We start from the raw sequence: 230,686 nt of genomic DNA on the forward strand, positions 1-230,686 counted from the left end.
TCGGCTCAGTTTCAGCTTTGTCAGCTGTCTTCTCCACCAACTGCAATGGCTGACCCTCCTCACTCCAACTGTGCATCATTGGATCACGCAGCCGACTCCACCACACCTCGTCGAGAAATCCTACCACCCAATCTGGGTTTTGCTCACTCATCTGGATCAAGCGGTCGCGTTGCCGCTTTTTTAGCTCATACTGCTCATCGGGAGAAACAATCCAGGCTTTAGCTCGACGCCAGCTAATCCCCATTGCTTTGAGTGCTTCCTCAATCGTGGTACGGCTCACCTGATGCTCGGTGAGACCTTGCTCATGAGCCACCTCTGCTAGCAAGTCCAACGTCCAGGTGGAACGAGATTTGCCATAGTGCCGAGGATTGGCATGCAGCAACTGATGTAACTGAGCACGCTTGTCCTGATCAAAGATGGGTTTGACCGTTTTAGGGCGACTCGATTGGGCTTGCAAACAAGCTAATCCCTGCTGATGGAAGGCACGTATGGTATTGCGAACAGTCTGAACACTGCAACCGACCGCAGCAGCAATTTCTCTGGCTTGAGTTCCTCGGGCACTGGCAAGCAGAATTTGGCAACGGCGTAGGGTAAAGGCATTTTTAGATCGCAATCCCTGTTCGAGGGCTGTTTGCTCAGTCTCACTCAAGGGACGCACGTATAGGGGGGGAAGCATCAGGACAATCAGCAAATTAAAAGTTGTTAATCCTAGCGTAACTTCTGCTCTCACCAATTGCACAATAGCTTCGGTGAAGTCACACTAGCGACGATATTCCAGTTGGGCAAAATTTCCCCTTGAGCTAATAGTTCAACGCCACGGCTGCGTTGCTCTCCGGTCTGGACACTAAAGTTTGGATTATCCAAATCAGTGGTCAGTACATTGGAGAGCGTTAAATCAAACAAGGACAAGGTGGTCGAGAGCCGTCCGTCTAACCAATCGGCTTTAGCGCCCACCTCCCATTGGGTACCTCGTGAGGGACGAAACAGTGTATTGGTCGCACTGCGTCCTGTCACTTGCTGAAATGAGCGACTGTAGCTGCCGTAGAGGGAAATGTTTTCTGCTGGTTTAAACAGAATGCCCACCCGAGGGCTAAAGGCGGTATCGCTCTGGGACTCGCGCGAATCCGCTTCTTGCCGATCTTCACTGGATGCATTGACAAAATCAACCCGTCCTCCCAGCAAGACAATCAGGCGATCGCCCCAGACCCTGAGCTGATCTTGCAGGTAAACTCCCCAGCCCTGGTTCGTGAATCTAGAAGAGCCTTGCTCACCGGGCAAAGGATCTCCAACCCCTGTGTAGACTGGATCAAACAGGTCAATGGGCTGAACTGCAAAGGATTGGAAATTCAAGAAATTTTCTTCAAAGACGTAATCAATTCCAGTGGATAGGGTATGGGCGATCGCTCCGGTTTCAAATTCGCCCGTCACGAAGGCGGTTGCCTGGTAGTTGTTGATATTCGTTTCAAACAGCTCTCCCAATCGCTCCAGAGTCCGAAAATCATCTAGCAGGTCGAGGACAAAGGCTTCTCGCTGTTCTGCTTGCAGGTAGCTATAGCGAAAGCTATGACGCAACGACCATCTATCATTCAGGCGATGGTTCAGGTCGTAGCCAATATCCGCCCGATCGACTGGTGAAAGCGATCGCCTTCCTTCCCTTCCAGTAAACGCTGAAGCGGTAACGGCAACTGGCTGTTTTCTGCGTCAAAGGTGATGAAGAGATTGGGGTCAACTTCCAGCCGAATCAGATGCATACGTTGATGGGCAAAAAACTGTTCGGTTTCCTGAATATCGGGCAGAAAAAACAGATAGTTGTAACCCGCCTGTTCCAGATACTCTTCAGGAATGCCTGGAACACTGGGCGTTAACACTCGTTGAAAGCCATCCAGATAAAACTTAGACACCAAAGCTCTGTGATCGGTGTGATCGTTTGGTTCGCTCACATCGGCATAGTAGTAGTCATCAATCAGCTCAAGGCAAAGCTCCGGACGGAAAGAAATTGTCCAGGAATGCTCTTTTGCCAACGGATGTTCATGGGTTTCAATGCGATCGAATCCATTACAGCGTTCGAGCACCGTACTTTGACTTGAATTTTGCTCTCTTAACTCAAAAAACCCCTGTTCTGCGTACAGTTTGGTCATTTCAGCATGTCATCGGATTCATGGAGATGGTTTTAATCCTGCCATATTACACCATTAATGAAACTAAGTCTCATTTAGCAGCAGCATTATTACAGGCGCAATAGGACTTCTAAATCCCTTAATAAAAATTGTTACGAATAATTAACGAAAGAATCAGGGTTTGAGAAGTGCAATAAACGTCCGTTGGCTCAATTTTTCTAGCCCAACCAATCCGGGAGATGCCGATGCAAATCGCTGAACGTTCCCTCAGCCTCAATTCTGCCCTCGTTGAGGACAATCAGGTGATCCGCTCGGCGCAGGACAGGAAGACGGTGGGAAACAACAAGGTAAGTTGGCATGTAGGAATTGGAGGCAGAGAAGGGCGAAGTGGAGCTTTTGAGGGCAAAGAGGCGTGACCAGAGTTTTTGTTCTGTCTCCAGATCAAGCGCACTGGAAAGATCATCGAAAACCAGGAGTTCGGGTTGTCTTACCAACATGCGGGCCGCTGCGGTACGCTGCTGTTGTCCACCCGAAAGCCGCATTCCCTTCGAGCCGATCAGAGTATGTAATCCATCTGGCATTTGAGCAATATCTTGTTCCAGAACAGAAAGATCGATCGCTTGTTCGAGTTCCTGTTCGCTCCGCTGCAATCCTAACAGCAGGTTTTCCTGAAGCGTATTACTGAAAAGTTGTGGAACTTGGGGCGTGTAAGCACTTCGAGGGGGAATCAAAAATTGATCGGGTTGAAGAATGCGCTGATGATTCCAGTACAATTCCCCAGCCTGCATTGGCAATAGACCCAGCAGCACTCGCAATAAGGTCGTTTTTCCCGAACCCACGCGACCTGTAATGACGGTCAAATGACTGCGCTTGAGCGTCAAACTCACATCAGTAATACCTCGATCGCTCCCAGGGTAATAGTACGTCAGATGGATAGCTTTTAGCTCTTGAAGTGGCGTGGTGTGATCTTGCAATGGTTGCCCTACAGCAGGTAGTTTAGGCATCCGTTCTTGAACCGTGAGGAAACGAATATCAGGCAAATATAACGGGGCATGGGTGACAATCGCCTCAGTTTTCCTGGTATTCTGATTGCCATTCTTTTTTGTATTCTTGATGAAATTCTGATTGGTATCGTTTCTTACCGTGGAATTAGTTCGCCCCTTCACCAGTATATCTATCCGCTCAAAGGCTACTTCCGTTTGTTTAGTGAGGGTCAGGAATCCACCCATAAACCATAAAAAATCTGTGACAAACGCCAGATAATATACAAACAGGGCAAAATCTCCCACACTGATGATGCGATCGCCCGTGGAATTCAATAGGGCTGCCAGTAACAGAATGAGTCCTGTTCCCAGATTGACTAAATTTTCCAACACCGATTGAATGCCGGACGTGAACACCTGATCCTGCACCATGCGTTGGCGACGTTGTTCATTTAATTGATGAAAGTGATGCAGTACCGACGTTTCTACTCCGGCAACCTGAATCGCCTGCACCGAGCCAAACAATTCTCCAATGAGCCCAGTGACCTGCTGTGTGGACTGACGGCTGGCAAAGCGATAGCGTTTAATGTGGGTTTCTGCGTAGCGCACAATCACAGCGATCGCCACCAGCGGTAAAAAGACCAGTACAGTGAGCCGCGCCTGAACGCTAAACAGAATTACAAGCGAAGCTAATGCAAATACACCTGCCCCCAAAATTTCATTGGTGCCGACAACGTTATCCTCAATCTGAGCGGCATCTTCACGGAAAAAGCTGATGACTTCTCCAGGAGATATCGATCGATCGTTAATCATCAATGGTTCTGCACCAGGCTTTTGTAGTAGCTGATTCAGTAAATTTCGCTGCACCAGCGAACTGATTGTAAACCGATGCTGAGTTTTCGTGATTCGCCCTGTAAAAATAACAATGATCCGAGCCAGTCCCACCCCAAGGAGCCAGGCAACCAAAATGAGGGGCGATCGCAATGAGCCATCATTCTCTGTTCCATTCTCCACTAGTCGATCGAAGAATTCACGGATAATCAGACCTGGAACGGCAGGTAGCCCCATAATGAACAGCCAGAGAAGACTATCCAACAGGTACAATTTAGGCGCGTAAAGAATCAGTTGCCAAAGGTGGTTCCAAACGGGGACTCGCTGAGATGAGGTCATGACCAGAACTGCAACAACCTGCAAAAGAGCTTACAGCAAATCATGCAGCAATGAATTCCTATTTTGGCTCCTGGCGGGATTTTTTTGCACCCTAGACGGAATTTTTTAGCCTGATTTCCGAGCCTCAGCCTGGGATTGCCAGATCCAGCGGTAGGCGAGCTGTAATGCTTATATCTGAGGTGAGGAAACATTTTCGACATTTTCCAGTGTTGGAAGCTGAATACTGACGATCGTTCCCTGATCGGGATCGGAAGTGATGAATAATTCACCTCGATGGGCCTGAACAATTTGCTTCACAATTGCCAGTCCTAAACCATTGCCGGAAGGTTTGGTGGTGAAAAAAGGAGTTCCGATCTGATTGATTAACTCCGGTGGAATCAGGTTGCCATAATTCTGAACGCTAATTTGCACCTGACAGGGCATCATTCCCGGCTGAATACGCCAGGTCACGGTATCTCCAGACTCGATCGCCTCACAGGCATTGCGGAGTAGGTTCACGAAAACCTGCTTTAGTTTGTCTGGATCGCCCAATACCCAAACGGAGGAAAGCGACGACAAAAATGTGATTGGGCGCGATTGGGCAACGGGCAGTTCTTGCAGGGAAGTTAACAAGGCTTGACTGAGATGATTGAGTTCGATGCGAGTGGTTTGCAGGGTTTGGGGACGGGCATACAGCAGAATTTCATTGAGTAACCGTTTCAGGCGTTCAGCTTCTTCCAGGGCCAACTCAAGCCGCTGTTGGGCAGAGTTGGGAAGTTCCAACTTTTGGAAAGAATTGAGGCCCATTAACACGGTCGTTAAGGGATTGCGCACTTCATGGACGATCATGGCTGCCAGTTCACCGATTTCAGCCAGACGGGCCTGGGCTTGTTCTGCCTGTTTGCGTTCCGTAATATCTCGTACCAGAGCTAAAACGCATCTGCGCCCATCGTATTCAATCACTGAAGCAGACACTTCACCCGGAACCAGTGTTCCCTGCTTGGTACGGCAAGCCAACTCATTTGTCCAACCGTGTCCCTGCTCCAATACCGACTGGCTGAACGCAATCATCTTATCCAGTTCATGGGGATGAACCATTGAAATCCGCACGGAGGATAGCAGTTCTTCACGGGAATATTGGAGGTGCTGAACAGCTCGCTGATTGGCTTCTAGAATGCGATCGCCCTCTGGGTCAAGGACAAAAATGGCATCGTTCGAGTATTCAAAAATTTGACGCAGTTGAGCTTCACGGGTTTTCAGGACAGTTTCCGTCTCTTCATGGCGGCGAATTTCTGCCTGTAGATGAGTCTGAGTTTGCTCTAGTTCCTCCGTCCGCTGCTGTAGCTGACGAGTCAACTGCTGATTTGCCTCAATCAACGTAGCCAAAAGTGTCTTCAGCATCTGGTCTGACGGTTGGGATGTAGAGTAAGAGGCGGAGAGAGACACAACACAGCTCCTGGGAAAACCAACTCCTTAAGGCTTGCTGCGTCAATTTTGCCAGAGTCTAGCCCTGATCTGACGTTTCATCAGTTATTTCTTAACCTTGGCGATCGCCCTCTGATGGGGTGCAGTGCTTGATTTACGGCGGGAGAGGGAACTGCAATGGTGATAATACATTAAGAAATCCTAAAAGAGTTGGGGATTTGTATGGAAATAGTGACTTTTTACAAGATTAACGGAATCTTGAGGAGAGGGCTGTTATCGTGTGGGATCCTGAGCAGGTTTGTTCAATTTACCGCATCTTGTCTTCCTAACGATCGCCTGTTGTCTTTATACCAGTGTTCTACAGTTAAATGTCAGGCGTTATGAGTACAAGGCGTTATGAGTACACCGTCTTTTCAGCATCGGTTAGGTGTCCACAAGTTCCCCATACAATCAGTGCTGATCGTACCGTTTGTGCTGCAAATTGCAACAGCGGTAGGGCTGACGGGATATCTTTCGCTTCGCAATGGTGAACGAGCAGTCAATGAGGTGGCGGCTGAGTTGCGCCAGGAAACCACGGCTCGAATTCAGCAACGACTGGATCAGTACTTGGCGATGCCATTTTTGGTGAATCAGTCTACGCTGGATGCGATCGAGCTAGGACTGCTGGATTTAACCGACTTACCGACCCTACAACGCTACTTTTGTCGTCAGTCTCAATCCTTCGATCCAGTCAATTTTGTCTATTACGGTAGCGCGGAGGGAGAGTTCGCAGGGGGTGGTTTTCCCCTCGGGCGCAGCAGACCGATGCAGGTTCATTTGGTCGAACGATCGCAGCCTGAACTCCTGCGGTTTTATCACTCCGATGCTCAGGGTAATCCGCTGCAACTGGTGCAAGAAACGCCTAATTTTGTGGTGCAAAGCCGTCCCTGGTATGTCGCAGCCGTGGAGTCAGGACAGCCAACCTGGGGAGAAATTTTTACGTTTCAGGCTTTTCCCACCATGGCGATTCCGGCCAGTATGCCCATTTACAATTCTGACGGTCGTTTGCAGGGTGTCATTGCCAACAACTTCTTTCTGGAACAGGTCAGCGACTTTTTACAAACCCTGGAGATTGGCAGAACAGGACAAACCTTTATCATTGAGCGATCGGGACTCCTGGTGGCCAGTTCTACCCTGGATCAACCGTTTCTGGTGGAGGCAGGAGCAGCCCAGCGCATTGATGCCCTCACTAGCTCGGATACACTACTCAGTGCCACTGCTCATTATTTAATAGAGCAGTTTGGCAACTTTGAGCAAATTCATCAATCGACGCAACTCAAGTTTCAGTTGGACGGACAACCGCAGTTTTTACAGGTGCTGCCCTATCAGGATGGTCGAGGGATTGATTGGTTGATTGTCGTTGTGGTGCCTGAAGCTGATTTCATGGGAACCATACAAAAAAATACCCAGAAAACGATCGCGCTCTGCATGTTGGCTCTGGTTGTTGCCATTTTGCTGGGTTCTCGAACCTCCCACTGGATTGCTCAGCCCATTCTGCGCCTGAATCAGTCCGCCAAATCCCTCTCCAGGGGAGAATTTGACCAGCGGGTAGAAGCAGCTAGCGGCATTATTGAGTTGGAAGTGCTATCGCAGTCCTTTAATCGAATGGCAGCCCAACTGAAGGAATCGTTTGAAGACTTAGAAAGCCGTGTAGAACAACGTACGATCGAACTTAAGGCGGCCAAAGAAACTGCCGATGCTGCGAACCAGGCAAAAAGTGAATTTTTAGCTCGCATGAGCCATGAATTGCGAACGCCGCTCAATGCAATTTTGGGATTTACACAACTGTTATCACGCCGTGCTTCTCCTGGGACTGATACATCGGAACTACAGATTATTAGCCAAAGTGGTGAACATCTTTTGGAATTAATTAATGATGTTTTGGAGATGTCTAAAATTGAAGCAGGACAAATCACTCTGAATCAGTCTAACTTTGATTTGTATATGTTGCTCAACACCCTGGAAAGAATGTTCCATCTACGCGCCAGGGTCAAGGGACTGAAGTTAATTTTCAGTATCTCAGATCGCGTCCCCCAATACATTCGTACCGATGAGCGTAAACTGCGTCAGGTTTTAATCAATCTATTGGGCAATGCGATTAAATTTACGGAACACGGTAGCGTCATTTTAAAAGTCAGTTCGTCCCCTCTGCTTAACCCCTTATCTGCGTCCCAGACGCTCACCTTCAGAGTTGAAGACACTGGGCTGGGCATCAGTCCAGAAGAAATTCCTACCCTGTTTGAGGCGTTTTCTCAAACGGAAGCTGGGCGAAAATCTCAGCAGGGGACTGGATTGGGGCTACCCATTAGCCGAGAATTTGTGCAGATTATGGGAGGAGAGATTACGGTTGAGAGTATTCCGGGGAAGGGAACAACCTTTGCCTTCTTCATCCAGGTGGACTTGGTCGATGCAGGAGAAGTAGTTGTGCCACAGCCAACCCGTCGCATTACGGCTTTAGCTCCCAATCAGCCCACCTATCGCCTGTTGGTCGTAGACGATCGGGCAGTAAACCGAGAATTGATGCAGCGGTTATTGGCTCCACTGGGGTTTGAGGTGCGCGAAGCAGAAAATGGACAACAGGGAGTAGAAGTCTGGCAGCAATGGCAACCACACCTGATCTGGATGGATATGCGTATGCCTGTAATGAATGGATATGATGCAACGCAGCGTATTAAATCCCATTTGCAAGGCCAGGCAACTGTCATCATTGCATTGACCGCAAGTGCGATGGAAGAGGAGCGATCGGTGATTTTATCGGCGGGTTGTGATGATTTTGTTCGCAAACCAGTTCAAGAAGAAATCATCCTGAAAAAAATGGCTGAACACCTGGGAGTGCAATATATTTATGAAGAAGTGCTGCCGCAGTTGTCATCTGATTTGCCTGTCCAAGAGCTACAACCTGCTGATCTGGCAATCATGCCGGATATTTGGGTTGAAGAACTCTATCAAGCAGCTAATCAGGCAGACAATCAATGGTTGTTGCGGTTGATTGGTCAAATCCCCATTACGGAGACCCGCTTAATCACAACCTTATCCAGTTGGGTTCGGAACTTCCGTTGTGACAAAATCATCAGTCTAGTTGAGCAACGCGATGGATACTCCCCTAACTAATTCATCAAAAGGTACGATTCTAGTCGTAGATGATACGCCAGAAAATTTGCAATTGCTGGCTACCACATTGACGGAGCAGGGGTATGAGGTACGAGGGGTAGTGAGTGGCGCAATGGCTTTACGGGTGGCGCGATCGGTTGTGCCTGATTTAATCCTGCTGGATATTTTGATGCCGGAGATGGACGGCTATGAAGTTTGCCGGATCCTCAAGACGGATGAGCGCACCTGCGAAATTCCTGTAATTTTTTTGACTGCCCTGGTAGAGGTTTTAGACAAGGTTAAAGCATTTGCTGTCGGGGGCGTGGATTACATTGTTAAACCCTTTCAAGCCGCAGAAGTGTTGGTGCGGATTGAAACCCACCTCAGTTTACAAGCAGCGAATCAGCAAGTCCGGCAGCTGAATACTGCGCTGGAACAACGAGTCAGGGAACGAACTGAAGCATTGGAGCGGCAAAACCTGCAACTTCAGGAAAGCGAGGCGCGATTTCGCCTGATTGCCGAAAATATGAGCGATCTGGTTTGTGTTCACGGATTAAAGGCCCAGTACCTCTATCTCAGCCCATCGTGTCATACCGTATTGGGCTATGAGTTGGATGAACTGTTGGAAACCACTCCCTACGATCTTATCCATGCTGAGGATCAGGAAAGAGTTCGTTTAGAGGTGTACTTACCTGTTTTACGTGGTGAAGAAGTTTCGTCTATTTACCGAGTCAAAAAGAAAACGGGAGAATACATTTGGCTGGAAACTAAATTTAAACCGATCTGGAATGCATCAGGACAGGTTGTGCAGTTTCAATCTGCCTCACGGGATGTTACCGATCGAGTTCGGGCTGAGGAACAACTGAGCCATGATGCTTTACACGATGCCCTGTCTGGTTTACCGAATCGCCATTTATTAATGGAACGGATTGAGCTAGCCATTAAGCACGCTAGCCGCACAGCGGAATACTGTTTTGGTGTATTGTTTATCGATCTGGATCGCTTCAAGGTGGTGAATGATAGTTTGGGTCATTTGATTGGTGATCAGCTCCTGATTGAAGTCTCCCGTCGATTAGAATCCTGCCTGCGGACAACGGATACAGTCGCTCGGTTGGGTGGGGATGAGTTTACGATATTGTTAGACGATATCCAGGGTTTAACAGATGTGACCAAAGTTGCAGAACGGATTCAGCAAAAACTCCGATCGTCTTTCCAGATCGAAGGTCATACGGTGTACACTACCGCCAGCATTGGCATTGTCTTAGGTTCAGTAGATTATCATCGCGGTGTAGATCTCTTGCGGGATGCTGATATTGCCATGTATCGAGCGAAGGAAAGCGGGCGCGATCGGTATGAGGTGTTTGATAAGGCAATGCATCAGCAAGCACTGGAACGATTGCAGCTAGAAAGCGATTTGCGACGAGCCTTGGAGCAGCAAGAGTTTGTCCTTCACTATCAGCCGATCGTAGAGTTAGTGACTCAACGCCTGGTAGGATTTGAAGCGTTAATTCGCTGGCAGCACCCGGAACGGGGATTAGTCTATCCAGACACTTTTATTGCGGTTGCAGAAGATTCTGGCTTGATTGTGCCGATGGGAACCTGGGTATTGCAGGCAGTCTGCCAACAGTTGCGGATCTGGCAGGCGGTAGCTGGATCTGCCGCCCTAACGGTCAGCATTAACCTGGTCGGGAAACAGTTAAAGTCACCCAATTTTGTCACCCAATTGGATGCAATTTTGGCAGAAACGGGACTGGTCGGAGAATGTTTAGATTTGGAAATTACCGAAAGTACGCTGCTGGAGAATACAGAATCGATTAAAACCAGCTTGTTACAGTTGCGAGAGCGGGGATTGCAGATTAGCATTGATGACTTTGGCACCGGATATTCATCCCTGAGCTACTTACATCAGTTTCCCATCAACACCCTGAAAATCGATCGCACCTTTGTGCAGCAGATGAGTCATGGCAAGAAGGATGACAGCATTGTCCAGACCATCATTACCCTGGCCCATACGTTACACATGGAGGTTGTAGCTGAGGGAATTGAGACCACTGAACAGCTCGATCGCCTGAAGGCACTGAACTGTGAGTTGGGACAGGGGTATTTGTTTGCGCGGCCGCTGGATCAAGAGCAGGCAGACCACTGGGTGAACAGGGCGTGCTCTTCCTGAACTCTTCTCAATCGTTCCCCAAACCGTTCCCTAAACCGCTCCCTAAACGGCTGGATCCTGAGCTACCATATTTTTGGGTATATCTCAGTTTTGTATTTGCATGGCCTATTGCCCACTGGCAGGTAAGACTTCGGCTTGAGTGCTCAGAGTTCGGCGAGGCTCACTCGAGCCGTCGAAACGCTGTCTGCGCTGCGGCGATCGACCCATTTGCATCAATGGGATGCTCTCCCGTATTTTCTAGCGGTCTAAGCTGGCAGGCTAAAAGCCGATCGCTGTAGGATTGTAAGTGCAGGTTGTTCAAGCAATGCTATGTCCCTACCCAGTGACCCTTCTCCATTGATCCAAACCCTTTCTCCTGAGCGATGGGCCGGGTGGAGCATGGACTTTATTGGAGCAGGGTATGTCGGGCTTTTGGTAAAGAATGGTCAACTCATCCGTAAATTGGAGCCAGGACGACACTTCAGCTTTGCGCTGCCACTTCTGGAGCAATGCCATCTGGTATTGGTAGACAATAAAGTGCGCAATTTGGAAGTGCTGTCGAAGGGTGATTTTTTGTCCAAAGATCAGTATGTCGTCAACGTTTCCCTGAGCGTGATGTATCAGGTTATTGACCCGAAGCGGGTTGCCCTGGAGCTATCTGATCCGATCGGCTCTTTGACGAGTGCAGTGAAAGATCTTTTGGGGGTGGTGATCAACGATCTGCGGCTGGATCAGTTGCTTCAGCAGGGCCGGGTCGAAATTCGGCAATATTTAACCAGCCATCCTGATACATTTTATCTGCTGGGGTTTAACCTGGACGATGTGCGTGTGGGGGATATCAGTTTTCCCCAGTCGCGGGGAGTCGTACGGCAGGTGGAAGGATTAACAGCGCGAGAGGAAGCCTCCCACCAGGCCACCCTTCAGCAACTGGGGCGATCGAATCCAGCAGGCACTCAGCGTGTTTCATCGGATCCCTCGTCTACTCCTCAGCGCAACGCTGCATCCGACCAACCAGCGACGGCCTGGTTTCCGGGTGCCAGGGATGCTAAATCTCTCTCTGGCAAGCCTCCCGCCCAGCGTCGTCCGCTGCCCCCCACTACCCTTGCACCTACGACAGACTCTACAACGGCTCATCTGGTGCATCAGCAAACTGGGGCGATCGTTCCCCTGACGACCAATCCTTTTACGATCGGTCGGGAGCCAGACAACCATCTGGTGTCTGAAAGTTCTTTCTGCTCGCGCTACCATGCTCGAATTGAACGCAGCCTGACTCCGGATGGGGCAATTTTGTATCAATTGATAGATGTGGGTAGCTCGAATGGGACGTTCCTCAATCAGCAGAGGTTAGTCAGCAATCAGCCTGCTCCTTTGGACGGTGGGGCAGTCATTAAGATTGGAGATGATGAGTGGATGCTGCAATTGTCCTGAGGGTCGTGAATCCAATAGCCCGTTACTTTGCTGACCGGGCGAGCCAGATACCCACCTTACAAGAGTTGCAATTATTCAATTCGCATTCCTAACCTTTCCGGTCGTTTCCAGCCGTTTCCAGTCGTTGCCCATTAGGGATCCAGAAAGGGGATGCCAAAAATCAGCGTGTAGACCAGAAGCCCCGTCACAATGCCATAGGATGTGGAGAGCAGTGATGGAAAAGGAATGTTTCGAGCTAGAAAGAGCAAGCCGCTGAAGGTTAATGAAAAGATGAATACACCAACCGTGTAGCCATAGCTGTAACCGTACTCTGTCAGGACAGTCACCAGAATTAATAGCGTGATCATCCAGATCGCTGCAATGAAAAAGTACAGGGCTGGGGGGAGCTGGACGGGTGCTCTCAGGGAACGGGTAAAAAATGTCAGATAAGTAATGATGATAGGGGGCAGGGCTGCGGCAGCCAGGCTGCGGACTCCAGTTTCCACGTTGAGGGCAAAGGACTGGATCACTAGAATGATGCTGGTGCTGATCAGCAGAGCATGGGCCAGGGTGATCAACATGCGGTTCAGCGCATGAACGAGCGGACGCGATCGCCCCAACGTTTCAGAATTATTCGGCTGCTTTCTGTCTCTAAAATCATTTGTCATGCGCTGTATAAAAATGAAAGTAGCAATGCTCTATGCTCCTCATCTTTCAGTATCTATGCAGAATTTACGCCTATCCCAAGGTATAGATCGCCAACAAAGTTATGCTGCTTACCCCCTCTCATGAGCGAGATCCTCGCTGGGATCCCAATAGTATTCTGGAATGAAAAATTGCTCATTGATGGGGAGGCGGACATAGCCGTGGGTGGGAGGTTTACGCGGAGGCAGTTCAAGGGCCTCTGGGGTGATGTCCTGGTAGGGAATTTTAGACAGGATGTGCCGAATCAGGTTGAGGCGCGATCGGCGTTTGTCATTGGAATTGACCGTAAACCAGGGGGCTTCAGGAATATTCGTGTGGGCAAACATTTCATCCTTGGCCCTGGAGTAGTCTTCCCAACGATCGCGGGATTCCAGATCCATTGGACTCAGCTTCCATCGCTTGGCTGGATCTTTGATTCGCTGCTGAAACCGTTTCTCCTGTTCCTCATCGCTGACAGAGAACCAGTATTTCAGCAAAATGATGCCCGATCGCACCAGCATCCGCTCAAATTCGGGACAGGACTGCATAAATTCCTGATATTCTGCCTCAGTGCAAAAGCCCATGACCCGTTCTACCCCTGCCCGGTTGTACCAACTGCGATCGAACATTACGATTTCTCCGCCGGAAGGAAGATGGGCCACATATCGCTGAAAGTACCACTGGGTTTTTTCCACATCCGACGGTTTACCCAATGCCACCACCCGACAGCCGCGCGGATTCAGGGGTTCTATCACTCGCTTAATGGCACTGCCTTTCCCAGCAGCATCTCGTCCTTCAAAGATAATAGCAATCCGCAAATCATGATGCTTGACCCAGTATTGCAGTTTCACTAATTCAGTCTGCAAGTGGATCAGTTCTTCTTCATAAAACGATCGCTTCAATCTCGGCAGGTTTACATTGAGATAATCTGCGGCAGAGTAGATAGGCTCTCTTGACCACTCACCATTCTGCTCCACAAAGGGTTCACGATTTACTTCATCAGATGATCCATTATGGGAGTTCTTAGCCTGTTCTAACGCTTCTATTTTTTTGGACTTTTGCTTCTTGGAGTGTTTTTTCATTTTTTCAACTGCTTAGGGATGGACTCAACCCAGGCTTCGTTATATCTACAATATAAGTCCATTCCCAGAATTGCCAGCTAATCTGTCATGGATTTCAACTCACCTTCTCCTATTACAGCCCAATGGTTAAGCCGTGATTCGACGCAGATTGCACCTGAACTCATTGGCTGTACCCTCGTCCGACAAATGCCCGATGGAAGTTGCTTTCGGGGAGTCATTGTGGAAACGGAAGCCTACGCACCTGAAGATCCAGCGATGCATGCCTACCGTCGTCCAACGGCTCGGAATCGGGTGATGTTTGGTGCAGCGGGAATTGCCTATGTGTATTTAATTTATGGAATTTATCATTGCCTTAACATTGTTACCGATCGAGCGGAGATTCCCAGTGCGGTGCTGATCCGTGCTCTACAACTGGACACTCTGCCCGATTGGATTACTCCTCCCCAATCCCTGAAGCCCGATCGGGTGGCTGCCGGGCCGGGCAAACTTTGTCGGGCCCTCAAGATTGATCTGGCGCTCAATGCAACTCCATTCCAACCGGGACAGGGACTCTGGTTGGAACATCGTTATCCCTGGTTTCAGCAGCAGATGGATCAGGACAAATTATCGCTGACTCAAACAACGCGAATTGGGTTAACTAAAGGGGTGGATCTGCCCTGGCGGTGGTATTTGACGGATAGCCCAGCGGTTTCCCGAAAGGGTTGATGGCACGAGTCCTGAAATGAGTCCTTAACATTGAGGTCGATCGTCTATACCAATTTCCATAAAAGTTAAGGAGAAAATTGCCTGCCAAGTCCTTAACTTTCCTGTATCGACTGTTGTTGATTCAAATTTTATAACTAAGACATGAACAACGTTTTCACCTTCAGAGGACAAAACCATGCAACTAGTTTACCGCGCTGCTCAATATGAAATGAATGCTTTTGAAAATGAAGCTGGTATTCAAATAAAGCAAAATAATACCACTGGAATCTACCGGGGTGTACCGATCGCATTTCAGTTTTCAGGCATCCAACGGACTTTGCAAACCGCTATCCCTCTGAAGTATCGTGGTGTGGCTTACATGAGTCTTCGTTAAGACGGACGTTAAGGGCAATATTGATCCGTAATGGACGATTGATCTAGGATGGACGGATGATCCAGGGTGAGAGGTTGAAGAACTTGGTAGAACTTTACTGCCAGTCTTCAACTTTTCACCTTGCAGAATCCAGATATTGCAGTGGCACGTAGGCCTGATTACAAAAAATTACGATTGTCAGAGTTTTTTATAGTGCTACGCACTGAGATTAGGAAGGTAAAAGCCCCGCGCTGCGGGGCTTTTACCTCTAAATTTGTCCTAACTACTGTGACTACAGCCATAACAGATAGGATGATGGGAAGGGAGCATTCTACTGATGCAAATTGATCAATTTCCGTAGCGCAGGCAGCGTTCGGCTGAGCACTCACGCCGAAGTCTTGCCTGCCAGGGAGATATTTGTTATGTAAAAGCAAATTTGGGCTACACCCGATTACTCTTCTTCTAACAGCATAGATGTGGTTTTAGTAAGTTGGGCGATCGTTTCAATCATATAAGGACCGCGCAGTTGACGAGTTCCAAGGATCAGGAATAGAATGCCGATCAGGAAATCAAAGCTGAGCAAACCAATGGCAGTGGTTAACCAATATTGCTGGCGGCTGTACAGAAATAACACAATGAAGGCTTGCAGTAATACAAACCCCGTCATCAATAGGGTCGCGCCAATGGAGAGAACGATCGCTGCGGCAACAATGCGCTGCTGTTCACGGGCAAGTTCTCGTTGGGCGGTTTCCAGGTGCAAGTCTACCAATCGGACGACAAGTTGCAGGCTCCGTTGACCATATGTTCCTAAGGTTCCGATTACGTCATCCACGACCACGATTTGAACCTCCAACGATTAATCCAATTAAAAACCCGATTCCTAAGGCGGTTAGTAAGCTGGTTCCTGGTTTTTCTCGGACTCGATCTTTCACATCGGCAAGTACGCCTTGTTCCATCTGAGCTAAAACGGTTTCGGCGCGTTTTTCTAGCAGATCTAGCGTTTTTTCAACGGCAGGTAGCATTTGATCTTGCAATTGAGCCAGGTCGGACTGAACAGCTTTTATTTTTTCAGTTTTTTCGGTTTTTGCTAACTGATATAGCTCATGTAGTTGGTCTTTAACTAAGGTGCGTGTTTGTTCAGTTTGTCTGGTAATATAGTCAACAACAGAGTCTAGGTTTCCTTGAGTCTCGACCAGTTCATCTAACTCCAACTGTTGCCATTCTTCCAGGATCAGTGGAGTCAGGCGATCGAACTGTTTTCTAAATTTTTTGGGTGAAAGGGTTGCTAAAGTAGAGTTTTTATTTGCTTTTTTGCCCATGTTATTTCTAGTTTTGCTCATTTAATAAGGGTTTTAATAAGGTTGCTGTCACTGAAAGTATATCAATAAAGCTATCAATCCACCTCTCTACAGAGATGGACTTTGACGCGATGTTCTGTGTGTTGTATCGCCCAAAAGCTGTCCTAAAACAATTCCATTGTCATCCCCAGCAGCAGAAATATGCCAAGACCCAGGCGATACCAGATGAATATCCAGTTCGTGTGGTGTTGTAAGTAGTGTAATAACCAGGCGATCGTCCCATAGGAAAAGACAAAGGCAGAAGCGATTCCCACCAGTAAAGAAACTGCGGTATCTGGACGGATCAGGACTGCTTGCGATTCGTGTAAGGTGGCGATCGTCAGAGTGGGCAACCCTAACAAAAACGAAAATTTGGCAGCGGTCTGCCGTTTTAACCCTAAGAACAGTCCAGCGGTTAAGGTCGAACCCGATCGAGATGCCCCTGGAAGCAGAGCCACCATTTGCCCCAGACCGATCCATAGTCCATCTCGAATGGTCAGGGAGTCAAAGCTGCGTTTTCGTTGCCCCGTGCGTTCCGCTAAACCCAGTAAACCGGCCATGACAATGGAAGTAATGGCAATCAGCAAATTACCACTGAATGCATTTTCAGGGAAAAATTCTGTGATCAACCATCCCCCCATTAAGGTTGGTAACACTCCGATCGCCAGACCCACCAGCAGTTTCCATTCTTCCTGGTGCCATGCCTTTGCCCGAAATGCAGACCATGCTCCCACCCAAACCTGGCGCAGATCCGCCCGAAAATACCATAGGATTGCCAGTACGCTGCCAAACTGGATCGCAGCAGCAAACCATCTTTGACCGACCACCGCTGTCCATCCAAAGGCTCTGGCAACCACTAGCAGGTGGGCCGTGCTGCTAATGGGTAAAAATTCAGTAATGCCCTGAACCAATCCCAGGACGATCGCTTGCAGTATTTCTTGAGTTAAATTCACTGGTTGATGCGCTTCTACCGATTGTCTGGGGAACCGTTGATCAGATTACAATTAGACGGTATCAATATCCTCCTCATCGTTATCATCGTCATCGGCTAATTCCGTAGGCTCAATTCGGTAGAGTCCACCATCCTCCTCATCCGTGAGTACATAGATATAGCCATCTGGGCCCTCACGTACATCTCGAATTCGTCCAACAGTCTGCAACAGTAATTCCTCTTCATGGAGCACTTCTTGTTCATTAAAGAGAACTCGACGAATCCGCCGGCTGGCAAGTCCGCCCACCAAAAGATTGCCTTGCCAGGATGGAAATTGATTCGCAGTTACTAGCGTTACGCCCGATGGAGCATGGGTAGGTAGAAATTCATAAAATGCTTCTGTAATTCCTTCCATCTGACGAGCCACTGACTCGGGAATCGGTTCTTCGGTGTCATAGTCCAATCCGCGAGTTACCAGGGCCAACCATAGTTGTTCCCTGCTTCGATTTGATAGAGCAAGTCTCCACCCCGTGGGCCATGATCCACAGCCCAAATTTCACCCGTCTCCCGGTTCACCAGAAGGGCTTGAATGTTGCGGTTGCCGTAGGTGTAGATCTCATCCGCGACATCTGGGTTGCCCACAAACGGGTTATCAACGGGTACTGTGCCATCCTCGTTCAGCCTTAAAACCTTCCCGGCATGATCGGTCAAATCCTGGGCGCGTAGAGGCTCAAACCATCGATCGCCGATCGTCATTAAGATCTGTCCCTCATTAGTCCAGGCAAGCCGAGAGCCATAGTGCTGACCGGGTTCAGAATAGCGGTTTTGCACAAACACATCTTCTACATCAACCAATGTGTTGCCGTCTAATCGACCTCGTGCCAGAGCTGTCGCCGTTTCACCATCGTTGTTGGGTTTGGAATAGGTCATATAAATCCAACCATTGGTTTCATAGTCGGGATGCAGCACCACATCCAGTAATCCACCTTGCCGTTCAACATTGACTTCAGGAACCCCCGAAACCTCAATGACCTGACCATTCTCAATAATGTTGAGTCTTCCCGGACGCTCAGTGACCAAATACCGCCCATCCGGTAAAAATGCCACAGCCCAGGGATGCTCTAATCCACGGGCAATTTCAACGACGCGAATTTCTTCATACTGTGTATCTTCAGTGGCAACTTCCCGCAGGGTTTCTCCTAGCTGAGTCGTCTCCCCCAAATCCTCTTCTGCATCCGGCTCAAGGGCGATCGCTGGCACTGCACAGAGGGCACCCAGTAGCAGGGCAGCAGTTAAGGTTGATAGTTGTCTCAGTCGAATACTCATACTACAAAACACCCCACTCACTCTCAATAAAGTAGTTGGTTGTCGGGAAAATCTGCCCTCAGACACAACCTGCACAGAGGTATCATCAAGGGACTGATAGACCGATGGCATCTATCCTGGGGTGTAACCGTGTTTGGGAGGGAGTTTCTGCGGTGAGTATTTGCAGTTCGGCTGGGCAATCGTTTTGCTCGGTTAACTGGGCAGGCAAGACTTCGGCTTGAGCTTAGTCGAAACGCTGCCCACCCCACAAGCGCACATTCAAGGTGGCACCCGGCAGGGGCGCACAGCAGTGCGCCCTTACAGCAGATTTCTTCAAAGATTAGGATGCCATTTTATTGCAGATCCCTCAGAGGGTCATCGATCGCCCATAGCTCCGCCAGCACGTCCTTACAGCAGATTTCTTTAAGGTGCAAGACGGGCTTTTTTGAGGCGGCTGGTTTCGTACCATTCTGCGATCGCCGGAACCCACCCCTGGAAAGGTTCCCACAACAACTCACAAAGATGCTGTGCTTCCAACTGGGCATCGGCTTTCCAGCGTAAATCCAGCAAATGCATAAACGATCGCACATTCGCAGACATAACCCAATGCTGCCGCACGTCAAAGGGAATCAGTCCCCTGGCATGTTCTTCAGCAAATCCTTGATTGATTCGCTCTTGATACCGTTTACACGCCGTTAAACACCACTCAACATCCTGCTGGCGGAGTTCTTCGGTGTAGTCATATTTTTTGCCCTGGCGATCGGTGTAGCTGCCCAGGGGACGCAGGTAAAATACTTCTTCAATGTCGCGGGTTCCTTCTACTACGTCAATAATTCGCTTTCCGGTATAGCGGAATGACTGTACATCAAAGCTGACCCCGACGCGATGGGTACGGATCTGCTGCATCGTAGAGTGAGGAAAAAAACCGCAGTTTACCGTGATTTGGGGATGTTCTAAGGGGCCATAGTGCCCGCGATTTCCCGCTAGCAGGCTTTTGACAATAATTTCACCGCATCGTTCCTCCGAAGGAAACCGATCGCGATCATCCCAAACAAAGCCTTCCGCATAATCCTGGTGCATTGCTGCATAGATCGATCGCTGGGGTTCGGGGGTTTGGGAAATGACTTCAACTTTAAAGAGGGAATCCATAACCGTGTAGGGCAAAACGCATCAGGCTCTATAGGATAGCCCTTGTGGGTACAAATGGTGCAACTAAATCGTTTTGATTTTTAAAGACTTTCCGTTTGAAGGTGAGCAATGCCCACCCTGCGCTTTGAATAGGTGAGCATTGCGACATCGATTGGGTTGTTTGATTGATCAGCCTAAGCTGGGACGAAATCAACCTCAGTGGCTCCCTTCGTTTCCCCCTGCCCAGAGGTGAGCTTCTGTCCATTCACCTCCACCGCAAACGGCGTGCCAGACAAATTCAAGTTGTAATCTGTTGTTTGAGCCGTATAACCCACACTGGCAATCATTTTGCGCTCCTTGCCGTCTGGGGTGTAAATAAACGCCAACATTTGATTTTTATTCTTTTCGTTGTCGCGGGCCCACACCACCATATACTGTCTGCCCTGATAGTCAAATAGCTTAGAGGGACGAGTGGGGACATAGCGACCGGGTTTACCAAAACTGGCATCCAGGAATTTTTGCAGGGAATCATCCTTCACCACTGCGTAGCTGACCTCCTGGGCAGAGCTTGTCTCCTGATCGCCCTGGCTTTCGGCAGGGGGTTGTTCCTTGCCGCGATTTTTAAAGTAATCTACCGCTTTTTTAGTGCCGATCGCACCCACGGTGGCCAGACCCGCCCCAATCGCAAGATTACGAAGACGATTACTCATAAATTTTCTCCAGGTAATTTTTATTAACTACACGGTCAGCATCCACCTGCTGAATCCAGTAGCCGTTTCAGAGCGTAGAGGATCTTGCTTACTTTTCGCTATCCTTCTAAGGAATATTTAAGGATTCCCAGTCCATTACCACTAACGCCCGTGTCTTCCAACTTCGATCGCCTCTTGACCACCATTACAGATTTAGTCCTTTGCCAGTCGCCCAGCGGAGCCGAAGCGGAAATCGATCGGTTGTTGCTCCAACAGTTTCAAGCTTTAAATATGGCTCGATCGCTATGAAGTTTGGCCATGGGTCTCGTGCTGCCTGTTTGGGTTTCCCAACCCAGAATACTCATGGGTATAAAATTGCTCATCTGGGAGCGATCGAATACTGTAGTCAGCGATTGCGATCGTATTGTGAAAACATGGAGCAAGTAGGGTAAGTCGAGTTCTTAACCTGGAGGTACTTTTAAATTACTTCAATTCAGAATTGGGAAATTCCTGAAGTTGACTACGATGAAAAAAGGTATCTCTATCACAGTTACAATCTTTCAAAAATGCCAGGAAAACGCATTCATTAGCTTGTAGTGAATTACAGAGTAGTTCATGCCGATGTTCTCCGCTTTGCATGATTTGCATAAGGAGTTCTGTTTAATGTCGGTCATCCAACAGCCCCCCATGACTGAATTTCAAATGAATGAAATTGCTATGTTCCTGGAAAAAGTTCGTTCCCTGGATTTGGATCCCATTGCTTACCAGTTAATGATTGCGAAAACTGGCCCACAATGGACAAAAACCAAAACTGTAAAGGCGATTAGCCGCTATCTTCGATTCTTGTATTTAGTGCATCAGTATCCTTCGTTGCAATTAGCTCCCACCTATGAGATTGATCAAGTCTGGCACCAACATATTTTAGATACTCAAAAGTATGCCGCTGACTGCCAGTGGTTATTTGGACGATTAATTCATCACTTTCCCTATTTTGGTGTGCGTAATTCAGCCGATCGCCATGCCTTATTACAAGCCCATGCCGTTACTCAAGCCCTGCACCTGAAACACTTTGGTGAGCCATTAGGAGAGGGATCGAACCATCGCAATAGGGATGATGAAATGAACCTGTCCCACTTGCAACCAGCCGATTGTGAAGCTTTGCTAGATGACATTTCAGCGACTTCAGGCTGTGCTGCCTTGCAGGCGATCGATCGACCGCGACCCAGGGTAGAAATCCATCCAGAGCTGTTACAGCATCTCCATCTCAGTGCGTTGGGAGAGAACAAATGTGTAGCCTGAACAAGGTGCATTGGTATTAGGGATCTGCAATCAAATAGGCATCCCAATTCTTGAAAAAATCGGCTGTAAGGGCGCACAGCAGTGCGCCCCTGACGGATCTGTTATTTCGCCACATCCCCTTTAGGTGAAATATTTCTGCGATGCAAATAGAGGGCGATCGTTCGATCGCCCCCAAAGAAACTGATTCGCTTGATGTCTTATTTCATCACTGCTGAATGTCCAGCAATTTCTCCCACAGGTTCACATTGTCCTCCTAAATACTTCGCCAGAAATTCTTCGGTGATGCCGTAGAAGTGCAGGCGGTTTTCAGGACGGGCAAAGCCGTGACCTTCATCGGTATACAAGACATACTCAACGGGCTTGCCATTTTTCCGCATCGCCTCAGCAATTTGATCACTTTCAGCTTGCTTGACCCGCGGATCATTTGCTCCCTGCCCAATCAGCAATGGCTTTTGAATTTGATCGCAGAAGAACAGGGGCGATCGAGACTTGAGGAACTCGGCTTCAGTTTCCAGGTGTCCGACTCGATGGTAAAACTGCGCCTTCAGGGGTTCCCAGTAGGGCGGAATGCTGTTCATTAACGTAATCAGGTTACTCGGACCCACAATATCTACCCCTGCAGCAAAGACCTCTGGAGTGAAGGTCAATCCCACCAGGGTGGCATAACCACCGTAGGAACCACCCATGATTGCAACTTTGGCAGGGTCAGAAATGCCCTTTTCCACTAGCCAATTCACGGCATCCAGCAGGTCATCATGCATCTTACCGGCCCACTCGCGGTTGCCCGCATTCACAAAGGCTTTACCATATCCCGTTGAGCCTCGGAAGTTGACCTGGAGAACAGCATAACCCCGGTTCGCTAACCATTGGGCCTCGGGATCATACCCCCAGGTGTCTCTGGCCCAGGGGCCCCATGCACCAGTAATACAGTAGGCAAATTTTCCGTCGCAATGCCAGATGGAGTGGTGAGGTAGCCATGAATCGTCAAGCCATCCCGCGCCGGGTAGGAAATGGGCTGCATCGGCACAAGGGGCAACTCTTCCAGGACAGGCTTATTACTGAACAGGAGCGTACTGGTTTTGCTGGTGCGATCGTAGGTGTAGTAATACACCGGGCCATCATCGGTGGTGTAGGCCACCAGCCATTGGTCGTCTGCCAGGGTGCGGCTACCGATGCCAAATTCTCCGGGACGAACCTGACCCAGCGTCTCAAAATCTGCGGCAATGCTGGAATCCAGAATTTGCCAATTCAGCTTATCCCGGTAAAATGCAACCGCTTCCAGGGTGCGATTTGTGGGATGGATCATCACTCCCCCCACATCGTACTGCTCATCTTCTGCAATCACGGTTTCCTGACGCGTGGCTAAATCCAGGGCCAATAATCGTTGGGCATTGGCATCATGGCTACCGACCAGGTATAGCGTTTTGCCATCCTGGGAAAAGCTAATCGGATATCCTTCATCTTCTGGGCCCCAGTGGCGCAACAGTTCCCACTCCTGATCCACCGTCGATCGATACAGCAAATCTGACCCACCATCCGGGGTTGCTGCGATCGCCCCTCGAATCTGAAACTGCGGATCGGACAGCCAGGCAACAATATTGCCGGGATTCTCCGTATCAAACTCAACGGCTCCGGTTTTTAGATTAATTCGATATACATCAAAAGATTGAGGGTTATTCAAGTTCATGCCCACAATCATTTCATCGGGAAATTCCGGCTCCAGTTCGATCGGCTGGGCTTTTACCCCCTCAAACGGGGTTAGATCTCGGACAATATGGCTGTGGATATTCACGGAATAACAGTGGAAATTTTCATCTCCATCGGCATCTTGCATATAAATCAGGTGATTCCCGTCATAGGTCCAGAAGAAAACCCGAATGCCCCGCTTTTTGTCTTTGGTCATCTGGCGATCGGATTCCCCGTCCGAATCAGCCGTTTCTCCAACGGGCCGGAGCCACACTTGCAGCACATTGTTTTCATCGGGCGCAAGATATCCCAGATATTTGCCATCGGGGGAAAGCTTGGGGTTGGCTCGTTCGGGATTACCAAACAAAACTTCACGGGGAATCAGGGGAGGTAATTGGGACATCACTGAACTCGCCTTTGCGGATTGCATAGAAATTTTCAATTATTTGCTTTCTGGATCTTAGCGATCGAAGCGCGGGAGGATCTACTCCCAGAGGGGATAATAGCTCACAGTCCCATTTTCGGACATTTGCTATTGATGAATTGCGGTGAATCGGGTAGGGACAAATAAAAGTGAATCAGAAGGGGGAACTATGGGAGAACTGGAACAGGTGGCATATTTGCGATCGACCCAGGCGATTCGAGATCGCTGTGGTGATTTGTTTGAGTTGGGCTGCCAGGATCAGCTCCAGCATTTTCGCTGCGATTTAGACCAACTGGATACCGTCGCTCAATATGTAATTCAGGTGATGCAAGCCACCTATCCCAATCTACAAGTGCCGTTTCATAGTCGATGGCGACATTTTGCAGCGGGAGGCATCCCTCGACTGGCTCACCTCGATCGCCTGCTTCAGTCTTTAAGTCCCCTGGAGAAAGCCAAAGCCAGGTTCGATCTAGTCATCCCCAGTGTACTGCTAGATGCGGGGCCGGAGCAGACTGGCAGTATGTTGAACCGGATACAGGAGCAGTATTTCGTCGATCGGAAGGACTGGCCGTTGCCAGCTATCATCTGTTCCTACAGGGCGGCTTTTCCAGTCAGCCTGATCATCCCCTCCAGGCAGACGCGCAGGGACTCCAGACGTTTTCCGCAGCGCAATTGGCCGAGGCGTTTCAGGTGAGTGCATCGAATCCGCTGGTGGGCATGACCGGGCGAGCTGAGTTAATGCGTCAGTTGGGGCAGGCATTGGAGCGATCGCCCGATCTGTTTGGTCAAACCGATGATCCCCGATCGCTGCGGTTAGGAAATCTGGTGGACTATCTTCTGCAAAAAGCCGATCGCCAGACCCTGAGGGCCCATACGGTGTTTGAAGCGGTGCTGACTGGATTCAGCGAGATCTGGCCGGGTCGGATTCAGCTCGCCGGACAGAATTTGGGGGATGTGTGGTTCCACTCTGCCCTCCCCGCTCGCGGTATCGGTTCCCAGTGGGTGCCGTTCCATAAACTTTCCCAGTGGCTCACCTATTCCCTGCTGGAACCCTTGCAAGAGCTGGGTTTGACTATCACTGGACTCGATCAGTTGACTGGACTATCGGAATACCGCAATGGCGGTTTGTGTCTGGATTTGGGTTTACTTCAGGCGAAGCAGGAGGCTGTGACGCAGCAAGCCCATCCCCCCGACTCGGAGGTGATTGTGGAATGGCGGGCCTTAACGTTGATTGCCCTCGATCGAATTGCAGCGCAAATTCAGCAAATTTTAGGCATGACGGCACAGGACTTGCCATTGGTGAAAGTGCTGGAGGGAGGAACCTGGGCGGCTGGGCGACAGATTGCGGCGGTTCGCCGACCCGGAGGAGCACCACCGATTCAGGTGATCAGCGATGGAACGGTGTTTTAGATTTGTAAAACTTGCTCCTAATAGTAACCCCGCACCAGTCAGAGGTATGGGGAAAAATAATGTACCCAGGAGGGGTTCACAGCAGTGGGCCCTGACTTACAGCAGTTACTCCCGATCAAATCATCAGGATTCTTCCCCTCAAATATAATTTCAGCGATTAGAAAAATCTTGAATAAGTATCAACTTGAATCAATTTTTTAACACCAAAGTGTTGTTTAAATTACTGATTTCGTCAATCGAACTGACTACAGTTTCAAAACCTGGCGATCGATAATTTTTGATGAGTTTGCTCAGATATTGCTTAAGCTAGCAAGAATCGTCGTCATTCTGGCTGTACTACCTCCTAGCGGGCAGCCTGCTCTCAGAGAGAGCTTTATAGCCTGTGAGATCTGGCAAATTTGCAATAATCCCATCTTAATTTTCTATTAAGATTCGAGTGCAAAAATGAGGGCGTAGTTCATAAAGTAGCTACGATACACGGTTGGATGCCTAAAGCTTAAAAAGGTCTTAAAAAGGCATAGTTTATACTTGTATCGATCGAGAGTTATCTTAGATTCTTTTCAACAACAGTTGATAATTTGTAAGGTGTACTGAAAAACATGGTAGTTGCAACTCCTCCTGAAACAAAACCATTATCAGCCGAAGAATTACGCAAAATGCATGCCTACTGGCGAGCCTGTAATTATTTGTCCGTTGGCATGATCTATCTGCGAGATAATCCGCTCCTCAAGGAACCTCTGAAGGAAGAACACGTCAAGCCGCGTTTGTTGGGTCACTGGGGATCCAGCCCAGGTCTGAGCTTTATTTATATTCATCTCAATCGGATTATCAAGAAGTACGAACAGAGCATTGTTTACGTGGCGGGGCCAGGACATGGTGCACCGGGCTTTCTGGGGCCGGTTTACCTGGAAGGAACCTACTCTGAGGTCTATCCTGACAAAAGCGAAGACGAAGAGGGATTAAAGAAGTTCTTCAAGCAGTTCTCTTTCCCTGGCGGCATCGGCAGCCATTGCACACCTGAAACGCCAGGTTCCATCCATGAGGGGGGGGAACTGGGGTACAGTTTGTCCCATGCTTATGGCATCGCGTTTGACAGTCCAGATGTGATTGTGGCGGCAGTGGTTGGAGACGGGGAAGCAGAAACGGGAGCCTTGGCCACGGCATGGCATTCCAATAAGTTCATCAACCCATTACGGGATGGGGCGGTGCTGCCGATTTTGCATCTCAACGGCTACAAGATTGCCAATCCAACCATCCTGGCTCGGATCAGCCATGAGGAGCTGGAGAATCTATTTAAGGGTTATGGCTACAAACCCTACTTTGTGGAAGGTTCCGACCCAGAGTACATGCATCAGGCAATGGCGGCAACGCTGGATGTGGTGGTGTCTGAAATCAGAGAACTTCAGCAGGAAGCGCGGAGTACGGGGAATGCCTTCCGCCCATTGTGGCCAATGATTGTTTTGCGATCGCCCAAGGGTTGGACAGGGCCAGCCTCCGTCGATGGCAAGAAAACTGAGAACTTCTGGCGATCGCACCAGGTGCCGCTTTCAGGAATGCACGACAATCCAGAACACTTAAGGTTGTTGGAAGACTGGATGAAGAGCTACAAGCCGGAGGAACTGTTTGATGAAAACGGCACATTTCTGGCTGAACTGAAGGAATTAGCACCCAAAGGTCAACTCCGGATGGGATCTAACCCGCTGACGAATGGTGGGTTGCTGCGTCGGGATTTGCGCCTTCCCGACTTCCGCAGCTACGCGATCCCCGTCGAAAAACCAGGGATTACCGAGGCAGAAAATACCCGCGCTCTGGGAGCCTTCATGCGGGACATTCTCAAGCAAAATCCGAATAACTTCCGGGTGTTTGGCCCAGATGAAACTGCATCTAACCGCCTCACTGCTGTCTATGAAGCCAGTAAGAAAACCTGGATGGCCGATATGCTGCCCGAAGATCTGGACGGTAGTGAACTGTCTAAAGATGGACGGGTGATGGAAATGTTGAGCGAGCACACGCTGCTGGGCTGGCTGGAGGGTTATCTGCTGTCAGGGCGGCATGGTTTTTTTCACACCTACGAAGCTTTTGCCCATGTGATCGACTCCATGTTTAATCAGCATGCGAAGTGGCTGGACATCAGCAAGCGGGAAATTCCCTGGCGCGCCCCCGTCTCTTCCCAGAACATCATGCTCTCCTCAACGGTATGGCGACAGGATCATAATGGCTTTTCCCACCAGGATCCGGGCTTCCTGGATGTAGTCACTAACAAAAGCCCAGAGGTAGTTCGAATTTATTTGCCCCCCGATGCGAATTGTCTACTCTCGGTTGCAGCCCATTGCTTCCAGAGTAAAGACTATGTGAATGTGATTGTCTCTGACAAGCAGAAGCACTTGCAGTATCTGACGATGGAGGAGGCGATCAAGCACTGTACGAAGGGTATTGGGATCTGGGATTGGGCGAGTAATGATGATTGTGGGACAGAACCCGATGAACCGGATGTGGTTATGGCAAGTTGTGGTGACATTCCTACCAAGGAAGCTCTGGCAGCAACGGCTATTCTGCGGGAAGAGTTTCCCTATCTGAAAGTGCGGTTCATTAACGTGGTCGATTTGATGACGTTAGTGCCTGAGACAGAGCATCCCCACGGACTCTCCCGGCGTGAGTTTGATAATCTCTTTACCCCAGATCAGCCCGTCATTTTCAACTTCCACGGCTATCCCTGGTTGATTCACAAACTGACTTACCGCCGTTCTAACCAGCATCGGATTCACGTTCGAGGCTACAAGGAGAAGGGCAATATCAACACCCCCCTTGAGTTGGCGATTAACAACGAAATCGATCGCTTTAGTTTAGTGATTGATGTGATCGATCGCGTGGAGAAACTCGGCTCTAGAGGGGCGCATGTGCGGGAGCGCATGAACAATGCCATCATTGAGAATTGCAATTACGCCTATGAGCACGGATTTGACAAACCTGAGCTTGCCCATTGGAAGTGGCCCTATTAGTGGTCTCAGAAAATGAAACTGCGATCGATGCTTCGGATCAAACAGGTTTGTTGATTACCTTGAGACTCTAATTCGTTAGCACAAGGATAGGGGCGCACACCAGTGCGCCTTTTAATGTGCCGCTTATCACTTGCGATGCCTCTTACAATGGAATCAAGCAGGCGATCGAGACTGAACTCGATTGGAAACCAGGGTTCAAACGACCCAGACTAGCTGCAACTCATTGATCCGCCTGGCTACCCTGAATCTGCCCTAACAGATGGATCTCCTGCATGGGTTTACTGTATGGATTACTGCTACGACTTTGGGCTTCCAGGTAAAGCGGGTCAAGAGTATGGTTTTCGCAAAGCTAGTGAAACGATAAAGTGTGTTGCTTTCTGTTCATTTCACTCTGTGGAGAGGCTCGATATGTCAAAGCTAATTCTGTTGCGTCATGGTCAGAGTTTGTGGAATGCTGCCAACAAGTTTACAGGTTGGGTAGATGTGCCCTTAAGTGAACGGGGTCGTGCCGAAGCGACGATCGCCTCTTGCAAACTCCGCGATGCGGGCTACAAAATCGATGTTTGCTTTACCAGTATGCTGATTCGGGCGATTGAAACGGCGATCGTCTGTATGACAGAGTGTGATGAAATTCGGGGCGGTAAAATTCCCATCATTCAGCATGCGACAGATGATCCCAACTGGCACGGCTGGAACAAATACGAAGGTGATCCAGCGCAGGAAATCCCTATCTGCCCGTCTGCTTTACTCGATGAACGCTACTATGGCGCATTGCAGGGCTTAAACAAAGCTGAAATGGCAGAAAAATATGGGGCGGAACAGGTACGAATTTGGCGACGTTCCTATTCTGAAAAACCGCCGGGAGGGGAAAGTTTAGAAGACACAGCAAAGCGGACGATTCCCTTTTTCCACGATCGAATTATGACTCACCTCAAAAAAGGAGAGAATGTGCTGGTAGCGGCCCACGGCAACTCCCTCCGCTCTATCATCATGGATCTGGATCAACTGACCCCGGAAGAAGTACCGCTGCTGGAACTGGCAACGGGAGTGCCGATCGTCTATGAAATTGATGCGGAAGGACAAGTCATCAACAAGATAACTTTGGACACTTAAGCCAACCCCTCAACTCACTGGAATTTCTGAGGACAGGCATTCGTGGCAACCCCCCATCCATTCCTTGCTCTCGATCGCTAAAGGGGGCAAGGTAAATGCCCCCTGAATCACTATTATTGTGATGTCGCAATACAATTATCCAATCCGACTATACCGCCGCTGGTGTTTTCAGTTGCGTGTTCATCACTTTGCCATCTGCATCCAATGCTTCTCCTTCAATGAAGGAACGCAGCATCCATGCCATTTCTTCGTGTTGTTCCATTAAGCCGGTCAAAAAGTCAGCGGTTCCTTCGTCATGAAATTCTTCGCTACACTGATCAACGTGCTTCCGCAGATTACGAATTACCTGTTCATGGTCTTGTACCAGACGGGCTACCATTTCCGTTGCTGTTGGCACATCACCACCATGCTCCTTAATGGTTGCATGCTTTAGAAAACCTTCTGCCGTACCAACAGGATAACCGCCTAAAGCCCGCACTCGTTCTGCAAGGCTGTCGATGTTCACGGTCAGGGCTTGATATTGCTCTTCCCACATTTCGTGCAGGGAACGGAACTGAGGGCCAACTACGTCCCAGTGGTATTTTTTCGTTTTGATCAATAGCAGATAGGCATCTGACAGGTCACAGTTCAATAAATCAACAACCCCTTGACGTTGTTCCTCTGAAAGTCCAATGTTGATAGTACGCATAGCTTTACCGTATTTTTGTAGCTCCACCCTCTAGTTGACCAAATTTTTCATACGAAAACATCAACCATCAGGCAGATCAAATGCGATCGCACCTGAAGCACGCTCTGATTAAAGTGAAACTCCCAATTCCGATCGAACTACTGAATTTCCAGCAACCAGCGCGCCGTGTTTAAGTAAAGTAATACACCTAACACATCGACCACTGTAGTAATGAAAGGAGCCGACATCAATGCCGGATCAAGCTTGAGTGCCTGAAAAAGATAGGGCAAAGCCGAACCCGTCACCGAAGCCAGGATGGAAATCGCTACCAGGCTAATGCCGACCGTGATCGATACAGACAAATCACCCTGAAGCAAGAATGCCCAACCCAGCACCACTACTCCCAGCATCAGACCCAGCAGCAGCCCGGCAATTCCTTCCCGTTTAATGACTCTGGCAGCAGTATTACCGCTGATTTCATCGGTACTCAAGCCTCGAATCACCACTGTAGAGGATTGGGCTCCTACATTTCCGCCTGTGCCAATCAACAGCGGAATGAATGCTGCCAGTGCGACCACCTGCTGCAAAACATCTTCCTGGCTGCGAATCACTGCTGTAGTGGCAGTGTTGGTGATCAACAGCACCATTAGCCAAACGACCCGACGACGGGCAACCGTCAGCAGGTTGGTTTGGAAATAACTGTCTGTGCCCGACTGGACACCCCCTAAGGTGTAAATATCCTCGGTGGCTTCCTGCTCCAAAATATCAATCACATCATCAACGGTGACAATTCCCACCAGCCGTTCTTCTGTATCGACGACTGGAACAGCGAGAAAGTCATAGCGTTGAATCAGGTGGGCGACTTCTTCCTGATCGGTGTCTGTGTGGGTATGTACCACCTCACGCACCATAATTTCGCCAATGCGCTGATCCGGTAAAGCCACCACCAGGGCCCGCAGGGATAGAATGCCCGTGAGACGACGCGCAGCATCCGTGACGTACAGGTAGTAAATGGTTTCGCTGACATTTGCCAACCGCCGAATCCGTTCCAGGGCTTGGGCAACGGTCTGAATGCTCCTTAAGAGAAATATATTCTGGGGTCATGATGCGGCCGGCAGTGTTTGGCTCATACCCCAACAATAATGCCGTGGCTCGTCGTTCTTCTAAACTCAGTTGAGTCAGTAACCGATTGACCACTTTGGCAGGCAATTCATCAAATAAACGGGCCCGATCGTCTGGCGACATCTTATCAACGACATCCAGCACGTCCTGCCGTTTAAACTCTTCAATCAAAGCTTGCTGGATCGAAGAATCTAGATGCTCATAAACCTCGATCGCCTCTGTTTTGGAAAGGAGACGAAAGGCAATGACCTGCATTGGTTCTGGCAAACCTTCGATCGCTTCAGCCACATCAGCAGGTTGAACGGGCACCAATAAGGCTTTAGCTCCCGGAAAATTGTTTTGTTCCAGGAGTACTTGCAGTTGAGATCTCACCAACTCCCGCAGTTCTCTACGTGAGATAGCGGGGACAGCAAGGGATGAATTTTGCTCTTCGTTGAGTGTCAATGCCCCTAACCCAGTGGTTTTGATTTAATACATTAACTCAAAATCTGCTTTAACAATAGACTAACTGGGTTAGGAACAACAAACAGAAGATGCGATCGCTATTTACTCTTCTAGCTCGTCTTCATCGACTTGCTTGAGCCGGATATGCTTTCGACCCAGAGAAATCTCAAACTCATCTCCAGGCTTTAAATCCATCTGCTTTGTGTAGGCCGCACCAATCAACAGATTGCCATTTGCCTGAACCGTAATCCGATAGCTGGCACTTCTTCCACCCCGACCATTGCCGGACTGCTTGCCATCAATTTCAATCTCCTTTGCCTCTAGAAGCGCATTATAAAACTTCATCATGTTGACTCGTTCTACACCATTCTTTGTGACAGTGTAGTAACCACATTCTTTAGCCTTTTCCTCTTTACTAAGGTGCTCTAACTCCTTAACCTTAGCAAGAAGTGCATCACCTGTCAGAGGTTCATTCTTCTTCTTTTTACTCATCAGCCTAAGTCTACAACAATTACAAAGAATCTATGGATGTCATCAGAGCCGAGAATTGTGGTTGCGATCGGTGATCTTTCGCCCTATTTCAGCTTATAAAACCATACTACCTCGATACATCGACTTTTTCACCGTCTTAATATAAAGGTGCAATATTTTTATTTCGATCGCCCTAATTTAAAGTCATTTCCGGTTGCTTTGGATCAACCTGCTCACTATCAGCTTTGATCCGTCTTAAAAAAAGGCTGCTATCTACATTGCTCCGATCGATAGGGACAAGCCATCAGGTGAATGCAGTTTCCCCTTATCGCTGCTTCGGTCAATTATGAACTATTTTCATATAAAGACAATCCGCAGTTAGGGAAACGGTAATCGACCAGAGATTGCTCTTATAAATCAAACTCTAGCAGATATGTCTTCGTGTGGAACTCCAATCTGGCCCAAACAACCGGAATTTTCTAGATTTTTTCCCTGACGGTTCAAGCAACGTAGACAAACGGAATTGATCGTTCGTATATATTCGTCATTCCAGTCTGTATTAAGCCGCGATGGGGGCTTTGTTTTATGCTGATCTGAAACATTTGACTTAGATAAAACTAATCACTATAGCAATTTTTTCCGTAAAGTGGGTTAATAGCTGAACAGGGACTGAAGTGTTAAGAACTGAACAATGATCGTCAACCTATGAAATTAACGACTCGCGGGCATTATAGTGTGAGAGCAATGCTTGATTTAAGCTTGCAACCCAAACACAAACCGACCTCCGTTAAAGCCATTGCCCAACGCCAAGAGTTGCCTGCCCCTTATCTAGAAAAATTATTGATTGAGCTTCGTCGAGCCGGTTTGGTTGAGTCAATTCGCGGTTCTCAAGGGGGATATCGTCTATCTCGATCGCCTGCCCAGATCTCGTTGGGGCAAATTTTGGAGGCGGTGGGAGAAGCGATCGAACCCCTACCCAAGCACACACCAGAAGCTGAGCAGGCTGAGGACTGGGTTACTTACACCCTCTGGCATCGGCTGCACCAAAAGCTGAAGGAGGCTCTGTATGGGATTACCTTAGAAGATCTATATTATGATGCGCGGAGTTGGCAGGCGATGCAGCGCAATGCCGATAGTTTTGTGGTTTGAGGTGGCACAGGTTCAGGTTCAGTCGATCGCTTTACATCCTGAAAAAGTTGACACTTTCGGGAATCATTCGTCACAATAGATCCTTGGCTATATTATTCTGCTCGGATCAGGTTTACCCAAAGGCAAAGGGTGTTTGGTGGGAGAGCTGATGAGACACGATCGGAGGAAATTCAACCTGCGATCGAACCTCCCGGAATCCCCTGCACCAGGCTCCTGAGCTACCTGTACGGCACAGAGGTTATTCATGACTTACGCAATTATTGAAACGGGTGGAAAGCAACTGCGGGTTGAACCCGGTCGGTTTTACGATGTCGAGCGTCTGGCAGTTGAGGAAGATGGTTCGGTGACAATCGATCGGGTGTTGTTCATCGATAACGATGGCGATATCCTGGTGGGTCAACCGGTTGTAGACGGAGCCACGGTGGAAGGGACGGTATTGGGACATCTCCGGGGTCGCAAGATCATCGTCTATAAGATGCGTCCCAAAAAGAAAACCCGCAAGAAGCAAGGACATCGTCAAGAATTGACCCGTCTGATGATCAACTCTATTTCTCTGAATGGCAGTATTGTTGCTGGAGAAGAGTCGTCAGAACAGTCTACGGTGGATGCAGCAGCTCCTGAACCCGATGAGGCGATCGAATCAGAAGCAACTGAAGCAGAAGCAACTGAAGCAGAAGCAACTGAAGCGGCTGAAGCATAAAATAAAGAAGGAACGCGGGAGGTAATAATGGCTCATAAGAAAGGAACAGGTAGTACCCGAAACGGTCGTGATTCTAACGCTCAACGGTTGGGCGTAAAGCGTTACGGCGGACAGGTTGTTAGAGCAGGAAACATTCTGGTACGGCAACGGGGAACCAAAATTCACCCTGGAGTGAACGTTGGCCGTGGAAACGATGATACCCTCTTTGCTCTGACTGACGGCATTGTCACGTTTGAGCGCAAGGGCAAAAGCCGCAAGAAAGTCAGCGTTTATCCGGTAGCAGCGGCTACGGCGTAAATCAAAGACGACGTTGATCGACGGATTAACAGATTAACATTAGCGGACTAACAATTGGTGATTGGTTCAAACGGGTAGAGGGCTTATCTCTACCCAATTTTTTGTGCGATCGAAACGGGCAAGCAATTGGAGGCAATGGGGACGGGCAGGCAATTGGGGCAATGGGGACGGGCAGGCAAGATGCCTGCGCTACGGAAAGTCCCCACTCCCCACTCCCCACTCCCCACTCCCCAAGAATGGTAAAGTTTATCCCAGAGCTTATCATCGCTGACCAAAGGGTAAAAACATGAAGGCACAGGTGTTTCGAGGGGTTAATCAACTTAGCTACGAAGAGATCCCGGTTCCAGAAATCGCCCCTGATGAAGTCTTGGTTCAGGTGCAGGTCGTTGGCTTGTGTCAATCGGATATCAAAAAAATTCTTTATCCTCTATACGAACCTCCCCGAATTTTTGGGCATGAAACGGCTGGGGTAATTGCAGCAGTCGGCTCAGAGGTCAATCAATGGCAGGTCGGGCAGCGGGTGGTGGTCTTGCACCATATTCCCTGTATGCACTGTGCCTATTGCCTGAACGATAATTTTTCCATGTGCGATGTCTATAAAAACATCACGACCACGGCCGGATTTGCCCCCAGTGGCGGTGGTTTTGCGGAGTACGTCAAAGTGCCGGGCCATATTGTGCGGCAGGGAGGCTTGATGGAAATTCCCGATCGCATCACCTTTGAGCAGGCAAGCTTTGTGGAACCGACCAACTGTTGCTTGAAGGCGGTGAAAAAGGCGCAGATTCAGCCAGGGCAAACGGTTCTAATCACTGGAGCTGGACCGATCGGGTTAATGTTCATCATGTTGGTGAAGTACTTTGGGGCACGGGCGATCGCCACAGATTTGATCCCGTCTCGCATTGAGAAAGCGCTCAGCGTAGGCGCGGAAGCGGCCTTTGATGCCCGTGATCCGGCACTGCTGGATCAGATTCATGGACTGACCCACGGGATGGGGGTAGATACCAGCATCCTGGCCGTTCCCAGTGAGAAAGCATTTTTCCAGGCGTTGGACTGCACGCGCAAGGGCGGTAAGATCCTGTTCTTTGCAGAGTTTCCCGATGAGGTGGAAATTCCGATCAACCCCAACATTCTCTACCGTCGTGAAATTGATTTAATGGGTAGCTACAGTTCCTCCTATCGAGTCCAGTCCCTGGCTGCTGATATTGTGTTTAACCAGCGGATTGATGTAGATGCCCTGGTGAGCGATCGCTATCCCCTCAGGGACTTAGCCGCTGCGGTAGAACGGGCCGTGAAACCGACTCCAGAGACGTTTAAGATCTTGATCTATCCCGAATAGGGGCGATCCTGGGATGATGGATAGTAATCAGTTCGGTTGGAGGGGAGCGCAATGTCTGAACAAACCTTTTCCATTGGCGATCGGGTGCGGATTGTTACCCTACCGCCCTACGTGAAAACCGCTGAACCCATGCCCATGCTGCGGCCGCCTAACGTTGTGCAGTTGGGGGAAGAAGGAGTGGTGGTCGATCGTCGTCCCGGCGGCTGGGGGGTACGGTTTGCTAAAGGGCTGTTTTTGTTGGATGAACAATATCTTGAGTCTGTGCATTAGCCCAAGTGCCTGGCGAATCGGCGATCGTTTACTGCCCTAACTCTCGCTGAAACTCTTGTGGGGTGGGCAGCGTTTCGACTGAGTTTTCGACCTGAGCTCAAGCCGAAGGGCTCAAGCCGAAGTCTTGCCCGCCCAGTCCATATTGCCACCCTACTTTTTCTGAAACTCTTACAAAACTCTTGTGGGGTGAGCATCTTGCCCGCCCAGTCAACAATGCAGCCTGACTGACAGGTGATTTGATTCCCGATCGCAAGCAGGGAATTCACGATCTTAAGCAGGCACCACCACCCGTTCATTCCCCGAAAGACCAAAGGCAGCATGAACCGCCTGGAGAGCGTTTACCGCATCCTCTTCTGCCACAATGCAGCTAATTTTGATTTCCGATGTGGCAATCATTTGAATGTTAATCTGCTGCTGGGCTAGGGCTTCAAACATGCGAGCGGCAACTCCCGGACGGCCCAACATACCAATTCCCACAATACTGACCTTAGCGATCGATGAATTAACGATTACTTCGCCATAGCCCAACTCTGAAGCTAACTCCTGCAAACGCGACTGAGCTTCCAGGGCATCAGTCTGGGCGACCGTAAAGGCAATATCGCGGGTGGCCGTTCCATCAATGAGCCGACATCGCTGCGACTGAATAATCATATCCACACTCACGTTCAGATCCGCCAGCACCCGGAAGATTTTCGCTGCCATTCCAGGGCGATCGGGGACATGGCGAATCGCTAACTGAGCTTGTTTGAGATCCAGGGCTGCACCACGAACGGGGGGGGGGGAGGGGCGATCAGTAATGGGTAACTGGTAATCGCTGATTGGCGCAGGAGGGTAGATGCGAGACACGGCATCCGCTGCTTCCAACTGCTGGTTGCTGGTGCTCCTGCTGTGATCTCGACTCTTCAGCGGAGAACAGTTGACATTAAACACCGTACAAAGGGCGCGGATGGCTCGATCGCAGTCTGCGGCATCGATCGCACAACTCACCTTCACCTCAGAGGTGGAGATCATTTGAATGTTAACGCCTGCCTCAGCCAGGGTTTCAAACATTTGAGCTGCAACGCCAGGTCGGCCAATCATCCCGGCTCCAGCAATACTGATCTTGGCCATTTGTTGTTCGACCAATACCTCAGCTTCCCCGTCAGCGGGATTGGTCTGACTGCGGAGAGCTGGAGCAATGGCCGCTGCCACCGCTTCGGCCCGTTTAAGGGAGTTCTGGGTGACGGTGAAGGCAATGTCATTGGTGTTGCCTTCGTGAATGGACTGGATGATCAAATCCACATCAATACTTTGCAGGGCAATCTCACCAAATAGCCGCGCTGCAATGCCAGGATGATCGGGAACGCGCAGCAGGGCAACTTTCGCCTGATCGGTATCAAACTCAACGGCATCAACGGGATGGGAAATCTCCAGCCCCTGGAGCGGTCGAGGTTGGGGAATCGGCGATACCACCCGCGTGCCCGGATCCTCTGTCCAGCTCGATCGCACCACCAGGGTAATGCCATAGTTGCGGGCAATTTCCACTGCACGGGGATGCAAAACCTTGGCTCCCAGGCTGGCCAGTTCCAGCATTTCATCAGAGGTGATCTCTGCCATCAGTTGGGCATCGGGGACAATGCGCGGATCGGTGGTGAGGATGCCAGGGACATCGGTGTAAATTTCGCAGAGATCCGCTTGCAGGGCAGCGGCGAGCGCAACGGCTGAGGTATCAGAACCGCCCCGACCCAGGGTGGTAATTTCTAAATCATTGCGACTGGTGATTCCCTGGAACCCAGCCACGACAACGACCTTACCGTTTTGCAAATGACGTTGCAGGCGATCGGTTTCAATGCTGAGAATCCGAGCACGGGTATGCTCTGCTTCAGTCACGATTCCCACCTGCATTCCTGTCATTGAAATGGCCGGCTGCCCTAATTCCTGAATCGCCATACTCATCAGGGCGATCGTCACCTGCTCCCCCGTGGACAGCAACATATCCATTTCCCGGCGATTGGGGGTGGGGGATATTTCGTGCGCTAGCTTGACTAAGCCATCCGTCGTTTTGCCCATGGCCGAAACGACCACCACCAGTGAGTTGCCCGCCTGTACTGAGCGAGCCACCCGTTGAGCGACGGACTGAATCCGCTCCACCGAACCGACCGAAGTTCCACCGTATTTTTGAACAATTAGTGCCATACTCCACCCACCCTGCCGTTCGTCGAGTCAGCCGTCCCCCTGACTTCTCTTGTGTGGACTGACTCCAGGCTTTATCTCTTTATAAATACATTCATTAGTCTACTAAAGGTAGCAGACTCAAGGGACGATCGCATCCCCCTTTCTAAGATTCTGAGCATTCAGCTTAACCATACTTAATCAGGCAGCCTGTTGTGACCTGACCCAACTTATGCCCATAATCTAAATGAGTTTGCCTCATCGACAGGGAGCGTCCGATGGGGCAGGCTCATGCAGGAAAGGCTACAGATGCGATAGCTGTCCCTGGTTAATAACTGATTTGAAGCGTGACTGTTGCCCGCACGTCCTGTTCTCCTCCCACGATCGGTGTAGGAGCGGATGCTGCCTCTGCCTGCAAAATGCGGGTGTCATACAGTGGCATGGGTGGCATGGCGCGTGCTCCATTCACCTGAATCCCGACAATCTCTTGACGGGTTAACCCCAGTGACCTTAAAACGGCATCTGCTTGGGCTTGCGCATCCTGAGCGGCTTCCTGAATTGCCTCTTGTTGTGCAGTGGCGATCGCAGTCTCATCTGCCGTGAAGGAAATGCCATCAATCCGGGTTGCTCCAGCCTGCACCGTTTCATCGATCAAGGCTCCAGCCTGGTCGGAGGGAATCTCAAAGCTCACCGTGTTGGTTGCTGTATATCCAGTCAGCCGTTGCGTATTGTTGCTGTAATCGTAGGTCGGACTCAGGTGTAGACCGGCGGTTTGTAGCTGCGTCACCTCACTACGGGCTTGCAGCAGAGACACAATTGCATTCGATCGACGGGCCACTTCTGCCTGCACCTCCTCTGCGGTGCGTCCCTGTACTTCCACGCCCAGGGTCACGCGGGCTTGAGTTGCGGGAAGAGATACAGTTCCTTGACCCGTTACAGATACGGTACGCAGCATTTGTTCCTGAGCTAAAGCAGATGGAATAGGATTAATCAAGGCTAAACTTAATACTCCAAGGGCAAGCGGTAAGGCTCGGCGGAGCGATGAAATCATGAAAGGCGATCGAATCATTAATTGAGAACGACTCACAATATTTTCTCCTCACTCAGAAGGCGGTAATGGTTTGTAGCGACTCCGTTGCAACTCTTGCTTTCCGGTTAGACGGTTAATTGTAAACGGTTGATCCGTCCGGGGGAACCAGGAGTTGTGGATGTTTCCAATGTGCCATTCCCATCAGCTAAATCGGATTGAGTTTCAAATTTCGCAACTTAAACAGAGATTGTTCGTGATTCCGAGCAATGGAGCAACGCCATAAAGATGTGCTGATGGAGATTACTCATGGAGATGTATTTATAGAGATGTATTTCAGAAACAAAGACGGTTCCATCTTTTGATAAAATTAAAAATTTGTCAGCAATCACTACGCGCGTTGGATGGAGAGACCCTATGGCTCGGATGTATTATGATGCGGATGCAAACTTAGATTTATTAAACGGAAAAACGGTTGCCATTATCGGCTACGGTTCTCAGGGACATGCCCACGCTCTGAACTTAAAGGATAGCGGGGTGAATGTCATTGTGGGACTCTATCCAGGGAGCAAATCGGCTGCCAAGGCAGAGGCGGAAGGGCTAACGGTGAAGTCGGTTGCAGATGCTGCCGCCGCCGCAGATTTCATCATGATTCTGTTGCCCGATGAGGTGATGAAAGAGGTCTACAAGAACGAAATTGCCGCCAACCTGACGGAAGGGAAGGTGCTGGCCTTTGCCCATGGTTTCAACATTCACTTTGCGCAAATCGTGCCTCCTGCCAACGTTGATGTGGTGATGATTGCTCCTAAAGGGCCGGGTCATCTGGTGCGACGAACCTACACCCAGGGAGAAGGGGTGCCCTGTCTGTTTGCTGTGTACCAGGATGCCACAGGTCAAGCCCGCGATCGAGCCATGGCCTACGCCAGAGGAATTGGCGGTACTCGCGCTGGAATTTTGGAAACGACCTTCCGGGAAGAAACCGAAACCGATCTATTCGGAGAGCAAGTCGTCCTGTGTGGCGGATTATCTGCCCTGATTAAAGCCGGATTTGAAACCCTGGTGGAAGCGGGATATCAGCCCGAGCTAGCCTACTTTGAGTGTCTGCATGAAGTGAAGCTGATTGTGGATCTGATTGTGGAAGGGGGATTGGCCACCATGCGCGACAGCATCTCTAATACGGCTGAGTACGGCGACTTGACTCGCGGCCCTCGGATCATCACCGATGCGACCCGGGCTGAAATGCGCAAGATTTTGTACGAAATCCAAACCGGACAGTTTGCCCGCGAGTTTGTCCTGGAAAATCAGTCTGGAAAACCGGGGTTTACCGCCATGCGTCGTCGGGAAGCGGAACACCCGATCGAGGAAGTGGGTAAGGATTTACGGGCGATGTTTAGCTGGTTGAAGAAAGCATAGGCTGAGCTGCTTTGTAGAATGGGCGGGCAAGATGCCTACCCCACAAGAGATCAGTAAGAGATCAGTAAAAATGGCACCCGTAGGGGCGCACAGCATGCGCCCTTACAACAGATCCCTTAGAGGGTCATCGATCGCACATAGATTCGCATAATCTCACCCGGTTCTCTGGTTGTGGCCGTCGGAGCTTGCGAGAAGGGAAGCGGCCGTGACCAATTTTCCACACGACAAAAGCCACACTGATACAGTCTGGCGATCGTCAATTCCACATCTTCAGGTTGTCCGATCATCAGGATTTTCACCGATCGACGGGCAGGGGAAATAGCCCGATCGCCCACGGGAGGCTGACCGATAAATTTGTAGGACATATTTGATGAATCTCCTTGTATTCCAGGGTTTGAAGAAACCCTAGAGACTGGCTCTCAGCGTTGACAGACAGGGCAAGCCAAGAGCATCGGGTGCTATCATACACCCTAGCCGAGGACTAGTGTCTTTAGTCTGAGGTTAGGAGGTTGGGCGTATTGCTTACCAGGCCACGCTTGACCTCCGCTAGAGAAGTCGTCTCTAGGTCGTCCAACTGTCCCCCAGGTCTGTGCAACCCAAAAGACAGCTATAGCTGAAGGGCGTAGCATTAATCGATCGGGCAAATCAAGTTAAAATTGTTACAGTTCGATCGCCTGCTCCCATAAAGTTTTTCAGGGCAGCCCCACCGATGCTCTGGTATCAGGTCAGGAAGCCTGAAACCTTCCCCTACAGCAGGTCATCCTGTAGGAGAAGGTTTCCACATCCAATGCCAGACTTTTCGCCCGTCAATTAAACTGAGTCCAGATCAGGTGAACTCCAGACCCAATGAGTCCGGCGCACTCAGATTCCCTAAGGATCGTGAATCAAACAACCTGTAAATTGTTCTACTTCGTTGACTGGGCGGGCAAGATGCCCACCCCACAAGATCAGCTTATTTAATTCGCATTCCTAAGGACTTCTACTTCAACTTCTGTTTGATGAAGTTCAAAAGCTGTGCCATCTGTTTCTTCAGCGTGTCAATTTCTGCCTGCATTCGATCGACTTTTTGCTTCAGGGCCTGCACCTCGTCGGCTGAGCCTGCGGTCGTCGCTCCGGCGGTTGCGGTTGCGGTTGCGGTAGCCGCTTGAGGGCGAGGTAGTCGAGATTTTGCCATCGCTGACTTAATGGCTTCAATGAGCTGCTTTTGCTCAAACGGTTTCTCGATGAACTCAAAGAACTCAAACGGCTCTGAAATTTTTTCAGCAACTTCCTCTCGCCGCCCCGACATCAGCACCAGGGGAATGGATTGTAGGTCTGGCTGATTTTGAATATGTTGAAACACTTCCCAGCCGCTCATCCGGGGCAGCAGGAAATCTAGCATGATGAGATTGGGGCGTTCCTGGCGAATACAGTTCAATCCTTCCACACCATCCTGGGCTTCCAGAACTTGAAAGTTACCCTTCGGCAACATATCCCTGACCATGTTGCGGATAACTCTACTGTCATCAATAACTAAAATTTTGTGACCTGCCACGGTGAACTCCTCTGATGTGCCGTTAGAGATTAAGACCAGATGGTGATGAATTGATTGGGTAAGATGCGGTTTGTAACCAATGGCAAAAACCAAGTGGAGGGCAAACAAAATCGAACTTCGTTAGATTGAACTGATATCGATTCGATCGCCAGACTATGCTGACCAAGCCTATCCCTTCATTAAGGATAATATTCTCGTTAGCATAAACTAGTGTATCGCTCTAATGTTTCCCCTGAGCCGAATTTGTCTCTTTGCGGTGATGTGAATGAATTGATCTGTTTTATTTAACCTGGTTTTTATGCAAAATGCAGCCCCACACCAGCTTACTATTCCCCAAAGGTCCCCAAATCCTATCGCACTCACCGGAAAATCCCTTTTGTAAAAATTCTGTAAAGTAGACCCGTTCCCCTTAAACCTGACCTCATCCAGACTGCATCTTTAACCCATGTCTCCAAACCTTCCCGCTGCGATCGACCCCTCCTCCACCCTCGACCTAACGCAAGCCATGGAACCTTCAACCCGCCCCCCTGCTGTAAGAGAATCTCCCCTGGCCAGCCTGCCAGCCTGGTTGCGTCGGCCGATCGGCAAGGCGAGCGAACTATCCACCGTCCAGCGCATTATCAAACAACGGCAGATTCACACGATTTGCGAAGAAGGGCGGTGTCCCAATCGGGGAGAATGCTATGCCCAGAAGACAGCCAGCTTTTTGCTGATGGGCCCCGTCTGTACCCGCGCCTGTGCCTTTTGCCAGGTGGACAAGGGCCATGCTCCGATGCCCCTGGATCCGGATGAACCCAGAAAAGTGGCGGAGGCGGTTCATCTGTTGGGGCTTCGCTATGTGGTGTTGACCTCGGTGGCGCGGGATGATCTACCCGATCAGGGCGCGGGTTGGTTTGCCCGAACGATCGCAACAATCCGCGAGATGAACCCCGATACCGCCATTGAAGTGCTCACCCCCGATTTTTGGGGTGGATCGGCCGGCGAAGCCCGTCAGCGGGAGCGGATCGCCACGGTGGTTCAAGCCACTCCAGCCTGCTACAACCACAATATTGAAACGGTGCGACGACTTCAGGGCCCCGTGCGGCGAGGCGCGAAGTACGATCGCTCTCTGAGGGTTCTCCAACTGGTTAAAGAATTGAATCCCGCCATTCCCACCAAGTCGGGGCTGATGCTGGGGCATGGGGAAACTGAAGCAGAAATTCTTGAGGCCATGCAAGATTTGCGATCGATTCACTGCGATCGGCTGACGCTGGGACAATATATGCGCCCCTCCCTGGCCCACCTGCCTGTTCAAAAGTACTGGACTCCTGAGGAGTTCGATCGGCTGGGGGAAATGGCCCGTGAGCTGGGATTTGCCCATGTGCGATCGGGTCCGCTGGTGCGGAGTTCGTATCATGCTGGGGAAGAAGCATAATTTTAACGAGAAGTATCTATGCAAGGTAAGCACGTTTTACTGACCGGCGGTACGGGTGGATTGGGTTCAGGCGTTACGCCTGTTCTCCTGTCTCAGGGAGTGGAATCAATCACCATTCCCTATGTCACGCAAAAAGAAGTCGATCGCCTCAAGGATCGGCTTTCGATGGCGGAGCAGTCGCGCCTTCATTTTGTTGAAACCGATCTGCTGGATGAACAATCGGTGATAAATCTGGTGAATCGGATGGATCGGGTGGATGCAACCATTCATCTGGTGGGTGGATTTTCCATGGGCAAAACCCATGAGTATGACTACAGCCAGTGGCGACAGGATTTTGACCTTAACCTGAACACGACTTTTTTGGTCTGCAAACACAGTCTGCGGCGGATGCTAAACCAGGGTTATGGACGAATCGTGACGATCGGTTCCCGTGGGGCAGTGGAACCCGGGCCACAATTGGCGGCTTACTGTGCTTCTAAGGCAGGGGTGGTGGCCTTAACGCGATCGATCGCGGCGGAAACCAAAGGAACCAATATTACCGCCAATGTTGTCCTGCCCAGCGTGATTGATACCCCCGCCAATCGAAAAGCGATGGGGGAGGAAAATGCCGATCAGTGGGTTACGCCGGAATCGTTGGCTCAGGTGATTGGCTTTCTGGCTTCTGAGGCAGCTAAGGATCTGCGGGGAGCCGTGATTCCGGTGTACGGTAGCGCGTAGGCTTGCGAGTTAAATCATCAAAGTCGATAGGGGCCGACCGGTTCCGCCTCGACGCACCAGGATCAGTTCGGCAGCAATACTGACGGCAATTTCCTCTGGAGTCAATGCCCCAATGTCTAGTCCGATCGGCGCGTAGATTGATGGCAATTTTTCCCTGGAGATTCCCATCCCTTCGATCGCCTGCAACACTTGCCGCACTCGCCGTTCACTGCCAATCATGCCAATGTAGATGGGGGGATGATTGCGCTGGAGCAAGGCCGTGAGTGCCTCCAGATCGTAGGTATACCCGCGTGTCACCAGAGCGGCATAGAGCTGAGTCTGCGGGGCAAGCGGGGCAATAGCGGTATGAATCGGTTCAGTCAAAATGTAGGCAGCCTGCGGATAGCGATCGGGATTGGCCCACTCCGGGCGATCGTCCTGTACCGCTACCTGAAAGCCAATTTGAGCCGCAAGGGTCGCCAACTGAACGCCAACGTGCCCTGCTCCGACAATCAGCAGCATGGGGGCTGGCTGGAGCGTTTCCACAAAGGCCTGATCCGGTGCAACCTCAGGAGGTTTAGACGCAGAAAAATCAAGAATGTAGGGAGATTGCCCAGCCGCGAAGGGAGTCACCAGGGTAACGGGCTGTCCCACCTGAAGTTGATGGATGATGTCCTGAAGTAAGCCGATCGCCGATTCGCCCATCCAGCGTTCCAACCAGACCTGCATTGTGCCGCCACAAATGCCGTCGGTGGCGCGATCGGTTTTGGTACTGCCCGTTAAGTCAACCTCGATCCGCTGGTTTTCCCCCGTCTGGCAGACCTGCCTGGCCTGCTCAATTACCCTGGCTTCCCCCGCTCCGCCGCCGATCGTACTGAAGGTTTGCCCCTCGGCGGTAATCACCATCTTTGCCCCCACTTCTCTGGGCACAGAACCGCGAACAGCCGTCACTGTAGCCAGCACCGCTGGTTGAGTAGAAAGCACTTGAGCCAGATAGCGAAAACAGTCCAGGGACATCCAATTTACACCCCTAATCTATACCCAAGTTTCTCTCCAACACCTGATCAATAAAGGTCTGCCATGTATCATTGGGCATCCAAATTCGATGCAAATCTTGCTTCGCCTGTTCATCGCTCACTGATTCCTGAATGCGCCGATACAAATACATAAAAGCAGAGACACGCATATTCATAGCGCAATGCACAAATACTTTCTGATTGACGTGACGATTGATTGTACTGACAAACCGCTCAAAATCCTCTTGGGTGGGTTCTTCCCATACCACAGGGATATGAACATACTGCATCCCCTGAGATTCTACAATCTCTTGTTCATTAGGAATCGCATAGGTGGAGGTTGCCGGAGCCAGATTCACGATCGTTTGATAGCCCGCTTGTTTGATGTCAGAAAACTGCTCTACAGTCGGCTGTCCTGCGGTGGCGATCGTTTCAGAAAGGGGTAAAAAGTTGAGGATCTGGTTCAGGTCTGTCATAAAGGCTACAAAATCACAGAAGTAAGTAGCAAAAAAATCCTCCTCTGATGAAAGATTCATTCAGAGGAGGATTTACTGAGCAACAGTACGTTGAGGGTAGAATAACAGACATTCAGGTGAGTTTGCTATACATTCACTTCACCTGGATTTTTCTAGTCCTCCTCATCTTCATCAAAGTCATTGTCATCTTCAAATTCATCATCAATGATGGCAGAGGAGTAGGAATCATCCTCATCTTCCTCTTCATTGCGATTGACGTTGTAGCTCCGACCAAAATCACCGGGTTCACTAGAACCTCGCATTCCCGGAGGGAAGACATCGAATCCGCCTTCCCGTTCGTACGTCCGGGCCGTGCGATCGTCCAGCACCACATCACTCAGATCCACATCATCTTCGAAGACCGTGCCTTCGTAGATCGGATCCACTTCCACGGTGTTGTTGTTTTCCTCGTAAGCATTGAATCCAGTTCCCGCCGGAATCAGACGACCAATGATCACGTTTTCCTTCAGACCCCGCAACCAGTCCGACTTGCCTTCGATCGCTGCTTCCGTCAATACGCGAGTCGTTTCCTGGAAGCTCGCTGCCGAGATAAAGCTATCAGTGTTCAGCGATGCTTTCGTGATCCCCAACAGCATTGGAATGTACTGGGCGGGCGCACCTCCGGTGATGGACATTGCCTCATTTACCTGATCAATTTGCCGCAGTTCGACTAATTCTCCAGGCAGCATGGTGGTGTCACCCCCATCCTCAATTCTGCCCTTCGAGGTCATCTGCCGCACGATCACTTCGATGTGCTTGTCAGAAATATCAATCCCCTGGGACTGGTATACCGACTGAACTTCGTTCACCAGGAAGGTTTGAACCGCCTGCAAGCTCCGCAGAGAAGCCTCGTGGGTTCCCGCCAACTCCCGGTAGTACTCGAACAGAATCTCCAGAATTTCGTGGGGGTTCGCTGGCCCATCCGTCAGCGACTCACCGACTTCCACTTCCTGTCCATCCAGCACCATGACGTTTTGTCCCGGCAGCAGTTGATACTCAGTGGTCACACCATCCGACTCAATGATCTTGACCTCCACCGACTCATCATCATTGAAGATCACCTGCGCCGTTCCTGGCCGTTTGGCCAAAATGCAGGCTTCCTTGGGCTTACGGGCTTCCAGCAATTCTTCAATTCTCGGAAGACCCTGAATGATGTCCCCGGTTTTACCGCGTTCAAACACCAGCAGCACCAGGTTATCTCCCCGCTGTACCAAGTCACCATCATCAATATGGAGGACTGCACCCGCTGAAACTCGGTAAGGACGAGCAATGCGGAGCACCACTTCTGAATCCGATAGATCAATAATCTGCCCTGATTCTGGTGTCGTAACCCCTGGTGCAATCTCAGCCCCAGAAACCAGCAAGGCTCCATCCTTAACAGTGGGTTTTTGACCCTGGAGATCAATCCGAATCAGATCCACTTCCCGCATCACCAGAACCCGGCGGATCGCTTCAACCCCTTCCCGGATTCCGCGCACGACCCCTGCTTCCTTACACTGGATCTCCGTCCGAGCTACCACAGCCCCCGGTGCAATCTGATCGCCATCCTGTACCAGAAGGCGTGTCAGGGTACTGCCCTGGGTTTGGTCGGCTGAAACATCCCGCCGAATCACCAGCGATTCCAGAATCACCAATTGGAGCCGCATGGTGTCTGGATCGGACTCATCAGGCACCAGTTCAATATCGGCAGCAAGCTGGGGGGCATCTTGCTCGATCTCTAAGACCAATTGAGTCCGCAGCAGTTCCAGTCCTTCCACCGACTTGACCCGCTCCCCATCCTTGAATGGGATGCGCTGCACGGCCCGCAGACGAATAGCCCGGCTAATATCTTCGCTAGTGGACTCCTGGCTCGGTACAGAGGGTTCATCGGGGATCTGGAATTCCGTCACCGGACGCAGGAGCAACGCCGGGCCTTCTGGAGAATCCACGTACTCGACATAGCGCAGTTCATCAACCGTCAGTCCAGGCATTGCTTCCTGTCCTGGGTTAACGATCGTCTCATGCTTGGCCATCACGGCTTCCGGATTGTCTGCCAGGTGGAGTTCGCCCGGCTTAATCACAATCTCCCGCAGAATGTCGTTCTTCTGGGTGACTTCCACCACACCGCTACTCTGGCAGAAGATATCTTTAACGACTTCCGTACCCGCTTCCACAAACTGGCCATCTTCCACCAGCAGCAGGGAAATGTCTTTATTGACCTCGTGGGCTTCCTCAGGAATCCAGAGTAGCGTACCACCCTGTACGACCTCGTAGCCCTGCTTGGCCTTGCCCTTCTTGGCCACATCAACGCCAGCGTACTTGATGATGCCGCCTGTTTGCGTGTGGTAGCGATCGTCGATCAGTTCAGCCACCACCTGACCATTGGTTACTTTCGTACCCGGCGTGGCAATCAGGGAGAACCGCTGATTGTTCTGCGTTTCAATGGTGTAGTGTTCCCGCCCCTGCTGGCTTTCACCCAACACACGAGCCTGATCCAGCAAAACTGAAGCGGTGATAATTTCGATCTCGCGCCCACTCTTGGTTTCGTTGTCTTGAGGGATTCGCACTACCCCACCGTTCTCGGTCACCAAGCGGGTTTCTGCCAGGATACTGTCAGATGACACTCGATCGCCGTTTTTCACCACGGGTTCCGCGCCTGGCGGCAGGTTATAAACTTCACCGGAAAGAATCCAGAGCAAGCCACCCCGTTGAGCGATCCGCGTGGTGTTCCCCTGACGGTCTTTTTTCTCCTCAGGAACCACATCGGCAAACTTCACTTCACCGGCCAGGTCAGAGGCCACATCCTTCGTTGCCTTTTCTGTCACCTTCCGGGCCCGTCCAGCCGAGGGCATTTCCACCAGGATCTGTCCCAGCTTCGCGGTCTGACCATCCCGCGTAAAGATGATCGAGCCAGGCGGAACAGTTGAACTTTCCTTCTTGCTGCCCGACTCCACCGTTACTTCCACAGGGACTTCAGCCACCAGGGCATCTTCCCCATGCCGAGTTCGGAAGGGACGTGAGCGGAATTGCTTGGGCTTGGTATGAACGGTGCCATCAAAGTTGGCTCGGACTTGCTGGGCTACTTCTCCGGTAAAGGTTCCGCCCGTGTGGAACGTCCGCATGGTGAGCTGGGTTCCGGGTTCACCGATCGACTGTGCCGCAATAATCCCGACCGCTTCACCCAGATCCACCATCGAGGCGTGAGCCAGGCTCCAGCCGTAGCAGAGTTGACAGACCGATCGCGTGGCATTACAGGTCAGTGGCGATCGAACGGTCACTTCCTCTACACGAGCCTTGCCAATCAGTTCGGCCACATCATCTGAAATGGCCTGATTCCGCTCAAGCAGTACTTCTCCCGTTTCAGGATGGATCACATCTTTTGCCACCACCCGACCCAACAACCGATCCTTCAAGGGAATCAAAATTCGTTCCCCATCGGTCATGCTGGTGACGGTGACACCGCGCTCAGTGTTGCAATCCAGTTCCCGAATAATCACATCCTGGGATACATCCACCAATCGGCGGGTTAAGTATCCAGAGTCTGCTGTCCGTAACGCGGTATCTACCAGACCTTTCCGCGCTCCGTAAGAAGAGATAATGTATTCTGTAACCGTCAGCCCTTCCCGGAAGTTGGTCTTAATCGGTAAGTCAATGATTTCCCCCTGCGGATTCGCCATCAGTCCCCGCATTCCGACGAGCTGACGCACCTGGGAGATGTTTCCCCGCGCTCCAGAGAACGCCATCATGTAGACCGAGTTGAGGGGATTATTGCTCTTAAAGTGGCGCACCACCTCATTTTTTAACTCTTCGCTGGTGCCGTTCCAGGTGTCAATCACCTTCTGAAATCGTTCGACTTCAGTGATTTCACCGCGAGTATACCGGGCTTCCGTTTCCTTAATTTCTTCCTCAGCCGCCTCCAGCAATCCCCGCTTGCTAGGAGGAACCTGCAAGTCATCCACACTGATGGAAACCCCAGCTTTGGTGGCAAACCGAAAGCCTAAATCCTTCAGTTCGTCTGCCATTTGAGCCGTTCGAGCCGTGCCATAGTGGGTAAATGCCCAGGAAATCAGCTGCTTGAGCTGCCCTTTGTTAATGACCCGGTTGCGAAAAAGCATTGCCTTTTCAGACTTCTGGATTGATTTTTGCTCTGCCGTCATGTCTATGCCCTTCGTGCTTGGCTGTGTTGCAATTGGCCGTCCTGGTTTTGATCGGCCTTTACGGTCAGATCGACTGCAAAGGCGCGATCGGTCGTGGTCCTATACCATCAAGGCATCGTAAATCGTCTTGTTGTAAATGATGCGCCCTGGCGTGGTGCGGATATGCTGAGAAATTACATTGCCCTCTGCATCCTCTCGAATCCGCCGGAATTGATACGTCCGGGTTGTCATACCGTCCGGTGAGGTTTCAACTTGCAGGGGTTCCATATCCGAGTCATCTGCTTCTACATCCCCATCAAATCTCACCCAAACATAGGCGTGAATGTCCACCAACCCCTGGTCGTAAGCCACGATCGCATCATCCAGGCTGGAGAAGTAGCGTCCTGCGCCCTTGGTTGCGGCTGGGTTTTCTGCGGTCAGGTAGTAACAGCCCAACACCATGTCCTGACTGGGGGTAACAATGGGTCGTCCCGTTGCTGGAGACAGGATGTTGTTGGATGCCAGCATCAATAGTCGCGCTTCTGCCTGAGATTCCAGGGACAGGGGAACGTGAACCGCCATCTGGTCGCCATCAAAGTCCGCGTTGAAGGCAGGGCAAACCAGCGGGTGAATTTGAATCGCCCGACCTTCCACCAGAATTGGCTCAAAGGATTGAATCCCCAAACGGTGCAGCGTCGGTGCCCGGTTGAGTAGAACCGGGTGGCCTTCAATCACCTCTTCCAGAACATCCCAAATCTGAGGATCATTGCGCTGAATCATCTTCTTGGCGGCCTTGATGTTGTTCACCAGGCCCTGCTTAATCAGCCGATGGATCACAAAGGGCTGGAACAGTTCGATCGCCATTTCCTTGGGCAAACCGCACTGGTGAATCTTCAGGTTCGGCCCAACCACAATCACAGAACGACCGGAGTAGTCTACCCGCTTACCCAGCAGGTTTTGGCGGAATCGACCCTGCTTCCCTTCAATGATGTCTGACAGGGACTTGAGGGGACGGTTATTGGCTCCAACCACCGTGCGACCCCGCCGCCCGTTATCGATCAACGCATCCACGGCTTCCTGTAACATCCGCTTTTCATTACGGACAATAATTTCCGGAGCCAGGATTTCCTGAAGTCTAGCCAGACGGTTGTTCCGGTTGATCACTCGGCGATAGAGATCATTTAAGTCGGAGGTGGCAAAGCGTCCCCCATCTAGCTGCACCATTGGTCGCAGATCGGGCGGAATCACCGGAATCACTTCCAGGATCATCCACTCTGGGAGCGATCGAGTGGCAATAAAGTTGTCGATCACCCGCAGTCGCTTGATCAGCTTGGCCCGCTTTTGCCCCTTAGAGTTGGCAATTTCTTCCCGCAGTCCCTCTGCCTCTTTCTCCAGATCCAGATCTTGCAGCAACCGCTGGAGGGCTTCTGCCCCAATTCCAACTTCCACCCCAATTAATTGAGAATCTTCGCTGTAGAGCTGATCTTCAATTTCAATCCACTGATCTTCCGTCAGCAGTTGCTTGTAGCTCAGGTTCTCAGCATTCCCTGGATTCAGCACCACGTAGGAGTTGAAGTAAACAATTTGCTCCACATCCCGCAGGGGCATATCCAGCAAGATCGACATATAGCTGGGAATCCCTTTGAGATACCAGACGTGGGCCACGGGGGCTGCCAGCTTGATGTAGCCCATGCGGTGACGACGAACACGGGATTCTGTGACTTCCACCCCGCAGCGTTCGCAGACAATCCCCCGGTGCCGGACTCGCTTGTACTTACCGCAGTGACATTCCCAATCCTTCGCTGGGCAAAGATCCGTTCGCAAAACAAGCCATCCATTTCTGGCTTCAGCGTCCGGTAGTTGATTGTCTCTGGCTTGGTGACTTCCCCCACTACCATGCCATTTGGCAATGTCCGCTCACCCCATTGACGAATTCGATCGGGAGAAGCCAGACCAATCTTCACGTAGTCAAACCGCTGTTCTAGCTTTGGCATCGCTACTCTTTAACCTCTTTTTGGCAGTTTTATCTAGTCCTGACTGAGAAGGGAAAAAGGGAATCAGGAGGGAAGTGCATCCACGCTGACCTTCCCCGCACCCGTTTGATTCCCAACTTCCTTCTAATCCTCAACCTCTTCCATTTCATCCCGTGAGATCGACTCGTAGGTGGGACGGGATGGCGTGCGCCGAGACCCCAAATCTGCCATCAGGTCAATCTCCAGATCACGACTGGTGCCATCTTCCATCGTCTGTAACTTATGGGCTGCAATATCCAGACAGAGGGATTGCAATTCTCGCATCAGTACCTTAAAGGATTCAGGGGTTCCCGGTCGGGGAATCGCCTTGCCTTTAACGATCGCATTCAGAGCTTCATTTCGTCCCTGCATATCATCGGACTTCACGGTGAGCAATTCCTGGAGAATGTAGGCAGCCCCAAAGGCTTCCAGGGCCCACACTTCCATTTCTCCAAATCGCTGACCACCCTGCTGGGCCTTACCACCAAGGGGCTGTTGCGTCACCAGGGAGTACGGGCCGGTGGAACGCGCGTGAATCTTATCGTCTACCAGGTGAACCAGCTTCAGCATATAGGCCTTACCGATGGTCACAGGGCGATCGAAGGGTTCTCCCGTCCGTCCGTCATAAACCTGGATCTTGCCCGGCTCATCGGGATTGAACACCCAGGGCTGTCCGGTTTTGTCGGCCGCCTCCTGAATCTTGGCGTGGGTCGTCAGGCGGGAAGCCTCCATCCCGTACATTTCGTCAAAGGGGATCATCTTGAAGCGGGCATCCAGATTATGACCAGCCCAACCCAGCAGACACTCAAACACCTGTCCTACATTCATCCGGGAGGGAACCCCCAGAGGATTCAAGACGATGTCAACTGGAGTGCCATCAGGCAGGTAGGGCATATCCTCCTCAGGCAGAATCCGGGAGATAATTCCCTTGTTGCCGTGCCGCCCTGCCATCTTGTCGCCGACCTGGATCTTGCGCTTTTGCGCCACGTAAACCCGTACGACCATGTTGGCTCCGGGGGGCAGTTCGTCGCCCTGTTCCCGGGTGAAGACTCGTACATCAACCACCCGTCCCTTCTCACCGTTGGGAACGCGCAGGGAATTGTCCCGCACATCTCTGGCCTTTTCACCAAAGATTGCCCGCAGGAGTTTTTCTTCCGGTGGCTGATCTGATTCCCCTTTAGGTGTCACCTTACCCACCAGGATGTCTCCAGACTCTACCCAGGCTCCAATCCGGATAATTCCGGTTTCATCCAACTGACGCAGGGCATCTTCCCCGACGTTGGGAATTTCACGGGTAATTTCCTCTGGGCCAAGCTTGGTTTGCCGAGCTTCGATCTCGTACTTCTCAATGTGAATTGAGGTGTAGACATCTTCGTACACCAGGCGCTCACTGATCAGGATCGCATCCTCGTAGTTGTAGCCCTCCCAGGGCATATAGGCCACCAGGATATTTTGACCGAGCGCCAGTTCTCCGCCCTCCGTGGCTGAACCATCTGCCATGATCTGTCCTGCGGCAACTCGATCGCCAGCAAAGACGATCGGCCGCTGGTTCAGACAGGTATCCTGGTTCGATCGCTGGTACTTCTGCAAGAGATGCTCGAACTCCTGCCCTTCGGCATTGCGCACCCGAATGCGGTTGGCATCCACGTAGGACACCTCACCATCTACACGGCTGATGATGACCATCCCGGAGTCGCGGGCTGCCTGCGTTTCCAGTCCCGTTCCTACCAGGGGACGCTCCGGACGCAGGAGGGGAACGGCCTGCCGTTGCATGTTGGAACCCATCAGGGCCCGGTTTGCGTCGTCATGCTCAATGAAGGGAATTAGCGACGTTGCTACCGAGATAATCTGTACGGGGGAAACGGCCACATAGTCCACCTCTTCCGGCGAGGTCGTTGTGAAGTCCTGCCGATACCGGACTGGAACCTGCTCCCCTAAAATCCGTCCTTCTTCATCAATGGGAATATCTCCCGGAGCCACCCGCAGATCATCTTCTTCATCTGCCGTCATGTAGACAGGGGGAATGTCCCGCCGGACGCGACCGTTTTCGACCCGGCAGTAGGGGGTTTCAATAAAGCCATAGGCATTGACGCGGGCATGGGTTGCCAGAGAACCAATCAATCCAGCGTTCGGCCCTTCAGGAGTTTCGATCGGACAGATGCGCCCGTAGTGAGAGGGGTGAATATCCCGCACGGCAAATCCGGCCCGCTCCCGCGTCAAACCGCCAGGGCCAAGGGCACTGAGACGACGCTTGTGGGTCAACTCTGCCAGGGGATTGGTTTGATCCATGAACTGGGAGAGCTGAGAGGAGCCAAAGAACTCTTTGATGGCTGCGACCAGGGGCTTCGGGTTAACCAGGGAGGCTGGAGTCAGGGCATCGGCATCGGAAACCGTCATCCGCTCCCGAATGATGCGCTCCAGGCGGTTCAAACCCACCCGCACCTGATTTTGCAGCAATTCACCCACCGATCGCACCCGGCGATTCCCCAGGTGATCGATATCATCGATACTGCCGATATCAAACTCTAAATTAATTAAGTAGTCGATCGAAGCCAGGATATCCTGAGGAGTCAGGATCCGGGTCATCTCCGGCACATTCAGTCTGAGCTTTTTGTTCAGCTTGTAGCGTCCAACCCGTCCCAGGTCGTAGCGTTTGGGATCAAAGAAGCGCGAGTCCAGGAGTTGTTGCCCACCCGAAACCGTTGGCGGCTCACCGGGACGCAACTTCCGATACAGCTCCATCAGAGCTTCTTCTTCGCTAAACTGCCCTTCTTTTTCGATCGTCTTCTGGAAGTATTCAGGATGGCGTAGGGCATCAAAAATTTCACCATCGCTCAGACCTAGAGCTTTAAGCAAGACTTGAGCCGATAGCTTGCGGGTTTTGTCAATCCGCACCCAAACCAGGTCATTTTTATCGGTTTCAAACTTCAGCCAGGCTCCCCGGTTGGGGATCAGGCTGGCATTAAAGGTGCTGCGACCGTTCTTATCAACCTCTTTTTTGTAGTAAACGCCAGGGCTACGGACGATCTGGTTAACAATAACGCGCTCTGCCCCGTTGATAATAAAGGTGCCGCGATCGGTCATCAGGGGCAAATCCCCAATGAAAACCTCCTGCTCCTTAATTTCTCCGGTTTCTTTGTTGATCAACCGGGTCGGCACATACATCTGTACCGCATAGGTCGCATCCCGACGTTTCGCCTCATCTACATCGTATTTGGGTCGCCTGAGTTTGTAGTCTTTGCCCAGGAAATGTAGCTCTAATTTACCGGTATAGTCGGTGATGGGCGAAAAGCTGTCTAATTCCTCAATCAAGCCTTCTTCAAGGAACCAACGAAAGCTGGCGCGTTGGATCTCTACAAGGTCTGGTAGGGTAAAGATGGGTGCGGATTGGGTTAAGTTACTCATGCGTCTCCTCAAGCTAGGTCACGCTTAGGGATAAAATTCCCTAACAGTACACAGAAAGGGCTGATAAATACACAGACGAAAAAACGCCAGTCCTCTAGGTTGAAGACTGAACAACATCTATGGATGGTTAACTGTTTGTAAGTCAAATTGGAGTGGAGTCTGGCAAACGGGTTCAATGCGGGCGATCGGGGTTCTGGGTGACAGGCAGGGCGAGTATAGCGTAATCAATGGACTCTGTCAATGAATTGGCTGATGAACGGAAAGCAGCTAACACAAGCAGTTAATCAAGACTCAGGTAACCAGAGGGGAATCCGACAGGAAGCAGATTCGCTCTAATTGAATCAAGAAGTTTGATCAAGCTCTCACCTTCGGTCTACGCTACGCGCCTCGATTCTTATTATGACTTAATGTAACCGAAATGTGGCTAATTGCTCTTGACGATACAGCAAAAAAAGCATAATGCGGATCGATCGCGGCCTGGTGCGTCAGCGTCAGGGGTTGACCTGAGCAGAATTAAGCGCGGCTGGCTTAAGGATTTGAGCTACTGGTTTCGACGAGGGAACCATCCAGGGCATCAGGAGCGGCAACACCAACAGGCAGGGAGAGACTGAACAGACGGGCAGCGTTCTCAGTGGTTTGCGCTGCCAACTCCTCCAGGGAAACCTGACGCAGATGCGCAACTCGCTCAGCGACAAAGCGGACATAGGCAGGCTGATTGCGTCGTTCTCCTCGTTTGGGAACTGGGGAGAGAAAGGGACAGTCTGTCTCAATCAGGAGCCGATCGCTCGGTACCCGCTTCGCAGATTCGTGAACAGCAGTCGCGTTCTTGAACGTGACGATCCCGCTAAAGCTGATGTAGAACCCCAGATCCAGAAACCACTGAGTCTCTTCCGGTGTGCCACTCCAGCAATGCATTACACCCGCTACAGCACCTCGCTCGGCCCAAAATTGCTGAACCAGGTGAGTCATTGTTTCAGCCGCATCCCGGCAGTGAATGATCACAGGCAAATTGAGCTGGTGAGCGATTTCTAGCTGAGCCCAAAATGCTTCCTGCTGTTGCTGCTGATTCTCCGCCTTGAAGAAATCCAGCCCCATCTCACCGATCGCCACAACTCTGGTATCGGATTGAGCCAGGTTCAGGATGTGCCGCGCCACCTCTGGCTGCCATTTGGCTTCAACGTCAAGGGGATGCAGCCCAACGGCGAAGGATATCTCTGGGAAGCGATCGGCAATCGACTGGATCGCCGTAAATTCCTCTGGCTCAACACAGGAATGAATTAGCCGCACCACACCCGCCTCCCGCCAATTCTGGGCAACTTGCTCCAGGTCAGGCTGAAAGCTGTCAAAGTTAAGATGAACGTGAGTATCAATCAACTGCATGAGTTACAAGGAACGCACTGCTATGCCAGAATGGTTCATCCAGGAACGGATTGATCCAGATTGTCCAGATTGATTTCAGATTAACAATCTAATGACTCAATCGGCCCGTACCAGAAATCCTTAGTCCCGAACTACCCCAAAAAATCTTGGCTGGCTATCGATCGGCTAATCGACTTACTTTAAAACCACTGCTCGCTCTCCAACCTGGTATCTCCTTGTATCTGGGTTTCCAGTGAGAGCAATCAGCAAACTGTCAATCAACGCAAAAACTTAAGAAAAGCTTTATGAAGCGGCTTGACTGCTGGATTCGATCGCCTTCAAAGCTCTAGAAAGCCGGGATTTGTTCCGCGCTCCCGTATTGGCATGGAGGGCACCCCGCTTGACGGCCTTATCAATTTTGGCAAAGGCGAGAGACAGCCGCTGATGGACATCCTGCATGGCTTCGGGGGTAGGATTAGCATTATAGGCATCCACGGCTGCAAAGAACCGCTTCATCAACGTTCGAGAAGCAGACTTGTAAGATCGATTACGGAGGCGATTGCGTTCAGCAATTTCAATGCGCTTGATGGAGGATTTAATATTTGCCACAGTTCTTCGGTATATATAGCTTTGAGGGTTTACGGCTTCAGCGATCCACTATTCTATCGAAAGATTTACACAATTGACAAAAAAACTCTCCGCCTCCAGACTCGAATCCTCCTAAAAATACAGGTTAAGCTAGATAAAGATACAGGTTCAGCCTGGCAACCCAACCTTGCTGGAGCAATTTAACACCTGTTCTGCCAGGTTAATCCTAGACTACCGTTTCTATCCCAAGGTGGCGATGCTGCGAATTATTACTCAGCGAGCTGAGGCTCTGACTGAACTCCGCCGAATTTGTGAGCGCACCCATGACGATCAAGTAGTTCACAAAGAGGCTACGGTTCGAGAGGTGCTTCAAGCAGTCAAACGGCAGGGCGATCGAGCGGTTCTCCACTACACCGAAGAATACGATCAGATCTCCCTCCAGCCTGAAGACTTACGAGTGAACGGTTCCGAACTAGAGGCAGCCTATCATCAAGTGCCTGCCGAATTAATTGAAGCAATTCGCCTGGCCTGTCGTCAGGTGGAGGCGTTCCACCGCCAGCGCGTGCCCAAAAGTTGGGTGCAGTTTGGACAGGATGAAGTGGTTTTGGGGAAACGCTATACACCCGTCGATCGAGCTGGACTGTACGTTCCAGGTGGACGGGCCGCCTACCCCAGTACGGTGATCATGAATGTGATTCCAGCCCGAGTTGCCAAGGTGCCTCGGATTGTGATCACGACTCCACCGGGCCCGAACAAGGCAGTCAATCCAGCAGTTTTAGTGGCGGCGCAGGAAGCGGGGGTTCATGAAATCTATCGAATCGGAGGAGCCCAGGCGATCGCGGCTCTGGCCTACGGCACCGAAACGATCCCCAATGTAGACGTGATTACGGGGCCTGGCAATATCTACGTCACTCTGGCTAAGAAGCTGGTTTATGGAACCGTGGGGATTGATTCGCTGGCCGGCCTTCTGAAGTGCTGATTATTGCTGATAGCGGTGCAGATCCAGTTCATGTCGCAGCCGATATGCTGGCGCAGGCCGAACATGATCCGCTGGCAGCAGCCATTTTGCTGACGACCGATTCGGAACTGGCCATGAAAGTCGTAGCTGAGGTGAAGCAGCAGTTAATTAACCACCCGCGGAAGGTGCTGACGGAAAAGGCGATCGCCCACTATGGACTGGTGGTGGTGGTGGATTCTCTGGAAAGTGCCGCCGAACTGTCCAACGAGTTCGCGCCAGAGCATTTGGAGTTAGAAGTCGCCGATCCCTGGAGCCTGTTGGAGTCCATTCGCCATGCCGGAGCGATTTTCCTGGGTAATTCCACTCCAGAAGCAGTGGGAGATTACCTGGCGGGCCCCAACCACACCCTGCCCACTTCCGGTTCGGCTCGGTACGCTTCTGCCCTGGGGGTAGAAACCTTCATGAAGCATTCCAGCTTGATTCAGTATTCTCCGAAGGCATTACGTAAGGTGGCAAAGGCGATCGAGTCTTTAGCCAGTGCGGAGGGCTTACCCTCCCATGCGGATTCGGTACGGTTGCGGATGCAGGAATATCTGGACACTGAAGGACAGTAAAGATTTATTAATCTGAAATCAGGCTTGAGTTTTAAGTTTTGAGTTTTTAGTTGCATTTGCCCCCTGAATTCTCAACACTAAGAATTTAAGCACTCTACATTCATGCTGCACTTTTCGGTGTCAGGAGATAATCTGCTGTGTTCAAACGGATTTTAGTTGCCCTGGATGGATCGGATCTTTCTGAACAAATTGTTCAGGGACTGGAACAAATTCAACTCCAATCCACAACCCATGTGATCATTGCCCATGTCATTGCCAACTTTACTGCTGATCCCGATGTCGCAGTCGATCGCCCCCAAACGGACACCGAACTGATCCCCCACCATCAGCTAGAAAAACTTCAGGCGTATCAGGCTGCCCTACCCTGCAAAAGTGAACTCGAAATTGTGGTGGGTGATCCGGCTGAGGAAATTATTCGCCTGGCTAATATTCACCAGACGGATTTAGTTGTAATGGGTAGCCGGGGATTGACGGGCATGAAGCGAATTTTACAGGGTTCTGTCAGCAGTCAGGTGGTGGAAGATGCCCCCTGTACGGTGATGGTGGTGAAGCTGAAGTAACGGGCATCCAGGTAAACGAACAGGGGCATCGGAGGGAATTAGCACAGCGAAACAAGCGATCGGAGGATGATTTGTATGCGGCGGAATCTGGTCTGGGGTATTGTGCTCTGGTTGGTTCTGATGGGGGCATCGGTTGCCCTGCTGCTCCATCCAGCATTGCTTCAGTACCTCTTCCTGTTACGGGTGCCCATTCTGATCGGGGGCTTGCTGGTGGCATTGCCCATTCTGGCAAATACCCTGGTGAAAAATTTGCTGCAAAATTTGTTTGTGCTGCATGGTGCCTGCGAGTTTTTTGCAGTCACGATCGTCACGTTGCTGGCGGGAATGGGGGTGACGTTTGTGACGAATACACTGCTGGTCGATGGGGTCGATCGGTTTAATTTACCTGAATTAGGATGGGTTGACGGACTGCTTTCCTACCAGTGGGTTTTTGCCTTCATTTTGGGGCTATCCACCTTCATCATCACGATTTGTCTTGCTATTCCTGAAATCAAGCAATCATCTCCTCAAAAAAATGCCCTGACAGAGATTGGTTTAGGGATTGGTTCAGGTGGATTGGCGACTGCTTTACTGTTCAAGTTCGGTCATTTTTTTACAACTTTCCTGGAAGGATCGAGGGAATTTAAACAAGCCATTGCTTCTCTGATCTTGCTCCTCCCTGAATCGGCTCAAAGGGGCTATCTTACTGAAAACACCGGGGTTTTGACCGCAGGGCATATGTCGGCGATCGGTTTTTTTGCGGCGGTAATGGTGATTTATCTGCCGTTGTTTTTCTATGGCATGTGGTTGTATAAACCTGATTTAATTCCACCCTGGTGTGGCTTTGTGTCCTGGGTGTTCGATCGACTGACGCAACGTCGCAGAAAGATATTTGAAATTCCCGCCCTATTTTATCTGTTAATTATTCTCCTGCTTTTAGTTTTACTTTTTGGTGGATTAACCTTTTTATTAGATTTTTTTCGCGTTCCTTTACTGATTGTCTTAATTGTTATTTCATTTGTGGTTTACTGGTTGTTCAACGTCAACCACTACTACGAATTAATCAGTTCATCTCCATCCCAATTTTCGCCGGATAATCTGATTGAGATTCTGAACCATCGGTTTCAACGGTGGGAAGCCAACTATGCTGGAGCTTACCCCACTCATCCCCGAACTCTGGCGATCATTTGCCCCGCAGGCGGCGGAATTCAAGCGGCAGGATGGACGGCACGAGTCCTGACAGGGTTGTATGAGCATCCCGATCTCGGCAAACCCTTTATGGATACGGTGGGCTTGATCAGCTCTGTGTCCGGCGGTTCGATCGGCTCGATGTATTTTATTGATGCTCTGGACAATGGGAAGTTGGAGGAGCAGTTCAACTCGCCACCTTCAGGACAATTTTCAGGACAATTTTCAGGAAAAGCACCCAATGCAGTGGTTCGCAGTGCGACCGTTGACGGGTTAGATGCCATTGGCTGGGGACTGGCCTATCCTGATTTATGGCGGGTGATTGGTCTGCCGTTTTTATCTCATCCCAGGCTCGATCGGGGAGTTGCCCTGGAAGCGGATTGGATCAGGGCATTGAGCGATGCGACGAATCCGCCCACTTTGGCCAGTTGGTCTCGAAGCATTGCGGCGGGCACGATACCGATTCCAGTTTTCAATGCCACGATCGTCGAAGATGGGAGCCGTTTAACCATCAGTCCGATTCGGTTTCAGGAGGATGGGGAGCAGCAATTCAAAGACTTTAGAAGACTTTACGAAGCGTACGATCTTCGCATCACAACCGCCGCACGACTTTCGGCGACTTTTCCCTATGTCTCGCCCATTTGCCGCAACTACCCGAATGTACCCCAGTCCAATTTTCATGTTGCCGATGGTGGGTATTTCGACAACTTTGGCGTTTTTACCGCCGTTCAATGGCTCAACGATCGCGTGTTGCGGGCCTCTGCAACAGACACGGGTGCAACGGATCAGGGTGCAACGGATCATGTTGGAATCGATGATGCCTCTAGCCAGGAGAATCCCCTCAACATTCAACGGGTTTTGCTGATCGAAATTCGCTCATTTCCAGAACCGGAGAATTTCAAAGCAGAGCCTCCAGGTCGGCGGGGCTGGCTTCAGAAACAATGGAAAAACCTTCGAGGAGAGGAAAATCTGAATACCCCCGGTTGGAAAATGACCATTTTGGGGCCACTGCTCACCCTGTTTAATGTTCGGAACTATACTCAGGCAGCCCGAAATGAGGTTGATATCCAGGGGCTAAAGCAACAATGGAAAGGCAAAGTCGATATCCATCACCATGTCATCCAGTTTCCTCTGGCAGAAGATCTGTCGCCTGCCACTCCATCCTGTCCCCTGACCGCAGAGCAACAGGAAATGATGAAGCAAGCCCGTCTGGATGAACCGCCTTTATCCTGGAAGCTCACTGAAAAGCAAAAGCAGGCGATCGAACTGGCTTGGGAAGTCGTGAAAGCTGGCTCAATTCAGGACTTAGTTGCAAGATGGCAGCAAACCCATTCGCCCTAATGCAGACCCCTAACTTCTGGTTGCTTTATTGCTGATTACTGCTGATCGCGCCCCTGGTAAATCCACAGGGGAATAACGCTTTGGGGAATCTGAAAGCCCTGCTTCTGGTAAAACTTAACCGCTTCATTATTGGATAGAAGAATTTGCTGGTGGAAGTCTGCGTAGCGTTCTTGCAGGGCGGACAGAATTTGTTGACCAATTCCCTGCTTTTGAAAGGCTGGACGAACCAGTAGATGCGGGTAGTAAACCACCAGCGATCCGTCTGAGATTGCATTTCCCAACCCAATTAAGGTATTCGTTTGCCAGGCTGAGATGACAGTATCAGAATTGGCCAGCGCCCGCAAAAGGCGATCGGGTTTTTCAGCGGATGACCAGCCGCACTCTCGATACAGACTAACCACCTGTTCCCGGGGCAGTTCTTGCTGATGGCGTAGCTCAATGTCGGAGTGAAGCATGGTCATTTCATCAGGATTCCTGGATCAGGTCACTTTTAACACAAAGACAGAACCTGAGGTAAACTTCACAACCTGGGAAAAGCGATCTGGGGAGTCTGCTTTTGCGCAGTCAAAAACTGGCGGAGCCGCAGCAAGCTGAGGGTTTGCCCTAAGTTCAACGGCACCAGTGAAACCCCTTCCAGGCAGGACTGCACCCAGCCATCCCCCCAGTACCACTCGTGAAATCCATCAATTCCCTTGCTCATGATCAGCCTGCACCCATTTGCTTCGACCTTCTCCACCTGATGCTGCACCGCAATCGGCCCCAGCCAACTGGTGAAAATCAGACCTTCATGGAGATGAGTGGGCAATCCCTCTGAAAAGGTTTGCGGGAAAAGCCACTGGCGAAACTGAGCCGGACAGATCAGACTATCTCGAATTTGCTGTTCCGTCGCTTCAATTTCAATGCGGAGGTTGCTTTGTTGGAATGTGCCGAACATAGGAGGGGGAGTGGGGAGTAGGGAGTAGGGAGTGGGGGTTAGAGTTCTTTATTCAGGGTAGCGTACTCGAATTCAGGGTGGCGGATCGATCGCGGGGTTCACTTGGGATAATCAAGATACTGAATATTGGGGTGAAGTTGGATGTCTGGCGGTAATGCTCAATTGATAACCATCACGGTTAAGCTTTTTGCGGCGTATCAAGAGGCCTATGGGGTGCCGGAACTGGAATTGCAAATGGCAGAGGGCACTTCGGTGGCAGCGGTGCGCGATCGGCTCATTACTGAACATCCTGAGTTGGAGCGGTGGCGTGACCTGACCCGGTTTGGGGTCAATCTTCAGTTTGTGGAACCCCAGACGGTGTTGCAGGCAGGAGATGAGGTGGTGCTGATTCCGCCTGTGAGTGGAGGATGAGGGGGTCGGAGGTGCTGCGTTAGCCCCAGAGCCGCCGTCGGGATGCTCCATTCAAGCGATCGTGGGTGTCCCGTAATAATTTAGGAATTTCTAGCTGTTCTGGGCAGCGAGGTAGACAGTCTCCACAATCGGTACAGCGATTCGCCTTACGACCGGGAAACCAATGGCCAGCGTTTTCAAACATGCGGTAGCGGTACTGTCCAAAGGCTGTCATATCGTAGGCAACGGCAAGATTCCGTAGCCGCAAGACTTCCGGGATATTAATGGCTTCAGGACAGGGAAGACACTGGAAGCATTGACTACATCGATCGGTTCCTAGAGCCGCTTTTTGATGCAGAATGAGGCGATCGATCGCCCTTTGTTCCTCGCTGGTTAGGGCATCGTTGCGATCGGCAATACTCAGAATTTGATCCAGTTCTGCCGGATGGGCTGCGCCAAAACTGAGGGTCGTAATCCCAGGATCACTTAACAAGAAACGATAGTTTAACTCCAGGGGGGTGAATGGCTGGCAAAGGGTTTGCAGGGTTGGAGGGGGGGTAAATAGCATTCCACCTTTATCGGCTGGAGAAATAATAAATACGCCCATGTCCTTGGACTGGGCCAGCTCCACAGCAGGACGATTGCGCTGGTTAAACAGGTAATAGTGCAGGTTGACAAACTCGAATTGCTCCGTAGAAATCGCTTGGAGAATAATTTCTAGCGGTGCGTGGGTCGAAAATCCGATATGGCGAATTTTTCCTGCTGCCTTTGCCTGCTGAACGGCCACCATACAGCCGTTGGGATCTTCAATCCATCTCAACTGCTCCCAGGTATTCAAGCCGTGAATGGCGAAGCAGTCCAGATAGTCCACCCCCAACCGATCGAGCGATTCATCAATACAAGCCGCCATCGCAGCCCGATCGGGCATGGGGGGAATTTTTGTGGTGAGGTAAAGCTGCTGACGTGGTAAGGGCAATCCGGCTCGGAGGGCTTTCCCTAAAAACTGCTCACTGTTGCCGTATCCCCTGGCCGTTTCAATATGGTTGATGCCTAACTCGATCGCCTGCCGGATCACCTGAATTGCCTCTGGCTCAGATGCCAAATACCGCATCGTCCCCAGAGAAAAGGCTGACAGTTGCAGATTGGTTTGGCCAAAGCGTCGATAGTGCATCAGGGACTTAGAGCATGAGAAGGGAGAGAAGTAGAGGTCAGGTGAGCCGTGCCCACCCGTGTTACGACTCTCCGGTAAAACCCCGCTGTTTGAAATCGTCTGGACGAAGCGTTGCCAGAAAATCGCGGAAAGCTTTGCGTTCAGCCTCATCCGCATCTCGATCGACTGGGATTGACGCATCCGCTACGACTTCTTCCATGACCCAAATTGGACTTTTGGTGCGAAGGGCAATGGAGATAGCATCACTGGGGCGGCAGTCGATTTCTTTGCGGCTTTCTCCCTGGCGAACTTGCAGGATGGCATAAAAGGTATTTTCCTGGAGGGAGTGAATGACAACCCGTTCCAGCACCATATTCCACTCTTCCATCAGATTGGCCATCAGGTCGTGAGTCAGGGGACGAGGCGGAACCTGATTTTCTAACGCGCTGATAATCGCTCTGGCTTGGTCTTGACCAATGAAAATTGGCAACTGGCGACGCTCGGATGCATCTCGAAGTAGAACGATCGGACTTCGAGACACCGCATCCAGCGCAATTCCAGCGACTTTCATCTCAATCATGGTTTAGCCTCTAGAACCCGTTAAGGAAAGGACAACTGAAGTTGAAAAGCAGTCAGTCAGAAACCCTCTGACCTGGGCAACCCGATGGCTACCCTGCCAGATAACTACACCTTATATTTTCACCTGTTGTTGGGTGAGATCGCCAGGAAACTGCAAAGGTTCCTAACAAAACCAGGTTATCCAACATTCCGCATTTGATGTACTTGAATCATCAGTACGACTGACTTCCAGTATGCCCTGATCTTGCCGATAACCTGCAGCTTAAATTCTGAAAGTTTAACGAAGAGATGAGTTACAAATCTAGAATTTTCTTAAACCCAGGTTGACAAAGCCAGAAGAGACAGCCGGATTTGATCCGGCACAACGCGATTTGAGAGGCAGGTCGATCGATTTCACCTCGATGCGTTGCCTCTGCCCGGTACGACTGATAGAGATGACCAGCCCCTGGGGTTCAGTCCAGGGATGGAAAGATGCGATGCGCCAGGGTTATGAGGTTTGCCCAGAACTAAACCGCTTACGCACCCAACCCACAATCCCGCTGATTAATGCCCCGGCCATCAAAATTCCGATCGCGGGGGTAAACACGGGCTCCCAAAGGCGGTACCACAGATCCAGACCCAGAGGAACACCAAACGATCGCCCGATCACCGCGATCGCCAACCAAAAGAAGCTGAATAGCACCAAGAAAATATTTGCGACCAGTGCTAAATTGAGCCATTCCAGAAGTTTATCTTTCATTGAAAAATTAACAACGAGCAGCAATACGCATTCTATTATCTACCAGGGCAATTTTAATACCCCAAAAAATATGGCTGAACCTAACGATAGGACAGCCACAAGGGTAGAAAACAGAAATTTATTAGAGTTCACAGGAACCTGCTAAATTAGCTTTCCATCAACTCCTCAACACGCTCTAAATTGTCTGGATCTACATAGTGGCAAGTCGCTTCATCAACACAGATCAAAGCCCATCCGGACTGATCGATTCCCATGAATTTGTACAAACCTTGTTCAATGAAAAAGCCTTTATGATTGCGAGTCTCTTGTTTGACTTCAACGTTGTTATTACTCAACATAGTTCCCGACTCCTTGAATCTTAAAAAAAGAAATTAAGATCAGCTATAGGAACAGCTAATCATCAACTTCACTAAAGCTTATCATTAGAATTCCGGATTTTTTATTAAAAATCTTAACCAACGATTACAGCATATGTATCGGCATCAGCATTTATTTTCTAGAGAAAAACAATTCCAGGAACGGCTCTGGGTGGGACTTTGCCGCCTTTGCCCCCTTAACCCATGAAAATCGCCCACCTTGTTGTGTGAAGTTTAGTAATCCAGTTTTACGCTTCAAATAGCCAGGTTTGCACTCGGCGTAAGCTTTTCCATTCCGGTTTGCGCTTTAAGCCTTCTTCAAAATTCTGCTCGACTTCTTCTTTGAATTCAGGTGCAGCGAACAGAATTTGTCCAGCAATTTCGATGTGTTGACGAACTCCTTTCTGCGCCGTTTCTAGCATGGAAATGGCGAGATTGATTCGGGCCTGGGGATCCTGTGGGTTCAGCTTGACTGCTTTCTGGGCTGCCTTATAAGCCTGAGTTGGCTTATTCTCCAGCAGGTAGAGCCAGGAAAGACAAGTCCAAGCGGAACTGGTTTTTGGCGATCGATCGCAGACTTCTTTGAATACGGGAATCAGTGTGGCGGGAGATTCTCCAGCGTGATATCGCTCAAGTCCTTGGTCGAAGAGGGTTTCAACGGTTTCAGTCATAGCAGTAAGCGTAAAACGCAAATCATTAACGATTCAACAGAATAGCAGACTCGCAAGCAGACGCAAGCTGCGATCGAAGGACAAAAGTTTTCTGAGAAGAGTTTACATTGCGTTACACATTAAAAAAGAACTGAGTGTTAATCTTCCTGCTTCAGGTCATCTCACTCAGTCCTTGGATTTATTGCGTCCTGTCTGGGGCTTAAGCCCATTACTAAGGAAACTGTCATATCCCCCTAGGGCGGGCATCTTGCCTGCACAGCCTGGAAGCTTGAACTACGGTTTCTACCATTATTCTGGGAGAACCGATCGTTGTTAAAAAAGCTGCTTGTTCCAGCCAATTCTATTTAAGAGAAGGATTTGCCGCAGCCGCAGGTTTGGGATGCATTGGGATTGGTAAACTGAAATCCACCACCAATCAGAGCATCGCTGTAATCCAAAACTAAGCCATACAGGTACAGCATGGATTTAGGATCGCAAACCACCCTAAACCCTTCGTAGTCATAAACTTCATCCGTTTCCTGAATCTTGCCTGGTTCCTCAAAGTCCATGATGTAGGACATACCAGAACATCCTCCTTGCCGAACGCCCACCCGCAGGCAAAGATCATCTTTCCCCAACTTTTCTTTCATGGCTAATACGTGACGAAGGGCGGCTTCAGTCATCATGATTCCGCGTTGTTGGGACTGAGTGGATTGTGTCATTGTAATGTACGAGGCTCCCTCAAAATGTCCGCCAGTGTAGTGAAGATATACCATGATAGTAGCGGATTGACTCAACCTGCTGCAAAAGTAACGATAGAAGACTTTCGGGAAAAGATATAGAGTGGAGCGCGGAGAAGGAAGAGAAGCCTGGATTGGGTCTGTGCCCTTATTAGCATCGCTAAAATATTTGCATTGGAATCGATCGAGTTAAGTTCTGTCAGAAGTCTCAGAACTTTACCTCCGTAACATTTTATCTTTAACTGCAAGCACCTCGCTTTGCGGGAGTCTGCCACAGACTCGTTCACCTAACATTGGTCATCTGTATGAGTGCTTTGAACCGTTCTACCTGCCGTCGGCTGCAAAAACTTCGTCAAGCTCCTAGCGTCTGGGAGGGCGATCGTCGAGTTCTTTCGTCAGACTTTGCCATCCGAGGGGAAGCCGGTGAACGAATACAGGGGGAATGTGTTTTGTGGGTGGACGGGACTGAAGGCCTGGTGCGCGCGATGGATGTCGTACCCCCAGATGCCGGACATGAAGCAGTGGTTCGGACGCTCCTTCAGGCGATGGAGCATCCCCACAGCCCCGCTCCGCCTGCTCGTCCCCAAAAAATTGTGGTGTGCGATCGAGAGATTCAGTTTTTCCTGCGCGGTGTTTTACAGGATTTAGACATCGTGGTGGATTATGTGCCGGAACTGCCCTTGATTGATGAAATTTTTCAGGGACTTCAGGGCATTGCCCGGACGCATCCACCCCAACTGCCCCCAGAGTTGGTCGAACCCGTGTTAAAAGCAGCGCAATCTATCTGGGATGATGCTCCCTGGGAATTGTTAGATGAAGAAAAGGTGATCGCAGTTGAGCTGAACTATGGCGATGTCAAAACCCTCTATGTTTCTGTGTTGGGGATGTTGGGGATGGAGTTTGGGCTGCTGATGTATCGCTCCCTGGACTCACTTAAAACCTTCCGGCAGCGCGTGTTGGAAGCTGGAGAGTCTTCTGAGGAACTGGAAGGGGCTTTTTTAGATCAGGACTGTCTATACATCACCTTTGATCAAAATGATGCGGATTCTCCCCTGTCTGAACCGGAGATGGGTTCTCTGCTGGCAGAATTTGTTGAACATAACGGAGTGTATCCCACCTTTGGGAATTTGCATCCCCTGGAGGGAATGCGCCCGGTTCTTTACGATGAAGAAGCGGAAACGGTTTTGTTGGCCTTAACTGCGCTCCATCGCTTTTTTAACAGCCATCTAGAACGGCTCACGGTGGAAGGTTTCCCTAAAATTACTGGCCGCTATCGCATCGCCCATCCTAAAGAAGCAGGACAAAAGTTGACGATTAAAGTGTCTAGCTTGCCCGATATCGCAGAAGAGCTAGCAGAAATGTCGGCTGAGGCAGGGTTCTCTGATGAAATGCCAGGGTTAACGATGCCTGTATTGCGGAATGATTTGATCCCAGAGGATGCATTTTACAGCCTGGGGGCCATGCCCTGGGAAGTTTTTAATCTACTGCGATCGACGGTGAAGTTGCATCAGGAAGCCAAGACCGATTTTCCCCAAACCGCCGATGGCTTTCCGGTCATCTTGATTCAAACATCTCGCCCTAAGGCAACTCGGTTGATTGAGGAAATTCAAGCGGCTGGGGGGTTGAGGGCAATTTGCTTTAATCCAGGGGAAGATCCCTTCAGTGACGAACGCTATGATTTGGGCGTACTGCAAACTGAGAACGATGAACTGCATTTGTTTGGTGAGTTTGTCGAAGATGATCCTGTCCACATTCAAGCCCGCAAAAAGTGGGATCAACGCTGCAAGAAGACGAAGGGGAACTGTGGATTAGTGGTTGCTAAGGGATTCAAAGGAGCTTCTCGAGGGAATCCCTCCCTGAATGACATGCTGGCCTTATTTGAGGTGCGATCGATTTCATCGAACGAACTGGGTTTGGGTTCGCTGCAACTGATGCCCTTTTTGGATTGATTCAGTTCTGCCCCATTTTCTGGCTCGTTGCCACCCTTCGGCTAGGGACAGGGCATCCCCTGTCCTTCCATTTAAGGATTAACGCATCTTGTTGAAACTGGGAGCTGGGAGCCAGCCGGGTTCAGCATAAATTTTTTGCTCCGTTGTTAGAACTTTGGGAAAAGTGTCAAGACTAGGTAGGGAGACACTGTTTTTCGTGTCAGAGGATTGAGGGGACTGGTTGAGTCAACCGACTGAACTCATGATTCTGACCAGCATCTGAGTCATCGGATCTTCAGATTTATAGTGCTACGCATTTGGATTAGGACGGGGTACAGGGGTTCCACTCCTGCGTGAGTCCACCGTACCCCCCTGTCTTAACGTAATTCGGTAAGGCTATACATCAGAAATCCAAATCAGATTGATACCAGATCGACAGTCTCCGCACTTTGAATCGTCCATGGAGAATGTTGACATGAACAGCCCGATTGCCTCAGGCAGGTCGCAGACCATCGCCGAACTTGACACCATTAGCCGTCAATTCATGAGCTTTGAACGCCCCAGAAAACCGAAAATGCTGGTTGTGGACGATGAGCCAGACAATTTAGATTTGCTGTACCGCACCTTTCGCCGGGACTTCAATGTGTTGCGGGCAGAAAGTGGGGTGGTTGCTTTAGAAATCCTAGCGGCAGAGGGGGAGGTGGCGGTAATCATCTCGGATCAGCGCATGCCTGAAATGAAGGGAACGGAATTCCTCAGCAAGACGGTTCCCCAGTTTCCAGATACGATGCGGATTATCCTAACGGGCTTCACCGATGTTGAAGATTTAGTTGAAGCCATTAATTCCGGACAGGTCTACAAGTACATCACCAAACCCTGGGATCCCAATGAGCTAAAGGCTGTAGTGCAGCGGGCTGTGGAAACCTACGATTTGCTGAAGCAGCGCACTGAAGAATTGCGCCGGGCCCAGGCCCAAACAGCTTTACTGGAAGCGATCGTGCAGGCAAGTTGTGAGGTGGTCAGCTTAGATTCTCGCCTCCAGGCGATCGCCACCATTTGTGGACAAACTTTTGCTGCGGATGGCTGTATTTTGCAGCTTGTCGAAGATGGTCAAATGCTGGGACAGCAGAGCGTGTATAGTGCCAACGGCGAACTCAAGAACTGGCTGGCTCAAGATCCTCTGACGCAAAATGCCATCTCTACTCAGAAAATGCAGGTCGCAGTCAATGTCCCTTCGGATGCAGCACTAGCCAATATTCAACATTATGCAGAACACGGAATTCAAGCACATTTGATTGTACCTGTTACGTTTCAGCAGGCTGTACTGGCAGTTTTATCACTCCAGTGGAAAAAGCCTTATGTCTTATCAGAAGATGAACTGAATGTGATTCATATTTCTTCACGGCAGGTGGGAATGTCGCTGACTTGTGTGGGGCGTTAGGCGTTGGAGGTGAGGGATGGGTAGATGGGGACTGCGGGATGTAGGATCAGCTTGTAGCGTTCTACTGACTCGATTACGGTTGTGAATGTATCCTCGCCGCAAGCCCAAGAAATTCAGGCCATCTTTAACCGGATTGCGCCTGCGTATGATGAATTAAACGATCGCCTCAGTCTGGGGTTTCATCGGGTCTGGAAGCAGATGACCGTGAAGTGGTGCAATCCTAAGGTAGGAGATGTGTGCCTGGATGTGTGCTGTGGCAGTGGTGACCTGGCCAGGCTTCTGGGGCAACAGGTTGGCAGTACGGGCAAAGTTTATGGTGTTGATTTTTCAGCAGCCCAATTACAGATTGCTGAGCAGCGAACCCAGCACGGATTCTCCCCCTTGCCGATTGTCTGGATGGAAGGCGATGCCCTGCACCTGCCCTTTGCGGAGAATTTTTTTGATGCCGCAACGATGGGGTATGGGTTACGGAATGTGACTGATATTTCAGGCAGTCTTCAGGAACTTCATCGCGTGCTTAAACCCCAGGCGACGGTTGCCATTCTGGACTTTCATCGTCCCTCTAACCCTCAACTTCGCACCTTCCAGCAATGGTATTTAGACACGATCGTGGTTCCTGCTGCGGCACAGATGGGGCTACGAGAGGAATATGCCTACATCAATCCCAGCCTCGATCGCTTTCCGACGGGCCCAGAACAGGTTGCCTTAGCTCAACAAGCCGGATTTTCAAGCGTGCATCACTACCCAATTGCAGGTGGCATGATGGGTGTTTTAGTTGCCACAAAATAAGGTGTGGAGTCGTCCAATGGATTGACTCCGCCTGCCAAAATTGAAGTACGTCACAATAGAAGCAGATCCCTATTCCCTACGGACAAACGCCATTCGCCCATACCTTACCCGCTGTCTCAGTTCTCGACTCCCTTGGATTTCTATACCCTCTGGCTTTTGATCGCTCCCCCCCTCGTTGGCGGTGTTATTGGTTACTTCACCAATGATCTCGCCATCAAAATGCTGTTTCGCCCCTACCGACCGCTTTACATCGGTGGACGCAAGCTACCCTTCACCCCAGGCTTAATTCCCAGCAATCAGGAGCGATTAGCTAAACGGATTTCCGACACCATTATGGGGTCTTTGCTGACTCCAGAGGAACTGCAAAACCTGGCGCGGAAACTATTGCAAATCGATCGAACCCAGGCAGCAATTCGCTGGTTATTAAAGCTCGCTCTGGAGCAAGTCCAGGGGGTAAACCAGGCAAAGGCAGCGACGGTCGTGGCTAATATTCTGCGGGATTTGGTGGGGCAGTCCTTACCTCGATTGATCAAGGCCCTAGCGCGACAAGAGGATTTTTTAGAAGCCCAACTGAATCAAATCTTTGACCAGGTTCTCTTAGAGCTGCGATTGACCGATAAACAAGCCGAGCAACTCTCCCTCTGGATTTTGGAGGTTGTGGTTCCGCCCGATGTGATTCGGCAGGCGATCGTTGATTTTTTGACCGATCGCAATATTCGCATTATTGATGAGGGATTTCGGGAGCGGACGAGCGGCACCTACTGGGTAGTGGCCAATTTATTTGGATTAAGAAATACGTTGACCCGTCTACGCACCTACTGCCTGGATGAAAAAGAGTCCAGCAATGCTCGAATCGCTGAATTAATCAATGAGTTGGGAATTCACGATCGACTACAAGAGCTCCTGCAAAATTTATCTTTGCAAAATCTGCCCATGTCTACTGTGCGGCAACTGCGCAAAACGATGCGTGACAGCGTGCGGAGCTATCTGCAAGAGCGGGGAATTGATGTGCTGCAAGGATTAAGTGATTCGATCGACTGGGATAATGTTGCCAAATTACTGCTGAGGCGATTGAGTAATTCTGAGGTGGTGACAGGCTCGTTGGAGCCAGTGAGTCAGGAGCTGGCGCTGGTTTTAGAACGTTACCTGGAGCGGGATTTAGAGAATTTGGTGGCTCAAGTCATTCCGATTCTTAATATTGATCAGGTGATTATCGATCGGGTGCGGGCCACATCACCACGAGAATTGGAGTTGGCCATTCAGGGAATTGTCAAAAACGAGTTGCAGGCGATCGTCAACCTGGGGGGGGTGTTGGGATTTACGATCGGACTCTTGCAGGCGGTGATTCTATTCTTTCGTTAGGGCGCACCTAGCCCCGGTGGTAAACCGATTGACGGCACCAGGGTCTATCGTTCGACTGTTCGAGTATTAATTTACTTAACAAAAGTTCGATCGTTTAAAAACCTTGCTAAAGTTTAGGGGTTCAATCAGCCTTGATCTGCGCTACTGCTAGATGTGGCGTTTGTTAGGGATATTCTGATGAATATGTTCTACCGATGGAGTATGCTCTTTCCATCACTGATTCCTGCCATCGTTACCCCTTTCCGTTTGCTATGTCTTACGTCAGCGATCGTCCCACCCCCTCTACTCCTGCCGCTGCATCCGATCAACCCGTCGATCGTTCAACCGGTTCGATCAGCCCTTTAACTCACTCCATCGAAACCAGTGCAGATGCCCTGATCGACGATGTGTTTGCCGACATTGAGCGCATGATCGAACGTGGGGTAGCCCTGTTCGCACCTGAGGCTGACGACGATGCAGACTTCTTTGAGCGGCTAGATCTGGCTCACTTTAATGATGAACCGGACGAAACCGACTCCATTTTCTCTCCAGAGGATCTTGAACCCAGCCCATCCGAGTCCCTGGCGGTATTACCTAAAGTGTCTCCCCGGGAACTGACGATGGGCGAGGCAGAGGTGGATGCAGATGTCCTGCTGGATTTAGCCAAAGAAAGTCAGGTTCCTGCCGAAAAACGTCAGTCCGTTGATGGGCTCCTGGCCAGTTTGATTGCGGCGACGCTGTTGATTACTGGCGGTATCTGGCTTTACCTCCGTCAGCAAACCCCTCAAGTCAGTGCTCCGATCGCAGAAGAACCGAGTCCTGCTGAAGTTTTAGCAGCCCAACGGGATGCCGATTTTCTGGATTATGTACGGCGATCGGTGGAACGAATCGAGCGATCGAAAAAACAGGCGGATGCCCTTGCTGGCGGCAGTCCTCAGACCAGTCCAACAGTTCTAGAAAGAATCTACATTCCCTTTAATCAGCCTCCCTCGGTTGCGGAATCACCGGGGACTTCGCTGCCGATTCCCAGTCCTGCCCCTGCTCCCGTCATCCCGTCTACTCCACCTTCGATTACAGCTCAACCGCCTGCTCCTGTGCCTACCCCTGTACCTGCCCCATCGGTTGCAGTCATTCCCAACATTGCCCCCTCTCCGTCCCATGTGCTGATTGGTCTGCTGGAACTGGGGGATCGATCGGCGGCACTGTTTGAGATTGAAGGCACACCGCACCGGATTCAGGTGGGTGAACGGATTGGCTCCAGTGGGTGGGCCCTCGTTTCCATTTCCAACCAGGAAGCGATTATTCGCCGGAATGGGGAAGTGCGATCGATTTATATTGGGCAGCAGTTTTAACCCTCCACATTCCCACATCTCCGCTCTTCGTGTAAGCTATTGCAAGGCTCAATAATCGCGTGGCGGGAGTGATTGGGACTGTGAAATTCTGTAAGGTTGCAGACATTACAGATTGGCAAGATCAGGAGTTTCAGTCAATCTCTTCTTTGTTGGGATTAGATGACTTTAAAGATCGCAACGTCTGGGAGCAAATTCAGGTCTATCGAGGATTGCTGCACCTGGATCTGCTGCAGGAGGATGTGCGGGCGATCGGATTGGGGGCGGGTCAGGAACGGTTGATTTATGCCTTTGCCAATCGATGCGGTGAGGTCATTGCTACCGATACGTACAACTCACAAAATCGGCAAGCGGGATCACCAACAGTGGATGAGGTCTATGAGAAAAATCCTTTTCCCTATCGCCGCGATCGACTCCTGGTACGAAATATGGATCTGTCAGCAATTGACTATCCTGATAACAGTTTCGACATGGTTTGGAGCTGTCGCCTTGAACACACGCTGACTTTCGAGGATTTACATCGGGTTTATCGAGAAATTCATCGGGTTTTAAAACCAGGGGGAATTGCGGCTTTAACCACTGAATACAATATGACCGATCGCCACAGCTATGAACCCCACATGCTGTTAATCGATCGGCACTGGATTCGACATTGGCTTACTGCAAATAATCCCCTCCTACAGGGATTTGAACTATTAGATTCACCTACTTTAGAACTAGCTGATGTGGAGGGAAATGAACCTCAATCCAGACGGGTTCAGCCCAGAACTTCAATCCCTATCTATAGCCGTGATATTATTCTCAACAGTGTCTCCTTTTTTCTGCGTAAAATAGGAGATTTTTCTCGTTCTTACGATAGTAATTGGTTGCCAGAACCGCTAAAGGTTTACTTACATGCTTGCGATCAGCAACGCAATCAGGATTTTGCTGATTCAGAAATGATTTTTAAGCAGTTGATTGATGCACCTGTGGCGGATGCGCGGCTGAGGGTGGCAGCGTTGCGGCGATTGATGGTGTCATTGCGATCGCAGAAAAAAACGAGTGAGATGATGGAATACGGCAAGCTGGTCATGCCCCTCTGTACAGAGGCAGAAGACACCGATCATCTCCTTCCCCTGGCTAATCAATGTAAGAAGCTGGGGCTATGGGAAGAGGCACATTACCTGTACGAAAAAATCGAGAATCTACCTGGCGCACGGGATGTGCAGATCGTTCGTAGTATCTTGGGGCAGGCAGAGTATTTTGCCCAGCTTAACCAGTTTAAAACTGCACTGACGCTGGCGGACAAAGCAGCACAATTCTTACCTGTTTATCGGTTGACGGATGAAGCATCCAACGTGCATTATCATCGAGGACTATACAACGAAAAGCTGGGACAGCTTAATGTGGCCATGGAGTCTTATCAGTCTGCGATCGAAGCCTCTTCACCCCCTTCTAAACTCCGTGAAACCTGTACTCAACGGTTCAATCTTTGCTACGAAGCACTCCAACAACAGCCCAAACAAAAATCTAAAATTCAACGTTTTAAAGGCTGGGTGAATCGCCTGTGGAATTTTGCCCTGACTCAGAAACGGTAACAAAACGCTTCCCCTAAACGTACACTTTTGCACTTTTTCTATTCGCACGTTCAAACACTATGAGCCAGTTCACAGATCCGTATTGGTCAACCGCAAGGGACTTTGGGCAGAAGCATATTCAACCCGACGATCGCGTTCTTGCGCCTAAACCGTTTAAACATATTCTGCCTAACTGGCATGGTTACAACGCCACTCATAATACTGAAGCGGATCAGTTTCAATGGGTATTTGTTCACAAAGGCAGACTGAATGCCATTGATGCAGATTTTTTGCGGCAAACGGTGAATTTGTTGCCCCCGGTGTTTGCCAACGAAGTATTTGTGATTTTCACCAGCCGACCCAATGTTCCCAAACTCACCGATTCAACCCATCTCCAACCAATTTTGGATCTGGTTGATCCAGTTCGGGTGAATGGAATTGGATCCAACTCAGTTCCCCAACCCGGATTGATGGGACAACTCAAACAACTCACGGTGTCCAAAACGGAAAAAAGGCTCACAGCTCTGCTGTCTGCTGTCCTGGATCGGCTCAACACCCTGGAACGCAGCACCAAGAAACTAGAGCGGCAAGTGAAATCAGCCACGGTTCCGAACCGCAGCAGCCTGGTGATGGCCAACCTGTCTCTGGAAGAATTGCGATCGACCTGTCGTAGTGCTTGCCAAACGGCTTATTTGGGTGAAAATACCATTCTCTGCCGTGTCCTGGCGAACTATCTTCTTTACGGTGATACCAGAGATATTGGCATTGTGCCGCACCTTTGCCTCAACGGTTTCTGGGAACCCTGGGTCACGCTATCCATGATGCGCATCCTCAAACCGGGCTGGCACTGTCTGGATGTGGGAGCCAATCATGGCTATTACTCGGTTCTGATGTCCAGTATGGTGGGTGCTTCGGGACGGGTGATCGCCCTGGAACCGAACCACCGTCTGGCGGATATGGTGCGAAAAACGATGGAGGTGAACGGGTTTAACGATCGCGCCACGGTCAGAACGAACGCAGTTTCCAGTAAAAGTGGGGAAATTGTTAAGTTAACGGTTCCTCCAGGGCATACGGGCCATGCCTCCATCAAACACACGGCCCGACCCACCGATGAAGTGATGGAAGTTGAAACCGTAACGATCGATGAACTTACAGCCGAGTGGCCCCAGGTTAACTTGATCAAAGTCGATGTGGAAGGAGCTGAGGAATTCGTCTGGCAGGGAATGCGGGAAACGGTACGACGCAATAAGGATATTGTGATCGTGCTGGAGTTTGGAGCCAATCGCTATCCTAATTCCAGGGCATTTCTGGAAGAGATCGTCGCAGAAGGCTTTATCCTCCGCTACATCGACTATGACACCCATCCCAAAGAGATCTCGATCGATGAATGTTTATCCGATCGACCCCATAGTTTCTGGGATTTGTATTTGAGTCGGAGTTAGCGGCTGGCAAACTGGCACTGAAAATCCTGGGGGGTGGGCATCTTGCCCACCCAGGAACGCAGTCAAATCATTGCTCAATTGCTCTTCTTTCGTCGCTTTGCCCGTTTACTTTTGCGCCTTTTATAACCCGATACCAACCAATCCGCCGTGTAGTGACTGAACGCTCCCAATTCCAGTCCTGCAAATAGGGCCAACATTTCTAAATGATAACGGTAGAACTGCCGCAGCCAAAATTGTCCCAACTGGCTCCAGCTCCAGCCGATTTGAGTGAGTTCATTCACTGTGGCAACGCCAATCAAGCTCACCAGTCCTAACCAGAGTATTAGATACAGAACTCGAACCGTCGTTCCCATAATGGGACCGTGGAACCAAGACGATCGATGCCGCATACTATGACGGTAGGGAAGCCAGATCCAGCGAAAAATGCCCCATCGCTTGTAGTGAATCGAATGAGTATCCAGGTCTGGGCCCATCATCAACCCGCCAAACAGGAAGCCGCCACAGATCATCAGCGTCAGGGTGCTGCGTTGTACCATTACCTGAACCAGCCCAGCAACCAGGGGCAACGTCCATAGGGTAATGCGATCGTGAGTCCGACCAGAGGGCATAAGACGATCGACCAGCGAGAGATTGTAAAAAGGCAAACAACGATTTCTTTGTGCATCGTAGCAAAATGCTGGCCCGATCAGGAAAACAAAAAAATGTGCTTTGAAATCCCAATCTGCGAGAATTTCAAAACACAATGAATCTGCAACACAATCACACTGATGATGAGCCTGGTTTATCCCAACTAAACGAATTCAAACCGGGTGATTTCAATTCGCTAGAGCAGGCTACTTCTCAGGTTGACTAAAGTTGATGATAGGCTTCTGGGAAGATGGAAAACTTTGGGGAGAGGAAGACACTGCCTTGGGTCGTTTTGCGCCTCTTTGGTAAGGAATTTTGTACTTCATAAGACTGAATTTGTTTTAGCTATCGTCTTCGTTACGTTACTCACGCTGTATGAGCTGCAATATCGATTAAGAGGTAGAGACAAGTCCCTAACCTGGAATAAATACTTAAATCGATTTGCAGGGAATTTAATCCTTATTTTGAACGATCGCTCTCAAATGGATAACTGCCTTTCGATCGATTTTCAGAGGCTCCACCCTTTCCTCCGGAATATTTTCCCCATCGAATAGCGGTTTTGCGGTCGCTATCGTACCTGGCCGCTGAGGCGCAGTTAAAATCAACCCATGCCGTCGCCATGCCACTCTGGAAAGCAGGGAAGAATAGGTTAGGCTAGGTAATAGTTCGTTTTGATACAAGGCAGGATGAATTTACAAGCGATCGGCATTGAGGCAGCAGAATTGGTGAGAACGTTGGATGGAATTCTCATCAGCATTTGTCAACTTCTGGCATTACTCGTGATCTTTATTGGAGTGAGTCGGGGGTTAGTGATCTACCTCAAAAGTCCGTTCGCCAAAACTCCGCTATCGCAAGCCTTTCAGAAAAGTCGGCTGATGATGGGCTACTCATTCTCATTGGCACTGAGCTTTTTAGTGGGCGCAACCATTCTCAAAACGATGGTGTCCAGTCAGTGGGAAGCGATCGCTCGTTTAGCCGTGATTATTGCCGTCCGAACGGTTCTCAACTATCTCTTGCTGCGGGCAATCAATTCTTCGGATGACAGTGCTGGGGCAGCATCTGGCTCAAACACTGCTCCAACTAATGCCCCTCTACAAAACTTAACATCCGATCGAGATGGGCCTCAGTCTGAGCGTGTTCAGGTTCCGACTTAGGAATACAAATTTAATAAGCTGAAATTCTTGTGGGGTGGGCATCCTGCCCGCTCAGTCAAAGAAGCACAACAATCTTAGGAATACAAATTTAATAAGCTGAAATTCTTGTGGGGTGGGTATCCTGCCCGCCCAGTCAAAGAAGCAGAACAATGAACCGGTTATTTAATCCACGATCCCTGGGTAGGGGAGCGGGAGTCGGAAATTTGGGGAAAGGGATGATTGGCAGATGGCAGGCAAGATGCCTGCGCTACGAGTTTTTTACTCCTGACTCCTGACTCCTCATCCCTACCCCATAGACTAAAATAAGAGGGACGCTTGCCAAATCTTGATGCCAAACGTAACCAACGCAACTGCTTCTGACCGAACGATCGCCGGGTTTCATGCGCTTTCGGAACCCCTGAGGCTGAAGATTCTGGATTTATTGCGGACAAATGAACTTTGTGTGTGCGATTTGTGTGAAGCGTTGGATGTGCCGCAGTCGAAGTTATCGTTTCATCTGAAGGTATTGCGGGAAGCGGAACTGGTGCGATCGCGTCAGGAAGGCCGCTGGATTTACTATAGTCTTAACTTGCCTCAGCTCGTTCAGCTAGAGCAGTTTTTGGCAGAATATCGCCGGTTCAGTACCGTCATGCCTGCCCGTGCCTGCTCAGAAAATGGAAAAGCGTAGAGAATAACCCAGGGTTCGGTTAACTCCCTCGAAAGGTCGTAAACTCCAGCATTTCAGGCATTGAGGCTGCAAGTTACGATAGGACTGAAAGCAAAATGATGTGAATGTTGCTCAAAACGCTATTTATCAGGAGGGCGATCGATGGAACAGGTTTACGACACTGACAAACGGAAAATCCTATCGGCACTGAGTCATGGATCGGTCTTTCTCAGTTCGTTGATTTTTCCCGCTCTGGTTCCGATCGCCATTCTGCTGGTTTCCGATGATCCAGTGGTCAAAGAAAATGCGAAGGAATCCCTTAACTTTGACATCAATATCTGGCTGTATGGAATCGTATTTGGGTTTTTGACGATCGTGCTGATTGGTTGGCCCCTGCTGGCCCTTCTGTTTGTCTTCCATTGGGTGATGCCTGCCCTGGCGGTGATGCACTGCCTTCGTACTCCCGGACAAGCTTACCGCTATCCCTTCATCTTCCGGATTTTGTAAAGGCTGAATTGGTGAGCTCAGTTTTGTCAACCCAGAGTCGGCTGAATCTGCCCTGGCTATGAAGTGGCAAAATGAAGCGGATTTGAAGCGACGATAAAGCATCCTGGTGAGTGCTTCTGGATGCTGTAGGAATGAATTAACTGTGAATGACGATAGAATCCCTGTGAAGTAGATCACTGCTTTGCAGGGTATTTTTTTGCTCTTTTTTGTTTTTTTAATCAGGGACAGCAAGCTGCTAGCTCGCTTTGACCTGACCTGATTTATACTTGGCCTGATTTACAGCATCGATCCGATTTCCGTAGCGCAGGCATCTTGTCTGCCAATAAAACGTTCGTGAGGCAAATGCAAAATAGGGATACCCCTTGGGAGGTAGATACTTGAGTTGAATGGCACTGAATTAAGGATCATGGATTAAATAACCTGTAAAGCGTTTTGCATTGCTGACTGGGCGGGCAGGATACCCACCTCACAACAATTCCAGATGATTCAGTTTATATTCCTCAGGCTGGTGGGCAATGCCCGCCCTACGAGAAACCTGTGAGCCAGAGACTCAAGTCCACTGCAAACCCGTTTTCTTTGGATCAAGCAATTTTCTTTGTATCAGGTAAATAGAATGTTGAGTTGGCATCAATGGCGATCGAAGGTTGGTTTCCTGTGCATGGGGCTGATTACGTTTAGCTTCGTATTTCTCCTGCAAACTGCTACTCCCGTTCGATCACAAGTATCCCCCTCTCCCAACGAAATTCGAGGCGTTTGGTTAACCAATGTGGATAGCGATGTCCTGTTTAGCCGGGTTCGGTTGGAACGGGCGATCGAGAATCTGGACAGGCTCAACTTCAACACCCTTTATCCGGTGGTCTGGAATTGGGGGTACACGCTCTATCCCAGCCCAGTTGCGGCGCGAACCTATGGGGTAGCCGTTGATCCCCGCATTCCTGAACTGGCCCTGCGCGATACGATCGCCGATACGATTCGTTTGGGACATCAACACCACATGACAGTGATCCCCTGGCTGGAATTTGGTTTTATGACCACGGCTGAATCCGAAATTGCCGCTACTCACCCCGATTGGATTACCCAGCGTCGAGATGGCAGTAAGATCTGGCAGGAAACGATTTATCAACGGCTGTGGCTCAATCCCTTCCGACCTGAAGTGCAGCAATTTATTCTGGATCTAGTCCTGGAAATTGTTAACAATTACGACATCGACGGGATTCAGTTTGACGATCATTTTGGATTACCCAGCGACTTTGGTTACGATGATTACACGATCCAACTGTACCGTCAGGAACACAACGGTCAGTCTCCTCCCGATCGCTACGACAACGCAGAGTGGGTACGCTGGAGAGCCGATAAAATCACAGAATTTATGGGACGAATTCACCAGGCCGTAAAAGCGCGTAAAAGTCATGCCATTGTTTCTCTCTCCCCCAATCACTACTCCTTTGCCTACAACCACTCCCTGCAAGATTGGAAGCGATGGAACCAGCGGGGCTATATTGATGAATTGATTGTCCAGATTTATCGAGACAGCATGGACTCATTCCGCTCCGAGATGGCTCGTCCAGAGCTATTAGAAGCCCGTCAACGCATTCCTGTGGCGATCGGCATTTTGACGGGACTGAAAGACAAACCCGTGGGCATTCGTCAAGTCTGGGAACAGGCTCAAGCGGCCAGAGCAGAAGGATTTCCAGGCATCTCGTTCTTTTTCTACGAAACGCTGTGGAACTTATCCCAGGAAGCAGAGAGCGATCGACAAGCTGTATTCCAGTCCCTGTTTTCGGCTCCTGCCCTGCGACCGGGTTAGCCTTGATCAGGTAAATTGCCTGCCCTCTGGTTGACTGGGCGGGCAAGATGCCCACTCCACAAGAGTTTAATGGTTTTGTAGGGTTGGTAGCCCACCGACCCTGCTTTTAACGACAGCCCAAACTATCGCGGGTATCGACCCCGGTGACAGGATTCGTGCCCTCTGCCCGTTTGCACAGTTGAGCAATTTCGTAGCGATCGAGAATGGCTCCAGTAAAATCTGCCCCAGTGACGTTGACATCCTGGAAGCTGGTGCGGGTCATGGTGGCATCTTCCAGAATTGCATTACTCAGATCTGAACCAACCCAGAAGACCCGATCGGCTAAGGCTCCAGTCAGGTTCACGCCCTTCAGGTTGGCATTGAGCAAGACTCCTTTAGTCAGAATGGCGTTGGACAGGTCTGAACCCTCCAGGTTGACGTTGCGCATTTCGACGGAGACAAACTCCTTGCCCCGTAGGTTCTGATGGGAAAGATCCTGATTGTTTAAGTTGGCGTTGTTGTAGTTCAGTGCGTTAGTCTGGGCGATCGCCGGAGTCGCTGTTAACATGACCCACAGGCAGGCTAAACCAACCACTAAAGCTACCGTACAGCAGCGCATCAAACTTTTTCTGATCGACATCACGAGTATCTCACCCAACCTAATTCCACTTTAACGAAACCGGCCCTCCAGTCATCCAGCCTGAATTGCTCTGGTAGGGACTGAAGGACAAATCTACAACTATTGAACTACAGATCACTAAATCCGATGCTTATCCAACCAGTCATCCCCCAAACGGATGGTTAAGTCTGAAGTCAGTTCACCCGTTGAAGCAGGCACAATTTGCCCTACTCCCAGCACTGACCCCAGCATCCGCGCACCGCGTAAATCTCCCCGCTGAGCAATGATCTGCGTCTTGACTTCGTGATCTGGCCAATCTTCCACAACATAAACGTTGTAGTATCCCTTGGAGTACAGATAAGCGGCAACCTGCCCTCCCAGGTCTGGATCGTCCGAAGCATTCTGGATGGCAATGCGCAGCTCACTCAAGTCATAGTCGTACTGTTGCTGACTGAGGGTGGCAATGGAACTCAGGTCAAAATACTGGTGCATCACCTGAGCTGTATCTACTGGATCCATCAACCAATAGCTCGCAACGTACTCATCGGGGGTGCTGAACCGACCTGGCAGTAAGACCATCCTGAAGTTATCTTGCTCCAAATTCAGTCCAAAGTTGGCCAGGGCAAACATTTCCTCTGGAGTCAGATTAGTATCCACATACTTCTGGAAGAGCTGGATCACCTGGGGAATGCGGGTGAGCATAGTCGGCTCGCTCAGCTTCTTACGAAGGGCCCGAATTAACTGCTGCTGACGCTGGACTCGGCCAATATCACCGTTTTCATCGTTGCGGAAACGGGCAAATTGTTCAGCCTGATCCCCGTTTAGCACCTGCCAGCCTGGGTATAGATCAATGTAGAGTTCCTGGGTTTGATCCTCATACTCCATCCGTTCAGGGACAAAGACCTCAATCCCACCCATCACATCGACTAAATCTCGAAAGGCCTCGGTACTGACCCGGACGTAGCGATCGATCGTGACACTATTCAAACTCTGGCTCACGACCTGAGCTGCCAGTTCTGAACCGCCAATCATATTGGCATAGTTGACCTTCTCAATTCCTTCTCCCGGAATTTCAACGCGGGTATCTCTGGGGATGGACAGGACACTGAGGGACTCCGCACCTGGATCAATTCGCACTAGCAGCATCGTATCGCTACGACCCGCAAATACATCATCTGGAGAACTGTGTTCGGGTAGATCCAGGGGCAGATCAATCCCCATCACTAAAATGTGGACAGGACGGGTGATCTGGTAGCTGAGTCCCTTTTCCCACAATTCACTGAGGGAGAGGGGAGTATTTCTGGCTGGAGCAATAGCCCTGGGTAGGGGCATCATCAACGTAACGGCTACACCTACTGTGGCAGCAAATAAACCCGTCAAACCTACCGCAGTTCCCTTCAGGAGCCATTTGGCGATGCTACCCTTAGGGCGAGCTGAAGCGGGAGGCTCTGTTTGAGATGAACCGGACATGGTTTCAGTCGTTGCATCGACAAGGGACTTCTTAATGTTGGATTGCGATCGTGGCTCAGACTCGTGTGTCAATCGTCTCACTCCCCACCTTTTTAGTAGCTCTTTCTTAGTAGTTCTTAAAGCCGTCCAGATCATCTCAGCAAATCATCCAAATTCCGGAAGGTGGCTGGATAAAGTTGGGTAGATTCTCCTGGCGCAGCTTTTCTAGACGTTATGTTGAGTTTTGTTTCTATATCCCTAGGCGATTATAGCCTGAACTTTAGCTGAATTCCTTCCATCTAGTGGACGATCGTTAGACTGTTTAAGAGATAGAGGGAACTGGAAAGCCTCCATGAGGGGGCGAGGATGGGGGATCGGGAAAAGTTTGGCGTTGGTCTGCTCCCATCGGGCTTAGAGGTTTTCACTTACTTCAACACATAATGAAACCATAAAGCTGTACTTAAAGATGCAGTAAACACGTACTTTATCGGATCTAGAATTTGCCAAAACCCTGTTAGGATTGGGCGGAATCTTTTCAAACCTGAACACCTCATAATTTTTGTAGAGAGACGCATGATTCCTGTAATCCTGGCGGGTGGTAAAGGGGAGCGGTTTTGGCCCCTCAGTCGGAAACAACGCCCCAAACAGTTCCTCTGTTTAGATGGCAGTGGTCAGAGCTTACTGCAAGCAACAGCCGATCGCCTCCTGGAAATGTCCGGCGGATGGCAGGGGTTATGGGTAATTACAGCCTCCCACATTGCAGAACTGGTGCAGGAGCAGCTTCCTGACCTGCCTGCGGAAAACCTGCTGGTGGAGGTTGAGGGGCGGGATACGGCTCCAGCGGTGGCCTGGGCAACGTTGGAAATTGCCCGTCGCTGTGGGGAAGAGGCGGTGATTGGCTTTTTCCCGGCGGATCACTGGATCGGCGATCGAGATGCCTTTTGTCAGACGCTCAAGGCCGCAGAGGAGTTGGCCCTTCAGGAAGAGGCGATCGCCACCCTCAGTATTGCGCCTACCTATCCTTCGACCGGGTATGGCTACATTGAGCAGGGTGAGAAAGTGGGCTTGTTCAACCACTGCCCTGGCTACAAAGTCAATCGGTTTACCGAAAAACCTGATCTCGCTACGGCAGAAGCCTTTGTCGATTCCGGTCGCTATGGCTGGAACGGCGGCATGTTCATCTTCCGAGCGGGGGTGATGCTGGGGGAACTGAAAGCCTGTGCCCCTGAGATGATGCAAATGCTGGAGGCAGAAGGGGCAAGCTGCTATCCAAAGCTGCAAAAACTTAGCATTGACTATGCGGTGATGGAAAAGACGCAGAAAGCCTACGTGGTTCCAGTCACCTTTAGCTGGGATGATCTGGGTGATTGGAATGCGATCGATCGGCTGTTGAAAAATGGTAAGCCGAATGTGGAGCTAGTTAAGCATGTGGGGCTGGATACGAAAGATGCCCTGCTCTACTCCAACGATGAAGAGGATGTAGTGGTGACGATCGGCTTAGAGGATACGGTGGTGGTGCGGGATGGCAAGGTGACGCTAATTGTCCACAAAGACCGGACGCAGGATATTAAAAAGGTGCTGAAACTACTGCAAGCGGATCCAGACTGTTCAGAGTTGTTGTAGGGGAAGATGGTATTGAGGTCAGCCGATCGGGTGCTCAGGATCATGGATTAAATAACCTGCAACGGTTTTCTTGGTTGACTGGGCAGGCAAGACGCCCACCCCACAAGAATTGTTGACTGGGCGGGCAAGATGCCCACCCCACAAGAAGTTCAGGTGATTAAATTCGCCTTCCTGAGTGCCTCGTTTGTCTGAGTGCGATCGGACTGCTTGGTTGTGGCTGGTGGTTTTCTCCTACCAACAGCTTTTATTCCGTTGGTGGCACTTTAGCGTTGGACTGATGACGTTGAGCAACCTGAATCAATAATCGTAGGGCTTCATTGACTGCTTCATCATTGGGAAAAGCTTGGGCAACATCAGGATCTAGAAGCACCAAGTTTGTCCCTTCACGATATTGCTCAACATACTTGCCCCTGATCCCCCCCTGCATTTGAGCGAAGTCATATTCAGGACGTAATTCGTCTGCCATTTCGTTCTCAACATCCTTCTTCATAAAACCTTCGCTCCTGTTTCACGGGAGGCTTTCCAAGCCTTAGGTTGCTGAAACTGATGAATGTCTTGAATCACCTGTGCCCAACTCTGGGAAAGGGACTCCAGGATCCGATCGCCCTTTTCCGCAGTGGCAACCGTTGGATCCCCCAGGATACCGCTCTGGCTGAGATCGCGGGTTGTCCAGGCGAAGGGCAGGTTGCCTTCCATGCTAAGGAGGCTGTCGGCTGGGAGATCGTGGGGATATTCAGTGATGGCTTGATCCATTTTCACCTGATCGGGTAGCAGGGAGAGGAGCAGACTGGTTTCCGCATCTCCGGCATGGATGCCCAGTTCGGCTTCTTTGGGAGTGAGATAGTCGATCGCGTTATTGGGAACTCGCCAGACGAACAGGGGAAACACCAGAAAATCCTCATGCTGCTGATGTAAATCTCGGGCCACGATCTCCATAATTTGCGGCTGCCCCCCATGCCCATTCACCAACGCCCACTTACGAAATCCAGCCCGGTACAGACTTTCTCCCACTTCCATCAGGGTGGATATCAGGGTTTGAGCCGTGAGGGTAATCGTTCCCGGAAAATGCCAGTGTTCGTTGGATTTGCCGTAGAACAGCGTTGGCAGGGCATAGGCGGGAATTGCTGGATCCAGTTTTTCCAGGGCTTGACCCACTACTGCGGTCGCAATCGCTGCATCCACAATCAGGGGCAAGTGGGGGCCATGCTGCTCGATCGCCCCAATTGGCTGAAGTAACACCACATTTTCCTGATCCGGCAGATCGCGGATGGTTGTCCAGGTCAGGTAAGGAAAGAAGCGATCGGGGGGAATGAAGGTGTGCATCTATTCGACAGGGACAAATCGACGGTATGATTGGTCTGTCTCTGAAGGCTTGTCCTTCGACGGTTTGCCTCCAGGGTTCGCAGATTGCTTCAGGATAAATCAATTCCTGCGAAATTACTTTTCTATGGGATTGTCTTTCTAACGAGCATGGAGGGATTCGAACCCCCGACCCTCAGAACCGGAATCTGATGCTCTATCCACTGAGCTACATGCCCGAACGCACTATGAGAGTATAGCATTTCTGCACTGGTTATGACGCACTATCCCTATAAGCTATTGTTCGTTTGTCTTGGAAACATTTGCCGATCGCCCTCTGCTGAAAATTTGATGAACCATTTGATTGCCCAGCGGGGCTTGCAGGGACAGATTGTGTGTGATTCGGCTGGAACCTCGGCCTACCACGTAGGGGAACCCCCCGATCAACGGATGGCAGCCGCTGCGGCAAAACGAGGGATTACACTCAAAGGCAGGGCACGGCAGTTTGAGCCAGAGGATTTTGAGGCGTTTGACCTGATCCTGGCAATGGATACCGAGAACTATCGGACGATTCTGGGACTCGATCGTCAGGGACTCTATCAAGACAAGGTACGGCTGATGTGCGACTTTTGCCGCGAGCATACCGATCGAGAAGTGCCCGATCCCTACTATGGCGGTTCCGATGGATTCAAATATGTAATTGATCTGCTGATGGATGCCTGCGAAGGATTGCTGGATCATGTGCTGAATGTTCAGGAAACACCTGCCTGAGAAGATCATCCCCCGAATATAAAACAATTCCCGTAGCGCAGGTATCTTGCCTGCCTGTGATGTCCGCTTGACCTGATTGACTGATAAATCTTTCCAGTAGGTTGGGTTGAACAACGTGTTCGCGGAGCGTCTCCAACGGAGAAAACCCAACACAAGCCTATGTTCTGTTGGGTTACGCTATCGCTAACCCAACCTACGGGAGAATCGGGGTTTCAGGAGTTTTGTCAGTCAATCAGCTGCTTGACTGCCTCTGATTGTCCGATCGCCCCATCATCTTGCGTGGAACAACTGAGAGTTACGAGAAAGGACTGAGAGTTTTACTGTTTTTTTCATAAAGAAATGATGAAAAACTGTTGAAGATACTGAGTGCAATGTCCCCTGGGTTTCCCATACTAGGGTTGTAGAGCGAATGGTGTGCCTGATTTTGTAACGATCGATTTCCGATATCGCTCTTCTTCTCAAGGTGTTTATTGTTTTCTGGATCATTCCTGATCAGATCTTTTTGATGGGTTAACCCTGTTTCACTCTCAAGTTTTTTTCTTCTCAACCGCATCTATCGAACGGTCTTAGGAACGTAAGTTGAATAATCTAAAATCCTTGTGGGGTGGGCATCTTACCCGCCCAGTCAGTAAGGCAGAATGATTAACAGGTTATTTAGTTCACGATCCTGCGCCCCAGCAGGCAGGCTGCACCTGACCGTTTTATGTCCATTTTTCTAACGATCGAATTGAGTTCTCGTTAGACAATTTTGTGTGTTTTTACAGAATCTCTCCAGGTTTTTCTGTTCATTCACACTGTCGTGACTGATTCTTACGCGCTTGTAAACAGTAGTTTCTTTGCATCGGATACTCATTTCGCCTAAGCACCTTGAGGCGCAAGTTTACCATGCTGTCTCACTGAAATTTTTCCCATGTCTATCCCCCAATCAACGGCTCAATCATCAACGGTTCAATCACCAACAGTTCAATCACCAACGGTTCAATCATTAACCGGACGATCTTTAGGAATTGGACTCTCAGGCATTGCCGACTGGTCAACGGAAATTCCCTTTCTAGATGCCTTCAAGTCTGCTCGATCGTGGATTCCGCAGCGTGAATCTGTATGGCATACAGGAGAACAGTTTGATTTAGATGCGAATGGCTGGGTGCGATCGCTACCCGTTGCAGGTTCAAACCAACCCAATACAGCGCCAACTTTTGCTGGAACCCTACTGCTACACAATCAGGGAAACTATCGCCCCGGTCGCTATGTGGTGATGTACGACGGAGAGGGAACGGTTCAGTACGGGTTTGATGCCAGAAAAATTGAATCAGAATCGCGTCCGGGACGAGATGTGTTGCAGGTCGATAGCCGGGGGGGTGGCGGAATTTATTTAACCCTGCATGAAACCGATCCAAACAAGACCGGCAACTATATTCGCAACATCCGGGTTTACCACGAAGATGATTTACCCCTGGTGGAAATGGGAATGCGTTTTAACCCTGATTTTCTTCAGAAAGTCAAGGAATTCGGAACGCTGCGGTTCATGGATTGGATGGAAACCAACCACTCTAAAGTTCAAGATTGGAACGATCGCCCTAAGCTGACAGATATCAGTTGGGCTGGGAAAGGCGTACCGATCGAACTGATGGTGGAAATTGCCAACCAGACGGGCAGTTCCCCCTGGTTTAATATGCCGCACCAGGCGACGGATGATTATATTCGGCAGTTTGCGACCTATGTTCGAGATCACCTGGATCCGCGCCTGGTTGCCCATGTTGAGTTTTCCAATGAAGTCTGGAACTGGCAGTTTGAGCAATCTCATTACGCTGTGCAGCAAGCCGAAGCCCGATGGGGTCAGGGCGTTGAAGGCGGCCATATGCAGTGGTATGGCATGCGATCGGCGCAAATGGCAGAAATTTGGAATCAAGTTTTTGGCAAACAGAGCGATCGAGTGGTTTCCGTCATTGCAACTCAAACCGGGTGGAAAGGGCTGGAAAACTATGCCCTGAATACACCTGCCTGGGTGGCGGAGGGGCATCAGCCTGCCTGGAAAGCGATGGATGCCTATGCAGTTACAGGCTATTTTTCTGGTGGATTGGGCAATCCTGAGCATCAGGCCACCGTGCGTTCCTGGTTGAAAGACCCGGATGGCGGCTTTGCTAAAGCAATTCAACAACTCAAAACAGGGAATGTCATTCCTGGGACGGCTCACGAGTCAGTGGAAGGGACGATCGACCTGTTCAAGTACCATGCATCTGTGGCAAAACAGCACAACTTGAGGCTGGTGGCCTATGAAGGCGGGCAGCATGTGGTCGGGCATGGCGGGGTCGAGCACGATGCTGAATTAAGCGAATTTTTCATGGCGATCAACCGTCGCCCGGAAATGCAAGGAATTTATCAACGGTTACTGGACGGTTGGCGAGAGTCGGGAGGGACGCTGTTTAACCACTTTGTTGGCATTGGGAGTGCCAGCCAGTGGGGTAGTTGGGGCGCATTGGAGAACCTGAGCCAGACGACCTCGCCGAAATATGCTGCTTTGATGGATTTCATCGCCACCCACGATCGCTGGTGGGCTGAGTCTACTTCCGGCGTTAAGTTAGGAACCCATCAGCGTGGCACCTCTGCCAACGATACCCTCCAAGGTGGCAAAGATAGCGATGTCCTGGTGGGGGGAGCAGGAAACGATCGCCTCATCGGTGGAGATGGCAACGATAGCCTGCACGGCGGGTTGGGTCATGATTATCTTGAAGGCGGCAACGGGGATGATGTCCTGCACGGTGGAGCAGGCAATGACACCCTGATGGGCGGTATGGGCAAAGATACGCTGGTGGGTGGAAATGGCAATGATGTGCTAATTGGCGGCATGGGGGCTGATGTCCTGACGGGGGGACGAGGAGCCGATCGCTTTGTGTATACGGGAACCAACCTGGCCAATGCCCATACCAATTCCCTGGTGGCCAGTCCCGATCGGATCACGGATTTCAATCAAGCTGAGGGCGATCGATTTCAGTTGGATTATGACAACAACCTGAATACACCTGATTTACCCCTGGGATTGTTCAACGCGGGCATTCGCACTGAAACTCAACTCGTCCAGGCGATCGAAGCAGCATTTGCAGATAAAAACCCCAAACAGTCCGGTAAACAACCTCTGAAGTCCAGGGAAGCCGTGCTCTTGAGCTGGCAAAACAAAACCCATCTGGTGGTGAATGATCAAACTCCTGGATTTTCTGCTGCCCAGGATCTGGTGATTGATGTGACGGGAATGCAGATGCGTCCGGGAGATGCCAATGCGGGTGTGTTGCAAGTCAGTCATTACTTTGCGTGATGCGCGGGAGTGATCCTCAACACCCAATCAGGCGATCGTTGGTTTACCATTAAGGGCGTTTGCATTTGCCAGTTTTGCCACCCTAAACGCTATGCCAACGATCGCGCCTGCTGCTGCTACGACGACTAAGCCACTTGACCTGCCACCGCTCCTGTTTTGGTTAGGAATTGTGGGAGTGTTTGCTGGATCGCTGGCTTTGCGGTTTTGGGGACTGAGCCGCTTTAATACGCTGGTGTTTGATGAAGTCTACTATGCCCGGTTTGCCGGGCACTTTCTCAAACAGGAACTGATTTTCACCGGCCATCCTCCCCTCAGTACCTACATTATTGCGATCGGGATTTGGCTAGGAGAACATCTACCCTGGAGCGCGGAAGGAGCCAGGAATGGGTTATCGGGATTATACCTGTCGCCCTTCAGCTACCGCTGGCTAAATGCCTTGTCTGGTTCGCTGATTCCCCTCATGGTGGCCGGCATTGCCTACCAACTCAGCCGTCGTCGTAGCTATGCCCTGGTGGCGGCGATCTTGATGGCAGCGGATGGTTTGTACCTGGTGGAATCGCGCTATGCCCTGAATAATATTTACCTGGTGATTTTTGGACTGCTGGGGAATCTCTGTTTTTTACAGGCGTTGCGGAGTCGAGGGTGGGGACAATGGCTGTGGTTGGGGGCTGCTGGAGTTGGGTTTGGCGCATCCGCAGCGATTAAGTGGAATGGGCTGGGGTTTCTACTGGCAGCCTACGGTGTGTGGCTAGCAGGATGGATACTGCACTGGATTCAGAAATTTTTCCGCCGATCGCCGCGCCCGCTCGAACCGAAAACCGCCTCTGAGCCGCTGACGAATCGCCTTTCTGAAAGAGCAAATACGCGATCGCTCACTCCTTCCCTCTCCAAATTTCCCCTGCAAAACCTGACCCAGCTTCACCTGGGACACATCCTGATCTGCTTCGCCCTGATTCCGGCCTTCACCTACTACCTGAGCTGGATTCCCTATGTTCAACTGACGGAGGGCAGTAGTGTGTGGGAGCTACAACTTCAAACGCTGAACTATCATCAGCGGGTCGGTGGCTTAGATGCCCATCCCTATTGCTCCCTCTGGTACACCTGGCCCCTGATGCTGCGTCCGGTTGCCTATTTCTATCAAACTACCCACGGTATTAATGAGCCTGTTCCTGTGATTGGGCCACCCACAATTCCCAGTGCGAGTGTGGTGATCTACGATGTCCATGCAATGGGAAATCCCTTTCTCTGGTGGTTCTCAACGGCGGCGATCGTGTTGGTGATGGGTGCGTTCGTCCAGTATTTCTGGCGATGGTTAACGGGGCTGCAACAGATGCGATCGGCTGGGGGAATTTGGGAGCAAACGGCAACCCTCTCCCCATCGGGCTGGCTCATCCTGTATGTGTTGATTAACTGGTCTGCAAACCTTCTGCCCTGGATTCGGGTGACGCGCTGTGTCTTCATCTACCACTACATGGTGTCGCTGGTTTTTGCCATCCTTGCGCTTGCCTATCTGGTCGATCGCTGGCTCTTTCATCCCAATCGTATCTATCGAATCACGGCGATCGGTATTGTTGTGATTGTTCTGCTCGCGCTGGCGTTCTGGTTGCCATTCTATTTAGGATTACCGCTTTCCCCAGCAGAATTGAATTTGCGTCGCTGGCTGGATTCCTGGATTTAGGTCTGGATTTAGTTCTGGGTGAATATCGATCAATTTGCGTCAAGGGGGTGCTCCCCGCAGATTCTCTATTGTGGGCGGTGTAAAGAGTTTGTTAGATTGAGCTTACCCGTCGCACTTTACTACCTGGGGAAATGAATAAAGTCACGGATGGAGATGACTTCCTGCCTCGCAGCATTATGTGCCTGGGGTTTATTGGGGCTGCCTTGATTGTGGCAGTGCAATCGATGGAATTTCCAACTGGCTCTGCTGCGGCTGCACCATCCCGACCGCGATCGCATCCCTCTGCTCTTCCAGAAGAAGGACATTCTACGCCGCGTGCTCTCCCTTCCTCGCTGGCAGCCGTTGCCTATACGGGGCTAACCGATTCCCTGGAAGTGGCTCTGGAACCCCTTTTAGGGGTGCATCGTTCCACTCTTTTTATCAACCTGTCTGAGCGGCAGGTGCATCTCTACTATGGCGAAACCCCCATTGCCACTTACGAAATTGCGATCGGGCGATCGGGCTGGGAAACTCCTGTCGGCGAGTTTGAAGTGATTAACATGGAAGTGGATCCAATCTGGCAGAATCCCTTCACGGGGGAGGTGGTTTATCCAGGTGCAGAGAATCCCTTAGGCTCTCGCTGGATTGGGTTCTGGGCGAATGGAGAACAGCAGATCGGGCTTCATGGCACCCATCAGGAGGAGCTGATTGGGCAGGCGGTATCCCACGGCTGTATTCGGATGCGGGAGGTGGATGTGCAGGCGCTCTATGAGCAGGTGACGTTGGGAACGATGGTGGTGGTTCGTCCGTGAGGAATTCGATCGCGGGTTGATTGAATTCACCACCCTGAGGACTATCTTCCTGGTTCTAACGCAGGTGGTTCTTCTGTTAAATCCCCTACGTTAAACAGAAAGGGAACTCCACCTTTTGAGTCTCCCCCCATCACCAGCACCCTGGGCATCTGCGCCCCACCTTCTCGCCAGGCTTCGATCGCCTCCTTTTGCAGTACCAACCGTCCCCCTTGAGACTTCAGGGTTTCTGCCAGTAGCCGTTGCGCCTCTGCTTTTCCCTTTGCCCGGTTAATGTCTGCCTGGGCATCCTGCTCTGCTTCGCGGGCAACGTATACCGCGCGTTGGGCCCGCTGCTCGGCAATCTGCTTATCCTCAACAGCCAGTGCAAATTCTCTAGAGAAGTTCAGGTCAATGACGCTGGTATCCAGGACAATGATGCCGTATTTCTGCAACCGTTCTCCCAGGGCTTCGTCAAAATCCTGCTTCAGTTCGTTGCGCTTGGTGATACTTTCTTCGGCAGTACGACGAGCCGCAGCAATTTTGAACGATTCTTGCGTTTGCGGTGCAATGATTTTAGCCACAATATTTTGCAGGGTTCCCTGAGTCCGACGAATCGTCACCACTTGAGTTGGATCCAGGCGGAAATTAATTGCGAAACTAGCACTTAAATTTTGCAAATCTCGCGTTGCACTCTGAGCCGGAACCTCAAACTTCTGTACAGTAACATCATAGATATCAACCTTAGAAATCAGCGGTGGCTTGAAGTGTAGCCCTTCTAGCAACTCTCCATCTCTTGCTTTTCCCAGGACGCTGATTACACCTGCTTGCCCAGGGTTAATAATGACAAATCCATTGAGCGCAACGATCGCCAGTAGAGCCAAAAGCGCGCTTGCAATAATCGTTTTAATATTCTCGGCTTGTTGCTGTTTCACAAGCTACAGTCTCCTGATTTTCTGGTTCCCACTTGCCTACTATATCGCGTGTTTCATGGCTCGATCGGCAGTTGGGGGGGTGAAGGAGTCAGAACTGAATCAACCCAGCTTCAGTAGATCTAAAATGGGTTCGTTTCACAGTGAACCCCTACGGTGTACACACAAGTCATCTGCTCTAGCCACGACTGGGTTTGATCCTCCCTAACCCTCCTTAAAAAGGAGGGAACCGGATTAGAAGTCCCCCTTTTTAAGGGGGATTTAGGGGGATCTATCAGGGTTTGAGCCTCTCAGTCAAGATCTGTGTACACGGTAGCTTTTTCAAGGGGGCTAGGGGGGATCTAAACCAGGTTTGTGATCAACTGAGCTGCTAAATGGCATCCCCCAGAGGAATCCTTTCCTTAATCAAGATTTAAGTAATGGACACTAAACAACTGATTGGGATCTGTCCAGACGTGCTTAGAATCGAAACCAGCCGATCGGCCAAGTCCTGAAATTCCTCAACGCTGTACTTGTAGGAATATTCGGTGCGTAAAGTTTCATCTTTTTTGAAGGCAATCCTCGTGTCACCGATATGAACGCTCTGATCGGCAAGGCTGACAATATACATCTCAATCCGACCGATCGGATTATAGAATGCCTCATAGCGAAATTGATTTAAATCGAAATCTCCCTGCAATTCCCGATTAATTCGCACCAGAATGTTTAGGGCAAAGTCGGCTGAAATCCCTTTTGCATCGTTGTAGGCAGGTTCCAGAATATCCTTACTCTTTTTCAAATCAACTCCAATCAATAAGCCGCCGTGCGGTTGCAGGAGAGTTGCAGCATTCTTGAGAAACTTCACTGCCTCACCCGGTTCTAGGTTGCCGATCGTTGATCCAGGAAAGAAGCCCACTTTGTGTTTGGTTTGTAAATGGGGAAGGCTGGGTAAGTCGATCGGCTGAGTGTAGTCTGCGCAAATGGCGATCGTGTTTAACCCTGGATAGGTAGCTGCCAGATCTAAACAGGATTCTTGAAGATGTTGCTTAGAAATATCCAGAGCGATGTAAGTTGGCAACTGGGGCATGGCATCCAGCAGGATGCGGATCTTTTGACTGCTGCCACTGCCAAATTCAATTAATGCACCACTGCCGATCAGGTTGGCAATCTCTGGGGCATGGGCCCGCAGAATCGCCATTTCAGTTCGAGTCAGATAGTACTCCTCCAAGGTGCAGATTGCATCAAATAATTCAGCCCCACGCTTGTCGTACAAAAACTTGGGGGAGAAGAACTTCTGAGGCTGGGTTAGTCCATGTAAAACCTCCGATCGAAAGTCATCTAATGGCGGATGGAGATCGTAGAGGGCAACATGGGGAGAAACATAAGTTGCTGAAACCATGACATATTACCTCAAGCAAAATTTTAGAAATGGGGTAGCAGATTTAGGCGATAGGATATGAGAACCTCAACGGGAAAGAACAGTGAAACAGAACAGGGAATGATCTAATCACTGATCTGATCCAGCTATTCTCCTCTAACTATCCAGTCCCATTACTGCGCCAACCGAATTCCTGTGAACTGCCAACGAGCAGAGGGCGGGAAGAAATTGCGATAGGTGGGTCGCACATGATCGGCCGGAGTCACACAGGAACCGCCCCGCAGCACCATTTGACTACACATAAACTTACCGTTGTACTCACCGATCGCCCCTGCAACAGGCTTGAATCCGGGATAGGGAGAATAGGCACTCTGAGTCCATTCCCAGACATCGCCGTATAGCTGGTCGGGACGGGTGACACTCTGCGCGGGTATGGGATGGAGATTCCCTGTAGACAGTAAATTTCCCTGCACCGGGACAGAAGCCGCTGCCACTTCCCACTCTGCCTCTGTCGGCAAGCGTTTATCCGCCCACCGGGCAAAGGCATCCGCTTCAAAAAAGCTGACATGACAAACGGGTTCATCTAAGTTTAGAGGCTGCATCCCTGCCAGGGTCATCACCCACCATTCCCCGTCAATCTGCTCCCAGTAGAGGGGCGCGTTCCACTGCTGCGATCGAATTGTTGCCCAACCTTCAGAGAGCCAGTACTCCGGCGTTTCATATCCCTTGTTCTGCATAAACTCCAGATACTCACCGTTGGTGACGAGTCGGGCCGCGAGATAGTAATCCTGGAGGTAAACCGGATGGCGAGGACTTTCATTATCAAAGGCGAAATCTGTACCGTCATAGCCGATCGGATTCAGGCCCCCTGGATAATCCAACCAGGTTTCCGTGTTCGTTTCCTGCGCTTTAGGGCTGACCGATTCCCTGGCGTGGTAGGCAGGACGCAGCGGATTGTACGCCAGAATATGCTTTAAGTCGGTGAATAATAGTTCCTGATGTTGCTGTTCGTGATGTAAACCTAAAGTAATTAAGGCTTCCACTTCTGCATCTCCCGATCGTTCCGCGATTAGTTGCTGCATCGCTTCATCGACATAGGCACGGTAGCGATACACTTCCTCTACGGTCGGACGAGAGAGTAAGCCTCGCTGGGGTCGGGGGTGGCGTTCTCCCACTGCCTCGTAGTAAGAGTTAAACAAATAACTATACTGTGGATGAAATACGGCATAGTTTTTCAAATAGGGGGTCAGCAAAAAGGTTTCAAAAAACCAGGTAATGTGCGCTAAATGCCATTTAGGTGGACTGACATCCGGCATGGTTTGAATGCCGTAATCTTCGATCGCCAGGGGTTGACAAATTTGCTCGCTTAACTGACGGACTTGTTGATACCGATCGCCCAGCGACAGGGGAATCCGACTCTGAGCAAACGTTTGTGTTAGAGAAGCAGAACGATTCATGGTTAGTTGTATAGAGGTTTACAGTCTGAGTACTATCCTCGCGTGGATGCTACCGCAGATCTCGCCATTCGTATAGGCTCTTATGGTTAATTGCAGGTAAAAAGGCAAAAGAGCCATGCAGTACCACTACAGCAGCGATCGATTCAGCAGAGAACTGTCATAGGGGGGAATTTGTAGCTTCATACACATATCGTGAAGCGAGGCAATGGAAGATTGATACTTTAGTCAGTACCCACGATTAATACTTTGGTCAGTACCCACGATTAATACCCACGATCGCCCATCTGGAGGAGGTGAACCTTGCCAGGAGAGGTGGAATAATGATTGATCATCAGTCAGTGCTCGAAAAATAGGATCAAAAAATAGCGATCTGTTCTTGAAATGGTTTATCGTCCGATGAATTGTTTATAATGCTAAACTTGTCCCCCTTAGGAGAGAATCATTGCAGCTTAAGTTGACGAATTTTTGAAAGCAGTGTTAGCGTTATAAGCACATATCTACTAGTCAGCCTAATCCCGTACTTCATTAGCGACATTAATGAAACGGAGCGGAGGAACCAAACTCTATGGGGCGAATCGGATAAAAGGTAGAGCTTAATACAGGGCGAAGCCTGGAAAAGTATTACGTTTTCTCGCAGCTTTTACCTCCCACCTCTATGCTTTTGACCGAGGGGCACCTCTCAGCCCTAGCCCGTCAGCTAACTCCGTCGGCAGTGAGAGGAGACTGAAGAGGCAGCATTTTTATTACAGCTAGATCTCCTTCAGTGTCCTCAGGTTAACTTGGGTGATCCTTCAAAGCTTCCTTCCTCCTCGGAGCAAGCGAAGCAATTTCACCCTTGTTTGTTTACATCCCATCTCCCTCAGCCCCCTGAAGTGGGTGGGACTTTAACTAAAAGGAGTTAAGTTCTCATGGTTAAATCCACGTTGAACCGGCTTTTCAGCTCGTCTGCATCTACCAAACTTGAGGGTACTGCCAATTCATCCGTTACTCGTAACCGCATGCACAGTAGACCATCTAACGCCGCCACGCTTGATGTGAAGCTGTTTGCGGGCAAGGCGATCGTCGATGCCATGATTCAGCCCAGCAAAAACGGGCGGGTACGCTTCCAGGGTTCATGGTGGTCAGCCCGATGTGAACAGAACATCACTATTTTGCCTGGCGAGGCAGTTCGAGTCGTTGGCCGGCAAAACATTACTCTGCTGGTCGAGCCGCTGCCGCTCGTGATGGCAACCCATTCTCCTGATTTGAATTAGCAGGTCTGGGTGAACCAGTGAACAACCACTAAAAGCCTTGTCCCAGCAAACGTTGCCGCATTCCTTCAGCAATCTTTTGCCCTAAATACTCTGGAATCAAGCTTTCGTTTGGCCCCAGCAAATAGAGGATGAGGCGAGTTCGCCCTCGCCAAACCAGGAGATTCGCATTCACCACCAGCAAGTCTTCTTGCCAAATTGCATACATCACCTTGTAAAACAGCCCAGGCTGATTATCTGCCTCAATCAAGAGGGCCGGTAGGTGGAAAACTGGATCAACATAAAATTCTGTTTCCACCTGCTCCAGTCCGGTATCCAGGTTGAATTCAACTGCCAGCATTTCTTCTACCTCAAATCGTCCTGCCAGGGCTTCCCGAATCGCACGACAGACATTCTCTGAGGTTTTGTCTGTAAGGGCTTTCCCTGCCCGGGACACGACCAGTTTGATGAAGACTAGCATCGGTGGGTAAATCTGCCCATACAAACTCAAACTATGGATCGTCAGCCCATAGGCAGCCAAAACACCAAAAATATCGCTCAGAAGGAAGGACTGATTCCGATAGGCAAAATGCAGGGCACTCTTACTCCCCTCTGGATTAAGTTCAATGACCGCTTGTCGCGTTTTGTAAAGTTGATAGGCTAGCCGTAAATTCTGGAGCTGAATTTCGCTGCTAACAAACTGCTCATAGAACTGGGGAAACGCCCGATTAAAGCGTTTTAACAATTCTAGAGTGGAGGGTTTCAGCCCCAGGGCCATAGATTTGGTAGAAGCAGGTACGATCACGAGGGTGAGAAAACACGAGTAGGAAGAAGTGGGTGAGATGAAAACGGACTGACGTTTCGGCAGACCTGTATTTAAGAATTATTTAATTTGCAATTTTGGGAGGCTCTTAACCACCCTACAGCGGTGCTGACTTTCAAGAACTTGATTCAGTTTTTGGTGAGGCACCTGGCTGAGAAGTAATCATACAGTGATCCCTGATTCCATTTTTCCCAGAAATCCCCAATTCTCCTGCTACTCTCAGAAATCTATTTTATGGATATTTATGGATATTAATAAAACAAAGGGGAATTGTAGGGTAGACAGTACCCAACGCAGTCTCATTACCTGGTGCGGGCTAGAAGGTCTGGGCAGATTAAATTTTTAACCTCCAGGAAATAGATAGCGGTTTAAGAATAGTCGGCAGGGATATACTAGCTATTACCGCTCATTTGATTCCCCTTCTCACTGACTCTGTAATACCGCACCACAGCATGGGTTTCTGGAAAAGCTTATTTAGCACCTCTGAAACAACAACTGCCGCAAAGCCACCCGGCATTGACGGAATGGCCTCTCCAGGTGTAGTCGTTGGCAATTCTCGGATTTTTTTTAGTACCGATCGAGAGATTGATCTCTATGAACTGGAAGAGCTGTGTGATGCGGTAGGTTGGTCGCGTCGCCCGCTGCGTAAGGTGAAAAAGGCGATTCAGTATAGCTTTTTGGTTGTTTCAATGTGGGAACAACGGGGGACACAGCGTCGATTGATTGGATTTTCCCGCGCTACGTCGGATCATGCCTTCAACGCCACGATTTGGGATGTAGTGGTTCATCCTGACTTCCAGAGTAAGGGGCTAGGAAAGGCGTTGATGCGTCAGATGATCAAACGGCTCCGCAATGAAGACATCAGCAACATCACCCTATTTGCCGATCCCCATGTGATAGATTTCTATCGCGGGCTGGGCTTTATGCCGGATCCAGAGGGAATTAAGGGGATGTTCTGGTATCCCGATTAGCGGTCTATTTCCCTATTCGCTTCGCCTGCTCTACCCATAGGGCAACTTCATCCAGGGTAGGACAGAGATCCTGGCGTTGGAGCATGGCAACATGGAGCTTGACCAACTGCCGATGGAGGCGCGCCAGGGGGATTTGAGCCAGCTGGAGGGGGGAGCTAATACCAGCATGGAGTAGTAGCCCACAGTATTGACAGCCGACCGCTGGAATTCGCGCCAGATCCGCCAGAGCCACCCACTTGTTGATGTATTGAATGTGGATCTGCAATTGGGCTGCGAGCTGCTGTCGCCGTTCAGGGGTATTTGCCTGCTGTAAAAGCTGAAGCGTGGTGTGAATGCCGCACTTTTCCAACTTGCCCTGATTTTGTTCACTAAGTCCAGGGAGCTGTCCGATCGCCCAGTTACCGGGCTGTATCCTGGCTTGGTTATGCTTTGTGGTCATGTTTTAGGGGGCAGGGTGCAACACGCCATCCTCCAGGTATGTCACCTGATCCGCTACATCAATGATGCGGGGATCGTGGGTCACCATCAGCACGGTGCGGTTATGCTCCTTGGCCAGTTTCCGCAGCAGGGTGATGACCGCATGACCACTCTGGGAGTCTAGAGCCGCAGTGGGTTCATCTGCCATGATGATCTGAGGATTTCCAGTCAGGGCCCGGGCGATCGCCACTCGCTGTTTTTGTCCACCGGAGAGATCGCGGGGCAAGGATTTTGCCTTGTGATCCAGTCCGACTTGCTCCAGTAAATCCAGGGCAGCCGACCGTCCAGCTCGGCCCTTAATGCCTTTCATGTCCAACGCCAGCTCCACGTTTTCGATCGCAGTCAGGGCGGGAAACAGGTTAAATTCCTGGAAAATAAAGCCGATATGGTTGAGGCGAAACTGGGCTAACTTGGAGCGAGACATGCGCGTAAGTTCCTGCCCCAGTAAATTAACCCGTCCGGCAGTGGGGGTAAGGATCCCACCCAGGATGGAGAGCAGGGTCGTTTTTCCCGATCCCGATGGCCCCATCAGCAAATGGATATCCCCCACGTTAACCTCTAGATTGATATCTTTGAGGGCTTGGAACCGCTGGGAGCCGGTCTGGAATACCATGTCCACGCCACGAGCGACGATCGCCTTTCTTCCATCGAACGAGTCTAACGCTGGATCAATGGTTTGGGTAAGATTGCGAGGCGTTGGTGGGTTCGACAAACTCACTTGAAAATTAATGGGCGTGGCAGTCATTGGCTGTTTTCCAGTTTGTGTGGAATAAATCGGGAAGTTGGGTGGGTTGGAACTTCAGGCAGTCACAGGCTTAGTTTTAAGAAAACGGCAGTCAACTCGATGTTTGCCTGTGAGGCACTATTTAGTTAGATTCACTGCACAGCGGGTGCAATTCGGAATCGCGTTTTGATTCCCATGAGCCAATTTATGATCTAATCAATAATCTAATTAATGACGATCGAGGTTAAACCAAAAATCAGACAGCTCTCGTATTCACTATCGTAGTCAGATTGGTTTCGCTTCGCCGCGTTTATCCCATCGTCTACATTGTCCATTCATCCTTTACTCTTTTTTGCTAAACCTTTGCTGAAGGAAGGAACTTTTCCCTGTCATTTACCATGACTTCAAGACAATCATGACTTCAAGACAATTACGATTTAAATACAATCGCTGGATCAACCCGCGTAATCTTTTGGGTCGCAAACAGGGCAGAACCGACACACATTGAAACTGTGATCCCAAAAATCACGGTTGCAGTCAGGGGAGTAATCAAAATCATGATCCCCTGGGTGGCAAACGTCCACATTCCTAACCCCAGACATAAGGCCAGGCTGGGAACGTAGCCAAGGACGGACATCCATAGAGCCTGGCGGATGATGATACTGTAAACCACCCGATCGGACACCCCCATGGCCTTCAAGGTGGCAAACTCTTTCAAGTGGTCAGAAACCGATGAATAGAGAATTTGCCCAACAATGACCATGCCCACCACCACTCCCACGGTTGCCCCTAACCCCAAAATGAAGCCAATGCCAGTGCGCCTGACCCAATAGGAGCGAGTGAGGGATGCCATCTCATCGCGGGTGTAGGCTTGGGTATTGGGAAGGGACGCTTCCAACTGTTGCTTCAGGTTCTCTACGTCTTGCCCCGGTTCAGCTCTGACCAACACATAGGTGATGGGATCAGTGGCCGTTAAGGGGGTTGGCGCAGGGTTCGCCTCCGTCGTTTGCTCATAGACGTTGGTGCAGAGAAACTCACCATTTTGAACTCGGCAGTTTAGGCTCGCAGTTCGTCCTCCGGTTGAAATTGCCTTCGCGTTTTCCAGGGAGGTAAACAGGTAGGGGCTGGAGGCGATCGACTGCGTATCTTGCGTTAACCCCACCAGCCGTACTGCCACGGGGCCAATATTAGCGGTTTCACCTAAGCGGTCTATATCCAGACTATCGGTATTACTTTTATCTGCAATCACCGTGTAGTGTGAATTTAGAACACTCAGATCATTCATTCCCAGTGCCGGGCCAAACAATTGTCCACCTGGGTCAAACCCAAACAGCCGAATTGTTGTGATCGCCCCTTCTGGACTGCGCCAAATACCGCCCGTTAGGAGTAAGGCCTCTGCTTGCTGCACACCTGAGACCTGCTGGGCCAGATTGAGATGCCCGGCGGAATCGGTAAGGTGAGTTCCAGATTCACCATGTCGTCACTGGCGACCCAGACATCCGCCTCGGAGCGATCGATTAAGATCCCAACCGAGCGAGTAAACCCGTTGAGTACGCCGACTTGAATGGTAACCAGGCTGACAGCAAACATAATTCCAGCCTGAGCCACCAAAAAGCGAGGAATATCTTCAAACAGGTTTTTACGCGCAACAGAAGCCATGAGTTAACAAGGAACCGTGAGGCAATAACATCTAAGGGGGTGGAAACATCGGGGATTGAAAAGCATTAAGGAATATTAAGAAGTATACCCTTATGTCCTTTGACCGATGCGATCGTACAACAGGTACAATCTCCCAGACGTATCCTATGACTCTACTGTGCCCAGACTTTCGAGATGATCTGAGGTGTGACAGTCAGAATGGGTGTCTCTTCACAAAGTAATATTTTTGCTGAACCGGCGAAACGAGGGGCAACTTCAGACCTGGTAACAGTTCATTGGATTGAGGTTTGTAAAATAGGGATAAGAAAGTTTATATTTTCTTAAACCTCTGCCCCCTGGCTGCCTCACCCCAACTTCGTCAAAAATCCCAGCAGCGTCTTCGTCCGAGGGGTTAATAAGGTACGGCGGTAGGCATCGGCGGCTTTTTTAATCCCTTCTGCCTGGGTGGGGTAGGGATGAATGACGCTGGAAAGCTTGCTGAGTCCAATGTCGTGGACGATCGCAGTGGTGACTTCGCTGATCATTTCGCCTGCATGACGAGCGACGATCGTGGCTCCCAGGATTTTGTCTTTTCCTTTTCGTGGAGAATTTTAACGAAGCCAGTTTCTTCTCCATCGGCAATGGCGCGATCGACGGTATGCATGGGAATTTGGATGGTACTCACCTCGATTCCCTGCTGCCGGGCTTCGTGCTCATACAGTCCCACATGGGCGATTTCGGGGTCAGTATACGTTACCCAGGGCATCACCAGGCTACTCAGTTTGGAACGTCCCAGCCCAAAGGGGGCAAACAGGGCGTTTTTGATCACAATCCGGGCGGCGGCATCGGCAGCGTGGGTGAACTTCCAGTTCATGCAGATATCTCCTGCGGCAAAAATCTTCGGGTTGCTGGTTTGCAGAAAATCGTTGACCTGTACGCCACGCTTCTGATCGTAGGTGACACCGGCGGCTTCCAGATTCAGTCCTTCCACATTGGGTGCCCGCCCCGCTCCCGCCAGAATTTCATCCACTGTCACCGATCGCGTTTCTCCATCGCCGGTGTAGTGAATCACCTTGCCTGCGGTCGTTCGTTCCACCCGCTCTAACTGACAGTCCAAAACCAACTGAATTCCTTCCTGAATAAATCTCTCCTGGACGATTTCGGCCGCATCCACATCTTCTTTATTCAGCAGATGGGAACCCCGATGAAACAACACCACTTCACAGCCAAGACGTTGGAAGGACTGGGCCAGTTCACAGCCGATCGGCCCACCCCCAATCACTGCCAGCCGTTGCGGTCGCTCAGTCAGGGAAAAAACCGTTTCGTTGGTTAAATAGCCTGCCTCCTCAATGCCCGGAATCGACAAGCGGGCGGCTCTGGCTCCTGTGGCAATGACCGCTTTTTTGTAGCGCAGGGTTTTACCGTTAACGGCGATCGTTTCGTTCCCAGTAAACTGTCCCTCGCCCAAAAACACATCAATCCCTAAATTCTGGAACCGCTGGGCCGAATCATGGTGGCTGATCCCGGCTCGCAATCGCCGCATTCGAGCCATGACGGCTGGAAAATCAATCTGGATCTGATCGGGGGGTTGTACACCAAATGCTCCTGCTTCTCGCATTTCAGCGACTACCCGTGAGGAGCGAATCACACACTTAGAGGGGACACAGCCCACATTGAGACAATCCCCTCCCATGAGGTGACGTTCGATCAGGGCCACCTTCAGCCCGACTTCTAGTCCAGCGGCTCCAGCGGCCACCACTAGTCCAGCGGTTCCGGCCCCAATCACCACCAGGTCATAGCAGGACTGCGGCTGAGGATCGATCCAGTCGGGGGGATGAACGTGCTGCACCAGGGTTTGATTGTACTCGTCCATCGGTGGCACGGTGACATCTTGATGATCGTGGGGGGTAAAGGCATGAGACATAATCTTCTTGGCAAACTCCTACAGGGCTTGTTCTTCCGAGGGGGGCGGTTCTGCGATCGATTCAGATAAAGCTTTACGGGCAACGCGGGTGATATAAACCGTGACAGCAACAGTCGCAATAAATCCGACGATACGAATCACCCATTGCACAGTGGGATTCGTGGGCTGTTCGCTGCCCCCAATCAAAGCCAGATTGCCTGCCAGCGATCCCAGATAGACATACATCACCGTGCCCGGAATCATGCCGACACAGCCCAGGACATAATCGCGCAGGGATACGCCCGTCACGCCAAAGGCGTAATTTAGCAAGTTAAAGGGAAATACAGGAGAAAGTCGGGTGAGCAAGACAATCTTGAGTCCCTCTCGCCCCACCGCTTCATCGATCGCCTTAAACTTAGCGTTTGCAGCAATTTTTTGAGAGACCCAGCCCCGTGCCAGATACCGTCCGACCAAAAAGGCCAGGGTTGCACCCAGGGTGGCCCCGATAAAGACAAAAATGCTCCCCTGCACCACACCAAACACAACTCCTGCCCCCAAGGTGAGAATTGATCCCGGCAGAAAGGCAACTGCTGCAATGGCGTAGAGGGCAATGAAAGCAACTATCCCCCCCGTTCCCAGTCCATCAATCCACATCAAGAGATCTCGCAACCACTCCTGCGGATTCAGCCCAGGAGCCGCATCTTGGCCAGAGCCGGAGTTGTAGACAGCACGAAGGCGATCGTTGCCAGCCCCAGAATTTTCAATGGTTTTGTTAGGGGTCGCAGCCGAACGAAAGGCGGGCAAGGTGGCTTGTTCATGGTTCATCACTTATCGGTGAGCGCAACACATCTTTAGTTGCCTTCACTGTAGTCTCGATCGACTCCTGGAAAATGATGAGGATTTAAACAAAAACTTAGGGGAAGCTGAGGGAGGGGGAATGGGGAGTAGGGAGTAGGGAATGGGGAGTGGGTGAGTAGGAGGGGGGAGAGGCTAAACTGTAGACAGGTTGCCCTTGGAGGGTTGTGATTTGATCTATTGGTATTGCCGATGGTGTTGCCGATGTGGAGTTATCACGTGAACTGGAACTCCTTAGGAGCATGGATGCAGTAACCTGTGCAAGGTTTGACTCTGCTGACTCTGCTGACTGGGCAGGCAAGATGCCTACCCCACAAGAATTCCAGTTTATTCAATTTGTATTCCGTGATTCGATCTGAAGGGATGAGCCAACCCGGTTCCTGGCAAAAAACCCACTTCCCACTCCCCACTTCCTACTCCCCACTTCCTACTCCCCACTCCCCACTATGTCTGACTTCCTCCAATCCATCATCCCCATTCCCCAACCCGACTTTGCGGAAGAGTTTGAGGTCTATCAGACGACCTACGAGTTTTATCGAGAGGTTGAAGAACGCCAAGATCTGGAAACCTATTGTGAGTGGTACTATCAGGTTTCCCAGGAGCATCAGCAGGACTTTGCCAAGATGCAGGATGAGCTAAATATTATGAGCTGGTTTTATCGAGGAAAGCGATAGGAGGAATGTTTTGCTTTCTGAATGGTTCAGAGGGCTATTCTTTACAAAAGTTCTAACTCATCCTCCCGTAAGTGGGCCCTAAATCTCCCTTCAAACTTGACCAGAATGGGGAAATTTGCACTGATGGGTTTACCCTGCCACTGGTTAGCCAGGGCAATGACTTCACCCTCTTGTCCCTGAATATCAAATGGTTCGTTGCGGTGACCTGGGTAATGGTAAACCACAACGGAGTTTTTCACACGAACACGATCGCCGACTTTCATATCAATCTAATTTGCAACATGGTTCACCTGCGCTTGAAGTACACAGGCGCACTTCAAACGAATGAGTGCTGACAACTTTATTATCTTTGCATATGATGTTCCGCTCTTATTGGGGACTTTCAGGGATGGAGGTGGGGGAGGTGGGGTTGTCGCCCTGGGGAGAACCCTCCAGCAATCTACTCCAGACGACGAAACCCAAGGCACCCGCTAGCAATGCGACCAGGATGAGGGCAACTAACCAAAACCAGGCGGCGGGGAGTTTGGGACGCTCTAGCAGCTCCTGGGGTAAACCGGAGGTAGGAGAAGGGGCGAAGGGCAGATCTTCGTCATCCAGGGTGGCATCATCTCCATCTTCCTCGCCGTAGAGCAGTGCTTTGGAGGCTTCCGTTAATTCTTCGGGAGGGGGTTCCTGGCTGACGGATTGAGGGTCTGCGGGGGAATCCGCAGCAGCAGGGGGCGCGTTGGATGGAATAGAGGGGGGAGCCGTGGGAGGGAGAGGCTGGAATGGCAGGGCGGCTTCGGGGGAGATCTGCGGTAAGTGGGGGTGATTGCCCACCTGGAACTGCATCATGACGATCGAGGTGTTGTCGTGGCCGTTGTAGTCGTCCGCCAGTTGTAGCCAGGCCTGTACCGCATCTTCCAGAGCCATCTTGCCCTTAAAGATGCTGTTGGTGATTTGCATCCAGGTTTGCTCGACCCGATCGTTGTCACTCAGTCCATCGGAGCAGAGCAGCAGAATGCCGCTTTCCTCAATGATGAAGCGTTTGACGGTGGGGTGAAGGGTTTCAGAGTCACGAGTGCCCAGAGCCTGGGTTAAGGCTCCGCCATCGGGGCGATCGAGGGCTTCCTGGTAGAGGCTGCGTCCTAGCTTGACTTCCCGCGTGGCCACATCATCGTCGAGGGTGAGGGGATGGCAGTAGTGGGGGGTGAGCCAGTAGGCGCGGCTATCTCCCACATGCACCAGATACAGCTCATTGGCGTGGTTCATCCCCGTCGCGGTGTTCACAGCCTGGGGCAGTTGGAGGGCCATGACCAGGGTTGTGCCCATGCGTTGCCGTAAAGCCCGCTTCTGATCGTCGTTTTGCTTGGCGATCGTTCCATTGACGACTCGGACAATACTTTCCAGGTCGCGCTCAATTTCCAGGGGCAGGGCCAGCTCGGTGCGTTCCTGAAATTCCTGGAAGAGGTTGCTAATCAGGGGTTTGAGCTGCTCCAAGGCCGATCGACTGGCGACTTCTCCGCCTTCGTGTCCACCAATGCCGTCACAAATGATCCCGACTCTGGGCAATAGCGCATCATTGGGCCGAATCTGGCGATCGGGGTAGCAGGCATCTTCGTTGTGGGCTCGCTGAGATCCGGTAATGGTGGCTCCAGAGACTTGAATTCGCAGGGAGGTCTGGGCGGATTGCTCCAGCAGCAATCGATTCAGAGCAATGGCGATCGTCTGCCGTCCCACCTTAGTATCGTCCAATGTCTGCATTTGCTGACAAATCGCCTGGAGTGGCTGTTGGATTGTGGGATGGGTAGACTCTACCCAGGGCTGCCACACGGCGGCTAAATCCTTCAGGGTCAGGTCTGGAATGCTAGATTCTGCGCCTGCCTCGGTGTCGGGTACTGGGGCATCTGACGCACCGGATGTCGGCTTAGGCAGAGCCGTGGGAATGTCTGTATCGTCGATTTCCTCGTCTTCTTCATAGTCACGAATCAACTCCAGCAGCCGCACCCGCCAGCCTTCGGTGTAGAGATTGTCGGGAACCAGCAGACTGGTTGCAACCCGCTGTCCCTTCAACGGTTGCCAGAGTTGGAGCAATTGCCAGAGCCAGTACACCTGCCGGACGGGGGATACGGTGGTCCAGAGCTGATCCAGGCTGGTTTGCAGTTCCCCGCTGTCCTGGATCGGGACGTTATTCAGCAAAAACACCAGTCGATCGTCGTGGAGGTGGGAGCCGTATAGCTCTGGGAGATGCAGCCGATCGGCGTACAAGTGCAGGTAGGGTAAAATTCGTCGCGGAAAGACATCGGGGGCATCCGGGCGGGCACCGGGTTTTGTATCCAGCCAGATTTGAGGCTGTTTCACCAGGTAGCGATCGCCAATCAGCGTATTCACCGGAATGTCTACTACATTCTCTCCGATCGCCCATAGATGACGATAGACCAATGGCATCTGGCAACGATCGCACAAATGCTGGCCCAGGTGATTGGCCGGATGCAGACACGTTGGGTTAGAACATTGGATTTGCACTGGAGGATTGCTCATAGACACGGTGCAGTGTTTACCTTAAAGATAAGCTGAAAAGATCAGCGGACGGAGCAATGAAATCATAAAAGCTTAGGCTAGATTGAAACTAGAGATTCGGTCAGAAACATCGCTCTAGCAACGATTCTTTACATGCCACATCTTACTTTTTCGACCCAAAACCTTGACTGAGGTTCCTCTATGGTGCTTGGTACTCCCCTATTTTGGCTGGTGGCGGGGCTGATCCTCTGCGTGATGGAGTTCACGTTGCCGACTGCCTTTATTGAACTGACGATGGGCATCAGTGCCATTATTGTGGCAGGCTTTGCCCTGGCTGTACCCTCTTTTGGTGCCCAAGTTGCCCTATGGTTAGTGCTATCTGTTGTTTTGTCTTTTTTACTCCGTCGGCTGTTTCCCTACAAGCAGGCTCGCCAAATTGAAGATTCGAAAGAAGCGGAGACTTTAACGGAAATTCCAGCGGGACAAACGGGCCGGGTGCGGTATGAAGGGAATTCCTGGCAGGCAAGATGCGATGATGAACAACTGACGATCGCGCCAGATCAGAAGGTTTATGTGGTCAGGCGGCAGGGAACGACACTGATTGTGATGCCGGAATATCTCCTGCGGGAGTAGGGGCAAGGCATTGGCGTAAACTATTGTCATCACTCCGGCAATACTCCGGCAATATTTGAGAAGGTATCCCTGTAGTATCCCTGTAGGGTGGGCATTGCCTACCAAAGTGCTATGGCTTTGCCTGTAGTTTTATCGATCGAATCATGGTGAGCGGTGCCTACAATTTAATGTTGGCTCAAATGATCGGGATCACTGGAGCTGGATTTGGATTTTGATATTTTCGATCGCAGGAGAAAGAAACCCATGCCGCTTGATTCGACTCAGTCCATCCCATCTCAGTCTGCTTCAACCTCGGTGAGCGCGATCGTTGTATTTGATATCGATGGCGTGGTGCGGGATGTGGGGGGGTCGTACCGGCGAGCGTTGGCGGATACCGTGGAGCACTTCACGCAGGGAGCCTATCGTCCGTCTCAAGCCGATATTGACACCCTGAAGGCGGAAGGGATCTGGAATAATGACTGGGAAGCTTCCAGGGAGATGATTGGGCGATATTTTGAGTCTCAAGGTCAGAGCCGATCGCAGCCTGGGTCGGATTATGGGGCGATCGTTGACTTTTTTCAGCGGCGATATCGGGGGGCAGATCCAGAAAACCCTGATAGCTGGACGGGGTATATCACTCAGGAACCGCTGTTGATGCAGGCAGCCTATCTGGAGGGGTTGACTCAGGCGGGTGTGCGCTGGGGCTTCTTCAGTGGCGCGACGAGGGGGTCTGCGAGCTACGTTCTGGAGAGAAGATTAGGCTTGAGGGTTCCGGTGCTGGTGGCGATGGAAGATGCTCCGGGGAAGCCGGATCCCACTGGGCTGATTGAGTCCGTTCGTCTACTAGAGGAAAGCCAGAATGCTCCAAACGCTCTGGTGATCTACGTTGGAGATACGGTGGCAGATATGCAGACGGTGGAACAGGCAAGAAAGGCTGTAGGGGAACGCCAGTGGATTGGTGTTGGAATTCTCCCCCCATACGTGGGAACCTGAAACCTATGCGGCCCATTACGAACGGCAGCTTCTCCAGGCGGGGGCACAATTAGTTTTAAAAAATGTCAATCACTTAAATGCAGCCGTGATTCAAAATCTGATGCGCCAGAGCTTTACGAGTGAATAGGTTTAAATGAAATTAAAGTATCGCAGGATACAGTCTGTTCGATCGAGCCTCTAGCGGTTTGCTTTAGACCGGGAAAACAGGCTCAACTTTTGCAATGCGTTGTAAAGCCATTCCATCCCCATCAAGCTAATCCAGGCGGGCATATCGCTGATCAAAGCTGCTCCGGAAGGTAGTTCAGTATGATTACGACAATCTCTATACAGGGTTTTCATAGGGGTCTCCGACTCAGTATTCTTACGGCTGCTCTACAGAGATTATAAATACGCTCTCCAGGGCTTACTGTAAAGTTAGGATGAAGATACCTCAGTTCTCCGCAGTTTTTCTGTGTAGACGATCGCAGTTCTGGGAATTGCTGTCTTAGCGATCGGCAACAAAAGGGCGTTTTAATCGTTAGGTAAGGGTGTACAGGAAGAAAAGGACGCACTGCTGTGCGCCTGTACCACATGTGTTGCCCGTACCACATACGATGCCCGTACCACATGTGTTGCCCATGCCATATGTGTTACCTGTACCACATATGTTGTGTAGGGGCGCACAGCAGCGCCCGTACTAGGTATGTCACCCACACCATGTGTGTTGCCCATGCCATATGTGTTGCCCATACCATGTGTGTTGTGTGAGGGCGCACAGCAGTGCGCCCCTACCGTGTTGTTTTTCTCCTCACTCCTCACTCCTCACTCCTCACTCCTAGCCTTTGCTTTACCCGGAACCAGGCCGATCGCAGTTGCCAGAATTTGCTGGTTTCCATTGCGCTGATGCGATCGCGGGCTTGTTGAAGTTGCTCCTGGGATTGTTGCCATTCTGCTTGAAATCGCTGGGTTTCAGTCTTGTATTTTTTGTGGAGCTGCTTCATTTCTGCGCGATATTGCTCAAGGGTGGCTTTGAGGGATTCGGAGTCCGATAGGGGAGTGGGGGAGTGGGTGGGGGAGTGGATGGATTGGAGGGTTTTGCCGGGGGCGAATTCCTGATTCCAGAAGATAAATTTGAGGCGGGAGAGTTCGCTAGACCAGTTGTGGAATTCGTTCAGTCGGGTGGCAGGATCGATCGCGGGTTGACGGGTTTCGCAGGTGACTTCGTAGCTGAATAGAAATCGGGTGCGCTGGAGCAGGTGCAAGATCAGGCAGAGGGTTTCGTGGTGGTTGAGTTGGGGATCCTGGAGAAGGATGGGATCGAGGAGGGCGCGGCGAGCCAGGAAGCCGTGGGGTGGGAAGGGGGGATTGAGCTGGAGGGTGCGATCGAGGAAGGTGGGATCAAATTCGGCGAGTTCGGCTAACTCTGGGTGTTGTGCTGCTGCGGATTCTGGGAAGGTTCTCAGGGTGCCAGCGTAGGCGACTCCGGCTTCGGGGTGGGTTTCCAGGAGGGAGAGCAGGGAGTGGATATGGTTGGGGTAGAGGGTGCCGGATGGATCGAGGAGGGCAAAGTAATCGGCATCGATCGCGTTGAGTCCGGCCCAGAGGGAGGTGCTGGTGTAGCGGGCTGAATCTTGCGGTTCTGAAGGGGGGCTGGGGGGGCAGTCGAGGATGGTGATGGGGAATTTATCCTGATGGGGGAGTTCGGGCAGGTCTAGATCGGCGGGTTTGATCAGGATTAATCCGATGTTGGGATGGGTCTGGTGGGCGATCTGATCGAGGAGGTTGGGAAGCGGGTCTGAATCGGGGGATTCTGGAGTGAGGTGCAGGAGGAATTGGACGGAGGGAATGTGAGTCGATGGGGTGCGGAGGGGACGGGTGAAGCCTTTTTGCTGGAGGATGTGCTGATGGTAGGGGACGATCGCCTCCAGTAAATGCTCCAGGGCGTAGTGTTTGAGGAAAATCTGATGGGACTGCTGGGACATTGCCAGGGCGATCTGGGGATTGGCTTGAATCCAGGTGAGATGGTCGGAAATTTGCTGGATTTGCTGGGCGATCGGCTGGTCAGGATTGATGTAGAGGACAGAATCACCGAAGGACTGGCGGATGAAGGGATGGTCGCTGCAAAGGGCGATGGCTCCGGAGGCGACGATTTCAAAGATTCGCATGGAGGGGAGTCCGGCGGCTCGATGTTCGGCTCGATGCAAACACAACCCAACGCCAGCCTGACGCAGGGTATTCAAGACACTATGTCCGTCGTAGGGCAAGCTGCCGCGATAGGACTGGGTGAGGTGTTGCCAGCCTTCGGGTCTGCCATAGACTTCCAGATAGGGTTGGGTATCGAGTTCTGCAAACAGGTCTTTGAATCTGGCTCCGTCCCAGTTGGAACCGATGTACATCAAGCGGGGGGGATCAAGCTGGGGGGGCTGGTAGGGGGTGGCGGGACAACTGGTGTAGAAGGGGGCAGTGAGGACGGGTTTGGGGGTGGTGTGGAGAATGTGGTGCAGCCAGCGATCGAGGACGGGCGAGGAGGTGAGGTAGCCGTCGTAGGTGAGGACGTGCCGCACGAAGGGGTCGGTGCCTTCAAAGAAGGAGGGCGGGTTCCACATACAGCCGTAGGTGGGGTATTGGGTGAGTTTGGGGCTGTTGTTGTGGAGGGCGATGACAAAGTCGGGCTGGCAGGCGTTGATTTCGGGGGCAGTATGGGCTTCGATCGCGTCCCAGCCGAGGTTGGTGGCGGCAAGGTGAATTCGGCGGGAGAGTTCAGTTTCGGCGACGAGTTGTCCGGCGAAGGGATTATGGATGGCTACTTTCATGGATAGCATCAAAATCGCTTGGACTGAGCATTATAGATGTCTTCCAGGATGTTTTGGAGATTATATTTGTACTGCCAATCCGGATAATGAGATTGAAACTTGCGAACGTCTGATATATACCAGATATGATCGCCAGAACGGTTCTCGTCAGTATATGTGTAATCTAACTTGTTGCCTGATAGCTCTTCACAAACAGCGATCGCCTCTAACATGGAACAATTGCTATGACGGGAGCCACCCATGTTGTACACTTCGCCACTTCTAGGATTCTGGTAGAAATGATAGAAAGCATTCACCAAGTCAAAGCTGTGGATGTTATCCCGGACTTGCTTGCCTCGGTAGCCAAAAATAGTGTATTGCTCACCTGTTAGCGTACACTTCATCAGATAGGCAAGAAACCCGTGAAGTTTAGCTCCAGAGTGGGCTGGACCCGTTAAACACCCACCCCGGAAGCTAGCCGTCTTCATGCCAAAATATTTTCCGTATTCCTGCACCAGGACATCAGCCGCAACTTTGGAAGCCCCAAATAGGGAGTGTTTCGAGTGATCGATCGACATCGATTCATCAATCCCAATAGAGTACTGGTGATCTACAGCAACTTCCCAACGGGTTTCCAGTTCTTCAAGCGGAAGAAAGTTAGGTGTATCCCCGTAAACTTTGTTGGTTGAGGTGAAGATAAAGACTGCATCTGGACAATATTGGCGAGTGGCTTCTAGCAAAACAAGCGTGCCATTCGCGTTAACAGTGAAGTCAATGTGAGGATCACTGGCTGCCCAATCATGGGAAGGTTGAGCCGCAGTGTGAATAATCAGGCTGATATCAGATGAATATTCCTGGAAAATTGCTTCGATCGCTTGCTGGTCACGAATATCCGCATCATAGTGCCGATATTGTTCACCATAGGTCGCCTTGAGCAAATCCCGGTTCCAGGTGGTTGAAGCTCCAGAACCGAAGAAGTACGATCGCATATCGTTGTCAATTCCAACGACCGTAAATCCCAAGTGGGCAAAAAAACGAACGGATTCTGAGCCAATTAAACCAGCGGAGCCTGTAACTAGAACGACCGACATCTCACTCCTCTCCTAGAAATTCCAACAGCATCGACAAGGCAGGAAGTTAATTCTGCCTCGTCAAAGTTCGTCAATTCCGAATTAAACTATTGCTCATTAAACATCAGACGATTGCCAAATGACTAACAGTCTCTCAGATTGATCTTGAAATGAAGCTGAACTGGTAAGGCGCAGCAAAAATAGGAGCATCGTCTGCTAAACTTAGGAGCAGTTTATCAGGATTAGGTAAGCGGCTTTAGCTTGAGTTCAACGAAGAGAGCCAGTTACCAATGAGGTATCTAACGTTACTGGCAGTATCCTGAAGAGGTATTACTGTCTAGTAGTACAGAATGCTCGTGATGAGTGGAGGAGGTTCAGGCGTGGCAGAATTTTCAGAATGCGATCGAGACTGCTTGAACGTCATTCTGGATATTCATTCAGCAGATCAATATGCTGCCTTGCTCATTCTAGAGCTGCTGCTGTCGCTGGATGAGGGCATGGAAGTTCACTACTACTTGCAGTATGGTGACTCAAAATCCAGCTTTGCCAGTCAAGCAGTATTCAGCAAATTCCTGAAGCAAAAGCAGGTTAAGTGTCTTGACGATCCACTTCACCCTGGTCAGCAGGCTCGTAAACTTAAGCAATGCGATCATCCAGTAACCTCTACTGAAATTCTTTCCTGGAATCAGCTTATCTTGCAGGGACTGCAACAGCTCAACCACTTTTTAGTGATTGATTCAAGCTGTGTTCCTCTAAGTCGGGGTTGGGCAAGAACAATCTATGAAGCATACCTCAGGCGCAAACAACCGATCGTAGGGCAAGTTAATCAATGGAAATTGAGCCATACAGCGAGTGCCCTATGCTTCAGTAAATATGCTATTTATGACTGCTCCGTTTTCAAAAAGCTGCCGATAGAGCAGTATTTTTTTGAGCCACGCCCAAATCCTTGGTGGTCATTACGCGATCGATTAGACGCAGATCCTGTGCTATTGACTCCAACTCTTGCTGGATGGAGTACACCAATTGAATATTGGTTATTTTCTCTTTACTTCCAATCACTGACAGGATCAGATAATCCGTTAGACTGGCCGACCAACTGTTTAGAAAATCGAAATGATCTAGTTGTTGATGCTCCCCGTATTACAATTCGGCAGTTATTTGAGGAATATTACAATAAAGCTCCAATGATAGGCGGAGTTCACAACTGTGATGTTCACCAAGCAGTTCTCCATCAAGTACGAGCTTTAACACCAACGAATCAACAGTTTCCGATAGGAGGGCAATTTGAAACAGATGGCATGAATCAGCAATCTGTTATCAGTGAGGTTAAGCTGGCGCAGGCATTTAATCGGCTTCGACCCGATAATTCGGGGTTATTATCGATCGCTGATCTACGCGGACAGTTTGCTGGAAAACGGTGCTTCATCATTGGCAATGGCCCAAGCTTAAAACGGACAGATTTGTCTCTTCTCAATCATGAGTTCACTTTTGGACTGAACCGGATTTATCTCAACTATGAAGCAATGGGATTTGAACCCACTTTCTATTGCTGTGTCAACCCAAATGTCATTGATCAGTTTGCGGAAGAAATCGATCGCTTAAAGTCGGTTAAGTTTGTTGCCGATTATGCAAGCTCTCATCTCAAGAACCACTGGAACACTTTTTTTATAAAGTCTGTTTCAGAAGTAAGTTTTAATGAGAATCTGAACAATTTACAGTGGCACGAGGGTTGGACGGTAACTTACTGTGCCATGCAAGTCGCCTTCCATCTAGGATTTCAAGAGGTTATTCTTGTTGGAGTTGATCATTACTTCAAAGAAACAGGTGAACCGAACCAGGCTGTTACTGCCCAGGGAGCTGATTTTAATCATTTTCACCCCGATTACTTTGGCAAAGGGGTGGTTTGGCAGTATCCTGACTTAGAGCGATCGGAGCAGTCGTATCGAATGGCTAAAGAGGTATATGAGCGAAATCAACGCCGTATCCTTGACGCGACAATTGGTGGACACCTTCAAATTTTCCCAAAGGTTGATTACAGGCAGATGACACTTAATAACTCTCAAGCGCAAGCCAGTTCAGCAGGCTCTCATGAACCGATGGATGATTTGTTGAATCAGCAGGAGAAAGCACTCCTCAAACGTCATCCGCTACCCTATCCCATTTTTTTGCCTACTCAAAAATTTTCTCTGCCTGAGCGGGTTGAGGGGTTAAAGCGTGTCGTCAACATCTACGAAAATACGTACCAATCAGTATACCTGCCGCGTCTGAAAGCACTTCGATCGCAGTTCAAAGATAGAAAGCGGGCTTTTGTCATTGGAAATGGCCCAAGCTTAAATCAAACCGATTTAAATCTGTTGAGGAATGAAGTTACGTTTGGCGTAAACGGGATTTTCCTAAAGTTCAAAGATACAGATTTTAGACCCACTTTCTACGTGGTTGAAGATCATCTGGTGGCAGAGGATCGGGGCGAGAAAATTAATCAAATTCAAGGCCCAATCAAGCTCTTTCCAATCTATCTGGGTTACTGCCTTAATGAAGGTGATGATACGGTCTTTTATAATCATATTCCTCGGCGTAGTTACCCTCATGGGTTTGATTTCTCGATGGATGCTAGTGAGCATACCTACGCTGGTTGCACAGTGACGTTTAGCTGCTTGCAACTGGCATACTACATGGGGTTCAAAGAGATCTATCTGATTGGGGTCGATTGTAACTACGAAATCCCTAAAGATGTTGAGGAGAAGGAAGAGTATAGTGTCAAGATCCTCGACATGAAGACGAGTGATCCCAACCACTTCGATCCAGATTATTTTGGCAAGGGCTACCGCTGGCATGACCCTCAGGTAGATAAAATGCGAGGAGCCTATCAAGAAGCCAGAAAGGTCTGTGAAGCGAATGGTGTCACCATTTATAACGCAACGATCGGCGGACAGTTAGAAGTATTTCCACGGGTTGATTACTATTCCCTGTTTCCGCAACGTGCTGTTCGTCCCCGCGTTTTAGTGATTGACATTACCCGAATTGGGGACAATTCTGCTACGGGACAGATGAAGCAGTCCATGTTTGGAGCCTGTCCTTCAGAAGATTTACTTCAAGTGTATGTGGCAGGAGTGGATGAGTTGGGTGTGTATTCTTCATCCTCCGTGGCTCCGATTTCCAAGAATTACCCCGTATCAGATGCAGCATCTCTTTTAACGGAATGTGTACGCTTTACACCAGATGTAATCTATTACCGACCTGTTGCCGATCGCCCCTTTTTACACGACTTTGCCTGTTCATTAATTGATCAGTTAGATGTTCCAACCGTTATCCATATTGTTGATGATTGGCCAGAACGTTTGCGCTATCAAGACTCGGCATTGTATGAGAAGTTCGATCGCTCATTTCGCAAACTGCTGAACCAGGCTGCTGCACGGATGAGCATCTGTCAGGCAATGTCTACTGCCTTTCAGCAACGGTATGGTGTAGAGTTCACTGCATTTGCAAATTGCATCTATCCAGAGGATTGGGAATCTTCGGAACCCGAAACGAATGGTTCTCAAGCTGAAATGGGCGATCGACCTTTCACAATTCGCTACCTGGGTAGTCTGGCAACGGATATGACGCATGACAGCGTTCTAGATATTGCCAGGGCCGTAGCAGAATTACAAGCTGAACGCTCGGTGCAGCTAGAAATTTACACAACTAAATATTGGAAAGACCGCATCATGGATACGTTTGCGAGTCTGCCAGGAGTTAGTGTTTATGATGCAGAATTTGGAGAGGCTTACCGCCGATTGTTAAAAACGGCAGATGCATTACTCATCGCATACAACTTTGATGCTGATAGCATTCGCTATGTGCGCTACTCAATGGCTAATAAGTTTCCTGAGTGTTTGGCATCGGGAACTCCGGTATTGGTTTATGGCCCGATTGATGTAGCAACTGTAGCTTACGCAGCAGAAACAGGCTGTACTCAAGTCTTGCTGGAGCGCAACTCAGAACGGCTCAGGAATACTATCAAAGAATTAATTGACCAGCCAGAGTATCGAGAGTTTTTAGGTCAGGCAGCACGTCAATATGCGTTTAAGAACCATTCTGCAAGCCAGATTCAAGCTCATTTTTACGGTGTGCTTCGGAGTGCTGTTTTGTCTAAATATGCAGCTTCACCCAAGCTGACCCCAGAAGGGCTTCTTCAGGCAACACGATCGCTTACTTTTCCTGCCAACCATTTGGTGTTTGGAGGATATGAGCGCGATCGACATGCCCATATTGATGAAACACAGATTGTGGCGGAATGGTTTGCCTCTGAGCCTTCAGACTCGATCATGGTTGATGTGGGAGCGCATTACGGTACTGCCTTAAAGCATTTTGCAGAACGAAATTGGCGAGTGTATGCCTATGAGCCTGATCCAGATAATCGCCAGGCGTTGATGCAGCGAGTCAGCAACCAGCCAAATGTGATGATTGACAATCGGGCGGTGAGCGATCGCCCCGGTCAGGTTCTTCCTTTCTTTAACTCTAAGGAAAGTACGGGAATTAGTGGATTATCAGCGTTTCGAGATAGTCATCAGCAACGCTGTGAGGTAACAACAACGACGGTGGCGCAAATCTGTGAGGAGCATCATCTTAGAGAAATTGATTTCCTCAAGATTGACACAGAAGGGTTTGATTTGATGGTGCTAAAGGGTGTGCCCTGGGACAGGGTTCGTCCCCGTGTGATTGAGTGCGAGTTTGAAGACCGCAAGACGGTTCCTCTGGGCTATACCTTCCATGATTTGGCGCAATATCTGGTCGATCGCGGCTATACGGTTCTGGTGAGTGAATGGCATCCGGTGATTCGCTATGGCATCCGGCATGACTGGTATCGCCTAATGACCTATCCCTGCCAGTTGGACAATACAGAAGCCTGGGGGAATTTATTAGCATTCCGGGAACCCCCAGATTTAGATCAGGTAGCTGCGATCGCCCAGAAGTTGGTGACGTTTCGCTCGGCTCCTGCCCCGGTTCCGGTGGCTCCTGGCGTGGCTCAACTTGCTCAATCCGCTCAACCCGCCACTTCACCCACCCACCCACTCACTCACTCACCCCTTTCAATGCAAGGATCGAATGGTATGTCCCCTATCCCTGGCGAAACTCAAACGGCTCAGACTCATGGCTCAAACGGGAAAATCCCGGTTGGCGTAAATGGAAAAGGCTCACCCTCTTCTCAGGAGCAAATCCCCGTTGTGACGACAGTAAGTGAACCTCCACCACGTTTGCCTGCGGCCTTCTTGAGGCGAATTGCTCGCTACTATAGTCGTTGGCCCCTGGGTGTGGCGGTTTTGGCGATTGCCCTGAACACAGCAGCGACCATTGATGGGGTGCCGTTCCGCTGGGCGTTGTCGGCGGGGGGTAGTTCGCTGATGCTATTTTTGGTGGGTCATGCTGCATCTAAGGGAGATTTTGCGCTGAGGATAGCTGAACAAGCTCAGGAGACATCCGAGCGGGTGAGTGGGTCGGTGAATGGAGCGCATCAAAAGGCAACTTCGGCGTTTAAGCGGGCAACGAAGGCAAATCAGCGGGCACAGGAGGCTTTAGCGAGATTGAATGGAGTTTCGCTTAGTGCAACTACGGCAATGGAAGCGGCCGATCGAGCTAGAAACACAGCAGAGTTCTCTCAGCAAAAGACGAATCAGGCAACCAGCAATGCGCGGTCGGCATTAGAAACTGCTAGCCGGGCGTTGGGGAACGCAGAGTTTGCTCTGGAAATTGCGAATCGGGCCAAAGACAAGGCGGATGCTTCCTTGGACATGGCTGAACAAGTCTCTGCAAGGACGGACACTACCCTGGAGCGGGTTGATGCAGTGATGAAAATAGCTCAACAAAACTCCGATAGGGCAGAATCGATTCTGGAAACGGCAAATCGTAATGCTGAGAAGGTTTCTTCCCTGGAAAACCAGATCAAATATGTGTTGAAGACGAATAGTGCGAACGTAGGCCTGTTTCAACTTTTCGATCGCCAACTTTCTAATGAGAGTTTAGAAACATTCATCAGCTTTTGGTTGCCTGTACTTGGTTTGAACGTCGATCGCCGAGCATTAGGTTATCTAGCCCATCGGATTTGTTTAACGGAGGATACCTGTTCAGGACGATTGGCGACAACGGTACAGGATATGCTGCTGCGAATTCTGGTGGCAAGAAGTGTCCAGAGCCGCGAATTATCGATTTTGGAAATTGGTTCTTTGTTTGGAATTAATTTGGCAATCTTGTATGAAACCTGTCGGGATTTCTTTGATTGCATTCATTTGAGTGCGATCGATCCGCTGGATGGTTACTACGACAAGGGCAAGACTGATCTGATCACTCAGGTTCCCATCACTCGCTCTGTCTTTGAACACAATATGCGGCAGATGGACATTCCCCAGGAGGACATGACGCTAATTCAAGGACTGAGTACGGATGAAGTAGTACTACAGCAAGCAGGGCAAAAGCAGTATAATCTGCTCGTGATTGATGGGGATCATTCCTACCAGGGGGTGAAGTTTGATTTTGATCACTATTTGGCGGCAGTAGATGTAGGTGGATACATTATCTTTGATGACTACTCTACAGAGCATTGGCCAGAAGTTGCAGACTTTGTTGATCAGGAAGTGAAGTCGAATCCCTGTGTGGAGTTGGTCGGTTCTAGCTGGCGAACGGCGGTGTTTAGAGTGGTTCGGAAAAAACTTGGATAAGTGATGAAGTTTTAACTCAATTCAGCGCAGGAAGGTAACGATGAAAAAGCCAAAGTTTTTTAGACGGTTTGATTACGACAGAACGCTGCTTCCGAATGCTTTCCTGGCTGAATTGGAGGATGTTGAAACGCTGGAGCAAGCTAAGGACAAAACGGGCTATACGATCGGCTATCCGGGCTGGAATCTGATCTACTATATCCTTTTATCCCATCTCAAACCGGATACCTGGAATACCATTGTTGAAACAGGTACAAATATTGGTTGCTCTACGATCATTTTGGCGCAAGCGCTGAAGGATTCTCAGGGGGATGGACAGGTTTATACGGTTGAGCTTGAGGCTGAGAACTATGAACGGGCGCAGGCTCATTTTGCTCAGTCGGGCGTTGGTGATCTAATTGATGCGAGGCTGGGTGATTCTAAGGAAATCCTGAAGCAAATTACGCAGGAAGTTTCAGGCGTTCGGACAGCGTTCTTGGATGCATCGCACTTGCTAGATGACGTGTTGGCGGAGTTTGAGATTATCTATCCCCATCTTGAAGCAGACAGTATTGTAGTTTTTGATAATACCTACCAGATTGCTGAACCCCATGAAGATCAGCGAGTGTTTGGCGCGTTACACAAAATCCAAGAGGTCTATGGTGGAAACTTGATCAATTTTGAGTTTGTGTCATGGTACACACCAGGAATGGCTATTTGGCAGAAAACTCCGTTTCGTGTTACTGAGTAGGCTGGCTAACGATGGTTTCTTGCTGCATTGTTTTTGCTATCAATTCACGTAGGCAATAAATACAACTATGAACTTAGACGAAATTAAAGCAAAAATTCCCGACTATAGCTGGTATCACGCTATTCAGTTTGCTGAGGGAGTCGTTTCGCCGGGACGTTTTGCGAGCCATATTCCGCCTAACTATACTCTGTTTCCTGTGTTCAAATTTTTAGAACATATTGATTTGGCAGGAATTGATTGTATTGATATCGGTGCTACTGATGGGCTCACCTCATTCATTGTTAAGTTAGAAGGAGCTTCCCGTGTTGTAGCAACCGATCGTGGTGAGCGAGATGCATTTCGATTCACGCGAGATGCGCTTGGATTGGACGTTGATTACTTTCCTGCAACCACATTAGACGGAGGCGATTTGCTACAGAAATTGCAGGCAAACAATCTGCCTGTGAAGTACGATCTTGTAGTTCTTTCGGGGGTTATTTATCATGCTTACGATCCTCTGTTAGTAATGATGCATGCCAGGAAACTCCTTAAACCCAAGGGACTTTTCATTGTAGAAAGCGTTATTGCTCCAGGGGAGGAAGATGCTTTGTACATGAACTGGGAAATAGATAAGCCTGTACGTGAAGCAAACTCCTATTTTCTTCCAACATTGAAAGCTTTTGCTGGACTACTAAGGTTCTGTAGTTGTTCATGTTTGACGCTGGCACGAAACGGAACAAGAGGGGCTGCCATTGGTAGAGCATGTCCACCTAGTGAAATTGATGATTGCTCAGACATGCTTAAGCTAATTATTGAAAAGGGAGTATGCTACGGGCCAATCTCCTATAAAGAACTTGAAAAGGAAGCACAGCAAGGAGAAGTTTCGCCGATTACTTATTCTGGTCCTTCAGGTGAAATTGAAATCGATGCCAAGTTATTTTCCACTCGCTTTGCACTTCAACCTCCTTCCTTAGAAGTGGATTCTTGATGAAGTTTTATCTTGTAAGGCGATGCTTAGTTGAGTAAGATGCTGCGAAAACATTGTAGTTTCTTGACCTTACTGTATTCATTTCGGGTGTTGTTTGGCACATGATTAATGATCTACTCTTCAAGCTGCTGTGCTTTAAGCATGATGTCATCTACGATCTGATTTCCTATCAAGATCTAAAGCTGTGTGTTGACGTAGGTGCGGCGGCAGGAGTCATTACCAAGAAAATAAAACAAGCTGGCACTAATGAGACGAAAGTTCTGGCTTTTGAACCTTTTGAAGGGAATCATCAATACTTCTTGAAAAATACAGCAACGTTGAAAAATGTTGAGTTGATTCCCAAAGCGGTATCCGTTCAATCTGGAACAGCAAAATTTCAGGTTCCGTCAGTTGTTGCTGGGACTGAACGTGGGTGGGAAGAGATGATTGGTTATTCTTCTGCTGGCTCACTGGTAAATGATAAAGCTGGAGCGGCTCAAGCATCTGCTTCCCGAGAGTTTCTTGTTGATACTGTAGCAATCGACGATATTGTTCACGAGCATATAGACTTTTTGAAGGTGGATGTGCAAGGAGGAGAGCTGGAGGTTTTAAAGGGCTGTGAGCGTGTAATTTGTGATCACGGTATCGATGTGATGTACGTAGAATTTAGTGGAGATGAGAGAATTCTGGAGTTTTTACACGCTCATCATTATTCTGTATTTGACACAGATTACCTGATCATGGCTAGGAATGATGATCCATCCCTGATTCAGTCTTCCGGGTTTTATGATCTCAATGAAGTGAACTTATCGAATGGGCATAAAGCTTACCATGCGAAGCTGCGCTTAGTTGATCAAGAATATTGTTCCTTCTTGAGAGATTGCCGAAAAAGTTTTGGATATGTCTTTACCGATCTTATTTGTGTCAGCGATCGATTTCTAGATCAATTTGTTGTTAATCTCGGTGATTTGCTTTGTGAGACATCAGCAGAAGGTGAAAATAAACAAGTTGTTCTTTCAATGACTACTAATCGTAAATTATCTGCTCCAGTAAATAAACACATTGCAACGTCATCGCTCTCTTTACCTATGGCTTTATCCTCACAACAGAATCAAACAAAGCTAGGAACGGTAGAGCTAGCAACAGATCTTTTGAAGCGAATTGGCAGCTACTATAGCCGTTGGCCTATTATCCTGGCAATTCTCGCTATTTTCTTGAATCTAGCTATGTTAGTAAGCAATTCTTACCGATGGTTCTTTGCTTGCAGTACTACAGTGGTTCTTTTGCTTCTAATTGGGCACGCAGCTTCAAAGGCAGATTATGTTCTCGCGGAAGTTGAGCAGATTAAAAAAAGCTTGCAACCTATGAACACTTCCAAAAAATCTAAACGGAAGAAGATTGGCTCCACTTAAAAGCTTCTGATTCGTTCAAAGTCAAGTACTAATTATTAAAGATAGAGAGGTACTTTAATGCTCGATATTATTAAAAAAAAAGAATATTTTGAATGGCTCGATCGCGGAATTGCTGACCCTAAGAATCAGACCTTAAAGGGAATCCAAGATGCGTGGATTCTTTCACTTCTGTCTGAAAAAGCAGATCTTAGAATTGCTGAGATAGGTGGAGGTAAATCTCGCGTTTTGCAAAAGCTGGCAGAAAAGAATGAGTGTTGGAACATTGACAAGTTTGAGGGATTGGGAGCGGGTCCAACTGATTTGCCAGAGTTACCTGGAGTGAAAATCGTTCGCACCTACTTGGGAGAGTTTGATCCTGCTCTACCCAATGAATACTTTGATGTTGTTTTTTCCGTATCAGTTGTAGAACACGTTATCCCAGAGAAACTGGAAGCATTCTTCGCGGATTGCTACAGGATTTTGAAACCTGGCGGTATGATAGCTCATGCGATCGATTTATACGTTTTTGATTCCCCAAACACTCGATTAGGCATTGTGGATGCTTACCGTAGAAGTATCGAAGGACATGGCTTGAGTTGGCTTTCTCAACCCAATGTTGATTGCAACTTAATCTTCCAATGTTGCTTTGCTACCAACTCAGATGTCACTATGAACATATGGAATAAGATTGCACCGAGTTTGAGGGAAGTGCGGGAAACGGCTCAAAGTATTTCGCTGAAGTTGCAAGCACTCAAAAAAATGTAAGTTTTGGTACTGCATTTGCATCCACTGCTAGAGATTAGAAACGTAGAAACGGTGTGCAACGAGGAGAAGCCATCATGACGCTCATAACCGATACGCCAGAATTTCAGCACCTCTCAGACAGAGAGAAAAACTTCTTTTCAAAGTATCAGAAAGCTGTGCATTCTTGGCAAAACTCTCATTATCTGGACTACCCACAGCAGGTTCACATTGAAACTCTACAAGGCAAGCTTCCTAGTGTTAATATCCATCTTGTAACGAATGGTTCAGCATTGACGGAGAATAAGATTGACGCACTTGCTAGTGCTCAACGACCGTTCAATATGAATGTCTCCCTAAATGATCACAGACCAGAGATATATGAAAAACTCATGTCACTGAAATTTGAGCGAACGATCGGTAATATTGAGATCCTCCACGATAAGTTGGTTCATGGCGAATTTCCGCATAGCGTTGCAATTTGCAGAGTCAGCGGAAAGCGAGAAGACGATATTGAGTTTTTAGACTGGGTAAGTGCGAAGTTTCCACACTTTAGAGTGATCATAAAACCAGCAGGCAATTGGATTGGTAAAGTTGACAGCAGAACACATGATTCGGTACTTCCAATAGGCTGTCTAGCTTGGTTTCAGTTTTCAATTATGGCAACTGGTGATGTTGCCCTTTGTTGTATGGATGCCCATGGTGAAAAGACTTTTGGGAATGTCCCAACAAGGTCTGTTTTGGAAATATACAACTCTCCTGAGCATAGGCAGTACCGGGAGAGTAAATCTCGTGCAAACTTGAATCTCTGTTCTAAATGCACTTACCCAGAGACATCTTCTGACGACAGAGTACCTATTCCTTAAAGTTGCTGTTGTTTAGACTACCTTGCAACGTTACTGCGAGAGAGTTCATTTTTCATATGCTCAATATCATCACAAAAGATGAATTTTTCGACTGGCTAGAGCTAGGAATTGCCCAAACCGGAAATTACTCCTTAAAGGGAATCCAAGATGCCTGGGGTTTATCGCTCTTCCAAGGAGTGAGCCAACTTAAAATCGCTGAAGTCGGAGGCGGTAATTCTCGTGTTTTGCATCAGATTAGTCTAGCGAACGAGTGCTGGAACCTTGATAAATTTGAAGGCTTTGGGCTAGGTCCAACCGAAGACGTAAACCAACCCAACGTTAAAATCATTCGATCGTATATTGGTGAATTCGATCCAGCCATTCCAGATAGCTATTTTGATGCAGTCTTTTCGATTTCTGTTGTTGAACATTTGGGTAAAGATAAACTGGATGCTTTCTTTGCTGACTGCCACCGCATCCTGAAACCAGGCGGATTACTCGCCCACGCGATCGACCTTTACATTTTCGATGCACCCGATCCGCGAGTCAGAATCATTGATTCGTATCGAAGTTTAGTAGAAAAACATGAATTTGAGTGGCTGACTCCTCCAACGCTAGACGGAAATGCCACCTTTCAATGCAAGTACGCATCCAACGCAGATATTGAGATGCATCAGTGGAATTCGGTTGCCCCCAAACTGACTCCAATTCGCGTGATCGCCCAAAGTGTTTCAATCCAACTCATAGCGTTCAAAAAGCCCGATCCTGACCCAGCAATACTCTCATCCATCCTGGAGTGTAAATTCCCTAAACTTCCCCAGCTAACCGATCGCAGCTCATCAGTAGACATTACAACAGCCCACTCAGACGCAAACATCCCTTCAGTCCAAAATTCCCCCACGTCTGAGCCAAACCTGCCTCGACAATCAGCAAAACCCGTAAAACCTGTCAGCAGTCAGAAAAATGGCCAATTATCACCAGTGGTTCATCCACCTTTGCTTCAGCGAATCGCTAACTACTACCAACGCTGGCCGATTCTGCTCGCCGGAAGTGCGATCGCCTTCAATCTACTGACTTTGTTCAATACACCCTATCGCTGGTTATTCGGAACGGGTAGCGTAGTCACCCTGCTATTTCTGATTGGACACGCTGCCTCAAAAGCGGATTATGTCCTTGCAGAAGTGGAAGAACTGAAGAAAACGATCGCCCCTCCCAAACAGAAAGCTAAAAAGTAGCCGATCGTAGCTAATTCCCAAGTCTTGTTGATCGGGTAGCATAGGCTTACAGGCTCCCTCGACATTGCAAATTGTTACTGAAAATCATGAATACGCTCGATCAGGTACTAGAAACCGCGTTGCAATTACCCTACGAACAACAGGAAATGTTGATCAAAATCCTGCAAAGTCGTCATTACGAAAGTCGTCGTGCAGAGATCGCTACAGATGCCCAACAATCCCTGGCTGATTTTCGCGCAGGCAAGTTTCAGGTTCAAACGGCTGAGGATATTATTGCAACCCTAGAGCAATCCTTGGACGAACCAGAGCTATGAGGTTGGCTCTAACTCCCAAATTTCAGAGAGCTTTTCGCAGATTTGTGAAGCGAAACCCTGGGCTTCAGCAACGTATTAAAGAGACGCTCAGACAAATGGAAGTAGACGTATTCGCTCCAAGACTGGGAACCCACAAGCTGAGTGGCAAACTGGATGGGCTTCGATCCTGCTCTTGTGGCTACGATTGTCGGATTGTTTTTGCGATTGAGCTAGATGCTGCGGATGATAGCGAAGTGATTGTACTGCTTGATATTGGAACCCATGACGAAGTTTATTAAAACTATCTGGCCTTCCAGTAAATTTGTACAACAAACTACTTGACGAAACCCGCCAATCTGGTATCGTCATAACTTATGGTTACTTTGTGCGTGACACGGTAATCTGCACCCCAAACCCGGCGAGGTATGAAGTAGTAGGCACCTACAACATACCTCTCACCCTACAGACGACCGTAGCTGTCCATAGGGCTAGGTTTAGTTTAGCTCTTTGTTGAACCCCTAAGCCGCTGGCATTGCCATGGCCGAACGTCAGGAGACAACCGGGTTCTGGGTTTCCTCGCAAACCTAAATCATTTATCTTACCCAGGAGCATACCCATGACAGGCGATTTCAACCTGTTCGATCATCCTGCCTTCGGTGACGATACTAATCCGAACCCAGGACGAGAGCGCGTTCGTATTATTATCTTTGGTTCCAAAGAAGTCGTTCGCGCCACCATTCACGATGCCCATCTCAAAGGATTTCGTCGCGTTGATAGCTGGAGTCCCCTATTGCCCACCCCTGATCCGGGGGTGTTTATGTCGATTAGTACGGAGTATCGGGTGATGAGGTGAAGGTAGTGCTGAGGACTGAGGACTGAGGACTGAGGACTGGGGAGAAAAACCGTAGCGCAGGTATCTTTCCCGCTCAGGATGTGGGGCGATCGTCGGTCTGTGGCTCGTCTTGCTGAATTGGCTTGATTTTTGTGAATCTGGCAATTTTTGGTACAAGCGACGGCTGGACTCATTCCCCATGGGAGCATGTCACCTTTGAAAGTTTACCCTCATCCCCCAGCCCCTTCTCCCCAGGGAGAAGGGGATCGGAAGTCCCTCTCCCAAAGGGAGAGGGATTTAGGGTGAGGGCTGCAAAAGTGACATGCGCCAAGTGGGGAAATGGTTTAGCAATTCAAATTCCTCAAAGCCTCGCCCAAAAGCTTCAGATTACGGAAGGCTCTGAAGTTGATTGTTTTATCGCTGATGGTAGCTTGGTTTTGAGACCAAAGCGTAAGCCGTATTCTCTGGATGAACTGGTAGAACAGATCACATCCGATAACCTTCATGCTGAAGTAGAAACTGATATTGCCGTAGGGAATGAAGTTTGGTGACAAGCGATCGTCCTTATATCCCCGATCGCCCCTCCCGTTTTCTGGAGAACCATTGGCGGGGGAGAACCACTGGCAGGCAAGATGCCTGCGCTACGGATAAATCCTCACTCCTGCGGGCTGCGCCCACGCCCCACGAACACTCCTCACCCCTCACCCCTCAGTCCTCAGTCCTCAGCACTCAGTCCTGTATTACGATATTCCTCAGACCTTGGCGTGTTAGGAGTGTCTCGAATTCATGGTTCATCTACGCAGTTCCCCCAAATGCTCGATCGTGATTCGGTGCTACAACGAGGAGCAACATATCGGTCGGTTGCTGAGTGGGTTAGTGCAGCAGACCGTCCAGGATATAGAAATGATTGTGGTCGATTCTGGCTCTACCGATGCCACCGTTGCGATCGCCTCCCAGTATCCGATTAAGCTCGTTTCCATTCGACCGGAAGACTTTTCCTTTGGGCGATCGTTGAACTTAGGCTGTGAAGCTGCGACAGGCGAATTCATTGTCATCGCCAGTGCCCATGTCTATCCCGTCTATAAAGACTGGTTGGAACAACTCCTCAAACCCTTCGCCAGTCCCGACATTGCCCTCGTCTACGGCAAACAGCGCGGCAATGAGATTACCAAATATTCCGAGCATCAAGTCTTTGCCACCTGGTTTCCCGATCGCTCCAACCCTCACCAATCCCACCCCTTTTGCAACAACGCCAACGCCGCCATCCGCCGATTGCTCTGGGAGCAAGTGCCCTACGATGAAACCCTGACCGGACTGGAAGATCTCAGACTGGGCCAAGCGCATTATGCAGCAAGGATACCAGATCGCCTACAGTGCCGAAGCCGAAATCGTTCACGTCCACGACGAACCCCCCAAACGGATCTACAACCGCTACCGTCGAGAAGCGATCGCCCTGAAGCAAATCCTGCCCCAGGAACACTTCAACCTGTGGGATTTTGCCCGCCTATTCATCAGCAACACCCTCAGCGACTACTACCACGCCATCCACGATAAAGCTCTACTCGCCAATCTCTTTTCCATCCCCACCTTCCGGCTGATGCAGTTTTGGGGAACCTACCAGGGCTTCACCCAGCACACCCCCCTCACCCGCCAGCTCAAACAAACCTTCTACTACCCCAGAGGACTGCGGCGATCGCCCCTGCCCATCTCCCCCGCAGAACGCGATCGGCTAATTGACTACGATCGATCGGTTGCTCACCCCCAACCCAGCCAGTCTCGGTAATGCGATCGGAGTTGCAAGGCAGGTAGCATCACGCCAGAAATCATCGTCAAAACAGTACAGCTTTTGTGCTAATGTGCCTTCTTAAGCAAGCGGGAGTCGATCCAAGGTGTTCTGCAACCATGAGCCGTCAACCTAAAGTCTTGAAACCGGATGAAGCTTACACCTTCAGCAAATATTTTGAACTGCCATTTGACATTGAAGACATTCTGGCGGATTTAGGCTGTACCCTCGATCGCACCCTGTTGGAGTTGCCCCGTTCTGTCCAACCGATCGATCGTCTGGCTGAACTCGCAGAACAAATCCAGGATGGCATCCGCTATGTTGGCATCACCAGCGAACAGGCTCGGCGAGAGTTCCTGATTGCTCCCGTCATTCGAGAAGTCTGCCGCATCACCCAGCAGCGGGTTCGAGTCGAATACCCGATCGTGGTCAACAACTGGCTCAGGGGCACATTCGATTATTACTTTCAAGCCAATAATCTATTAGTGATTGAGGCCAAGCGTGAAAACCTGGACAACGGCTTTACCCAACTGGCCACCGAACTGATTGCCCTGGATCAGTGGATCGACATGGAAATTCCTCACCTCTATGGTGCAGTTACCACCGGGCAAGATTGGCGATTTGGAATTTTCTATCGGCAGGAACGACGCATGATTGAAGATCTGAAGCTGTATCGAGTGCCCGAAGAACTGGAATTGTTAATGAGAATTCTGGTGGGCATTTTGGCGGAGGGCAAAAAGTCCCCATCTCCCAATTTTATCCAAGCGTAATCAGGTTGTTTGTGAAGGGGCGCACAGCAGTGCGCCCTTACAGCCGATTTTTTCAAAAATTGGAATGTCATTTGATTGCAGCTCCCTTAGATACCTATTGTTTTATTGATTGAGCTAAACATGAGTACACCCAGCATCGTTGCCTTTGTTCCCATGCGGCATTCCAGTGAGCGAGTGCCCGGAAAAAACTATCGTCCCTTCGCCGGACGACCGCTGTATCATCACATCGTTGAGGCCCTGCTGGCCTGTCCCCAAATCAGCCTCGTCTGCATTGACACCGACAGCCCCACCATCATTGAGGAAGTGCCCCAGGTCTTCCCCCAGGTGAAAGTGCTGATCCGCCCCGATCATCTGCGGGATGGAGCCACCCCCATGAACGATGTCCTGCTCAACTCCGTCTCCCAGGTTCCTGCCGATTATTATCTGCAAACCCACAGCACCAACCCCCTGCTCAAACCGGAAACCATCTCCAGGGCGATCGATCAATTCCTCTGCCAATCTGAACACGACAGCTTGTTCGGAGTCACCCGCCTGCAAACCCGCCTCTACGATGCCCACGGCCGGCCATGAACCACGACCCCAACGTGCTGCTACGTACCCAGGATCTTCCCCCCGTCTACGAAGAAAACTCCAACCTCTACATCTTCACCCAGCAAATTCTGGAAGAAAGACAAAACCGCATCGGACACAACCCGATGATGTTTGCGATCGATCGGGAAGAAGCCTGGGATATTGATGAAGAAATCGACTTTCGTGTGGCCGAATTCTTCTACAAAGAGCGGGCGATCGGCAATGGCTGATCAAAAAACCGGCGATCGGGGGTGCATAATGAGCGATCGATCTCCCTAAGGACTTTGGATCAAATAACCTGTGCAGTCGTTCTGACTAGTTGACTGGGCAGGCAAGATGCCTACCCCACAAGAGAAAAGAGAGAAGATAAAAAGCGGAAAGCGGAAGACAGAAAGCAAAATCAAAGATCCTTTTACTTCCTAACTGTCTTACTTCCCACTCCCCACTCCCCACTCCCCACTCCTCACTCCTCACTCACCATGACCTGGAACATCCTTCTCACCTGCCCTCCCATGATCATGACCCTGAACCACTGCCAGGAACGCTTTGCCGCCGAAGACCTGAATGTGTTTGTGCCCGACTTTCAGCAGCAGATGAGTGAAGCAGCGCTCTGCGAGATTATTGCCGACTTTGATGGCGTGATTGCGGGAGATGATCCGTTTACTGCCAAGGTGCTGAAAACTGGGCGAGCTGGACGATTGCGGGTGTTGGCCAAGTGGGGCATTGGCGTAGATGCGATCGACCTTGAAGCGGCACGGGATCTAGGAATTTTCACCTCAAATACTCCTAATGTGTTTGGCGATGAAGTGGCGGATGTGGCCCTGGGCTATACCTTGATGCTGGCGCGGCAGTTGCACAAAATGGATGCGGCCGTGCGGCAAGGGGAATGGCTAAAGATTCAGGGAACCTCCCTGCGCGGGAAGGTGGCTGGGGTGATTGGTGTGGGCAGTATTGGCCAGGCGATCGTCCGGCGGTTACGAGCTTTGGGTATGGAGGTATTGGGGTACGATGTCCATCCCATCAATCCAGATTTCTGTCAGGAATCCCAACTGCAATCGGTGAGTCTCGATCGCCTGTTTCAGGACTCCGACTGCATCCTGCTGGCCTGTAACCTCACCCCCCAGAACCACCATCTGCTTAATGCCGCTGCCTTCGCCCAAATGAAAGACGGGGTGTGGATTGTCAACGTCGCCAGAGGGGGCTTAGTTGATGAATCGGCCCTGATTCCCGCGATCGAAAGGGGCAAAGTCGGAGCCGCTGCCCTCGATGTGTTTGAAACTGAACCCCTCCCCGCCGACCATCCCCTCACCCAATTTGATCAGGTGATCTGCGGTAGCCACAATAGTTCCAACACCCGTGAAGCCGTACTGCGAGTTAACCAACTGGCGATCGATCATGTGGTGCGAGACTTGAAGCGATCGGCGGCGGGAGAAGTACCTGGGTAGAGTGAGGAGTGAGGAGTGAGGGGTGAGGAGTCGGGAGTCGGGAGTCGGGAGTTGAGGGTTATTTCTGTAGCGCAGGCATCTTGCCTGCGGGTCAGGCTATCTCTCTTGTGGGGTGGGCATCTTGCCCGCCCAGATCCTTCGAGGGTAGGCACCTTGCCTGCGGGTCAAGAATCCTTCTTGTGGGGTGGGCATCTTGCCCGCCCAGTCCTTCAGGGAGAATCCTTACACCCCAGCCTCACTGCCATCAATGAATCAGCAGAACAAACAGAATGAGCAAAATTGGATTAATCACAGGAGTCGCAGGGGGAATTGGCTACGCGGCCGCCGAACGGTTGAAGCAGGACGGTTGGATCGTGGTTGGAGTCGATCGCCATCCTGAGGTTAACTTACCGGCGATCGATCGCTACATTCCAGCCGATCTGGGGGAAGCTGCGTCCATTCAGTCCATCGCCACGACTGTCCAACTGGACTTCGGACAACTCGATAGCTTGATTAACAATGCGGCTGTGCAAGTCTGTAAGCCCGCCCTGGAGATGACCGTTGCGGAATGGGATCAGGTGATGACCGTCAACGTGCGCGCTGCCTTCTTCCTGGCCCAAGCCACCTATCCCCTTCTGAAAGCCACCCAGGGCAGTATCGTCAACGTCAGTTCTGTTCATGCGGTAGCCACCTCCGCCAACATTGCCGCCTATGCTGCCAGTAAGGGAGCCTTGATGGCCCTGACGCGGGCCCTGGCGATCGAATTTGCCCCATCAGTACGGGTGAATGCTCTGCTACCGGGAGCTGTCAACACTGGAATGCTGCAATCGGGGTTACAGCGGGGCCATTTGAGCGGAGAGCATATGGAGGAACTGCTGGCGGATTTGGGACAAAAAACGGTGATGGGTCGGGTGGGCAAACCTGAAGAGATTGCCGAATCCATCTTGTTCTTAGCCGATCAGGGGCGATCGTCCTTCATGACAGGTCAGTCCCTGGTTGTGGATGGGGGGGCAACGGCTCGACTCAGCACTGAATGAGTTTGTCTAAAGTAGAACGCTAAAGCTGGTGGGCAATGCCCACCCTACGGCTTCCTTGATTGCCCTCAGTCCTCAGTCCTCAGTCCTCAGTCCTGAATAACAAACCTTCGTTCCGCCCAAGCCGCAGTAGCCGCCTGGATTTTTGGCTAGATATTGCTGATGGTAGTCCTCGGCATAGTAAAACTCTGGTGCATCCAGAATTTCAGTGGTGATATTTGAATAACCTTCGGACTTCAGCGCGGTTTGGTAGGACTGCTTCGAGGCTTCCGCCAGAGCTTTTTGCTCCTCGGTGTAGGTGTAAATTCCAGAGCGATACTGAGTCCCGGCATCATTGCCCTGCCGCATTCCCTGAGTGGGGTCATGGCTTTCCCAGAACACCTTCAGCAGCGTTTCGTAGCTCACCTGTTTCGGGTCGTACACCACGCGCACTACTTCATTGTGACCCGTCATGCCGCTACAGACTTCACGGTAGGTGGGGTTCGGTGTATACCCGGCCGCATAGCCGACCGAGGTGCTATACACACCATCCAACTGCCAGAACTTCCGCTCTGCACCCCAAAAACAGCCCAATCCAAACAGAGCCAACTCCATGCCATCGGGAAAGGGTGGCTGCAAAGGGTTGCCGTTGACGAAGTGGCGATCGGGAACCGGCATGGGGGTATCGCGTCCGGGGAGGGCTTCATCGGGGCTGGGTAAGGCGTGTTTTTTACCGAATCCAAATAGCACCATAGGTTTAATCGGGGAGTTTGTGAGTTGAATCAATCTATCTTCATGATAAATCAACCAGCCGATAGCCCTCATTCCTCCCGTCAATGGAGTGACCAGTGGAGTGACACTGAGGCGGCTATAATTTAGCTCAGATAAGTCCGTTGAGGTGACGGTGCGGTGTCATGTCTCGGAAAGACTATTTTCATGAACTAGTCAAGCAAGCACTGATCCAAAGCGGGTGGAGCATCACAGATGACCCTCTGTATTTGAGTATTGGTAATGTCAACATTCAGATTGATCTTGCTGCCGAGCCATTGATTGCAGCTACGAAGGGCAACCAGAAAATTGCGGTTGAAGTCAAAAGCTTTATCAATGCCTCTCAAATCACTGATTTTTACAACGCATTGGGGCAGTATCTCACCTATCAAGTTGCTCTCAACCTTCAGGAACCCGATCGCCAACTTTATCTTGCTGTTCCTAAAACTACCTATGATGCGCTGTTTCAGGAGCTTTTGATTCAAAAAGTTTTTGAATTCTACCCTATTAAAATCATCGTTTACAGCAAACTGACTCAGGAGATTCAATCATGGATCGAGTAGAACACTACCGTCAGTGCTTACAAAAGTTTCTCAAGCACTATTCCAGCTATGGACCTAAAAATCCAGAAATCGAAACACAGGTAATTGTTGATACCGCGAATGATCATTACCTTTTGCTTCGCACAGGTTGGGACGGCGAACAGCGAATTCACAACTGTATCTTTCACTTTGACATTAGAGATAGAAAGATTTGGCTTCAGATTAACAACACTGATATTGAAGTGGATAAAGAACTAGAAGAAATGGGCATCTCTAAAAAAGAGATTGTGGTGGGATTCCATCATCCATCGATGCGTAAATATTCTGACTTTGCTACCGCTTAATTTGTATCCTGGTTAGGAGAAATTTATCGCTCCGATCGCAGCAATAACCGATCCAGCGATCGCAAAATCAACACTGCTATCCCGACGCTGAGGGCTGCCATCAGCCAAAACCCATCGGCAATTCGGGGTGGCTGATCCATTGCCCAACCGCCGATGACTGGGCCAATAAAATATCCGGCTGCCCAGCACAGAGAATTAATCGATAGATAGACTCCCCGCATTGCATCGGGAGCCAATCCTGCCACCAATGCTGAAGCCGCAGGCGTGTAGGCCACCGTGGCCAGAGCCATTACCGCCAATCCCAGAACAGCCCACATCAGATGACCACTGGACACCGTTCCCGTCAACCAGATCAGGACAAATCCCCCTGCCCACAACGCGGCTGAGAGACTCAGACTTTTCGGATAGCGGAAGCGGTTTAGGAACCGGGCAACGGGTAATTGGCAAATTGCTGAGAGAATAATGTACCAGGAGAATAGGGCACTGAGTACCGTCGAGGAAAATCCTGAGCCGTTTGCCTGCACCGGGACATTGTTGGTGAAGTAAAGCGGTAATGCACTGTTGATAAAGGCCAAGTAGGTGGTGAACAAAATATTGACCACAGCGAAAATCAGCAATGGCCGATCGCTTAACGCCGTTTTCCATCCCTTCAACATTTGCCGATGGGATTGCTCTGCATCCAGGGTTTCGTCGATCGCGGCCCAGATCAGGCCAAAGAACAAGACAAAGGAAATCCCATCAATTACAAACAAAGCGCGGTAAGCCCCCGTCGTGGCAATCAGCCAGCCACCCCAAACCACCCCAAAGCCCATGCCCAGGGTATCCGCCAGTCGAGTCAGGGCAAAGGCTTCATTGCGCTGATCGAGTTTGGAGAGATCTGCAACGACTGCCTCCGTCGCGGGCCAATATAAGCCAATTCCCAAACCCATCAGCAGATTACCGATGAGAAACATCGTGAAGTCATGGCTGAGTACCAGAAATACATCTGCGACTGCCGAAATGGCTGCTGAAAGGAGCAGGGTGGTTCTCCGTCCCCACCGGGAAGAATCGGCCATGGAACCGCCGATAATGCGCCCGAAAACCCCCGAAACCGATTGGCTGCCAATGCCAATCCCCACGGCCGCGGCCGATAGCCCCACCTGATTCACAAAGAAAATCGGCGCGTAAAACAGCACAAAGCCATTCCCCACCTGGGACAGGAATCGACCCGCCATTAGTATCCAGATGCGGCGATCGAGGTTGGGGAGCCAGGTTTTCAGGGATTGGAGGGGGGATTTCATGGGGGATTGGGAGTAAGGAGTTCAGACTACTGTATCGACGGTATGACCCACTACTGCCACAAGCCGCGATCGAACATCGGCATGAAATGCTTCTGCCCGTACCTGATCTTAATGAAATGCGTTACCGATCGCAGGGGTTCTGCTCTGGAAGAGAATTTGCCGTTTTCTCAGTGATATGAACCCAAAGTCAGTCTAGTGGGATAAGGTTACATTAGGCTCAGATACCGTTCGATCGTGGTGAAGCGGGAACGCACTATGTATACTGTCTATCGCGTCAAGGCAAACGAGATTGACCAAAATTTTATAAATGGGTTGAAGGCGACTTTTCAAGATCGAGAGATCGAAATCGTTGTATACGAAGTGGATGAAACAGCTTATCTGATGGCTTCTGAGTCGAAGATCGCTCTCCTTTCACAGGATTGGGCAAACCGGAGCCGTTAAAGCATGATTTAAGCAGCTTTTGGTCAAGGCGGATTACGAATGAGCATCGGCTGGTCTATACGGTGAACGATCGGGAAATTTTGATCGCTTCCTGAAAGTATCACTATCAATAATGGAAACTTCTCTTGATCCGAAATCTCCTGATACGGCATCGTATTCGATCGAAGAGCAAAGTAATCAGGTAAAGGGATCAATGGCAGAAGAATATATTTGGATTATCACGGATGAACCCTCTGCACCAGAACCGATCGAAGGTCAGCGCGGCTGGGGTGAGGAAGTGCGAAAGCGGATCTCTGGATTGAAGGAAGTACAGCTTCCGGTTTCCCAGCTAGAGCAAAATATGAACCAGTTTTTGCAACTCGTTGGGCGATTGTTTAAGCAGGTAGATCAGCAGATTGGCTCAGAGTCAGCAATGAAGCTGGATGAGGTGCAGCTCTCAGTGGAGATTAGTGGGGAAGGAGAGGTTAAATTAGTGGCAGGCGGAAAAGCAACCGGGAAAGGAGCAATTACGCTGAAGTTCACGCGATCGAATTCATCGCACTGATTCACAAATCTGATTCACACTAGATGGCAAAAAACTGGGCGATCGTCATTGGGATTAACGATTATCTGCATCATCCAGAGCGAAAGCTGAACTATGCAGTCAACGATGCTCAACAGATGAGCAAGTTTTTAAGCGATCGAGCAGGCTTTGGCACAGAGCAAGTCATTCAGTGTTTGGGTGATGAGGCTTATCGGGGCAATTCTACCTATCCCACCTGTTCCAATCTGCTGCGAATCCTCAAACAAGATCTTAATCCCGATCGCTTGGGCGAAATCGATCGCCTCTGGTTTTACTTCAGTGGTCATGGAGTCAGCCGCAACGGGCGAGATTACTTGATTACCTCGGATTGTTTGGAAGACAAAATCGATCGCTTTGGTCTGCCCATCGATGAAGTGATTGCTGCCTTGCAGCTACACAAAGATGCAGACATTGTGCTGATTTTGGATGCCTGCCGTCAGGTGTTGGGCAAGAAGAATTTTGATAGCCCGATTGGAAAAGCGACGATCACGACTGCCAGGGAACGAGGTATTACTACCATTTTTTCCTGCGATTACGGGCAATTTTCTTATGAGCTAGATGCCTTACAGCAAGGTGCATTTACTTGTGCTCTGCTCGAAGGATTAGCTCGTCACACATTGCCCCATCAACTAGAAACCTATCTACGGCAGCGTGTTCCAGCTCTCCATTTGCAACATCGGCGCGATCGATTAGTCCAAACGCCTCGCATTCGGCTTGAACCTGTCTCGAAAGCATTTCGTTCTTTACTTCCTGATACAGCTACACCAGCCGACATCAAAGCTCTTATCGATTGGGCAAACAAAGCTGAACTAGAAGAACATTTTGACGCAGCTAAACAGTTATGGTGGCAGGTTGTTCATTCATCCCGTTCTGGTAGGCAAATCCAAGAAGCCCGTGTTGCTATTGAGCGAATTGGTCGGAAAGTGGCTAAGTTGCAAAGGGTAAGATCATTTAACAACCCTTCACCTGCGTCATCGTTTGCAAAGACTCAAATTGTTTCTACCCCCTCTCCTCAAACTTCCACTCATTCAGTCCCTTTAGTAGAGAAAAATTCCGATGCTTCTGTTTCCAATGGTGATGAGGATAATCTGAATTCTGAACGCTTTGGAGCAGGCTTCTATGTGCAACTCCGTGACTTATTAAGAAAAGGGCAATGGAAAGAAGCCGATCAAGAAACGGCTGATTTGATGCATGAAGTTGTTGGCAAAGACAGTTGGATGGGCCTAAGTAATGATGATTTTTGGGAGTTTCCCCGCCACGATCTTCAGAGCATCGATCGACTATGGATAAAGTACAGTAGAGGTAAGTTCGGTTTCAGCGTCCAGAAAAAGGTTTGGTATGAGTGTGGGAAACCCAGCTACGGTAGTAATTGGGAAGGATTTGGTAGCCAACTAGGATGGTTCATACAGGATGTCTGGATTAGCTACGCTGATATGCAGTTTGATATCTCCGCGCCGAGTGGGCACTTTCCTTGTATGTGTTTTCTGAATAGTGCAGTGGGTAGGGATATGAGCCACGGAGGTATGTGCGTAGAGTCTCTTCTTTCCCGTACTGCCTTGTAAACTTTGACGCAACTCATGATTTCCTGAAACTGTAATTTTCACAAGAGCGGCTTACCCGATACACCGCCCGCGAACTAATTGCGGGCTATCAGATGAAGTCCATTCAAATGGACTCGAACCCTTTCCCAGTCTGATTGATCAGACTTTCTCAGGTAGCCCGTGATTCATCTGCGGGCGATCGCATAACGAAGCTGAAAGTTAATCCCAACTCACCAAGTAACACCCTTCAACTCAAGGGGAAACAACCTCCGATCGGACAACCGATCTTCATCCAATGCCTGAATCAAATACTCGCCTGTTTCTTGCTGTTCCTCATCCTCATCCTCATCCATCCAGGATTGCAGCCGATTCACTGCCTCAGCCTGCTTTTGCTTAAGTTGAATCGAATTTGCCAAAAGTTGCAGTGACAATGCCTCAACCGAAAGTCCCTGCCGTTTGGCTTCCTGCAATAGATATTGCTCTAATTCTGGAGGGAGGTTCAGGGTTAGCGTCATGAGACTTCTAGAGGATAGGGAATGATGAAGGGTTTTGATTGACTCGATCGTATCTCAGAAGTCTATTGGGCTGGCAGTGTCCACCCTACTCGGTGGAATCCTTCTCCCTTCGCTCCAAAGCATCCAATAGCAAAAGCTCCACCGTTACAGACAGCGATCGCCTGTCCGTCTCTGCCAACCGATCCAAGCGATCCTTCAACTCCTGCGGGATGTAAACGTTCAACCGAGCTTTATCTGTGGTCACTGGGCAATATCAAATTCTCTTAACAATAGTAGAACCCAGCGATTAGCGCATGGTAGTGTTAGATAGTGCAAAGTAACACCACTTGGCGCGAGTTAGCCATTAACTAAACGAGGATTACAGCAATGCCAACTCTCAGCGAGGATGAGTTCAACCTCATCCGCAAAATTTTGATGGACTTACGATCGATCAAAACCAAAGATCTCGATAAAGCTCTGGCCATCATGAGTAAACGGAGTAAAGGCGATCGCGCTTGATGTTTGGGGGCGATCGTTGGGTGAAGGATGGCGGCGTGGGTGGTGGGGAAATACCGCAAACAATGTCATCCTGGAAAAGAGCGATCGTGCTCAGGCTATCCATTGACGATTCAGAGGACAAACCTGTATGAGATTCCAGGTCATTTTTACCTTTGATCCTGAATATCAAGGCTATGTTGCCGATGTTCCTGCCCTGCCGGGTTGTATGAGCCAGGGCAAAACGTTGGACGAAGCGATCGCAAACATCAAAGATGCGATTAGAGGGTATTTGTATGTGCAAGAGAAGCATGGTACCCCCTATCAAATCCCTGAAGTGGAAGCATTCTTGGGTGAGGTTGTGGTTTAGTGGGGCGTTTGTTGAATCGTAGCACTGTTGCCCTCCAGCCGATCGACAATTCCCTCACAGCCACCGGGAATAGTACTGCGGGTTTTTGAGCCGCCCCAGGTGCAGCAGTAGATTCGTTGGGCTTCCGAGAGGTTTTGGACATCGGTGAAGTCGGCTCCCTCCACCACGGCTCCGGTGAAGGCTCCAGTTTTATAGTCAGGAAAGTCGGCGCGGCTGCGGGGGGTGGCGGTTTCAAGGCTGCCATAGAAAAGACGAACCTGGGAGAGATCGGCTCCGATGAAGGACGCTTCCCGCAGGATCGTTCGAGAGAGATTGGCATGGGCTAGGCTACACCCGTTGAAGTGGGTTCGCACCAGGTTAATGTCACTCAGGTCTGTCCAGCGTAGGTCAGTACTGGATAGATCAGCTCCGGCCAGGATGACACCCAAATCAATCACACACAGTCCATGCTGACGATCTTCGGCGTATCCCCCTTGTCCATTGAGAATCGCTTTCCCCAACCGTCGATCGCGCTTCAGGGGGGTGAGTAGTCCGGCATAGGAGAGAAACCGCAGAATTTTGGCTTTCCCCTCCGCATTCACACTAGTCAGGATGGCGGCCGTTCGTCCTTCTGCGATCGCCCGTTCCATGGGGAAATCCTCCAGCAGCCCGTGTTCATCCAGCATCAGTTGGGCAATGCCTTCAAAGTAGGTGTCGATCGTCTGTTGCTCGGTAATCGTGTTGGACTGAATCGTCAACGCCTTGGAGACAATGTACTGTTCCCAACCCACATAAACCGCCAGAATAGCGATCAGGATTTGACCCACTGCCCCCAGGATGCTACCCAGAATGGCGATCCGTTCCCAGTTTTGGGCAAATAGCCAACCATAGGCGACTCGCAGCGGACTGAGCTGGATCAGCCCATAGACGGCAGCCAGAACTCCCAGGCAGCCCACCAGAAATCGCCAGCGTCGAGGGGAGAGAAATTGGGTCAGGACAGGCTGGAGGGAGCGTTCTATAATCAGTCCGGTAATCAACAATGTGGCGATCGAGCCGATCAAGCCCAGCCAGAAGCTCTGGGTGACTAACCCGATCAGCATCAGGGTTAGCGTAAATAGAATCAGCCCTCTCAACCGTCGCTGCATCTGGTGTTCCTACGAATTAGCCTTGATTCTAATGTGAATTGTTCGAGGCGGATAGGGCTTTAGGATAAATTTGAGGGGGTGCAGTCAGAGGGGCAAGCAAATGGGATCTGTAGATGGGTAAGGTGTAGCATATGGCAGCGAAATATCCCTGGTGGCACTGGTTTCTGGGAGAAACCCGGACGCGCATCCTGCTGCTTTACACGGTGTTGATGCTCCTGGTCACGGCAGCTTCGGTGCCCATTTTTTTGCTGATGCTGTTTGCCAATATTAGCCAGCGGGCCCAGGCAGAGTTAAATCAAGAGATGCAATCGTTTCGCAGTGCCCAGCGAGAATGGGAATCTCTCCAACTGCGATCGGATCGGGCGTTATATGATTTTTTGGATGATTATCTGGCGCAACAAATGCCGGAAGAAGAGCATTTTTTGATTGCGATCGTCGATGAGCAGCTCTACCACTCCAACCCGTCTGAGCTTCCCCCTGTGCTGGAGCCAGGTTCGTCCCTGTCCGATCGCTGGATGAATATTGGCCATTCTGTGTCGGGTAGACAACGGGTGTCTGGGATGGGGGATATTCTCTACAGTGCTCAACCGCTGATCCTGCGCGATCGAATTCGGGGATCCTTTGTGGTGGTGCAACAAACCGCTGGAAAACGGCAGGAAGCCCTGGATGGAATTGTGATTTTTGTCCAGGTGGCGATCGGGGTGATTTTGATCTCATTTGTGCTGGCCTGGTTTGCCACAGCCCGGATTTTGTCGCCCATGAAGCAACTCGTTTCAGCGGCGCGATCGATTAATGAATCGGATCTGACGCGGCGGATTCCCTCGATGAAAGGCTCTGGTGAAATGACTGAACTGGCGGAAGCCTTTAATGCCATGATGAATCGGCTTCAGGAAGCTTTTATCAGCCAGCGAGATTTTGTCAACGATGCGGGGCATGAACTGCGGACTCCGATTACCATCATTCAGGGCCATCTGGAACTGCTGGGGGATGATCCTCAGGAACGGCAGGAAACCCTGGATCTGGTGATGGATGAGCTGGATCGGATGAGCCGGATGGTGAATGATCTGATTCTTCTGGCGAAGGCCGAACGCCCGGATTTCTTGCATCTGGAGACGATCGATATTCCCGCTTTTATGGAAGATCTGTTCAGTAAGGCCCAAACCCTGGCGGATCGCGTTTGGGTGCTGCAAAGCTCTGGTAAGGGCAGAATGGTGGGCGATCGGCAGCGGCTGACCGGGGCAATTTTGAATTTGATTCAGAATGCAACCCACTACACGAAATCGACTGATTTAATTGAATTAGGCTATGCTATTACCCGCAAAGAAGTGAGATTCTGGGTACGGGATACCGGTGAAGGCATTGCCCCAGAGGATCAAAAGCGGATTTTTGAACGATTTGCGCGGGCGGCCAACAGCTACCGTCGCTCTGAAGGGGCTGGGCTGGGGCTGGCGATCGTTCGGGCCATTACCGAGGCGCACGGGGGTCGGGTAGAGTTAATGAGTCAACTTGAAATTGGTTCCACCTTCATGGTGATCCTGCCGCTAGAACCGAACAAAAAAAGGCTCTTTACATGAATCGGATTCTGATTGTGGAAGATGAACCCCGGATTACTTTATTCCTGGAGAAAGGATTCCGGGCCAATGGGTTTACGACGATCGTGGCCAGGGATGGGCAAACTGCGATTCAGTTGGCGATCGAGGAGGAGTGCGATCTGATTATTCTGGATCTGGGGTTGCCGGGTCAGGATGGGTTTGGTGTCCTGGAAGAGTTGCGGGGGCAGGGGTTTCAGCAACCTGTGGTGATTCTAACGGCACGGGATGATGTGCAGGATAAGGTGACGGGGCTGGAGCTGGGAGCTGATGACTATGTCACCAAGCCGTTTCACTTTGATGAGCTACTGGCCGGGTGCGCGCCAGACTCCGCGTCAGTGGTTCTGCGGCAGCGAATCCATCTGATGCGGTTTTGCAATCCCGCAATATCCGGTTAGATTTACGGACTCGACGGGTCTATGTGGGCGATCGGCTGGTGGAATTATCAGCGCGAGAATTTACCCTGGCGGAAACCTTTCTGCGCCATCCGGAGCAGGTGATGAGTCGTGAACAGTTGCTCAACCACGTTTGGGGCTATGACTATGATCCTGGCTCTAACATTGTGGATGTGTATGTGGGCTATTTGCGGAAAAAGTTGGGCGACGATTTGATTGAAACGGTACGGGGTGTAGGATATCGGCTCTGTTCATGAGGGTATGGGAGAAACATGAATGTTTTCTCATCAAAGGTTCATGATCAATTCACCTGGGGATGTCATTCTAAGTACAGATCTGAAAACAGGGTGAAGCTGATCGGCATCAAACCTTGAACACCTGATTCACCGAATACCTGGCTCACAGGGTTCCTTCCCGAATCAGATGGGCAAGTGAGATGCACATCAGCTTTTTTATTTCTGTCTTCTTCATTGTTCGCAGACTCACGCTCTAGCATTGGGTCATCATGCATTCAGGTTGTGATACTGAATCTCGATGGCTCATTTTTTTTGGGATGAATTGCTCCAACTCACGAAACTATTGCTTTGGTGGGAAGACAAAAGTTGGGCAATTTGGAAATGATAAGGGGGTGTGCTGATTGGGCATGAGGCTAATCAATCATGCCCTTCCATACGCTGCGATGCTTGCCCTACAACATACTGAGCTTTTTCTACTTTTTCCTCGAAAAGCACTAATTTTTCTGAATTCTCATTTTGAATTTTCTCTTGAAAGCCACGTTTTGCAAGAAGTTACGCTGGATTGAATGATGAACCCACAAGACTCTCCAACCCCGATCGCCGTTTTTCCCGATCGTCCTACTGCCGAAGCGGCCTACCGTACCCTCCAGGATGCGGGATTTGCGGCCGATCGACTTTCGGTGGTATCCCAGGATATCGCGCCCAGTCCCCCGGTGTCTGAAACGGAAGCGAACCGGAGTGCCAAGGGAGGGGCGATGGCGGGAGCGATGTTTGGGGCGTTAGCAGGGCTACTGTTGAGCGTTGTGAGTACCGAGACGCAGGGAACGGCTGCAGTGGGCCCACTCTCTAATCTGGTGGGTATGGTGCTGGCGGGTAGTGGAGTGGGTGCTGTCGGCGGTAGTGCGATCGCGGCTCTAATGGGAGCAGGTGTGTACAGTGGAGAGTCTCGGATGGATTATATCGATCCAGTGCGGTATGTGGTTTTGGCGGCAGGAAATTCGGAGGAGTTAGAGAAGGCTAAGGCGATTTTGGGTCAGGATGGCTATGTTGGTCAAGAATAGTTAGTCAAGAATAGTTAGTCAAGAATAGTTAGTCAAGAATAGTTGGTCAAGAATAGTTGGTCAAGAATAGGGGCGATCGTGGATTAAATAACCTGTTTATCGTTCTGCTTGTTTGACTGGGCAGGCAAGATGCCCACCCCACAAGAATTTTAGGTGATCAAATTTGCACTCTAATCGTTAAGTAACCGAAGTTTTCGGAGTTAATGCTGATAGAGAGCTATCGCCCCAAATCATGGAGCGCGTGGATCGCTTCAACGCACTGCTGGGTAACGGTTTCTAGAGCAACTCGATCGCCGGGAGCTGGGGGTGGAATTGGCTCACCAATCCGGACTGTAACCGGAACCGATCGCGGCAGTTTTGCTCCTTTTTGGATAATTGCCTCCGTTCCCCACAGGCTGACTGGGAGGAGCGGCACCTGGGCTTTGGCGGCGATCATGGCAGCTCCCAGCTTGGGGGATGAGATCCGCGCATCGGGGGTGCGGGTTCCCTGTAGGAAAATGCCCACTGCCCACCCCTGTTCTAACTGGGATAGAGCAGCCCGAATGGCACTGCGATCGGCGGAACCACGCTTCACGGGGTAGGCTCCATAGAGTTGAATCGCTTGACTTAAAACGGGAACCTGAAACAATTCCTCTTTGGCCATATAGGACACGGGACGACGGACACAGTTAGAGACGATCGGCGGGTCAAAGTCGCTGGCATGGTTGGCGACTACCACTAGTCCACCCGTTTGGGGCACATTTTCTGCTCCGTAGATTTTTCCCCGAAAGTAGGCGTGCAGCATTGGACTGACCACCGACCATTTGAACAGGTGGTAAAGGGCAAGGCTAATGGCAGGTTCGCGGTCTTTTCCCATGAAGGATCAAAAAATAGAGGTTGTAATGAATGAACCGATCGCAGGCGGTATCACGGTCAATTCAATCCTACCGTCCCCGGTTCGATTCCTTGTAACCTCTATCCAAATTCTGATTTCAATGGCGCATGGTTTGTAGGGGCCATATGTTCGTAGGGGCACACTGCTGTGCGCCCTCTTACGCCCCTGTGCGCCCCCACCGGGCATGTTTGCACGAACACGCATGACCCTGGGTAATGAATGCTTTTAAGGGCGCACAGCGGTGCGCCCCTACGGGGGACATTGGTTTTCTGCATACCCCCAAATGCGCTATTGCCAGAAGATTTGGCTGATGGGCAATGTTTCTGTCGCATCGCTCAGGTGATCGACCAGCGAGTTCGTTAAGGCATGGGTCATGGGTAGGCTATCCACCGCCATTCCAGCCGACAGCAACATCATGTAAAAGATCGAGTACTTAAACAGCGATCGCGCTGCCCCCTGATCCAGCGGATTTTCCAGCAGCGACCAGGCTTTCATCAGGAAGATTCCACCCAATACAAAGGCTGCGATCGTGTAGAACAATCCCATGACGTGCAGTGGGTACACCAACAGCAGTGTCGCGGGCAGCATCAGCAGGGTATAAATCCAGATTTGTTTAGCCGTCGTCACCTGACCTGAGACAACGGGAAGCATGGGTACGCCGACCTTGGCATAGTCCTGACGGATCATCATAGCCAGGGCCCAGAAGTGGGGCGGAGTCCACAGGAAAACAATGGCGAAAAACACCCAGGCGGCCCAGCTTAATTCTCCGGTGACCGCCGCCCAACCGACGAGAGGTGGAATGGCTCCGGCGGCTCCCCCAATCACAATATTTTGCGTACTGTGTCGCTTCAACCAGTGGGTATAGACCAGGACATAGGCGACAATGCCCGACATGGCTAAACAAGCACTGAGTAGATTGGCAAAGACGGTCAGCAGCGTGAATGAGAGGGTGGCCAGGACGATCGCAAAAATCAGGGCATCACGGGGTTGAATGCGTCCAGAGGGTAAGGGGCGATGCCGGGTGCGCTCCATGTCGTAATCAATATCACGATCGTAGAGGCAGTTGATGGTGTTGGCTGAGGCGGCGGCTAAGGTTCCCCCTAGCAGGGTAATGATCAGCAGAAACGGATCAACCTGCCCTTCAGCCGCGATCCACATACTGCCTGCGGTGGTGATCAGCAGCAGTACAATAATTCGAGGTTTCGTTAATTGCGTGTAGCTTTGGAGCACCTGCCAGAGGTTCTGGTGATGACGAGTGGTTGTCGTCCAAGTGGTTTCTTGCATTCGCTATCTCTTCCTGAAACAATCTTTAGTTGTAAAAATGCTGAATGGGATGGGAACTTTAAGCTTCCAGCAGGGCTGCTTGATGGCGATCGCGCAGGGAAAATACCGTAAAGCAAATCAGTGTTCCTAGAAGGGCTGCCCCTACTGCCTGATGGGATACGGTCAGCAATTCAACTTGCAGGTGTAAACGGAATGTTGCTACACCAAGAATCACCTGGGCTAACAGTAACAATCCAGCGGCATGGGTCAATCTGCGCAGGGCTGCACTGAGGGCAGGGGTTCGCCAGGCCACAATGATCACAGCCAGGGTTGACAGGCTTGCCGGTAAAACTCCCAGCAGGTGAGCGTTCATCACACTACAAAGCTGAGACACCATCAAGCACTGGTGCAGGGCCCATTGGGAACCGACTAATCCCCCTGAAAGGCTTTGCAGGTAAACCAATATTGCAGCCGTTAAGCTCAACCAGGGTAGTTTGCCGACGGATCCTGTGGCCTGATAGGGCAGCAGCAACACTCCCATTACCAGCAAGGTTGAGAAAAACAGGAGGGCCGTTCCCAGGTGAGCGGTGACAATATCGAACCGCAGCAGCTCTGTAACCGTTAAACCGCCCAGAACCCCCTGGAAGACAATTAATCCGAGCGCCAGGCTAGCAGCCCAGGGTGTCCAGCGGGGTAAGCTCTGACGATGCCACCAGCTTAAGCCCACCAGGACGATCGCCATTACGCCAATCAGTGCTGCATCCAGACGGTGAAACCATTCCAGAAATACTTGTAAATTCATCTGCTGCCCGGGGAACAGGGTTCCGTAGCAGAGGGGCCAATCGGGGCAGGCCAGTCCCGCATTCATGACGCGAGTGGCACTGCCGATCGCCATCAAAATCAGGGTGGCAACTGCCATTTTCCAAACTAATCGGCGCACCTGATCTCGTGGAGAAGTCGAAGCCCTGGATGATGAAAGGTTGGAATGACTGGAGTGATCAGGGTGCAGCACAGTTGGACGCATGCTGGAGTCAGCCATCAGCAATAGTTCCTCAAACGCTCTAAATTAAAGTTCGTACAGACCAAACAGGATTTCCCTGGAGGGGATTCAGTGATCCGATAAGCCAGAACCGCTTTAACGAATACTAAGAAAAGTTAACTTCCAGGAGCTGGACAATGAGCGGACACTCTAGCTATTACTCTAGTGAGTTAAACCCAGAATCGGCACAGACTTAGGGATTTCTTCGGATTGTGGGGCGGGCGATCGGAGGGTAATGGATTACCTGAATTGCAGAATATGCATCGTTCAGTTAAGCACCCTATGAGGTAACAATACATTTTGTATCGATCGCTACATAAAGCCAATGCTTCTTGAGGGAATCGGAAATTTTAGGGAATGTATCCCAGTTTTGCATTTGGGTAATGGATGGTTTACGGTTAGGCATCTTGCCTGCGCTACGGAAATTGAAATTCGCACTATATAATTTGCTTCCAGAAAATGATTTGCTTCCAGAAAACCTTAAAAGTTCTGCGGATTCTGTGGGCAATTCATTAATTTGATCCTAGCGTATTACTTAGAACCGATCTGAATCCTCGATCGGATGGATTAAGCTCTCTACAGAGGGTTTGTCAGGCTGTTGAAGATGTTGGGGAAGGTGACTGCAATGGGCGTTTCTGTGGATGTGGATCAGACGAACTTTATGCCAGAGGTGGTGGAGGCATCGTATCAAAAGCCGGTGTTGATCGACTTTTTTGCCCAGTGGTGTGGGCCCTGTCAGATGCTCAAGCCGGTGCTGGAGAAGTTGGTGCAGGAATACGATTTTATTCTGGCCAAAATTGACATTGACCAAAACCCAGAGTTGGCGAACTCTTACCGGGTTGAAGGGGTTCCTGATGTGCGGATTGTCAGCCAGGGGCAGATGTATCAAGGATTTGTGGGGGTGTTGCCTGAGCCGAAGATTCGAGATCTGTTGAGTCAGTTGAATCTCAAGTCTGATCTGGAAGGGCAACTGGCAGCAGCGCAGTCAGCCGCCGCAACTGGAGAGCCGGAAAAGGCAAAGGCAATTTTTGCTCAGTTGATCGAACAGTACCCCCAAAGTCGGCTATTGCTGATTGAAGCAGCGAAATTTTTGGTGTCCCAGGATCGAATGGAGTCGGCTGAGAAACTGCTGTCATCGATCGGCGAGCAGGAGCGCACCCACTATGCCCAGGCGAATGCCCTGAGGGAGTTGATCCAACTGAAGCAAACCAGTCAGTCTTCAGTCGATCAGGAACTCGATCCAGCTTTTTCGACTGCCATCCAGCAAGCGATCGGCAGCAACTACGAGGCAGCTTTGCAAAACCTGGTGGCGATCGTCGGTGAAAATCGCAAGTACCGGGATGATGGGGCCCGCAAGGCGATGCTGATCATTTTTAATTTGTTGGGAGATACTCATCCTCTAACGATGCAATATCGGATGCAGTTGGCTCAGGCTCTTTATTAGTAGACCTTGGCAGCAATACACCTACCTTTCGTAGGGCAGGCTTCCAGCCAGTGCGGGCAAGATGTCTGCTCTACGATTGCTAAATTATCGCTCCGATGTATGTCGTCAATTTCTAGGTGCTTTTCAGGCTATTGGCGCAGTAAGACGATGCAATAACCAACAATCCACCCATCCATTGGGCAGAAGTGAGTTGTTCGCCAATTGCCACAACGGCACTCGCTATACCAAAAACAGGAATCAGCGCAATGTAAAACGCAGCATGGCTCACAGGAATATGTTGCAGCGCAATCAGATAAATCAGGAATGCCAGAGCATATTGCATAATTCCTGAAGCGATCGCAAGCAACCAGAACTGTGGTGAAATTCCTGCGACGTTGACTTCATAGCTTGGATTGATAGTCGATAGTAGACTAAAGCAGAGTACAGTTACAATCAAGCCAACTATCTGTTGGGAAGTCGTCAGTTGTAGCGGGTCTGCTGTTTCAATCTGCTTTTTACTGAAAAGAACATAAAAAACCGCAAAAACCGTTCCTGTTAGCACCAATAAGTCACCGACAAGGGAAGCATGATTTGCACCTTCAGCATCCTGCAACATCAATAAAGCTACACCTGAAAAACTGATACCCGAAAGCAATATTTTCGTTCGCGTTAATTTCTCACCTAGAAAAACTGCGGCGCATAGAATGGTCAGAATCACCTCTGATGAAGCAATCAGTGTGGCATTGCTGGCAGTTGTCATTTGTACGCCAAAGATACCGAACATATATGCTAAGGCAGGTTCAAAAATTCCTGCAATCCCCCGTTTCAGATGACTCCAGGAAAAGGGGAGCTGATGACCTTTCAAGTAGCAGATGGTTGAAAGGAAGACTACACCAGAGAGAAGTTGAATGATGAGGAGTGTCGTTGCTGCAATTTCTGAAAGCGCGATTTTTGTCAGCGTGACTCCTACGCCCCAGCAAAAGGCGTAACCCAGTGAAAGGATAATATTGTTCATGATTCCAGTAGTTGGCGATATTTTTGCTCTACGGGACAGCGATCCGCAGGACACACCTCTTCTTCACAAAGACGGCAAATTGCAAAATTACGTAACTCGCTGGTCGTCATTGCTGTAAGCATCTTTTCCAGGAGTTTTGTGAGTTGTTTTTGGTCATCCTCTGTCAACAAACTCATAGCAAACTGCAACTGTTGTCGTCGCTCAAGCAGAATGGCTTTCCGTCGTTCGTGACCTGCCTCCGTAAGAAATAGGGCAAGTGTCCGACCATCCGTTCCAGATCTGCGCTCAACAAGTCCCTGGGATTCCAGGCGATCGATGAGGCGAACGGTTCCTGGATGGGAGAGATTGAGAATTTGTCGTAGTGTGTTAATCGAGAGTCCTGGATCAACCCCTAATGTCACAAGCGCAGCAGGAGCCTCTCCACCGTATCCAGCATTGACTTCAACAACAGAACTCAATGCATCCATAAGGCTGAGTGCCAGTGCCCCCAAAAGATTTAATGTTCTTTCGTCATCCATAGAGCAAGTTCAGAAGTGATAGTCACTACTTATGTATGCATTATGCATATTTGCGAGGTGAATGTAAAGCTCAACCCCAAGTCTGTTTTCAGTTCAAGTATTTCCAATACGACCTGGAAGATTTTACAACTCCAGAAGGAAGAGAACTGGCGAACACCCTGATATGCTGTGTTGCGATTACAACATTGGTTTTAGAGTTCATTTATGATGATTAACAAGCTAGGTGCCGTTGCGGGTGTGATGGCTTTCCTGAGTTCAAGCGTTCTCCTTGCATGTGCTTCACCCGCTGTGAACCAATCCCCCCTGACCGATGCCGATGTGACCGGAGCCGAATTTGCTGGAGCCGATTTAGAGGGTGTGGTTGGCTTAAATCGCTAGTTTGGTCAGTCTCTCATCCTGCTGGGTGAATGGAGTTAACTGCCAAGCTTGAAGGCCTCTACAGCAAAACCGTAGGCAACCCCAATTTTGAAGGAGTTCAGAATATCAACAAACAGGGGACGGATTCCTCCCTCTGTTAGCCTGCGGTTGTAGACGCTCCAGCTAATTAGCTCGCCAAAAAAAACCATAATGGCAGCAAAGGTGATATCCAGTTCAGCCCGTTGTCCAGCGACGAGGGCGATCGCATTGGCAAAGTAGTTACCGAATAGCAAACTAATAATTAGGACTGAGATGCGCCGCCAGGGGTTGCGGAGCCAGGCTGTAAATCGCCTGATCAGGGTATCTACCAGGGTATTGAGCCGGGTATCTTGCATGGCGAAGGTTTGACTTAAAGGAACATTTTTGGCAGGGGCAGGGGTGGGTTCCCTGCATTCATCCCAATTTACACCCAAACCTTCCCAGGGAGTGACTTTAAAGCGATTTAAAGCATCTTTGTTTAGGATCGTGGATCAAATCACCTGTAATCATTCTGCCTTGCTGACTGGGCGGGCAAGATGCCCACCCCACAAGAGTTTTAGATGATTAAATTTGCATTCCTTAGCGTTTAATATCACTCAGCTAAAAAGCCCCTTGCCAGCTTCCTAGCGCAACGATCGCAGCCAGCACCCACACATAGTAGGAGAAGTAGCGAAAGCGAGCTTTGTAGAGCAAGTGCAGAACCATCTGTAAGGCAACAATTCCCACTCCAGCAGATACGATAAATCCAACGAGCAAGGGCATTACGCCTAAACCGTTGAAGGATTCAGCCTCTAAGACTTCGATGGTTTGCAGTACCGTGGCTCCTAGAATTGTGGGGAAGGCGATAAAAAAGCTGTACTCTGCGGCCCATTGTCGCTTTAATCCGGTGAACAGGGCAAAGGAAATTGTCATTCCGCTCCGGCTCAATCCCGGAATTAAAGCCAGTCCCTGGCCAATGCCAATGACGCTGGCGACCCAGGGAGAAAGGGAACGTAATCCGCGAGACTGTCGTAACTTGCGATCGGTACACCAAAGCAAAATGCCTGTAATGGTGAGGGTGAAGCTAATGGCAAGCGGGTTAGCGAATACTTCTTTGAAGACAGATTTGAGCGGTAGTCCGATTAATCCGGTGACGAGCACGGAAATCATGCCCAGTACCGCCAATCTCAGATAGAGCCGATCGCCAACCCGTTGACCGTTGGGGAATAAGAGCGATCGCGTCCGGAGGGCAGACAGTCGCAGCTTCAGCCGTTCTCCACGGGAAGAGCCAATCTCTGGGGCCAGTTGCCAAAAATCTTTCCAGATCCGCGTCAGTAAACGGCTCAAACTCCGGCGAAACACGACCACGATCGAAATCAGGGTGCCCACATGAACCACCAGGTCAAAAAAAATCATTTCGGGGCTATCGGGGGAGGGCAGACTGGATCCCCGCTGGATTAACCAGTGCTGAGTCAATACCAAATGACTGGTTGAGCTAACCGGGAAAAACATGAAAATTCCCTGGATAATGCCCAACAAAACGGATTCAAACAAACTCATGATTGACTAAACGTAACGACGATCGACACTGAAAAATCTGCACCCCAAAAAAGATAGATCTTTACCGTTGCTATGGCAGATATTAGTCCATTTCAGTTTCCACCGTATCGTATGACTTTCTGCTAATCAATCATCTGATGGGAGATTTACAAATACTTTGAGTTCATCCGTAAAAAAATACAATCTGCTTACATTCGCTGAGGATCGCGGATTAAATAACCTGTTCACCATTCTGCCTCTTTGCCTGAGCGGGCAAGATGCTCATCCCACAAGAATTTCAGATGATTCAGTTTGCATTCCTAAGGAGCGATCGTAGAATGAGCAGGTTTCTTGGAATCAAAATTCAATAGTCAGTATCAATATTCTCTAGTGGCTAGAATGGACGAATATCCTGATTTTGTGGTTGAGAAAGCACTAAACCTTCTGGATAGCCTGAGTAGTAGGACATTTAACTATTGCGCTCCCTTGAGCCGTAAATTTGATGAGTTACCTCCCCGCCCTGGAATCTATGCTTTTAGACAACGAGATGCAGGAATTCTATACATCGGTAAAAGCACAAACATCCGGGCACGATTGCGCGGAGGACATAAAGCACTGGGATGGGCATTCATCGATCGCCTTGATCCAGACGATGTGCGGATTGCTTTCACAACTCTGTCCTTCCAGTGGAATCGAGTATCATATCAATTAGAACAAGTCATGATTGGGCAAACTCAGCCCCCTTACAACGATCGTTAGCATCAAGGAACAGATAGATGCAAACTGCTGACTCAACCACAAGCCCAACTATGCTCAGCTATTTCCCTGAGCGCATTCAATCTGCGCTGAAAGCCTATGCATTTGAGATGAACCTTTCGCCTGAGGTTGTGGTGCAGTTAGCGATCGGCTACTTCCTGGAATCAGCAGATATCAATACCACTATCAGTACTGGTATGAACGATCAGGATTCACTAACTCATCTTCCTGATCATGATGTATTGGCTTATCTGCCTCTCTCTCTCCAAAAAGGCATTGAGCAATACGCAACTGAGTGCGAGTTTCCATCCGAGTTTGTGGTGGAACTGGCAGTTACCTTTCTCCTTGATCCAGATGCCAGCAGTTTTGAGGATTGTCAGGTTAACATTCAGAGCGATCAGGTTCGCTTGCTCCAGCAATACCGTCAAAGTCATCAAACTGAAGCAGCATAGACCAACGCTTCTGTCGTGAGTTCATCGTTCCTCCGATCGCCCTCTGTCTTTGATTCCTTTTTTCGCTTTATTCGGCAAGCTGGGATTTGATCTTCCCTACCTCCAGGTAGTTTGGAACCCCTCCAGTAAATTTGTACAACAGAATACTTGACTGAGGCGATCGATCTGGTATCTTCTTAACTTATGGCTACATCAATGCGTGTCGCAGTAGCCTGGTTCCCAACAACCTGGCGAGGTATGAAGTAGTCGGAAGCTACAACATACCTCTAACCCCACAGACGACCGTAGCTGTCCGTCGGGCTTGGATTAGTTTAGCGTTTTTAGTGGACTCCACCTAATCCGTTGAACAACCTCCTATCCCTAACTTTGCGATGGTTGAACGCGGGGGACATCCGGGTTGCTGGGTTTCTTCTGGTCACTAAACCTTAACCCATACAAGGAGTGTTCCTATGACAGGTGATTTTAACCTGTTCGATCATCCTGCCTTTGAAGAGGATTCTGATCCGAATGCTGGACGAGAGCGTGTTCGCATCATCATCTTTGGTTCTAAAGAAGTGGTTCGTGCTACTATTCACGATCTCTATCTAAAAAACTTCCGTCGTATTGAAAGCTTGAGTCCATTACTCCCAACGCCTGATCCGACCGTGTTCATGTCCATCAGCACAGAGTATCGTGTCATGCGATAAGACAATCCGTTGGTCTGGGCCGGTAAGATGCCCATTCCACAAAGCTTTCAGGTTATTCAACTTTCATGCCTAAATTGGGTAAGGGATAGCAAAATTCAGGAGCGATTCACCCCACCGGAAACCATCCACCCGTAAATCCGCGATCGCGCCACGTTTGTAACAGATCAGAGAGCATAAAACTGTTCGCTATTTTACAATCAGGGGGATGATCTCACCTGAATCGTATGTCCTCTCCCCAAAATCGTCCTGATCCTCTCGCTCATATTGAATCCTCCGATCGGGAACTGCGACTCCGTCAACATCAGGCTCTTTTTCGACTGCTGGCGATCGCCGCTGGACTGATTTTTTTGCAGGGCTACATGATTGCCCCATTAATCCCGCGTTTAGCCGAGATTTTTAATGTTCCAGTCCAGGAAATTGGCTTTATTGTGCCGATCTATATGCTGGCCTATGCTTTGATGGCTTTGTTTTATGGCATTCTGTCCGATCGCTTTGGGCGTTGGTCAATTATTCGGATTTCTTTGATTATTTTTGTGGTGTGTACTGGGCTAACGGTCACGGCTCAAACCGCTTCTCAAATGGCAGCCTGGCGACTGGTAACGGGGATCGGAGCCAGTGGGGTGATTCCCCTTACCTTTGCGCTCATCGGCGATTTGTTTCCCTTTGATCAGCGGGGCGGCAAGCTGGGGCTGGTGTTTGCGGCAATGGAAGGAGGTATGGCGGCGGGTTCAGCGGGTGGGGCAATCCTGGAGCCATTTGTCGGGTGGCGGATGCTGTTTGTTGGAACGGCGGTGATGGCAGCACTGGTGCTCTGGCGGTTGAATCGCTATGGGGCGATGTTTGATACGGCAAAGGTGGAAAAGCTGCCAACGATTCGTCAGGTGTTTCGGGGATATAGCGAGATCTTGCGCACCTTTCGCGGCCAGCGAACCTATGCCTATGTGCTGTGGAATGGCATCTATCATTCGGGAGTGTATACCTGGTTAGGTTTGTATCTGTCCCAACGCTATGAGATGAATGCCCTCAATATTGGGTTGACTATTCTGGGCTATGGCATTCCTGGACTGTTGTTCAGTGCCCTGATCGGGAAAGCGGTCGATCGCTGGGGCAGACGGTGGTTGGTTCCGGCGGGATTATTGATGGCTGCTCTGGCGGGTCTGGCGATGATTCTGGATATTCCGCCCCTGGGAACCACGATCGCTATCTTAGTTCTATCACTGGGATACGATCTGACCCAACCGCTTTTCGTCGGCATTGTGACGGACTTGGGCGATGACGATAATTTGGGGCAAACGATGGGGCTAAAGGTGTTTACCCTGTTTACCGGGTTTGGAATTGGCAGCTTAATTTTTGGGGAACTGCTGTACCTGGGGTTTGGCTGGACGTTAGCAATTTTTGGGGGAATTCAGTTGATTGCAGGGTTATTGGCGATTCCTTTGTTTTGGCAAGAAGTTCCTTGGGTGAGGAGTGAGGGGTGAGGAGTGAGGAGTGAGGTAGGGGCGAATTGCGTTCGCCCGTGTGAGGAGTGAGGTAGGGGCGAATTGCGTTCGCCCGTGTGATACCGATTCAAATCGCTTGCACGGCAGATAGATTGCCTGTAGGGGCGTACAGCAGTGTGCCCGTACCGGGATGTGCTCTATTTTGTCAGGGTTTGTTAATTAATCCGAAGGAAAGACGCGATCGCACACCAATTTTGTAAAAATGACTACAGAAATTATTTCGTTTGCTTCTCTTGCCTGCGGAGGGGAGGAGTTGCTACGGCTTGACGAATATTGGTTTGAAGAGACGGTTTGAAGAGACGGAGAGAGCATATGACCCTTTCAGAAACCCATTCAGTTGACCGATCGGATCTGGATCTGGAACTGGCGATCGCCTCCGGTTGGAGTCCGGTTTGCCACATCACCTACAACCGCGATGCCTGGGTGAAGTTGCTCCAGCCCCTCAGTGAGTATGGGTTTGATGAGGCAAAGTTGCTCTGTCAGGCATCTGCGGATACCTGGATTGCCTGGGTTCCCGATCACGGAGAAGTGGTACTCCACCACAGCGATTTCTACTATTGATGCGATCGATGCGTTGATGAGCCGGATCGTTGTTGAGCTGGATTGATGATCGAGTGATGTGGCTCTGGATAGGACAGGTTGCAGTGTTGAGAATTAAGGGCGATGAACACGGAAGCAATGATTGATTGGGATGAAATGTTTGAGTATCTACCAGGGACGATCGTAGAACTCAAGGAAAAACCAGGGGTGCTGTATCAGATTGACTACTATGAAGCTATGATGGTGCCGCCGATCTGGCTGGTGGATGAGCCGCGACCCCGGTATCCCAATGAATTGCGGATTGTTTCCCGTCGAGAAGTGCCCGTTTGCGATCTGGAGCCGCAATCGTCTCTGGTTTAGCCGCTGGTTTAAGTCACTGGTTCAGGTCATACCTTAGGATCGTGAATTCAATAACCTGTTCACCGTTTTGCTTCTTTGACTGGGCGGGCAAGATGCCCACCCCACAAGAGTTACAGGCTATTGAATTTGTGTTCCTTAGTCCAGTGCATATTTCGATCGCGCATCGATTAATTCAGATTCATTTGTCAGATCCAGGCGGAGCGGAGTCATCGATACATAACCTTGCTCCACTGCCCAGCGATCGGTTCCTTCTTCTGTGACTTCGACGGGAGTCACCGTAAACCAGAAGTGCGATCGGCCCATTGGGTCTTCGCCGGGAATCACTTTACCGTCGTAATGCCGTACGGATTGACGGGTCCAGCAAAAGCCTTTGGGTTCTTCCGCTGGGAAATTGACGTTAATCAGGGACAGTTCTGGTGTAGAGACAAGCAGTTTCAAAACTCGTTCTACGGCGGGCTGAAGCACTTCAAAATTTGGCTCACTCCAGGTGACGGGCGCACTCAAGGCGATCCCGCGCATACCCAGCAACACAGCTTGTTTTGCGGCTGCCAGCGTTCCCGAATGCCACATCGCATTGCCTAAATTACTCCCCAGGTTAATTCCCGACAATACAATATCAACTTTGTCCCAGTGGTAGGCACCGAGGGCCACACAATCGGCTGGCGTACCGTTGACGCGGTAGGCTTCAAAGTTTTTGATGGGGGTTGGTTTGTAGGAAAGGGGGCGAGAGGCGGTGATGGAGTGGGCCGCAGAGGACATTTCCACATCCGGTGCGACGATGCGAACATCGCCAAATTGGGATGCAACCTCTGCCAAAAGTGCGATTCCAGGACTATAGATACCGTCATCGTTGGCGATCAGGATTCGCATCGTTAAAGTCCTCCCTACAACTCATCCAAAATGTAGTTTTTTTACTGTAATGGCCATCTTAAATAAATAGATAGGATTTAACTTCAAGCTTCTGAGAGAGATCGTTATGCAGGTGACGCTGATTCACAATCCGGGTGCTGGAGATAGCCAGATTTCTGGAGATGAGCTGACTCAACTCATTCGCCAGGCTGGCCATGCGGTGACGTATCAATCCGCGAAGGACGATCGCTGGGAAACGGTACTGGAAGATCCAGGCGATCTAATCGTGGTGGCAGGCGGGGATGGTACGGTCGGTAAGGTTGCGAAGCGGCTGATTGGGCGATCGGTGCCGATGGCCATTTTGCCCCTTGGAACAGCCAATAATATTGTAAAGACGCTGGGATTTGCAGATGATACGCCGATCGAAGATCTGATTCACTACTGGTCAACGGCCCAACTCATTCCGTTTGATGTGGCTGAGGTGAACAGCGATCGAGGGTCATCTTACTTGATTGAAAGTCTTGGGGCAGGCTTGTTTGCCAGTATGATGGCGGAGGCGGAAAATAACCCGGTGCTGGATCGGTTTAACTCTCAGTCCGAGATTAAAGCCATCTTACAAATGCTGCAAACCAAGCTCAAGCACTATGCTCCCAAATCCTTCAGCCTGTGTCTGGATGAGCAGGTTCACTCAGGGGAATATATTTTCCTGGAGGTGATGAATATTAAGTCGGTGAGTTCAAATGTTGATCTGGCCCCTGAGGCGAACCCAGGGGATGGACTGCTGGATGTGGTTCTTTTCACTGAATCCGATCGCCCCCTTCTCGATGAATACCTGGCGCAACGATTAGCCGGTCAGCACCATCTGCCCCAATTAACGATTCACCGAGCCAAGCAAATTCAGATTCAGGGACAGGATTTTAAGCTGCACATTGATGACAAAGTTGAGACTGCCAGTCATGGGACTCCGACCGCCTTCACCATTGACATTAATGTGATTCCTCAAGCTCTGCAATTTCTGGTGCCCCTACAGGATGATCAGGCAACAGGCGATCGACAATGGAAATAACTGTTCTGACAAGTGGTTTTCAATGTCGAATTCATCTCCTGATTTCAAACTTCGTCTTTTCAACCGCTGGGCATCCAGCTATGATTGGTTGTTTCCGTCTGTGTTCTATCAGGCAATTCATCAACGGCTGTTAGAATTCGTTCATTTACCCGATCGTCCTTACGTTCTGGATCTGGGTTGCGGGACAGGTCGCTTGCTCGATCGGTTGGCGGCTACTTTTCCTGAATTGCGGGGGATTGGAATTGATTATTCCCCTGAAATGATCCATCAGGCAAAACAGCGCGATCGCTATTCTGAGCGAATTACCTACCTTCAGGGCAGGGCAGAGTCCTTACCTGTTCCCGATCAACAGTTTGATGCCGTCTTTAATACGGTCAGTTTTCTGCACTATTCATCTCCCGAATCTGTCCTGGCAGAAGTCAGTCGGGTGCTATCACCAGGCGGATATTTCTACCTGGCAGATTTTTGTAGCCGTTGGGCGACTCAACCCCAGCAGTGGGGTGTGGCTCCAGGCAGGATCCGGCTCTACAGTCCAGTGGTCAGGGAAGCATTGGGACAGGCGGCGGGTTTAGGGAGTATGGGACATCACTATCTGCTGGGGCCGGTGGTGCTGAGTGTTTTTAGCAAGCCTGATATTGAGATTACTGGGACATGAATCCTGCCAGCACGAGGGGAATAAACAACAACATGACCACTACAAACAGGAGCGTGATGGGGTCAACGTTAATCACGTTTCTATCCTGATTATGTTTACTCACAAAATTTTGCCTCAAAGTGAATGTTAATCTGCTCTTAATAAGTAGCTATTAACACGTAGTTTGCTGCTGGCGATCGCATTGTCACAATCATTTACGATCAGTCATTTACGATCAGTATTACTCTCGTTCCTGCATTTCGCGTTGGCGCATCGGCATTCCATCGATTTGAGCAAACAGTGAGTCCACATCAACGGGAGTCGCTTGCTCGCGCTTTGACGTTCCATCTTTACCAATCAGGATCACCACAAACTCATCTGGCTGAACTCCAAACTGTTGGCGCAGGCGATCGGCAGAGGCAGGTTCCAATACATCGTCGTTCAGTCGGCTTTCTCCATCGGCTAAAACCTGAACTAATAGCAAGTCTCGCTCTGCAAAACCGTTCGACTGGGTGGCGAACTGCTGCATTTGTTCCTGGTAGTCAGGCTGCTGGGATGAAGGCGCAAAGACAAGCAAGACTCGATTCTGCCATTGATAGTTTTCAAGTTGGAAGGACATTGGGGTTGGACGGGGTGAAGCTGGATAGGGAGGGGCGATCGAGTCTGGAGGAGCCTCTGGAGGAGTTTCTGGAAGAGTCTCTGGGGCAGTCGAGTCTGGAGCTACCAAGTCCTGAGCCATCAGTTCGGCTGGGGATTCAGGTGTCGCTTCAGGGGCGATCGATGCCTCCATTGCAGAGCAGGCTGTGCCTGTAAGCAGCAGCCCAGTCAATACCGCACTTTTCCACAACATAAACTCATCCCAATTAATCGCATCTTCCTACACTGTAACGGATGATCAAAGTAGTACAATTGCATTGATCTGACTGCCCGCCGATGCTTTATCCTGACCAGTCATCATGGAGCAGTTGCTTTCTCCCACTTACCGCAAAATCATTCACGTAGACATGGATGCTTTCTATGCCTCGGTGGAGCAACGTGACCGTCCATCTTACCGGGGGAAACCGATCGTGGTGGGTGGAACGCCGGAGCAGCGGGGAGCCGTGGCAGCCGCGAGTTATGAAGCGAGAAGATTTGGAGTTCATTCTGCGATGCCCTCTCGCGTTGCGGTGCGACGGTGTCCTGATTTGATTTTTGTCAAGCCGCGCTTTGAGGTGTATCGGGCGGTGTCAGAGCAGATTCGTGCAATCTTTCACAACTATACGGATCTAGTGGAACCACTGGCGTTGGATGAGGCGTATCTGGATGTGACTGAAAATAAGGCGGGACTTCCTTCTGCAACCTGGGTGGCTCAGGCGATCAAAGCTGAGATTTATCAGGAAACCCAACTGACGGCTTCGGCTGGAGTGTCCATTAACAAGTTCCTGGCGAAGATTGCTTCGGGAATGGATAAGCCGAATGGTCTGTATCTGATTCCCCCTGAGCAAGCGGAAGACTTTATTGCCCAATTGCCGATCGATCGGTTTCATGGGGTGGGTACGGTGACAGCCAGTAAGATGCATCAATTAGGAATATTTACAGGAGCGGATTTGCGCCAGTGGAGTGAATTAGATTTACAACATCACTTTGGCAAGGTCGGATGTTTCTTTTACCGAATTGCCAGAGGTCAAGATGAACGTCTGGTGAATGCCAATCGAATTCGTAAGTCGATCGGGGTGGAAACGAGTTTTAAGGTTGATCTAGACGATCGCCCTGCTGTTGTGGCGGCGTTGGGGCAGTTAGCTCCCGTTCTGAAGGATCGGATGGATCGGCGACAGTGTTATGGTCGCACGCTGACCGTGAAGCTGAAGTATGCTGACTATCAGCAGATCACGCGCAGTCGAACGATGGCTTACTGGGTTCAGGATGTGGAAACGATTTTGGCGGTTGCTCTAGAACTCCTGGCTGCGATCGAGTTGGAGGGGCGAAGGGTGAGACTGCTGGGATTATCGACTTCTGGGTTTCCTGATGCTCAGGTGGAGCAATATGAACAGCTAGTGCTGGACTTGTTTGCATCCGATTGAGCCGATCGATATCTGGTTCGGTCAAATTCATTCGTAGAGTTGTAGGAGTTTGTATGCTGCTTCCTGGTGCTGTTCTGCTAAACTTTGAGGGGCTAAAACTTTGGCATGGTGCATGAAGCGATACACCCATCGACTAAATTCATCGATCGATCGAGGGGGGAGCAAAATGGTGTAGTCGATATAGCGGATGCCTCCCTTTGAGCCTTTGTGGATGATTTGCCTGGGATGTCGATATTCTCCTTCTACGATAAAGGTAATGACGGGTTCAAAAAAGCGGACAGTAACCTGTGTTAATGACAATTCACTGGCTAGTTCTCTTTGCTGTTCTTCAATTTCTCCTAAATATAATCCCCAGCCATCTTTTAGTAAATGATGAGCTATGTTGAGCTGTTCTCTTTGGGTGTTAATTCCTCGTGCTGAAGCTGCGATCGGCTTGAGGTAATTAGAGAAGCGATCGATTCGCTCAATTTCTAAATGCTGGTTAGAAGCGTATTCATATAACAGATACCAGGCGATGTCTGAATAAATAAACTGAAGTGGATAAACCTGAAGATATCCAACTGCTTCGGGCTGGTAAGGATTTCGAGTTCGATAAATTTCAATGGCTTGTCCCTGAACGATCGCTTCTTCCAGGGCATAGAGTTGATGAAATAAGGTGTTGCGCTGCTGTCCCCGGTGCTGCATTTCATCTGGATCAGTGGGAACGATCGATCGGCTGAGTTGGGTGCGGACTGGATAAAATAATTGCCCTTGGGTATCTAAGTTGCGTCCTCGCAGGCGTTGCTCCAGCCTGGCGTACACTTGCCGCACGAATGGATCGCCTTGTTTGGCTTGGGCGGCTAATGCCTGGAGGGCAACTTGCAGTTCTTTGACTGACATTACGCCTGTCCCCAGGTAGTATCCCCAGTCATGCCGCCCTGAGTGCAGGAGTCCGTATTGGCGCAGGGTTGCCAGGTCTTTCCGCAGGGTGTGGACGGAATATTGGGGGAGAGCCATGCCTAATTCGATCGCGGTGGTTTGCATGGCGGTTTGCACGGCAATCAGGGCATCCTGAGTTCTGGGTTCTTGTTTTTCTCGGCTGCCGATGCCGGGATGGTTGAGCAGGGTGGCTATCAGCAGCAGTAATCGCTCGAAGGAGGGGCGATCGGCGTAGGGATGGAGGGTAATGGGTTTGGTCATTGGGGGTGAGGGGGTGAGTAGGTGTAGTTTGAGCTTTAGTAGTTGGTTGATTTCTTAATGTCAAGAAAAATAAAATATTAATTCTTTTTTTAATAAATCTTTCAGGCTATTAATTTCATGCTTCCCAGGCATTGGCAAAAGTTTTGATGAATATCAGATATTTCTCGTATTATCCTGGGCAACCTGGCTATAGTGTGATTTAAGTTACCCAGATGGGGAGTATCTGTTGTGTCTACACCGACCTACACGGCGATCAGCTTTGCCCCAGTTCAAGGCTTTATTGAAAAGTCGCGGAAGCTCAGAGATTTATTTGGCGCGTCGCTGATTTTGTCGTACTTGAGCCAGAAGATTGTTGAAGAGTTTCATCATCCGCCTGAATTTGAGGTGATTTCGCCTGCTCTGATTAACCATCAGGAGGGAATGCCAAATCGAATTTTGGTGAAAGGTGGCTTTATTGAGCGCGATCGCGTCAGAAATATCTTGCTCAAGCATTGGCAGCATCTACTCACTGTATGTCGTAAGTGGGTGGAGGATAATGTGGATGCGGAATATCACTGGTCGCAGAAAGAAGATCAGGTTGGCAAGCAGAAAGGGGAGTGGGAACGCTGGGGTAGCTATACCTGGGAGGTGTTTTGGGGCACAGGAGAGAACCCCCAAGCGGCAATGGAGGATCTGGAAACTCGCAAGCTGAAGCGGGATTGGACGGCGATTAACTGGGTAGGGGAAAGTTCCAGTTTGAGCGGTACGGATGCGATCGCCTGGCATCGTCTGGGACAGGAACATTCTCGTCCGGGACGATCGTTATCGGATGAAGAACAACAGGAACTGGAGCGATTTTATCTGCGCCTTGCCTGGATTTTGGATGATCTCAGACGATCTAAAGAACCATTTCCATCGGATGAAGCACTCAGAAAACACTTTCAAAAAGAGGATAGCGGTAAGTTCATTACCCCACGGGAACGATTGAGCATTCCTGAGTTGGTCAAGCGTTTAGCAACATTACCCAGGCTGGCGAAACAAACGGGTTTGACTGATCTCGATGAAGGATTCAAAGATATTTATCGGGAAGCGGGATACTGGACAGGCTGGTTCATGGGAGATGGAGATAAGGTTGGTGACAAGCTGAAACAGCTAGCCGATCGCTATCCTGATGAGCCGGAAAAGCGCGATCGAGTTCTCACCCGCTTTACTGAGTTGATGCGGAATTGGGGAAGAGAGTTTAAAGATAAGAAAGATCTATTTCCCCAGGGCAAAGGTCGTGTGATTTATGCTGGGGGCGACGATTTTCTGGGTGTTCTCTACAGCGAGGACCCTCAAAATCAGGAGAATCCCGATAAAGTAAAGCCGATCGAAGCTTGGAATTGGTTGCTAGATCTACCCAAACAATGGAAAACGTTACAGGCTGATTTGAAACAGGAATTAGATCTTGATTTTACCTATAGTGTTGGTTTTGTTTGGGCCGGGCATCAGGTTCCACAGCGAGACATTTTGCAGCATTGCCGAGAGGCGGAGAAACGATCGAAAAGCTTGGGGCGCGATCGGTTGACGATTCGGGTGGTGTTCAATAGCGGTCAATACGTGCAGTGGACTTGCCCCTGGGATTATTTGGATATTCTGACGAAATACCGTGACCGTGATGGGAAAACGGGAGTGGAGGCAAATTGGAATCATCTTTACAGCGATTGGTCACATCTAAAGGCGCGTCATGCGATCCGGTTGCGTGAACTGGGCAGCGAAAAAAATCCGATCGATCGAGATTTAGCGTTAGCAATGCTTGATCTTTATTTTGATGATTGGGGGCAGGACATTCAAAAGCAACGACAGTGGACAAGAATTGCAGGGGACAACAGTGAGGTTGCGGTTGTGCGATGGATTAACGATTTAGTACAGGTGGGATGGCAGCTATGTTCAAATACCTAGTCATTGTGTCGCCCTTAGGCTTTCTCTACGGTAGTGCCGGAGCATTCCTGTCTCCTGAAAATTTAGTGGGGCGATCGGGGGCAAAATTTCCACCGGATGCGGCTACCCTGGCAGGACTCTTTTTTAGTGAAAACAAAAGCCAAAAATTTGCTCCCCATGAGACGCTGAAGCAAGAACTATTTGTTTCTGGGCCGTTTTGGGCAAACCACGGGGATGTCGCCAATTTCTATGTCCCATTACCCCGTCATCGCATTATTGACAACAGTAAAGATGATGAGTGGAGGTTGAGTCCCCAACGGAAATGGGAGCGTGATCCACAAAAGTTGGACATAGAAGCGGAATATCGGTGGCAGAGTATTGATTCGTGGAAAAGACCCAACACTGCCGATATTCGGAAGAATAGTGAGATGAGTCGTGCCCCCTGGGAATATGTCTCGTTTCTGCATCCTCAGATGAAGCTGGATGAGCGGCATGTGCTGGATGAGGATGGACTATTCCTGGAAAACGCAGTGCAGATGGATGAGGACTTTTGCCTGGTTTATCTATCGACCTATGCGCTACCGGATGGCTGGTATCGCTTTGGAGGAGAAGGACACATGGTAGACATTCGCTGTCAGGAAATTGCTTCAGACAGTACGATCCATCAGTTGCTGACGACCAAAATCCAGAAAACCTGTGCCCTACTCACTCCAGGGGTTTGGGGTTCTAATCATCTGTCCTACCGCTATCCCAAGCATTCTGAATTCCCCAAAGAGGGGATCAAGATGTTGACGGATAAACCTATTCCCTATCGGTATCGCATTGGCCAGCGATCGACTGAGCGGGGGAGATTAGGACGGGGCCGCTATGCGGTTCCTCCGGGAACGGTTTATGTGTTCAAACAACCTCTGGATAAAACCTGGTGGGAATTTCCAGAGGATTGGTTTCCCAGGGAAGGCTTACCCCTGAAGCATTTGGGCTGTGGATTATGTCTTCCAGTTGACATTGAAGGCGTTGCATAAGGAGAAGAATCATGTACAAACGAGCCTACGGCATTATTGAAGCTCTTGCACCTCTGCATGTGGGAGCAACCGCAGGGGAAGAAAGCGGCAACTTAAATTTAATTTTCCGAGATCAGTTTACGCAAACCGGAATTATTCCCGGTAGTTCGATTCGGGGACGATTTCGATCGGAGATGCGGCGTGATTCAGGAGATGAGAGTTTTTGGTATGGTGCCCCTGCGGAAACGGGTGAATCGGATGCAACGACGGAATCAGTGGTGAAGTTTGAGTATGCTTCATTGCTGTGGCTGCCTGTGTTTTGTCCTGGACAACCCGTGGTGTGGGTCAGTTGCCCCAAACTGTTGAAACGCTACCAGCGCATTGTGGGGGGTGAACTCAAGGGTGCCAAAATACCTGGTGTTTACACCGGATCATCAACCCTCAAACCCCTTAATGTGGAAGGTAAAAAGAAACTCTTCTTCAACTTTGGCTTTCTGGAATTGAAAGAAACCATGAATCTCAAAGCCTGGTTCCCTAATGGTGAAGAGCTGCCTGCGGTAGTGGTTGGAGATGATGAGATTGGCATGATTCACGATATGGCACTCTATCGTCAAAGCCGAGTTCGCCTGAAGAACGATGAGAAGCGGGTGGATGGCGGTGGTTTTTTCAATACGGAAGCACTGCCAGAAGGAACGATCATGGTCTTCCCGATCGCTATTCGAGACACTGATTCTAAAACCTCCTGGAAGCCCTTTGGAGAGCAGGAGCAGAGCGGTGAAATTTACCTGGGTGGATTAGAGTCGATCGGGTTTGGCAATTGTCAGATTACGCTGAAGGGTGAAGGAGTCGCTGCATGAGCTGGAAACTATACGAAATTGATCGGGTTGCCCAGGAACTGACGCTGAAGTTCCGGGATAAGGATGTGTTGGGTGAAAGTCACAAGATGCGGGCAACAACGGCCTATGGACTGGAACGCTTTTGGGGCGAACATTTACGTCTGGCTCAACGTGAAGAAGCCAAGTCAGAATTCTGGAAAGCAACCTGGGATGCTTTGTGCAAAATCATGAAGCAGGCTGGAGTTACGATTCCAAACGATAAAGTAACGAATGATACGAAGTCTATTCAGTCCATGTCTGAGAAGCTGTGGGCGTTTGACATCGAACAGCGCAAGATTGCCCTGGCGATTTTGATTGAGCTTTGCGACAGCCTGGTTTGGTGGACGCAACGGTACAAAAAGCCTAGCAACGGGAGATGATTCGCCATGCCAGATCATGATTATGTACCGTTGATGTTTCAGGCACAGGTGGGCGGACGATCACAGATTCACAAGTTAGAGGATCTGGCGAAGAAAGCGAGAGAACTTGGTGTCAGGAAAGAAACACTTACGCAACAAGCCTACGATTGGGCGGTACAGTGGCAGCAAGCCTGCGATCGGAAAACTATTCCCCGGTTTGAGCCGCACATTCAAACCCGTACCTGTTCCTTCACCTGGCGGATGGTGACAAACAGTGGACAGGATGCAGGCGTGATTCGCCCAGTCATTGGAGAGAGGGGATGGGCTTATTTTCCTGGCTCCAGTATGAAAGGTGCTTTCTTGAGAGCTTGCAAACAGCTTTGTCCGCCTGATGAGGTGCTACAGTTCTGTGGGGGCAAGGATAAGGATGGTGAACTACATCCGGGTATGCTGCGCTTTCATGGAGGATATCCGAATAATACCGAATGGTTGGATGATTCCCTGGTAGACGTTGTACATCCCCAGGAAGATTGGCAAACTAAGAATCAAGGGAACCACAGTGCATTGATCCAGATTTCTCTGTATCAACCGACCTTTGTGTTTGGCATTTCCAGCACAAAAGTGTTGACGGATGAGCAGTGGGAGCTGGTCTGGAAAGTCTGGCAGGCTGCGTTAGAGCAGGGGATTGGTTCACGGGTGAGTGCGGGTTACGGGCAGATTGCATCCCACAGTGGTAATAAGTTGGTGGGATTTGGCTTATCCGGGGAGGGAGCGGCTTCTAAGCTGATTAATGGAGAAGGAGAGTTTCGCCCGAATCTGTTTAAGGCAGCTCTGCGAGGACATACCCGACGGTTGTTTAATGGCATCACTGATGAAAGGACGGCAGACAGGATCACTAAGCTGCTGTGGGGTGGAATTGGTAAAGGGGAGGAAGCGACGGTTGGTTTACTCGGAATCTCTTTTAATGCGCCGGATTTAGAATTAGATGAATGGCGATCGTCCACCCAAAGAAGTAACACAGCCCCAACCTATGAAACTGGGGATGCCCTTCTGGATGTGCTGTTGATGAAGTCTGACCTGACACCAGACCAGCAGAATGAGTTAAAGCAGTTCACGGTTTGGCTGGTGAAGTTTGCTATGCTTTTGGGCGGATTTGGTAAGTCCTGGCGACGGGCATATCATCCTCGGTTTTTCCCGGAGTATGAGCGGCAACTGATTGGTTGCCATTGGGAGTTTACGAAGCGTTCCTATCCTTTGTACATTCCATTTAATGAGAATCTGACGGCAATCAGTAAATTCCTGGATGCTTTTTATGACAAAGGGAAGGAATTTTCCTGGTTACAAGAGATGAATACTCAAGGGAAACCAACACCGGGAATTCGGGAAGCCTGGCACAAAGGCAATGTCCAGGTTTGGGGACGGTTAGCCGAAGATGAAGAAGATAGTCTGGCGATCGAATGGTTCCATGATCCTGGGTTCGCCATCAAACAGTCGGAACTCACTGGGAAAATGGGTAAAGTGGGACGGTTATGGCATCGAATGTATCCCCGTTTTCGCAAAATCCAGAATAGTGAGGGGAGAACGAGTTGGAGACAAACTGATCAGTATGCAGAACTGCTCACGATCTTTCCCAATGGGATTGATAACAAGCAGGAGCAGGAGAAAGCGAAGAATTTTCTCAAGTTTTTAGAACAGGAAACGGAATTTATTCGGCTCTGGTAGGGGGATAACCATGAATGTTTGGCTTGTGACCACTGGAAGCAGTGATGTTCAGTTAATGAATGGAAGTGATGATAGTTGGAAGGACTGGTATCCAGATATCAAAAAATCGCTGTATCGGTTGCCATTCAAGCCAATCAAAATCAATGAGGAGGAGGAGCTGTATCGGTTGCCTGCCAGGGTGCTGGGTCTTGCCTATGAGCAATTACCAGACGAGGTGAAACCCCAATTAACGCTCCCCCTATTGCAGGGTTTTACGCAGGAATTAAAGGCAAAAGAGGTTGTCATTGATCAGATTATCGTTTTGATGAGCGATCAGGAGAATCTCTTTGCTGAAGACGATCGGGAGTCAAAGCGGTGTCCGTACTGGCAAGATACCTGTTTGCTGTATCCGATTCTGGCGGACTACTTCTGTCAGCATTTTCCGGAGGCTGAGATCAAACCGCTATTCCTCAAACCTCAGCCTGCTGATAAAGGTCTGGATGATTGGGATGCAGTTTTGGGATTGGCACAACGGAAAATTGCCGGACTGGAGTTTGAGCCAGAACCACAAACGATTTATGTGAGTCATCAGGCAGGAACTCCAGCGATTTCTTCAGCGGTGCAGTTTTCGAGTCTGGCAAAGTTTGGCGATCGCGTTCGGTTTCTCGTCAGCAGTGAGCTAGACACTCGTACTCCCGAAATTCTCCCCAGTTCCTCGTACTTAAAAGGCATTCGTCAGCAAGAAGCAATGACTCTGCTCGATCGCCATGACTATTCTGGTGTAGAGGTGTTAGTTAGAGATTACCTCAAAGGTAATGAAGAAACTAAAACATTGCTGAATGCTGCTATTCAATGGAACTTTGCCAAGTTTGATGAGTTCGCCAATGAAATTCAGAAGTTATCGAGTCCAGAGTGTCAAGATTTGATTGAGGAAGTGAAAGAGCGATCGCAGCAATGGTGGTGGACTGCTTACGAAGCAGCTTATCTAGCTTGGTTACGATTAGACCAAGGTAATACTGTTGATGCTTTTTTCCACAGCTTCCGCTCGATTGAGGGTGCGTTTTCAAATTGGGGTAAGAAAGTATTTTATGAATACGTTGAAATTGAAAATGAACGAGCTTTTCTACAGCCCTCAATTCTTGAATCCTCACATGATTACTTTAAGGGCGCAAAATTTAAGCAGGACGGTACACCTAAAAATAGCCTTGCCAAGCTAAAGCAAAAGCTCTTAGCCATGGCAGAAAGAATCAAAAATGTTGGAGAAAAAGATCAGAGGTCAAAAGGTCTGCTTCTTTTTGGTGATGACTTATATATTCTTTTCAGATCTCAAAAACCTGATTATGAGGGAGAAAACTTCAATCGATTTTGGAACTCGGAGGATGGTATCGGTGAAAAGCGTAATAAGAACTTTCATCAGTTACAAGGTTTGTCCCAAGAGGATTTGCTCAGTGATTGGGAGGTGAATAATCCAAATGAATGGGAAAAACAACTGCTGACATATCTAAACTTCATTGCTAAAGAAGATTTGTCTAAAAAGTTTGAGTTTCTAGAAGAAGCCAGTTTGATGGCAAAAGTACACCAAGAATTGGTAAGCGCGATCGACTCCCTCTAAACCCGCTGCAAGTCACACCTGATCTACAATAAATCCATTCTCATTCCCCGACTGCTCCATTCTCCAATTACTATGCTTGCTTCACCCCAACCCTCACTTTCCGTTGAAGACTATCTCCAGCTAGAAGCCGAGAGCCTGATCAAGCATGAGTACATTAACGGTGATGTCTATGCAATGGCTGGAGCTAGCGATACTCATGTCACCATTGCCTTAAATATCGCAGCTCTGCTTCGCAGTCATGTGCGGGGGAGTGGGTGTCGCGTTTACATTGCCGACATGAAGGCCCGCATTGAAGCCCGGAATTGCTTCTATTATTCAGATGTGATGGTGACTTGTGACCCGCGAGATCAGGAAACATCTACCTATAAGCGGTTTCCTAAGCTGATTGTTGAAGTCCTTTCTGATTCTACGGAAGCGTTCGATCGCGGTGACAAGTTTGCCGATTATCAAATCCTGGAAAGTTTAGAGGAGTATGTTTTGATCAATACTCGTCATCAGCGAGTCGAGTGTTTTCGTCGCAATGCTGAGGGACTTTGGGTGTTGCAATACTACACTCCAGAAACACACCGCTTTGAGCTGCACAGCATCAATTTCTCTGATACTCTGGCAGCATTGTATGAAGATGTTGTGCTAGAGCCGACGCTATCAGTTTCAGAGGAGTGAGGAGTGAGGAGTGAGGAGTGAGGAGTGTTCGCGGAGCATGGGCGCAGCCTGTAGGAGTCAGGGGTGGGGAGTGGAATGAAACCAGGATTCAATGTGCTGCTGTGAATCTCTCTGTCTTGGGAATGCGAATTTAATACTCTGGAGTTCTTGTGGGGTGGGCATCTTACCCGCCCAGTCAATGAAGCAGAACCATTGCACAGGTTATTGAATTCATGCTCCTTAACCAATCAGCGTAGAGCGATCGCTTAACTATGGGTAGCGTAATTTTATCGTTTGTAGGTAATCAAGATCCGTTCGCAAAGCAGAATACGGAAGGGTCGATCGTTTCGTTAGTTCGTTATCTTAAATCTGAGCATTACTCAATCGATCACGTGGTCTTATTGCATACGCAAAGGACTCAAATCAATGCGATCGATACGCAGCAGTGGTTGTTGGCGGATGGGTTGAGTGACTTAACGGCGGAGCAGGTCGTCTGTTGGGCGGTGGATGAGGCGTTGTCGGAGGATCCGATCGATTCTCTACTGGCGATTCGGGTGGCGCGATCGGCGGTTGATAGAGTGCAGGAGGGGCGATCGGCGGGGGATTGGTTGGAGTTGAATGCGTCTTCGGGAACGCCTGCGATGAAGGCGGCGTGGGGGATTTTGCAGGCGGCGGGATACATTCCCAATAGTCGGGTGTGGCAGGTACGCAATCCCCAGGAGATGCGGGTGGGGCAGGTGCGGGTGTTTCAGGCGAATGTGAATGTGCTGAGGCAGGAGTTTGACCGCCAGGTGGCGCGGCGGCAGGTGCAGGATTACAACTACAGTGGAGCCAGGGTTACGCTGGAGGCGGCAGGGTTACTGTCTCCGGTGCTGGGGGCGTTGCTGAGTTATGGGCGGTGTCGGCTGGCGTTGGATTTTGATCGGGCGTATTCGGCGATCGCTCCGGTGGGGAAGGAGGTGTCATCGCGCTGGGTGCAGGAGGTGTCGAGGCTGCGGCAGAAGGATCAGCGGGCGTTGTTGCAGGAGGCGTATTTTAATGCTGAGGTGCGGTTGAGGAATCAGGAGTATTCGCAACTGTTGGTGGAGGTGTTTCGGTTTCAGGAGGGGGTGTTGCGCTATGGGGTGGGGCAACTGGTGGGGCGGGTGCCGATGCGGTTTGAGGAGACGGGGGAGTTTTGGCGTGGGGTGGAACGGGTGGAGGAGGGGCGGTTATTTCGGTTTTTGCAGGGGTATCGGTTTAGGGGGAATGCTCTGACGTTGGAGAAGTTTCCGAATCGTCCGGTGATGATGGCGATTTTGGAGTACGATGCGGCGATGTTTGGGCCGGTGTTGGAGGTTTTGAAGTCGCTGAATGAGTATTGTGAGCAGCGGAATCAGTTGGTGCATCAGTTTGCGGGAATTTCGGAGCTGGAGAATGCGGCGGATTGTTTGCAGAAGATGCGGCAAGTTTTGAGGGCGATCGGGGTTTCGCGGGTGGAGAATGCGTTTGATGGGTTGAATGGGGAGGTGTTGGGGTTGTTGGGTGGGTAGGGGCGGCTCACGAACCGCCCATATGGGGAGAGGGGTAGGTTGGGTTGAGCCTGGCGAAACCCAACGAGAGAAGAGGCAGAAGGCAGAAGGCAGGAGGGACAATGTCCATCAATTACAAAAATTTAGGTTTATGTCGTTGGGTTTCCTGCGTCAACCCAACCTACGGGTTTTGTTGATATAAACGGTGTAATTATTGTTTACAGGTTTCTCTCCGATCGCCTTTCCAAAAGCTGGAAATAGTAAAGGTAAGGGTATCTCCATTAAGTTTATTTCTGGTCAAATTATATTCTTTTTCTGATGTAATTATGGATGCTAATTTTCGGGTGGCTCAGGTTCGGAATGCTGCGGTGGCGCTGGTGAATGGGGCGATTACGCTGGTGATTTTGTTGATTGCGCCGTTGGGGTTGGCGGCGGTGATGATGAATACGCTGTTGGTGATGGTGGCGACGTATTTTACGGGGATGGCGGCCGATCGCGTGGTGGGCTTTTTGCAGCCTGCAAGGTCGCGGCGGGTGGAGCAACTCAGGGATGATCCGGCTCTGGATCGACTGGAGCGGCGGGAGGGATTGGATCAACTTCAGCAGCGACGACCGGATCAGCTCGATCGCTATTAGGATTATGGGTTAAATAAACTGTGAAGGGTGTTACTTCGTTGACTGGGCGGGCAAGATGCCCACCCCACAAGAACTTGAGTTGAGTTGAGTTGAGTTGTTGACTGGGCGGGCAGGATGCTCACCCCACAAGAACTTGAGTTGAGTTGAGTTGTTGACTGGGCGGGCAGGATGCCCACCCCACAAGAACTTGAGTTGAGTTGAGTTGTTGACTGGGCGGGCAGGATGCCCACCCCACAAGAACTTTGGTTGATTTGATTTGCGTTCCCTGGGGTTGTGATGGGGGGATAAGTGGATTAAACGATGCGGACGTTATACATTGCCCAGCAGGGGTGTTATGTGGGCCTGAGCCAGGAGTGTCTGGTGATTAAGCAGGGTCAGGTGGTGCTGGAGGAGGTGCAGTTGCCGCTGCTGGAGCAGGTTTTGATTTTTGGGAAGTCGCAGGTGACGACGCAGGCGATTCGGGCTTGTTTGTGGCGGGATATTCCGATCGCCTATTTGTCGCGGATGGGGTATTGCTATGGGCGGGTGTTGCCGATTGAGCGGGGCTATCGTCAGTTGGTGCGGTATCAGCAGCAGCTTTTGGCGGCGGAGCGGTTGATGGTGGCGCGGCAAATTGTGCAGGCGAAGTTGAGGAATGGGCGGGTGTTGCTGTTGCGGCAGCGGCGAAAGAATGAGTCTGGGTTGGTGGATCGGGCGATTGAACAGTTGGATTATCTGGCGCAGGAGGTACTTCAGGCGGAGTCGATCGCGCGGTTGATGGGGTTGGAGGGGGCAGGGGCGGCGGCGTATTTTGCGGCGTTTGGGGAGTGCATCATGGGGTCAGAGTTTGTGTTTATGGCGCGGAGCCGTCGTCCGCCAGGGAATCCGGTGAATGCGATGCTGAGTTTTGGTTATCAGGTGTTGTGGAATCATTTGCTGAGTTTGATTGAACTTCAGGGGCTTGATCCTTACTATGCTTGTTTGCATCAGGAGTCGGAGCGGCATGCGGCGTTGGCTTCAGATTTGATTGAGGAGTTTCGCGCACCGATTGTGGATTCGCTGGTGCTGTATTTAATCGGACGGGGAATGGTATCGGCGGAGCAGGATTTTGAGTTTCGGGATGGAGGATGCTATTTAAATGATGCGGGGCGCAGGACGTTTTTGCGGGCGTTTTTGCTGCGGATGGAGGAGCGGTTGCAGTCGGCGGATGGGGGTTCTCGGCCGCGGTGGGATGTGCTAAATCAGCAGGTGAAGGCGTATAAGCAGTTTGTCTATGCTCCGGCGCAGGGATATCAGCCGTATTTGATTCGGTAGTTGGGGGTGGGGAATGTTGCTTTATATTGTGACGTACGATATCCGAAATGATAAGCGGCGGAAGAAGGTGGCGGATTTGTTGGAGGGCTATGGGAAAAGGGTGCAGTATAGTGTGTTTGAGTGTGTGTTGCCGGAGCGGAAGTATGAGGAGTTGCGGCAGCGGTTACGCAAACGGGTGAAGTTGCCGGAGGATAGTGTGCGATTTTATCCGGTGTCGCGGCATACGCTGGAGCGGGTGGAGGTGTGGGGTGGCTGTCCGGTGACGCAGTTTCCAGGATCGGTGGTGGTGTAATGATGGAATGGTTGGGGTTTGCGAGGCTGGGGCGAAATGGCTGGAATGCCCATTCTTTCGTTGGGAGCCTCGATGCTGCTCTGGGAGAGGGTTTTGGGGATTCGATCGGGGTGGTTTGGGGTGGTTTGAGGGTGGTTTGGGGAGGAGCCTCGCAAATGGGGTCTGGACATCTGATGGTGTATGGGTTTGAATAGGGAGGAGTCCCCACTCGCTGGGGAAACTAATTGAATGGAAACATGAAACCTGTCACAGGAACGGCCCAGGCATCCCAGATTGTCCCCACTCGCTGGGGAAACTAATTGAATGGAAACGTTATGCAAATTAAGAGATGGGAGTCGGGACGTAACCCCGTCCCCACTCGCTGGGGAAACTAATTGAATGGAAACCAGCCGATATGGCCGCTAATGCCATAGGTGGGATAGTGTCGTCCCCACTCGCTGGGGAAACTAATTGAATGGAAACAGTTCCAAATGTTTGCATTGATTGTGATTGTAGCTTTGTTCGTCCCCACTCGCTGGGGAAACTAATTGAATGGAAACGTTCCATCAGTTCGCCGAGAGTGTACACACCTGGCGTAGTCCCCACTCGCTGGGGAAACTAATTGAATGGAAACTGCTCAGTTAGAGCTAGTAGAGCGGCGATGATGAGCCGTCCCCACTCGCTGGGGAAACTAATTGAATGGAAACAAAGTCTGGATCAAAAAGTCAGTTGAAGTGACTCGTGTCCCCACTCGCTGGGGAAACTAATTGAATGGAAACTCGCTGTTCAGTACCTTTTGCACGGACTCAGGCAACAGGGTCCCCACTCGCTGGGGAAACTAATTGAATGGAAACAGGTCTACCATGGGTCTTGTCTCGGCTTGCGGTACTTCCACGTCCCCACTCGCTGGGGAAACTAATTGAATGGAAACAGCTCGTTGTCTTGTTGTGTTGATGGCTCAACACCCACGAGTCCCCACTCGCTGGGGAAACTAATTGAATGGAAACATGTAATCCTGAAGTTCCACGATCGGCTCCTAAAAGTTTGTCCCCACTCGCTGGGGAAACTAATTGAATGGAAACGCTTTTGTTGGCGCAATGATTCGCGCGCTTGTTCTATGTCCCCACTCGCTGGGGAAACTAATTGAATGGAAACTTTGGGACATTCTTTCAGGTGCTAGTTCGCCAAACAGGTTCGTCCCCACTCGCTGGGGAAACTAATTGAATGGAAACCATTCGATCGCTCCTTTGTTTTATAAACTTAAGCCAACAAGGTCCCCACTCGCTGGGGAAACTAATTGAATGGAAACCAAGCCATTTCACGCTGAACCCCGAATCGCTCTCTAGACTGCAACGTCCCCACTCGCTGGGGAAACTAATTGAATGGAAACACCTTTCACCAGTATTCGAGTTCTTCGCCCGTTTGAAAGTCCCCACTCGCTGGGGAAACTAATTGAATGGAAACTCGCTCCTTTTCCTATAAACCATTCCCAGTGATAAGGTCCCCACTCGCTGGGGAAACTAATTGAATGGAAACCGTCTTTCTCCAGTCGTACTGCGTGCGTATGAGTGGAGTCCCCACTCGCTGGGGAAACTAATTGAATGGAAACCGACCTAGGAAACATGGGGGAGAGAAAACCCTCGGAACAGTTTGTCCCCACTCGCTGGGGAAACTAATTGAATGGAAACTTCTTCGCCAACTAAAACAGGAAAAGCTGAAACTAATTGTCCCCACTCGCTGGGGAAACTAATTGAATGGAAACTTGTCCTCGATCGTGTACCCCTCCGGGAGATTAGTGCAGTCCCCACTCGCTGGGGAAACTAATTGAATGGAAACCATTCGAGATGTCCCGCATACTTAGGCTGCACGACGGCATGTCCCCACTCGCTGGGGAAACTAATTGAATGGAAACCTCTCTGGGCTGACACCCTCAATCACGAGGGTCTTCCCGTCCCCACTCGCTGGGGAAACTAATTGAATGGAAACTCACCATATTTCAGCTTTAACTTTTGGTAGACAGTAGAGTCCCCACTCGCTGGGGAAACTAATTGAATGGAAACCTAGAACTCGTCGGTTACTGGAGTAGCAGTAGTAGCAGGTCCCCACTCGCTGGGGAAACTAATTGAATGGAAACAAAGAACAGTCTCACAGCTTTTTGAGAGCTGCTTCCGCGTCCCCACTCGCTGGGGAAACTAATTGAATGGAAACTAAAAAATCTTGGAATAGCGGAGTTCTCACTAGAACAAGTCCCCACTCGCTGGGGAAACTAATTGAATGGAAACCCCTGGAAGGTGGTACAACTCCCCCAGGGCAAGAAGAAACGTCCCCACTCGCTGGGGAAACTAATTGAATGGAAACGAGTATAAGAGACGCAAAATACCAAGTTTGATAGTTTGCGTCCCCACTCGCTGGGGAAACTAATTGAATGGAAACGGATTGATGATTCCTAACCAGTCTTTCATCTCATCCCAGTCCCCACTCGCTGGGGAAACTAATTGAATGGAAACGACTCCAATGGAGCAGGATGGGTTAATTCCATTGTGTGTCCCCACTCGCTGGGGAAACTAATTGAATGGAAACAGAGACATACAAACCACCTAAGCATCTTATTGTTTCAGGTTCCCACTCGCTGGGGAAACTAATTGAATGGAAACTTGCTCACAAGAATGCTATGGGCACTGCCTGGCGTGTCCCCACTCGCTGGGGAAACTAATTGAATGGAAACAACTCTAGAACTGAAAAGCCTCCTGTCTTGCCTCGATCACGTCCCCACTCGCTGGGGAAACTAATTGAATGGAAACAATTGATGCTGTCCACTCAAACCGATCGCCACTCTGCGTCCCCACTCGCTGGGGAAACTAATTGAATGGAAACGGAGGATATCTTCAACTACAAGCAGATCTCCCATATCAGTCCCCACTCGCTGGGGAAACTAATTGAATGGAAACAATTCCCGAGGGCCACGGGCTAGTAAGTCCTCCGCTTCGTGTCCCCACTCGCTGGGGAAACTAATTGAATGGAAACGATTCATTTGTGCTGGTGCGGTTGCACAGGACTTAATGTGTCCCCACTCGCTGGGGAAACTAATTGAATGGAAACAGTTAATTGACGGATCTTAGGCGGCAAATCTAGGCATTGTCCCCACTCGCTGGGGAAACTAATTGAATGGAAACCGCCCTCTCCCTCGACAGACCCGGTTAGTGCAATACCGTCCCCACTCGCTGGGGAAACTAATTGAATGGAAACCTCTCCTTTTGCCCTTTAGGGCTAGTGTTGTGTAGTGTCCCCACTCGCTGGGGAAACTAATTGAATGGAAACGATAGTAATAGCGAACATTCCCCTTAGTTTCCCCGAACAAGTCCCCACTCGCTGGGGAAACTAATTGAATGGAAACGATTAGAGCAGGTCAGCCAGGCTCAGGTCAGGTTGCTCTAGTCCCCACTCGCTGGGGAAACTAATTGAATGGAAACTTTCTACGCTTCTCCCAGGTCTCATTGTGTGGGTCGTCCCCACTCGCTGGGGAAACTAATTGAATGGAAACACTCATAGGAATGTCTGGGCTTGGGTTGGCAACCAGGTTGTCCCCACTCGCTGGGGAAACTAATTGAATGGAAACCCAGAATGCGGAGAACCCGTCTTCCTCCGTAAAGCCCATCGGGTCCCCACTCGCTGGGGAAACTAATTGAATGGAAACGCTGAGAAACCTACCAGAGCAACAATAGTTGCAAGCACGTCCCCACTCGCTGGGGAAACTAATTGAATGGAAACTGTTTTTGTGACAGACCAGTCAGGTTCCGTTCTGTAATTGTCCCCACTCGCTGGGGAAACTAATTGAATGGAAACTTCCCTATCTCTACGAGAAGTTTGTAAATCACATCAGAGTCCCCACTCGCTGGGGAAACTAATTGAATGGAAACGTAAACGCTGTTAGCGTTAGGGAGAACAGCGCAAACAGTGTCCCCACTCGCTGGGGAAACTAATTGAATGGAAACAGCTTGTCGAAGCAGCAGGTTAACAGCTTATATTTCCTGTCCCCACTCGCTGGGGAAACTAATTGAATGGAAACAGTTACACGATCGGACTACCGCCCGCTACCTCTGTGCGCCCCCACTCGCTGGGGAAACTAATTGAATGGAAACGGGTTTGGATTTCCTTTAGGCATAAGTTTTCCTCTCTCTTCGTCCCCACTCGCTGGGGAAACTAATTGAATGGAAACCCTCATCAAAAGGATTTAGCAACGCGCTTCCCTCCCTGTCCCCACTCGCTGGGGAAACTAATTGAATGGAAACTTAGAACTGATCACAACCTGAGCATTGTTTGCTTTAAGTCCCCACTCGCTGGGGAAACTAATTGAATGGAAACCTTTCTCCCTAATTCAGGCAAAAACTGCCGCGTAGTCCCCACTCGCTGGGGAAACTAATTGAATGGAAACGCTTCCTGGATGACCTCGATCGCTGCACTCAGGATGATGGTCCCCACTCGCTGGGGAAACTAATTGAATGGAAACGCGAGCAAAGGCGCGAAGCTGTAGAGATATCCGTCGTAGTACCACTATCGACGATCGGCTTCTGGCAGGTCAGCATGGTGGTGTAGTCGATCGGAGGGATGGCGATGATAAAGGAAGCCAGAGAAACAATTAAACAAGCTCAGAACGAACCTCATGTTGCGCTAATCGCATGGATAAGCTGGCTGATCATGAAGTTAGGTATCTTTTCGGCTCCATTTGTTTTGCTAACCTGGGTTCTGCTCTGTGTTTTTACTGGACATCCGATCGCGTCAGACACCAAAAAGACCGACGCGGGAGAGGGCGATCGGTCTTCTGTAGGATGAGTTGGGTGGCGATCGGGTTTAATCCTCTTCAAGTCTGAATAACTTGCCGTGCCGATCGTTTCGCTGCAATCAAAGTCCCCACTCGCTGGGGAAACTAATTGAATGGAAACGTCATCGGATGTTCGGCTGACCAACGATCGGCAAAGTCGTCCCCACTCGCTGGGGAAACTAATTGAATGGAAACGCGATCGATCGTGATCAGTTCTTTTGGCAAGGTTAAGTCCCCACTCGCTGGGGAAACTAATTGAATGGAAACGGCTTTTAATCGATATACACAAAACGGCGCGGTTAAAATGTCCCCACTCGCTGGGGAAACTAATTGAATGGAAATAGCTCATACAGCAGTGCTGCGGAAGAATTAATTGAATGGAAGCAATAAAAACACGATTATGAATCAACAAGAGCGCGAAGAGATGATTCACAGGGGTGGGGAAAGAATCTATCTTTTACTTCAGGAAGGTCATTCCGTCGAAGATGCAGTCATGATTAATTACAACTGCATGAAAAGGGAACGGCAAGAGTTAAAAGAAAAGAACAAATCAAAGAATGATGAGTCTTGATGGAGCCTGGTTTTATTAAGTAATCAAATATTTTTCGCTGGCGATACAGGTATAAGTACTGATAGAGAAGTCCCCACTTGCTGGGTAAACTCACTTTATGTTCATCTCAGGCGTAATGCGAGGACGGCCCCGATGATTCGATGGAAATTAACATCGTTATTTGATCCTGATCTCGAACTCATAGCCAGCTTGCCTGTCACTGGCAAAAATCAGGCAGCCCCCCTGAAGATGGAGGGCCCAAAGGAGGAGGTGGAGGCGACCGCCCGTAGAATTCGGTTTGAGCCTGGAGCCTTTGGGCACAAGCTCGACATCAATCAGATAACGGCGATCGACGTTGATTACCTCTTCAGCCAGATGCCGCTAGCAGTAGAAATCATTGAAGGAGCTGAGGTCATAGCGGGTGGCTATGATCCAGAAGTTGGCGATGCGCTGACTTAGCCAATGGGCACTCCAGGTTCGATCGCCTCTCTAAAATCTCCGCATGGAAGGGGCAGAGTGGTTTAATCCTGATTAAACTTCATTGTCTAGCTCTGATTCGCCATCAGAAACATTTGCATTCTCTACAATTTGGCTAATGTCATCTGGATTAAAATCTGGGGCATTGGGAACTTGATCGGGTTGAGAAGATGGATCTAAATTGCGATCGATCAGGGGATGTGGTTCTGAAATACATTGTGGTTGATTAGCCGGATTTTCTTCAGATTGGGAAGAATAAGTAGCCATTGTGATTCTCCGCTTAACTCTATCAGCTATCTTTTTTCTTTTTACTTTTCTTGTCTTTTTTGGCTTCTTTTCCTTTGATTGCGTCCGGTTTTATTGTGTCTGGAACCACTCGATCGAGTACTGCAACAGCCCCTTTAGAAACATTTCCTAAAATAGCTTCCGATGAGGTAGTGATAATATCGGCAGATTGTGCCTTAATCTGCTCTCCGGTGTCCTGTAATACATCAATCACATCAGCGAGATTGACAGTTAAATCGCTAGCAGAGGAGCGAACCACCTTAGCGGTATCCCCTACGGAATTCTCGATTTTGCCGGCGCGATCGCCTACTTGAGAAGCCACCTGATCCAGAAGATGGGAAATGTCGTGGTCAGTGCTATTCTCAGCATCAGAACCGTTTTTATCCAGGGCTTTCTGGCTCAGTTTTTGAACTGCTGTATTCACCAGTTCGCCCACTAAAACTCCAGCGATGGCTGTGCCAACCCGTCGAGTATTGACATTCGATTTTTTCTGGTTTTGCTGCTTTTTAGCTTTCTCTTGCTTTTTCCTTGATTTTTTCTTACCCATGATTATTTTGCCTGTGTTTTTAAGTTTTGGTTGTGAAGCTCCATTGTAAGAATTGGGCTGTTAATTCACACCAACAAAAAGGCTCAGGTTAACTGGAAAATGGTGATCCTTTGGGAGGACATTTCCCAGGATTCAGTAAACTCAGATCTTGCACCGGGTTATTCCACCTGCCCTGCAATGAATTGCGGGCTAATGGCCCAAACCCATTGAAATGGGTTGAAAGCCTGCTTTATTAAGGGTTTAGTCCGTTTAAACGGACTTCAGTGATTAGCCCCGAATTCATTCGAGGGCGGGGGATTGGGAAAGCTGCAAGATGTGAATTGGCTCCTATCGCCCTTGGGGAGAGGGGTTGGGGGTGAGGGCACACCACTTTAAAATCCCGCTTGGGAGGGGTAGGGGGCAACTCTTCTGCCAAAGTCTTAACTATGCTCAAAAAATTTTCGTCAAAGAGATTGACGGAATCCGCAGAATTCACTACGCTATTCGATTAAGGCGATGAAAAACTCTGGTGTAGTGCAAACGTCGCCCGACCCTCAGGAATTCAGCGTGACCAAGCGGTGCAAACAACACCACTCAGCCACTAACCCGACAGACAAGTGACCAGCGAGTCTGTACAGGCTAGGGTTTATTTTAGCTGAGGTTTTACCAAGGGTTTTACCAAGGTTGGACTAAGGCTGGGAGCGATTCTGGTTTGGTGGGGAAAACTGGGTTCCTGGGTTTCTTCCCTCAGAACTTAAAGGAATTTTTTCATGACAGGCGAAAACTTCATATTTCACTCTGGCAGCGAATCCGACTCGTTGCCCGATCGGGAGTTGCCTAATCGGGAATCGATCAAATTAGTGGCGATCGGTTCCCATGAAGGCGTGAATGAGATTGTCCATCAGTTGCATGTCCTCAATGTCCGTGATGCCACTACCTGGAGTCGGTTTCTGCCCACCCCCAATCCCAATGAGGTGATGAAGATTAATACTCACTATCGAATTCGCAGGTAAACGGGGGTCTGCCGTTTTTATCGCCCTTACCCTGAAGCTCTCTCCCTGGGGGCAAGGGACTTCGATCCGGCTCTCCTGGGGGGCTACCGTGTACACAGATCTTGGCTGAGAGGCTCAAATCCTGATAGATCCCCCTAAATCCCCCTTAAAAAGGGGGACTTCTAATCCGGTTCCCTCTTAAAAAGGGGGACTTCTAATCCGGTTCCCTCCTTTTTAAGGAGGGTTAGGGAGGATCAAACCCAGTCGTGGCTAGAGCCGATGACTTGTGTGTACACCGTAGCCTGGGGGGTGGGCACCTGGGGGTAAATTCACAAAAATTCAGGTTTGGGTTTCCTGATGTCCGGTATTGGGGCTGGAAGAGTTGATATAGGCTTAGACTCTTTGGGCTGGCCTGTAACCTCGACTTGCCTGTAACTTTGTGCAAAATGAATAAACAGTCCCGGTTAGAACTCTTAGAGCACTTGACTTTGCTGGGATCAGGGGTGGGTGCAGTGGCATCGATTCTCCTGAATCAAGCTTCCTATGCGATTCCGCCACTATCGCTGGCTTTGGCGTTGAGTGTGTTAAACCGCAGATCTGAACGGCAAATGTTACAGGATAAGCAGATGACGGTTGATTCGATCGATCAGCGGTTGTCGCAACAGTTGAATCGGCTTCAGCACCAGGTTTCACAATTGCCTACCCCAGAAACGATCCATCAGCTTTCCAGGGGGGTTGTACTGCGGAATCGGGAACTGGCAGACCACTTGTATGCAGAAATTACTGCAATGCAGACGGAGTTTCAGCAGAAGTTTGACCAACTGGAACAACAGGATCTGAACATGGTTTGTCATGACTTGCAGCAGCTCCGGGAACAATACATTTCTCTGACTGAGACAGTCAAGCAGATGCAGGCAGTGGGGGGTGGTTTATCTGATTCCAGCCGATTGGAGCAGATTGAGGCGATCGTGAATCACTTTAACCTGGAGATTGGTGATTTACAAACTCGGCTGGAAACATTCACTGGCCAGACGAAACCAAATCTGGCGGCTTTGCAAGAGCGGGTGAATCGCCTCGATCGCCTGTTTAGTCAGCTTCCCCCTCCAGTGGATGCTACGTCACTGAAGAAGGAGGTGGCGGAACTGATTCGGATTATTGGGGATCTGGTGCCGAAGCGGGAAATGGTGGCTTTAGTGAATGAGGTGCAGGCGTTGCAGCAGCAGCAGGACACCCTGCATCATTCTGTTGCTACGGTTAAGGCAACGGCGGGTGAGGTGCGGCGGTTGTCCGATCGGGTGGATGGGCTGATGCAGGAACAGCAGCATTTGAGTGAAACGGTGAAATCGCCGGATGTGCTGGATTTGATCGCGTTGCAGCGTCAGTTCAGTGATCTGTCTAAGCTGGTGACGGCGACGATGAAGGGGGCGGCTGAGGGGGCTGAGCAATTGGCGAGAAATGGGGGCGATCGGGTTCAGGCTTTGGGGGCGGGTCGTTCTGATTTGATTGTGGACTTTAATGTTGCTTCGGCGGGAACGGAGCCGAGGGTGAACCCTGAGCTTTCGGGGAGTCGGGCGGTGTTGCTGGAGGCTTTGAAGTCCACGCGGCAGCGATTGATTTTGATTTACCCCTGGTCGGTGCAGTGTCCGCTGGAGGATGACCTATTTCAGGCGTTCCATGCGTTCCTGGGGCAGAATCGACGGTTGGCGATCGGATGGTGTCAGGCGGCATCCCCTACGGACGATCGCTGGATTGGGAAGCTGCGACGAGCCTGGCAGACGAATCAGCCGAACCGGGTGCAGGCTACTTTACGGCGGTTGCTTCAGTTGAAGCAGGCTTATCCTCAGACGTTTCAGTTTAAGGTTTTGGGGGGAAGTGAGAACTTTTTGGTGTCCGATCGATCGTTTGCGGTGCTGGGGATGGCGGATACGCTGACCTCAACGACGATTTTCCCGGAGTTGCAACTGAAGCTGCGGACTCAACATCCGGCGGTGATTCAACAATTGATCGATCGTTTTGATGCCCCCAGGTTGGCTCTGGATGATGGGACGGCTTACTGGAATCGGGCGGTGACTCGCCATGATCTGGGAGATTATGGTGGGGCGATTGCTGACTATACCCATTTGCTGACGCAGGAGACTGATGCGGCTCGCCAGGCGATCGTTTATAACGGTCGGGGGCGGCCCATTGTGATGCGGGGAATGTGGCGGAGGCGATTGCTGATTTTGAGCAGTCGGTTCAGCTTCAGCCTTATCAGGCGTTGGCCTACTGCAACTGGGGGTTTATTCGCGCTGAACATGGTGATTTTCAGGGGGCGATTAAGGATTTCAGTTGTGCAATTCAGAATCAGCCGGATTGTGCGATCGCCTATTTCCAGCGGGGGTTGGCGCGGCAGAAGTTGGGGCACTATCAGGAGTCGCTTTCGGACTATACGGCGGCTCTGGATCAGGCTCCCGATGGGGCAGCGGCTTACTATTATCGGGGGCAGGTCTGGCAGATGTTGGCGCAGTATGAGCAGGCGATGGAGGATTTGACGCAGGCGGCGGAGCGGTTTGCAGCGCAACGGAGTGAGGCGAAGGCCCAAAAGGCCCGGGAGAATTTGGTACAGCTTCGTCAATTGCTGGCTTCTCGGTCTGTGATGCCCAAAGTGGTGGAACGCAATGGGGTGAGGGCGACGGGTCTTTCGGGGGTGGTGTAGGAGTGGGGCCGGTTGTGATGCTGCTCTGGCTTAACCCTTGTTGGGATCTACCTCATGATATAGTCCACTCGACGGGTTCAATTTTAGAATTGACAGGAATAAGGGATTTAAGTTTGTATTCCTAAAATCCTGAGATGGAACACCAGAGGCAACTGCATGACGGTCATTGCGTATCTTTTGTACGGTGATAATCAGATGTACGAGAGAGAACTTGTGTTCAGTCTTCTCTCGATGCTGCGTTTTCTGAAGGATCAAAATGAATCTGATTCCTCTCTTTCGATTAGTGTGATTAGCGATCGAGAGCGGGAGATTTTGACTCATTTACCGACTCCGTTGCCGATCGAACAGTTGATCGTTTCCCAGGGTGAATTGGATGGATGGATGAGGGGGGGAGCTTATCGGCATGGGGTTAAACCCTGTGCTTTGATGAAGGCTCTGGATGTTTATCAAGAGTCGGTAATTTTGATCGATACTGATACGTATTTTGTGGAGACTCCGCTGCGGTTAATTGAGCGTGTATCGTCCACGTCATCTGTAATGCATCGATTTGAGTACTGGATTCAGGATGAGCCGATGTGGCAGCCGATCGTTGAGCGGGTGGGGGATGGAATTGAGCTACATGGAATTACTGTTTCGCGGCAGTCTCCGATGTATAATTCGGGGGTTTTGGGGGTTGATTATTCCCAGCGATCGCTCCTCGATCGGGTGTTTGAGCTTTTGAGTACGCTGTACGATTGGTCGCCGATCTTTAATGTTGAGCAGTTTGCGGCTGGGGTAACGCTGCATCAATGGACAAATTTGCTGACCAGCGATGATATTGTGAAGCATTATTGGGGATATGAGCGGGAATTTGTGCATTCCCAAATCAATCGATCGCTCATGAATGCTAAGACTCCGTTTAATGAATTGATGCATCATCCTGCGACCTTTGCGGTGGGCTATCCCCGGCAGCCGATTAAAGATCGCCTAGTGAGTAAGGTGCGGGGAGCAATGCAGGGGTGGAACGATCGTTATCGGTTTGCTTATTTGTCCTACCGTACAGCGTTGTTCTATGCGAGCAAGGATAGGGAGTATGCCAATATCTGGGCGACGATCGCACTTGAGGAAGCTCGAATGGCAGTGGGGGTATTGGATGGTGGATCTGGTAGTGGATCTGGTAGTGGATCTGGTGGTGGATCTAGTGGTGCATTTGAGAACAATACCGAATTTGATCGGGTGGGGTTGTCGCTGCAACGGGATTTTGAGCAGTTTCAGCCAGAGGCGATCGGCTCACTGGATTGGCTGAGTGGGGAGGTTAAACAACGCTGGCTTCAGTTCTGGGAGCAGGCTGCTTCTGGGTAGGTTTTGTTATCGGGTCTTTAGAACTGGTCTTTCATGCCGCGTAGTCGGGTGAAGGTTTGAATGGGGTTTTGGCTTCTGGTTTTGGTTTGGAGGATGGGCTGATCCCAGCGCAGGAATGGGTTGGTGCGTTTCTCTTCTCCGAGGAGGGAGGGAATGGTGGATTCCGATCGCTGGCGCATGGCTTTGATGGTTTCGTAGCGATTGTGTAGATCCAGGTTCGTTTCATCGACGGTGAGGGCAAACTGGAGGTTCTTGAGGGTGTATTCGTGGGCGCACCAGATGCGGGTCTGGTCGGGAAGGGTACGGATTTTGCTGAGGGAGTTGACCATTTGCGTGGGGGTGCCTTCAAACAGTCGGCCGCAGCCTCCGGCAAAGAGGGTGTCGCCACAGAAGAGTTCTCCGGGTGCTTCAGGCTGCGATGGGGCGAAGTAGTAGGCGATGTGGGCTCTGGTGTGGCCGGGGACGAAGAGGATTTCAGCGGTTCGATCGGCGAAGGTGACGGAATTGCCCTCCTGGAGGAAGACTTGCTGACCGGGAATGCGACCGCGATCGGCTGCACCACCATAGACGGTGGCGTTGGGAAATTGTTGGAGGAGTTGCGTATTACCCCCCACGTGATCTCCGTGATGGTGGGTGTTGAAGATGGCGACTAGTTCAGCCTGGAGGTGTTGTAAACACTGAAGGACGGGGGTGGCTTCAGCGGGATCTACGACTGCGGCAATCTGGCGATCGGCATCATGGAGGACAAAAATGTAGTTGTCGGAGAGGGCGGGAAGGCGATGAATTTGCATGGTTGGGGTGGGTGACTACTTTTTGATCGTGCCACGGGATGGGGAAAGTGGGGTTGCGGTGTGTGGATGAGGGGACTCAGTGATATTGGCGATCGGGAAATTACTGGGATGGGTTATTCAAAAGCGGAAATTTTGTCCTGAAATTTCATTTTGGCTTTATTGGATTCTCAAATTAGCTTTGCCTATAGGAGTACTGGAATAGCGAGAATAAATGTAGAAGGGTATGAAAAAGATGTAGACGGAATTTGGGAGCGGGAGAGGAAATATGGTTTGGGTGACTAATCAGAATTTTGATAAGAAAGCGGAGTTAGTTGATCGAGCGATCGTTGAAAAAATTTTGTTATCTGGCGAGATGAGCCGGTTTCAGCATTTTCATCTCTCTTCTACTTTGTTAGGAAATCCAGCGATGGCAGATGAGGAGCGTTGCCAAATTAACCGAGTATTTGATTATATTCAAACTGGGCGAATTCGCCTGGTTGATTAGCATGACGCTGATGATTTTCCCTTCAGATTCAGTGATTTAACTGTGGTTTAATTTGGCTCTGTCTGGATGTAAGACAGGGCTTTTTAATGGGTTCATTTCGGGCATCTGAACTACGGATGATTTGGCGAGATGCGGCTGGCGATCGGTTTGGAAGTATCCGGTTTGTGCAGGTTGACCAATCTCTGTAGCGCAGGCAGCGTTCGACTGAGTTCACGCCAAATTGCCTGCCAGTAAGTGATGTCTGATGCAGATGCAGAAGCGGGATAGAGCGATCGGCTTTAACCCTTCCAGGTTTAGCTTTTTTTGAGTCTTATTGTCCCATTTTTGGTCTTAGCTGAGTCTAGTTTGTTTCGTTTTTAGTCTTATATAAGACTGCTGATTCTAGACCTTAGTCTCATGTGAGTCTTAACTGTACCAACATTAATCTATTTTGAGATTAGTGAGTCTTAGTAAGGACTCAAAAAGAGATTATGAGTCTTAAATGAGATAAGTAAAATAACCTGGGATGATGAGTTTAATGATCTGGTTGCCTTGCTTGGGATTATGGATTCAGTAACCTGTGCAGCGTTTTACTTTGCTGACTGGGCGGGCAAGATGCCCACCCCACAAGATTTTTAGATTATTCAGTTTGCATCCCTTGGTTCTCAGGCGGGCAAGATGGGGTGTATCCCACTGGGTGTATCCCACTTTTGCATTTGCATAATGGATAGTGCACTGGCAGGCAAGATGCCTGCGCTACGGAAATCGATCAATTGACATCAATGGGATGCTCCCGGCAAGATGCCTGCCCCGTAGGGTGTGCCCTACTTTTTGGAATGCTCTCCACCCTACGAGAATTGCAGGTGATTCAATTCGCATTTAGAGTTTTGAATCGATAAATGAATCAATGGATAGACTTAGAAGAGGCAATCTTTTTTGATTTGAGTCTTCATTTCTATGCCATTCATTTCATGTTATTTCTATGCAGATGGGGAATGGGCAGGGGCGATCGAGGCGGCTGCTCCTGGGGTGGAGTTGCAGTGTAAAGGGGCGATCGAGAGGGGTGAAAATTTAGTCCAAATCCAGTCCAGGGCTAAAATTCTATCGCCTGAAAGCTTTGTAAATCATGAGGTTTGTGACTTTGATTTACTGCGTTCTCCGCAACTAATCAAGCATCATTTAGCGGCATCCCAGAGCCAGCAGTAATCGCCATCCCTTATCGCTTCCCGTAGCGCAGGCATCTTGCCGGCCAGTGAAACATTCGTCATGTAAATGCAAAAAATTGGAATATACCCAAGCATCTTTCCTATCAACGCTACCCACCTCCCAAAAAGTTTGACGGATTGAGCCAACAAAATTAAAAGCGAAAATCTCAAGTTCAGAACCACCCGATCGAGGCTCTAATCAAACAATCAAACTCCAGTAAAACTCCAGTAAAACTTCAATAAAAAAAGGGTGGACAGCATCCACCCAAACTCAAGCTTTACATGAACTTCATTCAGAAGCTCTCAACAATAGAAGTTCTGGAATTCACCTAAGTGAGATTTCCGAAAGTTTCCATTACACCAGAAGAAAACACCGTATATACCAGGTACGCAAATGCAGCTCCACCAATACCGCCAATTAAGAAACTGCCAGCAAACTCACTCCAACCTTCTGAATCGCCCAGACTAGAAGGAGGATTGGGGTTGGTTAGAGTGCTGATGGGCTTATTGGGCTTGGTGCCTGCATAGAGCGAGAGGCAAACAGTCAGAATAGTAACGAGGATAATTGCCTCAATCAGCCCAACCACATTAGCAACAGGTGTATTGCGGAATTGGCTAGTGACGGCAAATGGGCCAAATAGCAGATAGCCATGAGCCATGCCAATCTCTAGACCCCGTCGTTGGGGAGACAACCCACCCCGATAGGCAGGTAAGTTACCAATCAGAGCCTTGGTGAATGGGGATGAATTAATGGGAGTTGCCAGATTGCCGACCTGAGGGTCGCCAGCAGGTTTGACCACTTCTGTCATGTTGATGTTCTCCTAAATTGCTTATCACCGATAGGTATACCCAAGGAAATTAAAGCGATTAGATGCCGCTAGCATCCTCACGTTCGATATAGATAAAGAGGAACGCCATCACCACTGCTGGAAAAACCCACCCAATGATCGGAACAAAGATGGTGGGCAAAAACGAAGCTGCATAGGATGCGATAATCATTGACTCTCCTCGTCAATACAACGAATCTTAGAGCCAACTTTACTGCGAATTGGGGACTGAGTTTCTAAGTGCTAAGAAATTTTAACAACCGTTGAGGAAAAGATGGCGGGTTGAGCGGCTTGCTAGATTGTGAAGCAGTAGTCCGCCCCTCAGTTCTTTAGCATGGCAGACTCCTCCAATGTGACTGAGCAAGGAGCGATCGTCCAGTAGCGCAGAATACCCAAGGGGCGATCGGGTTAGTTCCCATGGTTATTCTCAAGCTCTGTTCAACAGATCCTTAAAGGAATTCAACATGGTTTTCCATCTCCTCTGGTTCTAGCCACTCCCAAATCAAAATCAATCCCTTGATAATCTCTCCAATCGATCGCCTTTGCTGCTGGCAATACACAATTCCCGCATGATTAAACTTCGCGTCATGCAGTCGTAAAAAATCATCATCCTGCGTAAAGATCACCCGATGCTGGGAGTTTGCAACAACGAGATGTTCCTCATCCGTAGCACCCATCAAGCCCAGTTCTTGAGTCGTCTTCACATCAATACCCCGTCGTCTTAATCCATCTGCAATGGCGATAGTTACGTTTTCATCAAGCTGACACCGAATCGTTCTAGGCATTTTCGGTCAACTTGCGTTGCAGAATTGAACGGGTTTTAGCCTGAAGCTGTGCTGCAAACTCTTCTCCGGCGTGAATTTGCTGTTGAATTTCATCTCGATGATCGTGGTAGTATGCCAACGCTGCATACACATCAGCCAGTGTAATGGTCGGATAGTGCAGCAAAATTTCGTCTGGCGAAAGCCCCATCCGCTCATGCCAGATCACGATATCTTGCACCCGAATTCGATGCCCTGAGATCCGAGGTTTACCACCACAAACCCCTGGAGTAATTTCAATATGTTCGGTAATGACTGACTCTGAAGGCATAACTTAAAAGCTGGGAACTGATGCAGATGCTCTAATCATATGCAATTCTCGTCATGAAGGGGCGATCGGTTCCTCACCCAAGGGAAATCCCACCAAAAATCTTCGCCAAAAAGATTGACGGAACCCGCAGAATTCACTACGCTATTCGATTAAGGCGATGAAATCCCCTGGTGTGGTAAAAAACGTCGCCAATCCTCAGGAATCTGGCGTGACCGAGCGGTGCAGACAACACCACTCAGCCACTAACCCGACAGACAAGCTAGCAACGAGTCTGTACAGGCTGGGGTCTATTTTAGCTAAGGTTATAACCAAGGGTTTAGATCAAGGCTAGGAGTGATTCTGGTTTGGTGGGGAAAACTGGGTTCCTGAGTTTCTTCCCCTAAACAAAGGAATTCTTTTCATGACAGGCGAAAACTGCATATTCAACTCCGGCAGCGAATCCGACTCGTTGCCGAATCAAGGGTTGCCCAACCGGGAATCGATCAAATTAGTGGCGATCGGTTCCCAGGAAGGCGTGAACGAGATCATCCATCAACTACACGTCCTCAACGTCCGCGATGCCACCACCTGGAGCCGCTTTCTGCCCACCCCCAATCCCAACGAGGTGATGAAAATCAACACCCACTACCGCCGCAGAAGCCGCTAAAACTTCTGTCGGTCAACCATCACTCTTGTGGGGTGGGCATCTTGCCTGCCCATTCCGCCCTGGCTCCTATCGGTCAACCATCACTCTTGTGGGGTGGGCATCTTGCCCGCCCATTCCGCCCTGGCTCCTGTCGGTCAACCATCACTCTTGTGGGGTGAGCATCTTGCCCGCCCATTCAACCACAACTCCTGGAGATCAACTATCACTCTTGTGGGGTGGGCATCTTGCCCGCCCATTCCGCCCTTGCTCCTATCGGTCAACCATCACTCTTGTGGGGTGGGCATCTTGCCTGCCCCTCCCTACACCTTCACCTCCAACGACTTCAGGTACTCCGTATTCACCCCAGACTCCCGCATCAGAGCAATTTTGCCAGTCCGGGCAATCTCCCGAATCCCAAAACGGTTAAGCACCTGGACGATCGCCACCATTTTTCCAGGATCGCCCACCACCTCCACCGTCAGGGAATCTTCCGCCACATCCACCACCCGGGCCCGGAAGATCTGTGCCACCTCCACAATTTCAGAGCGAGTCGAGCTGGTGGTATTCACCTTAACCAGCATCAGTTCTCGTTCCACGCAGGGCACTTCCGTAATATCCTGCACCTTCAAGACATTAATCAACTTATAAAGCTGTTTCGTCACTTGCTCGATCGCCTGATCATCTCCAGGAACCACCATCGTAATCCGAGAAATGCCAGACTGTTCAGCAGGGCCAACCGCCAGACTTTCAATATTGAAACCGCGACGGGCAAACAGTCCAGCAATTCGGGTCAGCACTCCCGCTTCATCTTCCACTAAAACTGAGAGGGTATGTTTCATGGTGTGTTCTCCTGTAGCTAAAACAATCAACAACAATCAAGCTTGAGCCAGCAAATCTTTCGGCTACGGCATCAACGGAATCCGTTTATTTTCCCATCGATCGTAGGCATAGCTTTCTATCATAGCTTGTCTTTCAGCCATTTCTAACCTTTCAAAGTAGCAATTCAAACATCATCAAAACCGTAAGATCTCTGTATAATTGACGATCGATTTTTTGGTTTTGAATGTAATTGTTTTGACCCGATGTGGGTAGCCTTCCTAATAGGAATTGTATTGCTTTAAGCAACCGATCCTAGCGTAACCTCAGGGGGTAGGTTTCCCATGTCAGAGAATCGGCAAGGTAGTGAATTCAGGGTCAATACGACAACTGCGGGTGCCCAAATTACATACAATCCGATTCGCGGGAACCCCTCCCAGAATCCTGAGGAGGCGCAGTCCCTCAGAACGGTGGCGATGGACGCAGAGGGAAATTTTGTCGTGGTTTGGTCGAGCCAGGGGCAGGATAACGATTTGGAGCCTCTGGAGTGGGGAGTCTATGCTCAACTCTATAACAGCCTCGGACAGCCCATTGGTTCCGAATTTCTCGTCAATACAGCTTTAACCGTCGGTGAACAGCTCGCCCCGTCCGTGGCAATGGATGCCAACGGCGATTTTGTCGTGACCTGGTCAAGCCGAAACATATACGACTACAGCGGCGATCGATCAGGGTTTGGCGTTTATGCCCAACGTTACACTAAAACTGAAGCAGGGGCCCAGCAAGCAGGTAGCCCTTTCCTGGTCAACACCACCACGGCTTCAGATCAAAGGAACTCCTCGATCGCCATGCAGGCCGATGGCGGCTTCATCATCACCTGGACAAGCGGCAATGCAACCAACACCAATATCTATGCCCAACGGTTCAACAGCGCAGGGGCAAAACAGGGTGGCGAAATTCTGGTCAACACCCACACCACCCAACTTCAGCAAAGCTCCAGTGTTGCCGTTGATTCCCTCGGTCGGTTTGTGGTGGTTTGGGAGGACAGCAATCAGGATGAAAGTTCCTGGGGAATCTACGCCCAGGTCTTCGCTGCGGATGGCAGTCGGTTAGGCGGAGAGTTTCAAGTTCATCAAGGCACAACCGGGGCCCAACGACATCCCAGCGTAGCGATCGATTCAACTGGCAACTTTGTGGTTTCCTGGACGAGTAGCCACGTCAGCAGTCCAGATATTTACACCCGCCGGTTCAGCATTGATTCAGCCTCACCGCAGGGATACACTGCTCTGGGCAATGAAACGTTAGTCCACACTGCCACCGCAGGGATTCAGCAATATTCCTCAATCGCAATGGATGCCAGTGGCGGCTACATTGTCACCTGGACGAGTGACAGGAACCTGGCTGGGGGAAACATCAGTGCCACCGAAATCCATGGTCGGCGATTTTCCCCCGCTGGCACCGAGGTAGGCAATACTTTCCGCGTTGACTCATACACGACTGGGCACAAATCCTTTTCCTCGATCGCCATGAACGGCACCGGCAACTTTGTCATTGCCTGGACAAGTGACAATCAGGATGGTTCAGAGAGAGGAGTTTTTGCTCAACGGTACGAACTCGATCCCCTACCCAACGATGCTCCGACTGGGCTTTCCCTCAGCAACACCGAAATCGATGAAAACGTTGGGAATAATTTTCCCATTGGCATCCTGACCACAGAGGATCCAGATCTCCCCGGAGATAGCCATACCTACAGCTTTGTAAGCGGCGAGAATGATAATGATGCCTTTGTCCTGGTAGGGAATGAGCTACGCATCAGGAACTCACCAGACTACGAAGCAAAATCCAGCTATACGGTGACAATCCGAACCACGGATTCAAGGGGAGCCACTTTTGATCGGACATTTACGATCACGATCAACGACGTTAACGAACCACCGACCCGGATCTTACTCAGCAACACCGCGATCGATGAAAATGTCCCCGTTGATACGCCCATCGGTATTCTGACCACTCAAGATCCCGATGCAGGGGATGCCCATACCTATGAACTCGTGGATGGGTTTGGCAACAATAATCTGTTCGAAATCGTATTCGTGGAAGGAGTCGGCTACAGGTTAGTCGCTAAATTTTCCCCAGACTACGAAGAACAGAACACCTATTCAGTCAGGGTGCGATCGACGGATAAGGGCGGATTACCCTTTGAAGAAACCTTCACCATCACCGTTAACAACATCAACGAAGCTCCGACGAACGTTACTATCAGCCCTGGCAGCGTAGATGAGAACTCTCCTCTTGGAACACCGATCGGCACCTTTACCACGATCGATCCAGATGGCGATACGCAGTTTACCTATGAATTGGTCAATGGCGTACTGGACAATAATCTATTTACGATTGTCAACAACGAACTGCGCGTCAATGCCGATTTTGACTATGAAACTCAAAATGAATACACCATCCGAGTCAGGGTCACAGATCTGGGCGGCGAGAGCCTGATCAAGGATTTAGTCATTCGCATTAATGATGTTAACGAAGTTCCGACCGCAATTCTGATCAGCGAAACAGAGATCAACGAAGGCATTCCGTCGGGTTCTCAAATTGCCTTTCTGACAACAGCAGATCCCGATGCAGGGGACAGCCACTTTTACACGATCGATGCAGACTTTGAAGATGGCAATCTCTTTAGCATCAGCAACAATCAGCTCATCATCAACGAGTCACCCAACGCCACAGCCAAATCAGAATATACCATAAGAATTATTACCACTGATTCCGGCGGATTGTCTCACGATCAGGTTTTTACCATCATCGTGAATCCGCTCGATCCGGGTGCTCCCACCAGCCTATCCCTTGATAACACCGTCATTGAGGAAAATGTTGGCGATGATTTTAAGGTCGGTGAATTTACCACCGTCGATCCCGATCAAGCCAATGGGCACATCTATACGCTGACTCCTGGTTTCGCCGAAAATAACTTCTTTGAAATCCGGGGTAATGAACTATTTATTAAGCAGTCTCCGAATTTTGAAGACAAAAATTCTTACAGAATTAAAGTCAGAACGACAGATCAAGATGGGAATTTTCTCGATCAAGAATTCATCATCACGATCGAGGATGTCAACGAACCGCCGACCATTCTTTCTTTAAGTAATACAGAAGTCACCGAAAAGACAGGCGATAACCAAACGATCGGCATTCTCAGCACCAATGATCCTGATATTGGGGAAGTCACAACCTACACCTTTGTAGACGGATTTCCTGATAACACTTTCTTTGCGATCGATAACAATCAGCTCATCCTGCTCCAGTCCCCTGATTTCGCAGTCAAGTCCTCCTACACCATTAAGATTCGCGCCAGAGACACCGGTGATCACGAAATTGAGCAGGAATTCACCATCACCGTCATTAACGTCAATGAGGCTCCATTTGGGTTAAGCCTGAGCGATACTGAAATTAACACAGGACTGCCTGCTGGAACTGAAGTCGGCACGTTCACAACCCAGGATCCCGATCCGGGAGACACCCACCAATACACGATCGATCCCACCTTTGAAGATGGCAGTCTGTTCAGCATCAATGGGAATCAGCTCATTCTCAACGCCCCCACCAACGTTGCCACCAAAGCAGAGTATAGAATTCGAGTCACCACAACGGATCAATCGGGACTGTCTTTTACTCAAGAATTCACAATTCAAGTCATTGACGTTGATACTCCCCCCAGCAACCTGGAGTTATCCAACCTCAGCGTCGAAGAGAACGTGGGAGATAACTTCCTGGTTGCCCTGATCACCAGTTTCGATCCCAACGTTGGCGATACCGTTACCTACACCCTGCCCGATGGGTTTGCGGATAATGCAGCCTTTACCATCGTCCAGCAGGGTGACGACTATCAACTCATCATCAAGCAATCGCCGAACTTCGAGGCGCAGAGTAGTTACTCAATTAAAATCAGGGCAACCGATTCCAAAGGACTCTTCACTGAGAAAGAATTCACAATCTCAGTGATTGATGTCAATGAACCGCCCACAGCAATCAATTTAAGTTCAACTGAGATCGATGAAGGCAGTCCAGCAAACTCGATCGTCGGACAATTCACAACCGTTGATCCAGACGCAAATGAGAATCACCAATATACGATCGACGGCACCTATGAAGATGGTAGCCGCTTCACAATCAACGCTCAGAACCAGCTAGTCCTCCTCGATGCTGCCGATGCCGCCGTTAAATCAACCTACACCATTCGAGTCACAACCACCGACAAAGGTGGTCTGACCTTCACACAAGTCTTCACCATTACCGTTGCTGACCTTCCGGATCCGCCAACGGACTTAGCCCTGAGTAACACCAGCATTGAGGAAAATGTTGGCAATAACTTTCCCGTCGCCACCATTACCAGCTATGACCCCGATGGGGATGACGTAACTTACACCCTGGCTGATAATTTTGGTGATAACGCATCCTTCACGATCGATGGCGATCAGCTCATCATCAAGCAATCTCCGAACTTTGAAGCGAAAAGCAGTTATCTTATCAAAATCCGGGTTACAGATACCACTGGGCTGTTCACCGAGCAAGAATTCACGATCACCATTCAAGACGTAAACGAGCCACCCACCACGATTTCCCTTAGCAATACGCAGGTTCTGGAGGATGTCCCAGATAACTTCACGGTAGGTACGTTCAGCAATGATGATCCTGATGCCAATGAAATCCATACCTATACTCTGGTTGATGAGTTCGAGGATAATGCTGCCTTTACGATCGTCAATAATCAGCTCATCCTCAAACAATCTCCTGTCTTTGCAACAAAGCCGACTTATAACATTCGCGTTCGCCTGACCGATAAGGGTGGATTTGAAGTCGTTAAAGAATTCACCATCACCGTCGTTGATGTCAACGATCCACCAACGGGATTAAGCCTGAGCAATACGGTGGTCGATGAAAATGTCGGGAATAATTTTGAGATCGGCACATTCACCACGACCGATCCCGATGATACTGAGCATACCTACAGTCTGGTTTCAGGATTTGGCGATAATGCCTCCTTCACCATTAGCGGCAACAGGCTAATTGTCAATCAGTCTCCCGACTTTGAAGCTAAACCCAGCTATAACATTAAAGTTCGGACGACTGATTCTGGTGGCTTGTTCTTCGAGCAAACGTTCACCATTACAGTGAATGACCTGAATGATCCGCCAACCGATATCTTGCTGAATAACAATCGGGTCAACGAAAATGTGCCCGTCGGAACCCTGGTGGGCAACTTCAGCACGGTGGATCAGGATGCCGGAGATACCTTCACCTACGCCCTGGTGGCGGGAACCGGAGATACCAACAACGATCGCTTTACGCTAACTCAAGATGGAACGCTGCGGATCAACATCAGTCCTGACTTTGAAACTAAGTCCAGCTACTCCATCCGGGTCAGAACCACCGACAGCGGCGGACTATCCCACGAGAAAGTTTTCACCGTTCTGATCAACGATCTACCAGAAAATCCGGGAGACACCGATCCGACCGATCTCCTCCTCAGTAACAATGCGATCGATGAAAATGTTCCGGCTGGCTCCCTGGTGGGAACCTTCAGCACGATCGACCCCGATGTGGGCGACACCTTCACCTACACCCTGGTTTCCGGGGCAGGCAGTACAGACAACGGCACCTTTACCCTGACGGCAGACGGTCAACTTCGCATCAACATCAGTCCCGACTTTGAAACCAAATCCAGCTACTCGATTCGCGTCAGAACCACGGATTTTGGCGGCCGCTTCCTGGACAAAACCTTCGTTATTTCAATTAACGATATTAATGAACCTCCCACCATCACCCTGTCCAGCGGAGCCGTTGTCTACACCGAAAAGTCTCCAGCGATCGCCATTGATCCAGGCTTGTTGGTCAGAGATCAGGATAGTCCTAACTTAACAGGGGCAATCGTATCCATCGGCGGCTATGTCGCAGGTCAGGATCGGCTGGAGTTCACCAATCAGAGCGGCATTACCGGCAACTTTGATCAGGCAACAGGCATTCTCACCCTGACCGGAACCGCCTCCCAGGCAGCCTACCAAACGGCCCTGCGATCGATCAGATACCTCAATACCAGCAATAGCCCCAATACCGCCAACCGCACCATTCGCTTCACCGCCACGGACGGCAACACCACCAGCAGCCTGGTGTCCCGCACCGTCCAGGTGATTCCAGTCAACGATCCCCCCGTGATCACCACCTCCGGAGGCAACCTCGCCTACACCGAAGGCAATGCCCCGATCGCCGTAGATCCCCTGGTGCAGGTTACAGACGTGGACAGTCCTAATCTGACTGGGGCCAGAGTGGCCATCAATGGGTATGCCCCTGGACAGGATCGACTGGAATTTACCAACCAGAACGGTATCACGGGTAGCTTTGACGAAGCCACTGGCGTTTTAACCCTGACCGGAACCGCCGCCGCCGCCACCTATCAAGCCGCCCTCCGATCGATCGCCTACCGCAACACCAGCGATAACCCCGACACCAGAAACCGGACGCTGCAATTTTCTGTAACGGACGATGCCTCTGCCACCAGCAATGTCGCCACTCGCACGATTCAGATTATTGCAGTCAACACCCCACCCAGCGTGATCATGTCGGGTGGGGCCCTGTCCTATCAGGAAAAAGCCGGGGCACTGGCCATCGATCCGGGCATTCGCGTCAGCGATCCAGACAGCGCCAACCTGACCGGAGCGGCGATCGTCCTGGTGGGTTACCTTCCCGATCAGGATCGACTGAATTTCCGCAATCAAAATGGCATCACGGGGAACTTCAATGCTGCAACAGGCATTCTCACCCTGAGTGGTTCAGCCTCCGTAGCCGCCTACCAGCAGGCCTTGCGCTCTGTCACCTACACCAACAGCAGCAATAACCCCAACACCAGAGCCCGATCGATTCAGGTTTCCGTCACCGATGGCTCAACCGTCAGCCCGCCAGCCTTCCGATCGATCCAGGTCATTTCAATCAACGATCCGCCCGTCGTTACCCCTTCCCTGACAACGATCGAGTTTCCCCGTGTGGCTGGAGCCATTGCCATCGATCCGGGTCTTCTGGTCGCAGATGCCGATCACACCCATCTGACAGGGGCAACGATCGCCCTGAAAGGCTATGTGGCGGGACAGGACAGCTTTTTGTTCAACGATCAAAATGGCATCACGGGCAGCTTTAACGCCGCATCCGGGGTTCTGACCCTGACCGGACGGGCTACCATCGCCCAATATCGTACCGCCCTGCGATCGATCCTCTACGCCAACAACAGCGATGCCCCCCGCACCAACACCCGCACCGTTGAAATCCGCGTTTCGGATGGCATCAGCAATAGCAACCTGGCCGCGATTCAAATTCGCTTTAACCAAACCAGTGTCCCCCCGGTTCTAGACCTGAACGGAGCCAGTGCCGGGATCGACTTCAGCAGTACCTACGTCATGACCGGGCCCGCCATCAGCATCATTGCCGCCGATGCCACCCTGCGCGATCCCAATCAGACCATGATGACCTCAGCCCAGGTTGTGATCTCCAATCCTCACGACTGGCAGCATGAAGACCTGCTGGTCAATACCCAGGGAACCAACCTGACCGCCAGCTACGATCGCCGCAAAGCCACCCTAACCCTGCAAGGAACAGCCACCCAGGCAGCCTATCTCAGGGTCTTACGCAGCATCCAGTACCGCAATCGATCGCCCAAGCCCGACCTAACCACGCGAACGATCGTCTTTACAGTCAATAACGGTATCACCCGCAGCGAACCCGCCCAAACCACCGTCCAACTCACAACCGTCAACCTGCTCAACCAGGGAACCCCGCGCAACGATCGCCTGATCACCACCCCTGCCACCGACATCATTAACGCCCAGGCAGGGGATGATGTCATCGTTTCCAACCTGGAAAACCTGCAACAGAACGACAAAATCAACGGTGGAGCCGGGATGGATACCTTCGTCCTGACCAACGGGGCAGGCTTTGCCGTAGTAGATGTCGATCATCCCGTTAACCAAATTGGCGGCATTCTCACCGGCAGTACGACCATTACCAACTTTGAATACTTCGACTTTGGCGGCTTCCAGGGCAGTGTGTCCATGATTGGCAGCAATCGCTTCAGCAATCGGCTGGTGGGCGGTAGTGGCAATGATGTCCTGCTGGGCGGATTGGGGGATGATCTGCTCATCGGCAATGAAGGCAACGATCGCCTCGATGGTCGAGCCGGAAACAATACCCTGATTGGCGGCATGGGGGATGACATTTACTCTGTCCATAGTCCGGGGGATGTCATTGTCGAAGTCGAAAATGGTGGCTACGACATCGTATTTGCCTCAGTCGATTGGACATTGGGCGCCCATCTAGAGGATCTGGCCCTGGTCGGCAGTGCCAGAGTGGGAATTGGCAACGATCTGGATAATGGCATTACGGGAAATCAGCTCAATAACCTCCTGGTCGGCGGTTTTGGCAACGATACCCTGGTCGGTAATGCAGGCAATGACATCCTCATGGGTGGGGCAGGTGATGATGACTTACAGGGTGACCCGGCCGCGATCGTCTGGTCGGTGGCCCGGGCAACGATCGCCTGGATGGGGGCCCGGTCGAGATACCCTGATTGGCGGCCCCGGTCGAGATGTGTTCGTTCTGTCCAGCCGTCGTAAGCGCGATCGCAGCGTAATTCGAGATTTCAAACCCGGCGAAGATATCCTGCAACTGTCCCGTAAGGGCTTCAATAATCAACTCAAACGAGGCCGAATGCGTTCCAATCAATTCACCCTGGGCGATCGGGCAACGACATCCAGCCATCGCATCATCTACAATCAGTCCACCGGCTCCCTGTTCTACGATTCCGACGGCATTGGCGGAGCATCTCAGGTCTTGATCGCCAAATTCACCAACCGGGCCGATCTGACTCGCGCCAATATTGTGGTAACTCGATAAGGCGGACAGGGGGCGATCGCGGCGGACAATCTTGACGAGATTCTGCGAATCAAATGAGAACGATATGATTGAGGAGAGGTAGGATTGAAAAACCCTATTTTGTCTCCCATACGAAGACCTTGACCTGTGAACGTTCCATCCGGCACTGCCCAACTTGATCTCAGTTTGATCTTTCCGTTTGAATTAGACCCCTTTCAGCAGCAGGCGATCGAAGCTCTGAATGCGGGGGAATCGGTGGTCGTTTGTGCCCCAACCGGATCAGGTAAAACCTTGGTTGGGGAATACGCGATTCATCGGGCCCTGGCGCGAGGCAAGCGGGTCTTCTACACTACGCCCCTGAAGGCATTATCCAACCAGAAACTACGAGATTTTCGGGAGCAATTTGACCAGAGCAGGTCGGTCTATTGACCGGAGATTTATCCATCAATCGGGATGCACCGATCGTGGTGATGACCACCGAAATTTTTCGCAACATGCTCTACGGCACACCGATCGGTGAGGTTGGCACTTCCGTGGTGGATGTGGAAGCAGTGGTGCTGGATGAATGCCACTATATGAACGATCGCCAGCGCGGCACAGTTTGGGAAGAGTCAATTATCTACGCGCCCCCCACGATTCAGCTAGTCGCCCTCTCCGCAACGATCGCCAACAGTGAACAGCTCACAGACTGGATTAGCCTGGTTCACGGCCCCACCAAGCTGATCTTTTCCGACTATCGCCCCGTTCCCCTGGAATTTCACTTCTGCAACACCAAGGGCTTATTTCCCCTGTTCAACAACCAGAAAAAGAAAGGAATCAACGCCCGGCTCAAGCCGAAGGGAGGAAACCGGGGCCGCCAGGAAGGACCCAGCATTGCTGCGGTGGCCAGCCTCCTGCAAGAGCGAAACATGCTCCCCGCCATTTATTTCATCTTCAGCCGTCGGGGCTGCGATCGAGCGGTAAACGAGCTGAATCATTTGAAGCTGGTGAATCGGGCCGAGGCCGCCGCCCTGAAGTATCGCATTGATGCCTTTATTAGCCGCAACCCAGAGGCAGTGCGGACAGATCATTTGGAACCTCTCTATCACGGCATTGCATCCCACCATGCTGGAGTCCTACCGGCCTGGAAAGGGTTGATTGAAGAACTGTTTCAAGAAGGGTTAATCAAAATCGTTTTTGCCACCGAAACCCTGGCGGCAGGAATCAATATGCCCGCCCGCACCACAGTAATTTCCAGTCTCTCAAAACGCACCGATCGCGGCCATCGCCTGTTAAACGCCTCCGAGTTTTTGCAGATGGCGGGTCGGGCCGGACGACGGGGAATGGATAATCTCGGCCATGTCGTCACCGTACAAACTCCCTTTGAAGGGGCATCAGAGGCATTTTATCTAGCCAGTTCCGGCTCCGATCCCCTGGTCAGCCAGTTTACCCCCAGCTACGGCATGGTGCTGAATTTGCTGCAAACCCATACACTACTCCAAACCAAAGACTTAATTGAGCGCAGTTTTGGCCACTACCTCTCCACCCTCTACCTCCGCCCCCAACAGCAGGCCATCACCGATCTATCCCTCGCCATCACTCAGCTTGAAACCGAACTAGCCAGCATTGATCCAGATCTGCTAGCCAGCTACAGCAAACTCAACGATCGGCTCAAGGAAGAACGCCGTTTGCTGAAAACCCTCCATCAGCAAGCCCAGCAGGTAGCCGCCGAGAATCTAGCAACTTTGCTCTCCTATGCCGTGGCTGGAACCATGCTGACCATTAAGGGTAAACACATCACGGTACCCGCCCCCCTCTCAGCGGTATTGGTGACGAAAGTACCCGGTTCCGGGCAGTTTCCCTATCTGGTCTGCCTGGGGCAAAACAACCGCTGGTATGTGGCCACCATTGCCGATGTCGTGGGGTTACATCCAGAAATTCCCCGCCTGGAAGCAGTGGATCACCTTTCCCCTCCAATGGAGCTAAGTCCCCGCCCCGGTGCCGTGCGATCGGGAGATGAAGTGACTCAGGCGATCGCCAATCAAATTCCCACCATTCCCCCAGAGGTGGATGTTCCACCGGAAGTCCAGACCCAGCAAGGACGGGTCACTGCCGTTGAAGCGCAAATCAATAGCCATCCCCTGCGCCAGTTTGGCGAACCGGGGCCGCTTTTGAAACGTTACAGCCGTCTGGCCAAGATGCAGGATGAACTGGAATCGCGGGTGGCCAAACTCGATCGCTACTCACAACGCTACTGGCAGGAATTCCTTAGCCTGATGGAGATCCTGGAGTATTTTGACTGTCTTCAGTTCGTTGACATGGACATCGACAGCCTATCCCCCTCAGCGGAACCCTCCGAAGATCCGCCCGATGAAAAGTGGGCAACCACAGCGAAGGGAGAAGTAGCCGCAGCGATTCGCGGAGATAATGAACTGTGGTTGGGCCTGGCCCTGGATTCAGGTGAGCTGGATGGACTGGATCCCCATCACCTCGCTTCTGCCTGCGCCGCCCTGGTGACGGAAGTTTCCCGTCCCGATACCTGGACTCGTTACAAAATATCCCCAGAGGTAGATCAAGCCTTACAGGGATTACGCGGCATTCGGCGGGAACTATTCAAACTGCAACGACGCTATCAGGTCGCCCTGCCGGTATGGATGGAAACAGACTTAGTTGGACTGGTAGAACAGTGGGCTTTGGGCGTAGAATGGAGCGAACTGTGCAGTAAGACCAGTCTCGATGAGGGAGATGTCGTGCGCATGTTGCGACGCACGGTGGATTTCCTATCTCAGATTCCCCACGCACCTCACTTACCCGCTGAATTGAAGCAAAATGCCATCCGGGCGATTCAACTCATCGATCGCTTCCCGGTGAACGAGGGAGTAGATTAGGGGAGATCGGTGACAACAGCGCAATGCTTGGGGATCATCCCACTGATGCAAATTGTATTGATTTCCGTAGCGCAGGCATCTTGCCTGCCAGTGAACTATCCATCATGCAAAAGTAGGATATACTCCGACTAATTAGTTGCTAAATCAACTAACTGACTCAGCTTACTGAAAAACTGATGAACATCTTCGTGAACCTCATTTGCATCCATACTGGCTGCTACTATTTCTCGCGTTAGTTCTAATGCAGCAGTCGATTGGATTGGCAGCTCATGAGACTTAAGGCGCTGAAAAAGGGAGTCTGAATTTTCAAACAAGAGTTTTTTACCATTCACAAGTTGAAAAATATTTGCCTTAACATCTCTCCAGGATTGTCCAGGGGGAAGAGTAAGATTCTCACCAGCAAAGAAACTTTCAATTAATTCTCTAACTGAAGATGAAAAAATATCACCATCGCTAATAGAAACTTTATTAAAAGCTGCTCTTATCCACGCATCAGGAACCAGCAAATAGTTTTCAATATTTCTGCGCTTCCATTCGTACAGCACTGGATTATTTTTCTCTGGGTGGAATGTTGTCTCGTCATCATAGTCAAACAATATAAGCCGTTTCGCAGACGGAATAATCTGCTTTACGCCTTCAAAGTGACGATCGCTATCTACCTTCATCTTGTCCTTAGAACCACCTCTCATGACGCGAAAGCAAACTTCATTGAGTATATCTGGCATATTCAAAGGAGCAGACCAACCTCTTAAAAGCCGCTCGTCCGTTTCCCCTTCAACATATAAAAGAATCGGTACAGCAAGCTCTGAGAGTTGAGTAATTTCTAAGTTAGAGACATCTGCCATCGCCGTTAAAATGGCTGGGGTTGCTTCTACCCGTTTAGGCACTTTATCAAGTAATGAAATAATTTGACGGACATCAACTCCCTGAATAAATTCTTCAGCATGGGTTGCAATCAGGAATTGAGTATTTCTCTGAGATGCTTCTTGATTTTTAAGGTGTTGATTCTTAAAGTAATCTAAGATTTCTCGCTGTAAATTAACATGAAGGTGAGCATCGGGCTCATCGAGCAGAATGGTAGTAGGCTTGTACCCATAGAAGAATGCCAGGAGAGTTAATGTTTGATGAAAACCGCTTCCTCCGGAAATAATATCGTAGGTTTTGTCACCTTGTCTGTATTCACAAGTTATCTGTGTATCGACTCCCTTTTCATATTGAGGTTCTCTTAACTCAACGCTAAACCACTGCTTAATAACTCGTTGAATTTCAGACCAGTCTTCTCGATTTTCTTCCCAAACTCGGAGTAGAAGATTTCTAAGCACACTCCCTGGTTGAGCCTTACCAACCTGCTTGCGTAACGGCCCGTCATCTCGCCACTCTTCGTTAGGTTCTAAACCAGAGAAGGGCGGAACATAAGCAATCACAGGCAATAGAGAGTTTGATTGACTCGGTTTCCCTTCCAGTTCCCGAAAGTGTTCCCATCCCTCCGAAGGAATAGCGTAAATGGTTTGGGGAGAACTGTAACGCAATTTAACCCCAAACGAGCATTCTCTGGGTTCAGGAGTATCTGTGATCCAAGTGACATCAATCTCTACCAAGATAAACTCTTGCTTTTTAGAACCATTTACCTTTGGATATCGACGATCGGTTTTCTCCCTCCAAAGAAGATTGAATTCTGGGACAGGAAGCGCTGTGAAGTTAGGAAGAACGACTTGCTTACCAGTACTCCCACGACGCTTAACTCGACGAAATTCATCAACACAGAATTGCCAGATTGCTAAAGCTTGCAGAATCGTGCTTTTACCACTATTGTTGCGTCCTACCAAAAGATCAAAATGAGCAAACTTATAGGTTTGCTCTTCAATGCTCTTAAAATTTCTTAAGGTAAGAGTAGTTATCACAAGCTTAAGCTGATGAGCACTTTAATATAAAAATCTTATCCCAACCGCACTGATCCAGCAGATTAGAGATCTTGGTTTAACAGTGTCCTAGAGCTCAACATCCACAACAATCTGACATCAGCCTACCTACTTATTCTGATCTTCTCTATCACCATCTACTCATTGCGATACTCTTCTCGACTGATTTCTTCCGGTAGGGGCAATCGTTCTTCCTCCGGCAAGGGCAGCCGTTGCAGATCGGGCAACTCCACTTCTTCCTTCTGTCCCACCAACTCTTTCTGGGTCTGCTTCAAGTCGATCGGCAGCGCGAGCGGCTGCCGTTTTTCAATCCAGCAGCTAGCCACAGGCAGAGTCGCTTCCATATCATCAAGGGGACGAGGAATCACCATTACCGCATGGAGTTCACCAATTCGATCGGCCTCATACATCCCCGCTTCCACCGCCACCGCCACATCCGAAACGCGCCCCCGGATAATCGCCGTACATAGCCCATCGCCAATCATCTCATAGGCTGCCAGATGCACATCCGCCGCTTTCAGCATGGCATCCGATGCCCCCACCATTGCCGGAAACCCTCTCGTTTCCAACAGTCCTACCGCCAAATTACTCAGCCGACTGTAGCCCTGTTCCTCAGCAAACTGCGCCAGACGATCGCTAATCGGTAACACCATTTCCAGGTTTGGTAGCGGTCGGGAGATGATGCTCTTGGAAACCAACTGCCCAAACTGTTCTGCCGTTTCTGCCCCAGCTTCCACCGCAATCCGCACATCGGCAATTCGTCCCCGCACCACCGCCGTACAGTAGCCGCTGCCGATCTTCTCGTAGCCAACGAGTCTCACGGCTGCCGACTTCAGCATCATATCTGCCGTGCCAACGATCGCCGGAAAACTCTGAGTACAGACTAACCCCAACGCGCTTTCACTGGGAATGGGGGGACGTTTGGATGAATTCATAAAAGATTTGGTCAGGACAGACTCATTCGTTAAGTCTGTAGGTTGATTCCAGTATACGCATTGGAGCCAGAATCGGGATGTTTACTCCTCACTACCCTTGCGGTGGGGAAACATCGTAATCATCATGCGCTCTAGCGAAGCTCGTCCATATACGACCTTGACCCCAGCGGTTTCCTCAGGGGACGGTTCTGAAGCATTTGCAGCGGTTTCCTGCGATGCCTGATTGGTAGAGGGTTGGTTGGCGGTGCTCTGCCTTTCGGTAGATTTCTGCCCAGCAGCCGATCGCCCCTGCTCCGTAAACCAGGGATCGGCTTCGTCAGCTTGATTGGCCGTTAAATCCGACTCCACCGAACCCGATTCGATCACGACAGACTGACGGCTCCAATCCCCAATCAGCGATCCAGGTGGCAGATTTTCACCGGGCAGAACCGAGCTATCCATAATTGTTGTCATCGCCCCAATACAGGCATTGGCCCCAATCTTGCCCTGCCCCACAATTAAAACACCGCTACCCAGAGTCGCTCCCGCCCCAACCTCCAACGTCCCCTGGTGAGCATGAAGAATACAGCCAGCTCCAATACACACTCCCGCACCAATCAGCAATTGACTGCCTGGATCAGCTTGCAGCATCACACTAGGGGCGATCGCAGCACTGGGATGAATCACTACATTTCCACTCACAAAAATGTGACGGTCATTAATCAAAGCAGGAAATGGCGATCGGATCAGGCTAGACATTAGTTGCAAAAAGTTGGATAAACTGGGGAACTGGGATTTTGAACCCTGCAAGAGCTGGATGAATCAGGAGGCAGCGCATCAGACCGCCCCCTTCCAGCCTAAACCATCCAAAATCCCGAACCCGATCACGGCCGTTGGATAATCATTTCCGCAACCCGCCGTTTCGTTTTGGCATCAATGCCAATCAGCCGCACATACTCACCGTTATTCTCTGATAAGCAGCTTTCCAGTGCCGACAACACCCCGGATTCATTATTCGTTTGAATCGGGGCACAACTCTTCCAGGAACTCGTCTGGAATCGACGCGCATCCGCATGTTCAGCCGCAATCCGATACCCCTGAGACAGGAGTTGCCGCACCTGGTTGACCGTATCCGGCTTGAGAGAACCTGAACCGTTATTGGAGTGAGAAGAAGAAGAATAGGAATGGCTGGGCTTCGGTGGTGTATAAGGACTGGACGGCCCCTTGGGAGCTGCCCCATTCTTATCACCTGGCCGCTGAATAATCAGCTCAGAAATTCGCCGCTTTGCCTTCGGGTCAATCCCAAAAAGCCGGACGTACTCCCCTTGATGTTCTGCCAGACAGCCTTCTAAAGCTGAAATAGCCTCCGACTCACGGTTGGTTTGAATCGGCGTGCAGGGTTGCCAGGAACTCGTTTGGAATCGACGGGCATCAGCGTGTTCCGTCCCAATCTTGTAGCCCTGAGAAACAAACTGCCGCACCTTTTCGATCGCCTCAGCATCCAACTGCCCACTGCCACCCCCAGAGTAATGGCTGGAAGAGGAACTGCTGGAGGAATAGTTGCTGGAGGAATAGCTGTTAGAAGAATAACTCCTCTTCGACGCGCTATTGTAGGAACTCCCATCACCATAGCTGGTTGCCGTAACCGCAGTAGAGCGATCGAGGGCCGACTGCCCTGGCCGTTGAATAATCATTTCGGAAACCCGCCGCTTGGAGTGGGTATCAATCCCGAAAATCCGAACATACTCGTCCGTATGTTCATTCACACATCGCTCCAACCCTTCCATCACCTCCGCCTCACGGTTGGAGTGAATGGGCGCACAGCTATGCCAGGAACTGGTTTGAAACCGACGTTTATCGGCGTGTTCCATGCCAACTTGTAGACCTTGAGCGAGGATTTGGCGAACTCGCTCGGTAATTTCTGGACTTAGACGAGTATTGACCATCTGACCTATATTTTGATTTCGACTAGAGGGACTGGAATCAGTGGGATAGCCGGACGGGCTATCGTTTTGATAGGCTTGCTCTAACTGCTCCCGAATCGGCGTAATCCGAGCAACGGTTTCAGCAGTGTGGTAGCCAGAACGGAGGGCTTGGTTCGTTCCAACCATATGAGCCGCAAACACACGATCGGCTTCTCTCACATCAGGCAGACGATCGGCTTGCGGTTGAGATGTAATCACAGACCCCGAAGGGACTAACTTACCGGGCGGAATGGCCACATCCTGAATCAGAGCATGCATCATCACAATGCAGCCATCCCCAATCCGAGCATTAAACACCGTTGAACGAAAGCCAATGAAGCAGTTATCCCCGATGTAGGCGGGCCCGTGAATCAACGCCATGTGGGTAATCGCAGCATTTTTCCCAATCCAGACCGAATAGGGGGCTTCATCCTCTCCGACCACACGACCCTGCGCCAGCCCGTGAATCACCACCCCATCCTGCACCTGACTCCCATCTCCGATGCGAAAAGAACCCCCTTCGTCAGCCCGAATGGAAGTCCCTGGCGCAATCAATGCATTGGCTCCAATCACCACATTTCCCGTGATGCTGGAGAAGGAATGGATATTGGCAGTCTGATCAATTTTGGGTTGGGTAGAACCCTGGGCCCCAGCAGGGGAAGCAGCAGATCCTTGGACTACCATAGGAACAATCTCTCCTTTCTTACAACTGCAACATAGCTAGCCCGCGTTTGAAACTAGCCTGTCGTACAAGGAGTATTCAGCATAGAAGCGGGAAGCAGGAGGGCAAAAGTTTAAACCTTTGGGATTTAAACTTTTGAGATTTAAATTTTTGAATTTAGATTTTGGATTGCCAGAACCTGGAACTGAAGTCGTCAAGCCACTCCCATCCGCATCAATCGGTCACTACTGATAAAACCAGCTGTTCCGAATCAACGATCCCTATCAATCCCTATCAATCCAAACTCTAAAATCCCAGATCTACCGATCCTGCTCGCGCTTACTGTAAAGGCGATGACTGTCCATACTAACCGTGTCAATGATTCCAATCACCAACGCATCAAGGGGACGAGACTCGCCACCAGGAGTTTGACGGGCAGCACTGCCACGACTAACCAGTACCCACTCATTGACTCCCGCTCCAACGCTGTCAGCCGCCACTTCGTAGCCAGGCAAGGGGTTTCCTTCCTCATCGATCAGCTGCACGACCAGGAATTTCACCCCCGTCAAACTCGGCTCTTTCTGGGTGCTGACAACGGTACCGCAGACTCTAGCAATTTGCATCAGGCTTTAACGGTAATGATTAAGAGCGGCTAATTGGGCGAATTCCACTGACGCTCTCCCGGAATGCCTCTACTGCCTCAGTGTAACGAATCGGCAGAACGTACTCCAGGTTTTCGTGGGGACGAGCGATGATGTGCGTGGACAAAACCTGTCCGCCATTCACCCGCTTCACGTTTTCAATACCCGCAGAAACCGATGCCTGAACTTCAGACACATCTCCCCGAACGATGACGGTGACACGACCGCTACCAATTTTTTCGTAGCCCACCAGCGTTACACGAGCCGCCTTCACCATTGCGTCTGCCGCTTCCACCACAGCCGGGAAGCCCAACGTTTCTACCATTCCAACTGCGATCGCCATTTTGAAAAATCTCCCTTCCAGTTAACGTAAATCAACACAATCAGATCACCCTAGTCGCCCCAGAGGAGCCAACTAGGAACGAAACTGTTCTACCGCTTCGGTATATCGAATGGGCAGAACATATTCCAGGTTCTCATGAGGCCGGGCAATAATGTGAGTAGAAACCACTTCACCCCCGTTCACCCGCTTGGCAGACTCAATTCCTGCCGCAACAGATGCCTGAACCTCAGACACATCTCCCCGAACAATGACCGTAACACGACCGCTACCAATTTTTTCGTAGCCAACCAATGTCACACGAGCCGCCTTTACCATTGCGTCCGCTGCTTCCACCACAGCCGGGAAGCCTCTAGTCTCTATCATTCCTACAGCAATCGGCATTACCTAATCTCCCACGAGAGAGGAAAACTTAAACAACAACCTGGCATCAATACCGAACCATCAATACTGACGAGAATTGCCAATCTAAAAAACTCTCAAAAATACCGAGAATTCCCAAGCATAAGAATACAGGGGTTGTAATTCCCTTGGCAATATAAATCAGAATGATTATTTTTATACGATATATAACCCCGCTTTATGCCCACCTCCACCTTTCCAGCCAATCTTGACAAAATTACTTCACTGACCTTGGCTTCTCAATGAAGTTCAACGCTTCCCAATCCCTCTTCCTTTGACCAGCCTTTGTATCTGATTTCGTTATCCAGCCAGAGGGTTAACATCCCAAGAACGATTTCACAAAACATTCATTTAAATGCTGAAGCAAAAAAGATTTAGAAGCAGACTTAGTTCTGCAATAAATCTAGATTGGCTGTGGTGAAACCCTGGAAAATTAGTAGATTGAGCGATCGCTCTTGATGATTTGAAATCATTGCAATCCGGCAATCATCACTCCGAATTATATCATTCATAAGCAAGTTTTTATATTTCCTGCCGTCCTCAATATTAGATTGAGAATCTTAAAAAGAAGTTACCCAAAAATTATTGAATCGAAATATTTTGAAGCATCGATATCAGATGCTAATATTTTCTTAATAAAATCACGCTCATCTTCAATCTCATTTCTCCAATTTTGAGCCTGTGCCGCTTCTGTCCAGAGGGTTTTGTGCTTCTGATGGATTCATCATTGAGCCACCACTGGGGCAGTGAGCGGAATTTGAGCTGCGTTGATTGTGGGTCAAAGCTGACAACCTGAGCGGAGTAATGGGTTGCGTCACCCAAAACCGCGCTACCTAAAGGCATGGTCTCCAAAAGGCATAGTCTAAAGGCATGGTCAGCAAACCCCCAGGAAACGATCGCGGTCTGGCTTAATTTCTTCAGTCGAAGGAAAACGGTACTGTCATGCTAGAGCTTCTCTCCCAAACGAGCTGGTGGGTTCCAGTCTATGGTCTGGCGGGTGCAATTCTCACTCTTCCCTGGTCAGTCGGACTTATCCGGCGAACGGGGCCACGGCCGGCTGCCTATTTCAATATTTTGATGACGCTAGCTGCCCTGATTCACAGCGCATTACTCCTCTGGGCCGTGTGGGATCAGGAGCCCCACCGCTGGCTGATTCCCTGGATGAGTGTACCAGGGTTAGATGTTTGGCTGACGCTCGTTACCTCCAGGGTCAGTGTTGGGGCCGCTCTAATCATCACTGTCCTCAGCCTCATTGCTCAAGTCTATTCCCTGGGTTATTTGGAGAAAGATTGGGCATTAGCACGATTTTATTCACTGATGGGATTTTTTGAAGCGGCAATGAGCGGCATTGCCCTCAGCGATTCCCTCTTTTTCAGCTATGCCCTGCTGGAAATGCTGACCCTGTCTACCTATCTGCTGGTTGGCTTCTGGTACGCCCAACCATTGGTAGTAACGGCTGCCCGCGATGCCTTTTTGACCAAGCGCGTTGGCGACCTATTGCTGTTGATGGGGGTTGTCACCCTATCGACGATCGCCGGCAGTTTAGACTTCACCCACCTGGAAATTTGGGCCAGCACCGCAAACCTATCTCCCCTGGTGGCAAATTTACTGGGACTTGCCCTGCTGGCCGGCCCCGTTGGGAAGTGCGCTCAGTTTCCGCTCAACCTGTGGCTGGATGAAGCGATGGAGGGCCCTAACCCCGCTTCAATTCTGCGAAATTCAGTAGTGGTAGCCTGTGGAGCCTATGTGCTGATCCGGCTTCAGCCCGTCTTAGCCCTCTCTCCCATTGCCCTAGATACGCTCATGATATTAGGGGGTGTCACAGCGATCGGAGCCTCCCTGGTGGCCATCGCCCAGATCGACATCAAACGGGCCCTTTCCCACACCACCAGTGCTTACCTGGGTCTAGTCTTTTTAGCCGTTGGACTTCAGCAGGATGAGCTAGCCCTCCTGTTCCTCTTTGTTCATGGTGTTGCCAAAGCCCTTCAGTTCATGAGCATTGGCTCCGTGATTTTAACAACCAGTACCCAGACGCTGACCGAATTAGGGGGACTGGCAGCCCGGATGCCTGCCACCGCGATCGCCTTTATCATCGGCGGGATCGCCTTAGTAGGAATCTTGCCGTTAGGGGGTTTCTGGGCCATGGTGGATTGGGCTGAGTCGATTTGGGCGACAGATCCCTGGTTAGTTGGGATTCTGGCCACGGTGAATGGGCTGACGGCCTTTAACTTTGTTCGAGTGTATGGATTGGTGTTTGGGGGAGAAGCACAACCGAAAACCCGTCGGGCCCCAGAGGTGAACTGGTTGATGGCTGTGCCGATGGTGTCCCTCAGCATCTTTAACCTTTTGGTGCCTGCCCTGCTGTGGGAATGGGGCTACTTACCGAGCTGGGATCAGCTGGATTGGGGTGCAGTGGCGCTGTTGCTCTGCTCTGGCATTGCAGGGGCAGGGGCAAGCGCGTGGCTTTACCTGGGCAAACGATCGCGTCAGCCCGCCAGCCTGGTATGGAAATCAGTGCGCGATCTCTTTGCCTACGATTTCTTTATCGATCGCCTCTATGGCATGACGGTGGTATTGGGGGTCGTCCAGGGTTCACGATTGACCGCCTGGTTCGATCGCTACGTCGTCGATGGGCTGGTGAACTTTGTGGGAGTCGCCTCCCTGTTTGGGGGTGAAAGCCTCAAGTACACCATATCGGGTCAATCTCGAACCTACCTCCTCAGTCTGTTTATTGGACTGTTTATTGTCCTCACTTCGGTTGCCTGGGCGTTTTGGAATTGGTCCTGGTAAGTGGGTTTGCCATCCTCTATTGGCCATCCTCAACCGCCTGAACCTGCTGGTTCTGCCCGCCCTTGTCTGTCCCTGTGCTTGCTGTCCTGTGATGCGTAAGGAGTAATCATCCCCAATGCTAAGTGCTTTGATTTGGATTCCCGTGGTTGGAGCCATTGTCATCGCTCTATTGCCTGACTCGCTGCTCGATCGAACTCGTCAAATTGCCCTGGTCATTGCCAGTGTAGTAGGCATCTGGACGATCGGACTCGCCAGTCAATTTGATGTGAGCCTACCGGGACTGCAATTCCAGGAATCCTTGCCCTGGATTGAAAGCTTGGGGTTGACCTATCAACTGGGGGTAGATGGTTTATCCATACCGCTGGTGATCATCAACAGCCTGCTAATCTGGATTGCGATCTATGCCAGTGACCCATACATCAACCGACCTCGACTGTACTACAGCCTGGTGCTGATTCTGGGGGGAGCGGTCGCGGGGGCCTTTGTGGCTCAAAACCTGCTGCTGTTCTTTCTGTTCTACGAGGTGGAGCTGATTCCCCTCTATTTGATTATTGCCATTTGGGGCGGATCCCGTCGGGGCTACGCAGCCACCAAGTTTTTGATTTATACAGCCGCGTCTGGAGTGCTGATTTTAGCGTCCTTCTTCGGTTTAGCCATCATCAGCGAAACCAATAGCTTTGACTACGATGTGGTGCAATCTCAGGTTTTGCCCGTCACCAGTCAAATGATTCTGCTGATCACGCTTTTAATTGGATTTGGCATCAAAATTCCCGTGGTGCCCTTCCACACCTGGTTACCCGATGCCCACGTTGAAGCTCCCACCCCCGCTTCAGTGCTGCTGGCTGGCGTACTGCTGAAATTGGGAACCTATGGGCTGCTGCGGTTTGGCTTAGGTCTGTTTCCAGAAGCATGGACTGAAATTGCCCCCTGGCTAGCGTGGATTGCGGTAGTCAGCGTCCTCTACGGCTCCTTCGCAGCGATCGCCCAAACTGATATGAAGAAGATTGTGGCCTATAGCTCTGTGGGTCATATGGGCTACATCATCCTGGCGGCGGCAGTGGCAACCCCCTTAAGCCTGACGGGAACCGTTGCCCAGATGATCAGTCATGGCCTGATTTCAGCCCTGCTGTTCCTGCTGGTGGGTGTCGTTTACTCCAAGACTGGAACCCGTGATGTCAACGTTCTCCGGGGGTTACTCAATCCAGAGCGCGGCTTACCCCTGATTGGCAGCCTCATGGTGGTTGGAGCCATGGCCAGTGCTGGAATCCCTGGAATGGTGGGCTTTGTCGCAGAATTTATTGTCTATCGCGGTAGCTTACCCGTTTTTCCAATCCAAACGCTGCTGTGCATGGTGGGGACAGGACTGACCGCCGTTTACTTTTTGATTCTGATTAACCGCGTCTTCTTTGGTCGTCTGCCCGAATCCCTGGCTAACTTACCTCGCATTGGCTGGAGCGATCGCCTGCCGTCCATTGTGGTCACGGTTCTGGTCATTGCCTTAGGAATTCAGCCCACCTGGATGCTGCGTTGGAGTAATGTCACCATTGAGGCGATGGGCATGGAAGAGGTAAATCGGCTGGTGCAGTTTGAAGCGGTTCGGCTACCGGAAACCATTACAGCCCAGGAATTTACCGACCAATCTCCAGAGTCCATTGCCCCCCGGAATTCAGGGTCGGATTCAGACTCCAGTCCCGCAGCGGATTTGCCATCTGGGGCAGAACTGCATGCAAACTCGATCGCCCTCACTTCATTCGTTAAGCCGATGCGAGAAGCAATGATCAGTCCAGCCATAGATTCAACGATCGGGCAACTGATTGATCATTAAGTTCTTCCATCCAGAGTTCTCCCATCCAACCTTCAACAAACCGTAGAGGACTTGACTCATCCAATCTAGCCAGGAAAACTAAGAATAATCGGTCAGCATTTCTGTTTTGCTTCAGCATTTTGCGTTGAGGTTTCACTCCTGATCAAGCCTGGCTTTGTTAACTTCAACCCTGCTCACCTTCTGCCCTCTGTTCCCATGACCCAAACCCCAGTAGCCGTGACTCAACCCTCCTCTCCCCATCATTCCTCCCATATCATTGACCGCTTAGAGTCTGGTGGAGCTTTGCTGCCAGATACACCAGAGAATCTGATTGAAGTGGTGGGAATTCTCAAGAGCTACGGTGTGGTTTTAGATGCCTACCAGCGCAATCTCCAGTACATTGCCGAGCATCAGTTTTTGGTACTGTTTCCGTTTTTCAAGTACTTCAACGGCAAAGTGACCTGGCAAAAGCTGCTCAAACACTGGTGGCACGATCGCATCAATTATGAATACGCTGAATACTGCATGCGGGGAATGCTGTGGCACGGGGCAGCAGCCGTCGATCAATACCTCGATAGTGAGGAATTTCGGCAGCGGGCAATGGCGGCAATTCAAGCTAGGGGAAAGGGCCATCTTCTGGCGCAGGCAGTCGGCAGCCTATTCCCCGAATTTGCCCTGGAACAGGTGCGCATGTTGGTCTACTACAGCATCCTGGGGCAGTTTTGGGATGTCATGAGCCAGATTTTTTTAACCCTCTCCGATCGCTACGATCGGGGTGAGCTGCAATCCATTCCAGCCGTCGTGTCCCATATTCAGAATGGATTAGTCGAAGCAGCCACAAAGCCAATGGTCTATGCCGTGACGCTGAAGGGCAACACCTACGAACTTGTGCCCGAAGCCGCAGGACTGACTTTCCTGATGGATGCAGCAGTGCCCTACGTGGAAGCCGTGTTCTTCCGCTTGTTTCCCTTCTTCGGCACCGTGTCCTACAATGCTCAAGCTCACCAAGTTCCAGTCGATCAGGCAGAGTTTGGCTACGGGGCCCTTTTTGCCGATGCGTTGCCGATCGGAGGAGCGGGGATTCCGCCAACATTACTCATGCAGGACATGACGCACTACATTCCAGACTATCTGCATCAGGTCTACCTGAAGGGATTGCGGGGCGAAGATGATTTGCGGGTAAAAGTTGGGCTCAGCTTCCAGAAGTCCATGTTCTGCGTCACAACCGCCGCCATCCTGGGTTTGATGCCAAATCCCCGCACCACAGACGATCCGGCCCAACGCGAAGAAAACCGTCGCTATCTGGAGGGCTGGATGGATCGATTGGTTCACACTCAATTACTTAATGTGCAGTAGATTCTAACGGAGCTACCAGCATCAGCAAGTCGCGCAACCAGTCGATCGCCTCTGGATAATCCTCACAGTCCAGGACAAACTCCTGCCCACGGCCAACCGTCCGCAACAGGGTATGGCCATCCTGGAGGCTCCATCGCTTCGGATTCTCGTGATAACTCAAGGTCGATCGCCGGTTTTGGGGATAAAACCACTCCGGTAACTGCCAGTAGCTTCGGGTGTACCCCGGAGCGGTCAGTACCAATTCGGGGCGGAAGGGCTGAAATAAACCTGCTCCAGGTCGTTGCATCGGTTCAGCTCCAGGAAAAAGAAGATCCAACTTCAAAGAAGAAGTAGATACATAAACTGAATCACGCGGGTGACGCTGGCAACCCTGGCAATGGGGATGGCCCAACATCCAGTCGGGGAAAGAGTCCAGCCCATCAACAGCATACCGTTCCTCGATTTGCAGCCAACCAAACAGCACATGGCGATCGGGACTGTTGGGCACATAGCGATAGGTTCCCCCGACTCGTTCCACTTCCTTGAACCAGCCATAGAACAGGAAAACATCCCCTTTACCGACTTTCTGATTCTGGAGATGGCTTTCGGCTGCACCCGTTTGACCAAACAAAGGTTTCCAACCCGGCATTCGAGCCACACTGTTGATATCAAGATCTGGATCCAGATGCACCAGGGAATGACCATCGATCGGCTGTCCGTTCCATCGCCCCTTCAGATCTTGCACCACTTTTGCCAGTGGTTCTGAACCCAATCGCACATCGCCATAGCGACAGGTATGCCCCTTGGACAGGGTTTCTGGGATAGGAAGAGAGCGCATCGTGCCGTCTGGAAAAATGGGACTGGGAACTCCCCCCGTTGCAGCATCGAATCCCTTACGGCTGAGGATAATTTTCATTTAAATGGTTTGGCACGAATTGAGCCATCACTTCCTTCCTATATTTCCCCGATCGCACAACAAAAAGCCAGAAGCGTTTTCCCTCCTGGCCTTCTACTGAAGATTGAATTGGCGAAGCCTAGTAAGTTTCAACGTGCCAACGTTCTTTAATCGATCGCTGGTATTCCTTCCAGGTCACACCTTCCTTCTCGGCGGCCGCAGACATTGCTGCATCGATGCCATCTTCCATGCCCTTCAGACCGCAAATGTACACATGGGTCTTTTCATCTTTGACCAGTTGCCAGATCTCGTCAGCATGTTCTGCCACACGATGCTGGATATACATTCTGCCACCTTCAGAGTTTTGTTGCTCACGGCTGATAGCATAGGTCATCCGGAAATTGTCAGGATACTTGCCTTGCAGTTCCTCTAATTCTTCTTTGTAAAGGATGTTTGCGGTTTTGGGAATCCCGAAGATCAACCAGGCAAGGCCCTTGAACTGATACTCTGGGTTCGCTGCCCGCTCATTGTCCTTGAACATCCGCCAGAGGTAGGCCCGGAACGGAGCAATTCCCGTTCCCGTTGCCATCATGATGATGTTGGCCTCTTCATCGGGGGGAAGCAGCATTTCTTTACCGACCGGCCCAGTGATTTTAACCGGATCACCGGGGTTCAAATCCTTGAGGAACGTGGAACAAACTCCGTAGACCGTTTCTCCCGTTTCAGGATGCTTGTACTCTAACTGACGGACACAAAGCGATACCGTCTTATCATCCACATCATCCCCATGACGAGTAGAAGCGATCGAGTAAAGCCGAAGCTTGTGGGGTTTACCCCTGTCATCGGTTCCTTCCGGAATGATGCCAATACTTTGCCCCTCAACATAGTGCAGATCACCTTCAGAGAGGTCAAACTTGATATGGCGTACCGTGCCAATCCCGCCTTCAGCAACTAGCTCCTCATTGGAGATACATTTGCCGATGAAAGGATTATTCGGGCGATAGATGTTAACGGGAACATCTTTCTTAGAGGATTTTTCCTTTGCTTGAGTCATGGGCTTGGTTTCTTCTGCTGACTGCACTTGCGGAGATTCAGTGCCAGAGGAAGAAGCCGCTTTGCCATTTGCCGCACCTTCGGCATCAACCGGACGAATACTAACAATGCGTCCACCCATCCGAGTGATCCGCTGCATTTCCTGATTCATGCGGGCGTAAGGAACCGTGATGAACACGCTGCCACTCCGCCGAATCGGGTAGTCCATTTTGTCAGTTTCCGGGTTCTGTCGTAGCCCCTCTACTTCATAGATGAACAGACGGCTACCATAACTATTGGGAGTCCCACCCGCTGCGCTTGGATTGTACATTGCTATGAACTTTTCTCCTAAGCCAATCTGAATTCGCACGCCGTTAAGATACGTGCTGTTGCCACCACAAGCCAACTCACTACGGATATAATCCGAAACGTTAGACCTGACCTGTACTAGCGTAGCATTGCAAAGCGACCCTCTGACACAAACAGGACTAGGGATTGAGGAATTCAACCCCTGGTTTGCTTCTACAATAACGGAGTCAATGGAGAGTAGACTGTCAGCTTTAGAACTATTTCAGAATAATTTCAGACTTTCCCAACCAGGTATTCCGTAAGATCCAGATTACCCTTAGCATATTAAAGTGGGCAGTTGAGCTTGATCCCAAACAGACGGGGCGATCGTCTACCAGAGATTTGTTCTGACACTGTAGGTGCAGCAAGGTTCTGAAAAGATGAGATCAATTCCCCGGAATGCGAGGATTTAGCTTGTGAGAGTGCAGCGGGTTTTGGTAAAATCCATACTACCAGGTAGTACTAAATACTTAGCAGACCTTCTTGGCTTGAGTTAATTGGCTCAGCATCAAATTTTATTCGATGGGAAGGTAATCCGCTCAACTCAGCAGCAGGCAACTGTTGGTCTGTAGTTCGGACTCTCTGCTGCCGATGAACCATCTGTGAAAGACTAGTACCTTTGTCCAGGGCATTGTTCCTGATTTTGAGGTTTCTGCTTTCGAGCAGGACATTGTCTTTAGTAGAGCGTTAGTCTCTGGTAGAGCATTGGCCTCCAGCAATGACAAAGGTTTTAGATCCGCGGATTGATATTTACGTAGTTTACATACCGATAACCTGTTTCATTTGTACTAGGGGAAACCTATGACCAGTAAGCCAGACCGTGTGGTTCTAATCGGTGTCGCCGGGGATTCCGGGTGCGGCAAATCAACCTTTCTGCGCCGTTTAGCAGACTTATTTGGCGAAGAATTGATGACGGTCATCTGCCTGGATGATTACCACAGTCTGGATCGCAAGCAGCGCAAGGAGCAAGGCGTAACGGCTTTAAACCCGAAAGCAAACAACTTTGATCTGATGTATGAGCAGGTCAAAGCCCTGAAAGAGGGTCAGGAAATCATGAAGCCGATTTACAACCATGAAACCGGCATGATTGATCCGCCTGAGTTAATCAAACCCAGCCCGATCGTGGTCATTGAAGGATTGCACCCGATGTATGACGAACGGGTACGATCGCTCCTTGACTTTAGCGTCTATCTGGACATTGACGATGAGGTCAAGATTGCCTGGAAGATCCAGCGAGATATGGCAGAACGGGGCCACACCTATGAGGACGTGTTAGCCGCGATCAATTCCCGCCGCCCTGACTTCCAAGCCTACATTGACCCACAAAAGCAGTATGCAGATGCGGTCATCGCAGTATTGCCGACTCAGTTGATCCCAGACGACAAGGAGCGGAAAGTCCTCCGGGTACAGCTGATTCAGAAAGATGGCGTGGAAGGATTTGAGCCAGCGTTCCTGTTTGACGAAGGTTCAACGATCGACTGGATTCCTTGCGGACGGAAGCTGACCTGCTCCTATCCGGGCATCAAGATGCACTACGGACCAGACACCTACTATGGTCACAGTGCTTCGATTCTGGAAGTCGATGGTCAGTTCGATCGCCTGGAAGAAGTCATCTACATCGAGAACCATCTCAGTAAAACCTCTACCAAGTTCTACGGTGAGCTGACGGAATTGCTGCTTCAGCACAAGGAATATCCCGGTTCTAACAATGGAACGGGCTTGTTCCAGGTGTTGATTGGCTTGAAGATGCGGGCTACCTATGAGCGGTTGATGGGGGTTCAGTCCCAGATGGCCAAGGCGAGTGCCAATTAACGATCGTCAATGGTTCTGGGTAGGGGTGAAGCCTTTGCGTAAAAATGGTTGCCTTGAGCAATACATTTCACCGCAAACGCTTCGCCCTTACTTTTTTATGAGCAGCCGATCATGAGTCAACGCGGTTTATTTGTCGGATTGACGACCCTGGATTGGCTATACCTGGCAGATGCTCCACCCGATCGCAATCAGAAAATCGTGGCCCTGGATTATGCCATGGCGGCAGGTGGGCCAGCGACGAATGCGGCAGTTACGTTTGGCCATTTAGGCAATACTGCAATTCTCCTAACGTCATTGGGGCAACATCCCATCAGCCCCCTGATTCAATCTGACCTGCAAACCTGGGGAGTGGACTGGATCGATCTGACTCCCGATCGCCTTGAGCCGTTACCAACCTCTTCAATTATCGTGACGCAGGCGACTGGAGAGCGATCGGTGATCTCGATTAATGCGGTAAAATCCCAGGCTCCAGCCCACATCATTCCAGCGGATATCCTACAGGGCGTTGAGATTGTCTTAATTGACGGGCATCAGATGATTGTGTCAGAGGAGATTGCCAGTCGGGCCCAGGCAATGAAGATTCCGATCGTGGTTGATGGAGGCAGTTGGAAGCCCGGATTTGAGCGAGTTTTACCCTACGCAGATTATGTGATTGGCTCTGCCAACTTTCATCCACCGGGTTGTCAAACCCTGGAGGACACTTTCTCTTACCTGCAAGGGTTAGAGATTCCTCATATTGCCATCACTCAAGGCGATCGACCGATCCAATTTGTGAGTCGGGGACAGACTGGAGAAATTCCAGTTCCCAAGATTCAGGCGATCGACACCCTGGGAGCCGGGGATGTGTTTCATGGGGCCTTCTGCCATTTCATTGGGCGATCGAATTTTGCAACGGCCCTGGCGGAGTCAGCGATCGTAGCTGCTCGTTCCTGTCGATCGTTTGGGACTCGGGCCTGGATGAAATCGGAGTCTGGATAACCAGGAAAATTATCTTGCAACATTTCGATGACATGGCAGAGGCTTGGGAAACTGCTTTTGGAGGGCAACGATGAGTAAACAACACGAAGTAGAAAGCTTAAGTTTTGAAGGGAATTGGATGACCTTAATTGTCGATGGACAGGTTTATCGGCTGCCTCTGATGCAAGTCTCTGAGCGTTTAGCTAATGCGACCGAAGCCGATCGCATTTGTGCCATTGCAGTGGAGCCATCCACGAGTTCACCCCGTTGAGCTGCTTCCCATCCAGTTTGGGCTTCCTGCTGGAGTTCTTGCAGTCATCCCTGGTAAATGTCTTCCTGCTGTTCGAGGAGTTTCGCACCCGCGATCAGAACTTCGATCCCAGTCTGATATTTGCCGCTGGACAGTTGACGCTGCACGAGTGCTTCAAGTTCGGGTGGTAAAACAATTTGCATGGAGAATCAGGACAGGAATGCTGCTCTTATTGTAGGTGATTGGATTTAGCATGACTCTGAAGGATTGCAACTATCGTCGTCTGGACGGGGGGTTCACCGATCGCGGTTTCGCTGGCACGGATTGCATGGCGGGTTGCTTTTTGCCGGAGAGCTTGCCGACCAGATCATGCAACAGCAGATAGAAGCAGGGAATAATAAACAGCGTCAACAACGTTGCCAGAGACAAGCCGGAGAATACCACAATCCCCAATGGTTGCAGGAATTCTCCCCCCTCTCCCAGTCCTAACGCCAGGGGAAACATTCCTAATACAGTCGTAATCGTCGTCATCAAAATCGGGCGCAGTCGCTGGGGGGCTGCCTCCAAAATAGCCGTCCGCCGATCGACCCGATCCCGCTCTCGAATCTGATTCGCCAGTTCCACCATAATGATGGCGTTGTTCACTACAATTCCCACCAGCAGCACCGCCCCCACAATCACCGTCGCGCCGATCGCCGTTTGGGTGATGAACAATCCCCAGATCCCACCCGCCAGTGCCAGGGGCAGAGTGAACATAATCACCAATGGATCGATAAGAGAGTTGTACTGTACCGCCATCACAACAAACACCAGGAAAGCCGCGAGTCCGCCCAGAATCGGCAAGGCCGACTGAATCTCTCGGTTGCTTTCTGCCGCCGCACTGGGCAGCCGACTTACCCCCTGGGGCAGATCCACCTCCTGCAAAATTTGATCCACTTCCGCCAGCGCATCCCCCAGACTGGCTCCCTCATTCAAGCTGCCTGCAATCAGGTAAACCTGTCGTTGATTAATTCGCTGAATTTGCCCTGGAGCTTCCCCTTCTTCCACCCTGGCCACATTACCCAGCCGCACCAGTTGGTTGTTTTGCGTAAACAGCGGCAGATCCTCCAACTGCGACGGCCGACGAATCGCCTCTCGATCGAGCTGCACCCGAATGTCTACCAACCGATTTCCCCGCTGAAGTTGCGTCGGGACAGAACCACTCAGCGCCGTTTGCAGCACATTCCCCACATCCTGAATCGTCAGATCCAGATCCGCAGCGCGCTCCCGATCGAGGCGAATTTGCAGTTCCGGTTGACGGCGATCGGCATCGGGCCGAAAACTGGTGAGGGTCGCCTGCTGTTCCAGGGTTCGCAAAGCCTGCTGCCCTGCCTGCTCCAGGGTTTCGGCATCATCCCCTTGCAGCACCACGTCTACCTCCGCCCGCACCGGAGAATTATTCAACACCAGACCCCGCACTTCCCCTGGACTCATCCGAATCCGAATGTCTACCAAGTTGAGGCGATCGAATTCTCGATTCACCCGCGAGATGTAGGCATCCACATCTGTTCCCGGTTCCAGGGTAATCGTGCTGGAACTGCGGAGGGCATTTTCGCTGGTGTTGGCTCCAAACAGAAAACCACCCGCCGTGGTAAACACATACTCAGTTTCAGGTTGCGCCAGGAGAATATCATCCACCGCATCCATCACCTGCCGGTTGGTTTCCAGGGGCGTTCCGGGGGGGAACTGGGCCACCAGCCGCGCCTGGCCAGTGCTAATCCGCGGCAGAATTTCCTGGGGAATTTGTCCTGCAACCAGAAGGCTGCTGCCTCCCAGTATTAGGAAAGTCAGCCCCAATACGATCGCCCGACGGTGCAAAACCCGATCGAGCAATCCGGTGTAGCTCCGAGTCGCAGCCGCAAATCGCTGGTTAAACGATCGCAGCAGCCAGAACTCAGAAAGATGGCTGGTTTTGCGAATGCCCAGAAGTCGGGAAGCCAGGGTCGGCACTACCGTCACAGCCACCAGAATCGAAGCGGCAACTGCAAAGCTAATCGTCAGCACCAGTTCATTAAACAACAGGGCAATAAAGCCGCCAATCAGCAGGAAGGGGAGAACCGCCACCAGGTTCGTCGCCGTAGAAGCCACCAGGGCTGATTCCACCGATTGTCCACTCCGCACCGACTGGGTGATCAACTGATTGGGGGTAAGGCGCGTCCGAGCATCTTCGCCCGGAGTCATTCCCGCATCGGCAGCGATCGTTTCCAGCATCACGATCGAGTTATCCACCACAATCCCCACACCGAGGGCCAGTCCCCCCAGGCTAAACACATTAATCGACAACCCAAACAGCCGCATCAAAATTACCGCCATCAGGGTAGCCAGGGGAATGGCAATCACAATAATCAACGTTTGCCGCAGAGAACCCAGGAACAGCAACACTGCCAGGGCAGCCAATCCCATACCCGTCAAGCCTGCTGTCGTCACATTAGAAATGGCGTTGCGAATAAAGACCGACTCATCCAGCGTTTCGATCAACTCCATATCTTCCGACACAACCCCTGCCTGTTGCAGTTCCGCCACTCGCTGCTTCACGTTCTCCACCACATCGATCGTGTTGGCATCGGGCTGCTTCTGCACACTGATTTTGACCGCCGGACGTTTATTCAACGAGACAAATATTCGCTGTTCCTGGGTTCCATCCGTCACCTGAGCAAAGTTCCGCAGATACACTCGCCGCGCTCCGGTTGTTATGGCATCCGTCTCACCATTTGTGCTGCCTCCGGTTCGGAAGGACAGATCTTGAATCTCGTCAACTGCTTCAAACCGACCCACCGCACGAGTCAGCGGCTCCGACAGCTCGCCAATAATCCGTCCCCCAGAAATATCCTGGTTGGCATCCTGCAACTCGCCCAGGACATCATTAATGCCAATCCCCAACGCCTGAAGCCGATTTAAATCCAGCGTCACCCGCACCTCTTCCGGCACTCCCCCCGCCACGTCGATCGCCGCGACTCCTTCCACCACAGCCAACTCACGGGCCAGTTCCTCGTCAGCAAACACCCGTAACTCGCGGGAACTCAGACTCTGGGAAGACAGGGCCAATTCATACACAGGCGTTTGAGACGGATCAGCTTTAGAAATGCGAGGGGTTTCCAGGGAATCGGGCAAACTGGCTCTGGCCCGGTTAAAGGCAGCCGTCGCATCCAGCAAGGCCTGATCCACATCTCCTCCCGGACGGAAGTACAAATCCACACTGACCTGCCCTTCACGGGTTTGGGAATAGACCTGCACCACCCCTTCCGTCGCAGAGAGCGCATCCTCCAGGGGACGGGTAATTTCATCCACCGCCACCTCCGGGGAAATTCCAGGCGAGTTCACCCGCACATTGATACGTGGGTAGGTGATCGAAGGCAGCAAATCCACCTGGAGGCTAAAAATGAAAAATACACCAATCACAATCACTGCCAGGGTCAGCATAAGAGTGCCAATGTGCTGGCGGATAGCAGTGCCGCTGATGCTAAAGCCAGTTGGTTTGGGAGTATGCATGGTAACGAGTGGGTAGGTGGGTGAAAAGACGGAAAAATAGGGAGATAGGAAGATAGGGAGATAGGGAGAGACTTAGGATTTAGGAGGATGAACTGGATAATGGGCAGGTCATTCCACCTGGGGGACTGGGCAGCAAGATACCCACCCCACAAGAGGGAAGGCAGAAGAACAACCTCAGTCCTCACTCCTCAGTCCTCAGTCCTCAGTCCTCAGTCTTCACTCCTCACTCCTCGAACCCCTAGATGAATTCTCAGAGATGAAACTGAGGCGAACCGGATCACCGTCGTTCAATGCACCACTACTGCGAACGATGAATTCTTCTCCCGGATCTAAGCCGGATAAAATCTGAATTTGATTATCGGCCCGATCGCCCAGTTGCACCGATCGCGCTTCGACCGTGGGTTCTTCGGTGGATCGATTCAGGACAAATAGGGTTGCGGTTTGGAGATCTCCAGGATCAGCAGAGTCGGCCATATCTGGATCACCAGGCGTATCCGCTGCCAGTTCGATCGCCGTTTCAGGGACGACCACCTGTTGGGCTTCCTGGGATTCAAAGCTGACCCGCGCCAGCAAGCCACTGCCGATACGGCCCTCCAGGTTGGGAATAGTCACTTCTACAGGGATCAGGCGAGCAGTGGGATCGGCAGCGGGAGAAATTTGGGTGACTTGTCCTGGGAAAACTTGATCCGGGAAGGCATCAAGGCGCACTTCTGCCGTTTGACCCAGTTGAATGCCACTGAGTTCTAGTTCCGAAATCTGGACTTCCACCTTCACCTGACTCAGATCGCCCAATCGCAGAATTTCGCTACCCGGTTGCGCCAATTCGCCAGGTTCCAAAATGCGTTCCAAGACCGATCCCTCTACAGAAGCTCTTAACGTGGTAAAGGACTGCCGCTGCTGGGCTTGATTCACCATCGCTTCCTGAGCCGTGATCCGCCGTTGGGCCGCTTCCACCGCCCGCTGACGATTTTGTACCTGCTGCTCCGCCGATCGCAACGCCTGCTCTGCGGTTCTAGCTGCGGTTTGGGCCAGTTCGGCATCCTGAGCTGAAATCGCCCCTTCCCCAACAAGCTGTTCCAACCGGGCTGCATCCGACTGCGCCTGCTGAAGTTCTAACCGGGCCCGCTCCACTTCCGTTTGGGCATTACTGACTTCAGCTTGCAAGCTAGCTACCTCGGACTGCCGAGCTGCAACCTCGGCATTGGCTTCCACCACCGAAGTCATCAGCAAATTATCATCCAACTGCGCGATCACCTGCCCCTGCTGCACCCGATCGCCCACATTCACCATCACATCCAGAATTTGCCCCTCCACCTGCGATCGGACTGATACCGATCGAGCAGGTACCGTTGTCCCAGTGTAGGAAATCACCCGCTCTAACTGGACTTCCTGGGCAGTCGCCACATCCACCGCAACCGCATCCCCTCCACGGGATTGACCCGATCGCTGTGACTGAGGCTGGGCTTCCCCCGGTGGCATCAGACGACAACCTGAGGCAAAGAGAAGTAAGCCAACGATCCAGATTCGACTCAAGCCGATCGCAAGGCGGGGGGTAGGCAGGAATGCAGGTGAGGATTTTAACAACATGATGATCAAGATAAAGCAATCTGAGCGAGCTGAAATCCAAAGCGAAACACCCGTACCGTCTGTCTGGGAGAAGGCTCATCCTGTGCCACTACGCTACTGCAATGGCAGCGATACGGGCAAATTGAAAGAAATGTAAACATCTGTAAATTTATTGAAGCAGTAAAAAATGACTGTTGACCTAATATCAGGATGACAAATTTGTCATTTTTCTTTCACTCCTGGGGCAGAGGTGCTATGCCAACCGCAAGTCGATCGTGGGAGGTGATCCAGGAATCGACCTGACTGAAGCGGGGATTATGAACGACGATCGATGGAGTCGTAACATCATTCGTTCAAGAAATTTAGATCAACTCACATCTTGCAGCTTTCCCAATCCCCCGCCCTCGAATGAATTCGGGGCTAATCGCTGAAGTCCGTTCAAACGGACTAAAACCTTTCACCTAAAAGGCTTTCAACCTATTTCAATGGGTTTAAGTCATTAGCCCGCAATTTATTGCAGGGCGGGTGAGATGACCCGGTGCAAGATCTGAGTCAAGAAATAGATCAAGAAATAATGACAAAGCCCTGGGTACGCTTGTGCAATCCAGGCGTTTATTTTATGCTGAACAACACTGGTTATTTCCACCCGGAGAGAGCCAGCAAATCAGACGGCTTAAGGCGAGGCCGCGCTGATTAGGGAAGCTGACACCAACCCTAACCAGCTAACCTAACTCTCTGCTCTGGGCAGAGGGCCAGGCTGTGTTGATTTTAGATCGAAAGGTCTGAATTTCACCGCCTCGCTGATGCTCACCCACCGTTAGGGGAGTCCCGCCTTAAGCTTTTCCTTCACACCATTGCATCAGCGAGGAATTAAATATGTCATCAGAGTTCAACGAACTGCTGCCCGTTTCGCAAGACGATCGGGTACAAGTTTGGATTATCGGAACGCGGGATCAGGTCATCTTCACCATGAACGAGTTTTATGTGAGAAGACTGGCCAGCGATCGCGTCCAGTTCACCCCCATCATTCCCGCTCCCTTTGCAGCAGGAAAATACATGACCGTTCTCGTCCGCTAAGGAAGAATTAAATAACCTGAAATTCTTGTGGGGTGGGCAGCGTTTCGACTGAGCTCAAGCCGAAGTCTTGCCCGCCCAGTCAACAATCGAGGGCATGAACACGGGAAAAAACGCAGAAAGGGGCAAAGCCCTTAGGGAAGATTTCAGATGACAGAAATCCTAACCCAACGCCTTACCCCCCTTGCCCTTAGAAAATTAGTTGATTCGCGGGCAGATGGCTGATTTCAGGTGATACCTAATCCTCAGTTGCCACCGGAACTGCCAACCGTTGTTCATAGGTCAACATCTGACCACTCGTGAGCCGTTGCCAGTAATCCTTCAGATCCGCCGCCACTTCACCCGAAAGAATATAGCAGCCGAGCAGATTCGGGAAGGCCATACCCAGCAGCAGCAGGTCACTCAGGTCAATAATCATCGCCAGACTGGCCAGGGTGCCCAGGAAAGTGCAGATCACATAGATAATCTTGAAGACGATCGCACTCCGTTCACCAAACAGGTACGTCCAGGCCTGAATGCCGTAGTAGCTCCAGGAAATAATCGTAGAAAAGCAAACAGACAAACGGCAATACTCAGAACCACCGGGAACCAGCCAATCACCGACGAGAAAGCATCAGCAGTCAGATCCACACCACTGCGATCGGTGTTCTGGTAAACCCCCGTCAGCACAATCACGATCGCCGTCATATTACAAATTACGACCGTATCAATGAAGGGTTCCAGCAGGGCCACAATCCCTTCCCGCACAGGTTCATCGGTACGGGCTGCGGAATGGGCAGTCGCAGCAGACCCTACCCCTGCCTCATTAGAGAACGTACTCCGGCGTACCCCCTGCACAATCACCCCGACAATCCCCCCCCCAACCGCCGTGGGAGAAAAGGCTTCGCTGACAATCGTGCCAATCGCTCCAGGCACCTGACCCAGATTCGTCACAATAATGAACAAACAGGCGATCGCATACAGGACGGCCATTGCCGGAACCAGTTTCTCAGCAACAGCCCCAATCCGGCGAATCCCACCAATGATCACCACAGCCGCCAGGGAAGCAATGATCAACCCAAACAACCAGGCAGGAAAATCAGGCCAGATATTAGCCACCGAAGCATAGGCCTGATTGGACTGGAACATATTCGCTCCACCCAAACTACCGCCGATCGCCAGAATACAGAATAATACTGCCAAACCCTGTCCAGCCGGGCGCATTCCCCGTTGGGCCAATCCGCGAGTTAAGTAGTAAGCCGGGCCACCTAAAATCGTGCCATCTTCCAGCACACGGCGATATTTCACCCCCAGCGTACATTCCACAAACTTACTCACCATGCCAAACAACCCGGCGACCGTTAGCCAGAACATCGCGCCTGGCCCACCTAAGCTGATGGCAACCGCAACCCCAGCAATGTTTCCCAGACCCACCGTTCCCGACAGGGCAGTGGCAAGGGCCTGAAAGTGAGACACCTCACCATCATCGTGGGGGTCATCGTACTTACCACGTACCACATCGATCGCATGTTTAAAACCGCGAACATTGATAAAGCCCATGCGGAACGTGAAAAAGATAGCTGCCACAAACAGCCACAGCACGATGAATGGAAAGCCAAATACATCGAAGAACAGGACGGTCGCAAGAAGGTTGACCACGGGTTCAAACAGGGCATCTATCCCCGTTGGGCCGTCTGCCTCCTGCGCAACTGCCATCGGAGCAATCAGCAACAGCAGTAAAAGCGTCAGCGGGAGGACATACCCAACCCTGGCAGGACTCACTGAAGCCTTCAAGTGCCGTAAAAGATTTCCCTTGAATACACTCGATCGATCCTTAACACGGGTTCGTTGTTGTTCCTTCATAAAAAGAATACTAAGTAATAGCTGCCTTGAGCTTTGCAGGTTCTGCGGTTCTTGCTCGATGTCACCGCAATCCAATATCAAACTTGATTGGACTCCGAGATAGCGGTTCATTCTCTGAATCAGAAAAAACTGCTATCTCACAATGGATAATTGCCTAATAATATCACTCAAAATCAGGTTGTTTTTTGTTAATTTAAACACCGCCAGCCAGGATTTACAGCGTAATTATCAATTAATCGGCCTGAACTACCCAGTCAGAGATTGAAGCGCATTGCCCAGTCCCTGGAGACAGATTCTAGGATTGTCTCTCAAATGCTTTTATTAAAAAAACCGAAATACTGAAAAGCATAAAATTGCTTTCGCTCCTATTTTTTTTTGTGAAGTGCTCCTGCGGCTGGCTATGGCATCCAGGCAAATGCAGCAGATCATTCCCCTGCCAATCT

190 protein-coding genes, 1 tRNA gene, 17 pseudogenes, 1 CRISPR repeat array and 1 riboswitch (1 of these 210 cut by a window edge) are annotated in these 230,686 nt (G+C 50.4%); of the genes and pseudogenes, 115 read left to right on the forward strand and 93 right to left on the reverse strand.

The annotated features are described in order from the left end of the window. The 5 genes from ACM1PF_RS01920 to ACM1PF_RS01940 form a co-directional block, all read right to left on the reverse strand. Window positions 1–739, reverse strand: the 5' portion of a protein-coding gene (locus ACM1PF_RS01920; RefSeq protein WP_416669750.1) for an IS630 family transposase. It extends 431 nt beyond the left edge of the window; only the first 739 of its 1,170 coding nucleotides appear in the window; its start codon is at window positions 737–739; the stop codon falls past the left edge of the window. Further along, complete coding sequence (locus ACM1PF_RS01925) at window positions 727–1,614, reverse strand: TonB-dependent siderophore receptor (protein ID WP_416676538.1); 888 nt, start codon at window positions 1,612–1,614, stop codon at window positions 727–729. Before ACM1PF_RS01925 ends, ACM1PF_RS01920 begins: the two co-directional genes overlap by 13 nt. After that, the gene (locus ACM1PF_RS01930) at window positions 1,599–2,138 is read right to left on the reverse strand and encodes a hypothetical protein (RefSeq protein WP_416671902.1); all 540 of its coding nucleotides are present in this window, start codon (window positions 2,136–2,138) and stop codon (window positions 1,599–1,601) included. The genes ACM1PF_RS01925 and ACM1PF_RS01930 overlap by 16 nt, the downstream gene beginning before the upstream one ends. A gap of 197 nt (window positions 2,139–2,335) precedes the next feature. After that, entirely contained in the window at window positions 2,336–4,270 is a 1,935-nt protein-coding gene (locus ACM1PF_RS01935; protein ID WP_416671904.1) for an ATP-binding cassette domain-containing protein, read from the reverse strand. Between the two features lie 168 nt (window positions 4,271–4,438). Then, the gene (locus ACM1PF_RS01940; RefSeq protein WP_416671906.1) at window positions 4,439–5,650 is read right to left on the reverse strand and encodes a two-component system sensor histidine kinase NtrB; all 1,212 of its coding nucleotides are present in this window, start codon (window positions 5,648–5,650) and stop codon (window positions 4,439–4,441) included. Between the two features lie 420 nt (window positions 5,651–6,070). Between ACM1PF_RS01940 and ACM1PF_RS01945 the strand changes: the two genes are divergently transcribed. Beyond that, window positions 6,071–8,824, forward strand: a complete 2,754-nt coding sequence (locus ACM1PF_RS01945) for a hybrid sensor histidine kinase/response regulator (RefSeq protein ID WP_416671907.1) — start codon at window positions 6,071–6,073, stop codon at window positions 8,822–8,824. Beyond that, on the forward strand, window positions 8,805–10,973 hold the full coding sequence (locus ACM1PF_RS01950; RefSeq protein ID WP_416671909.1) for an EAL domain-containing response regulator: 2,169 nt from the start codon (window positions 8,805–8,807) through the stop codon (window positions 10,971–10,973). Before ACM1PF_RS01945 ends, ACM1PF_RS01950 begins: the two co-directional genes overlap by 20 nt. Before the next feature lie 160 nt (window positions 10,974–11,133). Here ACM1PF_RS01950 and ACM1PF_RS01955 read toward each other — a convergent pair whose 3' ends face one another. Further along, window positions 11,134–11,274 carry a hypothetical protein gene (locus ACM1PF_RS01955; RefSeq protein ID WP_416671911.1) on the reverse strand — a complete coding sequence of 47 codons (141 nt, stop codon included), beginning with the start codon at window positions 11,272–11,274 and terminating at the stop codon, window positions 11,134–11,136. 8 nt (window positions 11,275–11,282) lie between these two features. Here ACM1PF_RS01955 and ACM1PF_RS01960 point away from each other — a divergent pair, with 8 nt between their 5' ends. Continuing rightward, window positions 11,283–12,380, forward strand: a complete 1,098-nt coding sequence (locus tag ACM1PF_RS01960) for an FHA domain-containing protein (protein ID WP_416671913.1) — start codon at window positions 11,283–11,285, stop codon at window positions 12,378–12,380. A gap of 131 nt (window positions 12,381–12,511) precedes the next feature. Here ACM1PF_RS01960 and ACM1PF_RS01965 read toward each other — a convergent pair whose 3' ends face one another. Both ACM1PF_RS01965 and ppk2 read right to left on the reverse strand, forming a co-directional pair. After that, a complete protein-coding gene (locus tag ACM1PF_RS01965) occupies window positions 12,512–13,027 on the reverse strand; it encodes a hypothetical protein (RefSeq protein ID WP_416671915.1) in 516 nt (171 codons plus the stop codon). 108 nt (window positions 13,028–13,135) lie between these two features. Next, window positions 13,136–14,125, reverse strand: a complete 990-nt coding sequence (gene ppk2, locus ACM1PF_RS01970) for a polyphosphate kinase 2 (RefSeq protein ID WP_416671917.1) — start codon at window positions 14,123–14,125, stop codon at window positions 13,136–13,138. 87 nt (window positions 14,126–14,212) lie between these two features. Between ppk2 and ACM1PF_RS01975 the strand changes: the two genes are divergently transcribed. Continuing rightward, the gene (locus ACM1PF_RS01975; protein ID WP_416671918.1) at window positions 14,213–14,830 is read left to right on the forward strand and encodes a DNA-3-methyladenine glycosylase; all 618 of its coding nucleotides are present in this window, start codon (window positions 14,213–14,215) and stop codon (window positions 14,828–14,830) included. 175 nt (window positions 14,831–15,005) lie between these two features. After that, the gene (locus ACM1PF_RS01980; RefSeq protein WP_416671920.1) at window positions 15,006–15,203 is read left to right on the forward strand and encodes a DUF4278 domain-containing protein; all 198 of its coding nucleotides are present in this window, start codon (window positions 15,006–15,008) and stop codon (window positions 15,201–15,203) included. 430 nt (window positions 15,204–15,633) lie between these two features. Here ACM1PF_RS01980 and ACM1PF_RS01985 read toward each other — a convergent pair whose 3' ends face one another. From ACM1PF_RS01985 to ACM1PF_RS02010, 6 genes and pseudogenes are all read right to left on the reverse strand, one after another. Beyond that, window positions 15,634–16,014 (reverse strand): phage holin family protein, encoded by a 381-nt coding sequence (locus tag ACM1PF_RS01985; protein WP_416671922.1) that lies wholly within the window; start codon window positions 16,012–16,014, stop codon window positions 15,634–15,636. Further along, the gene (locus ACM1PF_RS01990; protein ID WP_416671923.1) at window positions 16,007–16,522 is read right to left on the reverse strand and encodes a hypothetical protein; all 516 of its coding nucleotides are present in this window, start codon (window positions 16,520–16,522) and stop codon (window positions 16,007–16,009) included. Before ACM1PF_RS01990 ends, ACM1PF_RS01985 begins: the two co-directional genes overlap by 8 nt. Before the next feature lie 122 nt (window positions 16,523–16,644). Then, window positions 16,645–17,472, reverse strand: coding sequence for an undecaprenyl-diphosphate phosphatase (locus tag ACM1PF_RS01995; protein ID WP_416671925.1), 828 nt, complete (start codon window positions 17,470–17,472; stop codon window positions 16,645–16,647). A 51-nt stretch (window positions 17,473–17,523) separates the two neighbouring features. Further along, window positions 17,524–18,887: pseudogene (locus ACM1PF_RS02000) on the reverse strand (PQQ-dependent sugar dehydrogenase). Between the two features lie 291 nt (window positions 18,888–19,178). Then, complete coding sequence (gene thyX / locus ACM1PF_RS02005; protein WP_416671927.1) at window positions 19,179–19,904, reverse strand: FAD-dependent thymidylate synthase; 726 nt, start codon at window positions 19,902–19,904, stop codon at window positions 19,179–19,181. A 173-nt stretch (window positions 19,905–20,077) separates the two neighbouring features. Then, on the reverse strand, window positions 20,078–20,593 hold the full coding sequence (locus tag ACM1PF_RS02010) for a hypothetical protein (RefSeq protein WP_416671928.1): 516 nt from the start codon (window positions 20,591–20,593) through the stop codon (window positions 20,078–20,080). 150 nt (window positions 20,594–20,743) lie between these two features. On the opposite strand from ACM1PF_RS02010, the gene ACM1PF_RS02015 reads away from it, so the two are divergent. The 3 genes and pseudogenes from ACM1PF_RS02015 (at window position 20,744) to ACM1PF_RS02025 (ending at window position 21,871) form a co-directional block, all read left to right on the forward strand. Next, window positions 20,744–20,881 carry a hypothetical protein gene (locus tag ACM1PF_RS02015; RefSeq protein ID WP_416676949.1) on the forward strand — a complete coding sequence of 46 codons (138 nt, stop codon included), beginning with the start codon at window positions 20,744–20,746 and terminating at the stop codon, window positions 20,879–20,881. Next, a pseudogene (locus ACM1PF_RS02020) lies at window positions 20,866–21,024 on the forward strand (M42 family peptidase); the annotation flags it as partial. The gene ACM1PF_RS02015 and the pseudogene ACM1PF_RS02020, both read left to right, overlap by 16 nt. A 235-nt stretch (window positions 21,025–21,259) precedes the next feature. Further along, a complete protein-coding gene (locus ACM1PF_RS02025) occupies window positions 21,260–21,871 on the forward strand; it encodes a glycine-rich domain-containing protein (RefSeq protein WP_416671930.1) in 612 nt (203 codons plus the stop codon). Between the two features lie 197 nt (window positions 21,872–22,068). Here ACM1PF_RS02025 and ACM1PF_RS02030 read toward each other — a convergent pair. Further along, window positions 22,069–23,987 (reverse strand): annotated as a pseudogene (locus ACM1PF_RS02030) (prolyl oligopeptidase family serine peptidase). Between the two features lie 163 nt (window positions 23,988–24,150). Here ACM1PF_RS02030 and ACM1PF_RS02035 point away from each other — a divergent pair. From ACM1PF_RS02035 to ACM1PF_RS02045, 3 genes and pseudogenes are all read left to right on the forward strand, one after another. After that, window positions 24,151–25,391: pseudogene (locus tag ACM1PF_RS02035) on the forward strand (URC4/urg3 family protein). Between the two features lie 599 nt (window positions 25,392–25,990). Further along, window positions 25,991–28,390 carry a phosphoketolase family protein gene (locus ACM1PF_RS02040; RefSeq protein ID WP_416671932.1) on the forward strand — a complete coding sequence of 800 codons (2,400 nt, stop codon included), beginning with the start codon at window positions 25,991–25,993 and terminating at the stop codon, window positions 28,388–28,390. A gap of 408 nt (window positions 28,391–28,798) precedes the next feature. Continuing rightward, on the forward strand, window positions 28,799–29,503 hold the full coding sequence (locus ACM1PF_RS02045) for a 2,3-bisphosphoglycerate-dependent phosphoglycerate mutase (protein WP_416671934.1): 705 nt from the start codon (window positions 28,799–28,801) through the stop codon (window positions 29,501–29,503). Between the two features lie 148 nt (window positions 29,504–29,651). On the opposite strand, the gene ACM1PF_RS02050 is transcribed toward ACM1PF_RS02045, so the two are convergent. The 3 genes and pseudogenes from ACM1PF_RS02050 to ACM1PF_RS02060 form a co-directional block, all read right to left on the reverse strand. Further along, window positions 29,652–30,191: a Dps family protein gene (locus ACM1PF_RS02050; protein WP_416671936.1), complete on the reverse strand. Its 540-nt coding sequence runs from the start codon at window positions 30,189–30,191 to the stop codon at window positions 29,652–29,654. Between the two features lie 137 nt (window positions 30,192–30,328). Then, window positions 30,329–31,691, reverse strand: a pseudogene (gene mgtE, locus ACM1PF_RS02055) (magnesium transporter). Between the two features lie 147 nt (window positions 31,692–31,838). After that, window positions 31,839–32,228, reverse strand: coding sequence for an AbrB family transcriptional regulator (locus ACM1PF_RS02060; RefSeq protein ID WP_416671937.1), 390 nt, complete (start codon window positions 32,226–32,228; stop codon window positions 31,839–31,841). Between the two features lie 684 nt (window positions 32,229–32,912). Here ACM1PF_RS02060 and ACM1PF_RS02065 point away from each other — a divergent pair. The 6 genes from ACM1PF_RS02065 (at window position 32,913) to sipA (ending at window position 35,959) form a co-directional block, all read left to right on the forward strand. Next, window positions 32,913–33,356 (forward strand): Rrf2 family transcriptional regulator, encoded by a 444-nt coding sequence (locus ACM1PF_RS02065; RefSeq protein WP_416671938.1) that lies wholly within the window; start codon window positions 32,913–32,915, stop codon window positions 33,354–33,356. Between the two features lie 244 nt (window positions 33,357–33,600). Continuing rightward, a complete protein-coding gene (gene rplU, locus ACM1PF_RS02070; protein WP_416671939.1) occupies window positions 33,601–34,056 on the forward strand; it encodes a 50S ribosomal protein L21 in 456 nt (151 codons plus the stop codon). A gap of 27 nt (window positions 34,057–34,083) precedes the next feature. Next, window positions 34,084–34,353 (forward strand): 50S ribosomal protein L27, encoded by a 270-nt coding sequence (gene rpmA / locus ACM1PF_RS02075; RefSeq protein ID WP_416671940.1) that lies wholly within the window; start codon window positions 34,084–34,086, stop codon window positions 34,351–34,353. A 103-nt stretch (window positions 34,354–34,456) separates the two neighbouring features. Beyond that, a complete protein-coding gene (locus tag ACM1PF_RS02080; RefSeq protein ID WP_416671942.1) occupies window positions 34,457–34,624 on the forward strand; it encodes a hypothetical protein in 168 nt (55 codons plus the stop codon). Window positions 34,625–34,639: 15 nt separating this feature from the next. Continuing rightward, on the forward strand, window positions 34,640–35,689 hold the full coding sequence (locus ACM1PF_RS02085) for a zinc-dependent dehydrogenase (RefSeq protein ID WP_416671944.1): 1,050 nt from the start codon (window positions 34,640–34,642) through the stop codon (window positions 35,687–35,689). 51 nt (window positions 35,690–35,740) lie between these two features. Continuing rightward, window positions 35,741–35,959: a regulatory protein SipA gene (sipA, locus tag ACM1PF_RS02090; RefSeq protein WP_416671945.1), complete on the forward strand. Its 219-nt coding sequence runs from the start codon at window positions 35,741–35,743 to the stop codon at window positions 35,957–35,959. Between the two features lie 270 nt (window positions 35,960–36,229). Here the strand turns inward: sipA and ACM1PF_RS02095 are convergent, their stop codons facing one another. Together ACM1PF_RS02095 and ACM1PF_RS02100 are read right to left on the reverse strand one after the other, a co-directional pair. Beyond that, window positions 36,230–38,134, reverse strand: coding sequence for an aspartate kinase (locus tag ACM1PF_RS02095; RefSeq protein WP_416671947.1), 1,905 nt, complete (start codon window positions 38,132–38,134; stop codon window positions 36,230–36,232). A 304-nt stretch (window positions 38,135–38,438) separates the two neighbouring features. Next, the gene (locus ACM1PF_RS02100) at window positions 38,439–39,197 is read right to left on the reverse strand and encodes an SIMPL domain-containing protein (RefSeq protein WP_416671949.1); all 759 of its coding nucleotides are present in this window, start codon (window positions 39,195–39,197) and stop codon (window positions 38,439–38,441) included. Window positions 39,198–39,554: 357 nt separating this feature from the next. On the opposite strand from ACM1PF_RS02100, the gene ilvC reads away from it, so the two are divergent. Beyond that, window positions 39,555–40,550 (forward strand): ketol-acid reductoisomerase, encoded by a 996-nt coding sequence (gene ilvC, locus ACM1PF_RS02105; RefSeq protein ID WP_416671951.1) that lies wholly within the window; start codon window positions 39,555–39,557, stop codon window positions 40,548–40,550. A gap of 116 nt (window positions 40,551–40,666) precedes the next feature. Here the strand turns inward: ilvC and ACM1PF_RS02110 are convergent, their stop codons facing one another. Then, entirely contained in the window at window positions 40,667–40,915 is a 249-nt protein-coding gene (locus tag ACM1PF_RS02110) for a hypothetical protein (RefSeq protein WP_416671953.1), read from the reverse strand. A gap of 614 nt (window positions 40,916–41,529) precedes the next feature. Next, window positions 41,530–42,084 carry a response regulator gene (locus ACM1PF_RS02115; protein WP_416671955.1) on the reverse strand — a complete coding sequence of 185 codons (555 nt, stop codon included), beginning with the start codon at window positions 42,082–42,084 and terminating at the stop codon, window positions 41,530–41,532. A 505-nt stretch (window positions 42,085–42,589) separates the two neighbouring features. On the opposite strand from ACM1PF_RS02115, the gene lipA reads away from it, so the two are divergent. Together lipA and fabG are read left to right on the forward strand one after the other, a co-directional pair. Then, window positions 42,590–43,498 carry a lipoyl synthase gene (gene lipA, locus ACM1PF_RS02120; protein WP_416676539.1) on the forward strand — a complete coding sequence of 303 codons (909 nt, stop codon included), beginning with the start codon at window positions 42,590–42,592 and terminating at the stop codon, window positions 43,496–43,498. A gap of 18 nt (window positions 43,499–43,516) precedes the next feature. Continuing rightward, on the forward strand, window positions 43,517–44,215 hold the full coding sequence (gene fabG / locus ACM1PF_RS02125; RefSeq protein ID WP_416671957.1) for a 3-oxoacyl-ACP reductase FabG: 699 nt from the start codon (window positions 43,517–43,519) through the stop codon (window positions 44,213–44,215). A 9-nt stretch (window positions 44,216–44,224) separates the two neighbouring features. Here the strand turns inward: fabG and ACM1PF_RS02130 are convergent, their stop codons facing one another. The 6 genes and pseudogenes from ACM1PF_RS02130 to rpsT form a co-directional block, all read right to left on the reverse strand. Beyond that, entirely contained in the window at window positions 44,225–45,211 is a 987-nt protein-coding gene (locus ACM1PF_RS02130) for an XdhC family protein (protein ID WP_416671958.1), read from the reverse strand. Between the two features lie 13 nt (window positions 45,212–45,224). Then, window positions 45,225–45,746 carry a protein tyrosine phosphatase family protein gene (locus ACM1PF_RS02135; protein WP_416671960.1) on the reverse strand — a complete coding sequence of 174 codons (522 nt, stop codon included), beginning with the start codon at window positions 45,744–45,746 and terminating at the stop codon, window positions 45,225–45,227. A gap of 92 nt (window positions 45,747–45,838) precedes the next feature. Next, a pseudogene (locus tag ACM1PF_RS02140) lies at window positions 45,839–51,834 on the reverse strand (DNA-directed RNA polymerase subunit beta'). Window positions 51,835–51,957: 123 nt separating this feature from the next. Next, the gene (rpoB, locus tag ACM1PF_RS02145) at window positions 51,958–55,257 is read right to left on the reverse strand and encodes a DNA-directed RNA polymerase subunit beta (protein WP_416671962.1); all 3,300 of its coding nucleotides are present in this window, start codon (window positions 55,255–55,257) and stop codon (window positions 51,958–51,960) included. 528 nt (window positions 55,258–55,785) lie between these two features. Beyond that, window positions 55,786–56,637 (reverse strand): TatD family hydrolase, encoded by an 852-nt coding sequence (locus tag ACM1PF_RS02150; RefSeq protein ID WP_416671963.1) that lies wholly within the window; start codon window positions 56,635–56,637, stop codon window positions 55,786–55,788. Between the two features lie 282 nt (window positions 56,638–56,919). Continuing rightward, on the reverse strand, window positions 56,920–57,225 hold the full coding sequence (gene rpsT, locus ACM1PF_RS02155; protein WP_416671964.1) for a 30S ribosomal protein S20: 306 nt from the start codon (window positions 57,223–57,225) through the stop codon (window positions 56,920–56,922). 235 nt (window positions 57,226–57,460) lie between these two features. On the opposite strand from rpsT, the pseudogene hisD reads away from it, so the two are divergent. The 3 genes and pseudogenes from hisD to ACM1PF_RS02170 all read left to right on the forward strand — a co-directional run bounded on the left by hisD (window position 57,461) and on the right by ACM1PF_RS02170 (window position 61,844). Continuing rightward, a pseudogene (gene hisD / locus ACM1PF_RS02160) lies at window positions 57,461–58,776 on the forward strand (histidinol dehydrogenase). 137 nt (window positions 58,777–58,913) lie between these two features. Next, complete coding sequence (locus ACM1PF_RS02165; protein WP_416671966.1) at window positions 58,914–59,336, forward strand: universal stress protein; 423 nt, start codon at window positions 58,914–58,916, stop codon at window positions 59,334–59,336. A gap of 75 nt (window positions 59,337–59,411) precedes the next feature. Next, window positions 59,412–61,844, forward strand: coding sequence for a hypothetical protein (locus ACM1PF_RS02170; RefSeq protein ID WP_416671968.1), 2,433 nt, complete (start codon window positions 59,412–59,414; stop codon window positions 61,842–61,844). A gap of 35 nt (window positions 61,845–61,879) precedes the next feature. On the opposite strand, the gene ACM1PF_RS02175 is transcribed toward ACM1PF_RS02170, so the two are convergent. After that, entirely contained in the window at window positions 61,880–62,305 is a 426-nt protein-coding gene (locus ACM1PF_RS02175; RefSeq protein WP_416671969.1) for a GNAT family N-acetyltransferase, read from the reverse strand. 59 nt (window positions 62,306–62,364) lie between these two features. Next, entirely contained in the window at window positions 62,365–62,778 is a 414-nt protein-coding gene (locus ACM1PF_RS02180; protein WP_416671971.1) for a hypothetical protein, read from the reverse strand. Between the two features lie 141 nt (window positions 62,779–62,919). On the opposite strand from ACM1PF_RS02180, the gene ACM1PF_RS02185 reads away from it, so the two are divergent. Continuing rightward, entirely contained in the window at window positions 62,920–63,189 is a 270-nt protein-coding gene (locus tag ACM1PF_RS02185) for a MoaD/ThiS family protein (RefSeq protein ID WP_416671973.1), read from the forward strand. Window positions 63,190–63,208: 19 nt separating this feature from the next. On the opposite strand, the gene ACM1PF_RS02190 is transcribed toward ACM1PF_RS02185, so the two are convergent. The 6 genes from ACM1PF_RS02190 to ACM1PF_RS02215 form a co-directional block, all read right to left on the reverse strand. Continuing rightward, a complete protein-coding gene (locus ACM1PF_RS02190) occupies window positions 63,209–64,339 on the reverse strand; it encodes an aldo/keto reductase (RefSeq protein ID WP_416671975.1) in 1,131 nt (376 codons plus the stop codon). 61 nt (window positions 64,340–64,400) lie between these two features. Further along, on the reverse strand, window positions 64,401–64,898 hold the full coding sequence (locus ACM1PF_RS02195; RefSeq protein WP_416671976.1) for a bifunctional nuclease family protein: 498 nt from the start codon (window positions 64,896–64,898) through the stop codon (window positions 64,401–64,403). Window positions 64,899–65,384: 486 nt separating this feature from the next. Further along, window positions 65,385–65,636: a hypothetical protein gene (locus ACM1PF_RS02200; protein ID WP_416671978.1), complete on the reverse strand. Its 252-nt coding sequence runs from the start codon at window positions 65,634–65,636 to the stop codon at window positions 65,385–65,387. A gap of 146 nt (window positions 65,637–65,782) precedes the next feature. Continuing rightward, window positions 65,783–65,974: a hypothetical protein gene (locus ACM1PF_RS02205; RefSeq protein WP_416671979.1), complete on the reverse strand. Its 192-nt coding sequence runs from the start codon at window positions 65,972–65,974 to the stop codon at window positions 65,783–65,785. A 266-nt stretch (window positions 65,975–66,240) separates the two neighbouring features. Next, window positions 66,241–66,663 (reverse strand): tetratricopeptide repeat protein, encoded by a 423-nt coding sequence (locus ACM1PF_RS02210; RefSeq protein ID WP_416671981.1) that lies wholly within the window; start codon window positions 66,661–66,663, stop codon window positions 66,241–66,243. A 344-nt stretch (window positions 66,664–67,007) separates the two neighbouring features. Beyond that, a complete protein-coding gene (locus tag ACM1PF_RS02215; RefSeq protein WP_416671983.1) occupies window positions 67,008–67,364 on the reverse strand; it encodes a HesB/IscA family protein in 357 nt (118 codons plus the stop codon). Between the two features lie 323 nt (window positions 67,365–67,687). On the opposite strand from ACM1PF_RS02215, the gene ACM1PF_RS02220 reads away from it, so the two are divergent. The 7 genes from ACM1PF_RS02220 (at window position 67,688) to ACM1PF_RS02250 (ending at window position 77,228) form a co-directional block, all read left to right on the forward strand. After that, window positions 67,688–69,331, forward strand: a complete 1,644-nt coding sequence (locus ACM1PF_RS02220) for a DUF6930 domain-containing protein (RefSeq protein ID WP_416671985.1) — start codon at window positions 67,688–67,690, stop codon at window positions 69,329–69,331. Window positions 69,332–69,785: 454 nt separating this feature from the next. Next, on the forward strand, window positions 69,786–70,751 hold the full coding sequence (locus ACM1PF_RS02225) for a response regulator (protein ID WP_416671987.1): 966 nt from the start codon (window positions 69,786–69,788) through the stop codon (window positions 70,749–70,751). A gap of 81 nt (window positions 70,752–70,832) precedes the next feature. After that, window positions 70,833–71,540, forward strand: coding sequence for a bifunctional demethylmenaquinone methyltransferase/2-methoxy-6-polyprenyl-1,4-benzoquinol methylase UbiE (gene ubiE, locus ACM1PF_RS02230; RefSeq protein ID WP_416671988.1), 708 nt, complete (start codon window positions 70,833–70,835; stop codon window positions 71,538–71,540). 132 nt (window positions 71,541–71,672) lie between these two features. Then, on the forward strand, window positions 71,673–72,902 hold the full coding sequence (locus ACM1PF_RS02235) for a DUF445 domain-containing protein (RefSeq protein ID WP_416671990.1): 1,230 nt from the start codon (window positions 71,673–71,675) through the stop codon (window positions 72,900–72,902). 251 nt (window positions 72,903–73,153) lie between these two features. Further along, the gene (locus ACM1PF_RS02240; protein WP_416671992.1) at window positions 73,154–74,233 is read left to right on the forward strand and encodes a hypothetical protein; all 1,080 of its coding nucleotides are present in this window, start codon (window positions 73,154–73,156) and stop codon (window positions 74,231–74,233) included. A gap of 80 nt (window positions 74,234–74,313) precedes the next feature. Further along, entirely contained in the window at window positions 74,314–75,807 is a 1,494-nt protein-coding gene (locus ACM1PF_RS02245; protein WP_416671993.1) for a methyltransferase domain-containing protein, read from the forward strand. A 59-nt stretch (window positions 75,808–75,866) separates the two neighbouring features. Beyond that, window positions 75,867–77,228, forward strand: coding sequence for an FkbM family methyltransferase (locus ACM1PF_RS02250; RefSeq protein WP_416671995.1), 1,362 nt, complete (start codon window positions 75,867–75,869; stop codon window positions 77,226–77,228). Between the two features lie 74 nt (window positions 77,229–77,302). Here the strand turns inward: ACM1PF_RS02250 and ACM1PF_RS02255 are convergent, their stop codons facing one another. After that, window positions 77,303–77,872, reverse strand: coding sequence for a metal-binding protein (locus tag ACM1PF_RS02255; protein ID WP_416671997.1), 570 nt, complete (start codon window positions 77,870–77,872; stop codon window positions 77,303–77,305). A gap of 669 nt (window positions 77,873–78,541) precedes the next feature. On the opposite strand from ACM1PF_RS02255, the gene ACM1PF_RS02260 reads away from it, so the two are divergent. The 4 genes from ACM1PF_RS02260 to ACM1PF_RS02275 all read left to right on the forward strand — a co-directional run bounded on the left by ACM1PF_RS02260 (window position 78,542) and on the right by ACM1PF_RS02275 (window position 81,969). Then, complete coding sequence (locus tag ACM1PF_RS02260) at window positions 78,542–79,009, forward strand: DUF1622 domain-containing protein (RefSeq protein WP_416671999.1); 468 nt, start codon at window positions 78,542–78,544, stop codon at window positions 79,007–79,009. Between the two features lie 328 nt (window positions 79,010–79,337). Continuing rightward, window positions 79,338–79,676, forward strand: coding sequence for an ArsR/SmtB family transcription factor (locus ACM1PF_RS02265; RefSeq protein ID WP_416672001.1), 339 nt, complete (start codon window positions 79,338–79,340; stop codon window positions 79,674–79,676). Between the two features lie 141 nt (window positions 79,677–79,817). Next, the gene (locus ACM1PF_RS02270) at window positions 79,818–80,162 is read left to right on the forward strand and encodes a DUF4870 domain-containing protein (protein ID WP_416672003.1); all 345 of its coding nucleotides are present in this window, start codon (window positions 79,818–79,820) and stop codon (window positions 80,160–80,162) included. Between the two features lie 613 nt (window positions 80,163–80,775). Then, window positions 80,776–81,969 (forward strand): glycoside hydrolase family 10 protein, encoded by a 1,194-nt coding sequence (locus ACM1PF_RS02275; RefSeq protein WP_416672004.1) that lies wholly within the window; start codon window positions 80,776–80,778, stop codon window positions 81,967–81,969. 106 nt (window positions 81,970–82,075) lie between these two features. Here the strand turns inward: ACM1PF_RS02275 and ACM1PF_RS02280 are convergent, their stop codons facing one another. Together ACM1PF_RS02280 and ACM1PF_RS02285 are read right to left on the reverse strand one after the other, a co-directional pair. Next, window positions 82,076–82,588 carry a pentapeptide repeat-containing protein gene (locus tag ACM1PF_RS02280; protein ID WP_416672006.1) on the reverse strand — a complete coding sequence of 171 codons (513 nt, stop codon included), beginning with the start codon at window positions 82,586–82,588 and terminating at the stop codon, window positions 82,076–82,078. A gap of 117 nt (window positions 82,589–82,705) precedes the next feature. Further along, window positions 82,706–84,037, reverse strand: a complete 1,332-nt coding sequence (locus ACM1PF_RS02285) for an LCP family protein (protein WP_416676541.1) — start codon at window positions 84,035–84,037, stop codon at window positions 82,706–82,708. Window positions 84,038–84,589: 552 nt separating this feature from the next. On the opposite strand from ACM1PF_RS02285, the gene ACM1PF_RS02290 reads away from it, so the two are divergent. Then, complete coding sequence (locus ACM1PF_RS02290; RefSeq protein WP_416672008.1) at window positions 84,590–85,639, forward strand: mannose-1-phosphate guanylyltransferase; 1,050 nt, start codon at window positions 84,590–84,592, stop codon at window positions 85,637–85,639. 244 nt (window positions 85,640–85,883) lie between these two features. On the opposite strand, the gene ACM1PF_RS02295 is transcribed toward ACM1PF_RS02290, so the two are convergent. From ACM1PF_RS02295 to ACM1PF_RS02305, 3 genes are all read right to left on the reverse strand, one after another. Beyond that, on the reverse strand, window positions 85,884–86,129 hold the full coding sequence (locus ACM1PF_RS02295) for a hypothetical protein (RefSeq protein ID WP_416672009.1): 246 nt from the start codon (window positions 86,127–86,129) through the stop codon (window positions 85,884–85,886). Next, window positions 86,126–86,962, reverse strand: coding sequence for a creatininase family protein (locus ACM1PF_RS02300; RefSeq protein ID WP_416672011.1), 837 nt, complete (start codon window positions 86,960–86,962; stop codon window positions 86,126–86,128). The genes ACM1PF_RS02295 and ACM1PF_RS02300 overlap by 4 nt, the downstream gene beginning before the upstream one ends. A 142-nt stretch (window positions 86,963–87,104) precedes the next feature. Next, window positions 87,105–87,177 (reverse strand) — tRNA-Arg (locus ACM1PF_RS02305). Window positions 87,178–87,214: 37 nt separating this feature from the next. Here ACM1PF_RS02305 and ACM1PF_RS02310 point away from each other — a divergent pair. From ACM1PF_RS02310 to ACM1PF_RS02325, 4 genes are all read left to right on the forward strand, one after another. After that, window positions 87,215–87,709: a low molecular weight protein-tyrosine-phosphatase gene (locus tag ACM1PF_RS02310; RefSeq protein ID WP_416672012.1), complete on the forward strand. Its 495-nt coding sequence runs from the start codon at window positions 87,215–87,217 to the stop codon at window positions 87,707–87,709. A gap of 910 nt (window positions 87,710–88,619) precedes the next feature. Further along, window positions 88,620–91,019, forward strand: coding sequence for a bluetail domain-containing putative surface protein (locus ACM1PF_RS02315; RefSeq protein ID WP_416672014.1), 2,400 nt, complete (start codon window positions 88,620–88,622; stop codon window positions 91,017–91,019). A 91-nt stretch (window positions 91,020–91,110) separates the two neighbouring features. Further along, window positions 91,111–92,697, forward strand: coding sequence for a dolichyl-phosphate-mannose--protein mannosyltransferase (locus ACM1PF_RS02320; RefSeq protein WP_416672016.1), 1,587 nt, complete (start codon window positions 91,111–91,113; stop codon window positions 92,695–92,697). 131 nt (window positions 92,698–92,828) lie between these two features. Further along, entirely contained in the window at window positions 92,829–93,488 is a 660-nt protein-coding gene (locus tag ACM1PF_RS02325) for a L,D-transpeptidase (protein ID WP_416672017.1), read from the forward strand. Window positions 93,489–93,529: 41 nt separating this feature from the next. On the opposite strand, the gene ACM1PF_RS02330 is transcribed toward ACM1PF_RS02325, so the two are convergent. The 3 genes from ACM1PF_RS02330 to egtB form a co-directional block, all read right to left on the reverse strand. Continuing rightward, on the reverse strand, window positions 93,530–94,375 hold the full coding sequence (locus ACM1PF_RS02330) for a prohibitin family protein (protein WP_416676542.1): 846 nt from the start codon (window positions 94,373–94,375) through the stop codon (window positions 93,530–93,532). A 433-nt stretch (window positions 94,376–94,808) separates the two neighbouring features. Next, window positions 94,809–95,774, reverse strand: coding sequence for an L-histidine N(alpha)-methyltransferase (gene egtD, locus ACM1PF_RS02335; protein ID WP_416672019.1), 966 nt, complete (start codon window positions 95,772–95,774; stop codon window positions 94,809–94,811). A gap of 152 nt (window positions 95,775–95,926) precedes the next feature. Then, a complete protein-coding gene (gene egtB / locus ACM1PF_RS02340; RefSeq protein WP_416672020.1) occupies window positions 95,927–97,210 on the reverse strand; it encodes an ergothioneine biosynthesis protein EgtB in 1,284 nt (427 codons plus the stop codon). Between the two features lie 496 nt (window positions 97,211–97,706). After that, window positions 97,707–97,937: riboswitch (cyclic di-AMP (ydaO/yuaA leader) on the forward strand. Between the two features lie 271 nt (window positions 97,938–98,208). Here egtB and ACM1PF_RS02345 point away from each other — a divergent pair. Then, window positions 98,209–98,463, forward strand: coding sequence for an NfeD family protein (locus tag ACM1PF_RS02345; protein WP_416672022.1), 255 nt, complete (start codon window positions 98,209–98,211; stop codon window positions 98,461–98,463). 28 nt (window positions 98,464–98,491) lie between these two features. On the opposite strand, the gene ACM1PF_RS02350 is transcribed toward ACM1PF_RS02345, so the two are convergent. Beyond that, window positions 98,492–99,217, reverse strand: coding sequence for a hypothetical protein (locus ACM1PF_RS02350; RefSeq protein WP_416672024.1), 726 nt, complete (start codon window positions 99,215–99,217; stop codon window positions 98,492–98,494). Window positions 99,218–99,714: 497 nt separating this feature from the next. Here ACM1PF_RS02350 and ACM1PF_RS02355 point away from each other — a divergent pair, with 497 nt between their 5' ends. Further along, the gene (locus ACM1PF_RS02355) at window positions 99,715–100,233 is read left to right on the forward strand and encodes a GNAT family N-acetyltransferase (RefSeq protein ID WP_416672026.1); all 519 of its coding nucleotides are present in this window, start codon (window positions 99,715–99,717) and stop codon (window positions 100,231–100,233) included. A gap of 4 nt (window positions 100,234–100,237) precedes the next feature. On the opposite strand, the gene ACM1PF_RS02360 is transcribed toward ACM1PF_RS02355, so the two are convergent. From ACM1PF_RS02360 to ACM1PF_RS02385, 6 genes and pseudogenes are all read right to left on the reverse strand, one after another. Further along, a complete protein-coding gene (locus ACM1PF_RS02360) occupies window positions 100,238–100,672 on the reverse strand; it encodes a DUF4332 domain-containing protein (protein WP_416672027.1) in 435 nt (144 codons plus the stop codon). A gap of 3 nt (window positions 100,673–100,675) precedes the next feature. Beyond that, entirely contained in the window at window positions 100,676–101,455 is a 780-nt protein-coding gene (locus tag ACM1PF_RS02365; protein WP_416672029.1) for an ABC transporter ATP-binding protein, read from the reverse strand. Between the two features lie 409 nt (window positions 101,456–101,864). Continuing rightward, window positions 101,865–102,842, reverse strand: a complete 978-nt coding sequence (locus tag ACM1PF_RS02370; protein ID WP_416672031.1) for an FtsX-like permease family protein — start codon at window positions 102,840–102,842, stop codon at window positions 101,865–101,867. Next, on the reverse strand, window positions 102,815–103,093 hold the full coding sequence (locus ACM1PF_RS02375; protein WP_416672033.1) for a hypothetical protein: 279 nt from the start codon (window positions 103,091–103,093) through the stop codon (window positions 102,815–102,817). The genes ACM1PF_RS02370 and ACM1PF_RS02375 overlap by 28 nt, the downstream gene beginning before the upstream one ends. 344 nt (window positions 103,094–103,437) lie before the next feature. After that, window positions 103,438–104,945: pseudogene (locus ACM1PF_RS02380) on the reverse strand (mercuric reductase). A 69-nt stretch (window positions 104,946–105,014) separates the two neighbouring features. Further along, a complete protein-coding gene (locus ACM1PF_RS02385; RefSeq protein WP_416672035.1) occupies window positions 105,015–105,800 on the reverse strand; it encodes a TVP38/TMEM64 family protein in 786 nt (261 codons plus the stop codon). A 476-nt stretch (window positions 105,801–106,276) separates the two neighbouring features. On the opposite strand from ACM1PF_RS02385, the gene ACM1PF_RS02390 reads away from it, so the two are divergent. Beyond that, a complete protein-coding gene (locus ACM1PF_RS02390) occupies window positions 106,277–106,504 on the forward strand; it encodes a hypothetical protein (RefSeq protein ID WP_416672036.1) in 228 nt (75 codons plus the stop codon). A 41-nt stretch (window positions 106,505–106,545) separates the two neighbouring features. On the opposite strand, the gene ACM1PF_RS02395 is transcribed toward ACM1PF_RS02390, so the two are convergent. Both ACM1PF_RS02395 and ACM1PF_RS02400 read right to left on the reverse strand, forming a co-directional pair. Next, window positions 106,546–106,767 carry a ferredoxin-thioredoxin reductase variable chain gene (locus ACM1PF_RS02395; RefSeq protein WP_416672038.1) on the reverse strand — a complete coding sequence of 74 codons (222 nt, stop codon included), beginning with the start codon at window positions 106,765–106,767 and terminating at the stop codon, window positions 106,546–106,548. Between the two features lie 106 nt (window positions 106,768–106,873). After that, window positions 106,874–109,024, reverse strand: coding sequence for a PP2C family protein-serine/threonine phosphatase (locus ACM1PF_RS02400; RefSeq protein ID WP_416672040.1), 2,151 nt, complete (start codon window positions 109,022–109,024; stop codon window positions 106,874–106,876). Between the two features lie 180 nt (window positions 109,025–109,204). On the opposite strand from ACM1PF_RS02400, the gene ACM1PF_RS02405 reads away from it, so the two are divergent. Continuing rightward, entirely contained in the window at window positions 109,205–109,636 is a 432-nt protein-coding gene (locus tag ACM1PF_RS02405; protein WP_416672041.1) for an NfeD family protein, read from the forward strand. Between the two features lie 243 nt (window positions 109,637–109,879). Beyond that, a pseudogene (locus ACM1PF_RS02410) lies at window positions 109,880–110,735 on the forward strand (TIGR01548 family HAD-type hydrolase). Window positions 110,736–110,785: 50 nt separating this feature from the next. On the opposite strand, the gene ACM1PF_RS02415 reads toward ACM1PF_RS02410, so the two are convergent. The 3 genes from ACM1PF_RS02415 to ACM1PF_RS02425 all read right to left on the reverse strand — a co-directional run bounded on the left by ACM1PF_RS02415 (window position 110,786) and on the right by ACM1PF_RS02425 (window position 114,470). Next, window positions 110,786–110,947, reverse strand: a complete 162-nt coding sequence (locus ACM1PF_RS02415) for a hypothetical protein (protein WP_416672042.1) — start codon at window positions 110,945–110,947, stop codon at window positions 110,786–110,788. A gap of 455 nt (window positions 110,948–111,402) precedes the next feature. Further along, on the reverse strand, window positions 111,403–113,400 hold the full coding sequence (locus ACM1PF_RS02420) for a glycosyltransferase family protein (RefSeq protein WP_416672044.1): 1,998 nt from the start codon (window positions 113,398–113,400) through the stop codon (window positions 111,403–111,405). A gap of 8 nt (window positions 113,401–113,408) precedes the next feature. After that, complete coding sequence (locus ACM1PF_RS02425; RefSeq protein WP_416672046.1) at window positions 113,409–114,470, reverse strand: NAD-dependent epimerase/dehydratase family protein; 1,062 nt, start codon at window positions 114,468–114,470, stop codon at window positions 113,409–113,411. Between the two features lie 359 nt (window positions 114,471–114,829). Between ACM1PF_RS02425 and ACM1PF_RS02430 the strand changes: the two genes are divergently transcribed. From ACM1PF_RS02430 to ACM1PF_RS02510, 17 genes and pseudogenes are all read left to right on the forward strand, one after another. Further along, window positions 114,830–121,144, forward strand: a complete 6,315-nt coding sequence (locus ACM1PF_RS02430) for an FkbM family methyltransferase (RefSeq protein WP_416672048.1) — start codon at window positions 114,830–114,832, stop codon at window positions 121,142–121,144. Between the two features lie 40 nt (window positions 121,145–121,184). Then, a complete protein-coding gene (locus tag ACM1PF_RS02435; protein ID WP_416672049.1) occupies window positions 121,185–121,871 on the forward strand; it encodes an O-methyltransferase in 687 nt (228 codons plus the stop codon). A gap of 67 nt (window positions 121,872–121,938) precedes the next feature. Then, the gene (locus tag ACM1PF_RS02440; RefSeq protein ID WP_416672050.1) at window positions 121,939–122,838 is read left to right on the forward strand and encodes a methyltransferase domain-containing protein; all 900 of its coding nucleotides are present in this window, start codon (window positions 121,939–121,941) and stop codon (window positions 122,836–122,838) included. A gap of 101 nt (window positions 122,839–122,939) precedes the next feature. Further along, window positions 122,940–124,229, forward strand: a complete 1,290-nt coding sequence (locus ACM1PF_RS02445; protein ID WP_416672052.1) for an FkbM family methyltransferase — start codon at window positions 122,940–122,942, stop codon at window positions 124,227–124,229. Between the two features lie 57 nt (window positions 124,230–124,286). Then, on the forward strand, window positions 124,287–124,973 hold the full coding sequence (locus ACM1PF_RS02450) for a methyltransferase domain-containing protein (RefSeq protein WP_416672053.1): 687 nt from the start codon (window positions 124,287–124,289) through the stop codon (window positions 124,971–124,973). Between the two features lie 74 nt (window positions 124,974–125,047). After that, window positions 125,048–125,815 (forward strand): radical SAM/SPASM domain-containing protein, encoded by a 768-nt coding sequence (locus ACM1PF_RS02455; RefSeq protein WP_416672055.1) that lies wholly within the window; start codon window positions 125,048–125,050, stop codon window positions 125,813–125,815. A 56-nt stretch (window positions 125,816–125,871) separates the two neighbouring features. Further along, window positions 125,872–127,029 (forward strand): class I SAM-dependent methyltransferase, encoded by a 1,158-nt coding sequence (locus ACM1PF_RS02460; protein ID WP_416672056.1) that lies wholly within the window; start codon window positions 125,872–125,874, stop codon window positions 127,027–127,029. An 86-nt stretch (window positions 127,030–127,115) separates the two neighbouring features. Continuing rightward, window positions 127,116–127,343: a hypothetical protein gene (locus ACM1PF_RS02465; RefSeq protein ID WP_416672058.1), complete on the forward strand. Its 228-nt coding sequence runs from the start codon at window positions 127,116–127,118 to the stop codon at window positions 127,341–127,343. Further along, window positions 127,340–127,621: a type II toxin-antitoxin system RelE/ParE family toxin gene (locus ACM1PF_RS02470; protein ID WP_416672059.1), complete on the forward strand. Its 282-nt coding sequence runs from the start codon at window positions 127,340–127,342 to the stop codon at window positions 127,619–127,621. The genes ACM1PF_RS02465 and ACM1PF_RS02470 overlap by 4 nt, the downstream gene beginning before the upstream one ends. Before the next feature lie 317 nt (window positions 127,622–127,938). Further along, entirely contained in the window at window positions 127,939–128,175 is a 237-nt protein-coding gene (locus tag ACM1PF_RS02475; RefSeq protein ID WP_416672060.1) for a hypothetical protein, read from the forward strand. 281 nt (window positions 128,176–128,456) lie between these two features. Then, window positions 128,457–128,705: an AbrB/MazE/SpoVT family DNA-binding domain-containing protein gene (locus ACM1PF_RS02480; protein WP_416672061.1), complete on the forward strand. Its 249-nt coding sequence runs from the start codon at window positions 128,457–128,459 to the stop codon at window positions 128,703–128,705. A gap of 235 nt (window positions 128,706–128,940) precedes the next feature. Beyond that, window positions 128,941–129,708 (forward strand): glycosyltransferase family 2 protein, encoded by a 768-nt coding sequence (locus tag ACM1PF_RS02485; RefSeq protein ID WP_416672062.1) that lies wholly within the window; start codon window positions 128,941–128,943, stop codon window positions 129,706–129,708. 43 nt (window positions 129,709–129,751) lie between these two features. Further along, complete coding sequence (locus ACM1PF_RS02490; protein ID WP_416672064.1) at window positions 129,752–129,937, forward strand: hypothetical protein; 186 nt, start codon at window positions 129,752–129,754, stop codon at window positions 129,935–129,937. Window positions 129,938–130,056: 119 nt separating this feature from the next. After that, entirely contained in the window at window positions 130,057–130,707 is a 651-nt protein-coding gene (locus ACM1PF_RS02495; protein ID WP_416672065.1) for a hypothetical protein, read from the forward strand. 120 nt (window positions 130,708–130,827) lie between these two features. After that, a pseudogene (locus ACM1PF_RS02500) lies at window positions 130,828–131,507 on the forward strand (cytidylyltransferase domain-containing protein). A 249-nt stretch (window positions 131,508–131,756) separates the two neighbouring features. Continuing rightward, a complete protein-coding gene (locus tag ACM1PF_RS02505) occupies window positions 131,757–132,722 on the forward strand; it encodes a phosphoglycerate dehydrogenase (protein ID WP_416672066.1) in 966 nt (321 codons plus the stop codon). Between the two features lie 269 nt (window positions 132,723–132,991). Continuing rightward, the gene (locus ACM1PF_RS02510; RefSeq protein ID WP_416672067.1) at window positions 132,992–133,738 is read left to right on the forward strand and encodes an SDR family NAD(P)-dependent oxidoreductase; all 747 of its coding nucleotides are present in this window, start codon (window positions 132,992–132,994) and stop codon (window positions 133,736–133,738) included. A gap of 72 nt (window positions 133,739–133,810) precedes the next feature. Here the strand turns inward: ACM1PF_RS02510 and msrA are convergent, their stop codons facing one another. Beyond that, window positions 133,811–134,467: a peptide-methionine (S)-S-oxide reductase MsrA gene (gene msrA, locus ACM1PF_RS02515; protein WP_416672069.1), complete on the reverse strand. Its 657-nt coding sequence runs from the start codon at window positions 134,465–134,467 to the stop codon at window positions 133,811–133,813. A 161-nt stretch (window positions 134,468–134,628) separates the two neighbouring features. On the opposite strand from msrA, the gene ACM1PF_RS02520 reads away from it, so the two are divergent. Beyond that, complete coding sequence (locus tag ACM1PF_RS02520; protein WP_416672070.1) at window positions 134,629–135,045, forward strand: element excision factor XisH family protein; 417 nt, start codon at window positions 134,629–134,631, stop codon at window positions 135,043–135,045. Continuing rightward, a complete protein-coding gene (locus ACM1PF_RS02525) occupies window positions 135,033–135,368 on the forward strand; it encodes a XisI protein (protein ID WP_416672071.1) in 336 nt (111 codons plus the stop codon). Before ACM1PF_RS02520 ends, ACM1PF_RS02525 begins: the two co-directional genes overlap by 13 nt. 23 nt (window positions 135,369–135,391) lie before the next feature. Here the strand turns inward: ACM1PF_RS02525 and ACM1PF_RS02530 are convergent, their stop codons facing one another. After that, window positions 135,392–136,648, reverse strand: a complete 1,257-nt coding sequence (locus ACM1PF_RS02530; RefSeq protein ID WP_416672072.1) for an MFS transporter — start codon at window positions 136,646–136,648, stop codon at window positions 135,392–135,394. 255 nt (window positions 136,649–136,903) lie between these two features. Between ACM1PF_RS02530 and ACM1PF_RS02535 the strand changes: the two genes are divergently transcribed. From ACM1PF_RS02535 to ACM1PF_RS02550, 4 genes and pseudogenes are all read left to right on the forward strand, one after another. After that, window positions 136,904–137,089: a hypothetical protein gene (locus ACM1PF_RS02535; RefSeq protein WP_416672074.1), complete on the forward strand. Its 186-nt coding sequence runs from the start codon at window positions 136,904–136,906 to the stop codon at window positions 137,087–137,089. Beyond that, window positions 137,050–137,184, forward strand: a pseudogene (locus ACM1PF_RS02540) (Txe/YoeB family addiction module toxin); the annotation flags it as partial. The gene ACM1PF_RS02535 and the pseudogene ACM1PF_RS02540, both read left to right, overlap by 40 nt. A gap of 17 nt (window positions 137,185–137,201) precedes the next feature. Beyond that, the gene (locus ACM1PF_RS02545) at window positions 137,202–137,633 is read left to right on the forward strand and encodes a Pepco domain-containing protein (RefSeq protein WP_416672075.1); all 432 of its coding nucleotides are present in this window, start codon (window positions 137,202–137,204) and stop codon (window positions 137,631–137,633) included. A 23-nt stretch (window positions 137,634–137,656) separates the two neighbouring features. Continuing rightward, window positions 137,657–139,213, forward strand: coding sequence for a GUN4 domain-containing protein (locus ACM1PF_RS02550; protein WP_416672076.1), 1,557 nt, complete (start codon window positions 137,657–137,659; stop codon window positions 139,211–139,213). Between the two features lie 209 nt (window positions 139,214–139,422). Here ACM1PF_RS02550 and ACM1PF_RS02555 read toward each other — a convergent pair whose 3' ends face one another. Together ACM1PF_RS02555 and ACM1PF_RS02560 are read right to left on the reverse strand one after the other, a co-directional pair. Continuing rightward, a complete protein-coding gene (locus ACM1PF_RS02555) occupies window positions 139,423–139,707 on the reverse strand; it encodes a hypothetical protein (RefSeq protein ID WP_416672077.1) in 285 nt (94 codons plus the stop codon). Window positions 139,708–139,792: 85 nt separating this feature from the next. Next, complete coding sequence (locus tag ACM1PF_RS02560; protein ID WP_416672078.1) at window positions 139,793–139,951, reverse strand: ribbon-helix-helix domain-containing protein; 159 nt, start codon at window positions 139,949–139,951, stop codon at window positions 139,793–139,795. Between the two features lie 122 nt (window positions 139,952–140,073). Between ACM1PF_RS02560 and ACM1PF_RS02565 the strand changes: the two genes are divergently transcribed. Beyond that, a complete protein-coding gene (locus ACM1PF_RS02565; RefSeq protein ID WP_416672080.1) occupies window positions 140,074–140,205 on the forward strand; it encodes a hypothetical protein in 132 nt (43 codons plus the stop codon). A 127-nt stretch (window positions 140,206–140,332) separates the two neighbouring features. Continuing rightward, window positions 140,333–140,551, forward strand: coding sequence for a type II toxin-antitoxin system HicB family antitoxin (locus ACM1PF_RS02570; protein ID WP_416672082.1), 219 nt, complete (start codon window positions 140,333–140,335; stop codon window positions 140,549–140,551). Here ACM1PF_RS02570 and ACM1PF_RS02575 read toward each other — a convergent pair. Beyond that, window positions 140,548–141,675, reverse strand: a complete 1,128-nt coding sequence (locus tag ACM1PF_RS02575) for a pentapeptide repeat-containing protein (RefSeq protein WP_416672083.1) — start codon at window positions 141,673–141,675, stop codon at window positions 140,548–140,550. The two genes, ACM1PF_RS02570 and ACM1PF_RS02575, sit on opposite strands and share 4 nt — an antisense overlap. Window positions 141,676–141,806: 131 nt before the next feature. On the opposite strand from ACM1PF_RS02575, the gene ACM1PF_RS02580 reads away from it, so the two are divergent. The 3 genes and pseudogenes from ACM1PF_RS02580 (at window position 141,807) to ACM1PF_RS02590 (ending at window position 144,956) form a co-directional block, all read left to right on the forward strand. Then, window positions 141,807–143,249, forward strand: a complete 1,443-nt coding sequence (locus tag ACM1PF_RS02580) for a sensor histidine kinase (RefSeq protein ID WP_416672085.1) — start codon at window positions 141,807–141,809, stop codon at window positions 143,247–143,249. Further along, window positions 143,246–143,916 (forward strand): annotated as a pseudogene (locus tag ACM1PF_RS02585) (response regulator transcription factor). Before ACM1PF_RS02580 ends, ACM1PF_RS02585 begins: the two are co-directional and overlap by 4 nt. 545 nt (window positions 143,917–144,461) lie before the next feature. After that, window positions 144,462–144,956: a general stress protein gene (locus tag ACM1PF_RS02590; protein ID WP_416672087.1), complete on the forward strand. Its 495-nt coding sequence runs from the start codon at window positions 144,462–144,464 to the stop codon at window positions 144,954–144,956. Between the two features lie 217 nt (window positions 144,957–145,173). Here the strand turns inward: ACM1PF_RS02590 and ACM1PF_RS02595 are convergent, their stop codons facing one another. The 3 genes from ACM1PF_RS02595 to ACM1PF_RS02605 all read right to left on the reverse strand — a co-directional run bounded on the left by ACM1PF_RS02595 (window position 145,174) and on the right by ACM1PF_RS02605 (window position 148,132). Further along, complete coding sequence (locus tag ACM1PF_RS02595) at window positions 145,174–145,812, reverse strand: lysophospholipid acyltransferase family protein (protein ID WP_416672089.1); 639 nt, start codon at window positions 145,810–145,812, stop codon at window positions 145,174–145,176. A 306-nt stretch (window positions 145,813–146,118) separates the two neighbouring features. Next, a complete protein-coding gene (locus ACM1PF_RS02600) occupies window positions 146,119–147,114 on the reverse strand; it encodes a heme o synthase (RefSeq protein WP_416672091.1) in 996 nt (331 codons plus the stop codon). A gap of 58 nt (window positions 147,115–147,172) precedes the next feature. Next, a complete protein-coding gene (locus ACM1PF_RS02605) occupies window positions 147,173–148,132 on the reverse strand; it encodes a COX15/CtaA family protein (RefSeq protein ID WP_416672092.1) in 960 nt (319 codons plus the stop codon). 625 nt (window positions 148,133–148,757) lie between these two features. On the opposite strand from ACM1PF_RS02605, the gene ACM1PF_RS02610 reads away from it, so the two are divergent. Next, complete coding sequence (locus ACM1PF_RS02610; RefSeq protein ID WP_416672093.1) at window positions 148,758–149,576, forward strand: tetratricopeptide repeat protein; 819 nt, start codon at window positions 148,758–148,760, stop codon at window positions 149,574–149,576. A gap of 112 nt (window positions 149,577–149,688) precedes the next feature. Here ACM1PF_RS02610 and ACM1PF_RS02615 read toward each other — a convergent pair whose 3' ends face one another. Next, a complete protein-coding gene (locus ACM1PF_RS02615; RefSeq protein WP_416672095.1) occupies window positions 149,689–150,570 on the reverse strand; it encodes a DMT family transporter in 882 nt (293 codons plus the stop codon). Next, complete coding sequence (locus ACM1PF_RS02620) at window positions 150,567–151,088, reverse strand: MarR family winged helix-turn-helix transcriptional regulator (RefSeq protein ID WP_416672097.1); 522 nt, start codon at window positions 151,086–151,088, stop codon at window positions 150,567–150,569. Before ACM1PF_RS02620 ends, ACM1PF_RS02615 begins: the two co-directional genes overlap by 4 nt. A gap of 204 nt (window positions 151,089–151,292) precedes the next feature. Between ACM1PF_RS02620 and ACM1PF_RS02625 the strand changes: the two genes are divergently transcribed. Then, window positions 151,293–151,466, forward strand: a complete 174-nt coding sequence (locus ACM1PF_RS02625) for a hypothetical protein (RefSeq protein WP_416672099.1) — start codon at window positions 151,293–151,295, stop codon at window positions 151,464–151,466. Between the two features lie 35 nt (window positions 151,467–151,501). Here ACM1PF_RS02625 and ACM1PF_RS02630 read toward each other — a convergent pair whose 3' ends face one another. Together ACM1PF_RS02630 and ACM1PF_RS02635 are read right to left on the reverse strand one after the other, a co-directional pair. Beyond that, complete coding sequence (locus ACM1PF_RS02630; protein ID WP_416672100.1) at window positions 151,502–151,840, reverse strand: DUF565 domain-containing protein; 339 nt, start codon at window positions 151,838–151,840, stop codon at window positions 151,502–151,504. 244 nt (window positions 151,841–152,084) lie between these two features. Further along, window positions 152,085–153,023: an undecaprenyl-diphosphate phosphatase gene (locus tag ACM1PF_RS02635; RefSeq protein ID WP_416672101.1), complete on the reverse strand. Its 939-nt coding sequence runs from the start codon at window positions 153,021–153,023 to the stop codon at window positions 152,085–152,087. A 378-nt stretch (window positions 153,024–153,401) separates the two neighbouring features. Here ACM1PF_RS02635 and ACM1PF_RS02640 point away from each other — a divergent pair, with 378 nt between their 5' ends. The 6 genes from ACM1PF_RS02640 to ACM1PF_RS02665 all read left to right on the forward strand — a co-directional run bounded on the left by ACM1PF_RS02640 (window position 153,402) and on the right by ACM1PF_RS02665 (window position 157,295). Continuing rightward, entirely contained in the window at window positions 153,402–153,761 is a 360-nt protein-coding gene (locus tag ACM1PF_RS02640) for a GIY-YIG nuclease family protein (protein ID WP_416672102.1), read from the forward strand. 17 nt (window positions 153,762–153,778) lie between these two features. After that, on the forward strand, window positions 153,779–154,210 hold the full coding sequence (locus ACM1PF_RS02645) for a hypothetical protein (RefSeq protein WP_416672103.1): 432 nt from the start codon (window positions 153,779–153,781) through the stop codon (window positions 154,208–154,210). Between the two features lie 449 nt (window positions 154,211–154,659). After that, window positions 154,660–154,896, forward strand: a complete 237-nt coding sequence (locus ACM1PF_RS02650) for a hypothetical protein (RefSeq protein ID WP_416672105.1) — start codon at window positions 154,660–154,662, stop codon at window positions 154,894–154,896. 224 nt (window positions 154,897–155,120) lie between these two features. Beyond that, the gene (locus tag ACM1PF_RS02655; protein WP_416672107.1) at window positions 155,121–156,374 is read left to right on the forward strand and encodes an MFS transporter; all 1,254 of its coding nucleotides are present in this window, start codon (window positions 155,121–155,123) and stop codon (window positions 156,372–156,374) included. A 333-nt stretch (window positions 156,375–156,707) separates the two neighbouring features. Then, window positions 156,708–156,956: a hypothetical protein gene (locus tag ACM1PF_RS02660; protein ID WP_416672109.1), complete on the forward strand. Its 249-nt coding sequence runs from the start codon at window positions 156,708–156,710 to the stop codon at window positions 156,954–156,956. A gap of 102 nt (window positions 156,957–157,058) precedes the next feature. Further along, window positions 157,059–157,295 carry a hypothetical protein gene (locus ACM1PF_RS02665; protein ID WP_416672111.1) on the forward strand — a complete coding sequence of 79 codons (237 nt, stop codon included), beginning with the start codon at window positions 157,059–157,061 and terminating at the stop codon, window positions 157,293–157,295. A 135-nt stretch (window positions 157,296–157,430) separates the two neighbouring features. On the opposite strand, the gene surE is transcribed toward ACM1PF_RS02665, so the two are convergent. After that, complete coding sequence (gene surE / locus ACM1PF_RS02670) at window positions 157,431–158,165, reverse strand: 5'/3'-nucleotidase SurE (RefSeq protein ID WP_416672113.1); 735 nt, start codon at window positions 158,163–158,165, stop codon at window positions 157,431–157,433. A gap of 106 nt (window positions 158,166–158,271) precedes the next feature. Between surE and ACM1PF_RS02675 the strand changes: the two genes are divergently transcribed. Both ACM1PF_RS02675 and ACM1PF_RS02680 read left to right on the forward strand, forming a co-directional pair. Further along, window positions 158,272–159,210 (forward strand): diacylglycerol/lipid kinase family protein, encoded by a 939-nt coding sequence (locus tag ACM1PF_RS02675; protein WP_416672115.1) that lies wholly within the window; start codon window positions 158,272–158,274, stop codon window positions 159,208–159,210. A gap of 22 nt (window positions 159,211–159,232) precedes the next feature. Next, the gene (locus ACM1PF_RS02680; protein ID WP_416672117.1) at window positions 159,233–159,865 is read left to right on the forward strand and encodes a class I SAM-dependent methyltransferase; all 633 of its coding nucleotides are present in this window, start codon (window positions 159,233–159,235) and stop codon (window positions 159,863–159,865) included. Between the two features lie 220 nt (window positions 159,866–160,085). Here the strand turns inward: ACM1PF_RS02680 and ACM1PF_RS02685 are convergent, their stop codons facing one another. Further along, window positions 160,086–160,694, reverse strand: a complete 609-nt coding sequence (locus ACM1PF_RS02685; RefSeq protein WP_416672119.1) for a DUF4174 domain-containing protein — start codon at window positions 160,692–160,694, stop codon at window positions 160,086–160,088. A 106-nt stretch (window positions 160,695–160,800) separates the two neighbouring features. On the opposite strand from ACM1PF_RS02685, the gene dinB reads away from it, so the two are divergent. Beyond that, window positions 160,801–161,904: a DNA polymerase IV gene (gene dinB, locus ACM1PF_RS02690; RefSeq protein ID WP_416672120.1), complete on the forward strand. Its 1,104-nt coding sequence runs from the start codon at window positions 160,801–160,803 to the stop codon at window positions 161,902–161,904. 27 nt (window positions 161,905–161,931) lie between these two features. Here dinB and ACM1PF_RS02695 read toward each other — a convergent pair whose 3' ends face one another. After that, window positions 161,932–163,083, reverse strand: coding sequence for a helix-turn-helix transcriptional regulator (locus ACM1PF_RS02695; RefSeq protein WP_416672122.1), 1,152 nt, complete (start codon window positions 163,081–163,083; stop codon window positions 161,932–161,934). A 228-nt stretch (window positions 163,084–163,311) separates the two neighbouring features. On the opposite strand from ACM1PF_RS02695, the gene ACM1PF_RS02700 reads away from it, so the two are divergent. The 14 genes from ACM1PF_RS02700 (at window position 163,312) to ACM1PF_RS02765 (ending at window position 180,710) form a co-directional block, all read left to right on the forward strand. Beyond that, the gene (locus ACM1PF_RS02700) at window positions 163,312–165,003 is read left to right on the forward strand and encodes a type III-B CRISPR-associated protein Cas10/Cmr2 (protein ID WP_416672124.1); all 1,692 of its coding nucleotides are present in this window, start codon (window positions 163,312–163,314) and stop codon (window positions 165,001–165,003) included. Continuing rightward, window positions 164,988–166,004, forward strand: a complete 1,017-nt coding sequence (locus ACM1PF_RS02705) for a type III-B CRISPR module-associated Cmr3 family protein (protein ID WP_416672126.1) — start codon at window positions 164,988–164,990, stop codon at window positions 166,002–166,004. Before ACM1PF_RS02700 ends, ACM1PF_RS02705 begins: the two co-directional genes overlap by 16 nt. Window positions 166,005–166,015: 11 nt before the next feature. Then, a complete protein-coding gene (gene cmr4, locus ACM1PF_RS02710; RefSeq protein ID WP_416672127.1) occupies window positions 166,016–166,840 on the forward strand; it encodes a type III-B CRISPR module RAMP protein Cmr4 in 825 nt (274 codons plus the stop codon). Then, a complete protein-coding gene (locus ACM1PF_RS02715) occupies window positions 166,837–167,238 on the forward strand; it encodes a hypothetical protein (protein WP_416672129.1) in 402 nt (133 codons plus the stop codon). Before cmr4 ends, ACM1PF_RS02715 begins: the two co-directional genes overlap by 4 nt. 6 nt (window positions 167,239–167,244) lie before the next feature. Next, window positions 167,245–168,939 (forward strand): hypothetical protein, encoded by a 1,695-nt coding sequence (locus ACM1PF_RS02720; RefSeq protein WP_416672131.1) that lies wholly within the window; start codon window positions 167,245–167,247, stop codon window positions 168,937–168,939. A gap of 379 nt (window positions 168,940–169,318) precedes the next feature. After that, a complete protein-coding gene (locus ACM1PF_RS02725; protein WP_416672132.1) occupies window positions 169,319–170,530 on the forward strand; it encodes a hypothetical protein in 1,212 nt (403 codons plus the stop codon). Window positions 170,531–170,602: 72 nt separating this feature from the next. Further along, window positions 170,603–171,193, forward strand: coding sequence for a Uma2 family endonuclease (locus ACM1PF_RS02730; protein ID WP_416672133.1), 591 nt, complete (start codon window positions 170,603–170,605; stop codon window positions 171,191–171,193). Window positions 171,194–171,444: 251 nt separating this feature from the next. Then, window positions 171,445–172,704 (forward strand): hypothetical protein, encoded by a 1,260-nt coding sequence (locus ACM1PF_RS02735; RefSeq protein ID WP_416672135.1) that lies wholly within the window; start codon window positions 171,445–171,447, stop codon window positions 172,702–172,704. 305 nt (window positions 172,705–173,009) lie between these two features. Continuing rightward, complete coding sequence (gene csx18, locus ACM1PF_RS02740) at window positions 173,010–173,318, forward strand: CRISPR-associated protein Csx18 (RefSeq protein ID WP_416672137.1); 309 nt, start codon at window positions 173,010–173,012, stop codon at window positions 173,316–173,318. Between the two features lie 300 nt (window positions 173,319–173,618). Beyond that, window positions 173,619–174,611: a CRISPR-associated endonuclease Cas1 gene (cas1, locus tag ACM1PF_RS02745; protein ID WP_416672138.1), complete on the forward strand. Its 993-nt coding sequence runs from the start codon at window positions 173,619–173,621 to the stop codon at window positions 174,609–174,611. A gap of 13 nt (window positions 174,612–174,624) precedes the next feature. Beyond that, a complete protein-coding gene (cas2, locus tag ACM1PF_RS02750) occupies window positions 174,625–174,903 on the forward strand; it encodes a CRISPR-associated endonuclease Cas2 (RefSeq protein WP_416672140.1) in 279 nt (92 codons plus the stop codon). Then, window positions 174,903–175,097, forward strand: coding sequence for a hypothetical protein (locus ACM1PF_RS02755; RefSeq protein WP_416672142.1), 195 nt, complete (start codon window positions 174,903–174,905; stop codon window positions 175,095–175,097). Before cas2 ends, ACM1PF_RS02755 begins: the two co-directional genes overlap by 1 nt. 6 nt (window positions 175,098–175,103) lie before the next feature. Beyond that, window positions 175,104–179,390: a CRISPR direct-repeat array (repeat unit 36 nt; unit sequence GTCCCCACTCGCTGGGGAAACTAATTGAATGGAAAC). Between the two features lie 711 nt (window positions 179,391–180,101). Beyond that, window positions 180,102–180,272, forward strand: coding sequence for a hypothetical protein (locus tag ACM1PF_RS02760; protein WP_416672143.1), 171 nt, complete (start codon window positions 180,102–180,104; stop codon window positions 180,270–180,272). Window positions 180,273–180,404: 132 nt separating this feature from the next. After that, window positions 180,405–180,710 carry a hypothetical protein gene (locus ACM1PF_RS02765; RefSeq protein WP_416672145.1) on the forward strand — a complete coding sequence of 102 codons (306 nt, stop codon included), beginning with the start codon at window positions 180,405–180,407 and terminating at the stop codon, window positions 180,708–180,710. A gap of 72 nt (window positions 180,711–180,782) precedes the next feature. Here ACM1PF_RS02765 and ACM1PF_RS02770 read toward each other — a convergent pair whose 3' ends face one another. After that, window positions 180,783–180,995: a hypothetical protein gene (locus tag ACM1PF_RS02770; RefSeq protein ID WP_416672147.1), complete on the reverse strand. Its 213-nt coding sequence runs from the start codon at window positions 180,993–180,995 to the stop codon at window positions 180,783–180,785. A gap of 22 nt (window positions 180,996–181,017) precedes the next feature. After that, window positions 181,018–181,560 (reverse strand): hypothetical protein, encoded by a 543-nt coding sequence (locus ACM1PF_RS02775; RefSeq protein WP_416672148.1) that lies wholly within the window; start codon window positions 181,558–181,560, stop codon window positions 181,018–181,020. Between the two features lie 749 nt (window positions 181,561–182,309). Here ACM1PF_RS02775 and ACM1PF_RS02780 point away from each other — a divergent pair. From ACM1PF_RS02780 to ACM1PF_RS02795, 4 genes and pseudogenes are all read left to right on the forward strand, one after another. Beyond that, window positions 182,310–182,552 carry a hypothetical protein gene (locus ACM1PF_RS02780; protein ID WP_416672150.1) on the forward strand — a complete coding sequence of 81 codons (243 nt, stop codon included), beginning with the start codon at window positions 182,310–182,312 and terminating at the stop codon, window positions 182,550–182,552. A gap of 2,179 nt (window positions 182,553–184,731) precedes the next feature. Further along, window positions 184,732–185,019 (forward strand): annotated as a pseudogene (locus ACM1PF_RS02785) (tetratricopeptide repeat protein); the annotation flags it as partial. 6 nt (window positions 185,020–185,025) lie between these two features. Next, window positions 185,026–185,226 (forward strand): hypothetical protein, encoded by a 201-nt coding sequence (locus ACM1PF_RS02790; RefSeq protein ID WP_416676950.1) that lies wholly within the window; start codon window positions 185,026–185,028, stop codon window positions 185,224–185,226. A gap of 156 nt (window positions 185,227–185,382) precedes the next feature. Then, the gene (locus ACM1PF_RS02795; RefSeq protein WP_416672151.1) at window positions 185,383–186,567 is read left to right on the forward strand and encodes a hypothetical protein; all 1,185 of its coding nucleotides are present in this window, start codon (window positions 185,383–185,385) and stop codon (window positions 186,565–186,567) included. Window positions 186,568–186,584: 17 nt separating this feature from the next. On the opposite strand, the gene gloB is transcribed toward ACM1PF_RS02795, so the two are convergent. Next, window positions 186,585–187,358, reverse strand: a complete 774-nt coding sequence (gloB, locus tag ACM1PF_RS02800; RefSeq protein WP_416672152.1) for a hydroxyacylglutathione hydrolase — start codon at window positions 187,356–187,358, stop codon at window positions 186,585–186,587. A 265-nt stretch (window positions 187,359–187,623) separates the two neighbouring features. Here gloB and ACM1PF_RS02805 point away from each other — a divergent pair, with 265 nt between their 5' ends. Both ACM1PF_RS02805 and ACM1PF_RS02810 read left to right on the forward strand, forming a co-directional pair. Continuing rightward, window positions 187,624–187,842 carry a hypothetical protein gene (locus ACM1PF_RS02805; RefSeq protein WP_416672154.1) on the forward strand — a complete coding sequence of 73 codons (219 nt, stop codon included), beginning with the start codon at window positions 187,624–187,626 and terminating at the stop codon, window positions 187,840–187,842. A 936-nt stretch (window positions 187,843–188,778) separates the two neighbouring features. Beyond that, window positions 188,779–189,027, forward strand: coding sequence for a hypothetical protein (locus ACM1PF_RS02810; protein WP_416672156.1), 249 nt, complete (start codon window positions 188,779–188,781; stop codon window positions 189,025–189,027). A gap of 328 nt (window positions 189,028–189,355) precedes the next feature. Here ACM1PF_RS02810 and ACM1PF_RS02815 read toward each other — a convergent pair whose 3' ends face one another. From ACM1PF_RS02815 to ACM1PF_RS02830, 4 genes are all read right to left on the reverse strand, one after another. Further along, complete coding sequence (locus tag ACM1PF_RS02815; RefSeq protein WP_416672158.1) at window positions 189,356–189,835, reverse strand: photosystem I reaction center subunit XI; 480 nt, start codon at window positions 189,833–189,835, stop codon at window positions 189,356–189,358. Window positions 189,836–189,893: 58 nt separating this feature from the next. Then, on the reverse strand, window positions 189,894–190,025 hold the full coding sequence (locus ACM1PF_RS02820) for a photosystem I reaction center subunit VIII (protein ID WP_106175441.1): 132 nt from the start codon (window positions 190,023–190,025) through the stop codon (window positions 189,894–189,896). Between the two features lie 277 nt (window positions 190,026–190,302). Further along, on the reverse strand, window positions 190,303–190,638 hold the full coding sequence (locus ACM1PF_RS02825) for a DUF5615 family PIN-like protein (RefSeq protein WP_416672159.1): 336 nt from the start codon (window positions 190,636–190,638) through the stop codon (window positions 190,303–190,305). Next, window positions 190,631–190,945, reverse strand: coding sequence for a DUF433 domain-containing protein (locus tag ACM1PF_RS02830; RefSeq protein WP_416672161.1), 315 nt, complete (start codon window positions 190,943–190,945; stop codon window positions 190,631–190,633). The genes ACM1PF_RS02825 and ACM1PF_RS02830 overlap by 8 nt, the downstream gene beginning before the upstream one ends. A 400-nt stretch (window positions 190,946–191,345) precedes the next feature. Here ACM1PF_RS02830 and ACM1PF_RS02835 point away from each other — a divergent pair, with 400 nt between their 5' ends. Further along, window positions 191,346–191,591, forward strand: a complete 246-nt coding sequence (locus ACM1PF_RS02835; RefSeq protein WP_416672163.1) for a hypothetical protein — start codon at window positions 191,346–191,348, stop codon at window positions 191,589–191,591. 299 nt (window positions 191,592–191,890) lie between these two features. On the opposite strand, the gene ilvN is transcribed toward ACM1PF_RS02835, so the two are convergent. Further along, entirely contained in the window at window positions 191,891–192,409 is a 519-nt protein-coding gene (gene ilvN / locus ACM1PF_RS02840; protein ID WP_416672164.1) for an acetolactate synthase small subunit, read from the reverse strand. 1,500 nt (window positions 192,410–193,909) lie between these two features. Here ilvN and ACM1PF_RS02845 point away from each other — a divergent pair. The 4 genes and pseudogenes from ACM1PF_RS02845 to ACM1PF_RS02860 all read left to right on the forward strand — a co-directional run. Then, a pseudogene (locus ACM1PF_RS02845) lies at window positions 193,910–200,905 on the forward strand (cadherin domain-containing protein); the annotation flags it as partial. A 35-nt stretch (window positions 200,906–200,940) separates the two neighbouring features. Next, window positions 200,941–200,997 (forward strand): hypothetical protein, encoded by a 57-nt coding sequence (locus tag ACM1PF_RS02850; protein ID WP_416676543.1) that lies wholly within the window; start codon window positions 200,941–200,943, stop codon window positions 200,995–200,997. A gap of 20 nt (window positions 200,998–201,017) precedes the next feature. After that, window positions 201,018–201,323 (forward strand): hypothetical protein, encoded by a 306-nt coding sequence (locus ACM1PF_RS02855; RefSeq protein WP_416672166.1) that lies wholly within the window; start codon window positions 201,018–201,020, stop codon window positions 201,321–201,323. 126 nt (window positions 201,324–201,449) lie between these two features. Continuing rightward, window positions 201,450–204,169, forward strand: a pseudogene (locus ACM1PF_RS02860) (DEAD/DEAH box helicase). Between the two features lie 128 nt (window positions 204,170–204,297). On the opposite strand, the gene ACM1PF_RS02865 reads toward ACM1PF_RS02860, so the two are convergent. The 7 genes from ACM1PF_RS02865 to ACM1PF_RS02895 all read right to left on the reverse strand — a co-directional run bounded on the left by ACM1PF_RS02865 (window position 204,298) and on the right by ACM1PF_RS02895 (window position 210,992). Further along, window positions 204,298–206,070, reverse strand: coding sequence for an ATP-dependent nuclease (locus ACM1PF_RS02865; RefSeq protein ID WP_416672167.1), 1,773 nt, complete (start codon window positions 206,068–206,070; stop codon window positions 204,298–204,300). A gap of 155 nt (window positions 206,071–206,225) precedes the next feature. Continuing rightward, a complete protein-coding gene (locus ACM1PF_RS02870) occupies window positions 206,226–207,023 on the reverse strand; it encodes a carbon dioxide-concentrating mechanism protein CcmK (protein ID WP_416672169.1) in 798 nt (265 codons plus the stop codon). Between the two features lie 81 nt (window positions 207,024–207,104). Continuing rightward, on the reverse strand, window positions 207,105–207,761 hold the full coding sequence (locus ACM1PF_RS02875; protein ID WP_416672171.1) for a transferase: 657 nt from the start codon (window positions 207,759–207,761) through the stop codon (window positions 207,105–207,107). A gap of 125 nt (window positions 207,762–207,886) precedes the next feature. Beyond that, window positions 207,887–209,650 (reverse strand): ribulose bisphosphate carboxylase small subunit, encoded by a 1,764-nt coding sequence (locus ACM1PF_RS02880; protein WP_416672172.1) that lies wholly within the window; start codon window positions 209,648–209,650, stop codon window positions 207,887–207,889. Window positions 209,651–209,947: 297 nt separating this feature from the next. Then, complete coding sequence (locus ACM1PF_RS02885; protein ID WP_416672174.1) at window positions 209,948–210,250, reverse strand: EutN/CcmL family microcompartment protein; 303 nt, start codon at window positions 210,248–210,250, stop codon at window positions 209,948–209,950. A gap of 19 nt (window positions 210,251–210,269) precedes the next feature. Continuing rightward, window positions 210,270–210,611 (reverse strand): carbon dioxide-concentrating mechanism protein CcmK, encoded by a 342-nt coding sequence (locus tag ACM1PF_RS02890; RefSeq protein ID WP_106173690.1) that lies wholly within the window; start codon window positions 210,609–210,611, stop codon window positions 210,270–210,272. A gap of 72 nt (window positions 210,612–210,683) precedes the next feature. Further along, on the reverse strand, window positions 210,684–210,992 hold the full coding sequence (locus ACM1PF_RS02895) for a carbon dioxide-concentrating mechanism protein CcmK (RefSeq protein ID WP_036003973.1): 309 nt from the start codon (window positions 210,990–210,992) through the stop codon (window positions 210,684–210,686). Window positions 210,993–211,952: 960 nt separating this feature from the next. On the opposite strand from ACM1PF_RS02895, the gene ACM1PF_RS02900 reads away from it, so the two are divergent. From ACM1PF_RS02900 to ACM1PF_RS02910, 3 genes are all read left to right on the forward strand, one after another. Then, a complete protein-coding gene (locus ACM1PF_RS02900; RefSeq protein ID WP_416672176.1) occupies window positions 211,953–213,800 on the forward strand; it encodes an NAD(P)H-quinone oxidoreductase subunit F in 1,848 nt (615 codons plus the stop codon). A 115-nt stretch (window positions 213,801–213,915) separates the two neighbouring features. Continuing rightward, window positions 213,916–215,625 carry an NADH-quinone oxidoreductase subunit M gene (locus tag ACM1PF_RS02905; RefSeq protein ID WP_416672177.1) on the forward strand — a complete coding sequence of 570 codons (1,710 nt, stop codon included), beginning with the start codon at window positions 213,916–213,918 and terminating at the stop codon, window positions 215,623–215,625. A 195-nt stretch (window positions 215,626–215,820) separates the two neighbouring features. Continuing rightward, window positions 215,821–216,960 (forward strand): CO2 hydration protein, encoded by a 1,140-nt coding sequence (locus ACM1PF_RS02910; protein ID WP_416672178.1) that lies wholly within the window; start codon window positions 215,821–215,823, stop codon window positions 216,958–216,960. Here ACM1PF_RS02910 and ACM1PF_RS02915 read toward each other — a convergent pair. Together ACM1PF_RS02915 and petH are read right to left on the reverse strand one after the other, a co-directional pair. After that, a complete protein-coding gene (locus ACM1PF_RS02915; RefSeq protein ID WP_416672180.1) occupies window positions 216,947–217,855 on the reverse strand; it encodes an Nmad3 family putative nucleotide modification protein in 909 nt (302 codons plus the stop codon). The genes ACM1PF_RS02910 and ACM1PF_RS02915 overlap by 14 nt on opposite strands. 118 nt (window positions 217,856–217,973) lie before the next feature. After that, the gene (petH, locus tag ACM1PF_RS02920; protein WP_416672182.1) at window positions 217,974–219,197 is read right to left on the reverse strand and encodes a ferredoxin--NADP reductase; all 1,224 of its coding nucleotides are present in this window, start codon (window positions 219,195–219,197) and stop codon (window positions 217,974–217,976) included. Between the two features lie 818 nt (window positions 219,198–220,015). On the opposite strand from petH, the gene ACM1PF_RS02925 reads away from it, so the two are divergent. Both ACM1PF_RS02925 and ACM1PF_RS02930 read left to right on the forward strand, forming a co-directional pair. Continuing rightward, on the forward strand, window positions 220,016–221,026 hold the full coding sequence (locus ACM1PF_RS02925; RefSeq protein ID WP_416672183.1) for a phosphoribulokinase: 1,011 nt from the start codon (window positions 220,016–220,018) through the stop codon (window positions 221,024–221,026). A gap of 111 nt (window positions 221,027–221,137) precedes the next feature. After that, complete coding sequence (locus ACM1PF_RS02930) at window positions 221,138–222,004, forward strand: sugar kinase (protein WP_416672185.1); 867 nt, start codon at window positions 221,138–221,140, stop codon at window positions 222,002–222,004. 144 nt (window positions 222,005–222,148) lie between these two features. Here the strand turns inward: ACM1PF_RS02930 and ACM1PF_RS02935 are convergent. From ACM1PF_RS02935 to ACM1PF_RS02945, 3 genes and pseudogenes are all read right to left on the reverse strand, one after another. Next, window positions 222,149–222,436, reverse strand: a pseudogene (locus tag ACM1PF_RS02935) (ribbon-helix-helix domain-containing protein). Between the two features lie 70 nt (window positions 222,437–222,506). Beyond that, window positions 222,507–225,761 carry an efflux RND transporter permease subunit gene (locus ACM1PF_RS02940; RefSeq protein WP_416672187.1) on the reverse strand — a complete coding sequence of 1,085 codons (3,255 nt, stop codon included), beginning with the start codon at window positions 225,759–225,761 and terminating at the stop codon, window positions 222,507–222,509. A 216-nt stretch (window positions 225,762–225,977) separates the two neighbouring features. Next, entirely contained in the window at window positions 225,978–227,348 is a 1,371-nt protein-coding gene (locus ACM1PF_RS02945; RefSeq protein ID WP_416672189.1) for an efflux RND transporter periplasmic adaptor subunit, read from the reverse strand. Between the two features lie 855 nt (window positions 227,349–228,203). On the opposite strand from ACM1PF_RS02945, the gene ACM1PF_RS02950 reads away from it, so the two are divergent. Beyond that, window positions 228,204–228,404 carry a hypothetical protein gene (locus ACM1PF_RS02950; protein ID WP_416672190.1) on the forward strand — a complete coding sequence of 67 codons (201 nt, stop codon included), beginning with the start codon at window positions 228,204–228,206 and terminating at the stop codon, window positions 228,402–228,404. A 235-nt stretch (window positions 228,405–228,639) separates the two neighbouring features. On the opposite strand, the pseudogene ACM1PF_RS02955 reads toward ACM1PF_RS02950, so the two are convergent. Continuing rightward, window positions 228,640–230,354: pseudogene (locus ACM1PF_RS02955) on the reverse strand (alanine/glycine:cation symporter family protein). Between the last annotated feature and the right edge of the window lie 332 nt (window positions 230,355–230,686).

It is taken from the genome of Egbenema bharatensis FJBBOT/2019, assembly GCF_048077055.1.
Classification (GTDB): Bacteria; Cyanobacteriota; Cyanobacteriia; order Elainellales; family Elainellaceae; genus Egbenema; species Egbenema bharatensis.

Excerpts from the sequence above, each read along its gene's own strand:
- ACM1PF_RS02630 (WP_416672100.1), bottom strand. The coding sequence starts at position 151,840 with ATGCAAGATACCCGGCTCAATACCCTGGTAGATACCCTGATCAGGCGA.
- ACM1PF_RS02660 (WP_416672109.1), top strand. The coding sequence starts at position 156,708 with ATGACCCTTTCAGAAACCCATTCAGTTGACCGATCGGATCTGGATCTG.
- ACM1PF_RS02915 (WP_416672180.1), bottom strand. The coding sequence starts at position 217,855 with ATGAAAATTATCCTCAGCCGTAAGGGATTCGATGCTGCAACGGGGGGA.
- ACM1PF_RS02555 (WP_416672077.1), bottom strand. The coding sequence starts at position 139,707 with ATGACGCTAACCCTGAACCTCCCTCCAGAATTAGAGCAATATCTATTG.
- ACM1PF_RS02665 (WP_416672111.1), top strand. The coding sequence starts at position 157,059 with ATGAACACGGAAGCAATGATTGATTGGGATGAAATGTTTGAGTATCTA.
- ACM1PF_RS02290 (WP_416672008.1), top strand. The coding sequence starts at position 84,590 with ATGATTCCTGTAATCCTGGCGGGTGGTAAAGGGGAGCGGTTTTGGCCC.
- ACM1PF_RS02900 (WP_416672176.1), top strand. The coding sequence starts at position 211,953 with ATGCTAGAGCTTCTCTCCCAAACGAGCTGGTGGGTTCCAGTCTATGGT.
- ACM1PF_RS01975 (WP_416671918.1), top strand. The coding sequence starts at position 14,213 with ATGGATTTCAACTCACCTTCTCCTATTACAGCCCAATGGTTAAGCCGT.
- ACM1PF_RS02510 (WP_416672067.1), top strand. The coding sequence starts at position 132,992 with ATGAGCAAAATTGGATTAATCACAGGAGTCGCAGGGGGAATTGGCTAC.
- rpoB (WP_416671962.1), bottom strand. The coding sequence starts at position 55,257 with ATGAGTAACTTAACCCAATCCGCACCCATCTTTACCCTACCAGACCTT.
- ACM1PF_RS02535 (WP_416672074.1), top strand. The coding sequence starts at position 136,904 with ATGTATACTGTCTATCGCGTCAAGGCAAACGAGATTGACCAAAATTTT.
- ACM1PF_RS02870 (WP_416672169.1), bottom strand. The coding sequence starts at position 207,023 with ATGAATTCATCCAAACGTCCCCCCATTCCCAGTGAAAGCGCGTTGGGG.
- ACM1PF_RS02135 (WP_416671960.1), bottom strand. The coding sequence starts at position 45,746 with ATGAATCTTTCATCAGAGGAGGATTTTTTTGCTACTTACTTCTGTGAT.
- ACM1PF_RS02355 (WP_416672026.1), top strand. The coding sequence starts at position 99,715 with ATGGGTTTCTGGAAAAGCTTATTTAGCACCTCTGAAACAACAACTGCC.
- ACM1PF_RS02300 (WP_416672011.1), bottom strand. The coding sequence starts at position 86,962 with ATGCACACCTTCATTCCCCCCGATCGCTTCTTTCCTTACCTGACCTGG.
- ACM1PF_RS01965 (WP_416671915.1), bottom strand. The coding sequence starts at position 13,027 with ATGACAAATGATTTTAGAGACAGAAAGCAGCCGAATAATTCTGAAACG.
- ilvC (WP_416671951.1), top strand. The coding sequence starts at position 39,555 with ATGGCTCGGATGTATTATGATGCGGATGCAAACTTAGATTTATTAAAC.
- ACM1PF_RS02310 (WP_416672012.1), top strand. The coding sequence starts at position 87,215 with ATGACGCACTATCCCTATAAGCTATTGTTCGTTTGTCTTGGAAACATT.
- ACM1PF_RS02215 (WP_416671983.1), bottom strand. The coding sequence starts at position 67,364 with ATGACACAATCCACTCAGTCCCAACAACGCGGAATCATGATGACTGAA.
- egtD (WP_416672019.1), bottom strand. The coding sequence starts at position 95,774 with ATGGTTTCAGCAACTTATGTTTCTCCCCATGTTGCCCTCTACGATCTC.
- sipA (WP_416671945.1), top strand. The coding sequence starts at position 35,741 with ATGTCTGAACAAACCTTTTCCATTGGCGATCGGGTGCGGATTGTTACC.
- ACM1PF_RS02425 (WP_416672046.1), bottom strand. The coding sequence starts at position 114,470 with ATGTCGGTCGTTCTAGTTACAGGCTCCGCTGGTTTAATTGGCTCAGAA.
- ACM1PF_RS02420 (WP_416672044.1), bottom strand. The coding sequence starts at position 113,400 with ATGAAAGTAGCCATCCATAATCCCTTCGCCGGACAACTCGTCGCCGAA.
- ACM1PF_RS01945 (WP_416671907.1), top strand. The coding sequence starts at position 6,071 with ATGAGTACACCGTCTTTTCAGCATCGGTTAGGTGTCCACAAGTTCCCC.
- cas1 (WP_416672138.1), top strand. The coding sequence starts at position 173,619 with ATGCGGACGTTATACATTGCCCAGCAGGGGTGTTATGTGGGCCTGAGC.
- ACM1PF_RS02775 (WP_416672148.1), bottom strand. The coding sequence starts at position 181,560 with ATGGGTAAGAAAAAATCAAGGAAAAAGCAAGAGAAAGCTAAAAAGCAG.
- ACM1PF_RS02645 (WP_416672103.1), top strand. The coding sequence starts at position 153,779 with ATGCAAACTGCTGACTCAACCACAAGCCCAACTATGCTCAGCTATTTC.
- egtB (WP_416672020.1), bottom strand. The coding sequence starts at position 97,210 with ATGAATCGTTCTGCTTCTCTAACACAAACGTTTGCTCAGAGTCGGATT.
- ACM1PF_RS01980 (WP_416671920.1), top strand. The coding sequence starts at position 15,006 with ATGCAACTAGTTTACCGCGCTGCTCAATATGAAATGAATGCTTTTGAA.
- ACM1PF_RS02280 (WP_416672006.1), bottom strand. The coding sequence starts at position 82,588 with ATGTCGATCAGAAAAAGTTTGATGCGCTGCTGTACGGTAGCTTTAGTG.
- cas2 (WP_416672140.1), top strand. The coding sequence starts at position 174,625 with ATGTTGCTTTATATTGTGACGTACGATATCCGAAATGATAAGCGGCGG.
- ACM1PF_RS02715 (WP_416672129.1), top strand. The coding sequence starts at position 166,837 with ATGAGCTGGAAACTATACGAAATTGATCGGGTTGCCCAGGAACTGACG.
- ACM1PF_RS02475 (WP_416672060.1), top strand. The coding sequence starts at position 127,939 with ATGACAGGCGATTTCAACCTGTTCGATCATCCTGCCTTCGGTGACGAT.
- ACM1PF_RS02635 (WP_416672101.1), bottom strand. The coding sequence starts at position 153,023 with ATGAGTTTGTTTGAATCCGTTTTGTTGGGCATTATCCAGGGAATTTTC.
- ACM1PF_RS02950 (WP_416672190.1), top strand. The coding sequence starts at position 228,204 with ATGTCATCAGAGTTCAACGAACTGCTGCCCGTTTCGCAAGACGATCGG.
- ACM1PF_RS01935 (WP_416671904.1), bottom strand. The coding sequence starts at position 4,270 with ATGACCTCATCTCAGCGAGTCCCCGTTTGGAACCACCTTTGGCAACTG.
- ACM1PF_RS02190 (WP_416671975.1), bottom strand. The coding sequence starts at position 64,339 with ATGCACTATCGACGCTTTGGCCAAACCAATCTGCAACTGTCAGCCTTT.
- ACM1PF_RS02065 (WP_416671938.1), top strand. The coding sequence starts at position 32,913 with ATGAAATTAACGACTCGCGGGCATTATAGTGTGAGAGCAATGCTTGAT.
- ACM1PF_RS02270 (WP_416672003.1), top strand. The coding sequence starts at position 79,818 with ATGGAACAGGTTTACGACACTGACAAACGGAAAATCCTATCGGCACTG.
- ACM1PF_RS02285 (WP_416676541.1), bottom strand. The coding sequence starts at position 84,037 with ATGTCCGGTTCATCTCAAACAGAGCCTCCCGCTTCAGCTCGCCCTAAG.
- ACM1PF_RS02825 (WP_416672159.1), bottom strand. The coding sequence starts at position 190,638 with ATGCCTAGAACGATTCGGTGTCAGCTTGATGAAAACGTAACTATCGCC.
- dinB (WP_416672120.1), top strand. The coding sequence starts at position 160,801 with ATGGAGCAGTTGCTTTCTCCCACTTACCGCAAAATCATTCACGTAGAC.
- ACM1PF_RS02810 (WP_416672156.1), top strand. The coding sequence starts at position 188,779 with ATGCCATTCATTTCATGTTATTTCTATGCAGATGGGGAATGGGCAGGG.
- ACM1PF_RS02830 (WP_416672161.1), bottom strand. The coding sequence starts at position 190,945 with ATGCCTTCAGAGTCAGTCATTACCGAACATATTGAAATTACTCCAGGG.
- ACM1PF_RS02650 (WP_416672105.1), top strand. The coding sequence starts at position 154,660 with ATGACAGGTGATTTTAACCTGTTCGATCATCCTGCCTTTGAAGAGGAT.
- ACM1PF_RS02655 (WP_416672107.1), top strand. The coding sequence starts at position 155,121 with ATGTCCTCTCCCCAAAATCGTCCTGATCCTCTCGCTCATATTGAATCC.
- ACM1PF_RS02640 (WP_416672102.1), top strand. The coding sequence starts at position 153,402 with ATGGACGAATATCCTGATTTTGTGGTTGAGAAAGCACTAAACCTTCTG.
- lipA (WP_416676539.1), top strand. The coding sequence starts at position 42,590 with ATGGAACCTTCAACCCGCCCCCCTGCTGTAAGAGAATCTCCCCTGGCC.
- ACM1PF_RS02520 (WP_416672070.1), top strand. The coding sequence starts at position 134,629 with ATGTCTCGGAAAGACTATTTTCATGAACTAGTCAAGCAAGCACTGATC.
- ACM1PF_RS02405 (WP_416672041.1), top strand. The coding sequence starts at position 109,205 with ATGGTGCTTGGTACTCCCCTATTTTGGCTGGTGGCGGGGCTGATCCTC.
- ACM1PF_RS02505 (WP_416672066.1), top strand. The coding sequence starts at position 131,757 with ATGACCTGGAACATCCTTCTCACCTGCCCTCCCATGATCATGACCCTG.
- ACM1PF_RS02350 (WP_416672024.1), bottom strand. The coding sequence starts at position 99,217 with ATGGCCCTGGGGCTGAAACCCTCCACTCTAGAATTGTTAAAACGCTTT.
- ACM1PF_RS02225 (WP_416671987.1), top strand. The coding sequence starts at position 69,786 with ATGAACAGCCCGATTGCCTCAGGCAGGTCGCAGACCATCGCCGAACTT.
- ACM1PF_RS02795 (WP_416672151.1), top strand. The coding sequence starts at position 185,383 with ATGACGGTCATTGCGTATCTTTTGTACGGTGATAATCAGATGTACGAG.
- ACM1PF_RS02875 (WP_416672171.1), bottom strand. The coding sequence starts at position 207,761 with ATGTCTAGCCTGATCCGATCGCCATTTCCTGCTTTGATTAATGACCGT.
- ACM1PF_RS02180 (WP_416671971.1), bottom strand. The coding sequence starts at position 62,778 with ATGTTCGGCACATTCCAACAAAGCAACCTCCGCATTGAAATTGAAGCG.
- ACM1PF_RS02760 (WP_416672143.1), top strand. The coding sequence starts at position 180,102 with ATGAATCAACAAGAGCGCGAAGAGATGATTCACAGGGGTGGGGAAAGA.
- ACM1PF_RS02610 (WP_416672093.1), top strand. The coding sequence starts at position 148,758 with ATGGGCGTTTCTGTGGATGTGGATCAGACGAACTTTATGCCAGAGGTG.
- ACM1PF_RS02945 (WP_416672189.1), bottom strand. The coding sequence starts at position 227,348 with ATGTTGTTAAAATCCTCACCTGCATTCCTGCCTACCCCCCGCCTTGCG.
- ACM1PF_RS02720 (WP_416672131.1), top strand. The coding sequence starts at position 167,245 with ATGCCAGATCATGATTATGTACCGTTGATGTTTCAGGCACAGGTGGGC.
- ACM1PF_RS02805 (WP_416672154.1), top strand. The coding sequence starts at position 187,624 with ATGGTTTGGGTGACTAATCAGAATTTTGATAAGAAAGCGGAGTTAGTT.
- ACM1PF_RS02205 (WP_416671979.1), bottom strand. The coding sequence starts at position 65,974 with ATGTTGAGTAATAACAACGTTGAAGTCAAACAAGAGACTCGCAATCAT.
- ACM1PF_RS02680 (WP_416672117.1), top strand. The coding sequence starts at position 159,233 with ATGTCGAATTCATCTCCTGATTTCAAACTTCGTCTTTTCAACCGCTGG.
- ACM1PF_RS02465 (WP_416672058.1), top strand. The coding sequence starts at position 127,116 with ATGAATACGCTCGATCAGGTACTAGAAACCGCGTTGCAATTACCCTAC.
- ACM1PF_RS02910 (WP_416672178.1), top strand. The coding sequence starts at position 215,821 with ATGACCCAAACCCCAGTAGCCGTGACTCAACCCTCCTCTCCCCATCAT.
- ACM1PF_RS02595 (WP_416672089.1), bottom strand. The coding sequence starts at position 145,812 with ATGGGAAAAGACCGCGAACCTGCCATTAGCCTTGCCCTTTACCACCTG.
- ACM1PF_RS02730 (WP_416672133.1), top strand. The coding sequence starts at position 170,603 with ATGCTTGCTTCACCCCAACCCTCACTTTCCGTTGAAGACTATCTCCAG.
- ACM1PF_RS02885 (WP_416672174.1), bottom strand. The coding sequence starts at position 210,250 with ATGCAAATTGCTAGAGTCTGCGGTACCGTTGTCAGCACCCAGAAAGAG.
- ACM1PF_RS02600 (WP_416672091.1), bottom strand. The coding sequence starts at position 147,114 with ATGCAAGAAACCACTTGGACGACAACCACTCGTCATCACCAGAACCTC.
- ACM1PF_RS02130 (WP_416671958.1), bottom strand. The coding sequence starts at position 45,211 with ATGTCCCTGGACTGTTTTCGCTATCTGGCTCAAGTGCTTTCTACTCAA.
- ACM1PF_RS02345 (WP_416672022.1), top strand. The coding sequence starts at position 98,209 with ATGCACAGTAGACCATCTAACGCCGCCACGCTTGATGTGAAGCTGTTT.
- ACM1PF_RS01940 (WP_416671906.1), bottom strand. The coding sequence starts at position 5,650 with ATGCTGAAGACACTTTTGGCTACGTTGATTGAGGCAAATCAGCAGTTG.
- ACM1PF_RS02605 (WP_416672092.1), bottom strand. The coding sequence starts at position 148,132 with ATGGCTGACTCCAGCATGCGTCCAACTGTGCTGCACCCTGATCACTCC.
- ACM1PF_RS02440 (WP_416672050.1), top strand. The coding sequence starts at position 121,939 with ATGAACTTAGACGAAATTAAAGCAAAAATTCCCGACTATAGCTGGTAT.
- ACM1PF_RS02895 (WP_036003973.1), bottom strand. The coding sequence starts at position 210,992 with ATGCCGATTGCTGTAGGAATGATAGAGACTAGAGGCTTCCCGGCTGTG.
- ACM1PF_RS02460 (WP_416672056.1), top strand. The coding sequence starts at position 125,872 with ATGCTCAATATCATCACAAAAGATGAATTTTTCGACTGGCTAGAGCTA.
- ACM1PF_RS02360 (WP_416672027.1), bottom strand. The coding sequence starts at position 100,672 with ATGACCACAAAGCATAACCAAGCCAGGATACAGCCCGGTAACTGGGCG.
- ilvN (WP_416672164.1), bottom strand. The coding sequence starts at position 192,409 with ATGAAACATACCCTCTCAGTTTTAGTGGAAGATGAAGCGGGAGTGCTG.
- ACM1PF_RS02320 (WP_416672016.1), top strand. The coding sequence starts at position 91,111 with ATGCCAACGATCGCGCCTGCTGCTGCTACGACGACTAAGCCACTTGAC.
- ACM1PF_RS02265 (WP_416672001.1), top strand. The coding sequence starts at position 79,338 with ATGCCAAACGTAACCAACGCAACTGCTTCTGACCGAACGATCGCCGGG.
- ACM1PF_RS02390 (WP_416672036.1), top strand. The coding sequence starts at position 106,277 with ATGTCTGACTTCCTCCAATCCATCATCCCCATTCCCCAACCCGACTTT.
- ACM1PF_RS02325 (WP_416672017.1), top strand. The coding sequence starts at position 92,829 with ATGAATAAAGTCACGGATGGAGATGACTTCCTGCCTCGCAGCATTATG.
- ACM1PF_RS02445 (WP_416672052.1), top strand. The coding sequence starts at position 122,940 with ATGATTAATGATCTACTCTTCAAGCTGCTGTGCTTTAAGCATGATGTC.
- ACM1PF_RS02755 (WP_416672142.1), top strand. The coding sequence starts at position 174,903 with ATGATGGAATGGTTGGGGTTTGCGAGGCTGGGGCGAAATGGCTGGAAT.
- ACM1PF_RS02220 (WP_416671985.1), top strand. The coding sequence starts at position 67,688 with ATGAGTGCTTTGAACCGTTCTACCTGCCGTCGGCTGCAAAAACTTCGT.
- ACM1PF_RS01930 (WP_416671902.1), bottom strand. The coding sequence starts at position 2,138 with ATGACCAAACTGTACGCAGAACAGGGGTTTTTTGAGTTAAGAGAGCAA.
- ACM1PF_RS02625 (WP_416672099.1), top strand. The coding sequence starts at position 151,293 with ATGATGATTAACAAGCTAGGTGCCGTTGCGGGTGTGATGGCTTTCCTG.
- ACM1PF_RS02365 (WP_416672029.1), bottom strand. The coding sequence starts at position 101,455 with ATGACTGCCACGCCCATTAATTTTCAAGTGAGTTTGTCGAACCCACCA.
- ACM1PF_RS02780 (WP_416672150.1), top strand. The coding sequence starts at position 182,310 with ATGACAGGCGAAAACTTCATATTTCACTCTGGCAGCGAATCCGACTCG.
- ACM1PF_RS02395 (WP_416672038.1), bottom strand. The coding sequence starts at position 106,767 with ATGAAAGTCGGCGATCGTGTTCGTGTGAAAAACTCCGTTGTGGTTTAC.
- ACM1PF_RS02195 (WP_416671976.1), bottom strand. The coding sequence starts at position 64,898 with ATGATTGAGATGAAAGTCGCTGGAATTGCGCTGGATGCGGTGTCTCGA.
- ACM1PF_RS02890 (WP_106173690.1), bottom strand. The coding sequence starts at position 210,611 with ATGGCGATCGCAGTTGGAATGGTAGAAACGTTGGGCTTCCCGGCTGTG.
- ACM1PF_RS02615 (WP_416672095.1), bottom strand. The coding sequence starts at position 150,570 with ATGAACAATATTATCCTTTCACTGGGTTACGCCTTTTGCTGGGGCGTA.
- ACM1PF_RS02450 (WP_416672053.1), top strand. The coding sequence starts at position 124,287 with ATGCTCGATATTATTAAAAAAAAAGAATATTTTGAATGGCTCGATCGC.
- ACM1PF_RS02060 (WP_416671937.1), bottom strand. The coding sequence starts at position 32,228 with ATGAGTAAAAAGAAGAAGAATGAACCTCTGACAGGTGATGCACTTCTT.
- ACM1PF_RS02210 (WP_416671981.1), bottom strand. The coding sequence starts at position 66,663 with ATGACTGAAACCGTTGAAACCCTCTTCGACCAAGGACTTGAGCGATAT.
- ACM1PF_RS02095 (WP_416671947.1), bottom strand. The coding sequence starts at position 38,134 with ATGGCACTAATTGTTCAAAAATACGGTGGAACTTCGGTCGGTTCGGTG.
- rplU (WP_416671939.1), top strand. The coding sequence starts at position 33,601 with ATGACTTACGCAATTATTGAAACGGGTGGAAAGCAACTGCGGGTTGAA.
- fabG (WP_416671957.1), top strand. The coding sequence starts at position 43,517 with ATGCAAGGTAAGCACGTTTTACTGACCGGCGGTACGGGTGGATTGGGT.
- ACM1PF_RS02620 (WP_416672097.1), bottom strand. The coding sequence starts at position 151,088 with ATGGATGACGAAAGAACATTAAATCTTTTGGGGGCACTGGCACTCAGC.
- ACM1PF_RS02240 (WP_416671992.1), top strand. The coding sequence starts at position 73,154 with ATGTCTTACGTCAGCGATCGTCCCACCCCCTCTACTCCTGCCGCTGCA.
- ACM1PF_RS02925 (WP_416672183.1), top strand. The coding sequence starts at position 220,016 with ATGACCAGTAAGCCAGACCGTGTGGTTCTAATCGGTGTCGCCGGGGAT.
- ACM1PF_RS02375 (WP_416672033.1), bottom strand. The coding sequence starts at position 103,093 with ATGGCTTCTGTTGCGCGTAAAAACCTGTTTGAAGATATTCCTCGCTTT.
- ACM1PF_RS02495 (WP_416672065.1), top strand. The coding sequence starts at position 130,057 with ATGAGCCGTCAACCTAAAGTCTTGAAACCGGATGAAGCTTACACCTTC.
- ACM1PF_RS02200 (WP_416671978.1), bottom strand. The coding sequence starts at position 65,636 with ATGAAAGATAAACTTCTGGAATGGCTCAATTTAGCACTGGTCGCAAAT.
- ACM1PF_RS02790 (WP_416676950.1), top strand. The coding sequence starts at position 185,026 with ATGTTGGCGCAGTATGAGCAGGCGATGGAGGATTTGACGCAGGCGGCG.
- ACM1PF_RS01950 (WP_416671909.1), top strand. The coding sequence starts at position 8,805 with ATGGATACTCCCCTAACTAATTCATCAAAAGGTACGATTCTAGTCGTA.
- ACM1PF_RS02175 (WP_416671969.1), bottom strand. The coding sequence starts at position 62,305 with ATGACCATGCTTCACTCCGACATTGAGCTACGCCATCAGCAAGAACTG.
- ACM1PF_RS02590 (WP_416672087.1), top strand. The coding sequence starts at position 144,462 with ATGATGAACCCACAAGACTCTCCAACCCCGATCGCCGTTTTTCCCGAT.
- ACM1PF_RS02705 (WP_416672126.1), top strand. The coding sequence starts at position 164,988 with ATGTTCAAATACCTAGTCATTGTGTCGCCCTTAGGCTTTCTCTACGGT.
- ACM1PF_RS02565 (WP_416672080.1), top strand. The coding sequence starts at position 140,074 with ATGCCAACTCTCAGCGAGGATGAGTTCAACCTCATCCGCAAAATTTTG.
- ACM1PF_RS02400 (WP_416672040.1), bottom strand. The coding sequence starts at position 109,024 with ATGAGCAATCCTCCAGTGCAAATCCAATGTTCTAACCCAACGTGTCTG.
- rpmA (WP_416671940.1), top strand. The coding sequence starts at position 34,084 with ATGGCTCATAAGAAAGGAACAGGTAGTACCCGAAACGGTCGTGATTCT.
- ACM1PF_RS02010 (WP_416671928.1), bottom strand. The coding sequence starts at position 20,593 with ATGAGTAATCGTCTTCGTAATCTTGCGATTGGGGCGGGTCTGGCCACC.
- thyX (WP_416671927.1), bottom strand. The coding sequence starts at position 19,904 with ATGGATTCCCTCTTTAAAGTTGAAGTCATTTCCCAAACCCCCGAACCC.
- ACM1PF_RS02085 (WP_416671944.1), top strand. The coding sequence starts at position 34,640 with ATGAAGGCACAGGTGTTTCGAGGGGTTAATCAACTTAGCTACGAAGAG.
- ACM1PF_RS02820 (WP_106175441.1), bottom strand. The coding sequence starts at position 190,025 with ATGATTATCGCATCCTATGCAGCTTCGTTTTTGCCCACCATCTTTGTT.
- ACM1PF_RS02930 (WP_416672185.1), top strand. The coding sequence starts at position 221,138 with ATGAGTCAACGCGGTTTATTTGTCGGATTGACGACCCTGGATTGGCTA.
- ACM1PF_RS02025 (WP_416671930.1), top strand. The coding sequence starts at position 21,260 with ATGACTGAATTTCAAATGAATGAAATTGCTATGTTCCTGGAAAAAGTT.
- ACM1PF_RS02150 (WP_416671963.1), bottom strand. The coding sequence starts at position 56,637 with ATGCAGTTGATTGATACTCACGTTCATCTTAACTTTGACAGCTTTCAG.
- petH (WP_416672182.1), bottom strand. The coding sequence starts at position 219,197 with ATGTACAATCCAAGCGCAGCGGGTGGGACTCCCAATAGTTATGGTAGC.
- ACM1PF_RS02580 (WP_416672085.1), top strand. The coding sequence starts at position 141,807 with ATGGCAGCGAAATATCCCTGGTGGCACTGGTTTCTGGGAGAAACCCGG.
- ACM1PF_RS02110 (WP_416671953.1), bottom strand. The coding sequence starts at position 40,915 with ATGTCCTACAAATTTATCGGTCAGCCTCCCGTGGGCGATCGGGCTATT.
- ACM1PF_RS02880 (WP_416672172.1), bottom strand. The coding sequence starts at position 209,650 with ATGGTAGTCCAAGGATCTGCTGCTTCCCCTGCTGGGGCCCAGGGTTCT.
- ACM1PF_RS01990 (WP_416671923.1), bottom strand. The coding sequence starts at position 16,522 with ATGAGCAAAACTAGAAATAACATGGGCAAAAAAGCAAATAAAAACTCT.
- ACM1PF_RS02675 (WP_416672115.1), top strand. The coding sequence starts at position 158,272 with ATGCAGGTGACGCTGATTCACAATCCGGGTGCTGGAGATAGCCAGATT.
- ACM1PF_RS02770 (WP_416672147.1), bottom strand. The coding sequence starts at position 180,995 with ATGGCTACTTATTCTTCCCAATCTGAAGAAAATCCGGCTAATCAACCA.
- cmr4 (WP_416672127.1), top strand. The coding sequence starts at position 166,016 with ATGTACAAACGAGCCTACGGCATTATTGAAGCTCTTGCACCTCTGCAT.
- ACM1PF_RS02695 (WP_416672122.1), bottom strand. The coding sequence starts at position 163,083 with ATGACCAAACCCATTACCCTCCATCCCTACGCCGATCGCCCCTCCTTC.
- surE (WP_416672113.1), bottom strand. The coding sequence starts at position 158,165 with ATGCGAATCCTGATCGCCAACGATGACGGTATCTATAGTCCTGGAATC.
- ACM1PF_RS02530 (WP_416672072.1), bottom strand. The coding sequence starts at position 136,648 with ATGAAATCCCCCCTCCAATCCCTGAAAACCTGGCTCCCCAACCTCGAT.
- ACM1PF_RS02415 (WP_416672042.1), bottom strand. The coding sequence starts at position 110,947 with ATGAAAACCCTGTATAGAGATTGTCGTAATCATACTGAACTACCTTCC.
- ACM1PF_RS02385 (WP_416672035.1), bottom strand. The coding sequence starts at position 105,800 with ATGAACCATGAACAAGCCACCTTGCCCGCCTTTCGTTCGGCTGCGACC.
- ACM1PF_RS01960 (WP_416671913.1), top strand. The coding sequence starts at position 11,283 with ATGTCCCTACCCAGTGACCCTTCTCCATTGATCCAAACCCTTTCTCCT.
- ACM1PF_RS02575 (WP_416672083.1), bottom strand. The coding sequence starts at position 141,675 with ATGCAGCGACGGTTGAGAGGGCTGATTCTATTTACGCTAACCCTGATG.
- ACM1PF_RS02185 (WP_416671973.1), top strand. The coding sequence starts at position 62,920 with ATGTCTGGCGGTAATGCTCAATTGATAACCATCACGGTTAAGCTTTTT.
- ACM1PF_RS02490 (WP_416672064.1), top strand. The coding sequence starts at position 129,752 with ATGCAGTTTTGGGGAACCTACCAGGGCTTCACCCAGCACACCCCCCTC.
- ACM1PF_RS02765 (WP_416672145.1), top strand. The coding sequence starts at position 180,405 with ATGATTCGATGGAAATTAACATCGTTATTTGATCCTGATCTCGAACTC.
- ACM1PF_RS02040 (WP_416671932.1), top strand. The coding sequence starts at position 25,991 with ATGGTAGTTGCAACTCCTCCTGAAACAAAACCATTATCAGCCGAAGAA.
- ACM1PF_RS02835 (WP_416672163.1), top strand. The coding sequence starts at position 191,346 with ATGACAGGCGAAAACTGCATATTCAACTCCGGCAGCGAATCCGACTCG.
- ACM1PF_RS02050 (WP_416671936.1), bottom strand. The coding sequence starts at position 30,191 with ATGCGTACTATCAACATTGGACTTTCAGAGGAACAACGTCAAGGGGTT.
- ACM1PF_RS02315 (WP_416672014.1), top strand. The coding sequence starts at position 88,620 with ATGTCTATCCCCCAATCAACGGCTCAATCATCAACGGTTCAATCACCA.
- ACM1PF_RS02570 (WP_416672082.1), top strand. The coding sequence starts at position 140,333 with ATGAGATTCCAGGTCATTTTTACCTTTGATCCTGAATATCAAGGCTAT.
- ACM1PF_RS02485 (WP_416672062.1), top strand. The coding sequence starts at position 128,941 with ATGGTTCATCTACGCAGTTCCCCCAAATGCTCGATCGTGATTCGGTGC.
- ACM1PF_RS02905 (WP_416672177.1), top strand. The coding sequence starts at position 213,916 with ATGCTAAGTGCTTTGATTTGGATTCCCGTGGTTGGAGCCATTGTCATC.
- ACM1PF_RS02295 (WP_416672009.1), bottom strand. The coding sequence starts at position 86,129 with ATGAAGAAGGATGTTGAGAACGAAATGGCAGACGAATTACGTCCTGAA.
- ACM1PF_RS02545 (WP_416672075.1), top strand. The coding sequence starts at position 137,202 with ATGGAAACTTCTCTTGATCCGAAATCTCCTGATACGGCATCGTATTCG.
- ppk2 (WP_416671917.1), bottom strand. The coding sequence starts at position 14,125 with ATGAAAAAACACTCCAAGAAGCAAAAGTCCAAAAAAATAGAAGCGTTA.
- ACM1PF_RS02435 (WP_416672049.1), top strand. The coding sequence starts at position 121,185 with ATGAAAAAGCCAAAGTTTTTTAGACGGTTTGATTACGACAGAACGCTG.
- gloB (WP_416672152.1), bottom strand. The coding sequence starts at position 187,358 with ATGCAAATTCATCGCCTTCCCGCCCTCTCCGACAACTACATTTTTGTC.
- ACM1PF_RS02470 (WP_416672059.1), top strand. The coding sequence starts at position 127,340 with ATGAGGTTGGCTCTAACTCCCAAATTTCAGAGAGCTTTTCGCAGATTT.
- ACM1PF_RS02170 (WP_416671968.1), top strand. The coding sequence starts at position 59,412 with ATGCGGCGGAATCTGGTCTGGGGTATTGTGCTCTGGTTGGTTCTGATG.
- ACM1PF_RS02250 (WP_416671995.1), top strand. The coding sequence starts at position 75,867 with ATGAGCCAGTTCACAGATCCGTATTGGTCAACCGCAAGGGACTTTGGG.
- ACM1PF_RS02685 (WP_416672119.1), bottom strand. The coding sequence starts at position 160,694 with ATGTTGTGGAAAAGTGCGGTATTGACTGGGCTGCTGCTTACAGGCACA.
- ACM1PF_RS02260 (WP_416671999.1), top strand. The coding sequence starts at position 78,542 with ATGAATTTACAAGCGATCGGCATTGAGGCAGCAGAATTGGTGAGAACG.
- ACM1PF_RS02940 (WP_416672187.1), bottom strand. The coding sequence starts at position 225,761 with ATGCATACTCCCAAACCAACTGGCTTTAGCATCAGCGGCACTGCTATC.
- ACM1PF_RS02455 (WP_416672055.1), top strand. The coding sequence starts at position 125,048 with ATGACGCTCATAACCGATACGCCAGAATTTCAGCACCTCTCAGACAGA.
- ACM1PF_RS02525 (WP_416672071.1), top strand. The coding sequence starts at position 135,033 with ATGGATCGAGTAGAACACTACCGTCAGTGCTTACAAAAGTTTCTCAAG.
- ACM1PF_RS02275 (WP_416672004.1), top strand. The coding sequence starts at position 80,776 with ATGTTGAGTTGGCATCAATGGCGATCGAAGGTTGGTTTCCTGTGCATG.
- ACM1PF_RS02815 (WP_416672158.1), bottom strand. The coding sequence starts at position 189,835 with ATGACAGAAGTGGTCAAACCTGCTGGCGACCCTCAGGTCGGCAATCTG.
- ACM1PF_RS02735 (WP_416672135.1), top strand. The coding sequence starts at position 171,445 with ATGGGTAGCGTAATTTTATCGTTTGTAGGTAATCAAGATCCGTTCGCA.
- ACM1PF_RS02045 (WP_416671934.1), top strand. The coding sequence starts at position 28,799 with ATGTCAAAGCTAATTCTGTTGCGTCATGGTCAGAGTTTGTGGAATGCT.
- ACM1PF_RS02550 (WP_416672076.1), top strand. The coding sequence starts at position 137,657 with ATGGCAAAAAACTGGGCGATCGTCATTGGGATTAACGATTATCTGCAT.
- csx18 (WP_416672137.1), top strand. The coding sequence starts at position 173,010 with ATGGATGCTAATTTTCGGGTGGCTCAGGTTCGGAATGCTGCGGTGGCG.
- msrA (WP_416672069.1), bottom strand. The coding sequence starts at position 134,467 with ATGGTGCTATTTGGATTCGGTAAAAAACACGCCTTACCCAGCCCCGAT.